189 protein-coding genes, 1 tRNA gene and 1 pseudogene (2 of these 191 cut by a window edge) are annotated in these 230,686 nt (G+C 41.9%); 59 read left to right on the forward strand and 132 right to left on the reverse strand.

Going from position 1 to position 230,686, the window contains the following annotated elements; translation table 11 throughout:
- The 5 genes from SY85_RS09605 to SY85_RS09625 form a co-directional block, all read left to right on the forward strand.
- Positions 1-860 carry the 3' portion of a carboxypeptidase M32 gene (locus tag SY85_RS09605; RefSeq protein ID WP_066403945.1) on the forward strand. It extends 634 nt beyond the left edge of the window, so 860 of the gene's 1,494 nt are visible here — the last part of the coding sequence; its start codon lies beyond the left edge, outside the window; its stop codon occupies positions 858-860.
- A gap of 23 nt (positions 861-883) precedes the next feature.
- Complete coding sequence (locus SY85_RS09610) at positions 884-1,294, forward strand: hypothetical protein (protein WP_066403947.1); 411 nt, start codon at positions 884-886, stop codon at positions 1,292-1,294.
- Positions 1,295-1,435: 141 nt separating this feature from the next.
- Complete coding sequence (locus SY85_RS09615; RefSeq protein WP_066403951.1) at positions 1,436-5,785, forward strand: PKD domain-containing protein; 4,350 nt, start codon at positions 1,436-1,438, stop codon at positions 5,783-5,785.
- A 30-nt stretch (positions 5,786-5,815) separates the two neighbouring features.
- Complete coding sequence (locus SY85_RS09620; RefSeq protein ID WP_236938274.1) at positions 5,816-6,811, forward strand: PorP/SprF family type IX secretion system membrane protein; 996 nt, start codon at positions 5,816-5,818, stop codon at positions 6,809-6,811.
- Positions 6,812-7,103: 292 nt separating this feature from the next.
- The gene (locus tag SY85_RS09625) at positions 7,104-8,054 is read left to right on the forward strand and encodes a LysR substrate-binding domain-containing protein (protein ID WP_066403955.1); all 951 of its coding nucleotides are present in this window, start codon (positions 7,104-7,106) and stop codon (positions 8,052-8,054) included.
- 98 nt (positions 8,055-8,152) lie between these two features.
- Here SY85_RS09625 and SY85_RS25025 read toward each other — a convergent pair whose 3' ends face one another.
- From SY85_RS25025 to SY85_RS09635, 3 genes are all read right to left on the reverse strand, one after another.
- Positions 8,153-8,500, reverse strand: a complete 348-nt coding sequence (locus tag SY85_RS25025; protein WP_071890968.1) for a T9SS type A sorting domain-containing protein — start codon at positions 8,498-8,500, stop codon at positions 8,153-8,155.
- 93 nt (positions 8,501-8,593) lie between these two features.
- Positions 8,594-9,064 carry a redoxin domain-containing protein gene (locus tag SY85_RS09630; RefSeq protein ID WP_066403957.1) on the reverse strand — a complete coding sequence of 157 codons (471 nt, stop codon included), beginning with the start codon at positions 9,062-9,064 and terminating at the stop codon, positions 8,594-8,596.
- A gap of 515 nt (positions 9,065-9,579) precedes the next feature.
- Positions 9,580-10,749 (reverse strand): class I SAM-dependent rRNA methyltransferase, encoded by a 1,170-nt coding sequence (locus SY85_RS09635; protein WP_066409536.1) that lies wholly within the window; start codon positions 10,747-10,749, stop codon positions 9,580-9,582.
- 349 nt (positions 10,750-11,098) lie between these two features.
- Here SY85_RS09635 and SY85_RS09640 point away from each other — a divergent pair, with 349 nt between their 5' ends.
- Together SY85_RS09640 and dnaJ are read left to right on the forward strand one after the other, a co-directional pair.
- Positions 11,099-11,665: a nucleotide exchange factor GrpE gene (locus SY85_RS09640; protein WP_066403961.1), complete on the forward strand. Its 567-nt coding sequence runs from the start codon at positions 11,099-11,101 to the stop codon at positions 11,663-11,665.
- A gap of 132 nt (positions 11,666-11,797) precedes the next feature.
- Positions 11,798-12,970, forward strand: a complete 1,173-nt coding sequence (dnaJ, locus tag SY85_RS09645; protein ID WP_269465692.1) for a molecular chaperone DnaJ — start codon at positions 11,798-11,800, stop codon at positions 12,968-12,970.
- On the opposite strand, the gene SY85_RS09650 is transcribed toward dnaJ, so the two are convergent.
- The 5 genes from SY85_RS09650 to SY85_RS09670 form a co-directional block, all read right to left on the reverse strand.
- Positions 12,967-14,706 (reverse strand): vWA domain-containing protein, encoded by a 1,740-nt coding sequence (locus tag SY85_RS09650; RefSeq protein ID WP_148661148.1) that lies wholly within the window; start codon positions 14,704-14,706, stop codon positions 12,967-12,969. The two genes, dnaJ and SY85_RS09650, sit on opposite strands and share 4 nt — an antisense overlap.
- A 45-nt stretch (positions 14,707-14,751) precedes the next feature.
- Positions 14,752-15,294, reverse strand: a complete 543-nt coding sequence (gene hpt / locus SY85_RS09655; protein ID WP_066403965.1) for a hypoxanthine phosphoribosyltransferase — start codon at positions 15,292-15,294, stop codon at positions 14,752-14,754.
- The gene (locus SY85_RS09660) at positions 15,281-16,531 is read right to left on the reverse strand and encodes a glucosaminidase domain-containing protein (protein ID WP_066403966.1); all 1,251 of its coding nucleotides are present in this window, start codon (positions 16,529-16,531) and stop codon (positions 15,281-15,283) included. Before SY85_RS09660 ends, hpt begins: the two co-directional genes overlap by 14 nt.
- Positions 16,532-16,619: 88 nt before the next feature.
- Positions 16,620-17,258: an O-methyltransferase gene (locus SY85_RS09665; RefSeq protein WP_066403968.1), complete on the reverse strand. Its 639-nt coding sequence runs from the start codon at positions 17,256-17,258 to the stop codon at positions 16,620-16,622.
- Positions 17,245-18,750 carry a sodium:solute symporter gene (locus SY85_RS09670; protein WP_066403970.1) on the reverse strand — a complete coding sequence of 502 codons (1,506 nt, stop codon included), beginning with the start codon at positions 18,748-18,750 and terminating at the stop codon, positions 17,245-17,247. The genes SY85_RS09665 and SY85_RS09670 overlap by 14 nt, the downstream gene beginning before the upstream one ends.
- A 95-nt stretch (positions 18,751-18,845) precedes the next feature.
- Between SY85_RS09670 and SY85_RS09675 the strand changes: the two genes are divergently transcribed.
- On the forward strand, positions 18,846-19,382 hold the full coding sequence (locus SY85_RS09675) for an LOG family protein (RefSeq protein ID WP_066403972.1): 537 nt from the start codon (positions 18,846-18,848) through the stop codon (positions 19,380-19,382).
- Between the two features lie 4 nt (positions 19,383-19,386).
- Here the strand turns inward: SY85_RS09675 and SY85_RS09680 are convergent, their stop codons facing one another.
- From SY85_RS09680 to recG, 5 genes are all read right to left on the reverse strand, one after another.
- Entirely contained in the window at positions 19,387-19,965 is a 579-nt protein-coding gene (locus SY85_RS09680; protein ID WP_066403975.1) for a hypothetical protein, read from the reverse strand.
- 89 nt (positions 19,966-20,054) lie between these two features.
- Positions 20,055-21,470 (reverse strand): FAD-binding oxidoreductase, encoded by a 1,416-nt coding sequence (locus SY85_RS09685; RefSeq protein WP_066403977.1) that lies wholly within the window; start codon positions 21,468-21,470, stop codon positions 20,055-20,057.
- A 65-nt stretch (positions 21,471-21,535) separates the two neighbouring features.
- On the reverse strand, positions 21,536-22,582 hold the full coding sequence (locus SY85_RS09690) for a PorP/SprF family type IX secretion system membrane protein (protein WP_066403979.1): 1,047 nt from the start codon (positions 22,580-22,582) through the stop codon (positions 21,536-21,538).
- Positions 22,583-22,595: 13 nt separating this feature from the next.
- Positions 22,596-26,174, reverse strand: coding sequence for a DUF7948 domain-containing protein (locus SY85_RS09695; RefSeq protein ID WP_066403980.1), 3,579 nt, complete (start codon positions 26,172-26,174; stop codon positions 22,596-22,598).
- Between the two features lie 50 nt (positions 26,175-26,224).
- Positions 26,225-28,336, reverse strand: a complete 2,112-nt coding sequence (gene recG / locus SY85_RS09700; protein ID WP_099459377.1) for an ATP-dependent DNA helicase RecG — start codon at positions 28,334-28,336, stop codon at positions 26,225-26,227.
- Positions 28,337-28,426: 90 nt separating this feature from the next.
- Between recG and SY85_RS09705 the strand changes: the two genes are divergently transcribed.
- The 3 genes from SY85_RS09705 to SY85_RS09715 all read left to right on the forward strand — a co-directional run bounded on the left by SY85_RS09705 (position 28,427) and on the right by SY85_RS09715 (position 32,963).
- The gene (locus SY85_RS09705) at positions 28,427-29,530 is read left to right on the forward strand and encodes a glycosyltransferase family 4 protein (protein WP_066403982.1); all 1,104 of its coding nucleotides are present in this window, start codon (positions 28,427-28,429) and stop codon (positions 29,528-29,530) included.
- Positions 29,531-29,778: 248 nt separating this feature from the next.
- Complete coding sequence (locus SY85_RS09710; protein ID WP_066403984.1) at positions 29,779-30,825, forward strand: hypothetical protein; 1,047 nt, start codon at positions 29,779-29,781, stop codon at positions 30,823-30,825.
- Between the two features lie 602 nt (positions 30,826-31,427).
- The gene (locus SY85_RS09715; RefSeq protein ID WP_066403985.1) at positions 31,428-32,963 is read left to right on the forward strand and encodes a PAS domain-containing sensor histidine kinase; all 1,536 of its coding nucleotides are present in this window, start codon (positions 31,428-31,430) and stop codon (positions 32,961-32,963) included.
- 27 nt (positions 32,964-32,990) lie between these two features.
- Here the strand turns inward: SY85_RS09715 and SY85_RS09720 are convergent, their stop codons facing one another.
- The 6 genes from SY85_RS09720 to SY85_RS09745 all read right to left on the reverse strand — a co-directional run bounded on the left by SY85_RS09720 (position 32,991) and on the right by SY85_RS09745 (position 43,991).
- Positions 32,991-34,148, reverse strand: coding sequence for a family 16 glycosylhydrolase (locus SY85_RS09720; RefSeq protein WP_066403989.1), 1,158 nt, complete (start codon positions 34,146-34,148; stop codon positions 32,991-32,993).
- Between the two features lie 6 nt (positions 34,149-34,154).
- Positions 34,155-34,937: a glycoside hydrolase family 16 protein gene (locus SY85_RS09725; protein ID WP_066409554.1), complete on the reverse strand. Its 783-nt coding sequence runs from the start codon at positions 34,935-34,937 to the stop codon at positions 34,155-34,157.
- Between the two features lie 151 nt (positions 34,938-35,088).
- Positions 35,089-37,254, reverse strand: coding sequence for a glycoside hydrolase family 3 C-terminal domain-containing protein (locus SY85_RS09730; protein ID WP_082886356.1), 2,166 nt, complete (start codon positions 37,252-37,254; stop codon positions 35,089-35,091).
- Positions 37,255-37,276: 22 nt separating this feature from the next.
- Positions 37,277-39,073 carry a cellulase family glycosylhydrolase gene (locus tag SY85_RS09735; RefSeq protein ID WP_193408754.1) on the reverse strand — a complete coding sequence of 599 codons (1,797 nt, stop codon included), beginning with the start codon at positions 39,071-39,073 and terminating at the stop codon, positions 37,277-37,279.
- A 265-nt stretch (positions 39,074-39,338) separates the two neighbouring features.
- Positions 39,339-40,862 (reverse strand): RagB/SusD family nutrient uptake outer membrane protein, encoded by a 1,524-nt coding sequence (locus SY85_RS09740; RefSeq protein WP_066403991.1) that lies wholly within the window; start codon positions 40,860-40,862, stop codon positions 39,339-39,341.
- Between the two features lie 18 nt (positions 40,863-40,880).
- Complete coding sequence (locus SY85_RS09745; RefSeq protein WP_066403993.1) at positions 40,881-43,991, reverse strand: SusC/RagA family TonB-linked outer membrane protein; 3,111 nt, start codon at positions 43,989-43,991, stop codon at positions 40,881-40,883.
- A gap of 212 nt (positions 43,992-44,203) precedes the next feature.
- On the opposite strand from SY85_RS09745, the gene SY85_RS09750 reads away from it, so the two are divergent.
- Positions 44,204-47,116 (forward strand): triple tyrosine motif-containing protein, encoded by a 2,913-nt coding sequence (locus SY85_RS09750; protein WP_066403996.1) that lies wholly within the window; start codon positions 44,204-44,206, stop codon positions 47,114-47,116.
- Between the two features lie 680 nt (positions 47,117-47,796).
- Positions 47,797-49,107 carry a hypothetical protein gene (locus tag SY85_RS09760; protein ID WP_066404002.1) on the forward strand — a complete coding sequence of 437 codons (1,311 nt, stop codon included), beginning with the start codon at positions 47,797-47,799 and terminating at the stop codon, positions 49,105-49,107.
- Positions 49,108-49,259: 152 nt separating this feature from the next.
- Here the strand turns inward: SY85_RS09760 and SY85_RS09765 are convergent, their stop codons facing one another.
- The 4 genes from SY85_RS09765 to SY85_RS09780 form a co-directional block, all read right to left on the reverse strand.
- Entirely contained in the window at positions 49,260-50,252 is a 993-nt protein-coding gene (locus SY85_RS09765; protein WP_066404004.1) for a heavy metal-binding domain-containing protein, read from the reverse strand.
- A gap of 41 nt (positions 50,253-50,293) precedes the next feature.
- A complete protein-coding gene (locus SY85_RS09770) occupies positions 50,294-50,554 on the reverse strand; it encodes a hypothetical protein (protein ID WP_066404006.1) in 261 nt (86 codons plus the stop codon).
- Between the two features lie 131 nt (positions 50,555-50,685).
- On the reverse strand, positions 50,686-50,898 hold the full coding sequence (locus tag SY85_RS09775) for a heavy-metal-associated domain-containing protein (protein ID WP_066404007.1): 213 nt from the start codon (positions 50,896-50,898) through the stop codon (positions 50,686-50,688).
- 126 nt (positions 50,899-51,024) lie between these two features.
- On the reverse strand, positions 51,025-53,445 hold the full coding sequence (locus tag SY85_RS09780) for a heavy metal translocating P-type ATPase (protein ID WP_066404009.1): 2,421 nt from the start codon (positions 53,443-53,445) through the stop codon (positions 51,025-51,027).
- Between the two features lie 263 nt (positions 53,446-53,708).
- Here SY85_RS09780 and SY85_RS09785 point away from each other — a divergent pair, with 263 nt between their 5' ends.
- A complete protein-coding gene (locus tag SY85_RS09785; protein ID WP_066404010.1) occupies positions 53,709-55,535 on the forward strand; it encodes a sensor histidine kinase in 1,827 nt (608 codons plus the stop codon).
- A 154-nt stretch (positions 55,536-55,689) separates the two neighbouring features.
- Here the strand turns inward: SY85_RS09785 and SY85_RS09790 are convergent, their stop codons facing one another.
- The 3 genes from SY85_RS09790 to SY85_RS09800 all read right to left on the reverse strand — a co-directional run bounded on the left by SY85_RS09790 (position 55,690) and on the right by SY85_RS09800 (position 58,882).
- Positions 55,690-56,112, reverse strand: coding sequence for an acyl-CoA thioesterase (locus SY85_RS09790; RefSeq protein ID WP_066404012.1), 423 nt, complete (start codon positions 56,110-56,112; stop codon positions 55,690-55,692).
- A gap of 261 nt (positions 56,113-56,373) precedes the next feature.
- Positions 56,374-57,732, reverse strand: a complete 1,359-nt coding sequence (locus SY85_RS09795; RefSeq protein WP_082886357.1) for a WG repeat-containing protein — start codon at positions 57,730-57,732, stop codon at positions 56,374-56,376.
- Positions 57,733-57,829: 97 nt separating this feature from the next.
- A complete protein-coding gene (locus tag SY85_RS09800) occupies positions 57,830-58,882 on the reverse strand; it encodes an FUSC family protein (protein ID WP_066404016.1) in 1,053 nt (350 codons plus the stop codon).
- 216 nt (positions 58,883-59,098) lie between these two features.
- Here SY85_RS09800 and SY85_RS09805 point away from each other — a divergent pair, with 216 nt between their 5' ends.
- Together SY85_RS09805 and SY85_RS09810 are read left to right on the forward strand one after the other, a co-directional pair.
- Entirely contained in the window at positions 59,099-59,473 is a 375-nt protein-coding gene (locus SY85_RS09805) for a GerW family sporulation protein (RefSeq protein ID WP_066404018.1), read from the forward strand.
- Between the two features lie 309 nt (positions 59,474-59,782).
- Positions 59,783-63,040, forward strand: a complete 3,258-nt coding sequence (locus tag SY85_RS09810) for a TonB-dependent receptor (RefSeq protein WP_066404019.1) — start codon at positions 59,783-59,785, stop codon at positions 63,038-63,040.
- A gap of 77 nt (positions 63,041-63,117) precedes the next feature.
- Here the strand turns inward: SY85_RS09810 and SY85_RS09815 are convergent, their stop codons facing one another.
- Positions 63,118-63,552 carry a nuclear transport factor 2 family protein gene (locus SY85_RS09815; RefSeq protein ID WP_071890972.1) on the reverse strand — a complete coding sequence of 145 codons (435 nt, stop codon included), beginning with the start codon at positions 63,550-63,552 and terminating at the stop codon, positions 63,118-63,120.
- A 285-nt stretch (positions 63,553-63,837) separates the two neighbouring features.
- On the opposite strand from SY85_RS09815, the gene SY85_RS09820 reads away from it, so the two are divergent.
- Positions 63,838-64,152 (forward strand): hypothetical protein, encoded by a 315-nt coding sequence (locus tag SY85_RS09820; protein WP_066404020.1) that lies wholly within the window; start codon positions 63,838-63,840, stop codon positions 64,150-64,152.
- A gap of 131 nt (positions 64,153-64,283) precedes the next feature.
- Here SY85_RS09820 and SY85_RS09825 read toward each other — a convergent pair whose 3' ends face one another.
- Both SY85_RS09825 and SY85_RS09830 read right to left on the reverse strand, forming a co-directional pair.
- On the reverse strand, positions 64,284-64,835 hold the full coding sequence (locus SY85_RS09825; protein WP_066404021.1) for a dihydrofolate reductase family protein: 552 nt from the start codon (positions 64,833-64,835) through the stop codon (positions 64,284-64,286).
- Between the two features lie 209 nt (positions 64,836-65,044).
- On the reverse strand, positions 65,045-65,518 hold the full coding sequence (locus SY85_RS09830) for a CYTH domain-containing protein (RefSeq protein WP_066404022.1): 474 nt from the start codon (positions 65,516-65,518) through the stop codon (positions 65,045-65,047).
- A gap of 294 nt (positions 65,519-65,812) precedes the next feature.
- Here SY85_RS09830 and SY85_RS09835 point away from each other — a divergent pair, with 294 nt between their 5' ends.
- From SY85_RS09835 to SY85_RS09845, 3 genes are all read left to right on the forward strand, one after another.
- Positions 65,813-66,805: a helix-turn-helix domain-containing protein gene (locus tag SY85_RS09835; protein ID WP_066404023.1), complete on the forward strand. Its 993-nt coding sequence runs from the start codon at positions 65,813-65,815 to the stop codon at positions 66,803-66,805.
- Between the two features lie 333 nt (positions 66,806-67,138).
- Complete coding sequence (locus SY85_RS09840; RefSeq protein WP_066404025.1) at positions 67,139-67,810, forward strand: hypothetical protein; 672 nt, start codon at positions 67,139-67,141, stop codon at positions 67,808-67,810.
- A 354-nt stretch (positions 67,811-68,164) separates the two neighbouring features.
- A complete protein-coding gene (locus SY85_RS09845) occupies positions 68,165-68,860 on the forward strand; it encodes a hypothetical protein (RefSeq protein ID WP_066404026.1) in 696 nt (231 codons plus the stop codon).
- Between the two features lie 161 nt (positions 68,861-69,021).
- Here SY85_RS09845 and SY85_RS09850 read toward each other — a convergent pair whose 3' ends face one another.
- From SY85_RS09850 to SY85_RS09860, 4 genes are all read right to left on the reverse strand, one after another.
- Complete coding sequence (locus SY85_RS09850; RefSeq protein ID WP_082886358.1) at positions 69,022-69,825, reverse strand: SDR family oxidoreductase; 804 nt, start codon at positions 69,823-69,825, stop codon at positions 69,022-69,024.
- Between the two features lie 156 nt (positions 69,826-69,981).
- Complete coding sequence (locus tag SY85_RS09855; RefSeq protein ID WP_066404029.1) at positions 69,982-70,782, reverse strand: hypothetical protein; 801 nt, start codon at positions 70,780-70,782, stop codon at positions 69,982-69,984.
- Positions 70,783-71,360: 578 nt separating this feature from the next.
- Positions 71,361-71,660: a hypothetical protein gene (locus SY85_RS25430; protein WP_148661149.1), complete on the reverse strand. Its 300-nt coding sequence runs from the start codon at positions 71,658-71,660 to the stop codon at positions 71,361-71,363.
- Between the two features lie 16 nt (positions 71,661-71,676).
- Positions 71,677-71,976 carry a GNAT family N-acetyltransferase gene (locus tag SY85_RS09860; RefSeq protein WP_066404031.1) on the reverse strand — a complete coding sequence of 100 codons (300 nt, stop codon included), beginning with the start codon at positions 71,974-71,976 and terminating at the stop codon, positions 71,677-71,679.
- A 156-nt stretch (positions 71,977-72,132) separates the two neighbouring features.
- On the opposite strand from SY85_RS09860, the gene SY85_RS09865 reads away from it, so the two are divergent.
- On the forward strand, positions 72,133-72,900 hold the full coding sequence (locus SY85_RS09865; RefSeq protein WP_148661150.1) for a hypothetical protein: 768 nt from the start codon (positions 72,133-72,135) through the stop codon (positions 72,898-72,900).
- A 204-nt stretch (positions 72,901-73,104) separates the two neighbouring features.
- On the opposite strand, the gene SY85_RS09870 is transcribed toward SY85_RS09865, so the two are convergent.
- From SY85_RS09870 to SY85_RS09880, 3 genes are all read right to left on the reverse strand, one after another.
- Complete coding sequence (locus SY85_RS09870) at positions 73,105-73,746, reverse strand: hypothetical protein (protein ID WP_148661151.1); 642 nt, start codon at positions 73,744-73,746, stop codon at positions 73,105-73,107.
- A 47-nt stretch (positions 73,747-73,793) separates the two neighbouring features.
- Positions 73,794-75,332, reverse strand: coding sequence for a L,D-transpeptidase family protein (locus SY85_RS09875; protein ID WP_066404037.1), 1,539 nt, complete (start codon positions 75,330-75,332; stop codon positions 73,794-73,796).
- Positions 75,333-75,444: 112 nt separating this feature from the next.
- Complete coding sequence (locus SY85_RS09880; protein WP_066404039.1) at positions 75,445-76,569, reverse strand: DUF6544 family protein; 1,125 nt, start codon at positions 76,567-76,569, stop codon at positions 75,445-75,447.
- A 184-nt stretch (positions 76,570-76,753) separates the two neighbouring features.
- Between SY85_RS09880 and SY85_RS09885 the strand changes: the two genes are divergently transcribed.
- Complete coding sequence (locus SY85_RS09885) at positions 76,754-77,152, forward strand: hypothetical protein (RefSeq protein WP_066404040.1); 399 nt, start codon at positions 76,754-76,756, stop codon at positions 77,150-77,152.
- Between the two features lie 17 nt (positions 77,153-77,169).
- Here SY85_RS09885 and SY85_RS09890 read toward each other — a convergent pair whose 3' ends face one another.
- From SY85_RS09890 to SY85_RS09925, 8 genes are all read right to left on the reverse strand, one after another.
- Positions 77,170-77,595 (reverse strand): response regulator, encoded by a 426-nt coding sequence (locus tag SY85_RS09890; protein ID WP_066404041.1) that lies wholly within the window; start codon positions 77,593-77,595, stop codon positions 77,170-77,172.
- Positions 77,595-79,217 (reverse strand): sensor histidine kinase, encoded by a 1,623-nt coding sequence (locus tag SY85_RS09895; protein WP_066404046.1) that lies wholly within the window; start codon positions 79,215-79,217, stop codon positions 77,595-77,597. Before SY85_RS09895 ends, SY85_RS09890 begins: the two co-directional genes overlap by 1 nt.
- Position 79,218: 1 nt before the next feature.
- A complete protein-coding gene (locus SY85_RS09900) occupies positions 79,219-80,238 on the reverse strand; it encodes an ATP-binding protein (RefSeq protein ID WP_066404048.1) in 1,020 nt (339 codons plus the stop codon).
- On the reverse strand, positions 80,231-80,644 hold the full coding sequence (locus SY85_RS09905) for an anti-sigma regulatory factor (protein WP_066404050.1): 414 nt from the start codon (positions 80,642-80,644) through the stop codon (positions 80,231-80,233). The genes SY85_RS09900 and SY85_RS09905 overlap by 8 nt, the downstream gene beginning before the upstream one ends.
- Positions 80,625-81,026, reverse strand: coding sequence for an STAS domain-containing protein (locus SY85_RS09910; RefSeq protein ID WP_066404051.1), 402 nt, complete (start codon positions 81,024-81,026; stop codon positions 80,625-80,627). Before SY85_RS09910 ends, SY85_RS09905 begins: the two co-directional genes overlap by 20 nt.
- 4 nt (positions 81,027-81,030) lie before the next feature.
- A complete protein-coding gene (locus tag SY85_RS09915) occupies positions 81,031-81,900 on the reverse strand; it encodes an STAS domain-containing protein (RefSeq protein WP_066404053.1) in 870 nt (289 codons plus the stop codon).
- A gap of 183 nt (positions 81,901-82,083) precedes the next feature.
- Positions 82,084-83,967, reverse strand: a complete 1,884-nt coding sequence (locus SY85_RS09920) for a sensor histidine kinase (protein WP_066404055.1) — start codon at positions 83,965-83,967, stop codon at positions 82,084-82,086.
- 257 nt (positions 83,968-84,224) lie between these two features.
- Entirely contained in the window at positions 84,225-87,098 is a 2,874-nt protein-coding gene (locus SY85_RS09925) for a beta strand repeat-containing protein (RefSeq protein ID WP_148661152.1), read from the reverse strand.
- Positions 87,099-87,892: 794 nt separating this feature from the next.
- On the opposite strand from SY85_RS09925, the gene SY85_RS09935 reads away from it, so the two are divergent.
- Positions 87,893-89,083 (forward strand): multiheme c-type cytochrome, encoded by a 1,191-nt coding sequence (locus SY85_RS09935; protein ID WP_066404060.1) that lies wholly within the window; start codon positions 87,893-87,895, stop codon positions 89,081-89,083.
- A gap of 360 nt (positions 89,084-89,443) precedes the next feature.
- Here SY85_RS09935 and SY85_RS09940 read toward each other — a convergent pair whose 3' ends face one another.
- Positions 89,444-89,746 carry an outer membrane beta-barrel protein gene (locus tag SY85_RS09940; protein ID WP_066404061.1) on the reverse strand — a complete coding sequence of 101 codons (303 nt, stop codon included), beginning with the start codon at positions 89,744-89,746 and terminating at the stop codon, positions 89,444-89,446.
- 182 nt (positions 89,747-89,928) lie between these two features.
- On the opposite strand from SY85_RS09940, the gene SY85_RS09945 reads away from it, so the two are divergent.
- The 5 genes from SY85_RS09945 to SY85_RS09965 all read left to right on the forward strand — a co-directional run bounded on the left by SY85_RS09945 (position 89,929) and on the right by SY85_RS09965 (position 94,789).
- Entirely contained in the window at positions 89,929-90,321 is a 393-nt protein-coding gene (locus SY85_RS09945; protein WP_066404062.1) for a hypothetical protein, read from the forward strand.
- An 854-nt stretch (positions 90,322-91,175) separates the two neighbouring features.
- A complete protein-coding gene (locus SY85_RS09950; protein ID WP_066404064.1) occupies positions 91,176-91,748 on the forward strand; it encodes a hypothetical protein in 573 nt (190 codons plus the stop codon).
- Between the two features lie 89 nt (positions 91,749-91,837).
- A complete protein-coding gene (locus SY85_RS09955; protein ID WP_066404066.1) occupies positions 91,838-93,166 on the forward strand; it encodes a tetratricopeptide repeat protein in 1,329 nt (442 codons plus the stop codon).
- Positions 93,167-93,451: 285 nt separating this feature from the next.
- Positions 93,452-94,174, forward strand: coding sequence for a hypothetical protein (locus tag SY85_RS25630; RefSeq protein WP_066404070.1), 723 nt, complete (start codon positions 93,452-93,454; stop codon positions 94,172-94,174).
- 12 nt (positions 94,175-94,186) lie between these two features.
- Positions 94,187-94,789, forward strand: coding sequence for a hypothetical protein (locus tag SY85_RS09965; RefSeq protein WP_148661153.1), 603 nt, complete (start codon positions 94,187-94,189; stop codon positions 94,787-94,789).
- Between the two features lie 253 nt (positions 94,790-95,042).
- Here the strand turns inward: SY85_RS09965 and SY85_RS25435 are convergent.
- Positions 95,043-95,140, reverse strand: a tRNA-Ser gene (locus SY85_RS25435).
- Positions 95,141-95,687: 547 nt separating this feature from the next.
- Between SY85_RS25435 and SY85_RS09970 the strand changes: the two genes are divergently transcribed.
- Entirely contained in the window at positions 95,688-96,299 is a 612-nt protein-coding gene (locus SY85_RS09970) for a hypothetical protein (protein ID WP_066404075.1), read from the forward strand.
- 44 nt (positions 96,300-96,343) lie between these two features.
- Here the strand turns inward: SY85_RS09970 and SY85_RS09975 are convergent, their stop codons facing one another.
- The 7 genes from SY85_RS09975 to SY85_RS10010 all read right to left on the reverse strand — a co-directional run bounded on the left by SY85_RS09975 (position 96,344) and on the right by SY85_RS10010 (position 103,768).
- On the reverse strand, positions 96,344-96,775 hold the full coding sequence (locus SY85_RS09975) for a transposase (protein WP_148661154.1): 432 nt from the start codon (positions 96,773-96,775) through the stop codon (positions 96,344-96,346).
- 239 nt (positions 96,776-97,014) lie between these two features.
- Positions 97,015-99,306 (reverse strand): GH92 family glycosyl hydrolase, encoded by a 2,292-nt coding sequence (locus SY85_RS09980; RefSeq protein ID WP_066404080.1) that lies wholly within the window; start codon positions 99,304-99,306, stop codon positions 97,015-97,017.
- Positions 99,307-99,970: 664 nt separating this feature from the next.
- Positions 99,971-100,630: an NADPH-dependent F420 reductase gene (locus tag SY85_RS09990; protein ID WP_066404084.1), complete on the reverse strand. Its 660-nt coding sequence runs from the start codon at positions 100,628-100,630 to the stop codon at positions 99,971-99,973.
- A 142-nt stretch (positions 100,631-100,772) separates the two neighbouring features.
- Positions 100,773-101,762: an aldo/keto reductase gene (locus tag SY85_RS09995; protein WP_066404086.1), complete on the reverse strand. Its 990-nt coding sequence runs from the start codon at positions 101,760-101,762 to the stop codon at positions 100,773-100,775.
- Positions 101,763-101,855: 93 nt separating this feature from the next.
- Positions 101,856-102,209: a helix-turn-helix transcriptional regulator gene (locus SY85_RS10000; RefSeq protein WP_066404088.1), complete on the reverse strand. Its 354-nt coding sequence runs from the start codon at positions 102,207-102,209 to the stop codon at positions 101,856-101,858.
- On the reverse strand, positions 102,206-103,117 hold the full coding sequence (locus SY85_RS10005) for a helix-turn-helix domain-containing protein (RefSeq protein ID WP_066404090.1): 912 nt from the start codon (positions 103,115-103,117) through the stop codon (positions 102,206-102,208). The genes SY85_RS10000 and SY85_RS10005 overlap by 4 nt, the downstream gene beginning before the upstream one ends.
- Positions 103,118-103,240: 123 nt before the next feature.
- A complete protein-coding gene (locus SY85_RS10010) occupies positions 103,241-103,768 on the reverse strand; it encodes a transposase (RefSeq protein ID WP_066404093.1) in 528 nt (175 codons plus the stop codon).
- 246 nt (positions 103,769-104,014) lie between these two features.
- On the opposite strand from SY85_RS10010, the gene SY85_RS10015 reads away from it, so the two are divergent.
- Positions 104,015-104,680, forward strand: coding sequence for a DUF502 domain-containing protein (locus SY85_RS10015; protein ID WP_082886361.1), 666 nt, complete (start codon positions 104,015-104,017; stop codon positions 104,678-104,680).
- 256 nt (positions 104,681-104,936) lie between these two features.
- Here SY85_RS10015 and SY85_RS10020 read toward each other — a convergent pair whose 3' ends face one another.
- The 3 genes from SY85_RS10020 to SY85_RS10030 all read right to left on the reverse strand — a co-directional run bounded on the left by SY85_RS10020 (position 104,937) and on the right by SY85_RS10030 (position 109,270).
- Positions 104,937-105,725, reverse strand: coding sequence for a PKD domain-containing protein (locus tag SY85_RS10020; protein WP_066404097.1), 789 nt, complete (start codon positions 105,723-105,725; stop codon positions 104,937-104,939).
- 403 nt (positions 105,726-106,128) lie between these two features.
- Positions 106,129-106,794 carry a DUF4395 domain-containing protein gene (locus tag SY85_RS10025; protein WP_066404098.1) on the reverse strand — a complete coding sequence of 222 codons (666 nt, stop codon included), beginning with the start codon at positions 106,792-106,794 and terminating at the stop codon, positions 106,129-106,131.
- A 919-nt stretch (positions 106,795-107,713) separates the two neighbouring features.
- Positions 107,714-109,270, reverse strand: a complete 1,557-nt coding sequence (locus tag SY85_RS10030; RefSeq protein WP_066404099.1) for a serine hydrolase — start codon at positions 109,268-109,270, stop codon at positions 107,714-107,716.
- Between the two features lie 297 nt (positions 109,271-109,567).
- Here SY85_RS10030 and SY85_RS10035 point away from each other — a divergent pair, with 297 nt between their 5' ends.
- Both SY85_RS10035 and SY85_RS10040 read left to right on the forward strand, forming a co-directional pair.
- Positions 109,568-112,783, forward strand: coding sequence for a S41 family peptidase (locus SY85_RS10035; RefSeq protein ID WP_066404101.1), 3,216 nt, complete (start codon positions 109,568-109,570; stop codon positions 112,781-112,783).
- Positions 112,784-113,040: 257 nt separating this feature from the next.
- Positions 113,041-113,361: a hypothetical protein gene (locus SY85_RS10040; RefSeq protein WP_066404103.1), complete on the forward strand. Its 321-nt coding sequence runs from the start codon at positions 113,041-113,043 to the stop codon at positions 113,359-113,361.
- A gap of 376 nt (positions 113,362-113,737) precedes the next feature.
- On the opposite strand, the gene SY85_RS10045 is transcribed toward SY85_RS10040, so the two are convergent.
- From SY85_RS10045 to SY85_RS10055, 3 genes are all read right to left on the reverse strand, one after another.
- On the reverse strand, positions 113,738-114,727 hold the full coding sequence (locus SY85_RS10045) for a YeiH family protein (protein ID WP_066404105.1): 990 nt from the start codon (positions 114,725-114,727) through the stop codon (positions 113,738-113,740).
- 72 nt (positions 114,728-114,799) lie between these two features.
- Positions 114,800-115,693 carry a LysR family transcriptional regulator gene (locus SY85_RS10050; RefSeq protein ID WP_066409578.1) on the reverse strand — a complete coding sequence of 298 codons (894 nt, stop codon included), beginning with the start codon at positions 115,691-115,693 and terminating at the stop codon, positions 114,800-114,802.
- 471 nt (positions 115,694-116,164) lie between these two features.
- Positions 116,165-116,419 carry a DUF4342 domain-containing protein gene (locus SY85_RS10055; protein WP_066404107.1) on the reverse strand — a complete coding sequence of 85 codons (255 nt, stop codon included), beginning with the start codon at positions 116,417-116,419 and terminating at the stop codon, positions 116,165-116,167.
- Positions 116,420-116,663: 244 nt separating this feature from the next.
- On the opposite strand from SY85_RS10055, the gene SY85_RS10060 reads away from it, so the two are divergent.
- Both SY85_RS10060 and SY85_RS10065 read left to right on the forward strand, forming a co-directional pair.
- Positions 116,664-116,870, forward strand: coding sequence for a hypothetical protein (locus SY85_RS10060; protein ID WP_066404109.1), 207 nt, complete (start codon positions 116,664-116,666; stop codon positions 116,868-116,870).
- 456 nt (positions 116,871-117,326) lie between these two features.
- Complete coding sequence (locus SY85_RS10065) at positions 117,327-118,187, forward strand: c-type cytochrome (RefSeq protein WP_066404110.1); 861 nt, start codon at positions 117,327-117,329, stop codon at positions 118,185-118,187.
- A gap of 77 nt (positions 118,188-118,264) precedes the next feature.
- Here the strand turns inward: SY85_RS10065 and SY85_RS26155 are convergent, their stop codons facing one another.
- Together SY85_RS26155 and merTP are read right to left on the reverse strand one after the other, a co-directional pair.
- Positions 118,265-118,477 (reverse strand): GDCCVxC domain-containing (seleno)protein, encoded by a 213-nt coding sequence (locus SY85_RS26155; protein ID WP_071890974.1) that lies wholly within the window; start codon positions 118,475-118,477, stop codon positions 118,265-118,267.
- A 3-nt stretch (positions 118,478-118,480) separates the two neighbouring features.
- Positions 118,481-119,080 (reverse strand): mercuric transport protein MerTP, encoded by a 600-nt coding sequence (merTP, locus tag SY85_RS10070; RefSeq protein ID WP_066404111.1) that lies wholly within the window; start codon positions 119,078-119,080, stop codon positions 118,481-118,483.
- Positions 119,081-119,201: 121 nt separating this feature from the next.
- Between merTP and SY85_RS10075 the strand changes: the two genes are divergently transcribed.
- Together SY85_RS10075 and SY85_RS10080 are read left to right on the forward strand one after the other, a co-directional pair.
- On the forward strand, positions 119,202-119,795 hold the full coding sequence (locus SY85_RS10075) for a protoglobin domain-containing protein (RefSeq protein WP_066404112.1): 594 nt from the start codon (positions 119,202-119,204) through the stop codon (positions 119,793-119,795).
- A 248-nt stretch (positions 119,796-120,043) separates the two neighbouring features.
- On the forward strand, positions 120,044-120,538 hold the full coding sequence (locus tag SY85_RS10080) for a DUF2231 domain-containing protein (RefSeq protein ID WP_066404116.1): 495 nt from the start codon (positions 120,044-120,046) through the stop codon (positions 120,536-120,538).
- A 163-nt stretch (positions 120,539-120,701) separates the two neighbouring features.
- Here the strand turns inward: SY85_RS10080 and SY85_RS10085 are convergent, their stop codons facing one another.
- The 7 genes from SY85_RS10085 to SY85_RS10115 form a co-directional block, all read right to left on the reverse strand.
- Positions 120,702-121,892 (reverse strand): DUF3570 domain-containing protein, encoded by a 1,191-nt coding sequence (locus SY85_RS10085; protein WP_066404117.1) that lies wholly within the window; start codon positions 121,890-121,892, stop codon positions 120,702-120,704.
- Between the two features lie 21 nt (positions 121,893-121,913).
- The gene (locus SY85_RS10090) at positions 121,914-122,138 is read right to left on the reverse strand and encodes a DUF4266 domain-containing protein (RefSeq protein WP_066404119.1); all 225 of its coding nucleotides are present in this window, start codon (positions 122,136-122,138) and stop codon (positions 121,914-121,916) included.
- On the reverse strand, positions 122,139-123,089 hold the full coding sequence (locus tag SY85_RS10095; RefSeq protein WP_066404123.1) for an FAD:protein FMN transferase: 951 nt from the start codon (positions 123,087-123,089) through the stop codon (positions 122,139-122,141).
- Positions 123,076-123,519: a thioredoxin family protein gene (locus tag SY85_RS10100; protein WP_066404124.1), complete on the reverse strand. Its 444-nt coding sequence runs from the start codon at positions 123,517-123,519 to the stop codon at positions 123,076-123,078. The genes SY85_RS10095 and SY85_RS10100 overlap by 14 nt, the downstream gene beginning before the upstream one ends.
- Positions 123,520-123,885: 366 nt before the next feature.
- On the reverse strand, positions 123,886-127,443 hold the full coding sequence (locus SY85_RS10105; protein WP_158512959.1) for a caspase family protein: 3,558 nt from the start codon (positions 127,441-127,443) through the stop codon (positions 123,886-123,888).
- A 355-nt stretch (positions 127,444-127,798) separates the two neighbouring features.
- Positions 127,799-128,587 carry a hypothetical protein gene (locus tag SY85_RS10110; protein WP_148661155.1) on the reverse strand — a complete coding sequence of 263 codons (789 nt, stop codon included), beginning with the start codon at positions 128,585-128,587 and terminating at the stop codon, positions 127,799-127,801.
- 175 nt (positions 128,588-128,762) lie between these two features.
- On the reverse strand, positions 128,763-128,969 hold the full coding sequence (locus SY85_RS10115; protein ID WP_066404128.1) for a hypothetical protein: 207 nt from the start codon (positions 128,967-128,969) through the stop codon (positions 128,763-128,765).
- Positions 128,970-129,135: 166 nt separating this feature from the next.
- Here SY85_RS10115 and SY85_RS10120 point away from each other — a divergent pair, with 166 nt between their 5' ends.
- Entirely contained in the window at positions 129,136-129,633 is a 498-nt protein-coding gene (locus SY85_RS10120) for a hypothetical protein (RefSeq protein WP_066404131.1), read from the forward strand.
- Positions 129,634-130,021: 388 nt separating this feature from the next.
- Positions 130,022-130,459 (forward strand): hypothetical protein, encoded by a 438-nt coding sequence (locus SY85_RS10125; RefSeq protein WP_066404133.1) that lies wholly within the window; start codon positions 130,022-130,024, stop codon positions 130,457-130,459.
- Between the two features lie 252 nt (positions 130,460-130,711).
- Here the strand turns inward: SY85_RS10125 and SY85_RS10130 are convergent, their stop codons facing one another.
- The 7 genes from SY85_RS10130 to SY85_RS10160 all read right to left on the reverse strand — a co-directional run bounded on the left by SY85_RS10130 (position 130,712) and on the right by SY85_RS10160 (position 136,334).
- Positions 130,712-130,900, reverse strand: a complete 189-nt coding sequence (locus SY85_RS10130) for a hypothetical protein (RefSeq protein WP_066404136.1) — start codon at positions 130,898-130,900, stop codon at positions 130,712-130,714.
- Positions 130,901-131,031: 131 nt separating this feature from the next.
- Positions 131,032-131,790: an SDR family oxidoreductase gene (locus SY85_RS10135; RefSeq protein ID WP_066404138.1), complete on the reverse strand. Its 759-nt coding sequence runs from the start codon at positions 131,788-131,790 to the stop codon at positions 131,032-131,034.
- Between the two features lie 157 nt (positions 131,791-131,947).
- Positions 131,948-132,697, reverse strand: coding sequence for an alpha/beta hydrolase (locus SY85_RS10140; RefSeq protein WP_066404143.1), 750 nt, complete (start codon positions 132,695-132,697; stop codon positions 131,948-131,950).
- A gap of 166 nt (positions 132,698-132,863) precedes the next feature.
- Positions 132,864-133,859 carry an alpha/beta hydrolase gene (locus SY85_RS10145; protein ID WP_066404145.1) on the reverse strand — a complete coding sequence of 332 codons (996 nt, stop codon included), beginning with the start codon at positions 133,857-133,859 and terminating at the stop codon, positions 132,864-132,866.
- A gap of 321 nt (positions 133,860-134,180) precedes the next feature.
- The gene (locus tag SY85_RS10150; RefSeq protein ID WP_066404147.1) at positions 134,181-134,930 is read right to left on the reverse strand and encodes a DUF2490 domain-containing protein; all 750 of its coding nucleotides are present in this window, start codon (positions 134,928-134,930) and stop codon (positions 134,181-134,183) included.
- A 364-nt stretch (positions 134,931-135,294) separates the two neighbouring features.
- The gene (locus tag SY85_RS10155) at positions 135,295-135,837 is read right to left on the reverse strand and encodes a hypothetical protein (protein WP_066404149.1); all 543 of its coding nucleotides are present in this window, start codon (positions 135,835-135,837) and stop codon (positions 135,295-135,297) included.
- Between the two features lie 50 nt (positions 135,838-135,887).
- On the reverse strand, positions 135,888-136,334 hold the full coding sequence (locus SY85_RS10160; protein WP_066404151.1) for a hypothetical protein: 447 nt from the start codon (positions 136,332-136,334) through the stop codon (positions 135,888-135,890).
- A 222-nt stretch (positions 136,335-136,556) separates the two neighbouring features.
- Here SY85_RS10160 and SY85_RS10165 point away from each other — a divergent pair, with 222 nt between their 5' ends.
- Positions 136,557-137,537, forward strand: a complete 981-nt coding sequence (locus SY85_RS10165; RefSeq protein ID WP_066404153.1) for a DUF1259 domain-containing protein — start codon at positions 136,557-136,559, stop codon at positions 137,535-137,537.
- A 34-nt stretch (positions 137,538-137,571) separates the two neighbouring features.
- Here SY85_RS10165 and SY85_RS10170 read toward each other — a convergent pair whose 3' ends face one another.
- A complete protein-coding gene (locus SY85_RS10170; protein WP_066409580.1) occupies positions 137,572-139,071 on the reverse strand; it encodes a hypothetical protein in 1,500 nt (499 codons plus the stop codon).
- 422 nt (positions 139,072-139,493) lie between these two features.
- Between SY85_RS10170 and katG the strand changes: the two genes are divergently transcribed.
- The 3 genes from katG (at position 139,494) to SY85_RS10185 (ending at position 144,108) form a co-directional block, all read left to right on the forward strand.
- Positions 139,494-141,740 carry a catalase/peroxidase HPI gene (gene katG / locus SY85_RS10175; RefSeq protein ID WP_066404155.1) on the forward strand — a complete coding sequence of 749 codons (2,247 nt, stop codon included), beginning with the start codon at positions 139,494-139,496 and terminating at the stop codon, positions 141,738-141,740.
- Positions 141,741-141,881: 141 nt separating this feature from the next.
- Positions 141,882-143,240 carry a PAS domain-containing sensor histidine kinase gene (locus tag SY85_RS10180; protein WP_066404157.1) on the forward strand — a complete coding sequence of 453 codons (1,359 nt, stop codon included), beginning with the start codon at positions 141,882-141,884 and terminating at the stop codon, positions 143,238-143,240.
- Positions 143,241-143,601: 361 nt separating this feature from the next.
- Entirely contained in the window at positions 143,602-144,108 is a 507-nt protein-coding gene (locus tag SY85_RS10185; protein WP_066404159.1) for a hypothetical protein, read from the forward strand.
- Between the two features lie 44 nt (positions 144,109-144,152).
- On the opposite strand, the gene SY85_RS10190 is transcribed toward SY85_RS10185, so the two are convergent.
- The 5 genes from SY85_RS10190 to SY85_RS10210 form a co-directional block, all read right to left on the reverse strand.
- Entirely contained in the window at positions 144,153-144,695 is a 543-nt protein-coding gene (locus SY85_RS10190; protein WP_269465693.1) for a sugar O-acetyltransferase, read from the reverse strand.
- Between the two features lie 135 nt (positions 144,696-144,830).
- Entirely contained in the window at positions 144,831-145,979 is a 1,149-nt protein-coding gene (locus SY85_RS10195; protein ID WP_066404163.1) for an acyltransferase family protein, read from the reverse strand.
- A 115-nt stretch (positions 145,980-146,094) separates the two neighbouring features.
- Positions 146,095-146,415 (reverse strand): hypothetical protein, encoded by a 321-nt coding sequence (locus tag SY85_RS10200; RefSeq protein WP_066404165.1) that lies wholly within the window; start codon positions 146,413-146,415, stop codon positions 146,095-146,097.
- Between the two features lie 161 nt (positions 146,416-146,576).
- The gene (locus SY85_RS10205) at positions 146,577-148,766 is read right to left on the reverse strand and encodes an amylo-alpha-1,6-glucosidase (protein ID WP_066404167.1); all 2,190 of its coding nucleotides are present in this window, start codon (positions 148,764-148,766) and stop codon (positions 146,577-146,579) included.
- Positions 148,767-148,783: 17 nt separating this feature from the next.
- The gene (locus tag SY85_RS10210) at positions 148,784-149,869 is read right to left on the reverse strand and encodes a glycosyltransferase family 4 protein (protein ID WP_066404169.1); all 1,086 of its coding nucleotides are present in this window, start codon (positions 149,867-149,869) and stop codon (positions 148,784-148,786) included.
- Positions 149,870-150,620: 751 nt separating this feature from the next.
- Here SY85_RS10210 and SY85_RS10215 point away from each other — a divergent pair.
- Complete coding sequence (locus tag SY85_RS10215) at positions 150,621-153,044, forward strand: TonB-dependent receptor (protein WP_066404170.1); 2,424 nt, start codon at positions 150,621-150,623, stop codon at positions 153,042-153,044.
- 106 nt (positions 153,045-153,150) lie between these two features.
- Here SY85_RS10215 and SY85_RS26210 read toward each other — a convergent pair.
- Positions 153,151-155,612, reverse strand: a pseudogene (locus SY85_RS26210) (DUF5686 and carboxypeptidase regulatory-like domain-containing protein).
- A gap of 510 nt (positions 155,613-156,122) precedes the next feature.
- Here SY85_RS26210 and SY85_RS10230 point away from each other — a divergent pair.
- Positions 156,123-156,992, forward strand: coding sequence for an aldose 1-epimerase family protein (locus SY85_RS10230; RefSeq protein WP_066404175.1), 870 nt, complete (start codon positions 156,123-156,125; stop codon positions 156,990-156,992).
- 122 nt (positions 156,993-157,114) lie between these two features.
- Here the strand turns inward: SY85_RS10230 and SY85_RS10235 are convergent, their stop codons facing one another.
- Complete coding sequence (locus SY85_RS10235) at positions 157,115-157,501, reverse strand: PAS domain-containing protein (RefSeq protein WP_066404177.1); 387 nt, start codon at positions 157,499-157,501, stop codon at positions 157,115-157,117.
- A 217-nt stretch (positions 157,502-157,718) separates the two neighbouring features.
- On the opposite strand from SY85_RS10235, the gene SY85_RS10240 reads away from it, so the two are divergent.
- A complete protein-coding gene (locus SY85_RS10240; RefSeq protein WP_066404179.1) occupies positions 157,719-158,354 on the forward strand; it encodes an HAD-IA family hydrolase in 636 nt (211 codons plus the stop codon).
- Between the two features lie 175 nt (positions 158,355-158,529).
- Here SY85_RS10240 and SY85_RS10245 read toward each other — a convergent pair whose 3' ends face one another.
- The 4 genes from SY85_RS10245 to SY85_RS10260 all read right to left on the reverse strand — a co-directional run bounded on the left by SY85_RS10245 (position 158,530) and on the right by SY85_RS10260 (position 161,401).
- On the reverse strand, positions 158,530-159,948 hold the full coding sequence (locus SY85_RS10245; RefSeq protein WP_066404180.1) for a pyridoxal phosphate-dependent decarboxylase family protein: 1,419 nt from the start codon (positions 159,946-159,948) through the stop codon (positions 158,530-158,532).
- A gap of 200 nt (positions 159,949-160,148) precedes the next feature.
- Positions 160,149-160,565: an SRPBCC family protein gene (locus SY85_RS10250; RefSeq protein WP_066404183.1), complete on the reverse strand. Its 417-nt coding sequence runs from the start codon at positions 160,563-160,565 to the stop codon at positions 160,149-160,151.
- A gap of 12 nt (positions 160,566-160,577) precedes the next feature.
- Positions 160,578-161,084 (reverse strand): SRPBCC family protein, encoded by a 507-nt coding sequence (locus tag SY85_RS10255; RefSeq protein ID WP_066404185.1) that lies wholly within the window; start codon positions 161,082-161,084, stop codon positions 160,578-160,580.
- Positions 161,081-161,401 (reverse strand): ArsR/SmtB family transcription factor, encoded by a 321-nt coding sequence (locus tag SY85_RS10260; protein WP_066404187.1) that lies wholly within the window; start codon positions 161,399-161,401, stop codon positions 161,081-161,083. The genes SY85_RS10255 and SY85_RS10260 overlap by 4 nt, the downstream gene beginning before the upstream one ends.
- A gap of 295 nt (positions 161,402-161,696) precedes the next feature.
- Between SY85_RS10260 and SY85_RS10265 the strand changes: the two genes are divergently transcribed.
- Complete coding sequence (locus SY85_RS10265; RefSeq protein WP_066404190.1) at positions 161,697-161,945, forward strand: hypothetical protein; 249 nt, start codon at positions 161,697-161,699, stop codon at positions 161,943-161,945.
- A gap of 76 nt (positions 161,946-162,021) precedes the next feature.
- Here the strand turns inward: SY85_RS10265 and SY85_RS10270 are convergent, their stop codons facing one another.
- On the reverse strand, positions 162,022-162,447 hold the full coding sequence (locus SY85_RS10270) for a response regulator (RefSeq protein ID WP_066404192.1): 426 nt from the start codon (positions 162,445-162,447) through the stop codon (positions 162,022-162,024).
- A gap of 815 nt (positions 162,448-163,262) precedes the next feature.
- Between SY85_RS10270 and SY85_RS10275 the strand changes: the two genes are divergently transcribed.
- On the forward strand, positions 163,263-163,913 hold the full coding sequence (locus SY85_RS10275; RefSeq protein WP_066404193.1) for a hypothetical protein: 651 nt from the start codon (positions 163,263-163,265) through the stop codon (positions 163,911-163,913).
- Between the two features lie 191 nt (positions 163,914-164,104).
- Here SY85_RS10275 and SY85_RS10280 read toward each other — a convergent pair whose 3' ends face one another.
- Positions 164,105-165,604: a PAS domain-containing sensor histidine kinase gene (locus SY85_RS10280; RefSeq protein WP_071890977.1), complete on the reverse strand. Its 1,500-nt coding sequence runs from the start codon at positions 165,602-165,604 to the stop codon at positions 164,105-164,107.
- Between the two features lie 207 nt (positions 165,605-165,811).
- Here SY85_RS10280 and SY85_RS10285 point away from each other — a divergent pair, with 207 nt between their 5' ends.
- Complete coding sequence (locus SY85_RS10285) at positions 165,812-166,873, forward strand: DUF4421 family protein (protein WP_066404196.1); 1,062 nt, start codon at positions 165,812-165,814, stop codon at positions 166,871-166,873.
- A gap of 17 nt (positions 166,874-166,890) precedes the next feature.
- Here SY85_RS10285 and SY85_RS10290 read toward each other — a convergent pair whose 3' ends face one another.
- Entirely contained in the window at positions 166,891-167,115 is a 225-nt protein-coding gene (locus tag SY85_RS10290) for a hypothetical protein (RefSeq protein ID WP_066404199.1), read from the reverse strand.
- A gap of 1,152 nt (positions 167,116-168,267) precedes the next feature.
- Between SY85_RS10290 and SY85_RS10300 the strand changes: the two genes are divergently transcribed.
- On the forward strand, positions 168,268-169,128 hold the full coding sequence (locus tag SY85_RS10300; RefSeq protein WP_066404203.1) for a class I SAM-dependent methyltransferase: 861 nt from the start codon (positions 168,268-168,270) through the stop codon (positions 169,126-169,128).
- A 353-nt stretch (positions 169,129-169,481) separates the two neighbouring features.
- On the opposite strand, the gene SY85_RS10305 is transcribed toward SY85_RS10300, so the two are convergent.
- From SY85_RS10305 to SY85_RS10320, 4 genes are all read right to left on the reverse strand, one after another.
- A complete protein-coding gene (locus tag SY85_RS10305; protein ID WP_226999060.1) occupies positions 169,482-169,925 on the reverse strand; it encodes a cupin domain-containing protein in 444 nt (147 codons plus the stop codon).
- 68 nt (positions 169,926-169,993) lie between these two features.
- Positions 169,994-170,575 (reverse strand): Crp/Fnr family transcriptional regulator, encoded by a 582-nt coding sequence (locus SY85_RS10310; RefSeq protein ID WP_066404206.1) that lies wholly within the window; start codon positions 170,573-170,575, stop codon positions 169,994-169,996.
- 449 nt (positions 170,576-171,024) lie between these two features.
- Positions 171,025-173,313, reverse strand: a complete 2,289-nt coding sequence (gene tamL, locus SY85_RS10315) for a translocation and assembly module lipoprotein TamL (protein WP_066404208.1) — start codon at positions 173,311-173,313, stop codon at positions 171,025-171,027.
- A complete protein-coding gene (locus SY85_RS10320; protein ID WP_066404209.1) occupies positions 173,310-178,280 on the reverse strand; it encodes a translocation/assembly module TamB domain-containing protein in 4,971 nt (1,656 codons plus the stop codon). The genes tamL and SY85_RS10320 overlap by 4 nt, the downstream gene beginning before the upstream one ends.
- Before the next feature lie 499 nt (positions 178,281-178,779).
- Between SY85_RS10320 and SY85_RS10325 the strand changes: the two genes are divergently transcribed.
- The gene (locus SY85_RS10325) at positions 178,780-179,820 is read left to right on the forward strand and encodes a hypothetical protein (protein ID WP_066404211.1); all 1,041 of its coding nucleotides are present in this window, start codon (positions 178,780-178,782) and stop codon (positions 179,818-179,820) included.
- 3 nt (positions 179,821-179,823) lie between these two features.
- On the opposite strand, the gene SY85_RS10330 is transcribed toward SY85_RS10325, so the two are convergent.
- Complete coding sequence (locus tag SY85_RS10330; protein WP_066404212.1) at positions 179,824-180,381, reverse strand: NADPH-dependent FMN reductase; 558 nt, start codon at positions 180,379-180,381, stop codon at positions 179,824-179,826.
- A gap of 195 nt (positions 180,382-180,576) precedes the next feature.
- Here SY85_RS10330 and SY85_RS10335 point away from each other — a divergent pair, with 195 nt between their 5' ends.
- Positions 180,577-181,560, forward strand: coding sequence for a glycoside hydrolase family 43 protein (locus SY85_RS10335; RefSeq protein ID WP_066404214.1), 984 nt, complete (start codon positions 180,577-180,579; stop codon positions 181,558-181,560).
- A 65-nt stretch (positions 181,561-181,625) separates the two neighbouring features.
- Here the strand turns inward: SY85_RS10335 and SY85_RS10340 are convergent, their stop codons facing one another.
- Positions 181,626-181,895 (reverse strand): hypothetical protein, encoded by a 270-nt coding sequence (locus SY85_RS10340; protein ID WP_066404216.1) that lies wholly within the window; start codon positions 181,893-181,895, stop codon positions 181,626-181,628.
- A 699-nt stretch (positions 181,896-182,594) separates the two neighbouring features.
- Between SY85_RS10340 and SY85_RS10345 the strand changes: the two genes are divergently transcribed.
- Positions 182,595-182,882, forward strand: coding sequence for a hypothetical protein (locus SY85_RS10345; RefSeq protein WP_066404218.1), 288 nt, complete (start codon positions 182,595-182,597; stop codon positions 182,880-182,882).
- An 846-nt stretch (positions 182,883-183,728) separates the two neighbouring features.
- Here the strand turns inward: SY85_RS10345 and SY85_RS10350 are convergent.
- Positions 183,729-184,655 carry an alpha/beta fold hydrolase gene (locus tag SY85_RS10350; RefSeq protein ID WP_226999061.1) on the reverse strand — a complete coding sequence of 309 codons (927 nt, stop codon included), beginning with the start codon at positions 184,653-184,655 and terminating at the stop codon, positions 183,729-183,731.
- A gap of 123 nt (positions 184,656-184,778) precedes the next feature.
- Here SY85_RS10350 and SY85_RS10355 point away from each other — a divergent pair, with 123 nt between their 5' ends.
- Both SY85_RS10355 and SY85_RS10360 read left to right on the forward strand, forming a co-directional pair.
- Entirely contained in the window at positions 184,779-185,195 is a 417-nt protein-coding gene (locus SY85_RS10355) for a thioredoxin family protein (RefSeq protein ID WP_066404221.1), read from the forward strand.
- A 609-nt stretch (positions 185,196-185,804) separates the two neighbouring features.
- Positions 185,805-186,323 (forward strand): hypothetical protein, encoded by a 519-nt coding sequence (locus SY85_RS10360; protein WP_066404223.1) that lies wholly within the window; start codon positions 185,805-185,807, stop codon positions 186,321-186,323.
- Between the two features lie 10 nt (positions 186,324-186,333).
- Here the strand turns inward: SY85_RS10360 and SY85_RS10365 are convergent, their stop codons facing one another.
- From SY85_RS10365 to SY85_RS10415, 11 genes are all read right to left on the reverse strand, one after another.
- Positions 186,334-186,513, reverse strand: coding sequence for a hypothetical protein (locus SY85_RS10365; protein WP_066404225.1), 180 nt, complete (start codon positions 186,511-186,513; stop codon positions 186,334-186,336).
- Between the two features lie 184 nt (positions 186,514-186,697).
- Positions 186,698-187,831 (reverse strand): TIGR03118 family protein, encoded by a 1,134-nt coding sequence (locus SY85_RS10370; protein ID WP_066404227.1) that lies wholly within the window; start codon positions 187,829-187,831, stop codon positions 186,698-186,700.
- Between the two features lie 590 nt (positions 187,832-188,421).
- Positions 188,422-188,943 carry a YeeE/YedE family protein gene (locus SY85_RS10375; protein ID WP_082886363.1) on the reverse strand — a complete coding sequence of 174 codons (522 nt, stop codon included), beginning with the start codon at positions 188,941-188,943 and terminating at the stop codon, positions 188,422-188,424.
- A 32-nt stretch (positions 188,944-188,975) separates the two neighbouring features.
- Positions 188,976-189,539 carry a YeeE/YedE family protein gene (locus tag SY85_RS10380; RefSeq protein WP_066404228.1) on the reverse strand — a complete coding sequence of 188 codons (564 nt, stop codon included), beginning with the start codon at positions 189,537-189,539 and terminating at the stop codon, positions 188,976-188,978.
- A gap of 234 nt (positions 189,540-189,773) precedes the next feature.
- On the reverse strand, positions 189,774-191,126 hold the full coding sequence (locus SY85_RS10385) for an alkaline phosphatase family protein (RefSeq protein ID WP_066404229.1): 1,353 nt from the start codon (positions 191,124-191,126) through the stop codon (positions 189,774-189,776).
- A gap of 151 nt (positions 191,127-191,277) precedes the next feature.
- On the reverse strand, positions 191,278-192,576 hold the full coding sequence (gene eboE, locus SY85_RS10390; RefSeq protein ID WP_066404230.1) for a metabolite traffic protein EboE: 1,299 nt from the start codon (positions 192,574-192,576) through the stop codon (positions 191,278-191,280).
- The gene (locus SY85_RS10395; RefSeq protein ID WP_066404231.1) at positions 192,576-193,745 is read right to left on the reverse strand and encodes a 3-dehydroquinate synthase; all 1,170 of its coding nucleotides are present in this window, start codon (positions 193,743-193,745) and stop codon (positions 192,576-192,578) included. Before SY85_RS10395 ends, eboE begins: the two co-directional genes overlap by 1 nt.
- A gap of 47 nt (positions 193,746-193,792) precedes the next feature.
- Positions 193,793-194,692, reverse strand: coding sequence for a UbiA-like protein EboC (eboC, locus tag SY85_RS10400; RefSeq protein WP_066409587.1), 900 nt, complete (start codon positions 194,690-194,692; stop codon positions 193,793-193,795).
- A gap of 8 nt (positions 194,693-194,700) precedes the next feature.
- Complete coding sequence (locus tag SY85_RS10405; protein ID WP_193408755.1) at positions 194,701-195,705, reverse strand: TatD family hydrolase; 1,005 nt, start codon at positions 195,703-195,705, stop codon at positions 194,701-194,703.
- 47 nt (positions 195,706-195,752) lie between these two features.
- Positions 195,753-196,634, reverse strand: a complete 882-nt coding sequence (locus SY85_RS10410; RefSeq protein ID WP_082886364.1) for an EboA domain-containing protein — start codon at positions 196,632-196,634, stop codon at positions 195,753-195,755.
- Between the two features lie 322 nt (positions 196,635-196,956).
- Positions 196,957-197,514 (reverse strand): hypothetical protein, encoded by a 558-nt coding sequence (locus SY85_RS10415; protein WP_066404233.1) that lies wholly within the window; start codon positions 197,512-197,514, stop codon positions 196,957-196,959.
- A gap of 326 nt (positions 197,515-197,840) precedes the next feature.
- Between SY85_RS10415 and SY85_RS10420 the strand changes: the two genes are divergently transcribed.
- The gene (locus SY85_RS10420; RefSeq protein WP_066404235.1) at positions 197,841-198,311 is read left to right on the forward strand and encodes a hypothetical protein; all 471 of its coding nucleotides are present in this window, start codon (positions 197,841-197,843) and stop codon (positions 198,309-198,311) included.
- 97 nt (positions 198,312-198,408) lie between these two features.
- On the opposite strand, the gene SY85_RS10425 is transcribed toward SY85_RS10420, so the two are convergent.
- From SY85_RS10425 to SY85_RS10465, 10 genes are all read right to left on the reverse strand, one after another.
- Positions 198,409-199,251 (reverse strand): endonuclease/exonuclease/phosphatase family protein, encoded by an 843-nt coding sequence (locus SY85_RS10425; protein WP_082886365.1) that lies wholly within the window; start codon positions 199,249-199,251, stop codon positions 198,409-198,411.
- Positions 199,252-199,316: 65 nt separating this feature from the next.
- Positions 199,317-201,737, reverse strand: a complete 2,421-nt coding sequence (locus SY85_RS10430; RefSeq protein ID WP_066404237.1) for a mechanosensitive ion channel family protein — start codon at positions 201,735-201,737, stop codon at positions 199,317-199,319.
- Positions 201,738-201,866: 129 nt separating this feature from the next.
- Positions 201,867-203,081: an NAD(P)/FAD-dependent oxidoreductase gene (locus SY85_RS10435; protein ID WP_066404239.1), complete on the reverse strand. Its 1,215-nt coding sequence runs from the start codon at positions 203,079-203,081 to the stop codon at positions 201,867-201,869.
- Positions 203,082-203,195: 114 nt separating this feature from the next.
- Positions 203,196-203,453, reverse strand: a complete 258-nt coding sequence (locus tag SY85_RS10440; RefSeq protein WP_066404241.1) for a hypothetical protein — start codon at positions 203,451-203,453, stop codon at positions 203,196-203,198.
- A gap of 375 nt (positions 203,454-203,828) precedes the next feature.
- Positions 203,829-204,227 (reverse strand): hypothetical protein, encoded by a 399-nt coding sequence (locus SY85_RS10445; RefSeq protein ID WP_066404243.1) that lies wholly within the window; start codon positions 204,225-204,227, stop codon positions 203,829-203,831.
- A 12-nt stretch (positions 204,228-204,239) separates the two neighbouring features.
- Entirely contained in the window at positions 204,240-207,701 is a 3,462-nt protein-coding gene (locus tag SY85_RS10450) for a T9SS type A sorting domain-containing protein (protein ID WP_066404245.1), read from the reverse strand.
- 13 nt (positions 207,702-207,714) lie between these two features.
- The gene (locus SY85_RS25635; RefSeq protein WP_158512960.1) at positions 207,715-207,852 is read right to left on the reverse strand and encodes a hypothetical protein; all 138 of its coding nucleotides are present in this window, start codon (positions 207,850-207,852) and stop codon (positions 207,715-207,717) included.
- A 479-nt stretch (positions 207,853-208,331) separates the two neighbouring features.
- Entirely contained in the window at positions 208,332-209,363 is a 1,032-nt protein-coding gene (locus SY85_RS10455) for an LLM class flavin-dependent oxidoreductase (RefSeq protein ID WP_066404247.1), read from the reverse strand.
- A gap of 104 nt (positions 209,364-209,467) precedes the next feature.
- Positions 209,468-210,385 (reverse strand): pirin family protein, encoded by a 918-nt coding sequence (locus tag SY85_RS10460; protein ID WP_066404249.1) that lies wholly within the window; start codon positions 210,383-210,385, stop codon positions 209,468-209,470.
- Between the two features lie 43 nt (positions 210,386-210,428).
- On the reverse strand, positions 210,429-211,316 hold the full coding sequence (locus SY85_RS10465; protein WP_066404251.1) for a dienelactone hydrolase family protein: 888 nt from the start codon (positions 211,314-211,316) through the stop codon (positions 210,429-210,431).
- Between the two features lie 270 nt (positions 211,317-211,586).
- Between SY85_RS10465 and SY85_RS10470 the strand changes: the two genes are divergently transcribed.
- Positions 211,587-212,300 (forward strand): phosphatase PAP2 family protein, encoded by a 714-nt coding sequence (locus SY85_RS10470; protein ID WP_066404252.1) that lies wholly within the window; start codon positions 211,587-211,589, stop codon positions 212,298-212,300.
- A 141-nt stretch (positions 212,301-212,441) separates the two neighbouring features.
- Here the strand turns inward: SY85_RS10470 and SY85_RS10475 are convergent, their stop codons facing one another.
- The 4 genes from SY85_RS10475 to SY85_RS10490 all read right to left on the reverse strand — a co-directional run bounded on the left by SY85_RS10475 (position 212,442) and on the right by SY85_RS10490 (position 215,723).
- Positions 212,442-212,945, reverse strand: coding sequence for a hypothetical protein (locus SY85_RS10475; RefSeq protein WP_066404254.1), 504 nt, complete (start codon positions 212,943-212,945; stop codon positions 212,442-212,444).
- 20 nt (positions 212,946-212,965) lie between these two features.
- Complete coding sequence (locus tag SY85_RS10480) at positions 212,966-213,367, reverse strand: GreA/GreB family elongation factor (RefSeq protein WP_066404256.1); 402 nt, start codon at positions 213,365-213,367, stop codon at positions 212,966-212,968.
- Positions 213,368-213,374: 7 nt separating this feature from the next.
- On the reverse strand, positions 213,375-214,940 hold the full coding sequence (locus SY85_RS10485; RefSeq protein WP_066404258.1) for an FMN-binding glutamate synthase family protein: 1,566 nt from the start codon (positions 214,938-214,940) through the stop codon (positions 213,375-213,377).
- A 330-nt stretch (positions 214,941-215,270) separates the two neighbouring features.
- The gene (locus tag SY85_RS10490; RefSeq protein ID WP_148661156.1) at positions 215,271-215,723 is read right to left on the reverse strand and encodes a hypothetical protein; all 453 of its coding nucleotides are present in this window, start codon (positions 215,721-215,723) and stop codon (positions 215,271-215,273) included.
- Between the two features lie 745 nt (positions 215,724-216,468).
- Here SY85_RS10490 and ric point away from each other — a divergent pair.
- The 3 genes from ric (at position 216,469) to SY85_RS10505 (ending at position 219,216) form a co-directional block, all read left to right on the forward strand.
- A complete protein-coding gene (ric, locus tag SY85_RS10495; RefSeq protein ID WP_066404264.1) occupies positions 216,469-217,416 on the forward strand; it encodes an iron-sulfur cluster repair di-iron protein in 948 nt (315 codons plus the stop codon).
- 307 nt (positions 217,417-217,723) lie between these two features.
- Positions 217,724-218,155 carry an RrF2 family transcriptional regulator gene (locus tag SY85_RS10500; RefSeq protein WP_066404266.1) on the forward strand — a complete coding sequence of 144 codons (432 nt, stop codon included), beginning with the start codon at positions 217,724-217,726 and terminating at the stop codon, positions 218,153-218,155.
- On the forward strand, positions 218,152-219,216 hold the full coding sequence (locus tag SY85_RS10505; RefSeq protein WP_066404268.1) for a hypothetical protein: 1,065 nt from the start codon (positions 218,152-218,154) through the stop codon (positions 219,214-219,216). The genes SY85_RS10500 and SY85_RS10505 overlap by 4 nt, the downstream gene beginning before the upstream one ends.
- Positions 219,217-219,357: 141 nt before the next feature.
- Here the strand turns inward: SY85_RS10505 and SY85_RS10510 are convergent, their stop codons facing one another.
- From SY85_RS10510 to SY85_RS10555, 10 genes are all read right to left on the reverse strand, one after another.
- On the reverse strand, positions 219,358-220,575 hold the full coding sequence (locus SY85_RS10510) for a sialidase family protein (protein WP_148661157.1): 1,218 nt from the start codon (positions 220,573-220,575) through the stop codon (positions 219,358-219,360).
- Between the two features lie 7 nt (positions 220,576-220,582).
- The gene (locus SY85_RS10515) at positions 220,583-222,916 is read right to left on the reverse strand and encodes a TonB-dependent receptor (RefSeq protein WP_148661158.1); all 2,334 of its coding nucleotides are present in this window, start codon (positions 222,914-222,916) and stop codon (positions 220,583-220,585) included.
- A 99-nt stretch (positions 222,917-223,015) separates the two neighbouring features.
- Positions 223,016-223,387: a hypothetical protein gene (locus SY85_RS10520; RefSeq protein WP_066404272.1), complete on the reverse strand. Its 372-nt coding sequence runs from the start codon at positions 223,385-223,387 to the stop codon at positions 223,016-223,018.
- Between the two features lie 729 nt (positions 223,388-224,116).
- Entirely contained in the window at positions 224,117-225,538 is a 1,422-nt protein-coding gene (locus SY85_RS10525) for a cbb3-type cytochrome c oxidase subunit I (protein WP_066404273.1), read from the reverse strand.
- Positions 225,504-225,875 (reverse strand): c-type cytochrome, encoded by a 372-nt coding sequence (locus tag SY85_RS10530; RefSeq protein WP_066404274.1) that lies wholly within the window; start codon positions 225,873-225,875, stop codon positions 225,504-225,506. The genes SY85_RS10525 and SY85_RS10530 overlap by 35 nt, the downstream gene beginning before the upstream one ends.
- Before the next feature lie 210 nt (positions 225,876-226,085).
- On the reverse strand, positions 226,086-226,853 hold the full coding sequence (locus SY85_RS10535; RefSeq protein WP_066404275.1) for an ABC transporter permease subunit: 768 nt from the start codon (positions 226,851-226,853) through the stop codon (positions 226,086-226,088).
- Between the two features lie 140 nt (positions 226,854-226,993).
- A complete protein-coding gene (locus SY85_RS10540; RefSeq protein WP_066404276.1) occupies positions 226,994-227,737 on the reverse strand; it encodes an ABC transporter ATP-binding protein in 744 nt (247 codons plus the stop codon).
- The gene (locus SY85_RS10545; RefSeq protein ID WP_066404277.1) at positions 227,734-228,966 is read right to left on the reverse strand and encodes a nitrous oxide reductase family maturation protein NosD; all 1,233 of its coding nucleotides are present in this window, start codon (positions 228,964-228,966) and stop codon (positions 227,734-227,736) included. Before SY85_RS10545 ends, SY85_RS10540 begins: the two co-directional genes overlap by 4 nt.
- Complete coding sequence (locus tag SY85_RS10550) at positions 228,963-229,994, reverse strand: nitrous oxide reductase accessory protein NosL (protein WP_066404278.1); 1,032 nt, start codon at positions 229,992-229,994, stop codon at positions 228,963-228,965. The genes SY85_RS10545 and SY85_RS10550 overlap by 4 nt, the downstream gene beginning before the upstream one ends.
- A 244-nt stretch (positions 229,995-230,238) precedes the next feature.
- A protein-coding gene (locus SY85_RS10555) for a fasciclin domain-containing protein (protein WP_066404281.1) crosses the window boundary here: on the reverse strand, positions 230,239-230,686 show its 3' portion. The gene runs 113 nt beyond the window's last position; only the last 448 of its 561 coding nucleotides appear in the window; the start codon falls outside the window, past its right edge — the gene reads right to left on this strand; the stop codon is at positions 230,239-230,241.

The raw sequence follows: 230,686 nt of genomic DNA on the forward strand, positions 1-230,686 counted from the left end.
TGTTACTTATTAAAGAATTGGGTTATGATATGGAGGCAGGACGCCAGGATATTAGCGAACATCCGTTCAGCATTAGTTTCAATGCTCAAGATGTACGCATTACCACCAGAGTAGATGAGAATGATTTTGGCAATATGACCTGGAGTTGTATTCACGAAGTGGGGCACGCACTTTATGAACAAGGGTTACCAACTGCGCATTATGGCTTGCCTCTTGGAGAAGCTTGCTCTTACAGCATACATGAATCGCAATCTCGCCTATGGGAAAACAATGTAGGACGTAGCAAGGCTTTTTGGCAATACTATTACCCAACTCTACAGCAACATTTTCCCCAGCAATTTGGAGCAGTAGAACTTGCTCGTTTTTATAAGGGCATCAATAAGGTTCAACCCTCCCTAATCCGTACCGAAGCAGATGAAATATCCTATCACTTTCACGTTTACATACGCTATGAACTGGAAAAAAAACTGATAGAGGGTTCATTGAAAACCAACGAGATCCCACATTTCTGGAACGAGCATTACAATAACTTACTAAATGTAACCGTTCCTGATGATAAGCGTGGATGCCTACAGGACGTACATTGGAGCCACGGCAGTTTTGGATATTTTCCCACTTATAGCTTGGGAAGCTTTTACGCAGCGCAATTTTATAGCTCAGCAAAATCCAATATTCCAGAGTTGGAAGAACAAATAACTAAGGGCCAAACCCAATCATTATTACATTGGCTCCGCGAAAATATACATGCTAAAGGTCGGTTTTATACCAGTGAAGAGCTGTGTAAACAGGTTACAGGTAGCGGCTTGGATGTTTCTCACTTTATGGGTTATATATTGAAAAAGTTCGAAACGATTTATTAATTTGGTAAACAAATACCCTAGAAATGAAGCTTGCACTATACGTACTGCTTATAGTATCTTGCATAGCGAGTTGTAAAAAAACAATAGAAAAGGCACAAGAAGCAGCAGCTATAGATGCCATCACTTCAGGCTATTGGATCGTAACGAAATTTCAAAAAGGCTCAACGGAAATTACCGACAGCTTTAGCGGATATAAATTTCAATTCAAAGAGAACCATACGGTAGATGCCTTAAAAAGCAATGTGATTGAAATGTCTGGCCATTGGGAGGCAGATGTAAGCAGCCGAACAATTGATGCCAATTTTACAAATGCTAGTAGCCCATTGACTTTCCTGAACGGTAGGTGGCTTATCACCAACAGCACCTGGACAAGTGTTGATGCCACCCTTACTATTGATGGTGAAAAGCGTGAGCTACATTTGAAAAAAGAGTAGGTATAAATGCTATAGATAAAATTAGGAGCAGTTTTTGCTGAGCTAGAGAAACCACAATATCCCCTGAACAAATACCTCCCAAGATGAATCCTGTAAAAGCCCTTTTAATACTATCGTTACACCCTAAAAAGGCAAATCGTCTTGAAACAAAAAGCTGCTTTATTCTTATGTTTTATACTTGCCACAGCAGCCCTATATGGCCAGGGTTTGTCTGCTGACTTCAAATCAGACATTACATCTGGTTGCTCTCCTATTATAGTAAACTTTCAGGACCTATCTCAAGGGGGTGCCAAAATTTGGAAATGGGATTTTGGAAACGGCGCTACATCCAGTAAACAAAACCCTTCTACCACTTACTTTGATCCTGGAACCTATACAATAACACTTACGATTTTCAACGCTGACGAAACGGATAGCAGTAAAATTGTAAAAACAGCATATATAACCGTTTTCGACCCGCCACAAGCAGAATTTGTCTCGGACAAGCAATCTGGCTGTTCACCTTACTTTATTCAGTTCTCAGACCTTTCTACATCACCGTTTGGCACTACAATTAAAGGATGGAAATGGGAGTTTGGGGATGGTGGGGTATCCACCGAGCAGAACCCGCGATATAATTATAAAAGAGCTGGTAGTTATACAGTTACCCTTACCATCACAAATGATCAAGGATGTACTAAGCTTATTACCAAACCCAACTATATCAATATAATACAAGGTGTAGTACCCAACTTTACCTTTATTGACCCTATGGTTTGTATGGCCCCTGCCACCTACAACTTTACCAATAGATCTACAGGGCCGGGCAACCTAACCTATAGCTGGAGCTTGGGCAATGGCGCAACAGCTAATACACGAGATGCCAGCACTACTTATGCCGTCAATGGCAATTATAAAGTGTCTTTAATAGTAAGTAGTGATATAGGATGTATGGACTCTGTAAGTCAAGTACTGGAAGTGGGTAAAGCTGTTACTGATTTTATTACCCCAGCTGTTATCTGTCCCAAAACCAATATTGCCTTTTTAAATAATTCTACACCAAGGCCCATTTCCTCTCAATGGGAGTTTTCAACTGGTTTTAAGGATAACACAAGAAATACTTCCACAAGCTTTCCTACAGCAGGCACATATACCGTTACCCTGGTCAACGTCTATGCCGTATGTACAGATACACTAGAAAAGACAATAACGGTTGCCGATGGACCGACTATTAATTTCAGTGCAGTTGATACATTCAAATGTCAACCGCCGTTTACTGTGAATTTCAACAATAGTAGTAATGGCTCCAGCTATAAATGGGATTTTGGTGATGGCACAACCTCTACGGCTGCCAATCCTAGCCATACCTATACCAGCTATGGGGAGTTTGATGTTACATTGGTCGCTACTGGTCCTAGTGGCTGTAACGATACACTCCGGATGCCCAAGTATATTAAGATTACTAAACCAACAATCACAATTCCATCCTTACCCACTCAAGGTTGTATTCCCTTTCCCTTTACTTTTAAAGCAAACGCCGCAACAAATGATCAGGTTATTTCGTATAAATGGGACTTTGGTGATGGAGGAACCTCCACCGCACCAACACCAACCTATACTTATACAAAAGAGGGAACCTATAATTTAACACTGACCGTTACTACAAAAACAGGATGTACCGAAATAATTACCCTCGACAAAGCCGTAAAAGTGGGCGCAAAACCAAAGGCTGGTTTTTCAGGACTTCCAAGGGATGTTTGTGCTAGTCAAGCTATAGAGTTTAAAAATGAGTCGTCTGTACCTACAGATGAATGGCTATGGTTGTTTGGAGATGGCACCAGATCTACAGCCGAAAATCCTAAGCATGAATATTCAGATACGGGTAAGCTAGATGTGACTTTAATTGCTTACAATCATGGCTGTGGCGACACGCTCGTTAAGAAGCAATATGTCAATATAAAACCTCCTGTATCGAAGTTCTCCTATCGACCCGACTGTGCAAATCAGTTTACCTATACTTTTACCGACAAGTCGCTTGCCCCCCTTACCTGGGAATGGAAAATTAATAATCAAACATTCACGGGGAAAACACCGCCACCGTATACGTTTCCGGGATTTGGCACCTATACAGTATCGCTTACCACCACCAATGGCAGCTGTACACATACCTATACTGAAAATGTTGTCATTAGAGATCAGACACCTGATTTTACTGCCGATAATAGAGAGGGATGTAAACCATTCAGTCCAACCTTAACAGCCAAACCGCCAGTACCTGGCATCATTAAAAACTATTCGTGGGATTTTGGAGATGGCAAGCTCATTGATGGCGGAGCTTCACCATCTAAACAATTTACATATCCCGCCGCTGGCAATTATTATGTAAAACTTGTAACTACAGATACTTTCGGTTGTAAACATCAAGTAACTAAAGATTCTTTTATACGAGTAAACGGCCCTGATGCAAACTTCACCTCTACTACTAACACTGGTTGTAAAGGGTTGACAGCTACGTTTATCGATTCAACAAAAACCGATGGCATCAATGCCATTGTAAAATGGGAATGGGATTTTGGAGACGGCAAAACACAAACCTATACGGCACCTCCTTTTCAACATTCATATGATAGTGTAGGCGATTATGATGTTAGTATGACCGTAACAGATGCCAAAGGTTGTACCAGCAAAAAAACATACAGGCAGTTTGTGGTTATTTCAACCCTGAAAGTAGACTGGACTGTTTCGCCTGCTAGTTGTCCAGGTTCTGCTCTTATGTTTAGAAATCTAACCAAAAGCGATCTCCCCTATTCATCCTTCTGGGAATTTGGAGATAGCACAACATTTAACACAAAAATCAATGATGTACAGCATGCTTTTCATGCTTATAAAGACACAGGTATCTATACCGTAAAACTAAAAGTGCGAGACATATTTGCCTGTGAAGATTCGCTCATAAAACAAAATATCGTAAAAATAGCACTACCCAAAGCCTCATTTGATGCTAACAATTTCACATCGTACTGCACACCATTTGAAGCGAAGTTTCAGAACACCTCATATTTCTATGAATCATCGCTTTGGAATTTAAGCACTGGCACTTCCACTCAAACTAACCCTACCAATTATTATACAACCACTGGTACATTCCCTATTAAGCTGGTGGTTACCAGTCCAGGGGGCTGTAAAGACTCAGCCACAAATACTGTAAAAGTCTATAACCCTTCAGATGCAAAAATCACTTATGCACCATTAAAAGGATGTACCCCAGTAACAGTAGACTTAGAAGCCTTCTCGCCCATGAAAGCCCAGTTTGTTTGGGATATGGGCGATGGTAATGTGATAACAACTGACTCTAATAAGTTCACCCATACTTATGTAGACTTTGGCAATTTTGTTCCCAAAATCATCTTAAAAGAACCAAGTGGAAAATGTATTGTACCCCTCACGGGCGACAAAGTCATTGGTCTTAAAGGTATAAAGGCCAAGTACCGCTTGGACAAAAACTTTTTCTGTGATAGTGGTACCGTACGGATCAATGACTCTACCACATTTAATGATCCGGTTGTAAGCTACCACTGGGATATGGGAGATGGAACTACTTATTCTATAGCCAGCCCTGGCACCCACTATTATAAAAACCCGGGCATTTATAACGTTACTTTTTATGCAACAACAGAAACTGGCTGTAGCGACACCTTGCGACAAGGGCCCGTTAAAATTGTACAAAGCCCGGATATTTCGGTAAAGACAGATACAGTTATTTGTGTGAATGAACGATTACTTCATACTGGCATTATGGAACGACCGGATACATCGATTTTGCGATGGCAGTGGTTTTTCCCCAATGGCAATACTTCTCAATTGCAGAACCCTGTTCCACAACAGTATGTAACAGCGGGATCTTTCCCAATGAAGACCTATGCCTTTAATAGCAGTGGATGTGCAGACTCTGTAACCAAAATGCTTCATATCAATCCATTACCTACGGCCACCCTGCCATCAACGTTAACTACCATCGTTGGTACACCTGTTCAAATTCCGGCCACTTACAGTAGTGGAGTAAGAAGCTACACATGGGAGCCTGCAGCCACTTTAAGCTGTACTACTTGCCCGGAACCAATTGCCAGTCCTAAGTTTAACACCCGCTATACCGTAAGTTATGTAGACAGTAATGGCTGTCGCAATAACAGCATTGTGCAGGTAATTGTGATATGCAAGGGTGCAACTGTTTTTGTTCCAAACACCTTCTCTCCTAATGGCGATGGGGCAAACGATGTATTCTATGTACGCGGCAAGGGCTTGGATCGCGTAAAATCACTCAGAATATTTAACCGCTGGGGTGAAGTAGTATTTGAACAGAAGGATTTCCCAGTTAACAATCCTGCCTACGGCTGGGATGGAAAATACAAAGGCAATAATCCAATACCAGATGTTTATGTATATCAGGTTGAGATCTTTTGTGAAAACAGTGAAATCATCCGATTTGATGGAAACGTAGCCTTAATAAAGTAAACTATGGTACACTTAACCAAATTAAAATACTTGGCAGTACTGTTTTTCACAACATTGATTGTGCAAAGCTCCTATGCCCAGGACCTGCATTTCTCACAGTTTTTTGAAGCCCCCCTGCTGCGTAATCCATCTTTGGCTGGCATATTTACCGGAGATATACGTGTACAAGCTGTCTATCGCGATCAGTGGAACAGCGTAACACAAGCATACAAAACCGGTTCGCTTAATGCTGAATATAAAATGCCCATTGGCAAAGGAGATGATTTTTTAACAGCAGGACTCCAGTTGTTATACGATAATGCGGGAAGCGTGTTTTGGGTATCCAGTCATGTGCTACCTGCTATTAATTACCATAAGTCTTTAAGCTCGGAAGTAAATCGCTACCTATCGTTGGGTGTAATGGGCGGCATTGTGCAACGGCGTTTAGACCGCTCCAAAATGACCACCAATAGTACTTATGATGGTGTTGGTGATGGGGAAACGTTTACAAAAAATCAATATCTCTATGCAGACGGAGCTGTTGGCTTAACCTATAACTCGCAACTAAATGCCGATCCTGCAAACAATTTCTTTGTAGGTGTCGCCTACCATCACTTTAATAAGCCTAAGAACTCGTTCTATGCCGATCAGAATACAGAGTTAGAACCTAAAATAGTAGGATCTGCTGGTGTGCGCTTTTCGGTTACACCAGCAAGTTACATAACACTACAAGGAGATATTTCTACACAAGGAAAATATCAAGAGATCATTGCTGGCGCCTTGTATGGTATGAAACTCGGTGAAGACTGGGAAAATGCAAAGTACACTATACATGGTGGTGCTTTCCTGCGTTGGAACGATGCGCTTATTCCTGCATTAAAGTTGGATTACAATAAATACTCTTTCTCCTTCAGTTATGATGTTAATATCTCTAAGCTAAGAACATCTAGCTATGGAAGAGGAGGGTTTGAGTTAGGAGTATCTTATATTGGCTTTTCTAATAGGGATAATTCTACGCTCAATGCGGTTCTTTGTCCTAAGTTTTAATAATCCATCATAGAAAAAGATACCCTTAGGGTGGCTTCACCACAACCAACTTTTACTTTGTTAGGAAGGCCTGTATTCTTTAACCGCAGCTTCATTTTCACTACACCTCATAAGTTGATGATATTGCGTATACTGTCTTCTTTCACATCGGCCACTTTTTCAAGCCTCTGCTATATGCCAGTTGCATCCTAGTTTGTATTGATAGCTGTAAGTCAGCGTCGTAAAACATAAAGTATATATTGATAGACAAAAGGTAATTGTTTTTATTATTGCATAGACAATATCTATTAATATGAACCTGCAACAACTTGAATATATCATAGCGGTAGACACACACCGGCACTTTGCCAAAGCAGCAGAAGCTTGCTTTATTACACAAGCCACCCTAAGCATGATGATCAAGAAACTAGAGCAAGAGCTTAATGTCACGTTGTTTGATCGCAGCAAACAACCCGTTGTTCCTACAGAAGTGGGCGTAGCTGTTATAGAACAGGCCCGTGTAGTTGTAAAAGAAGCCGCACGTATTAAACAACTCACCGACGATCAGAAAGGAGGACTGAAGGGGCATTTAAGAATTGGTATCATACCTACCTTGGCCCCTTACCTGTTACCCCTCTTTCTTTCTTCTTTTCTAACAAAGTATCCCGCCATACAGCTAAAGGTTATTGAACAAACCACTGACCAACTGTTGCATTTATTAGCTACCGACAAATTAGATGTTGGAATAATGGCTATTCCACTTGGCGATGCAGCCTTTAAACAGTCGCATTTGTTTTACGAGGAGTTCAAGGTATTTGTAGCTGCCCCAGATAAAAACCTCCAGAAGAAATACCTGGTGCCTGAAGATATTGACGTAAACAAACTTTGGCTGCTGGAAGAAGGGCACTGCCTTCGTTCGCAAATGCTTTATTTATGTGAACTGCAAAAAAGCCAGGCCCGCGCCCATCACCTGGACTATGAGGCCGGCAGCATTGAAAGCCTTTTAAAGATTACCGAACTGAACAAAGGCATAACCATTATTCCAGAGCTGGCTACTTTAGACTTTGATAATAACAAGGCTAATAAGCTGCGCAGTTTTAAACCACCAGTACCCGTTCGACAGGTAGGACTGGTAACTTATCGCCATTTTATAAAAAAGAGACTTCTGGACGCTTTAGAAAAGGCCATTGTAGAAAGCGTAGAAAAACACATTACACTAACAAAAAGAAAAGAGCAGGTAATTCCGGCCTATGATGCTGTGTAATAACGCCAGAAATACTTGATACTTAAGCCTCTTTATACGTAGCACTCAAACGATACTAGTATTCTAAAAGAAAAAGCCCCGATTTATCGGGGCTTTTATTATTTCGAGACTTGAAAGCGATTCGTTTCTAACAATTTACCGCTAGCATCATACAGGCGGTAAAAATGAAGCCCTCGCTTGAAGTTGTCAGTATTCAGGTTAACTGTTGTTTTGGAAGCTATGTTTTTAGCTGAATATACCTCTTGCCCCATAAAGTTATATATGGCAAGGGCACATCCCTTTTCGTAATTCGCTTGAAAATCAAAGTTAATGACGGTTGTAGCTGGGTTAGGATAAAACCGTAATACAGGACCTGCTGTTTCCGGGGACGTCGATCGGGGCGACTGAGCGTCGGAGAAAACAGAAAGTGATATTATAAGAGTAGCTAAAAGTAAAAGTCTCCTCAACGTAATTCCTTTGGTTTTATTATTTGCAAAATAGTTTATTAAAAATTCATTTGCAAACGGTTTGCCGAAAACCTTCTGTTTTAAGTAAAAGCTTTAGGACAATGTTTGCAAAGTCTGGTTGATAGCTTCAAAATTGGGTTGTTCCCCGGCATTTTCTAACACTTCCGCATAACGTATAACCCCCTCTTTATCAACTACAAAAGCCGATCTTTTAGAAACACCCAGCATATCATATTTCCAATTCTCATACAAGCTTCCATATGCTTTAGATGCTTCTTTATTAAAATCGCTTAATAAAGGGAAGTTAAGGTTTTGTTCATGTTTAAACTTATTCAAGGCGAAAATGGAATCAACCGAAATACCAAATACTCTGGCATTGGCACTTTCATAATACTTCAGATTATCACGTACAGCACAAAGCTCAGCAGTACATACGCTGGTAAAAGCTACAGGAAAGAACAACAATAATACATTACTGCCTTTCAATTCAGATAAGGTTAGTTTGTTTTTGTCATTATCATATAAAGTAAAATCGGGTGCAGGCTGTCCAACTTGAGCTGTCATATTTATTATTTTATTTAAAAAGGGGAACAAAGCTAAGGGGGAAATGGTTCTTCTGGCTTATGAGGTCGGGAAGATTTAAAGTTTACTCCTGATCGACAAGAGGCAAAGAAAAATCCACGCTTCAGAAGAAAAAAGGAATAACTCACGACCCTTTTCCACATAAACCGACCGATTCTGCACCGTATTTCCTTCGATCCTATCTATCGAACGAATATCGAAGCAATATCGAAGAAGAATCGAAGGAAAATCGAAGAAAACCAGAAAAGGACCAAGCCTGAAATGATTACAATCTTTAATAAGTAGCCATCTGAAACTTTAGTACCTATTTTCCTTTTTCAGAAAACCTGGCCGTTCGGATGAAAAGTCCCTCAAACAAAAAAACACTCCTAAAGAGTGTTTTTTTGTTATATAGGATAAGATTGATTTATAGGAACCCTTTTCACGTTTGACGTTTCACGTCTCAAGATCTTGGCTTTGTGCGCGGGCTCTTTCACGTCTCTGGTTTCCCGAGACCATTATCCTACCTGCACAATCAAAAACTTCAGGTAGTGCGTATTTTCCATACCCCATACAATTGGATGGTCGGCAGACTGGGCCTGGAAGGTAACCTGGCGAATAGGGCGACGGGCGTCTTTAGCCGCCATTTCAATGATTTCCAAAAACAGCTTGGCCTGTACTAAGTTGGTACAGGAAGAGGTTACCAGGAATCCACCCGGTTTTACCAGCTTCATACCACGCAGGTTAATCTCTTTATATCCGGTAATAGCTTTTTGAATATTGGCGCGGCTTTTTGTAAAGGCTGGCGGGTCCAGCATTACTACATCCCACTTCTTCCCTTCTTTACCCCACTGCTTTAATACGTCAAATGCGTTGGCAGATTCAAATTTCACCACATCTTCCAAACCATTTAATGCGGCATTACGATTGGCCTGCGCAACAGCATTATCTGATATATCCAGTCCTAATACGGATTTAGCTCCATAAAAGCCGGCGTGAATCTCAAAAGTGCCGGTATAGGTAAAGGCTCCCAACACATCGGCGCCCTTAACAATATTTTGAATGGCACGTCTATTATCCTGCTGATCTAAGAAATAACCGGTCTTTTGGCCGTTTTCCAGATCAACATGAAACTTCAGTCCGTTTTCATTTATGACAATCTTGGTATCAAACGGCTGAGAAAGAAAGCCCTTTTGCTGAGGTAACCCTTCCAGTTCACGCACCGGAACATCATTCCGCTCATAAATACCTTTAGGCTTAAACACCGTTTCCAAGGCCTTAACTAAGGCTGGCTTCCAAAGGTCTATGCCTAGCGCCAGGGTTTGTATAACAAAATAGTCGTTAAACTTATCAATGATTAATTGCGGCAGACCGTCGGCCTCACCAAACACCAGGCGGCAGTTTTCAGAATATCCTAATTTCTGGCGGTAGTCCCAGCACTGACGGATTTTATTTAAGAAGAACTCATCATTGATCTCAACATTCTTTTCCCTTGTAAGCAAGCGCACCATAATTTGCGATTGCTGATTATAATAGCCTTTCCCGCAAAACTTGCCATCGCCATAAAACACATCTACAATGGCACCCGGCTCCGGCGTTCCCTCTACTTTATCAACCTCATTAGCAAAAATCCATGGATGTCCACTAGCCACCCGATTAGCAATCTTTTTACGCAAATGCACTTTCATGGGCGCAAAGGTAGGGAATGGTGAGTGGTGAATGGTGAGTGGTGAATATTGCAGATTGGAAAGAATAATGAACAAGGAACAAGGAAGGAAGAATGAAGAAGTGGAGGAAATGTTTAATGCTCAACTTTCAATGTTCAATAAAAAAATAAGGGAGGGATTGATCCTTTGGCTTTCTGAGCAGGCCTATTCACCATTCACCATTGACCATTCACGAGCCTCACCCGCCTTTTAAACAGTTAACCAATCGCTAAAAGCGTAAAGCTTGCAGCTCTTACGCCAATTTGTCCCAATCCATTCCGTTGGCAGAATTCTTGACAACCGTACCTTTGCAAACAATTTTAAATACGCTATGACAAAGGACAATAAATCATCTGCAGCAAACCAAACGGAAGATGTAAAAGGCATGGATATCAATAACGATGAGAACATGGCTGGTGATCAACAAGTAAATGAACAGGGAGCTGAAGATGGCGAAATTGAAAAATTAAGAGCTGAGGTTCAAGAATTGAAGGATAAATACCTGCGCCAAGCGGCAGAATTTGACAATTTTAAACGTCGTAACGCTAAGGAGCGTATCGAGCTGATCCAAACAGCGGGTAAAGAAGTCATTAACGACTTACTGGATGTTTTGGATGATAGTGAGCGCGCCCAAAAGCAAATGGAAGAAACCAACGATGTACAACAAATTAAAGAAGGTGTACAGCTGGTTTTCAATAAGTTACGAAATACTTTGACAGCTAAAGGCTTAAAGCCAATTGAAAGCCTGCACAAGGATTTTAATGTAGACCAACACGAAGCCATTACTGAAATTGAAGCAGGTGAAGAGATGAAAGGCAAAGTAGTAGCCGAAGTACAAAAAGGCTATTATCTTAACGATAAAATCATTCGTTTTGCTAAAGTGGTAGTGGGAAGGTAAGATAGATAACGGTCGACAGTCCACAGTCCAATGACCGCAGCAAACCTGTTTTTTCAGTGGTCCGTCGACAGTTGACAGTGGACACCCAAACAAATACGTATCATTGAAACATAATAAATCCATGGTAATGCTATGGTAAACGAAAAAATGGCTAAAAGAGATTATTACGAAATACTGGGGGTAAGCAAAGGCTCCTCTGCAGAAGAAATCAAAAAGGCCTACCGTAAAGTAGCCATGCAGTACCATCCCGACCGTAACCCTGGTGATAAAGCTGCTGAAGAAAAGTTTAAAGAAGCAGCTGAAGCCTATGAAATATTGAGCGACGCTGACAAACGCGCCCAATATGACCGCTTTGGACATGCAGGTGTTAGTGGAGCCGGAAGAGGCTTTGGTGGCGGTCAGAATATGGATGACATCTTCAGCCAGTTTGGCGACATCTTCGGCGAAGACATCTTTGGCTCCTTCTTTGGTGGCCAGCAACGTGGTGGCGGTGGTCAACGCAGGGCGCGTGGTACACGTGGCTCTAACCTTCGCGTAAAGCTGAAATTGAACTTTGAAGAGATCGCTAAGGGCGTTACCAAGAACATCAAGGTAAAAAAATATGTAGGCTGTACTACCTGTAATGGTAGCGGCGCAAAAGATAAGAATAGCGTTCAAAACTGTGGCACCTGCGGTGGTAGTGGCCAGGTACGCAAAGTAACCAGCACCTTCTTAGGACAGATGCAAACAGTAACTACCTGTCCTACTTGTAATGGTGAAGGAACTACAATTACATCAAAATGCGGTAACTGTAAAGGTGAAGGTCGCGTGTATGGCGAAGAAACAGTAACCATTGATATTCCTGCTGGTGTACAAGAAGGAATGCAGCTAAATATCAGTGGTCGTGGAAATGCAGGTGAGCGTGGTGGACCTGCTGGCGACCTGGTTATCTTAATTGAAGAAGAACCACATAAGGAGCTTGTGCGTGAAGGACTGAATGTAGCTTACGAGCTGCACATCTCTTTCACTGATGCTGCCTTTGGAGCTTCTGTAGAAGTGCCTACCATTGACGGTCGCGCCAAGATCAAGATTCCTGCCGGCACACAAAGCGGTAAAGTATTCCGCCTAAAAGGTAAAGGTTTCCCTGCCGTACAATCGTATGAAAAAGGAGATCAACTGGTACAGGTAAATGTGTGGACGCCACAGACCTTAAGCAATGAGGAAAAACACATTCTGGAGAAGTTAAGTGACTCGCCTAATTTCAAACCAAATCCAGAGAAAGGACAGAAATCTTTCTTTGATAAGATGCGGGAGATGTTCTCTTAATAGTTCTTCTTTTTCTTCTTACTATATAGTTCTTTAGCCTGGGCAACCAGGCTTATAAATTCTTTCTGAGAAGGGTTGGTCATGTCAGCAGACTGATTGGCAATGGCCAACACTTTTTCCCACGTCATGTGTTTCGCATAGCGCGACTCTTTGATCAGCGAGCCAAACATTATTACTGCACTGGCAAACTGGTATTCCTTATCTAAATTATCAAATGTTGTAAGCTGCAATGCGGGATGACTTGTCAACTCTTGTTGCTTATTGCTTTGCCCGGAGTTTAAATATTGTAAGGTAAACTGTACGGGCTGCCGCATGGCAGCTGTATTTTTCTGTGGCGTAATTTCAAATGCCAGCAGCATCGAATAAGCCGAGCCAATTTCACCTCCTTCTACGGTTGCCAACGTATCTTTTATAGCACCTACTTTATTATCAAATCCTATCAAACGATATTCTTTTACATCAGTGGGATCAAACACCACATTCAAGTGCACATCATCGCCTACCGTATACAAGGTTTGCGTAAACTCCTTCATCAATATTTTCTCAGCTTCCGCATAACTATCTATATAGGCAAAGTTGCCATTCCCTTTCTGAGCTAGTGTTTGAATTTTGGAATCTTTATAGTTGCCCATCCCTACCCCCAAACAGGTTAAATAGATACCTCCGGATTTTTGCACTTCAATCATCTCTTCCAGATCACTTTCACTTCTTATGCCCACATTAAAATCGCCATCGGTAGCCAGTATCACTCTATTGTTGCCACCTTTAATAAAATGCTGACGCGCTAAATTATAAGCCAGCTTAACGCCGGATTCACCAGGTGTAGAACCACCTGGCTGAAGGCTGTCCACTACATTCAATATCTTTTGCTTTTCGCTACCGCTTGTTGCACGAAGCATTACTGCAACTGTGCCACCATATACAACAACAGACACAGAATCTTGTGGACGCAAGTTGTTTACTAAACCATTAAACCCCGCTTTCAACAAAGGCAGCCGATTATCGGCATCCATAGAAGCAGATATATCAATCAGGAAAACCAGGTGGCTAGGAGGCAACTTATCTAAAGGAACTTTTTTTGAAGTGATACGGGCAAAGAGCAATTCATTTTCCGGGTTCCAAGGGCAGTTGGTAAGTGCTGAATGAATCTGAAAGGTTTGCCCGTTTGCTGGCTCCGTATATTGAAAGTTAAAATAGTTCAGCATTTCTTCAATACGCACAGCATCGGGCGGCACTTGCTTTTTGGTATTTAAAAAGCGCCTTACATTGCTATAGGCTGCCCGATCTACATTTAGCGTAAGTGAAGTAGATGCGTATTTTTCTGCCGAAACAAAACCATTTTCTACGATACTGGCGTAAGATTCATCGCCTATTAACCATTGCTTTTGGTTTTCAAACCGCAGATTGTCGGTAAGTGAGGCTAGCTTAAAACTCTTGGCAGCAGCAGCTGCTTTCTTTAAAGTAATGGTATTGTACAAGTCGGCGTTAACCAGTAAGCTTTGTTTTTGATACCCATCGAGCGAAAAGGTGAGCGTATCTTTTGGAGTGTTGTTTTGAATACCAAAACCGCCCGACATACCGGTATAAAATATATAACCGCTTTTAGAATGGCGGATGCTTACATTCTGTAAAAGATTGCCAGCCTCGTCCTTTACTTCACCTTTTAAATAATATTGTTGTGAGTATAGGAGAACGGGGCATAAGCAAGCAAGCGTTATGAATAGCAAAAATCTCAATAGCTAGTATCAATAATTAGAAGATACAACTTCTCTCAGAACTCGTCAAGAAGGCTCTACCAACTGGTAGATCTCTTTCAGATTTCTGCCAAACCCATCATAATCCAAGCCGTATCCTACAACAAATTTATTGGGAATTGCAAATCCTAAATAATCTATCTCTAAAGGGTGTTTTAATGCGTCAGGCTTATGCAGCAGGGCGGCCACTTTTAGGGAGGCGGGTTGCTGATGCATCAGTTGCGGCAGGAACTCTGTAAGTGTTTTACCAGTATCCACTATATCTTCTACAATAATAATCTCACGGCCGAAGAGATCTTCGTCTAAGCCAATAGCTGTAATAACATTGCCGCTTGACTTCATTCCTTTATAAGAAACCAACTTTATAAAACAGATCTCCGCGTCAATAGTAAGGTTCTTAAACAGATCGGCAGCAAACATAAAAGACCCATTTAAAATGGCAATAAACAAAGGCTTTTTGCCTTCATAGTCTTTGTTTATTTGATCGGCTATCCCTTTAATTTTCTCCTGAAGTTGTGCCTCAGGCAAATAAATATCAAATGTCTTATCGTGAACCTTAATTGTAGGCATTTGCTTTTGTATTGATACGTAATTGTTGTCCGATCTTTAATTCGTTTGAATCCAGTCCATTCCACTTCTTGATATCGTCTATACCTACCATATACTTTTTAGAGATAGAGTATAAAGTCTCTTTGGCCTGAACGGTGTGCAAGGTAAACATAGCTGCTGAACCTTCCATAACATTTGACGTTGGAGTTGATTTTACATTATTATTATTTACATAATCACTCACCATTTTAGGAGGTTGTGGCGCTTTTTTCTTCAAATACAATTGCTCTCCGGACATTGGCATCAGTCCTTGTGCCAACCAGTTAAATTGCATCAAGCTTGTCAAACGAATGCCTTCCGCCTGGGCTATATCGTGCAAGGTCTCGTCCTTTTCAATAATGTGATAATCATTATTACCCGTTTTCCGCTTACGCTGCAGAAAGAGCAACTGGTCTTTAGTTGTTACCTCCTGCGGCTCCATATCATTAAACTCAAAAAGACGGGAAAGCGAAATATTATGTTCTTGGGCAATAGCTAAATACGATGAGCCTTTTGGTGCTACAATGGCTTTTGTGTGATTTACTTTAAAAACACCTTTGGGAAAATGAAACAACTTCTCAACGATATATTCACCAATCTTGGGTGTTGTGCTTTTGGGAGTTTCAGTATTAGCCGGCGTATTCTTTGGAGGTTCTGGGTTAGTTACAGTAGCAATATCAGATGAAGAAGATTCTTTTTTGCCCAATGCTATGAGGGAATAATCTTGCAAATTATAATCTTCAATCAGTTTAATCAACAGCTGTGGGTACTTAGGATTAGTAGCATAGCCTGCCTTCTTTAATCCATAGGCCCATCCTTCATAATCCGTGGGATCTAATTGAAACAAGAAAGCATAATGAGCACGCGTTTTTAAAAAATCAGAGTGGTCGCGATAGGAATCAAATGGCGACTCATATTTACGAAAACATTCACCACGAGCATCGTCATCATGATAGACCCTATCTCCTGTCCATTCCGTTTTACATTTGATACCAAAGTGGTTGTTAGAAGATGTGGCCAACTTACTTCTACCAGCTTCCGTTTCATGAATACCCTGCGCTAGAGTAATAGAAGCCGGTACGCCAGTGCGCTTCATTTCCTCAATAGCAATCTGGCTATACTTGCCAATATATTCTTTAATAACGTTGGCAGGTTGTGAGAACGCAGAAAAACCTGTCAATATAATGGAAAGGAAAAATGTAAATTTTAGCTTTAGCATCGGGCCTGTTTTAGAAGGTTGGAAACAAGTATTGCTTCATGAAAAGTTTACTAGTTCACAGCTTCAACTTATTCCAACTAGAATATGCTTATAATTTCCGGATCAGGTAGATCCCATCCCGCAAAGGCAACAAAACCTTTTCGACATCGGTACGTTGCATTATATATTCATTAAATGCCTGTATAGCTTTTGGGTTCTTTCCTTTGATTTCGGGGGTTAAAACCTGTCCGTGAAATAGCACATTATCCGCTAAGATAAAACCACCTTGCTTCACTTTTGGTAAAACCCGGTTAAAATACTCAGTATAGCTGACCTTGTCGGCGTCAATGAAAACCAAATCCCAAGGATAATACAACTCATCGATTATCTGCCGGGCATCACCGATATGAATTTTTATCTGTTCTGAAAAAGAAGATCTTTTAATGAAGTTTTGTGCCACTGCAGCATCTTCTTCCCTCACTTCTATTGTATGCAATTTCCCTGTTGACTGTAAGCCTTTCGACAAACATATAGCACTATAGCCAGTAAAAGTCCCGATTTCCAGAATGTATTGCGGGCGAATCATACAACTAACCATTTCCAGGAACTTGCCTTGCAGGTGTCCGCTCAGCATGTGCGACTTGGCATGTGTATTTACCGTAAATGCCGTTATTTCTTGTAACAATGCATCATCGGGAGTGGTAAACGATTCGGCATATTCTTGTGCCAGCGGATTAATAATTTCCATGTGCTGCTACCGGCTCTACTTCTTTAGAAACTTTCCCTGGCTTAGAAATAAGCAGCAACCCTATAAAGGTTATTGCGCCATTAATAATTAATAGTTCTAAACCAATTTCAAAATTACCAAACAAGTCTTTCTGGAATTTATCCAGGAAGAAACAGATAACAGGCGCTGCAATACAGATATAAGGAACAAGTTTATCATTAACACTACGCTTGGTCATAATTCCGAAAGTAAACAAGCCTAATAAAGGACCGTAGGTATAAGCAGCCACTTTCAGGATTACACCAATCATGCTTGGGTTGTTTACCCACTTGAACACCATTACAAATAACAGGAAGATGGCTGCAAACGTTAAGTGCACGGTTCTTCTTACGCTTTTCTTTTTCTTTTCATCCCAATCTTCTCTTCTTTTTAAGCCTAGCAGGTCAATACAAAAGGAGGATGTCAAAGCCGTAATAGCACCATCCGCACTAGGGAACAAAGCAGATATCAGGGCAATGATGAATACCACAGAGATCATTGGCGGCATATGTTCTAAGGCTACAACGGGAAATAATTTATCGCCAGTAGCAGCAACAGTATTTTGAGATGCGAACAAATACAATAAGCCACCTAGGAACAAGAAGAGCAATACTACCACGGCTTGAATTAAAGAGAAGGTCAACATGTTTTTTTGTGAGTCCTTCAGGGTGCGCACGCTAATGTTTTTTTGCATCATTTCCTGATCCATACCAGTCATTGTAATGGTGATGAATGCACCAGCTAATACCTGTTTTACAAAAAACAAGCGGCTATTAGGATCAAACACAAACATGCTGGTATAACCTCTTTCAGACAAAGCGCTCAGACCTTCTCCAAAGCTTAAGTTCATATGACTCAGGATAAACACAACACAGATGATCAATCCCAGGATCATACAAGTTGTTTGCAAAGTATCAGTCCATACGATGGTTTTTACGCCACCCTCAAAAGTGTACAACAAAATCATTAAAAGAATTACTGCTGTAGTTACCCAGAAAGGAATACCAAAAGAGGACAGAATAGCATCCTGCAGTATCGCTACTACCAGATACAAACGGGCAGTAGCCCCAAGTGTTCTGGAAAGAATGAAAAAGGAAGCTCCCGTTTTATAAGATGTAAAACCCAGGCGATTGCTCAGGTAATTATATATAGAGGTTAGATTCAACCTATAATACAATGGCAGCAAAACATAAGCAATAACAAAATACCCAATCACATATCCAATAACTATCTGAAAGTAGGTGAAGGCTTCAAAACCAGCCCCTAAAGGCTTACCAACCGCACCAGGTACACTTACAAACGTCACCCCGCTCAAGGAGGTACCGATCATACCAAAAGCCACCAACATCCAGTTAGAGCTTTTGTTTCCAATAAAGAATGAATCGTTATTAGAGTTACGCGAAGTAAAATAAGCGACAACCAACAGAAGTACGAAATAACCTATTACAAACGAGAATAATAAAGCAGGAGACATGCGCTAGGTATTGATGAAAGAATGCAAAATGCCACAAATTTTTTGAAGATAAAGAATTTTGTTTTCCATTTGCCATCTCATATATATTTACACTTATGCCTATTGAATCGTTAGCTATCTTCTGTGGCTCCCAAAAAGGACAGCATCCAATCTATGAACAACATGCTGAAGAGATCGGAAAGATCATTACTGAACACAATCTTACATTGATCTATGGCGGTGGGAAAAATGGCTTAATGGGTATAGCGGCCAATAGTGTTATGAACAATGGCGGCAAAGTGTATGGTATCATTCCCAAGGTTTTGGTAGAGTGGGAATCACAGCACGAAGGTATTACAGAATTATTGGTGGTAGAAGATATGCATGTACGCAAACGCACCATTTATGAGCGCTGCGATGCCGCCATTATATTGGCAGGTGGATTTGGTTCCCTGGATGAATTGTTTGAGATCCTGACCTGGAACCAACTAGCCATTCACGATAAAAAGGTTTTTATACTGAATTCCAATGGCTTTTACGACCATCTGCTGACACACATGCAAAAAGTAGCTGATGAAGGATTCTTGTATGGTGACCTTCAAGAGAAGCTTATTGTACTAAAAGAACCTAAGGAACTGCTAGCCTATTTATAATAGGCTACAGTCCAAAATTGAAACCAATATTATAGATAGGCTTGTTGCCGTATGGCGAATTTTTATCTTGTAAGATGTCATACATCAGCGAAATAACAACACCGCTTTTGCCACTGGGGGATAACATTACACCTCCGCCAACTAAAAAGCTGGGTGCTATCACAGCATCTAGCTTATACTCCTCTTTTGAAGGCTGGTAATAGGTTTCGTTACCAAACAGGTAGTTAGCCTCTGGTTGCACTTGTAAAAACACCTGGTTTACTGGAAAAAAACGGCCAAAAAAGTTTAACCCTACTACCCCTTGCTCTACTTTCCGGTAAAGGTCACCATTGGAATACCGATCCTTATAATTTATATATTGTCCATTTAGGCCTACTCCAGCAGCAAACCACTTGGAAAAACGATAACCTACTTGTGGAGAAACATTAATTAGTGTGTAATCACCAAACGTAAGTCCCAGATAACCTCCAGCAAAAACATTTTCCTTTTTGAGTCCTTTTCCATTATCCTCACTCTCCTCATCCTGTGCCCTAACAAATAGTCCAATACAGCATAGCACAGTGAATAATACAATCTTTTTCATAAGCTTGCTCTCCTTTCTTAAAGACAAGTTATAAGCTAAAAAGCTTCCTTGAATTGGCTGTTTTTTTCTAAAACAGGATTTTAGACAACTTAGGCATCAAAAATTTTACCCCGATTCAAAATATTATTAGGATCAAATACAGCTTTGATCTGACGCATCAAGTTCATGCTTACCGGATCGAAAATAATATCCATGTATTCCTTTTGAACTAGTCCAATACCATGTTCACCACTAATGGTACCTCCTAAAGTTTTTACCAGCTCAAATATTTCGCGGATACCATTTTTCAATGAGCCATTCCATTGTTCATCACTTAGTTCACCCTTAATAATATTAACGTGCAGGTTTCCATCACCCGCATGGCCATAGCAAACAGAATGAAAGCCATACTTCTTACCAATTTCCTTTACCCCATTCAACAGCGTTGGCAGTTCGGCTCTTGGAACTACAGTATCTTCTTCTTTATATACAGAATGTGATTTAACGGCTTCTCCAACCCGGCGGCGCAGCTTCCACAATTCTGCTTTTTGCTGTGCATCATCGGCAAACAGGATCTCACCACAATCAAAGCCCATTACCACTTCACTGATTCCTTCCATTTCCTTCATCAACACTTCTATGTCATTTCCATCAACCTCTATCAGCAAGTGGGCCTTTGTTTCTTCGTCAATAGCTACCACACTATTATCTACAAACTTCATTACCCATTCCAGTGCGTCGCGCTCCATAAATTCCAGAGCGCTTGGCAAATAACCGGCTCTAAAAATGGCACTAACAGCAGCACAAGCATTCTCAGCCGATTTAAAAGGCACCAGCATCAATAGGTCGAGCTTTGGATGTGGTAATAGTTTTAAAACAATCTTGGTAACAATACCTAAGGTTCCTTCACTACCTACCACCAACTGTGTAAGATTATATCCCGTAGCATTCTTTAATACATTAGCACCAGTCCAGATGATCTCCCCTGTTGGCAATACTACTTCCAGGTTCAACACGTAATCTTTTACCACACCATATTTTACGGCTTTGGGACCACCGCTATTTTCAGCTATGTTACCACCAATTAAACAGGTACCACGGCTACTAGGATCTGGCGGGTAAAACAGTCCTTTTTCACGTACGGCATCTTGCAATACTTCGGTTATTACACCAGGCTCTGTTATCACCTGAAGGTTATGTTCATCAATTTCCAGGATACTGTTCATTCGCTCCATGGCCAGCAATACACCACCCATTTGAGGCAACGCACCACCGCTTAACCCTGTTCCACCACCGCGTGGCGTTACTGGGATTTTATACTGATTACAAATTTTAAGGATAGCACTGATCTCGTCTGCAGTCCTAGGCTTGATCACTACATCGGGGGGGAAATGCAAATCTTCTGTCTCATCGCTGGCATATTGGCTCAACACCTCTTCATCAACATAAACATACTGAGCCCCAACAATACTTTGAAACGCTTCCAATTGTCCTAATACAGGAAGAGTTGGTGTAGTTGTCATCATGGATATAAACCTTTACTTTCTTCTGTAAAAGTCGGTCAATTGTTGCAAACCAAGCGAATAGAGAATTATAAATTTTTAAAAGAGGGACACATGGACTGTGAACGATTACCGTTATACTTGGTAAATACGCCCTGTTTGATCAGTGAAAACTCATAGGCGCCACGTGTGCCATTATATGTCTTGAGTGTAGACATTGTGGCGTCGTAACTGAATGTTAGTGTAATATCTTTATAACCTAAGCCTACTTCTGGTATAATAGCCTCATGATGGCGGTAATAAAGCCCACCGATCAACAGGTACTCACCATCACCGGAAAGATTGTAATGTGCCGTTGCGCCTAAAACTAACTCACTGGCTTCGGCCTGCATGGTAAAGTAGGCATTGGGATTTACAATCCATTGATCATTCAGCATAAAGCTACCGTTTATAAAACCAATATAACGGCGGGGCAAGCGGTTATCATAACCACCTTGGTCTTTATCAAAGAAAGATTCTCTGGGCCTATTTACGTGGTGAGAAGAAAAGCCAGCGTTTACATATACCCTTTCATTTGGAAAATAGGCATAGTTCATACCTACTTGCATATCAAAATAGGTAATATTGGTCCGATCCAAAATTGCATTAGTAGGTATACCATGATCAAAAAAATGACCATCAAATTGATCAGGGAACTTTAAATTACTTACGTTAATCTGTTTATTGGCCATCCCCACATTGAACCCTAAACTAAGGAGACTGGAATACCCAAGCATCTGGTGGTAAGCAATAGAGCCATATATCTTAGTTGAGCTTAGATTACCCGAACCTGCTACATCTTTTAAAATAGCTCCTCCGGCCCCTAACCATCCATTCTCAAAGCGATCGCGCATCATCTGAACATCACCAAAGGCGCTCATGGTCTTGTAGGGGACCGACATAATAGAGGACCATTGATTTCGGTAGTTTATACCCAACCGGTAGTCTCCGTCAGGAATAAATCCGGTATTCGCCGGGTTGGTGGTTAAAGGCGAATTCATAAATTGCGAGAAGTGAAGATCCTGCGCATGAAGGCTTCCAACCGACATTTGGCTTACAGTTAATAACAGAATAAGCTGTAAAATTTTATCTTTCATACGCACCTCGCTTTTAACGTATTAAGGTTATATCTCCTTTCTTACTGGTCTTGGTTCCATCAGTAAAGTTTACTTCTAAGGTATAAGCATATACATCCATGGGTTGAATCGCACCTTTATAACGGCCGTCCCATCCAACCTTATTGCTTTCCGTTTCAAATACTTTCTGCCCCCAACGATTCCAAATAGTAAATCGCATTTGCTTAATACCATAGCCACGTACAAATATTTTACTATTAACATCACCACTCAAGGGCGTAAAGGCATTGGGCACATCTACTGCAGGCTCCACTAAAGTTTCTACCGGTTTACAAATAGTATCAGAACAATTATTGGCATTAAACACAATCAGGCAGGCGTCAAACTTTCCTGTTGAGTTATACTCATGCTGTACAATATCCCGGGTTGTGGTCACTAAAGAATCACCATCTCCAAACAACCATTTGAAGCGTACACCATCTGAAGAGGAAAGATTTGTAAAGCTGATTGCTGTGTTAACGATCGGCGGTTGAGGTGTTAAGCTAAAATTAGCTGTCGGGTTACTGTAAACTGTAATCGTTGAGCTAGTTTGATCTTCCCTGTTACAGGTATTTGGATCTACAACACGCAAACGAATGGTATATGTTCCTGGAGACAGGTATTGATGTGTAGGATTGGGATCTGTAGATGTAGTTCCGTCACCAAATTCCCAGAAAAACTCTTGGCCCCCATCCGAGGTATTAGTAAATACGGCGTTATAAGGAGCACAACCTGCTGCGGGTGTTTCAAACCGGGCTTTCACCAAAGCAGCAACATTCAAAACCTTTACGGCAGAGTCAGGCGCATTACAATACGCGGAGTCAACCATATATAACCTTACGCGGTAAGAACCGGGTGCTGTATACTGGTGATTAACGGAGCCCACTCCTGCCTGTACTTGGGGTGAGCCATCACCAAAATCCCAAATAAACGAAGTTGCTGTAAACGGTCTGGAGGCAGGAGCAACTGAAGTATTAGTGAATTGATAACGGAACTCTTCACATGGCTCTTGTTTAACCGAGTTGAAATCAGCCGTAGCCTGTTGATCACCTACAATAATGTGCGTATAAGAAGTGTCTCTTAAATTACAGGAGTTGGGGTCAATCCCTATTAACATGACGCGATACGTACCTACTTGCGAATAGGTATGAGAGGTATTCGGTACTGTTGTTGGAAGAACAGGCGACCCATCGCCAAAATCCCACTCATAGCTAACGGCATTTAACACCGTGTCTCTAAAATCAACAGTCAGCGGTACGCAGCCAGCAGAATCCCGGGGAACACCATTAATGGAGGGCTGGACGCCGGAACGAATACCAGCCAGCTCCAGGTCTATTTTAATCATGGCCAGGTTACAGTTGACACTTCGGCCATTCAAAGCTCCGTTGGTTGAAGCCCAGGCGTTAGGAGTAGTTGGGAACCGGGCACCGCCACCGCAGTTAGCGCATAAAGCCTGGTAGATTACACCGTTCGCATCAAAGCGACTGGTACCACCATCTACGTGATCAATAAACCCGCCATTCTGACCAAAGAAGTCACCATATAATTGAGCCGTAGCATTACGTTTTAATACAAAAAAGTAGAAGTCTTCACCGTCAGTTGTGGGCTGCAGAGGATTGACCGTTGTGAGACCAGCAGTACCTGCCAGCCTAAAGCCAGTGCTTGGAATAACGCCACCCCAACCTGACACGTAAACATTTTCGCACCGGTCTACTAAAAAGGCTGTTGGAGAAATATTGGGCAGCGTGGCACCGGTACCAAAAACAGTTGAATAAACAAAAGCTGAAAGGTCAGGCTGCAGTTTTACAATAAATTGCTTCCCATTGGGCTGTGACCATGGAGCCTGTACCGGCCAATGGCCTTCTGTTTGTCCCATGGCATAAGGGAAACCCTCTTTGTCAAACTGAATACCATAGATCTGATCATATTCTGGCGTACCCAGGTAGGTGGTTTGACGCAATACAGTTCCATCGTTACTGATCACAGAAATAAAGCCATCAATCTTTCCCTGGTTAGTATTGAAGACGCGACCCGTTGTACGGGCAAGATTGGTACTTTCTGTACCACCGGCTACAAAGATGTCGCTGGTAGTTGGATTGATAGACAAAACATAGGCAGCATCATTGCCGTTACCGCCCAGAAAACTACTGAATATTACATTAGAGGCATCAGGTGCTATTTTCAAAACAACAGCATCTTGTCCTGAACCAGGTGTTCTTTGAAAACCTCCGATAACAGGGAATTGTTCGGCAGCGTTAAGTGAAACAGACTGCGTACAGGATGCAACATATATATTATTAGCACCATCCAAAATCACTTCACTTCTACCATCATCTCCATAATTGTATTGCAAAGAATTTCGGTTTCGGGTACTTGATATATTTACACCGTCATCATTTACTCCACCAATCTTCAAAGATCCAATAATAGCGGTCCCTGTAGCATTCAATTTGGTTACTATAATATCATATCCGCCGCCAGGGCCTACCTTACCAGCACCTCGTGTAGGATAGTCTGGAGAGTTAGATCGACCGGCAACTACCACATTACCTTGCCTGTCTACTACTAAACTGTGAGGCTGCTCTATTCCATTTCCTCCAATATAGGTAGCAAATACACGGTTAGAACCATCAGGCGATAGTTTTATTAGACCAATATCCCAAGAGCCACCACCATAATGACTTTGCATAGCACCTGGTGATACGGGGAAACCTTCACCTTCAACAATACCAGCACCAAATAAACTACCATCAGGACCGTAAGTAGCCGTAAAACCCCAGTTATTGGCTGCACTGCCTGAAAAAGATGAAAAGATCAGTGTAGGGTCAATAATTAGTGGCTGTGTGGGATCATAGTTCTTTACTTCAAACCGAACCGTGTTTCCTTTTATAATATACTTACAAGGTAATTCCTGTTTCCCTTTTGCACTATATTGATAGGTATAGGGGTACAACTCTTTCACATCACCTACAGAAGTACCCACCAACAACTCTTTGTTTTTAACAGTGAGTTTTTCTACTCCTTTGTATTGCAGGGCAATCTGCGAAACATTACCACCCGGCTTAATAATAAGGTCATATTTCATTAAGCCATTGTTGGAATAATAACGCAGATCTACATTGGGATAAAGATTTTGAACCGTAATACCTTGGTAGATCTTACAGCCTACCGCCCATTTGGAAGGATCATTACCAATAAAATAATTGTTATAAGTAACAATGGGTTTATCGGCAATAATAGTGGGTCGTTGATTGGCACCGACAAACTGTGTTTCGTAGGCATGTGAGCGAATAGTCAGAGAATCGCTTTGCGACGATTGGCGGGCATGTGGATCCAGTTGGTGACCATGCATTTTTTCAGCCAGCCGCTTATAGTCTTCAGGGTTATGCTGCAAAACGGTGAAACCATCTCGTTGTATAAAAATAGCACCGCCGGGAAAGCTTCCTTTGAATTGGACTTTATCATCCCATTGGCCTTTATTTTCTATAAACTGAATGTTTTCATATTGCTGACTCCGCGAAGAAAAAAATGCAAGACAGTACAGGAAAAGGAGTATGTGGCTTTTTCTTTCCAATGTGTTTTGAAATTAACAGAAAAAAATGAAAAATGTTGTGCAAACTAATGTTAAGATATTCTACTCCACGGGGTTTTACCCTTCAATGACATCAGGTAATATTTAAGCCTCAAATTTTCTGCCGAGTCTAGGTCCGGATCACTTTCAACGATCGTTTCTGCATAATTTTTGGCAGCTTCAAGTATTCCTTTGTCTTTTACTAAATCTGCAAGTCGTAAAGGCAAGGCTCCACTTTGCCGCGTCCCTTCAATATCACCGGGGCCCCTAAGCGCTAAATCTTTTTCTGCAATTTCAAAACCACTGTTAGTAGACGTCATTATTTTGATGCGCTCGCGGGCATCATTACTTAGTTTTACAGACGTCATAAGGACACAATAGCTTTTCTCTGCCCCCCGGCCTACGCGGCCTCTTAATTGATGCAGCTGAGATAGTCCAAACTTTTCCGCACTTTCAATAACCATTACTGTAGCATTGGGCACATTTACGCCCACTTCTATAACGGTGGTACTTACCATAATATGCGTATCGCCTGTTACAAAACGTTGCATATTATTCTCTTTCACATCAGGCGTTTGCCGGCCATGCACCATGCTGATCCAGTAACGAGGTTCAGGAAAAAAAGCTTTTACATTTTCATACCCCTGCATCAGGCTCTCGTAATCCAGCTTGTCGCTTTCTTCAATAAGTGGGAATATAATATAGGCTTGCCGGCCAGTCTTTATTTCGTCTTTGATAAAATCCATCACTTTTGCCCGGTGATCGTCATAGCGATGTACGGTTTTTATCGGTTGACGGCCAGGTGGCAACTCATCCATCACACTATAATCTAAGTCGCCAAATGCCGTCATGGCCAGCGTACGTGGGATGGGCGTTGCAGTCATCACCAAAACATGTGGCGGTATAGCAGCTTTTTTCCAAAGACGGGCACGTTGCGCCACACCAAACCGGTGCTGTTCGTCTACTATAGCCAATCCTAAGTTTTGAAACTGTACTACTTCTTCAATAATGGCGTGGGTACCAATAAGGATATGAACCTCCCCTTCTACCAGGTCTTTCAGAATACGTTTGCGTTCTGCTGCCTTTGTAGAACCTGTTAACAAACGCACTCCCACCGGCATATCTTTTAAAAGATTTTGTATAGACTGCAAATGCTGTTGGGCCAAGATCTCTGTAGGCGCCATCATACAGGCCTGGAAGCCGTTATCAATGGCTAACAACATGGCCAGTAACGCTACCACCGTTTTTCCACTACCTACATCACCTTGAAGTAACCGGTTCATCTGATGTCCCGAGGCGCAATCCACCCGCACTTCTTTTATCACTCTTTTTTGGGCACCAGTTAATTCAAATGGCAAGTGATCTTTATAGAAACTATTAAACAGGTCGCCTACTTTATTAAATATTACTCCCTTGGAGTGACGGTGTCGCTCCGATTTTGTCAAGGCCAGCCGGATCTGGGCAACAAACAACTCCTCAAATTTCAATCGGCGAATAGCCTGGTTGCTTTCAATCTGGGATTTCGGAAAATGAATCTGGCAATACGCTTCATAACGCGACACCAAACGTCCTTTTGTCAAGACGGATTCTGGTAAGTTCTCTGGTAAATCCCTTGGCGTTATTAACGCTAAGAGTGACTGTACCAATTTCCCAATCTGCTTGCCTCCCAACCCTCTTGCTTTTAATTTTTCGGTGGTGGAGTATACGGGCTCCAGCAAGTTTTTAATACCATTATCCTCACTGGACTTTAATTCAATTTCCGGGTGCACAATCTGCGGATTGCCCATAAAGAACCCAATACGCCCAAAAACAGTATAGACATATCCTTCCTTCAACATCTTCTCAATCCAGGTCGACCCTTTAAACCAAATCAGTTCTATTACCCCTGTATCATCGCGCAGGTAAGCCACCAAACGTTTGCCAGCCTTCTCGCCTATTACCTCTTTATATGAGAGCACACCTTGTACCTGGGCAAACTCTACCCCTCCTGTTAATGCCGAAATTTTTAGCACCTTGGTTTTATCAATATGCCGGTAGGGAAAATGATGAAGCAGATCACCATATGTAAACAACCCCAACTCCTTCTTTAAAAGGTCGGCACGTTGAGGCCCAACACCTTTTAAGTATTCAATGGGTTGGGTTAATATATTAGACGTGGTGATCAATTCTTCGTTTGCGGTAAAATTAGCACAACCACAAATTCATTAGATGTGATATTTTTTCTAAACTTGTACTCCATTTGGAATTTCAAAACTATGCTGCTGCAAATCACGCAATACTTTACCCTATTTAAAATATCAATCCTAGGCTTTGTAACAGCGTTTGTAGTAGCTATGCTGCTCATGCCGATCCTGATTCAACTAATCCACAGATTTAAACTTTTTGATATTCCAGACCTCCGAAAAGAACATACCCAACCTGTTCCTACCATGGGCGGGATAGCCGTATGTATAGCCATGGTAGCCGCCTGCCTGCTGTGGATACCTATATCAAGAGACCTGTTTACTATTTCATTCTTTTTTTCCATTGCAGTTCTTTTTGTGTTAGGAATATTAGATGACCTGCACAATATTTCCGTTCGCAACAAATTTGTCATACAAATAGCAACAGCATCCATTATTGCGTTCAGCGGCGTACGTATTTCGCATTTAAATGGATTATTGGGTATTTACGGACTGCCGGTAATTTTTCAATACATTATTACAATTGTGGCTATTACAGGTGTAACTAACGCCTTTAACCTTATTGACGGCATTGATGGATTGGCTGGTGGGCTGGGATTTATGAGTTTGATGATGCTAGGCCTTTTCCTAGGTTTAGGCGGAGACAACACCTCGGCTGTTATAGCATTTGCATTAGCGGGGGCCCTGCTTGGCTTTTTGTATTACAATTTTAACCCGGCCCGAATCTTTATGGGTGACACAGGCTCCCTCCTTCTGGGCTTTGTGGTTTCAGTCTTAAGTATCCGGCTTATGCAATTGAATATTGGACAAAAACAGGCATTACTACCACATGTACCTGTATTCACCTTAGGGATTGTACTAATTCCGGTATTTGATACCATGCGGGTATTCAGCTTACGTATGTGGAGAGGTAAATCCCCATTTACACCTGATAAAACCCATATTCATCATTTATTGACAACAAATGGATGGAGCCATAGCTTTACAGCAAAACTTCTTTGTACCATCCACGGCTTGGTATTACTACTCAGTTATTTCTTAAAAGACGTACCACAGGAAGCTGGCTTTGCTGTACTTCTACTCTGCATGCTTTTGACAGCCTTTATTTTTGAGCGCATAAAAGTGCCACACTATAATCCTCCGAAGAAAACGCTGGTTGATTCAGTTGAAAAATAAACACTGTAACTTTATAATTGAACATCGCTTGGTATTTTGTATATTGAGTGAATTCACAACATAAGCCCTACCGTGGCTTAAACTTTGCGTTACCCCAGGAAACTAAACCAACTTTCCAATCCTATTTATTCCCACTCCGTTACCTCTTTGTTAGCATTTCCACCGCCTCTATCCTTCTGAAGCCGATTCAATCCTATGATTGTTTCTAATAGGTCATGTTTGGAAAACTAGCTAAACAGGAGTGATGCATGAATAAATTCTACATTTTACTAACAGTTCTATTCTATACTTCCAATATCAAGGCTCAGAAGCAGGAGATTTCCTTAGACGGACTAATAGCTTGCTCTGCCATGAAACCTGAGCCGCTCTCTGATTTTTTGAAGCATAAAGGATTTAAAGCCTACACCGACTCACTCGGAACGGACTTATCCTTTCTGCGGTACAGTAAAGACAAAATGACCCGGCAGGTTATAGGACGCAGTGAGAATACATCTTGCATTACCATTAGTCTCCAAACTACTTCACAAGCCGAGTATACTACTTGGCAGCAAGAATTTGAAAAGAATAATTTTCGTACTTACAAAGACAGGGAAACGAATGATCAAATCATTGCCTCTTTCCAAAAAAGGAACTTAAAAGCCCGGATTTGCAAAGTCCAAAATAATAAGTTGTCGTATTATAGTTTGGTCTTAGAAATTAAGAAACTGCCTCCACCTAGCGAGTTCCAATATGCCGAAGACCTGTTACAGTTAACCACTCACGAGTATATTGCTGCCGTATTTGGCTCTACCAATGTGAAAGAGGACCTTTTTCACTACTCTGAAAAAGAGACCAGCAAATGCTCTATTTTATTTCCAAACACCAGCAATCAGGTGATCTTTATCTGGAATGATGAAGAAAACCGCCAGGACATCTCTTTTCTAATATTGGGTGCCCCTGCAGGCGTTAACAACAATTCGAACATTTTCAATGGTAACCAGTTTCACAGGTGGCGGTCTAAACAAGGCATTTATTTAGGCATGTCATTGAAAGAACTGCAAACCTTAAATGGCCAGCCGTTAGAGTTCTATGGCTGGGATTCAGACCAACCCGGCTTTGTTGTAAAGAAAAACAGCGGTCACATTAATTTCCAGTCATTGGGTATTCAGCTGGAATGCCTGGAATGCTATACAGCAAACAAAAGCGTGATCAACCCTATTATGTCATCTTCAAGTGTAATCAATGCCAACGACAGGGTCTTTGTAAACACAATGATCATCTTACCTGAAACAGAGCCTACTGCCAAACTCAAATAATAAACAGGATGCATATTATGCCTTCTCATTTGCAGTGACCTGTTGAGGCCCCTCTTTATCTGCCGTCTAATAAACGCCTAACGGCGGTACTGTACCTGTTTATAAATAATCCCACGAACCATTTGCCAGCCCTTCCCCTGATCAGATGGCAAATCTCCTTTTACTAAAGTCTGACTATATTTTGGGAGACAAATAGGATAACCCGTAGATAATCTGTATATAAAGAGTACATAACCCGTAGATGACCTGTATCAATATAGATACAGGTTATCCTCTCTTTATCCTCGGGTTATACTCAGGTTATCCTCGGGTTATCCTATCCGATTAACAAGCTCGAATCAGGTGAAAAGGAGGCGAAAATCAAGAGCAGAAATGCTCTTTATGGAAAACGGAGTAGCTATTAGGGCGGTTAAGTTGAGAGGAGAAATCTTAACTCCAAAACTATAATCCTTAGATAGCAGTCGTTTATAGCTTAAGAAAACCTTGGAGAGCATGGGACGGCTTCTGGAATATTGGCGCTATTAAAGATTGAAACACAATCGCATAGAGAAGACTATTTCTTTACATCATAATAAGTATATATACGTAAAGCGGCAATAAATATGTTTTATTTATTAAATGTCTTACGGCTATATAGTGAGTGTTTACTGACTTTTGCCACCGCCATGAACAGCCGCTATTCTGCTTCCAATTCTTATGACCAGGCTCACCTGCCTAAATTTGGCCAAGAACAATTAGAAAAATTGCTGCATTCTCTTGTCGACGTGGTTTGCACCATTGACGTACAAGGAAATTTCAGATACGTGAGTGAAGCCAGCTTACAGCTTTGGGGGTATACGCCAGAGGAAATGATCAATACCTCTTTTTTAACCTTTCTGGCACCGGAAGACATTGAAAAGACCATACAGGCGGCAGATGAAATAAAAAGCACATACGTAATTACAAATTTTCAGAACCGGTATATACATAAAGACGGCTCTATTATTCCTGTATCCTGGTCAGTAAAATGGAATGAGAAAGATCATCTCTTATACTGTGTGGCCAGAGATGCTTCCGAGAAAACTGAAGCCAATTTCAGAGAATTAAAAAAAAACGAGAAAACTGAAGCACAGTTAGCTATTAGTGAGCAAAAGTTCAAATCATTGGTTCAAAATGGTTCGGATATTATTGTAATTATAGATGAAGCCGGCACCTTTAAGTATGTAAGCGAGAATGTAAGAACCATCCTTGGTTTTGAACCGGACATGTTTTTAAATAAAAATGCATTTGACTACATACATGCGAATGATAAAGGGGATGTGTTTTCTGAACTGGCCAAGGTCATTCAAAATAACCCTGATGCCATTGGCATTGCACATCGGTTTCTAAAAAGCGATGGCGATTGGTTATGGCTGGAATCGAAAGGCATTAATCATTTGAACAACTCGTTTGTTAATGGTATTGTTATTAATTCCAGGGATATAACAGATAGAATGCGTTTACAGAAACAACTGGAAGACGAGCAATTAAAAAAACAAAGAGAAATAACTGCAGCGGTAATAAAGGCGCAAGAAGAAGAGCGCTCGCAAATAGGTTTAGAACTTCATGACAATGTGAACCAGATTCTAACTACCGTAAAGCTGTATAATGAAATGTTCCTGAGTGGCTATAGAGAAGATAGGGAGCTACTTAAAAAGTCAAATTATTTCCTACAAGATTGCATCAACGAAATCAGAAGTATATCTAAACGCCTGTCTGCTCCAACATTAGGCAATATTAGTCTTCAAGACTCAATCAAAGAGGCAGTGGAGTCTATAAATCTTACCAACCGGTTTAAGATTCAATACCAGACCTACAATCTGGAAAATGCAAACGTGAACCAGGATCTTCATTTAGCTGTCTACCGTATTGTTCAGGAAGCTTTGAACAATATCATTAAATATGCTGATGCCAAGGAGGTTATTATTGATATCAAAAACCATAATCGTAAACTCTGTATCTCCATTATTGATGATGGCAAAGGCTTCGATCTCACTAAAAAGCCAAAAGGTATTGGATTGACAAATATGAAAACCCGGGCCGACAATTTAAAAGGCAGCTTTAAAATCAAGACTTCCAAGGGAAATGGATGCGCCATTGATGTTTGCTTCCCTATGTAATTATACCTTTTAAAAGAGTTAACAAGTTTATTGGTAGACCCGGATGTAGTCAACAACTAACTGCTGCGGGAAAACAGTAGTAGCATCAGGACTGCCCGGCCAGTTACCACCTATGGCTAGGTTGATAATAAAATAAAACTCTTCATTGAATGGATACGTGGCACTTCCCACATCGGTTTTTGTAAAACTGCTAAATACTTGCCCATCTACCAGCCACTGAATACTATTTGAATCCCAAATAATAGAGTACACATGAAAGTCTGTACTGAAATCGGCAGTTGGTAATTGATAACCTCTGCTATACTGGGTACTGGAAGGCCCTAGACCAAAATGAACAGTGCCATACACTTTATTTGGCTCATGTCCTACCAATTCCATAATATCAATTTCGCCGCTCTTAGGCCAAACGCCATATACATTTTGTTGCGGCAACATCCAGATGGCTGGCCATACACCTTTGCCTTTGGGAAGCTTAGCCCGTATGTCCATACGCCCAAATTTGAATGACTTCTTTCCCCTGGTAACAATTTTGGCCGAAGTATAGCTTCTACCGCTATAATCTTCTTTTCGTGCCTCAATGACCAAGTTTCCATTATGAAAAAAGAGGTTCTCCGGGCGACTGGTGTAATACTCCAATTCGTTGTTACCCCAACCACAAAGACCTGGGCATCCATCCCCAGTCTCAAACATCCAGTCATTTAAGTTTAAACTTCCATTGTTAAATTCATCACTCCAAACCAACTTAGAAAATTCCCCCACTGCATCATCATTTTGAATAGTACCCGTAGCCGTAGATTTCACAATGGTGGCGTTTGTGACTTGATCTAAGTTGACCATAAACGTTTCATCACTTTCTCTAACTGCATCACCTTTCACATGAACAATAATTTGTTTCGAGGTCTCCTGTGGCTGAAAGGTGAGAAGCTGGCTTGAGGTTGCTTCAAAATCAGATGGACTTAAGGCGGTTCCATCTACGATACTATAAGAAAGTGTTACCGTTTTAGAAGTTGGTCTATCAAGCGAAACGGAAAATACAAAGTCAGATGTACCACTGTTTCCTTCTGCTTGCACTACATCATTTATGCTTACTTCAGGATTGATTGCCTCGCTATCCGTATTTCCACCCTTTTTAGAGCAAGCAAGAAGGTCAAAAGCAAAAACCGCTAGAATGAAAAACCGTTGCATAGATTTCTATTGATAGATACGCACATAATCTATTTCCATGCGTTGTGGAAATATAGATTCATCAACACCATACTTACCACCCCAGTTACCACCTACAGCAATATTCAGCAGCATGTGGAATTTCTGATCAAAGGGCCAGGCCTCACTACCATTCTTGTTGTTTACAAACACATGATACAATTCATCGTCAACAAAAAAACTGATCTTGTCAGCTGTCCACTCAATGGCATAAACATGAAACGCCTCTGACAAATCGGTTCTTATTACGCCACCCGTTTTTTGTGTACCAATGGCATGGTTAAAAGCTCCTGTATGTACAGTACCAAAAACAGAATCGGGCAAATAACCTACGTTCTCCATAATATCTATTTCACCACTTTGCGGCCAGCCACCATATGACCAGTTCGTTGGAAGCATCCATATGGCAGGCCACACACCCCTTCCTTTGGGAAGCCTAGCTTTTATCTCCATTCTACCATACTGCCAGTCGCCCTTATTCTTAGACACTAAACGGGCTGATGTAAAATGTGCCTCCTTAAAATCTTCTTTACGTGCCTCAATTACAAGGTTTCCATTTTCAACGCGCGCATTTTCCGGACGTACAAGCGTATAGTACTGTAATTCATTGTTTCCCCAACCATGGCCGCCTGTATCATAGCTCCACCTGGTGTTATCCGGCAAGCCCTGATAATTAAACTCGTCGGCCCAAACCAGTTTCTTAAACTGGCCTTGTGCTATAATTGTAGTAAAAAGGACTATTGCGGTCAATAGCCCCTTTATCAATTTCATTTGCATAAGATTGATTTTTAGGAATGGGATTAGGATACCCAAAAGAGGAAATACCAAAAAACAAATTCCAAATATCTAATGAGCTACTAGCAGTTAAATGAAACTACTAGTAGACAGCAAGCAGTCAAGCTTATTTATATCGTTGCTCTAATCAGAGGGTTACTTTTCCATTCAGTTTTAATTCTTTTGAAGAGCCGCCTACTAAAATGTCAAATGTACCAGGCTCCAACACCCACTTGTGTTGCATATCATTATAGTATTGAAAAGCATCTTCTTTTAATGTTAGCGTAACCGTTTTTTGTTGCCCTGGCTGTAACATTACTTTGTCAAAAGCCTTCAACTCTTTTTCTGGTCTTGGCAACAAAGACTTTTGCTGGTGTACATATACCTGAGCCACTTCCGAACCGGCTAACTTACCCGTATTTTTTATTGTAAACGAAACTGTAACATTCTTACCTGTTCCCTGCACTTTCAAATTGCTATACTCAAATTGCGTATAGGAGAGACCGTGACCAAAAGCAAACTGGGGATCTACCTTATAGGTATCGTAATAGCGATACCCAACATAGATGTCATCATAGTAGTAAACATTCACTGAATCGCCCGGATATTGCCCCAATTTATGCGCAGGTGCATCTTCTAACTTTTTCGGGAAAGTCATCGGCAGTTTTCCTGATGGATTCACTTGTCCAAAAAGGATCTTGGCCAGCGCATTGCCGCCTTCCATACCTGGGTACCAGGCTTGCAGTATTCCCTTTGTCTGATCTACCCACTGTGTCATATCTATTGGTCCGCCGCCCATTAATACAACCACGGTATTAGAATTAGCAGCCAACACAGCCTTGATCAATTCATCCTGACCAAAGGGCATTTGCATATCTGGCTTATCGGTGTCCTCGGCATCATAAGCATTATCAGACCATACACTATAGTTATAGCCGTGTGTCCAACCACCTACAACAATAGCCACGTCTGCATTCTTCGCTGCTTCAGCTGCTTTGTTTATAGACAATTGATCAGCAGTACCACCTCGTGTAATGGTATAGCCTGGAGCATAAGTAATATTGACACCGCTACCTACTAATTTTTGAATTCCTTGCAAGGGTGTGACCTCGTAAAATGCCTTCACCTGCGAGCTACCGCCACCCATTGATTGCGGACGTGTAGCATTAACGCCAATAACGGCAATTGACTTTAGCTTACTCTTGTTAAAAGGCAGTATATTATTTTCATTTTTCAATAACACGATACCTTCTTCGGCCACTTGCGCCGCCGTTTGTTGGTGCGTCTTTACATTATATTCTCCTTTTTTACGTTTGCCATCGATCATATTGGTTTTAAACATTACCCGCAGGATGCGACGTACTTTTTCATCAATCACATACTCGGGTACTTGGCCAGCCTTTACCATTGTCACAACTGTATCGCCCAGGAAAAACTTACCATAATTAGGATTAGGCAACATTCCTAAATCGGTACCCATTTCAAGGTCTGTACCATTCCAAATGGCCTCCATTGTATTATGCACTGCGTTCCAATCGCTCATTACTAGCCCTTTAAAACCCCACTCGGTTTTCAGGATCTGGTTCATCAGATAGGCATTATGCGTAGCCCATTGGCCGCGAAACTTATTATAAGAGCCCATTAAGGTATTTACATCACCCTCTTGTACAGCCGCTTTAAAACCAGGCAAGTAGATCTCACGCAATGCCCGTTCACTCATATTCACATTGACCCAAAAACGGCGTGTTTCCTGGTTATTAGCAGCATAGTGCTTTACACAGGCTGAAATGCCCTGATCCTGCACTCCTTTAATATATCCCACCACCATTTTGGAGACGAGGTAAGGATCTTCACTTTGATACTCGAAGTTTCTACCGTTCAAGGGAGAGCGAATGATATTAATGCCTGGTCCCAAGATCACATCCTTACCTCTAAAGTTGGCCTCACTGCCCAGAACAGAGCCAAAGGAATAGCCCAACTTAGGATTCCAGGTTGCTGCCAGGCAAACACCTACAGGCAAATAGGTACCTGAGTCATATACATTCTGATCCAGGTTCCAGTCGCGACCATGCTCTGGCCGCACACCGTGAGGACCATCTGAAGTGACCATTTCAGGAATCCCTAAACGGGGCACCCCACCCGTTGTAAAAGAAGAACTGGCATGGATCATTTTTACTTTCTCCTCAAGGGTCAGTTGTTTGATAAGTGCCTCGATCTTAGCCTCGACAGAAGCATTCGTTTGCATTTGCGCCTGGCCACCAGTTACAAAAACCAGTATTAGCAGTATTGAAAGTGCATAGTGTTTTCTAGTCATTGCTCGTATTGTTACGTGGTTATTATTTTTTATTCTTTGAAAGAAGTTGTATTTGAATACTACTAAAGCGGAAACCTCCATTTAGAATAGTTACGCGTAGCTTGTTCGTCCCTTTTATTAATGCCACTTTTCTAATAGTAGTGGTTGTCCAATATTGGTCATCTTTAGTAAGCGGAAGCTTTACATCGCCAATAATTTTATCACCAACTTGCAGTTGCAGTTTACCAGCGCTATCCTTTGCTGTAGTACGAAAGCTTATATCATACATGCCGGCTTCACTAACATTTATAGTGTACTGCAACCACTCACCTACTTCTGTATGGCTTACACAATAGCCATTACTAAATGAATCATTACAAGTGTCTATATCGACACCATCATTTCGATACATTCTTCCTCTATTCCATGCTGTATTCTTACCCGTGGCAACACGATAATTAGCGGAATCTGCATCGTGATAGGCATACCCACTTCTACCCAAATCATAATCTACTACGTTTAGTATGGCGGCCTTTGTTATACTATTGGGATGATAAGGTTTGGTCTCTGTAGAATTAACCTGCCGAAACATGGCATCAATCACGTCTTTGCGATAAATCGTATTTTCAACCTTTACATCTTCCGCTAGTTGCATTAGACCTTTAAAGGCTTCAGCAACTGTAGGCTTTGGTGCTTCGCCTTTCCAATAGTTGAGTAATTGCAAATAGCCAGGATTTAACTTTACTTGCAACGGATTATTTGAACCCAGCTTCTTTAGTGGCCACCAGGCCCAGCCAATCTTATTTTCTTCTAACAACTGAATAGCATTCGTAAACCAGGCATTGGAGTTCTCGCCTGACTCTCCTAACCAAATAGGCGTATTGTATTGCTGTCGAATATTAATAAATCCCTGGATAGAAGAAAGATCATTGTAGTTCCAGTATTTATGAAAACTTACCACCGTATTATTATCACTAAAAGGCAACAACCCTTTATAATTATTGGCCCAACAGTTCCCTTCCACAAAAATGATATGCCGTTGATCTATCTGACGGATAGCTACAGTTATATCATTCAACAATTTTTTCAATGGTGCATTGAGTGAATCAGCACATCCGTTTTTATCGGCAGGGTTCGTAAACCCATAATTGGTTTCATTTAATAGATCATAGCCACCGATCCACTCTTCGTTAACATAACGTTCGGCCAGCTTTCGCCACAATGCAATCGTTTTTTTCTGATTAGCGTCGCTTTGCCACAAAGAAGCTTTTGCTGTATCCCTATCAGCAATAGGAATATCATTTCCTTGTGCGCCTGGCGCTGCATGTAAGTCCAGAATCAGGTAAATTTTATTAGCCTTACACCAGCTTAGTAAACTATCTGTCAGATCAAAGCCTTTTTGCAGCCATGTGTTTTGCCCAGCAACCGGCTCGGCTTCAACAGGTAATGTAAATAGGTTATAATGCATAGGCAGGCGTACAGAGTTAAATCCCCAGGCTGCTAATGAATCGATATCAGCCTTTCGACAATGGTTGGCCAACCAAGCATTATAAAACGTTGCTGTATTTGCTTCCCCAATCACATCTTTTATTTTTCGTTCAATGTCATATTGAGCAGCGGCAACACCGGCCAACTGCAACATATAGGGCTCTTGCAGCAGCCAGCCCCCCAGTCCAATACCCCGTAAAATAACCTCTTGGCCGCTAGCGTTTACGATCTGGCTACCCGCCACCTTTAGATAACTTTGGCTACTGGCAGGCTTTATCCCAAAAAGGAAAAGAAGGCCAGCTACAAAAGCAACACCACCCTTTAGCCGAATCGAAAAAAAGAAGTGATACACAACAATTGTTTTTATAATAGGGTATTAAAAACTAAGGGTGGCAGATGTCCAACCCATATAAGTAAACATGAACCACCCTTTAAGATTGCTTATGAATGAGAATTAAACTCCCTACTTATGTCAGCACATAAGTCTTCTTTTGCCATGCTTTTATAGCTGGCAAATAAGTTTCAATCAGCTAAGGCAACAGGAGTTTACTAATCAATTCAGTAAACTCCATGTTGTTTAATCCCTAGCGATTTTTCATCATTACGTTTAGACGTTTTTAATAATTATTATTTTGAGAAAGACCTCCTGATTTTACATCGTAATCAGGTATAGGCAACAATTCATGCTTACCGGTTTTAAATCCTAATGGTCCTAACTCTTGAGCGGCTTTACCCCAACGTACCAAGTCTTGGAAACGAACACCTTCAAAGGCTAGTTCTAATTGACGTTCTTTTACAATAGCATCGAATAAAGCCGTGCCTGCTACACCGGTTAATGCCGGCAAAGCTGTACCTGGACGCTGACGTACCATATTTATGTATGGTAATGCCTTCCCATCGTTACCAGCTTTATTATAGGCTTCAGCAGCCATCAACAGTACATCGGCGTAGCGAATGAGGCGCCAGTTGGTGCCATAGTTCAACTCATTGATAGGACCACCGGTTTGCGTTTCGAAAGAACCATATTTACGTTGGAAGTAGCCTTCATAATCCCAGATACCGGCACCAGTCCATTTGCCTCCTGCTGCCTTTAATTCATCTTCAGACATTACTGTTGCCTTCCTTCTATTAGCATCTCCGGCAGCTGTAAAGGCATCATACATTTTTTTCTTTGGAAGGATAAAACCCCATCCGGCTATTAATGAATCGGCAGGAGCCTTTGTATAAAAGTCACCTCTGGGCCCCATTAGCTGGACGTGAATATTACTTTCCGGTTGAGCACCCCAAGGGAAATTACCCCAGTCATAATTACGGCCAGATGTATAGGAAACTTCCATTAATGATTCAATTCCAAACTCACCAGCTTTAGAGAAAACAGAACCTATTGTTGGTGCCAAACCATATTGAGCTGAAGTAATAACAGCTTCAAACTGTGTTGCAGCATCACTCCACTTGCCTTCATACAATAATGCTTTACCAAGAATGGCCTGGGCTGTGCCTTTTGAAACCCGGAATTTATCAGCAGCACTGTATTGGCTTTTTAAGGGCAATACAGCAATTGCTTCGTTCAGGTCCTTCTCAATTTGCGCATATATTTCAGCCTTAGGCGCGCGTTTGGTAGTTGTGAATCCTCCTTTTGGTATATCAGCCAACACTAAAGGAACATCTCCCCACAGTGAAACCAATTCCAGATAATTGTACGCACGCAACGCTTTTGATTCAGCAATCAAGCGCTTACGCAAGTCTGTTTCTGGCTTCACAGAGTTAATGACCTTGTTAGCGCGGTAAATTGTAAAATAAAGAATACGCCATACATCTCTTACACCTGCATTGGTAGCATCAAAATTATAATCATCTAACGCCTGATATTGCGGTTGGTCGCCCGAGTTATTACCACCAGCATTACTTTCATCCGTTAGCAGTGTTTTTACCATATACAAGCTGGTCCAAGCCGTATTATAATGCGCCTGCATCATATCATATACAGCCGTTGTAGCTTGTGTAGCATCCTCATCCGTTTTATAAAAATCCTGTTCTGGATAAGCGCCTACCACTTCCTGATCTAAAAACTTCTTACATCCACTGGTTAAAGCCAGTGCTGTTAAACAAACAAATGATGTCTTTATTATTAATGTTTTCATTGTAATCTCTTTATTGAATTAGAAACTAAAGGTTAGGCCAAACATGAGCTTTCTTGGCACTGGGTAACCACCACGATCAATACCAATGCTGTTACCATCATTGCTACCACCTTCAGGGTCTACACCAGGATATTTTGTGAACGTGAAGTAGTCATCCAATGAAACGTACACACGGGCATTATTGATTTTAGCTCTGTTCAATAAACTGCCTGGCAGTGTATAACCTAATTGCAATTGGCGGATCCGCGTATAGGCACCATTGAATATCATCAAATCACCATTATAGATATATGGGTTTGATGCGTTAGGGGCAAACCAGGAATTGGTGCTATTAGGGCCTGTCCAACGATCGTTATAGAAGAACAGTGGTTTGTTGGCTGTAGCACGGTCCGTACGATTGAAGCCCATAAGGATATCATTACCTGACTGCCCCTGAACAAACATCAAGAAATCGAATCCTTTAAAGCCAAGATTTATTCGACCACCATAGGACAATGTTGGGTGAGGGCTACCAATCATAGTTTGGTCAGCACCAGATATCTGCTTGTCGCCATTTACGTCCACAACAATTGGCTCACCTGGTTTTGGAGTATAACCGGTAATACCTGTTTTAGCTAAGTAAGCATTGATCTCGTCCTGTGTTTGGAAAATGCCAGAAGTCTTATAGCCATTGAAATACCAGATAGGATATCCTACCTGCATAGCAGTGGCTGACCATCCTGTACCAACGCCGGCACCAAAGATGATGGGCGAATTGGGATCCAGATAGGTTACTTCATTATGTAGCGTACTTAGGTTACCACCAATCTCGTAAGAGAAATCGCCTTTTCTAAGAGGCATATTTGCATAAGACAGTTCAAACTCCCAGCCTTTGTTGACTACATCACCTGCATTGACAGTAGTAATATTAGCACCTACAAATGAGGGTGCGGTACCTGTGGTAAGAAGATCTTTTGTAGTTCTTTTATAATAATCTACAGTAAAGTTCAATCGATTGCTGAAGAAACTAAGATCTGCACCAATGTCAACCTGTTCGCCTGTTTCCCATGTCAACTCTGGATTTGGTAAGCTAGTTGGTGCAGCGCCCACAATCAGGTTTCCACTTGCGTCAGGATATTGTAATCCACCACCGATCCGGTTCATCCATTCGCCGATACCTACAGAGGAGATACTACCATTTTGCCCCCAGCTAGCTCGCAGTTTAGCATTGCTCACCACACGGCTGATAGAAGTCGGGAAGAAACTTTCGTTGCTCAATACCCAGCCTGCAGAAAAGGCTGGAAAGGTTTTCCACTGATAACCAGGAGCTACTTTTGATGAACCATCACTTCTTACAGAAGCATTGAATAAGTACCGTCCTTTATAATCATAGGTCAATCGACCAAAGAAAGACGCCAACGTAACATCAAAAGCAGTGCTACCAATTCGATCGTTAGCATCAGGCACATAATCAGCGTAGGAGAAGCGATCTTCTTCTTTAAATAGACCAGAATAGCTACCGCCCATATGCTGCTCATGCGTTTTTTGAGCTGAGGTACCTCCTAGTATGGTGAAATTATGATCACCAACCTTTCTTTGATAGGTGGCAAAGTTTTCCCACAACCAGGTATACCAGTTGTCGCTTACATCATAACCGCTAGCTACCGTGTTCTGGCTTTCATCAGAGAACCAGTAAGTTGGTGTCCAACCATGCTGTAATTGGAAAGCCGCATCAATACCAATGCGAGATGTAAACTTGAATCCGCGGAAAGGCTCAATATCGGCAAATACGTTTCCGATCAATTTATTCTGTACGTTTTCACCGTTAGTTTCCTGTATCCGTGCTACAGGGTTTACATATTCACCCTTCAGGAAGTTGGAAACACCATACAGGTTTCCATTTTCATCGCGAAGCAGTGGTTTATTAGCCGCCAATGCATTTTGTACGTGGGTTGGCAATGTTGTTCCGGGCAGGTAACGCACAGGCGTAGTTGGATCCATAACTACGGCGCTACTAATGATTGATCCGAACTCGTTGTTATCGGAAATTGCTCTTCTGCGGTGATTGCTATAGGCTAAACGATTACCAATGTTCAACCATGATTTCACCTTGTAATCGCCATTGAAACGTACTGAATAACGGTTGAAGCGAGATTTATCGCCACCAATTACGCCATCCTGCGTAAAGACGTTACCGGTAACCAGGTAGGTGGTGCGATCAGTACCGCCACTAAAAGTTAAGGAGTGGTGTTGTTGTGGGGCGGTTTGCAGCGATTCATCCAACCAGTTGGTACCGGCGCCAATACCCGCAACATCGGCCGCTGTTGGCCGTCCAGCCACTTTGGCTTCTTCCAGGTATTGCTGGTATTGTTGGGCATTCATCATGTCAATAAATCCATCCTTTACCGACTGAACACCATACTGTCCACTATAAGATATAGAGGAAGAATTTCTGCGGCCGGTTTTAGTAGTAATAATGATAACCCCATTAGCGCCTTCAGAACCATAGATGGCGGCAGAGGCAGCATCTTTCAAAATGTCCATAGAGGCAATATCTGCCGGGTCGATAGATTCCATACCGCCTGTTTTGATACCATCCACAATAAATAAGGGGTTGGAGTTTCTGTTAGAGCTTGTACCCCGGATCCGAATATTAACAGGAGCACCTGGCTGTCCGGAAGTAGGACGAACCACCACACCGGCGGTTCTACCTTGCAGGGCCTGGTCCAAACGGGTATTGGATACCGTTTGTAACTGGTCTGCCTTTATAGAAGAAATAGAACCCGTTACGTTTGCTTTCCGCTGCTGGCCATAACCAACTACTACAACTTCGTTTAAAGAACCCGTAATACCGGCAAGGCTAACGGCAACGGCTCCGTCCCCCGCACTTACCTCCTGGCTTTCCATGCCCGCATAGCTAATAACAAGCATTGAGCCTCGTTGTGGTATATTAATGGTAAAGTCTCCATTTTCATCAGTGATCGTAGCTGTGTTGCTACCTTTAATTGTAACCGTAGCACCAGGCAGGGGTTCATTGTTGTTTTTAGAAATAACCTTCCCCTTAACGGTGAGCGATTGTGCCCAAACGGGGATGAGGGCACCCTGTAGCAAAAGAATAGTACAGAGCAAGAGTGCAATTTTCAGTTTCATACGCAAGCTTTTATGTTTTAGAGTGGCTCCGCTGACGGCAAAACGCTGCCAGCGGATTAGAACATAAAAGTAGCCGCCAACTGCACTACTAGAGCTTTCTGTACTACATCATTACTACATCATCCCTGTTTAAAATCGTAGTTTTTCTACATTTCCACCCCTTCACTACTACTTCATGTAATTTTTTTATTTTCACTTACGCTTGCTTAACGATGAAACTTATTCTTCTAACCCTGACCCTTTTCATTGCGCATGCCCTGTATAGCCAAAATACCATTGGTCTACCCGCTATTGTTAATTATACCAAACAATCTTATACGGCGGGTGCCCAGAACCGACAGATAAAACAGGACAAGAATGGCATTCTTTATTTTGCTAATAATGATGGGGTTTTAAGTTTTGATGGTAAAAACTGGAAAACCTACCCCCTCCCTAATAAAAGTATTGTCAGAGCCATTGAGTTTGGTCCAGATAATAAATTATATGTTGGCGGACAAGACGAATTCGGCTATTTCTCACCGGATGAACAAGGACAACTGATATTTCACTCCCTGAAACCGTTAATTCCTAAAGATGAAGCATCCCTAACCGATGTATGGGAAATTGAGTTTTACCAGGGCCGGGCGTTTTTCCAAACCAGCAACAAGATCTTCCAGTTCAGTGGTAAAAATTGTACAGTATATAAAAGTACGCACTGGCGATACTTTGGCACCTGCAACAACCGGCTGATAGCCCAGGACTATACTAAAGGCTTACTTACCTACCAGGATGGCGTGTGGGTACCTTTTATTCAACCGTCAGGTTTACCAGACGACTTTTTTATTACTGGCGCCACCCCTATCGGACATGATTCAACCTTGCTGGCCACACGTAAAAACGGCCTGTATATTTTATCAGGCCAAAATCTTACGCCTTTAAAATCGCCCTTCCTCAACCAAATTGCCGACAAATACATTTCAGGAGTAACCTTGGTCAACAATGACCACATTGCCGTTATTACCAACTTGGATGGATGCTATATTATTGACAGAGCTGGCAACCTGATACAAAACTTTTCCACCAAGGAAGGCTTACAGGATAACAATATTCTGGGTGTATTTATGGATCGAGAGCGCAACATCTGGCTGGGACTGGATAACGGTATCGATTTTATTGCTTATAACAATGCCATTAAATTGATCTTACCAGACTATCAAAACAATGGGTCTGGCTATGCTTCCATCATACACAACAATCAATTATATATAGGTACATCCACCGGACTGTTTAGTGTGCCCTTATATAGTCATCCCGACCTAAGTTTTGTAAAGGGGGCTTTTAAGCATGTTGCTAACTCCAATGGTCAGGTCTGGAACCTGTCTGAAGTAAACGGAGAACTGTTGCTTGGTCACCATGATGGTAGTTTTCTCATTCGCGACAATAACGCACTACCTATTGACAATACTACCGGCTTTTGGAACTTCTTTCCCTTATCTAACGTACTGCCTTCTTCCATAATTATAACCGGCACTTACCAAGGCATTAACTTTTATAATTATAAGACCCATCAGCTAACAAATAAAAATATACATGCCCATTTTGAATCTGCCCGCTTCATCGTAGTAGACAACAATACTATATGGGCTTCACATCCTTATAAAGGCGTCTACAAAATCACCTATACAGAAGGCCAGCTTCCTAAAGTAAAGCAGTATACAGCCAAGGAAAATGTTTTATCGTCCAATGGCAATTATATATTCAAGATCAAAAACCGGATCTTACTTACCACCTCGAAGGGTATCTATGAGTATAATGCCGCAAGCGATCAGTTTGAACCTTCCGCTTTCTATAACGCCATATTCAAAAACTTAGAAGTACGCTATCTGAAAGAAGACAAAGATGGCAACATCTGGTTTGTGTTCAATAAATCATTAGGTGTTGTGGACTTTTCTCAATCCAAGCCACAAATCATTTACCTGCCGGAATTGACAAACAAACTGGTTGATGGCTTTGAGTTTATCTATCCGGTTAATAATAACAATGTATTTATAGGTCGGGAAAAAGGCTTTTATCATATCAACTTCGACCAATACAAAAAAAACAAATACCCACTACAGATACAGGTTAGAACTGTTCGCGTGCTAGGACCTTCAGACAGCCTGCTATATGGAGGATACTTTAAAGAGGTAAACGAGTCAAATACAACTGCACAAGCAAGGAATATTAAGATAGATAACGCCTGGAATTCCATTCATATTGAATTCGCCTCAGCTGCCTATGCCCAACGATCTACCATTGAATATAGTTATTACCTGGAAGGCTTTGAAGATAAATGGTCTGACTTTGCTAAGAAAACAGAAAAAGAATACACCAACCTTTCTGCCGGCAAGTACACGTTTCATGTAAAGGCCCGCAATAACCTGGGTAACGAGTCGAAAGTAGCCAGCTTTACATTTACCATTCTTCCACCCTGGTATCAAACCTTGTGGGCCTATTTAATATATGCGCTCATTTTATTTACGGCTGTATATCTGATATACCTACGGCAGAAAAAGAAGTTTCAGCTACAAAAAGAGAAATACGAAGAAGAGCAAAAAAGAGTAGAATACCTCTACCAACTGGAGTTGGAAAAGAATGAAAAAGAAATCATTAAACTACGTAACGAAAAACTGGAAATAGAACTGGCGGATAAGGATACGGAGCTAGCCTCTTCTGCTATGCATTTATTACAAAAAGGAGAGTTACTCACCAATCTCAAGGAAGAACTCAAACGTCTATCCAAAACCAGCACGGACGAAAAAACAATTGATCAATACAAGAAGATCATTAAGATATTAGGGGAAGACGAGCGGGTAGAAAAAGACTGGGATCATTTTGCCCAGCACTTTGACAAAGTACATAGCGACTTCACTATATCACTAAAAGCCAAACATCCCAGCTTAACCCCTAATGATGTAAAGCTTTGTGCCCACCTACGTATGAATTTAACGACGAAAGAGATTGCGCAGCTAATGAACATCTCCGTTCGCGGCGTTGAAATCAGTCGCTATCGCCTGCGTAAGAAACTTCAGTTACCAACAGAAGTGAACTTATTTGATTATTTATTGGGTATCAATGGAGAAATACCTAGCCCGGTGAGTGAATAAGAAGCGATGAGAAAATTAGCTGATTAGCTGATGTGAAGATTAGCTAATGAAAGCTGCGAGCAATGAGAAATGAGTGATGAATAATGAGTTGGGCTGCTTTAGTATCTTTAGACTCTTCACTTTTAGGAGCACTTCTGGCTCTTTTTATTATATTTTTTCTTCATGATTTACGGATGTATATAGAAGTAGCATTGGAGGATGGTAGGAGGAGTAGTGAATGTGGAAGGCAGGTAGAGGGCTTTTTCTGTGCAGTTGGTACGGACTTACCTACAGAAGAGGTACAGAAGAGGTACAGACTAGGTACAGGAGAGGTACAAGAGACTAGGGAGATACTCCAGAAAGAAAACTTCGAAGGTGGGGTTAGTTGATTAGTGAATGTAATAATTAGCTGATGGAGATAGAAGATATTGAGCACGTATAGATGAATGAAGGAATTAGGGATTGGAGAACAATGAATATAGACCGGAAGCAGACAAGGTCATTAAAAGATAATAAATACCACCCAAAATGAACGTTATATAAAACCCAATAACATGCTGAATCTGCCATACCGGTCACTTCTATTATTAATTATTTGTATACAGTAGTTAGCACTACGCATTTTTCATTTTACGAAGTACTACTAAGAAAAAGGGTGGTGGGCATAAATACCTTAGCGTACCAAAACAATACGTTTAAAAATGAAAAGGCTAACCAGCAAACAAGTATGGGCAACCATTCTTTTACCAATCTTCTTTTTTTCTTTTCTCTCTTGTAAAAAACCCGACCACATTGAAGATTCCGACGAAACAGGAGGCGGCACCGTATCTGCAGTAGGCAAGCCTATCGGCGAGCCTTATACTGAATTTGTTGGCCCAGAGGGCGGACTGGTAAAAAGCCCTGATGGTACCATCGAAATTGAAATCCCGGAGGGGGCCCTTAGCAAAGAAACAGAGATTGGTATACAGCCACTCTCTAACACCTGTGGTGGTGGATTAGGTAATAGTTATCGCCTAACGCCGCACGGTACCACCTTTAAAAAGCCTGTGACGATTCGCTTTTCTTACCAAAAGATGGAGCGCCTGGTAAGTTCCACAAAAACATTAAAAATTGCCTATCAAAATAATGAAGGTGTTTGGACAACAGTAGGCAGCACTGCCATTGACCCCGTTCAAAAAACGGTAACGGTTCAAAGCACGCACTTCAGCGATTGGGCCCAGATCGAAGCCATGGTACTGACCCCACCCGTTAAAACGGTAGGCCTAGGAGAACAGGTAAATCTAAAGGCAGTAATATACGTACATTCAGATGCAGAGGATCTTATTGCACCATTAGGCAAAGAACTTCCTGCCATTGACGCCAATGATGTACCTATTAAACTGGACCCCAAATACATTGTTGGCTGGTCACTATCCGGACCAGGCCAATTAACAGGCAAAGGGAATGAAGCGATCTATACAGCTCCCTCGGCTAAACCTGCCAGTAAAACAGCCACTGTAACAGTGGAACTAAATGTGAAAGGTGTAAAAGTTTTATTAATCAGCACTATATACCTTATTGAAGACGGTATTCAGCTCAGCATTGATGGTGGCCCTTGGACAACACATGCAGCAATGGCTTCTAAAACACCGGGACTACCTATGTATTCGTTAGGCAATCTTCGAATATCAAATGATCTTCCCCAGATCACCATTCAATGGCCTGTGATGGCTGGCAGTAATTCAAATGGCAAATATCCATGGTCAATGTTTTCGGATGAAGAAGAACATGTTGTTTTTGAATATGCTGATCCTGATTTAAAACATATTTATGCTTCTATTTACCAGATTGATTCCGACAGAAAAGATAGCGAAGGATTCTTATCCGTTGAAGAAATAACCAAGGACGGCAAAAAATACATTACCGGTATATTCGCCATTGATCATGCAGGCTATTTTGAAACATCTACTGATGGAAAACAGCTAAAAGTCAGCTCCATTATTGGCCAGTTTAAAGTTCAACGTAACTGGTAAAACATATTATATACAAACTATAAGAGGCGGAATAACTTCCGCCTCTTATAATATAAACTCATGTACTGCCAATTAAAATAGGAATACTAACTTATCGACTTTCAAAAGTCTATTTACATTTTATGCGCCATAAAAAACTTGATGCTGAATTATTAATGGTGATGTTCTGCCTGATGCTCTCCATGAGTAGTTGAACTGTTGGAAGGGTTGTCTTTTGTAGCATCAAGAGTAGCGCCTTGCTTTACATTTAATGTAAAGTCAATGGTATGTAATTTATCATCACCGTTAAACTGTATCCACCCACGATAAATCCCCGGTTTATTAAATGTTGTATGGATATTAAATTTTCCATTTACAACTTCCGGATGCACATGCAGATACTCTTTATCATCCATTCCAATTATTACAATGTGCGCTTTTGCACCTAAGTAATCAGTAAACGTATTTACATCAACAGCCTGTCCGCTTTTTTCTATCACACCTTCCATTTGCATACCATTTCCTGCTACAAACTGACCACCAATTGGCTTTACTGAAAAGGCATATTTACCAGAGGCGCCTGAAAGCTTTTCACCCGTATACTGTTTAACAGGCGGAACCGCTCCTTCCACGTGCAACTCAATCTTATTAACCACATGATCACCTCCTACCGGTTTATAATCGGCAAAAGCCAGGTAATGTCCTGCTGCCGGAAACGCAGTCTTTACTCTATAAGAGCCATCTGCCGTTAACTCTGGGTGTACATGATCAAACCAGGAAAGATCATGGCTCACTAAGATCAGGTGAATCTTTTTCTCGTGCGCCGTTTCCAGCGTAACCTGCTCATTTGTCGTATCCTTCTTTTGTGGTGTTAGCAAAAACACCACCTCTTTATTTGGAATTATTTTGGCGGGTGTCGTGGCTAATTGCATATAGTATGCATTTGAATTTGAACTCGCTTTTCTTTTTACTAATGTCATTCCGCATTTAGGACATCTATCGCCTTCCTTACCGGTTACTTCCGGATGCATAGAACAGGCATAGCTATTCTCCTGATCTTTGGAAGCGCTTATTTGCTTTGCCTGGTTAGTGGCCTCACCACTGTTGCAAGACATAACAAACAAAGTGACAGATAAGAATAGAGCCGAGCTAAAGATTCTTTTCATCGTTTGGTTCTTATTTGATTTATACTATTTATTAACTTGATCTAAGCTGCAAATAATCCATAGCGCTTTTTCTGACGATGTTCCTTAATAGGAAGTACCAATCCTTCATCGCAGAGCCGTTGTATTTCCTCATCTACATCTATAGTAAGTGCCCCTACGCCATCTTCTGAAGCTATACCCTGCAGTTCCATGATTTCCATAGCAACTTCATCAGCGCTGGCTTTGTGTAATATAGAAAGCAGATAAAGAATTTTCTCTCTTAAAGTGGCGGTTTCCGGAAAATGCTGAGGTATGTTTGACATTGTTTACGATTTTATACCAGCTCTCAAAAAACCATTCCAACTCACTGGCAACACGTCTTCTTCCTAACAAACACCCACCTCAACAGTTTGACAACAAAACGCGCAACAGAATAGAATACAGACATACTGTTCTATATTTTTTCTGCGGTATAACCTGCTTTTTCAAGCGCCTGAATTACTGTTTTTTCATTTACCGTGGGATTAGCAGAAACCGTCAGTACTTTATTGGGATCTTGTACATCAACGTTCCAGTTGCTTTCACCTACTGCTTCATTCAAATAAGGCGTTGTTTTAGCGATACAGCCAGAACATTTTATATTGGTCTTAAATTGTAAGGTTGTCATATTATCCTGTTTTTATAGTTATTGATTCAAGCACAAAGCTAATTTGAGGTCTATAGCTATTTGTTATACAATGTTTTGTTCCTTTTATATAATTTTTGGTTTCCTCCCTTAAACACTCATCCCTCTTTATACTTTAGCCACTTTTAACCGAAGGCTATTAGCCACTACACTAACACTGCTCAATGCCATCGCGGCACCGGCAATCATTGGATCCAGCAAGAAACCATTGAAAGGATACAATACACCCGCAGCAATTGGGATACCGATAATATTATAGATAAAGGCCCAAAAGAGATTTTGACGAATGGTGCGCACTGTCTGTTTAGACAATTTCAATGCAGCTGGTATACGAGCCAAATCAGAGGTCATCAATGTCATTTTTGCTACATCCATTGCAATATCGCTTCCCTTTGCCATGGCTATACTTACATCAGCCTGAGCCAGCGCCTGACTATCGTTAATACCATCGCCAACCATACCTACCATTTTACCCTTCGCCTGCAGTTGTTTTACAAAATCAGCTTTATCCTGGGGCAGGGCTTCGGCTTTATATTGTTTAATACCAACCTGCTTTGCCACAGCAGCTGCCGTTTGCTGATTATCGCCGGTAAACATGTACACTTCAACACCCATATCTTTTAATTGACGAACAGCCGCTACAGAAGAAGGTTTAATTGTATCAGCAATGGCAACTGCGGCTAATACAGTTTGGTGGTTAGCAAAAAAGATGACGGTATTGGCTTGTGCTCTTTTCTGTTCACTCCAGGATTTTACAAGATCGGTTAACAAAACACCATTTTGATATAGCAGCTTTTCTGTACCAATTAAATACGTTGAACTATTATACGAAGCAGAAATACCGGCACCAGTAATGGATTGGATATTGGTTACATCTACCCTTTTAGCTACGCCTCCTAAATAATCAGCTACCGCTTCGGCAAGAGGATGTTCAGATGAACGTTCTATACTATACAATACATTGCGGCTCTTTGCACCTTCCTGTAACCAAAGTATATCAGTGACCTGTGGCTGACCTTCTGTAATAGTACCTGTCTTATCTAAAACGATGGCATTGATTTGATGGGCCAGCTCCAGGCTTTCAGCGTCCTTTATAAGTATACCATGTTCAGCCCCTTTACCAACGCCAACCATTATTGCAGTAGGCGTAGCTAGCCCTAAAGCACAAGGACAAGCAATTACCAGCACGGTTACGAGCGCCATCAGCCCCTGCGTAACGCCATTTTCACCACCTAAAATAGCCCATGCCCCAAATGAGAGAATAGCAACGGCAATCACAATCGGCACAAAAATTCCCGCGATCTTATCAACCAACTTCTGTACGGGAGCTTTGGAACCTTGAGCATCCTGTACCATTTTAATGATATGCGCTAACAGGGTTTCACCTCCGACCTTTTCAGCCTTAAATTGAAAACTACCTTTCTGATTTATAGTACCGGCAAACACTTTTGCCCCAGATTGTTTAGCTACAGGAACTGGCTCGCCGCTGATCATACTTTCATCAACATAGGATTCACCATTTTCAACAGTGCCGTCTACCGGGATCTTTTCACCTGGCTTAATCACTATCACATCACCCACCCTTACTTTTTCGATGGGCATTTCCACCATATGGCCACCATGATGGATGATAGTTACTGTTTTAGGTTGCAGCCCCATCAGCTTTTTAATAGCAGAAGAAGTAGAAGCCTTTGCCCTTTCTTCCAAAAGCTTTCCTAACAAAATAAACGCAATCACTACGCCGACAGCTTCAAAATAAACATGCGCATGTAAGCCACGGCTTTGCCAGAAATCTGGATTAAGCGTATTAAACACACTAAACAAATAGGCGATACCAGTACTTAAAGCAACCAATGTATCCATATTGGCGGAGCGATGCCGGGCTTGCTTCCAGGCATTTATAAAAAACTGGCGCCCAAAGCCCACAATAATTGGCGTTGCTAATGCCCACATAATGTAATTAGCATAAGACATATTCATAAAGAACATACCGATTACGACCAAGGGTATCGATAGCACAACAGACCAAATGGTTTTTTTCTTCAGCTCCTGCAAACGTTGACGATGCACTTCGGCTAATGCATCTTTGGCATCAGCAGATTCTTCAATGATCAAATCATAACCAATGGATTGAATGCTGGACTTTAGATCTTGAGGCGTAACAATAGTGGGTATATACTCCACCTTTACCGTTTGGCTTGCATAGTTCACAATGGCATCTACCACACCGGCCTGAGCCTTGATCATGCTTTCTGTACTTATAGCACACGAAGCACATGTCATACCAGTTACAGGAAAAGTTTGCTTGACGGTTTCCACGTCGTACCCCAGATTACGGATGGCTTGAATTGCCTGCGGTATGGTCTCCGCATCTTTTGCGGTTATGATGGCTTTTTGATTGTTTAATTCTACTTTATGAGAAGTAACGCCCGCCACTTTGGATAACCCCTTGTCCACGATCAATGCACAATGCTCGCTTTCTACACCAGCAAGAGGCAACTCTATTAATGTAGAACTTGTCGTTTTCATATACGTCTAATTTTAATATTACAAAGGTCCTTTAAGAGGCAACGCTGGTTGTTATAACATTTGCAGTTTGAGTTATACTTTATTCGTCTATTTGGCATTATAGCAAACCGGCATCTGCTTTTTACAATACCAGCTTTCAGGTGCTGAGGGAAATATTAACACCGATTATACCTGTAATAAAATTTATGTGAACTTTTTACTGGAAAAGCAATTCAGGTGCTTTAAATTGCTGAAACTACCAACTGCCACGTAAGAAAACTAACATGAAAGACTTAAGCACTACACCCTTATTAATGGGTGAAACGCATCATGGACATAATGACGACCTATCGTTTTACCACAACCTGCTTAATGCATCTCAAAGTGTAATTTGCTCCCTGGACGCCAAAGGAAAATTCCTATTTACCAACAGCGCAGCTTACAATTTATGGGGTTACACACCAGCGGAATTAATGGGTTGGTCAATTAGAGACCTGGTAATAGGTCAAGACAGAAGGAACTTCTTAAACGCACTAGCACATGCAAAGCTGGGTATCGAAATAATAAGGATAGAGACCCAATGCACATGCAAAAATGGCTTAAACAAGTTAATATCCTGGACTATTCAATGGGATGCCACTAAACAAGTTTTGTATTGTGTGGCCAGCGAGGCAACACCAACAAAACTAGAAAAGGAAACATTCAAACAGCAAGTAGGCAGATTAGATAGAGCCTATAAGTTGGTAAATCTTGTTTGGTGGGAATATGACGTAGCCACACAAACCTTTACAACCTCTTCGGAGCTATTTAACTTACTAGGATTAACCATTCCGGAGGATCATAAAATCACTGCTGCAGCACTATTCAGCTTTATTCATCCTGAGGATATTAACAAGCTAACTGCAGTGTTGACAACATTGGACCAGGATACTTATCCTAATTATCAACACCGGATTATCAAGAACTCAGGAGAGTTAATTGATGTCGCTCACTATGCTGAGGTAATCAGAGATGATAAAGGAAAAGCCATTCGTGTAGAAGGAGCCGGTCAAGACATTACAAAACAAAAACTAGCAGAAGCTCTGATCAAGCAATCGGAGGAAAAGTACAAACTGGTATTTAATCAAAGCCTGATACCTAAGCTAATGTTCAATATAGATAGCTTACGTATAGTGGAAGTAAATGACGCAGCCATAAAACAGTACGGCTATAATCGTGAGGAGTTTTTAGCTCTAACGATCATAGACCTACGGCCATCGGAAGATCGCCAGGACTTGTATGAGACTATTGAAAGGTATAGACATAAGAGACATGCCGTATTTTCTTCCATGCACCGCCATATGAGAAAAGATGGGTCCTTATTTTTTGTACAGATCGAAGCTACGATCATTGAACTTACATCTGGTTTGCACAGCCTGGTGATAGCAAATGATATGACAGAAAAGCTGCAAATGCAGCATCGCATAATTAATGAAAAGGTTACTGCTCAAAAAGAAATTGCGAAAGCCATTATCCAAACACAGGAACAAGAAAGAAAAGAGATTGGCAAAGAGCTGCACGATAATGTAAACCAAATTCTTACAACTGTTAAGCTATATATTGAAAACATCAAAAGCTTCCCGGAACACCAGGCTGCTTTTATTGAGAAAAGTGTTGTCCTTACACAAAAAGCTATTGACGAGATCCGGCTCTTGTCTAAGCAATTGGTATCGCCCGTTATCAACGATCTGAATTTTAAAGCAGCTATTACGGAACTGATAGAACACTACCGATGGCTCAACCTGTTTGAAATTCAATTTACGTTCCATGTTGAGGAGGAGTATTTGAGTAAAGACATGCAACTAACACTTTACCGAATTGTACAAGAGCAGATGAACAATATTGTAAAGCATGCAAAAGCCAGCTTGGTGGCTATAACAATTGCTGCAAATAAGGAAACTATTGCCGTATCGGTAATCGACAATGGTGTTGGCTTTGACATTACAACTACCACTGATGGTGTTGGCATCAATAATATAAAAAACCGAACAGAAGTGTATAAAGGAATAATTAACTTAATTACTGCGCCAGGTAAGGGATGTAGCCTGATCATCACCTTTCCTAATTCATAAAAAGCCCCTCATTCACTATACATTATATTGACTATGTATTGTAGTAAAACTGGCTTAAGTGACACAGCATCAAACTATTCACCCATATTTGTTTCATAATAAACTGAAAACTTAGCCATACGAAAGAAAATCAGAAAGTATAATTCTCAATCGATCAAATTGAATACTTATCTATCATCTCCTGTGTAATCTTCATACCTCTACCTGTTTTCAGGTCAATTAGCACATAATCGAACCAACCATCGCTGCAAAGCTTGCCTGTTTTTTTACTTATGATCTCATAGGTAACTCGCGCTTCTTTTTCATTCATGGAAACGATGCCCGTAGTAACGGAAAAAGATTCACCCAATGTAAGTGGACGAATAAAATTCACATGAGCCGTTTTTACCACCCACCCATATCCGGCTTCCATGAATGCCTCCATAGACATACCATAGCAGGTTTCCATTTGCTCGTAACGTGCCGCCAGCACATAATCAAAATACTTGCTGTTATGCACATGCTGAAACATATCAATATCATCTGGGCGAACGCTTAACTGCGAGGTAAACCGACTGTACTTCTTTTCTGTGCTCATGTTATACTGGCTTAAAAAAAGCAAAAGTATTAAGCCTTGACTAATGAATATGAAAATGGGCAGCTAATTGCTGCCCATTTTGATTGTTTACTCCTTGTTGTGTCAAAACACACAATTCATACTCACCACATTAGAACATTTACCACCAAATCTTTCACCACATGTATTTATAGCCAATCACCGTGCCAAACATGGCTCTGCAGATCGAAAACCTTACGCTAACAACTGTGATTAAACGTTAAAATTTATAAAAGCGAACGTTTATGGATAATACTTTTTAAGCGCATTTAAAGCTATTGTCAACTGTTCTATCCAACGCTGTCCGTGAGCACCATCTTTTAGTGCCGCTAAATGCACCATCCCTGATGTGCTTTCTTCTTCGAATCTTGTTTCACCAGGCTTAGCAATCTGTATTGTTCCTGTATTTCCTTCAAGATAAAAGCCCATGTTATAATCGTACCACACCTCTTTTATTTTACTTACCGGCATGGATAACCTCATCACGCCTACCCCTTTAGGTGTATACTCACGATATGAGCCAGACAGGATACCCTTATGTATAGAAAATAAACTATCCATAATCACCTCTTCACTTTCTGCATAAGGATACTTCGTCACTATATCGTTTAATATATGCAAGAAAGCCTTCTCTGTTGCCTCTTTCGTAAGGCTTTCTTTACTCAATATAAAGTCAGTATAATGTTCGTTAACATACTTACCCTTTTTATCAATAAAAAATTCCTCATCATTCATGATTACGGTGGCTTTTCCATTTATAAAAGAGTTGGCGAATTTGTATTTAACAGGAATTACTTCTTTTCCTTTTTCATCAATATAGCCCCACTTATCATTTCTTTTAACAGGCGCAAGTCCTTCCTCAAAATCATCAATCTGTACATACTTGGGTGCGACCACTTCTATTCCCTCCTTGTTCAATAAACCATATTTGCCTTTTTCCATGACCTTAACAAAACCATTATTCAAGGTATCTACCTCTTGATACATCAACTTGGTAAGCTTCTTACCTTTTGTGTTATAAAATCCCAATTGCCCCTCCTTTTCAACCTGTACCAATTTTGGAGACAAGAGGGTTACTTGCTCATATTCCACAGGTACGACCAGTTGTCCTTTTAGGTTAACAACTCCATACTGCATTTGATCATTTTTGACTTTGGCAAAACCAAATTGAAAAGGCAATACCCATGATGGGTCAGTTATCGCAAGCACTTCTCCCTTTTTATTGATCACTACTTTTTTATTCTCCTTATCTACAACAGCCAGTCCTTCAGAAAATGGATATTCAAGAAATTGATAGTTGCCGGGTACGGCTTGCTTTCCAGTCTTATCAATAAAAATCCATGCACTGTTACCTTCTGCAGCAGTAAGGCTATCATATACCTCCACTGCAGCTACGCCCTCTGAAAAATCATAAGCAGAAACATACATAGGTGGTATCAACTCTTTGTAATCACGGTTAATAAATCCATACCTACCGTTTTTAGTTACCATTGCCATATCTTCCTTAAATGCAGCAACACTATCATAAGGAAGCTGGCTCTTTTGGGAGAATGATACGCAAACAGACATAAAACATAGGCAACTAAGAAAAAAACGTCTCATAGCAGTACTTTAAAAAGAAATGGATGCTCAAATATGCATCATTTTAATTGGGAAGACAAGGCATTTCACTTGTTGCATTCAAGCCAAAATCAAACAGCTAACGGCGCCGGGACAGTATTACCCTTGCTTTTCGAACCTGCCTCCTGGCAGCATAATAGAGCTGCTCGTTATACAGTACCCAGCCGCCAATGGCACCAATTACACTACCAATAAGGATATCGTAAAAGCGGGCTATTATAAGCCCTGTGGGATGTGAGATTAAATTATTGCCCGACTCTGCTAAAAAGATGGTTAGTATGGAAATGAAAATAACGGCAATTCCATAATTACGCACCACTAACCATTCTACTATCACTTGGAGGAAGATGATGCTAAAACAAATAACTAAGAGTGATGGCTGCAGTAATAAAATTACCCAGGTGGCACATAAGCCAATAAAAGTACCTGCAATACGCTGAACACTTCGTTGCCAGATATGCCGGGTACTGACGCCCTGCATTACAGCAGCGCAGGAGGTAGGAACCCAATATGGATTTTCAAGCTCAAGCAGATGAGCTACCAGCAAAGCACTCCCCACAAATAGCCCGAAGGTGATGGACTCGATCAGGTTCATGTATTTGTTTTTTGTATTGGCTGTAACTGGCTGAGCTGCATGCATCTTTTTTATAAATAATACACTATATGCCAAACCCAACATGCAGGATATTATAGTACCGATACCTATCCATCCTATCCTACCAGGAAGTGCTTGCAGATTGAATGGCATACAAATAGCCACGGAGGCTATCATAATAAAGAAAAAATTGCCAGGTGGACGTGCCAGTCCTAAATAATACAAGGCCCAATGTATCATAAAAGCAAACACGCCTAATGCCAATGCCGCCACATAAGGATTAAAACTAAAGAGCGAACCAACCAGGAAGGAAACCATGATCCCAAACGAACAAGCCATTAGTGTGATCATAGTAGCAGCGATACTGCTGGTTTGTGCATAGAGTATAACCAGGCCAGCTAATGAAGCCAGCTTTCCTTCATTGCTTAACCCTGTAAAATAGCCTGCCAGTATGGGAATCCCTACACAAAGGCCGGCTAATATGGGAAAATCCCATTTCCGATTTGATGGTTTAAACTCCAGTAGTTGCCTAAACATATTGCTCACATTGGTTTCCCGCGGAAAAGTAAGAATTATTGCAGCCAGATATCGCTACCTAATTAACTGCATTCATTGTACCGAAAAAACAATCACCTATTATCCGTGTGTAGCAGAACTAGCCAATAATTCTAAATAATCGCTGTCAGTTTTAGCCCTGTTTGCCGTCATCCTCTAGCAGATAAGAACCATCTACCTTTTCAGAAAACAATCAAAATGGAAAACGAAAACTTCATAGAAAAAATAGCAAAGGGATTCTCTCAGAATGCTTCTGTAAAATATGTATATGGAGACCCCATTCAAACGGGTAATAAAACGATCATTCCAGTGGCTAGCATTGCCTATGGTTTTGGCGGTGGGTTTGGACAGGCGCCAAAAGGGAAAAAAGCAGATAACTCATCCAACATTGGCACTGAACCATTATCTGCAGGAGAAGGAGCTGGCGGTGGTGGTGGCTTGCGCACAACACTAAAAGGTATTTATGAAATAACACCCGAATCTACCCGCTTTATTCCTGCTAACAATACTAAATCACTTCTTACCGGCATTGTTATTGGCTTTTTGCTGAAAGCAATGTTTTTCTCTAAATAAGGAGAAGATAAGCGCTTCTATTTCCATTGTAGTTCTTACTAACCCAAATGGGTAGTACTCTGTATTACTAACAGAACAGTCAATTATTGTCACAAAGTTTATAATACTATCATCCGCTGTTCTTTCCCATCAGCGACTTACACCAAGGGAGCAACGAAGTAACTATAATACACAGAGTTACACAGATAAGCATTGGCAAATCCAGAGCTAAGGAACTAACCTGCCGCTAATCAAATTGCCTGAAAAATAAAACAGCGAAACAATAGGGTATCATTGTTGTGGCCCCCTTTTTATCCCAAACTATTTTTTATGAAGCAGTTGGCAATTTTACTCCTGTTCAGCTGGCTATCAACTTTTGTAACTGCCCAGGTTACTACCAGTAGTATTACCGGTACAGCAAAAAGTAATACTGCCCAAAACCTGGCAGGCGCTACGGTTACCGCTATTCACTTGCCAACCGGTACACGTTATACCGCAACCACAGGCAGTAATGGCAGTTTCAACTTACCCAACTTACTAGTAGGCGGCCCTTATGAATTAACCGTTAGCTATACCGGCTTTGCACCATTCCGACAAGACAGTATCACACTACTATTGGGACAGCCCTACACGATAGATGCTGTATTAGGAGTTAACGTACAGGCACTGGAAACAGTAGTTGTTACAGGTTCCCGTGGCCGTCGCGTTCCTGATAAAACAGGCACCAGCACCAATATATCGAATCGACAACTCAACACCCTACCTAGTATTAACCGTACCATAACCGATTTTACACGACTGACGCCACAAGCAGGAGCTAACAATAGCTTTGGCGGCAGGGACCCGCGTTACAACAATATTCAAATAGATGGAGCAAACCTGAATAACAATTTTGGGTTAAGCAACGACCCATTACCTGGTGGTGGCAACCCTGTTTCACTGGACGCCATCGAAGAGATAAGCGTCAATATTTCACCCTTTGATGTGCGGCAGGCAGGCTTTACCGGTGCGGGCATTAATGCCGTAACCCGCAGCGGTAACAATAAATTCACAGGGTCAGTATATGGCTTTTACAGAAATGAAGACTTCTCTGGTACCAAGGTAGGTAAGACCACTTTACCTCCTGCGCAGAAAACCTCCAATGGGATCTATGGATTTCGACTTGGGGGGCCTATTCTAAAGAACAAGCTTTTCTTTTTTGTAAATGCAGAACGTGAAACTCGTGAGTTCCCTGGTGTATTATTCCGCCCAACGCAGTCTGGCCTTCCTCCAGGAGGTAACGTTTCTGCAACCCCTATTGACTCTATGCGAAAGCTGGAAGACTTCCTAACCAGTAAATATGGATATAACCCCGGTGCTAACGACAACTTCCCCAACTTTAACCAGAAGAACACCAAGCTCCTGGGAAGAGTCGATTGGAACGTTACAGATAAGCATCGTGCAACAGTACGCTATAGTGATTTTAAAAACACTAACGACGTGCTTTTAAATAATACCAGCATTCCTGGCGGTGGCTTTGGTGTACTAACTCGTTTAGGGAATAATCGCTTTGGCAATAACAGTATGGGGTTCGAAAACTCAAACTATGGATTCGAAGACAAGGTACAATCAGGTACGTTTGAAATCAACAGTCGCTTTAGCAATCTTATATCCAACCAATTCCTGGCCACCTATACCAAGATCAGAGATACAAGAACGTTTAATGGAGGCGTGTTCCCCACTATTGATATTCTAAATCTCCCGCCAGGTGATTCTATCAACAACCAAAATTACCTGCATGTAGGTATGGATCCTTTTACCTACAATAATGATGTGATCAATAATATCTGGTCGCTGATTGACAACTTTACGCGCTTTGCAGGAAAGCATACTATTACAGCGGGAGTATCGTATGAACACCAGAAAGTGGGAAATATGTTCATGCCAGGCTCTAACAGCTATTATATATTCCGCTCACTAAATGATTTTATTACTAATCAGCCGCCAGCCTACTACGCGTATACCTATTCCTTAATAAAGGGCGAGCCACAGGTTTACTCTGCCGAATTAAAAATTGGCCAGCTAGGTATTTATGCACAGGATGAATACATTTTATCAAACCACGTGCGGTTAACTTATGGTCTACGTGTAGACCGCCCTCTATATGATGATCAGCCCATTGCTAACCCTGCGGTGGAAGCATTAACATTTCTGGATGAAAATGGAGCACCTACCCATTATACAACAGGAAAATGGCCGGAATCAAAATGGTACTGGTCGCCCCGTATTGGTGCCCGCTGGGATGTAAAAGGCGATAAGTCTACCATTATTCGTGGCGGCACAGGCATCTTTACTGGTAGAATACCTTTTGTATGGCTTACCAATATTCCTACAAACAGTGCCATGTACCAGGTAACCGCCTCAGTGAATTCCAGAAGTGCATTGGTTAATTTCCCATTCAACCCCAATCCGGATGCCTACAATGATGTTTTCCCTAAAACAGCAGGAACAACAATCGTCAGGAACTCCAACTTTGTCTTTGCTAACCCCGACTTTAAGTTTCCGCAAGTTTGGCGGTCGAATGTAGCATGGGAACAGGGCTTGGGTAAAGGTTTTAACCTGACAGTGGAAGCATTGTATACAAAAGAGTTGAATTCCGTGTATATGCGCAATGCTAATCTTCGTCCGCCCGATACAGTTTTTACTGGACCAGATGCAAGACCCCGCTATACTTCTAACTCAAGACTGAATGCTGACATTGCTTCAGCTATAGTATTGGAAAACACTAGTAAGGGAGGAACACTAAATCTTACAGCGCAAGTTACCAAAGCATTTACCAAAGGCTTTTATGGATCACTGGGTTACAATTACACACTATCAAAGAATGTAACAGGAAACCCGGGTTCACAAGCCATATCTGCCTGGAATACTAATCCAAACAAAACAACAGGTAATGCATTGGAACTAGGCTATTCTGAGTTTGCCACACCCCACCGGATAGTTGGTGCTTTCTCTTACCGTAAAGAATATGCGAAAAACTTTGCTACAACACTTACCCTGTTTTACGAAGGGTCACAAACAGTTTATAGCTATACCTATAGTGCCGATATCAATGGCGACCAGAATGGCTTTGACCTCATCTATATTCCTCGAAACCAAAATGAGATCATTTTCACCCCAACCACTATAGGCGGCGTGGCCTATACACCACAACAACAATGGGATATCTACAACCAATTTATTGAGCAAGACCCCTACCTGAGCAAACACAGGGGAGAGTATGCAGAAAGAAATGCTGCCCGCATACCTTTTTACCACCGTATAGATGCCCGCTTGTTGCAAGACTTTTTTATTATCAAAGGAGGTCGCCGACACACCCTTCAATTCAGTGCCGATGTTTTAAATATTCCCAACCTGCTCAATCGCGACTGGGGCGTACAACAAACCTATGTGCAACGCAGTATCCTGGTTCCCACAAGTGTAGTAAACGGACAACCCACTTTCCGACTCAATTCAGCTAACAACAAACCTGTAACGGAAAGCTTTCAAGATGTAGTATCTACAGCAAGTACATGGGGATTGCAGCTAGGCCTACGCTATTCGTTTTAAACACATGGCAAGCAATAAAAAGGTCAAGTCATAAATGAAAGACTTGACCTTGCCTTTTAAAATCAAATAAGATTATTTTAGATAAGATCAAGATTACCAGTTGCGTATTTCAGATTATACTTGAATTGATCAATGCGCCAACCGTCACCGTGCCGAGTAAGATGTAGATTATAAGTGCCTACAAACTCGCGGGTTTTACCTTGTGTAGCGGCTTGTTTGTAGTGTGTGGCAGTGGCATACGCAAACACATCTGCTATCTCATCCTTTATGTTTATCAGGTAATTGCCGGCCAAATGATTCACTGCATCAACGCCTGTAAAACCTTCTTTCCAAATCTGACAGATGTTGGCTGCAGTGGTAACCATTTCTTTACCACCCATTGAAGACATATCAAATAGCACCTGTTCCGTAAACACTTCCTGTTGTAGCTTCTCCCATTCCTGAGCATCGGTGTAAACAAACAGTTTATTGACCACTTCTACTATTTGTTCCCGGAGAGTAAATAATTGCATAAGCCTGGCATCTAATAATTAGCAATAAGCAAATTCACGAATACTATTATAAAAAAGGAAGTTATGCCCTATACTGAAGTAGTACTAACTCTGCAAAGCCAAGTTACTGCAATTCGATAAGATATAATAGCACAGACAGTGCTAAATGTACAGGTGCATAACTTTAAAAATAGTCTCGACTAAAAAGGGTGTATATTAATAGTACTATCAGCCTTACCCTTTCAATAGCGTACAGTATACCTGAAGACGTTTTTCGTTAACATTCCTAACCAAAAACGATAAGCTATGCGCACATTACTCAAGTTCACATCAGACATCACTGCTGGTAATACCGCAATTGCCGATGGCAGACTCCCAGCTGTTATCAAAGACACTATGGATCGCCTGAAGCCAGAAGCGGCGTATTTCTTTGCTGAAAATGGCAACAGAACCGGTCTATTAGTATTTGATCTAAAAGATGTTTCAGACATTCCATCTATTGCAGAGCCCCTCTTCATCACCTTAAAAGCTAAGGTTGAATTTATTCCCGTAATGAATGCCGATGATTTACAAAAAGGCCTCAAAACGGCTGTTAAAACTAAATATGTAACAGAGCAATAGGCCGCGATCAAACTATAATGAAAATAGTGCGTTAGACAACGCACTATTTTCATTATTACTTAATTGTAGTAATAGCTTTTTAGGCCACCTCCGTGCAGTTTAAACAAATGGGACTACCTAGGTTTAAGCTATCATGTTGACTCATAATTTAGCAAGACAACGCCACTATTAAATGTTCGGGTTTCTGTGAGTTTTAGATCTAAGTGGCAGGCCATATTTTGAAACAATGGAGTACCCTTGCCAATGGCCACCGGATCTATCATTACCTGATAAGTATCTATCAAGCCTGCTTCCGCAAGTTGGGCAACAATACTACCACTACCCAAAATGGTCATATCCTTTTCTTGCTGTTTTAGCACTTGTATTGCCACCAGAAGGTTGTCGTTTACAATTCTGGAGTTTTGCCAATCTACATTTTTCAACATGCGTGAAAAAACAATTTTTTCCGCTTTATTCATGCCCGCTGCCACCTCAGGAAAAGCTTTTGCGGCCTCAGGTGTTGGCCAAAAACCCGCCATCATTTCATAGGTGGCACGCCCAAACAAAAGGATATTATTAGCCTTTAAACTTTCTGCTGAATATTCACTTTCTTCGGCCCCGTGCTTATGCCAACTGATATCGTCATTGGTTCCTTTATAATACCCATCTAATGATAGAAATGTAAAAGAGGAAAGTCTACCCATATCTGATTTTGTTTAGCCACTGATAGATACACAAAACTATTAAATGACAGCAGGCATCTTCATGGGCAGATAAGACAAAATAAGAGGTCCATTGCGTCACTAAAATTTGTCATACATGTTCATACCAGTCGGTCAAGGCTTGTTCTCAATATAAGAATGTAAGTACGATAATTAGAAACCGTCCATTCACTACTCACCATTCACCACCATCAATCTTTCCAGCTTTTGTAAGGATGCACAGCAAGGTTGGCATTATAGTATTTCGGTTCATCTGTCACTTCCCGTTCTACCCAATCTGGCAAGGGAAAGGTTTCCTGTTCATTAACTAATTCAATTTCAGCTACCATCAATCCTTCGTTATCTTCCAGGAATTCATCTACTTCCCATAGTTTATCTCCATATTGCACTTCATACCGGTATTTGGCAATGATAGAGCTACAGAAATTGTCCAACAGCTCTTTTGCTTCTTCCTTTGGAATTGAATATTCATACTCCAGGCGTATGGCACCTATTGTTTGACCTTTAATTGTTAGAAAAGCTTCTGTATCGGAAAGTCGCACCCGCACCGTCTTAATCGGATCCGACAGAATATAGCCTTGTCGGTAAAATCGCCGTCTACCCTTGCCCGATTGCTCCCATCGCACTTTATTGACGAGGTATTTTCTTTCAATTTCTACGCCCATAAGAAAGTGATTAAAGAGTGCTTAAAAATCTAAAAAGGGAACTAACAAAAGTATAGCTATTTATCAATCAAGTAGAAGAATAATACTTTGGGATTTCTTCAGTTGACACAAAATCAAGCGCTTAATCAACCGAATCAGGAATACGGCAAGTGATAAAATTCTAAACTAATCACAAATAGTGATTCTTCTACAATCGTTAAAAGACCTTGAAATACAGTATTTCTTTTGTAGAATTAATGGTAAATTAAATTACCGAACGTTTCGGAAAGCAAACAACCAAGACGACCCTACAACATGGCACCCCAAAATCAACAGGCTTTTTTCAACTTCATCAAAACGCAATTGCCTCCTCATCTTTCCTTAGTAGATGAAATAGCCGATTTACTAAATATCAGCATGGACAGTGCCTACCGAAGGATCAGAGGGGAAAAGGCCATCGACTTTGAAGAGATCCAAAAATTGGCATCTCATTATAAGCTTTCCTTGGACCAGTTTTTACATCTGTCTTCAAACGCTATTTTATTTTCAGACCGATCGCTAAACGCCAACAGCGCCTTCCAGTTTGACCAGTATTTAAAGGCTTTGATCCAGGACCTGACTTACATGAACTCGTTTGAGCAGAAGATGTTGTACTATCTCAACAAAGACGTACCCATCTTCCACCACTTTGCTTTTCCTGAGTTGGCTGCCTTTAAATGCTTCTTTTGGCGTAAGAGTATTGTTCATGATCCAACTTTTGCAACAAAGAGATTTCTGTTAGAAGAACACGTGGACATTTTCAAAGAAGCCAGCACAAAGATCAGCGACCTGTATGCCACCATGCCATCTTTAGAGGTATGGAATATGGAAAGTATCAATAGTACCATTCGACAGATTGAATATTACAGAGACACCCAAACCTTTGCCAAACAAAAGGATATAAAAGTTGTTTATGAAGGATTACTCAAAGCTGTTGAGCGCATAGAAGGTTTTGCAGAAACAGGCAAAAAACATACAACAACTGCCTGTGGCCTTCCCTCTGGCGATTACCAGATCTATATCAACGAATTTATCTTAGGCGACAATACGATTATGGTGCATCTGGATGGTGCTAAAGTGGTATACATCAACCACGCCGTGCACAACTATATGCTTACTAAGGATGAACGCTTTTGCGATTTCACCAACGATCATTTTCAAAACATCATCAAACGCTCTACCCCTATCAGCATCGTTAATGAGAAGGAACGCAAGAAGTTCTTTTTCCGCACAAAAGAGAAAGTGCTAAGCAGGCTTGCAGGCCTATGATGGCTAGTAAGGATTTTGCACAGAGGATGGAGAAAAAGAGAAGAATATTGAACAAGGAAGGATGAATGAAGAAGGAAGGAAATGATCAAGCTGTTGCAATAAAACTTCTTATTGACAATACTCCTTTCTTTGGCAGATCCTGCTATACTTAAATACAAGTTTTAGTAAACCCGCCTTTATAATCCACTACGAGTCATACTATTTGCGAAAACAACTTTAAGTCTGCACATCACCCTTTGCAACTGGCAACAATTGCTAATCATCAAGCCACCACCGCAATTACCAATTAACACGCCGCTCTTTTCAGATCTAGTTTTGACATAAAACGAGGTTATGAAAACAGCACCTGTTTTATACATTTTACTACTGCTATTCGGCAGCAGTTCCTGCGCTGTAATCCCCATCAGTAATCATTTTGAAAAAGCAGGCACCCTCAAAAAAGGAAATGTAGAAATCCAAGGCAACATGTCTACCTATGGGAGTTTCGAATCGGAATGGGGCGAAGATGGCACGTCTTTTTCAAGCAACAGCATTAGCATGATTGGTGGCCGTGTTGGCATTGGTCTTTCTGATAAAACAGACCTGAAACTTCGCTTCGAAAAAACGATAAACGCTAATCGTAAAGAATTTAACCGTCAGCATTATTTTAGCATTGGACCCAAATTCGCGCTGGTCGACGATAAAGTCAGCCTGCTACTACCTTTTGGCATTTACAATTATCAAAATGACTTTTGGAAAGAGATCACCTGCAGCATAGCACCGCAGTTCCTGTTTACATTTACCAGTCCAGATAATAAAGCAGATCTTACCCTGAGTGCCAAGAGCGACATATTACTCTACAAAGATGGAGGCACTATTTCTTTAGGCGGCTCAGTGGGTATGGGATTTAGTAGTGATCTTTCTAAATGGGCTATTCGCCCCGAGCTGGGAACGTTTTTTATAGGAGGCGCGAGTTGGAGTTTTGGGCTGGGATTTCAATATATCATTCTCAAAAAGAAAAAGTAAGATATCCACCTCCACAACCAAAAAGGCTGCCAGTAGCAACCTTTCCGTTTTTTAAAATTGTAATGAAAGAGTTAGACTGTTTATTTTAGAAGTTAGCGCATAAATTCAGTAAATAAGCGCACTCCTACTCGTATAGTACGCTATTTTACTTTGGCAATTCCTACTACATAAGAATACTCTTTTTAGTAAAAAAGCACGGATATGCAAATACGTTAAGCAAATTTTGCAAAATCAGCATTAACCTAACTTCATTTGCTTTCTCCACTGCAACTATTGCTAATCATCCAGTTACAACCGCAATAACCAATTAGCAGTCTCCTCTTTTCCAATCTAGTTTCACATTAAAACAAGGTTATGAAAACAATAGCTACTTTCTACGGTTTTCTTCTGCTTATTGGCAGTACTTCTTGCGGAGTCATTCCACTCAACAACCAATTTGAAAAAGCAGGCACCCTTAAAGAGGGGAACATAGAATTGGGCGGCAATATATCCAGGTATGAATATATGCCTTCGTTATCGGAGGACTTATCTCCTGACGAACCATCAGGCTTCCAAAGTTTAGGTGCTCGCATAGGCATTGGCCTTACTGATAAAGCCGATCTGAAGTTTCGCTACGAGCGACAGGTTATAGCCTATTCAGGAGAGAAGAGCCGCATGAACTTTTTTAGCATTGTACCCAAATTTGCCATTAAGGAGAAAGAATTCAGCTTTTTAATACCCTTTAGCGTTTATAGCCTCAAGGATACATATGATAGTAAACCCTACACAAGCAATACATTCAGTATCGCACCCCAACTGCTTTACACATTTACTAGTCCTAAGAATAAATCAGACCTAACGTTTGGATTTAAAGGAGAGGTTGAGTTTGGAGAAGAGACAATTATTCCTATTCTACTTTTTGGTGGTTCAGTAGGAGCCGGTTTTAGTAGCGATCTTTCTAAGTGGGCTATCCGTCCTGAAATAGGCGCCACCTTTATAGGTGGTTTTTTGGATTGGAGTTATGGTGTTGGATTTCAATATACAATACCCAAAAGAAAAAGAGCACATTAAAATAAAAGAGGCTACCTGTAGTAGCCTCCTTGGTATTATTTCCATTTCAATTAGAAAACAGGACATCATATCTGGAATTTGGAATTTAGCTCCTTCTATTCGGATTTCGATAATTTCATTTTCAGATTTTCCAATACCTGACTATTTAATTGAAAACGTTACTATTTCAACTTGTAATGCTTTTTGATCATGTTCTCAAACGTAGAAGCAGGCAGTAAGCGCTTAAGCAGTACCGATAGCTTTTCCATTGGCTTACCAATGCGGTAACATCTTTTTACTTCTTTAGCCGTTAGCAATTGTTCTATAAGTGTAGCAAACACCCCTGGTTCAAGGCCGGCAGATACGCTGTCATCAATCAACTGGTACGTAATATCAAAGCTTTCCTTATAGACATTGTCTGCAGGCAGATCAACTTTGATTCGATTCTTATTAATATCCGTTTTTACGCCACCCGGCTGCACGATACAGGCTTGCACACCAAAGGGCGCCAGCTCCGTACGTAAAGCTTCCGTAATGCGATCTACCGCAGCCTTGCTGGCGCTATATAACCCCCGATAAGGTAGTCCCATTTCTGAACCAATGGAACTAATATTAATGATCAAGCCGGAACGTCGTGCCCGCAAATGTGGCAAAACTGCCTGGCAGCAACGTACAACACCAATTACATTGGTATCGAACACACGACTAGCGTCTGTGATCGACAGCGTTTCGATAGGACTGGCAATGCCCAAACCGGCATTATTCACCCACACGTCTATACGCCCCTGTTCATGTATAATGCGTTGTACAGCATTCTCGATACTGTCGGTGTTGGTAACATCCATATTTAGGGTATGGAATTTCTTGGCTTGTCCTTCAATATTTCTGGAGGTACCATACACAATATGGCCTTTATTGGCTAAGTGGTTGGCAATGCTTTCGCCCAAACCCGTAGATGCACCCGTAACAATGATAACTTTTGACATAATACACGTTATTCTATCGCTGCTTGCGATTAAACCATATCATTAAACGATCGCAAATAAACAGCTTAACTATGGCGCCAAAGCTATCTAAAACATTGTTTCCTGCCATAAAAAAAGCAGCTGTGGGATTTGGAATTTGATATTTAGAATTTCGACTTACCACCGGTCTTGCTCTAGATTGAACTCATATGTCATATTCGGATTACTATTCAAATAAAACGAAGCCCGTATGCGGTATTGATTCCAATCCTTATCTATCAGCTGTTCTCGCAGGTTTGAGAAATGCTGCCGGTCAGTTAAATTACCACTATTATCTAAGCTTGTATGCTGACCAACCCACCCTCTACTGAATACCAATGTACCCGTTTCCTTTTTATGGTAACTGCGCACAATTTCAATGCGTCTGGCATATACAGGCTCTACACCTTTCAATTCAAAATAAGCATCCTCTGAACGTAATGCAATCAACGCACTAAAGCGGCCTCCCCTGCCATTATCATAGTGAAAGATGACCCTAGGATTCCAGGAAGGATCTCTCATATCAACAGGAGCCACTACAGTAACTGCTTCTGTACGATTTAATGTATAAGGCGAACGATACTCCCACTGTAATGGCTTACCGTCTACTTTGAGCTGACTAAACAGTTGAATAGTGAGGCTCCCATTTCCGTTATTATTTAGAGTGGCCAACGAAAGCCGAAACAGGTTACCCACCAACGATAGCTTTTCTGTTTGTGAAACACCATTCACCTCCCAGATAACCAGTGCTGAATCAATCTTTGAAGCAGGCAAAAACTCATTCATTGTTATTTGCAGATACTGAGCGAATGGTTCTGGCCTGTCACTATTATTGCCACCAGATGGCTTACCCGGTTCAATAGACTCTTTTTGGCATGAAGCAAAGGCAACAGTTAATAGTAGTAAGAGGCAGGTAGTTTTGGTTGCTAACTTTTTCATATTGCTAACTTGGGTTTCTTGTAATACCCACGCAGCTGAATAAAACGTTGGGCACAACAGATCCTGTTAACAAAAGTTTAGCAGAAGAAAGATATCTAGATCACAATTGGAATGAAAAAGATTTTGCACAGAGCAGAGGAGAAAAAGGAGAAGAACTTCAAGATTTCTAGCTTGAATATCTCAGGGTTCAGGCTTCATTCTTCCACTTTCAACCTGCCTGCTATTCATATTGTCTCTCGCAGTCATGCTGAATTTATTTCATGGTCTGCTCCTGCACTAAAGAAAAGCCTACTATCTTAAAAGGACACTTACCCTAAAAGCCTAATCTATCCTCATAATCCCTTAATCTCCCCAAATCCCGGTTCAGACATCCTCCTCTGCCACTACCTACTACCTTGCCTACTCCTCCTCTGTTCCTTCATAACTACGCCTCTGTTCCTACTACGTTACTCCGTATCCAATACTTAGTTACTCCGTATGGAAGCCTATGTTACTCCGTATCTCACCCGTACCTTACCCGTACCCCAACCCTACCTCACCCGTACCTTGGCCCGTATCAGGCTATCTACGCACCATTATTAAATCATAAGAAATAGTATAGAAAAGTATAATAAGAAGGGCTGAGGATACCCTAAAAGAGAAGACCCTAAAGATACAAAATCAGCCCCTGTAGAGCAAGTTCTCCTGCCTTGAACATTGATCGTTGAGAATTGAGCATTGAACATTCTCATCCTTCTTTCTTCATCATTCCTTGTTCCTTGTTCATTATTCCTTCCTCCTAATCCCTTAATCACCCCAAATCCCGGTTCAGACAATTTCCGCTGTGGTTCAAACACGCCACCGGCGCTATCTGTAGGACACCCAATTTCAAACTTCAAATCTCAAATTCTGAAATCACTCATCTCCTGCCCAGAGATCAGCATACTCTTCTGGGTGTCTTTTAAACTGTGCATGTACATAAGGACAGAGTGGCAATACCTGTAACTGGTGGCTACGGGCATAATCCACCATGGCATTCAGCATTTTTTTGGCCAAGCCCTTGCCTTCCGCTTCTGCTATTACTTCGGTATGATAAACCGTTAGTAGATGGTCCCTTTCGCGAACCACCATTTCGCCTAACTGTTTGTCGCCATCAGAAATAGTGAAAGCACCATTACCCTGATCGTCTAATTTAAGTTGAACAGCTTCGTCCATATTGTAGTTTGTTCTGTTTAAAGATAATAGATATTCGTTCCCACTTGACCTTTTCCGTTGCATTAAAAAGTTTGAAGGTTTGTTAAGCTTCTCGGCACGACTTTGGTTTCTATTTGCTTAACCTACCGCCCGGCGCTGAACAATAAACACTAGATGATGAGACGAATGATACTGATGGGGTGTTTATGGGCGCTTTCTATTGGGGTCCAGGCCCAACGAACTAACGGTAGAGTTCCTTCTGGAACGCCATTAAAATGGAGTATGAATGGCAGCGTAGAAGTAATGCCCGGCGACTTAGCCTATTACTATGGCAGCGCTGACTCTGCTGCTATTCTAAGAAACAGCAGCTCATCTAATTTAGCAATTGTGGGAAACCCGTCTGGGGCTCGCTTCACTTCGCTCAATACCAATTGTAACAATAATGTCTTGACGATAGACTGGACAGCTGTGCAGCAATTTAATGCTGACCGCTATGATATTGAGCAAAGTGCGGATGGTGTACATTGGACAGTTATAGGTGTTGTTCCCGCCAACCGGACAAGATATGGCAATGCCTCGTATAGTTTTACCTATAATAAAAATGTCAGCTCAGCCGTATATAGAATTACCGCTAGCAGCACGGGTGGCGAGCGGGTGTCTAGTTACACATTAGAATCGCCCTGTAGCCCCAATGCCTATGTAGGTGTTACGCAAAACCCTGTATATAGCAGTACTACAGTGCGTATTGGATCACCCACTACCTCACGCGTAAAACTGGTGCTGTTAGATAGCCGGGGAGCAGCAGTGCATAGTAGTGATGCTGTATTAAATAGTGGCGTTAACTCCTTGCCTTTAGACATGAGTCGATTACCAAGAGGTAGCTATACCTTATTCATCCGATGGCTGAATGGCAAAGAAGAAGTATTACAGCTTGCTAAAGAATAAAGTCTTTCTTTTTCTACACTGTTTAAGAGTCTCTTGTTGTCAAGAGGCTCTTCTGTTTTACCCCAAGAAAAATTAATGCTTACTGCTCTATACGGTGATTGGTGTGCCAGGTAATTCATTATCCTTTCGTCGTAACAAAGGAGGTATAAACGATGTAAACACCTAAGGCTTCATGCCTGCTATCGACCATTGATCCACGGCTCATTAAAGTGGCTTAAATACGCCTTCCTGCTTTATTAATACACCTTTTTTGACCATGTTTTTGACAACTTGTTTACTGTATTCATGTCCCATATTTTCCATAGAGGTAGGATTACAGGTTTCGGACCGGCTCATATACACTAACTCCTTTTCCTTTAAGTCATAAATTTTTCCTTCCCAGAAATAGGTGGTCACATTGGTATAGTATCCTTCACCCGATACACGCTTATTCAAATCTTCGTAGTAGTTTAGAAAATTATCATCGCGAGGATCCTGTTGCGGCTTTTGTTTAACATAGACTTGCTCTATTTGTTTATTTAGCAATGCAACAGTTATAACAGCATCCACTGTATCTGCCGTTAGTTGCTCATACACCTGAGTGGTATTTAATCCGCTAAAACGCTGTTGATACCTTTCGGCTGCAGCATAGGCATTGTACCCTAATGCCTGCAAGTCGCAAACAATATGTTGTTCCATTCTCGAACGCAGTACACTGTCTTCTGGGTTCACGATGGCAAAAACAACCATCTTTTGATGCAGGGGCGAGTACGCGTCTGTACCCCAGGCGCTAACGATTTTTGAGGAAGAGCATCCTACCAGTATCAACACAACTACAACACAAAAAAAACTAATTATTTTTCGCATATACCATAATTCTTTCGCAGTACGAATGATTGAATGATCACCAATCTTTATTTCCCATAAACATTATCATAGAATAAAACGTTTCCATTGGTGTCGTACCATGCCGTATTATACAACACCGCTACCGGCAATGGGTTTTTCACTTTAAAGGTTGTAGGCTTCTGATCCTTTAGGCATTGGGCTGTCAACTTCTTTACCGTTGCTTTTTCTTCATGCAATAATAGCTCAGCCAGTGCTACCGGATCCTCTACCCGCATACAGCCATGACTGAAATATCGCTTCTTCAGTGCAAATAGTCCTTTAGCTGGCGTATCGTGCAGATAGACAGAAAAGGGGTTGTAGAAGTTAAACTTTATAAGTCCTAAAGAGTTGTCACAACCCGTGGATTGCCGAATGGTATAGGGAAAGTTTGTAGCACTCAAACGTTGCCAATCGATAGTGCCAGGATCTAACACCTCCCCTTGACTATTTAGCACCTGAAAATTATTGGCAACCAGAAAGCCCCTATCTTGTTTAATCTTGGGCAACAGCTCCTTAGTGGCAATAGAAAACGGTACGGTCCAGTAGGGATACAAGATCACCTCCTGAATATAACTGGTAAGAGTTGGCGTGGGTGTTTGCTTCTTGCCTACTACTAAACGGGTTTCATAGACCAGGTTTTTCTCTCCATAAACAAAAAGACTGGCGCTGGGGATATTAACAATAGCTAGTGAATCATTTTGAAACCTGTGCATCCATCTTAAAGTATTCAGCGCTGTCTTTAAAGCTTCTGCTCTTTCCTTAATAGAAACATTCAGCGCTTTTAAGGTAAAGCTATTCAGCTTCCCATCCGGCAGCAGGTCCATTTGACGCTGCACCTGTTTTAGTGCCGCCACTAATTCGGCATTGGTCACTCGTTGGGTTGTATCTAATGCACCTAGCAGAAAAAGTTTAAAAAGCAAGGGTTTATTTGATACATCTACTTTTTTTGACACAATGGAATCTTCACTAAAAGTTTGAGCACTTATAGTAGCCATGAAATAGCAAAGGAGATTTTTCATGGCCCTATACTGTTTGGTATCGGGCTCTAGACCATCTAAAAAAGCGTTCCTATTTGTGGCGTCAACCAACTGTTGCAACAACCGTATCAGCTCTTGCTTATCAGGTATGGACTTCAGGCCATTATAATCAACTGAAGGCACGTGTCCATAACGTAGATCACTCAAAAAATGCAACACCGCATCCGAAAAAACAATATCTGCCTTTATGGAATCAACGGCCGTCTTTGGCTGTTGCTGCCTGGCCTGTACAGTCAGTGCATCATAATGATAATCGGCTTGGATTAGCCCATATTCCGCGCTCCTTTCTATCAATTGCTGTATTTCCGTTTTTGCAGCGGCAGGCGCCGGCCTTTGCCAATATAAACCTTCGTTCTGTCCATTATAGAACATCTGAAGAAGTGCTGTATCGGCCAAGCGCCATTCTTTTAATGTAGCAGTGCTGTAAAGTAGCTCGCGCAGCTTCAGTTGTAGGGATTGGCAATAGCCTTGGATGACACCTGAAACAAATAGTAACCAAACAACTATTATGGATCTTTTATAAATCATGAATAGGTCAATTGTTAAAGTAACGCAGCAGCATTTACGGTAACAAAGAAGGCACAATACAAAGTCGTTTTCAATGACTAACAGCTGCGGGAAACATGACCTTGATCATTTCTCAAAAACGCTGCGGCTTGTTAAACTCCACATCCTTTATTTTCAATTTGTACCAAATAAACTCACCATCTTTTAAATGCCAGGCTGCCTCAGATTCTACTGGAATTCGTACGCCATTAAAACTACCATACGCTTTAGATTGAACCTTCCACTTTTCTAATGTGGCTTTGTTGCCGCCTCCCATATACCGGTCGGCCTCCATCCGTAGCAGATCGCCATCACTTGTAAAAAAGAAGATTACACTACCAGATGTTCCACCTTCAGTTACCGTTGCTTTTGCAGCTGCTTCATTAATCCCGTCCCATTGAATGTATGGATTTAGTGCTGCCGAGGGATACCAGCCTATTTCTGCTAACCAACGCTGCAAAGAACCTTGATCAATTTTTGGATCGGCAGCATTTACAATATTGACCAAGGAAAAAAGCTTGATCGCCATTTGGCCATGACCATTGTAATATAGATCCCGTCCGTTTATTGAAAGCAAGGGTATCACATCCATTTTCACACTCCATACAAAGCCTGGTTTATCAATAGTAATATATTGAACAGCCTGCGCCTTTATCCAGTTTTTCTGGCTAGGTTTCATTCGCATCAGTCCTTCTTGTTTTAGACGAACACTTTGAATAATTTCTTTTCCAACGATCCCACTTCTTCTCAGCCACCGTTGCACCGGCATAGGCAGGTGGCTCAATTGGGCTTCTTCTACTCTTTGCCCCTCTTTGCTTTCATGCTGAAACAGAATATCTACTTCTGTATTCACTCTATTTGTAAAGTGCCAATTGGCTGCCGCCACTATTGCTACCATCAGTATCACTATATTGATAACAGTTCCTGCTTTGGCATCTTTCCAATATAAAAAGATTAGTAACTGAGAAAGCACTATAGCACCAAATGCTACCACCCACCACCACTCTTTATGAAGTCCATAAACCATGCTTGTTAGTACGAATAAAATACTGCTGACCAACCATAGCATGCCCACTATTTTGAGTCTCGTTTCAGAAAGCGTAAGCCATGCAGGTTCACTGAAATCTTTTACCGTGTAAAGCCTCCAGGCAGTGACAAATCCTATTAAGTGGATCAGGCCATGGAGAACCAGTATAAATAGAAAGAGAATTCGGAACATGACAGGCGCTTTCTACAAAGTTTGAAGAATTACTAGGCAACCACAATGACCCTAGTTATGACAAAAGCTGATATTCTTGTCTTCACAACTAGAGATAGTGTTGACGAAAGTCATTCATCTTCGTGCCAGGCATCAGCAACAACTGCAAACCAAAAAGACAGCTTTGTGTATTAAACCTTTGTTCATGCGTTTGCCATTAACAGCTACGAAAACAGTAGCAGAAGTGAAGGAAGCCTTTCATGAAGCTTTTCCTTATTTGAAGATCGAGTTCTTTACCAACCCTCATCAAAAGGGTGAAGGATCACTACCACAACAGTACATTAAACCCGATACACTCTTAATTGATATTACAGGTGTTATGAAGGAAGGTAACGTTAGTATTGAACCCTCCACCACTACAGCAGCATTTGAAGAACAGTTACAAAACCAGTATTCTTTACCTATTCAAGTATTTCGCAACTCTAATGGTGTTTGGATTGAAACCACAGAAACAGACAATCTTACGTTGGCTGAACAAAATGAAATGGGACGACAGGCTTCTTTACATACGGCCCATAGAGAGAAAGGCTATTACGAGGATTGATTTCATAAACTTAACCCTCACGACTCTACTGTGCTATTTAAACCATCGCACAGTGTTTTAAAATAGTGAACCACTTTTAAGCTCTCGGTATAGGTAACTGGTTTTATAATAAACTCCTGGGCGCCCAATTGTAAGCATTCTTCCTTTTCGATAGGGTTTAAGGAAGTAGAATAGATTAGAACTGTAATTTTTCTAAGACGAGGGTCTTCTTTTATGGCACGAAGGGTTTGTGTTCCATTCATCTTGGGCATATTCAGATCCAGGATAATCAGGCAAGGCAGTGTTCCATCGTCAGCAACAGCACGTAAATAGCTTAAAGCTCTTTCACCGTTTTCTTCATATTGAACAGTATCTCCCATTCCTATTTCCGCAAATCCATCTTCAATAATAAAACGATCTTCCGGATCGTCATCAACCACCAGTATCATTTTTATACTTTTCATTAAACGGCCCCTGTTTGCTTTATGGGTAATTGAACAATAAATGTGGCTCCTTTCGATTCCTGGCTTTTAGCCGTAATTCGACCATTATGTACTTCCGTAATTTTACGACATATTGCCAAGCCTAGCCCGGTACCACTGTATTCATCTCTTCCATGAAGGCGCTGAAACAAGTTAAACATTCTATCCAAATATTTCTCATTAAAACCAATTCCCTGGTCATTAAAAAACAGGGTAAGGGTCTTACCATCGTTTTCATGAGAAATCTCTATAACGGGTGGTTCGCCTTCTTTATTATACTTCAACGCGTTGGAAATAAGGTTTTCAAATAGCTGTCGCATCAATAAATGATCGGCTTCAATCGGGGGCAGTTCACTGATATTTATCGTGGCCAGCTTTTCTTTGATCACCAGTTCCAGATCTTGTAACGCTTCTTGCGCCACCTTACTCAAATCCAACGTTTCAAAACGGTATTGCTTCTGGTCAACCTGTGAAAAAGATAATAGATCTTTTATAAGGTTACGCATTCGGTGCGACGCACTGATCATATGGCGCAAATACTCGCTTCCTTTCTTATCCAGGTTCTTTTCATATTTAACCAACAAGTAATCGCTATAGTAAATAACTTTTCGAATCGGCTCCTGTAGATCATGTGAAGCCACATAAGCAAACTGTTGCAGTTCCCGGTTGCTGCGATTTAGTTCCTGGATATTTTCCTCTAACTTGGATTTTACTTCTTTTAATTCTTTATTGTCTTTTAGTGTCTGCTCAAATACTTTTTGTGCATTGATATCCACCATAAATCCAATCCAATACAATACAGCCCCTTTGTCATTTGTCAATGGCGATATAGATACCATGTGCCAGAGATACTCGCCCGTCTCATTATTTTTTAGCCGGCATTGCAGCTTGATATTTGTGGCGCCAGACATGATCTTATCATTCATCAAAACCGCAAACGGATCATAATCCACTGGATGAATGACACTACGCCATTGGGTTTGATTTAGATCTTCTATCGATTGACCGGTAAATTGGGAAAGTCCTTCGTTGGCATATAAGATTTTACCTTGTTCATCAATAGAAAAAATGATCAGCGGCAGCGCATTGGTCAATGTGCGGTATTGATTTTCACTTTCCTGTAGCTTGGCTGCCAACAGTTGCAATTGCTCATTCTTCCGCTTTATTTCTTCGTAAGGAGATACAGGAGGTTCTTCAACAAACAACTCTTTCCACTCCTCAATCTGTTTGTATCCAATCTTATGCGAAGCGGGTATTAAGAAATACAACTCAATGGTTGATTCATTATCAGTACTGGAAACTAAAAACTTATTGACCAGTCTTTTAGCATATTCAAAGCCTTCGTTTTTTGCAAGAGCGGCCTGCGTGTCTTTTATAGCGGCAACTATATATTTCTCATTTCGAATGGGCTTGGAGACACTTAGAATCAGACAACTGTTTTTACCATTCTCAATTGCGCTTCTGGATACTTCCGAAACCGCTGTTGCAAATGTGGTTTGCGCAGAAAGGCTTAGCCCTACCAACTCAGCCAGCTTCATGGAACGCTTGTGGGCCAGAATGAGGTCCATTTCGTTTTGCAATGTGACCTTTGCCAGTTCAATCATCTTATAAATTAATTTTTACCGCCACTACAGAAGCATCATCCGTATTTCTTGTATGATCCTTATATAGAGCTGCTGTTAAAACAGATAAATCATTTTTAAGGATACCTGGATATTTATAGAGCTCCCACCGGGTTTTAATGCCATCACTGCAGAAAAGCAGTGTTTGATTGGGTTCGTATGGGACCAACTGGTCTTTCATGGTATTAGGGATATTGTGACCAATTATCCCATTATGAGATACATAGTTTTTGGAGTTTAAAAAGCTTTGGACCTTAACAGCTATATTACCTACGCCGCAGATTCGCCACACTTTTTCTTTAAAATTAAAAATGGCCACTGAAGCCACAAGGCCTCGCGTTTTACGCACCGATTGATGTATTTCACGGATAACATCAACTGGACTGTCTTCTACGCTATTTTTAAACACATGGCTGGCATCATTGATAGCTTTTGCAGCATTAGGGCCATGCCCCAGCCCATCTCCTACAAACAGCTTTAGTTTATCCTTTGTCAGCTTATAGTATACACCGTCACCACATACTTCTTCTCCTGGCTTTGGAATTACAACTGTACTAATCTCAACTTTACTTGCCGGCTTTATTGGATTAATTACCGCATCTTTATATAGACGGGAAAGAATAACAGTTCCCCAGTCCTTCTGGGTATATATTTCGCATTTATCGGATAACCGTTGAATAGATCCTAAGCCATGACCTAATGTATTTGTGGTTGATATGCCATCCTGCAGCATGCGTTTCAGATCATGAATGCCCCCACCATTGTCCATACTCACCAGCTCAATTCCTTCGCCCCCTAGATTATCCTTGATCTGCTTCACTAGCAAATGCCCACCATTGGCATGTTTTACAAGGTTTGAAACCAGTTCGGCCACTACAATATCTACCTTACCGGCTCGCTCGCTATTGAATCCCATTTTAATAGCAAGTGCATGGATATCTTTCTTCAATAAAGCAAAATAACTTCGATCGGCCACCGTAAAGAGAAGCTGCTCATTATCCATTTTTCCACTTAATTATAGTGACGGTAGTTCCTGTTCCCACGGTGCTTTGAATATCAAATTCACTTACCAGTCGCTTGGTGCCGGGCAATCCTAACCCCAGGCTTTTACCTGTGGAGAAGCCATCTTTCATTGCCAGCTTTATGTCTGCTATACCTGGCCCTTTATCTTGAAATGTAAGTCGTATGCCATTTTCCCTGCCCTTACTGACCACTTCTATTATCGTGAGACCGCCATCGGCATATTTTAGCATGTTTCGTACCAGTTCGCTGGCAGCTGTAATCAGCTTTGTTTGATTAACGAGCCCCATACCGATCTTTACGGCATATTCCTTTACCCGGTTGCGAAAAGGAACTACATCCTGCTCCTTTTCAATGGGCATTCGGTCCTTATTCAGTACTATCAGCATCGTCTTCTTCGTTTACTGGTTCATCTGCCCCAATTCTCTTAACTAGAAGCTCCATGCCTTTTTCAACATTTAATGCGGTATGTACACCTTTTAACTCCAGACCTAACTCTATAAGAGTAATAGCCACCGCTGGTTGCATACCTACTACAACAGTTTCTGCGTCCATAATCTTTGACATACTTCCAATATTGCCAATGATCCTTCCCATAAAGGAGTCAACAATTGACAAGGCAGAAATATCGATTAATACACCACGTGCACCTGTTTTACTCACCATTTGCACCAGGTCAGTTTCCAGGTTGAGTGCCAGCCTGTCGTAAAGATCTACCTGGATGGTAACCAACAGAAAATTACCCATCCTCAGAATAGGAATTCTATCCATTTGCTTATACGCTGGCTTTTTCTTTTTGAATGTTTTTCTTCTTTACTTCCAGTTGCAACAAGCTAAACGCATGCTTTAACGCATGTGCCAAACTGGCTTTGGTAACGATGTTAGAAAGATCTATACCTAAGTGTACAACCGTTTGTGCAATCTCTGGACGAATACCACTGATGATACACTCTGCGCCCATCAGGCGTGTAGCACTTACTGTTTTCAACAGGTGTTGCGCTACCAGTGAATCAACAGCCGGTACGCCCGAAATATCCAAAATGGCAATACTACTGCTGGTGTCTACAATTTCCTGTAACAGATTTTCCATTACAATCTGTGTACGGGCACTATCCAAAGTCCCAATTATAGGAAGGGCCACAATACCATCCCATACACGAATGACAGGAGTAGATATTTCTGAGATCTCATCGGTCTGGCGCAGGATCACCTCTTCTCTACCCTTAATAAAGGTTTCAAAAGTAGTAACGCCAAAACTATCAAACAACCGGTTTAGCTTAACCGTGGTTTCATAAAGCTCCAATGGTTCCAACTTAGTGTCATGCAATGCCTGGATCAGCGCATCGCGCAAACTGAAAACAAATACACCCGTTTCACGAGGCGAGTAGCCTTGACGAGCCCGGATAATTGAAATACCAGAGAGAATTTCAACTACCGGTTCAAAGTCGTCCGACTGACCATTATTAATGTTTTGTTCGCTTAAATTATCTAGTAAACTAGTGAGGAGTTCTTCCGACTGTAGTCTGAGGTCTTCATTACTCATAAGGTCATCGCGGAGACCTTCATCACTGAGTTGGTTTTTCATCCAAGTTTCCAGAATGGAAGTTTTCCTTTTTTGCAGGAGCTTAGATACATCCGATTTCATTGTGTATGGTTTAGGCTATAATTGGGTAAATGTAGGCAATTGTTTAATTAAAGGAAATCATTTATAGTAAATCTATGAACAAATCCTAAACACAAGTACGTTGTAACAGAATGGATTAAATGGTCAGAGAGAGAGAGAGTACATTCTGCAATTAGAAAGCGAAGATTGCAATTGATCAATTGGTCAGATGTCGACATTGATCCACGCCATTAACAGACAACCCTTACCAGGGGCTGATTCAATATCGAGCCCACCAAAGTAGTACTCTATACGATTCTGTATGCTTCGCAAACCCAACCCTTTTTTTGCTAAGTGTGGATTGAAGCCAACACCATCGTCTTGAATGGTTATATATACTTTAGGCAAATCAAACCGCAGTTGAATTTGTACATATTCGGCCTGCGCATGCTTGAGAATATTACTCAATTGTTCTTGAAGGATACGGTAAATGGCCACTTTATCCTTGCCCTGCAATTGCGCTTCCTGCTCTTGCCTTTCGCAGGAATAGGCAATGATAACCTTCTTGGATAAATTGATCTTTTCTACCATTTCGCGCACCGCTTCATCCAAGCCAATATCTTCAATAGCCGACGGGTTTAAGCGATGACTGAGTTTGCGTATTTCTGTAATGACGGTTTGCAAGCCTTCATAGCTTTTCTTTGTCAGAGCAGGCGCTGCTTCCTGGTTATCCTGCGCTACCTCCAACATCAATTTGCAAGATGCCAGCATTTGGTTGATGTTGTCATGCAGTTCTACAGATAATTGACGACGCTCCTTTTCCTGGGTTTCAATAATGGAGCGGATCACATCACGCCGGCTTTTACGCTCTTGCTGCAACAATTTCACTTGCAGCTCCTTTTGCTCTGTCACATCCTGCAAGGCTCCAATAACGCGTATGGCCCTCTTTTCACTATTTATAATGAAGGCCTTGTCCATTACATGATGATACTTACCCTGCACATCCCTGATACGGTATTCCAACTGCCAGTGGTTTGTTGTATTGCCACGCAATGCGTTAAACACAACACGCTTATAGCCTTCCAAATCATCCGGGTGTATAATAGACAATCTAAACCGTATCGACACCGATTTCTCAGCATAACCAAACAAGACATTAAAACCTTCACCACTATATATTTTCCCACTAACCACATCCCAATCATAAATGGCATCGGAAGTAGCCTCATTGGCATAATGATAACGCTCTACGCTCAGGGTGAGCGCTTCCTGCATCTTTTGCTGTTCGGTAATATCAATAGCCCAGCCACCCACCATTACTACTCCATTAAAGTGAATGGGGAACTTATAGATCTTCATCCGCTGGGTGATACCATCAGCCGTTTTTGCATTCTCAGTGGCTTCAATAGCCTCTCCTTTATTTATTACCTGCAGATTGTTTATATGATAATCCACAGCTAACTGTGAAGGGAATAGTTCATAGATTGACTTCCCTGTATCGCTGGCAGAGAAACCATACGACGTTCGGTAAATCGGGTTCATGTAATGCATGATCCCTTTTTCATCCGTTACCCATGCCACAAAAGGGGCGTTCTCCATAAACTGCTCAAAAAGCTCTCGCCCCAGGAAACGCCTGTTTTGATAGGCTTGCATCTGCTCTTTAAACAACTCTGTTCGTTTGCGCTCTGTGATGTCCTTGATGGTCATCGTTACATTTACAACCTCACCTGCCTGGTTGTATACCGGCATGTAAATAACCTGCAACCAACAATCAATACCAAGCTGACTGTAATCAATTTCATAACAACTACTCTGCCCACCAAACCCCTTATCTATATAGGTCAGCACTTGATCAATTCGTTCAACCGGTAAAAAATCAATTAGACGTTGAGGAGCTTGCAAAGCAGTAGGTACTTGAAAAAGTGTACGCGCCTTTACATTGGCATAAAGCACTTCATAGGATTCGTTCAAGACAAGAAAGGCATCTGGTACACTGTTTAATACCTCCAATGGATCAAAGGCATTCGTTTGTTCACATGCTGCAGCAGTTCCATTAAAAGGAACAACTTTCAGATCATGTTCACCATCAAGTCGCACTTTTTGATTCATTGTTAAAAAGGATACGGTTTGCTCTTTTGACTGCGCTGGAAGGGAGAAGGCGTAAGCCGGAAACAATGAACAAAAATAGACAATACGTTTTCCGCTTTTTTATTTAAAGCCTTAAAGCTTTTAGCGTTACGTATAAGCACTTACAATTATTTAATCCAAAGCCATAGCCCATTTACTACATATAACAGCAGGCATTAAAAACAAGAAAGGCCAGAGTAATTACCCCGGCCTTTCTTATTAATCAAGATCAACACACACTACTGTACCAGCACTTTTGCTTGCTGATAATTATTTTCATTTCCTATTAATACGGTATACTGACCTGCTGCTAAATTGCTGCAGGTAAAGGTTATTAATGGCAATGGCTTCATTTTATTAGCATACACCAACTTACCCGACAGATCATATACTGCTACCGAGATCTGACCACTCTTTAATACCTCTTGGTCTTTTATTACACAATTGATGGTGCCATTTCTGATAATGGTTGGATAAACCACTATATCAGTTGAAGTGGTAGAGTACACAATGCGGATGGTTTTTGAATAGGCAAACTGTCCATCAATATCTACTTGCTTAATGCGATAATAGTTAACAGCAGCAGGGAAAGCATCAGTGAATGTATAAGTATTCGTTCCGGCAATATTCTTACTGGCCAGTGTACCAATACGACTCCAGCTAACGCCATCTGCACTTTTTTCTATGACAAACGCTGCGGTATTCACCTCTTGAGCCGTTTGCCAGTTCAATTCAATAGCATTTACTTTCTTAGTTGCATCAAAGCCTAACCAGGTTAAAGGCAGGACAATACTATTGATATTGGCCAGCACAAAATCACCTAATGAAGTAAAAGAGGTTGAAGAGATCGTACCGTTATTGGCTGCAGAACCACTTCCGCCAAGGTTAGCCCACTGTGTACCATTGCTTTTAGCTACACGTAGCACAGATGGATTCAACACTTGATCATCTGTATTATAGCTTAAGTTAATAGTAGCGCTACTCAAAGTGGCCGCATTACTAGAACCAATTGTATAATAGCGTACAGAAGATACATTTTGAATACCTGTAGTATAAGTGCGTGTGGTTGGCGCGCCTGCTATCGCTTCAGCTGTATACACCGTTGAGGTAGTAGCATTTTGCTCAATAGATAAACTAAGTGGACGATAAGCACCGTTCTTTCCAACAGGAAATGTTTTGGTAGAATTGATGCTATTTACCGTCATTTTTAATGGACCGTTGATATAGCTGGCACTGTTACCACCACTTATAGTAGCGTTAGCAGCTGTTGTAAGGGTATTGGTAGAAGATGTTGTTACAATCCCGTTGGTCAGTGTCAAAGTATTGTTGACGGTCACAGGTTTATTCAACTGTACACTACCACCCGTTGCATTGTTTACAGTCAAACTATTAAAAGTTTGCGCACTACTACCATCAATGGTCTGTACTCCGTTTCCATTAAGTGTTACAGTATTGCTACGCAGGTTCAGTGTACCGTTATTGGTCAAATTGCCACCCACAGTTAGGTTGTAGTTGCTATTGCTTACATCCAGTGTACCGCTGCTAATAGCAAGATTACCGGTCATAGACACATTTCTATTCAGGGTCAATGTAGCGCCACTGCCTACTTGCACATCAAGGTTTTTGACCGTACCCGCTAGTTCACCACCCGCAGTAATAGTTGTATTGCTGGAAGGAAGGTAAGTTACATCATACCCGGTACTGGAAAGGGCATTGGCTAATGTTCCATCTTCTACTTTTATAAAGCTACCTGCATTCATGGTCAGGTTGGTACTATTTGAAATGGAACCGCTATTTAAATACAGTGTACTTTTTACTGTTGTTGAATTAGATAGTGTAACACTGTAGGTAGAGTTGCTAGATGAACTTGCATCAACTTCCAGGTTATCATAGATTCCATTACCCGATAAGGTACCATTAGCATCTGTAATTGAGTAGGTATATGAACCCGTACCGCTGGCATAGCCACTATTGGCAATACTTCCTCCTACTATAACATTATTTCCCCGGTTATCGGCCGTTACACCACCAGTAATTGATAAGATATTATCAATAGTTGTTGCAACAGCTGAATTGGTAGTAAATAGCTTTTTACCACTACCACTGAGCGATAGATTATAATAAGCAGCATCAGCAATCGTTTGGTCGGCCGATGCATTATACGTTACAGTAGTATTAGCACCAATAGATGTTAAGACAGGAGCTGTCGTATTCGTAATGGTTAGAGAAGAGTTGTCCTTCAGGTTTACGCTTGCCGTTAAAACATAGTTCGAAGGTATGGTAAGTGTGGTGGGGGTAGCAACAGCACCATTTCCAATAACAAACCCAGAATTCAGCCCACTTATGGTCAGATTGCCAGTTAGCGTAGCTGTCGCCCGATTGGTAAGAATGAACAATTGCCCATCCCTAGTGAAGTTGAGCGGTGCCGTACCTGTGCCATCGCTAACCGTACCCCAGGTAGCAAGCGTTTCCAGGTTACCAGTGTTTTTTGAATAATAAATAGTCTGGTTAAAGAATACGGTTATTTTTATATAATCAATTTCCGCCTGTGCATCCTTCTTTCCCTTATTACGTGCAGCAATACGCACCCCAAAGCCGCTGTTAGTCAAATCTGCAGCCGTGAAAGACGCTCCCCACAAATCAATTTCATTTCCATAAGCAGCAAAAGCGCTGGTGGTAGGCCAAGACACAGTAGAAGCACGACTAACACCTACTTCTCCCGAACTTTTTAATAAGATCACCTTAGAATCACGGACATTACCAGTAAGTGTTTTTCTACGCTTGATCGACACTTGTATCCCGTTAATAGTAGCATTTGAAGGAATATAATTAGCAGCCGCTGCATTTGTCGACTGGAACCCCCAGTTAGTTGCATCCAGGTAATTCGAGGACTTATTGGAGCCGGTAATTAAAGCAGTAGCATAAACATTGTTTTCTGTTTGCACATTGGTAACCGAAGCCCAGCTTCCCGAACTACCGGGATTGTTAGCGGTACCTACCGTTCCAGCCGTAGTACTGGCGGCAGAAGTTTGCGCCTGTAAAGAATTAAAACCCAACACAGTCCACAGAGCTAGTAGAACAACGTTTAGTCTTCTGAGTAAAAATCTATTCATAAGGGGGATTAAATCTTTCGTATAACCGAAAGACAATGTGAAAGTAGAAGCAGAAAAGGCGGACTTAGGATGTATTCGGTCAACCCGGGTATTTTGACGGTCAATAAGAGTTTTTCCATACATAACCCATAAGGCTTTATGCCGCAATAGGTATAAGATTATACATATTACAAATATGTATAATCAATTAGCAATGCCTGTTATACTACCCCATTTTGCTTAAAATCATATAGTTATAGACAGCCATCACCCTAAGTAATAGTATTATCAGCCTATTCTTTAAGTAGTAGTCAACCGCGGATGCATGGAATTTAAGGAAGGATTAGTGAGCTTAGGCACCTGCCAGCTTACTATTGCATTTGATGTTTGAACTGACTTTGAATGTGAAAGCAAACCCTTCCTCTAATGGCCCCAGGATCAAGTTCAGGGTGACTGCAAAAGTTTTTATGACACCAGTCCTATTTCAGGTGTGAGTCTCTGAGATTCCTCGCTATCGCTCGGAATGACAAAACGACGAGGCATTATGAATAGCGGACAGATTGCAGGTGTATGCCCCCTTCCCTTCGACAGGCTCGGGATCAAGCGCAGGGTGACAAACGCTAGAGGCGTTACGATTAGCGGTTTGGTTGAGAACGAAGGGCTGAACCTTGTAACCCGAAATCTTGAAATCTGCAATCTGAAATCTCCTAAAAGAACATCCATTCCCTACACAGCAAAAAATAAAGTAATATAGAGGACGAGTTAACCAAGGATATTGAAACAGTCATACTTGTTGAACCTTATTCTACCCAAAAATGAGAAAACATAAAAAAGCCTTCCTGCTACTTTCCATTTTTTGTATATCTGCCTTTCTTCTAACACAATGTTTCAATAACCAAATTACCAGTACCGATCCCAGGGGACTTGGCTTTGCCGGGTCATCTACCTGCCGCCAATGTCATCAAACCATCTATGATGCCTATGTCAAATCTTTCCACTATAATACTACCCAACCGGCTACAAAACAAAGCCTGGCGGGCAAATTGGATACCGACAACAACCACTTTGCGTATAATGATAGCACAAGTGTCCTGATCCAGAATCGGGATAGCGGCTTGTACCAGGCGGCTTTTGTAAACGACAAGGAAGCAGCAGCGCACCGGATGGATATCCAATTTGGCCTGAAACACGCCTACACCTTCCTTTACTGGAAGGCCAATCAAACCTTTGAACACCCACTCTCCTTTTATTCCAGCATCAACAACTGGGCTACCAGTCCGGGATTTTCACCAGTACAGGTAAACTTCAATCGATTTATTGGCGCCAATTGTTTTGAATGCCATAGTTCATTTATAGATAAAAAACTGAACGCCTCAACAGCCGGCATTGAAGAAGTATTGGATAAAAACACCCTGCTTTTTGGTATAGACTGCGAACGCTGTCATGGCCCGGCCATTAACCATGTTAACTACCACAATGCCTATCCTGAGGCAAAAGAAGCAAAGTATCTAACAAGTTTTACAACACTCAGCCGGCAGCAAAAGCTCGACGTCTGTGCCATGTGCCATTCGGGAAACAAGAAAATGCAGGATCGGTCCACCTTCCAGTTCCGACCCGGAGATACCTTATCGAACTTTTTTATCACGCTACCGGAGTATGATAATAAGACATCCTTTGATGTTCATGGCAACCAATACCAGCTGCTGTCGCAGAGCAAGTGTTTTATGAATGCAAAGACGCTTGATTGTTCTACCTGTCATAACCCACACACCAATACTACGAATAACGTAAAAGCCAATTCATCAGCCTGCATCAATTGCCATAAAGAGGTTACACACGAAACATTGAAATTGACTACAGCAGTCTTGCAAGACAACTGCATCGACTGCCATATGCCCTTACAACCCTCTAACGCTATTACATTCCAGCGTCCCGGAGACACCTTACGTTCAGCGTATATGTTACGCACACACAAGATTGCTATTTATGGAAGCAACAAAAACTAACAACAACTATTGCTACTAAAAAGAATAAAGGTGGTAGTCACCACCTTTAGTTTCATTAAAAACGAACTGTTTATGAGAAAATCGAGACTATTGCCGATAGGAAATTTGAAATCTGAAATTTGAGATCTGAAATCTTCTAATTCATCATCTCTTCTTCCGTGGTTCGTTTCTCACGAACCACTAGCATGGCTGCGTAAAGAATACAAAAGTTTGCACGCTCAAACTGCGATCGCAAACAGCTTGCGAAAACTTTTGTAGTCGAGAAACATTCATTTGGTAGCAGAATATTAGGCCATTGGATTTTGGAATTTGACGCCCTCATTCGGATTTCGACATTATATTTTCGAATTTTCAAAACCTTTAATTCATCATATCTGATCCAGTTTCACTTTGCATATTCTTACGCTTAAAGAGCGATTGATCCAGCTTACCAAACCGATACGAAAACGTTAAGCGAAATAGCTGCGGATTGTTGATCCGACTGTACGTCTGCGTAAAGTATTCATTGGCTGAGTACTGCTCATTGATCCTTGTTCTGAAAATATCATTCACTCTAAAGGTTACTGCCGCTGCATTGTTCTTCAAGAACGACATCTTGATACCTGCATCCACACTATAAAAGGATTTGATATAACCCTGTGCAGTGCTTTGTGCCTGCATCATTGCTCCACCTGGTTCACGGGAATTGGCTAAGCTGCAACTCCTGCTTGTTGGCCAGTTTCTGGCTTAAGAACAGGGGAGGTAACAAACTAATAGCATACTGGTTACTAAACTTCTCTCCGGTATTCAACAACTCAGCATAAAAACCTTCTTATATACATCACAAACAATAAAAATAAATAACTATGAAAAAGATCTTTGCTTTATTAATCGCTGTAACGGCTGTAGGTAGTGTATTTGCACAATCAAATCGTAACTGGGACAACAGAAATGACCACCGCGAGACGGCAAGCGTATACAACAGAAACAACGATCGCTACGATAACAATAGATTTACTGCCAAAGAACGGGATGCCCAGATCAACCGCATCAACGCTATTTTTGATCAACGTATTGAGGCCGTTCAAAGAGATCGCCGGTTAAAGAACTCCGCACGCAAACAAGAGATTCGTCGGCTGGAAGAACAACGCCGCAACAAGATCCGTGAAGTAAACGAGCGCTATGCGCGTCAAAGCACTGCCCGCTATGACAATCGAAATAATGATCGATATGACAGAAACGATAGTCGCAGATTCTAAATTAAAAAGAAAGCCCCGCTAGTGCGGGGCTTCTCCTTGCCATAAGACAAGTTGTCCTAATGTAAACTATTCAATCTTTTATACATGCCTTAACTGTAAGAAAACCATTCTTTGAAATCAGAAGACAACCCGTCTTGCAAATTCGCTGCAAATGTAATCCTTCACACCTAACCAAACGCATCGATTATTATTGATTACTGATTATTTATTATTCCTTACTAGTTAATCATTATTGGAGTTTCAGGTTTAAGGTCTAAAGTTTAAAGTTTCCGATGTTTTACATCTCCTATCCTCCTTACTCATCACTCCTTACTCATTAAATAACCAATGACTTACTGACTAATAACGTTCCTCCTGTCATCTATCCTCTGTCAACTATCAACTCACTCCTGGCTGTTTGGCTTGCAGCTTGCAGCTTCCCTTCTCGCATCTCGTAGCTCAAAGTTCGCAGCTATCCCTCTCACCACTCACCACTCATCACTCACGAGCCAGCCCCTCCCTAGTCTGTAGGTCTCTTGTACCTCTTCTGTACCTCTTCTGTAGGTAAGTCCGTACCAACTGCACAGATAAAGCCCTCTACCTGCCTTCCACATTCACTACTCCTCCTACCATCCTCCTCCTCTCTTCATTGAACATTGAGTATTGAAAGTTGAGCATTGAACATTTCCTCACTTCTATATTCATCCTTCCTTGTTCCTTGTTCATTATTTCCTTCATCCTTTCTCATAGCTCATAGCTTCATTTTCTCACATGTGTATAAATAAAGGCTGAAAATCGCTTGTAAGGAAAGGTAGAAATGAATAGATTTGCTAAAATACTTAGCATTTAAAATCATCAATAATCACCCGTACAACATGGCAAAGCAAGTAGGACCCATCTTTATCACCGGAACCATCGATGGTATCATCTTCTATAAGTTAGGTGATACGTATTACCTGCGCTCCAAGGGTGATTATAAGAGTGCTAAGATGATGCGCAAGGATCCCAGCCTCAAACGCACCATGGCCAATGCCGATAGGTTTGGCGTAGCGGCCAGGATGGTGAAGCGGGTGTACTACCGCCAGCTTCTAGGGACCGTGCGCAAACCTGGCTTGTTTGCCAAGCTAACAGGAATGGTAAACCGTTGGATGTACCAAGGCAAATCAAAGGAAGAAGCACAGGAACTGCTGATGGCGCATTGCCAGGTATTAGTGCAGAAAACCACCAGCCAGGCTACCACTACACCTACACCTGTAGCGGCAGTACCCCCAACCACAAAGCCGGTGCAACAGCCGACAGCACCTGCCAATCAAAAACCAAAGCAGGCGCGCTACTTATCAAACTGGAAAGTGAAACGCAATGGTAGTTTGCATATACCTAAATCAGCGAAGTCATTACCATCAATACAACCCATTAGCCCTTGCAATGTTCAACAGCTTAAAGAATAGGCATATCAAAACTTTAGTAAGATATCCTGCGTGCAGCGTACAGCGTGTAGCGTGCAGCTATTACTCATTAACTAAATGACTGACACACCATGCATTTCTACGATCTACTAACAAACCTATATGAATCTTTCTCGCCTGAGAAGGCAGAAGAAGCCGTTGCTTTTATTCGGCAGGAACTAAGCTTTGAAGTGCTCTATGAGCAGTACGATGGACAAACTCTGCGCACCTTGATCAATGATCACCACGAAGCATTTTACGAATGCCTGGCGCGCGAGCTGGTGGAGGACCTGGATAAGGAGCCCATGGTGTATTTCCGCGACTGGCAGCCCTTGCTAGCCTTCCTGGACCGGCGCTCTACCCAACTGCTGTATTATTATGCAGAACAACAGGCCTTCGCTACCGATGTACAGGAATTGATAAAAGGTCTGCGCCAGTTAGATTGCGGACAGTACCAGGTAGCTATGCATTGCTTTCACCAATGCCCGCATTATATACGTCATTATTTTATAGGCCGCTGCTACATCGCCATGGGCGCTTATGAAAATGCCATCCATCAACACGACTGGTTTTTAAATACACTGATCGACTTCTGGCCCTTGCCGGAAGATGAAACCGACGAAAGTGAGGAACTGCACTACTTCCTGATGGCGCAATGGCATATCTATAAAGACTTTGCCCATTGCCACACGCAGTTGGGTAATTATGAAGATGCGCAAATGAATTACGAGCTGGCGTTCAACTATTTTACGCATGGCAATGTTTACGTATTATCGCAAGGACGCTTTGGCCAGGAGGCGCAACTCTTTCATACTATGACAAGCCAATACCTGCTAGCCCTGGAAAAAACCGAGCGTTACGATGTTGCCTTGGAGTATGCCACATTTGCACTAAAACATTTCCCTTACGATGCTTACTACTCCAGCGTACAACAACGCTGCGAGGCCGCACTGGGCCAGCAAGACTTTGCCGACCAGTTGCTGACACAAGTGTTTCAATCATCTACTTCCAGCAACCTACTCACTCCCCCATCCCCGCTTGTTACGGCATTGCGGCAGTGGGCGCTAGAGCAACTGGCAAAAGATGAAATGATCTTCGATAAAAATGTACGCGTGTACAACGACGAGCTTGGCTATGGCGAGCACCTTTATATCCCTGGCGCCAACGGCTTTGTTGACTTGTTATTAGAAGATGTAGACACAGGCATACTATATGCCGTATCCTTCAGCACACCAGACAATGGCAACACTACTGCTGATCAACTAGAGCGCTGCCGCATAGCGTTGACAGAAGCTGTGGATAAAGAGGTGAAAGGAATTCTTTGTTTGTATGGATCGGAGGTTGAAGGGTGTGATGTGGTAAATAGTAATGAGTATTTGGAAGTGTATGCGATGCCGATTTCGTTGGGGCGGTTGGGTTAGAAGGATGGTTGTTGAAATTGTAAGCTTTTGTTTTAAAATGACATTAAGAAATTATCTATTTTATATCTTGTGGCAGTGATCCGCAAATGTATTGCCACTACCAAGATAGATTCTTACGTGCAATTAATAAAAACAGAGTCATCCTTTTTTATTTCCATTGAATATAGAGTGATGAAAAGTAGTTCTATACGAATCGCTTGGGAAGAATTAGAAAAATTAGCTAAGAACTTTGGATCTGTATTGAAATATTCAAAGTAATGTAATCTATTAAAAGATTTATCTTTTATGAAAAACTATGTAGCTGAGTTCAGTAAAGATTTTCGGGAATATTACAAGGGTGTCCGGGAATCGGGCAAGAGGCTTGAAGAAATGATTGATAACATTCTTGTGTGGTTGCTAAGCCTTTCTACCGGCGCGATAGTCCTAATAATTTCCTCTATTGACAAAATAAAATTTACCGAAAAGAAAAATATTAGCGTAATAGTTATCATCTTGACCGCTTCAGTAGTACTAGGAATTATAGGAAGAATAGCCTATGCAATATCAATTTATTTAAACAATGCATTGTCTGAAAACATGGATAGTTCATTGATGGCCAACCTTGTTCATTACTATCCTTATACACTCCGAGGAAATGAAACTTCAGAAGAGATATATCAGCTTGCAAAAGACAGCTTTGATCTTGATCTAACAATCATAATTGACGCAGGAAAAAGCTTAACTGGACATGATAAAGTAGCTTATGATAAGAGGACAAGAGATTTTTATGAGCACCTAAAAGAGTCTGTCAAGGTGGATCAACAACAAGCACTATCTCAGGTAATTGGGAAGATGAATGAAGCGTTAGGCGTTGATTTGAATAGTCAAGCACCTTCTAAAGAGTTTGCAAAAAGAAGAAGATGGTGGGCTGATAAGTTGCAGAATATCGCTTATATTCTGTTTAGTACAAGTGCATTTTTATTTATTCTAGCTCTTATCTATTCTGTTATGAAATTTGTAGGACAATAATCTCCGTTGCCGTTGGTCGCCGACCAACGGTTCTCTTATAATAGTATTGTAGCCACGATACTAAAAACTATTATTATTACAGACTTAAACCAAGTACCAGCTCAAATGGTTGTCGAGAAGAAAGACGTTTTATATCAGCAATTATGCACCCTCATTAAAGAAAAAGCTATTTCTAACTTGGATACCTATGAGCAAGACAATACAATAGTTGTCAGCAATTCCATTATAAACTTCAGCACATTTACCTATGCTACTGGATTGAGCATAGGCATCTTTCTACTTTCTACCCTAGACGAATTCAAAGTATTAGGTCTACTACTTTCATTAATTTGCCTGGTCCGTCTTCTGCTTAGTCTTTCTCCTATTAAAACACTGAAACTTGATTTTGATAACGAGACACTCACTAGTTCTTCCCTGATAGGATCAAAAACCATTGTAGCTTTTAAGGATATAAAAACATTTCTACCTTCTATTTCATCAACACTTTCAAAATTGGCCCGTCATGAAGTCATTGTGGAGTCAAAAGCGCAACGCAACACTCTTTTGTTTGATGTTAGCTATGAAGAACATGCTTTTGCAATTGTAGATCTATTAAATCGCTTTATAAAATCGTAAGGAACGTCCATTCGTTGCCGTTGGTCGCCGACCAACGGTTCCTCTGCCTTGACTCATATCCACATGCCTACCATTATACTTAAAACTTCCCGTTCGAATCTGCTCGGTACCTCTCACCTGTTTGGACACGGGTTTGATTCCGGTCACCTCCACAACTAAACAAAGGCTCTCAGCCTGTAAGGCAGATGCTCAACCCTCAGAACCACAATCTGATACTCTTGTAAATTAATTCTTAAGGCATTCTCAAATAGAGAGATCCGGATTGGATTCAAACCAATGACCTACTGCTTAGAAGGCAGTTGCCCATGGTCCTTGTATGTTATTATGAATTTTGTACCGCGTACGGGATTCGAAGCCGTATCATCTTGTTTCGAAGGCTGGGATCGTAACACAATTTTGCAGACCTAACGAGACTCGAACCCGCGACCTCCGGAGGAGGTGTATTAAGACTGTATTTAAAGATACTATAATTCGACTCAAGACTGGATTCGAACTAAAAGCCCAAGATTGCTGCAGATTTTGAGTATGCTGCTCTTGAGAAGTAAAAACCGTTGGTCGGCGACCAACGGCAACGGAAAGGCAACCTTACCCGATTTCCTACTTATGCATTTTGTAGTAAATAGCAACTTATATTTACGAGTTAGACAAGACAATCAATACTAATCCCTATGAGCTTTTTAAATAAACTTTTCGGCAACAATAAAAAAGAGAATAGTCAATCTCAATCAAGTATAGAGCAACCTTTAAACAATCAATCTACACCTGGTGCTTTTAGCTTTTTAGTTATCCAAAGCACAACGACTACCTAAACATTGTAGGCAGTGTCTGGAAAGAAGGAATCGAAGGGGCCTTATTTTTACCTATTGGCCATCATATAGAAATTGCAGAAAAGATCGTCATGGATTTGTTTAGTTGCCAAAATAGTACATACAGGCTTTTTGCATCAAGTTTTGTCGGGTTCATCGAAGACCCTAAAAAGCAACTCCTCCTACCAATGTATCAAAGAGAGCGTAATCTTTTTGACTCTTTACCTATTGATAGTCCTGAAAGGTATAACTCTCATGCAATAGTTGAAAATCTTATTGTTTCAACTCAGATCCGGATTGTGCTGGGAGTGGAAAACAATAAAAGCTCAAATCGGCTGGGTCAAGAATGGATAAACCTACTATATGAAATCATAGAAGATTCAATGAATGGTTATCAATGGAACAGTCATAGCTGGGCGCTTGCCATACTAAATTTCACTCAGTCCTCAACCCAGCGCTTTAAAGACCATTTTGTTAAGTATGAAGAATACTACAAGAAAAATGCAGGTAAAAATGCGATTATTAGTGAATCACTTTTAAAAGACATAAAAGGTGGAGTCACTGAAACTGAAATGTTCAAAAGTATCAACGACAACTTGGTAATGGAAAAAGTGGATGCGGCAAAGGAAATACAACTTGAGCCAGACGTTCAAGAACTTATATACGATCTAATTAGTTTCATGAGGCAGAATTACAGTGCCTAGCCCTTAGCTAGCCTTCCGTTGCCGTTGGTCGCCGACCAACGGTTTTATATATCCGAAAAGTGTGTTAACAATTGAAAAGGATCGCTGCCGTTTTCATAATATGCTGCAGAGGAATAGTAATAATCTACAGGGTGCGCAACAAGGTTCCACTTCGGCTGACAAGGATTGGCATGGATATAATCAGTTTTCTGTTTCAAGAACTTGCCTGAATATAAATCAATGCTCATGGAATCGCGTTTCCAAACCTGGAGTGCTCTGTCGGCCGCATGCACCTGTAACTTAGCATATAGTGCAGGGTTAGCTTTATTCAAATACTCAAGGATTGCCCTGGCAGTAAACTTTAGAAAGTCACGCTGTACAACTTCTCTTTTCTGTCCTTTACTGATTCGCCAGATCAAGTGAATATGATTCGGCATAAGTACAGAAGCGCAGACCTTTACCTGGCCTTGTTTTGCCCTAAAACGTAAGGCATCCAAAATGATATGTTTGGCCACATCTTCCTGCAGCTAGGGCAGCCAATCTTTACACACGGCTGTGAAGTATTGCACGTGATGCTCTTGTTGTACGGACATACACTAATATACTAAAGAACCGTTGGTCGGCGACAAACGGCAACGAAAAAAACCACTTCCCGAAGGAAGTGGTTTACGATAAACTCTTTTATTAATAACCGGCTTTTGTTTTCTGTAGGGCATAACCCACAACCGCTTGCTCCTTATAGCACCGGCGGCATATCCACGCCCCATTTTTTATTGGGCTGCGGTCCCATTGTAAATTCCACGGTAGCACCGTTAAGAATGTCTGCATGTGTGATATACGCTTTATTATACGCTTTTCCGTTCAGCGTTATGGATTGTATATACGCATTTTCCCTGCCGGCGTTTTTTACCTGCACGGTAAACTTTTTACCGTTGGGAAGATCAATGGTAGCCTTGCTTAACACGGGTGAACCAATGGCATAAACACCGTTGGCCGGATTGACGGGGTAAAAACCCATGGCACTGAAAATATACCAGGAGGACATCTGCCCGCAATCTTCATTACCGGTATAACCGGCCGGCTGATCATCGTATTGTTCCTGCAATACTTTGTTTATATAAAACTGTGTCTTCCACGGCTCACCGGCATAATCGTACAAATAAGCAGCATGATGACTGGGCTCATTGCCATGCGCATACTGCCCGATGAAACCCGATGCGTTGCCATTCTTCTTTATGGTATCCTGCAGGTTAAAAAATGTATCCAGCTTGGCCACGAAAGCTTGCTTGCCGCCCATCAGGCTCATAAAGTCGGGCACATTGTGCGGAACATACCAGAGGTACTGCCAGGCATTGCCTTCGGTATAAGGCTGACCGCCATTGCCTCCGTATTGCAAGGGGTTGAAGGGTTCTATCCATTTACCATCCTTGTCTTTGGCCCGAAAGAAGCCAGTGCCGCTTTCAAACAGGTTGCGGTAGTTGCCCGAACGTTTAAGGAAGAAATTATAGTCGTCCGTTTTACCTAACTTTTTTGCCAGTTGCGCCACGCACCAATCATTGTAGGCGGTTTCCAGTGTAATGGACACCGACTGCGACTGCAGGTCTTCTGGCATGTAGCCATACTTGTTGTAAATACCAAAAGGCGATTGAATATGATCCCTGGTAGAAGAACCTTTAATGGCTTCATACGCTTTGGCCACATCAAATCCTTTAATGCCTTTCAGCGCCGCATCCACAATGACGGGAATGGCATGGTTGCCGATCATGCAATAAGTTTCCACGCTCCACAATTGCCAAATGGGCAGAATGCCGTAACTATCGTAATGCCGGAGCATGCTGTTAATGAAGCCGGCCGTTCTTTGCTGTTGCACAATGGTGTACAGTGGGTGCGCAGCACGGTAGGTATCCCACAAGGAAAAAGTGGAGTAATGAATTTTATCAGGAGCGTTGCCGGTGGTATAATCGCCGGCAGGATAATCGCCGTTTACATCAGCCACATTGTTTGGCTGAATAAAGGCATGATACAATCCTGTATAGAAAATACGCTTCTGCTTTTCCGTTCCTTCTACCTGTATTTGTTTTAATTCTTTCTCCCAGGCGTTTTCCGCGTTAGTAACTACCTGGTCAAAGTTCCACGCCGGAATTTCCGCCGCTAAGTTTTGTTTGGCGTTGGCAATGCTGGTGGCAGAGATGCCTACCTTCACCAACACCTGTTCGTTGGCTTTGGAGTCAAAGTGTACCACCGCCTTTATGCCTTCGGCGCCCATCACCAGTGGCTTGTTCTCATAAATGCGTTTGCCATCAAACAAAAAACTGCTGGCAAAAGGGCGAGAAAACTCAGCCCTGAAATAAACCCTTCGCATTTTGGCCCATCCGGTTAGTACGCGGTAGCCTTCAATGGTTTTGTTGTCAACAATTCTTATTTCTGCCGAAATAATTTTTGCCGACCGGTTGCCGGTGCCTTTCAGGCGGCTGTGGTCCATATCAATAACAAAACCGGCGCCACTGCTTTGCGGAAAGGTGTATCGGTGAAACCCGGCATGGGCCGTGGCCGTTAGTTCAGCGTTTACGTTATAGTCCAGCAGGTTAACCTGGTAGTAACCTGGTCTTGCAGACTCCTGGCTATGGCTAAAAGCCGACCGAAAATCCCTGGACACGCTGTCTTTGTAATCATCAGCAGTTTTGCTGTTGCCGGTGATAGGCATGATAAGCACATCCAGCAGATCGGCAATGCCGGTGCCATTGAGGTGGGTATGGCTAAAGCCCACAATGGTTTTATCGTTATAATCATAACCGGAACAGGGCCGGTTTACTTCATGCCTTGTATCGGGGCTCAGTTGCACAAAGCCAAAGGGCATCGTAGCGCCAGGAAAGGCGCAGCCGGATAAGCTTTTCTTATCAACAGCAGCCGTGCCAATAAAAGGGTTTACATAAGTAGTGAACTTTTTACCGCCCGTTTGTGCTGACAGTTCTAACACAGCGCACAAAAGGAGCAGCACAGCAACCGGGTAGGTTTGATAGCGTTTCATTCAATTCGGGGTTTAATTAGGGTTTTGGCAATACAGATTTTGCTTGTCGGCCTTTGCTCCATAAATGTAGAATAGAAAAGGCCTATTCCGTGAAAGAATGGCCTTTGGGAAGGGAATATTTTTTTCAGTCGCCCCCATATCTCTTTTCCACAGCCCTTGTGTAGGGGCAAAGGGACACGGCGGTAATCGAGTGGTTGCATAAATACGGCGGTGATCGTAACCGTTAGGTTGTCTGCTATCTTGTACCTTCGTTGCCGTTGATCGCCACCCGCCAAGGGTTCGAATGTTTTGATGCTACTACGAGTAGGTTGTTACAGGTTGCTTCTTAGGATACTAAAAAGCAAAGTGCCCATCTCAAAACCCATTACCCATAAGCTCAATCAGTCATTTCCTCTGTGCCCCTCCCTGCTCTTTGTGTCGCTGTGGTTCTTCCCTCTGCGCGAAACCAACTAGCGCGAAGCGCTCCCTTTAGGAACCGGGGCATGCTGGACAAAGTCTTTCGAACACTTGGGGTCGCCGACCAACGGCAACGGGGGCGGGGGGTAAGTGCTCAATATTGTTTGATCAGGAATTGTGTTTTCAAGATTCTCAATATCCATAATTAGACGATATTAAATCCTGAATATCTTCCATTGAAAGAATATTACGCGCAAACCCTATGTTTCTAGCTGATCACCTTAAAATTGAAGGCACCATTTTGTGTAGCATTCCAAATACGTAACCATACCGGTAGAATCGCTTCCGTGCCTCTGGCTGAAGAAATATCACCCAGGTCAAGAATATTCTCATTCTTCCATCCAAATTCATTCAGCAGCACTTTTACTTGTTGCTTAGCGTCAACATCATGGCCACAAATAAAATTCGTATGATCACCACTGTTGATCAAGGCTGGGTTCACCATTAGTCCGCACCACATTGTGTTTAATGTTTTTACCACTTTGGTTGAGGGGAAGGTTTTCTGTATTTCCTCGCCCAATGAATGGGTATTGCTCAGTGCAGGAATCAAACTTGGCGGCATTCCCTTGCTAAAGTCCAGCGGGTTGGCAATATCCACTATGATCTTTCCTCCAATGTTCGACTCGCCGGCCATGGTCAATGCTTCTACGGAAGCACCACCAGCGGTACAATTGAAAATGATCTCACCAAAAGCAGCAGCATCGGCAAAAGTACCGGCACTGGCCTGCCCATTATGTTTAGCAACAAAAGCCTTTGCTTTTTCATTATCAGCCGTACGGCTTCCCATTTTCACTTCGTGTCCCAGTTCAACTAATCTTGAGCCAATGGCATCACCGACCATGCCCGTTCCTAAAACAGCTATTTTCATTGTTCTTATTTTTGTTTTGAGTTAATGACTAGGCAAAGTTGATTATTTCGAATGGGGCAGCATGGTCAATAACTTGGTTGTGCTGGTAAATTAGTGAGCCCTGTTTTGCAAAACAGGGCTCTTTTTAAAGAATGCTTTTGCATCAGTTCACCACCATTCCCATTTGCGGGGCAGCGTAGCGGGTACCGGCAAAAGCGCCTTCTGGAAAAGTTTTATCCAGCAGATCCAATTCCTCCTTGCTTAACTGAATTTGGGCCGCTTCTATATTTTCTTGCAGCCGGCTTTTTTTAGTAGTACCAAAAAGGGGCAAGATATCGTTGCCCTTATGCAGTACCCAAGACAAGGCCAACTGGGATGCGGTACACCCTTTCTGCCCAGCCATTTCCTGCAAAATGGCAACCTTCTTTTTATTCTCTTCGAAGTTTTCACCGGTAAAGCGTGGCGCATGAGCCCTAAAATCAGTGGGTGCAAACTGGCCCGTAAGCTCACCGGATAAAAGGCCGCGGCTCAACACACCGTAAGCAACAATACCAATTCCTAACTCACGGCAAACCTGTAACAATTCTTTTTCAATAACACGGGAGGCCAGGGAGTATTCTACCTCTACTGCGGTAATGGGATGCACCTTGTGGGCCCTTCTAATTACTTCGGGACTGGCTTCCGATAAACCAATATATTTCACTTTACCCTGCTGCACCAGATCCGCAATAGCGCCAACAGTATCTTCTATAGGAATAGCCGGATGAATACGACCAGGTTGGTAAATATCAATTGCTTCTACCCCCAGGCGGTTCAGCGAATAGGCAGCAAAGGTTTTAACGGCCTCAGGACGGGTATCAAACCCCAACCAGTCGCCGGAAGGTGAACGCAGGGCGCCAAACTTCACACTGATTACCGGCTTTTCACTTCTCCCTTTCAGCGCCTCACGAATCAATAACTCATTATGACCCATGCCATAATAATCGCCGGTATCCAGGAAATTAATGCCCTTGTCTAGCGCGGCCTTTATGGTTTCAATGCTTTCGGCATCATTGCGGGCTTCTTTGTTTCCATACATATCGCTCATACCCATAGTGCCCAGCCCCGGGGCCGCCACTGTTGGGCCTGTTTTGCCTAATTGAATGGTCTTCATGTGCTGAATGATTTATACTATTTACTGCAAAAATCAAACAGCCTTTTCATTTAGGCATGGTGAAAAGTTCAGGAAAATGATGCAGCGTTCAGGTTATGCCGCATGGGCATCACGAAACTTCTTGGGTGTTATCCCGGCAAAATGCTTGAAGAACTTGCTGAAGTTGGAAGGATCGAAAGTTAGCTGCCTCGCAATTTCAGCAATAGAAAGATCTGTGGTCAAAATGAGCTCTTTGGCTATAGCCATCAGTTTCTCTTCATAAATATCGCAGGGAGACCGCTTCAATTCTTCCTGTATTGTATTGCTTAAGTGCGTAGGATGGATGTACAGCAGCGCTGCAATATCCTGTATTTCAAAAGTAGACATCACATTACCTGATTTTAATTCTTCCAGGTGCTTATCTAGTTCTTTCAAAAAAGCTTCCGTTATTTCCTTTGGAAGCGTCATTGTATTTTCTCATTTGCTTTACGAAACTCAAGTGGCGTTGAACCCACGTACCGCTTAAAAAATTTACCAAAGTTAGCCGGATCAGAGAAATTCAATTGCCAGGCAATCTGGGCTATGTCAAAATTGGTATAAAGGATCAGTGATTTAGCTTCTGCAATGAGTCGATCGTTAATAAAGGCCAGTGCATTTTTACCGGAAGCTGCTTTCACTGATTGCGACAGATGGTTGGGTGAAACAAAGAGAAGATGCGCATATTCATCAATCGTTCGCTTTTCTAAATAGTAATTATTCACTAGCTGAATAAACTTTTTTAAAAGCGACTGCTGTGGAGTAGTAAAGCCTTGCTCCCACTGGCTAAAGGCAGAGGCGAAGTCTTTCAACTCATACAATAAAGCCAATAGCTTTAGTGTGGCCACCGTATGCTTTTTGTCATTTGTTTTTTCGTAAGCAGCAAATACTTCTTCGAACAAAGGCGAGAACTCAGTAAAACGTGATTGATTAAGCTTAAAAAAGTTAGTCTGTACCAAATCAAAAAAAGGGAATTCTTTTTCAAATTCTGGTTTAAAAAAGGAGAAACATTCTTTTTTAAAATAGATCAGGTACCCCGAAGCTTGGTTGTCACGAAAAAAGCTGTAAACCAGTCCAGGGGCTTGAAAAACCAAAAAGGAATTGAGTTCCGTAATACTTGTGTTATCATAAGTAATCTTTGTTTTGCCCGCATTGCTCACGAGTGCTATAAAGTAAAAATCCTTTTTGAATGGAGGTTTATACTGCTCCATTGTAGGCATATTTTCCTTTAGTCTCAGGCAATATAAATTCGGATCATTAGTCTGATAACCTGATGAAAATGATTGCAGGAACTCGTTAATCTCTTTATAGGCTGGAATTATAAACGGGTTATCTTTCACCGACTAAAGTTAAAGCTACTGATAGGTTTCTACCAAGCACGATCGCCTATTTGTATAAATAGAGGGGAAGCTAAATGCGATTGATTTCGCCTAGAAGTTGCCGCTAGTCGCCGACCAACGGTTCTATATATCCTGAAAGTGAGTTCGTAATTGAAAAGGATCTCTACCCTCTTCATAATACGCTGCCGAACAATAGTAGTAATCTGCAGGATGAGCCACCAGTTCCCACTTCGGCTGACATGGGTTGGCATGGATGAAATGAAGTTTTTGCTTCAGGAACTTGCCCCGATTCAAATCAATGCTCATGGAGTTGCGTTTCCCAACCTGGTAGGCTCTGTCGGCAGCCTGCACCTGCAACTTAGCATATAGTGCGGGGTTAGCTTTACTCAAATACACCAGTATCTCCCTGGCAGTAAACTTTAGAAAGTCCCGCTGCACGGCTTCTCGCTTGTGTTCTTTATTGATCCGCCAGATCAAGTGAAGATGATTGGGCATGAGTACAAAAGCACAGACCTTTACCGGGTTTTGTTTCACCCTAAATTGTAAGGCATCCAAAATGATATGTTTGGCCACATCTTCCTGCAGCAAGGGCAGCCAATCTTTACACACGGCTGTGAAGTATTGCACGTGATGCTCTTGTTGTACGGACATACACTAATATACTAAAGAACCGTTGGTCACCAACCAACCCCAACGACGGGAAAATGTGTGCTTTATTGCTTTCATCTACTACGAATAGCAAGTGGTAATTTAATACCACTACCAGGAGACATATTGAATAAATCTGGCTACCTTAGAAAATACACTATTATAAGCGTTGAACGCCCTGTCTACAGTTTCCCTTACCCAATGGCAACTTATTAGTAAAACGCATGCAGCAGCTGCAGTCCATCCTTTATGAAGCCCCGTTCAGAAGAATTGTTACCAGCCACATTTAAAACGATTACAGTGAAAAAGATCTATCCAATCATACGCACTACCATTGCCGGCGGCTTTTTATTCCTTTTACCATTAGTAGTATTGATTCTTATTTTCAGAAAAGCCTCCGGCCTGTTACAAACATTGCTACACCCGCTTCTGAAACCGATTGAAGATATCACCTTTATTGGTGTAGCACTATACAATCTGATAGCCGTAATACTGTTATTAGCCATCTGTTTTATAGCCGGACTGCTGGCCAAAACTAAACCAGCCACAAATCTGATCAACCATCTGGAAGTGTCGATACTGGGCTTGATACCGGGCTATAACGTTTTAAAAAACCAAACGCATAGCATCGTTGGCTTTGAAGATCAAACATTAGACGTGGTTTTGGCCAGGGTCGATGATGGTTGGCAACTTTCATTTCTTATAGAAAAGGTACACGATGATCTGTATACCGTATTTATTCCCAATGCCCCTACCCCATTCAGCGGCTCTGTTTATCATTTAGAAAGCGACAAGATTATTAAAACAACGATAACTAAAAAACAAGCCATCATTTGTATACGGCAATTTGGCTTAGGTTCCGCATTACTTCTGAAAAACAATAAGGAATTGATGGGCGGGACTAGTATTGAATAAGAATGAAGGACTACTCATTCACTAGGAGAACTTGTGGCCCCATCTGGTGGAAGGTATTATCAGTAGGTACCTTTGCTGTTTACGCCTTTGTTGATGTTCTTCCGTGCTTCTGTGCTTTGGTTGCACCAACAAAACCCGCCTTTCGTCCTTAACTATAGAACAGCAGCTTCTCTACCGTTGTCCGGCTGGTGATTAAGTTAACGCTTAAGAATAAACGAAACGCCAACAGCAGCGTAATATTGGCGTAAAATAGCAATCAAAAATCAATCTCTTTTATAATGCAGTCAGCACCTTGAGGAACCGTTATTGTGCCCGAAGCATGATGCGGCCTTGCCCAGTATGACTCAAAACCACCAGGGACAGGATACCCGGCAAAATTAGTGGTAACACTCTGGGCAGACCAGGAATAGGTACCCGGTGGAAGACCAATAAAACTACCAAATGCTGTCATATCTACATAGTTAAGAAGAATAGGACATATAGGCGTTATTCTCAGTGCCCAAACGCCTTCGATCAGTGCATCAGGATAACCAGCAATCGTTACTTTGGCAAGAACTAATACTGGACTAAAACCTTCTATGGCCCTAATACCTTGTTCATCAAGGCTGCCAGATGAATCTCTGAAGAAAAAATAAACATTACTGGAAGCCTTACCTGGCACCACTTGTACATATACTTGTACTTGTACTGTGTCTTCATCATACAATCCACTTGCATCCGTCACTTTTAACCCAAAAAGGTAAGTTCCTTGTACAAGGTTCGTAATGGATGTTTCCGCCGCATTGGAATTTCTGATCAAAACATTGGACGGCCCAGAGATCACTGACCATTGCCATGTAGTAATGGTACCATCCGGATCTGCAGATAGGCTACCATTCAACACTATACTGTCCAATGGTAAACGGATAGAGGTATCCTTGCCCGCAACAGCTACCGGGGGCTTGTTTGTCTCGATACAATCCTCACAGGAATTTTCCTTTTTACAAGCCGGTATGGCTGTACATACAATAATAAGTACTACTGACAGGTAGATATTCTTCTTCATGAGCGGCCGATTGATAGTTCCAGAATGTGAAGTCCAGAAAATGCGGACTAAATTCTTTTACATAGAATGGACCGGCAGCAGAAAAAGCGGTTTAGAGAGAGAAACTAAAAAACTGTTCGCAAAAATATAAAAGAAAGTTGAGGCTTGAAAGCACAGCAAGAGAGATATTCTGTCTCTTTACGTTTCCATTGGTCGCCAACCCCAAGTGTTCGAAAGCTATAATAGACTGTAGAGAGCGTACTCTTTGAAGCAGTTTCCTTTGCGCCCCTCTGTGGTTTCTCTGTGGCCTTTGCGGTAAAAAAACAACCGCAAAAAATACATAGAGGCCGCAAAGTAAAACACTTGAAATAGACTTCTCTAAATGTTGGCATTGACATTCAAACACTTGGGGCGCTGACCAACATCAATACAAGGAACCGACTATTTCCTTCAGGTTTCTTGGAGCAACACTAAAATGATCATTCAAAAAAACAATAGCTAACAATACAAATACAATGGCCACCAAAACGATAAGCAGCTGCCCCCAGGATATTTTCTGTATGGCTTGCTTCTTTGTTACCTCACAGGTTTCACCCGCACAGTATAATGATTCCACTTTATGAAACAAACCATAAAACAAACACGCTAAACAAATGCCGAATGCCGATTCAAAAAACAAGAAAAGGAGGCAAACAAAGCAAGTAACACCTGTAAAGATGCTGTAGGAATTGAGTATGTCCAACAGAATGAACATTAATGATGATAATGTCAAGCCTATTTTCCAGGCAAACTTTTTCTGTGGCGCGCCCACATATTCGGGAGCCTGCCGACAAACAATCAAACGCCCGATGATTAATACAGGAGAAAACCGGGGACTAACAAAGACACGAATGGCAAAGTCGGTAAGAAATACAATGATCACATATTTGACCATCAAAAAGTTTCGCTCAAAAAGGATCAGCATCAAGGCAATAAACAAGATCAAAAACAGAATTCCTGCAGCCGCTCTTATTTCCCGCTCATTTAAAACAGGAATAGCATAGCCTTCTACCTCTTCTCCAAATTGTATAATCTTACTTCCCTTTTTCATGATTTGTATTTATTGATGCGCATGTCGAGTTGATTCTTATTTGTTGAAGCATCACAAAAGCATTGATCTCCCGGCAAGTCTCAAACCGGCTTGATGTAAAAAAGGCTCATGGTAAATACATGAGCCGTAATTGCTAACAACAGGGTAATGTCATAGCCAGGATAATAAGGGCAACAATGATCTGTTTCATAATTGATGGTTTTGTTTTAATTGTTCTATTGCAAGGCTATGCATTTAAATGAAGAAGAAATAGAGGCTGTCAACAAACAACAGTTTATAGTAGACAAACGACACGTGTCCGTAAACATTATTGTTTAAACAAGTCTTCGCTGCTCGAGCTATTGAGAGGGAGAGTATGTGTGTGTGTGTGTGTAGCGCTCCAGCTTAGCTGAGTAATGATCAGACTTTTATAGGATGCTATCTCCCTTCCTCTTGCTTTACGTTTTTTTTGCCTTGATGCAAAGCGCACGCCCCCAGCCCCTAAAGAGGAGTACCCACGCACAGTAACACTCCGCTACTTTAATTCTTGTTTAGAATAGGCAGGTTGTTGTAAGCGTACCCTACCCAACGTTGGATGCAGTGAGCAAAGATGATAGAAACAGCTGCTGTGCGAAGAAACGACAGGTGCTGTATATTCCCCCCGCCTCTGATAGTACAGTGAAGCTGTAAACTCAGGGCGCAATATAAGGCGCTGGACCACTCCGCTACATTTTATGTGAGAGTTCTTAGTTAGTTGTTTTTGTTTTATCGCCAGAGGAAAGTCTTAGAATATGAGCCCTCTTTGCATCTGCTAAACATTCGCACGCTTGGAATAGACGAATAACGGTCTTATTGGAAACATGTTTCCAATAAGACCGTTTTCTAGAAATATTCAAGTCAAAAACCAGCCAATACATGATGCTTCTTGTTGTGCGCTTGTTTATTTTATTCTTTTCAAATCCAAATCCTGAAAGTCATAACTGAAATCAGTAAGCGGTGAAACCGGCTTCATGGTTATGCCTTTTGCTTTACCACTACCATCCATAGAAAAGGCCACAAAGGCATCGGCATCCATGCTGCGGTCATTCCATTTTACAATAAACATATGGTCTTTATAAGGGAAGAGTTCGCCTGTAAGCTTAGGTGAGCGTTTTGACTGAAACCAGGGCTTTCCCTCTTTTACAGAAATTACTACATCACCAAACCATTGGTCGCGGTACGTACCCATATAAGGACTAATGTTTGTTTTGGTTGTTTTTTGTTTTTGCACCATGGTAATTTCATTCCAAATGGAATCCGTCAATTGCTTTGCACTCTCCAATGATTTCTTTCTGTTGTCTGAAAGCAGGGCTACCCAATCAAATGCCGGCATGTTCAAATAACCATCTTTTATCTGGTTGGTTATGGAGGAAAAAGCGCCACCCTCCTGTTGGTTGGTCAACACAATAATGCCTAGGTTTAACTCTGGCAACATGGTGATCTGAGATACCATTCCTTCCAGTCCACCCGTATGGCTTAATTGTTTGTAACCTTTCACATCGTTTATAAAAAAGCCCAATCCATAGGTAAGGAAATGTGTGTTGTATCGGCCGGGCGAATACACTGGCAGGATGGTTTGCGGCGACCACATTTCTTCGTGCACCGTTTCCGAAAACAATTGCTTATCCAATGCTTCTCCGTATTTACCATGCGACAACTGCAGCATCACCCATTTGCTTAAATCAGCAACCGAGCTATAGATAGCACCAGCAGGATGGTCGGCCTTGCCATTGTGTCTTGCTATTACCTGCACCTGACCATCTACCGGCGCATGTGCATCAGTCACATTTGACTTGTCCTTTAGCCGGGCAAAATCAGTTGCACTATGTGTCATTCCTAATGGTTGCAGGATACGCTTTTCAACAAACTCTTCCCAGCTCTGCCCGCTTACCCTTGACACCACTTCCCCGGCAACAATGTAAAGATTGTTGTCGTAATCATACTTGGTCCGGAAGCTGGAAACAGGTTTTAAAAACCGAAGATTGTAGATCACATCTTTCTGTGTAAAATCGGAAGAGTCAGGGAAAAACATCAGGTCGCCAGCACCTAGTCCCATTCCGCTCCGGTGCGTTAATAGATCACGGATCGTAAATTCTTTTGTCACCCACGGATCATAGAGTTGGAATTCGGGAATGTATTTGACCACCTTATCATCCCAGTGCAGTTTGCCTTCGTCAATTAAAATGCCCAGTGCCGCGGTGGTAAAGGCCTTGGTATTGGAGGCAATACCAAACAGGGTGTTTTCATCTGTAGGCGCTTGAGTCTGGAGCGAACGGAATCCATATCCTTTAGCATGCACCACCTTTCCATCTTTCACAACGGCTACAGCAATTCCTGGTACATCAAAGGTTTTTTGAACTCGTTGTACTAACGCATCTATCTGTTGGTTAGAGAGTGCCTGGGCATGACCACCCAGTGTAGAAATAAGAGATACAGCAACGAAAAAAAATTTCCTCATGTGCAAGAATTGGCGTTGTTTGAATGAATTCGAAATGGCTTAGGAGTTAACGAAGTGGCTGCGATATAATTTACAGCGGTTTCACTTTCCTATGCCTTTAATAGATGCTTTACTTTTGAAAGATAAGTATGCATCAGCCATTTTACAAGTAGGACCTTATCTACACTTATATCAATACATCTTCAAAGCAAATAGAAACTGAAACTGATGTTGATCGGAAGCTAATACATACTTAAGGCTTCGTTGCACTGAGAAGATAATTTCACTATATTACTTACCGTCCCAACCACCGTAATTATGACAGCAAAAAAACTAGTACAAACTTTTTTCCTTTTCTCTCTAGCGCTTACCAGTAGTCTTGGATATGCGCAAGGCACGCGCCTGTTGCGTCAGCCAAGCCTGAGTGCTACAGAAGTGGCTTTTGCCTATGGAGGTGATATCTGGGTGGCTTCAAAAGCTGGTGGCGATGCCCGCCGCATCACCAGCACACCGGCTGTAGAAACCACACCTTGTTTTTCGCCCGATGGCAAATGGATTGCCTTTAGCTCTAACCGCTCCGGCGTAGCGCAGGTGTATGTGGTACCGGCACAGGGTGGCAGTCCCACGCGGCTGACCTGGTATCCTTCTGCAGCTACTGTACGGGGATGGACACCCGACGGGAAAAATATTCTCTATGCCTCTGGCCGGGAAAACGCGCCCACGCCCTATAACCGCCTATGGACAGTACCAGTTACTGGCGGTCCCTCTGTAATGCTTCCCGCTCCCTGGGGTTTTGACGGTCATTATTCACCCGACGGCCGCCAACTGATTGTAGACAGAATGAGCCGCTGGGACGTAGAGTTCCGGCACTATCGTGGCGGACAAAATACAGCACTTCAAGTACTGGATCTGAAAACATTAAAAGAGCAGTCAGTACCTACGGAAGGCAGTACCGACATACAACCGCTTTGGCTCAATCAGGATATCTACTTCCTATCTGATCGCGACTTTATCATGAACGTATGGGCATACAACCCATCTACAGCTGCCATACGACAAGTAACCCACGCCAAATCCGGTGATATTAAATGGCTGGAGGGCAAGGACAACGAGCTGGTGTATGAGCAGAACGGGTATATCTACTTGCTAGATGCAGCATCAGGTAAGAGCCGCCAACTAAACATCAATGTAGTGGGCGACTTCCCCTGGGCGGAAACCCGCTCAGAAAATGTTACGAGTCAGGCCACCAGTGTGTCACTATCACCTACGGGTAAACGTATTTTATTGGAAGCCAGAGGCGACATCTTTACGGTGCCTGTTGAAAATGGTGATCCGCGCAACCTGACACGCAGTTCGGGTACTGCCGACCGACGCCCTTTATGGTCGCCTGATGGTAGAGAGATTGCCTGGTTCTCCGATAAAGACGGCAAAGGATACGCACTGTACATCACCGATCAGGAAGGCACGCGCGAGCCGCGCAAGATTGCGCTTGGTGATAGCAAGCTGGCCTGGGATCCGGCTTGGTCACCCAATAGTAAGTACATTGCATTCACCGATAATACAACAACGCTGAAAGTGCTGGAGGTGGCCACAGGCAACATAACCACGGCAGATATTGGCGGCAACAACTTAGACAGGGGCAATATGGGTCTAACCTGGTCGCCCGATAGCAAATGGCTGGCCTATACGAAGTCGGCCAACAACAACTTCCGCCGTATTATGGTGTGGTCGGCCGATAGTAAAAAAACAACACCACTCAGTGACCCACTGGCCGATGCCATATCTCCAGCGTGGGATTTGAATGGACGCTACCTCTACTTCCTGGCTAGCACCAATGTGGCACTAGGGTCCGGTTGGGCTAATACCAGCTCACAACAGGCAAGACCCACTTTTGGTGTGTACATGACCATCCTGCGCAAAGAAGACCCCAACCCCTTTCCACTAAAAAGTGATGAAGAGCCTGATACAACCAGCCGGCCCGCTACAAAAGATACCAGCACATTTAAAGGCGTCCGTATCGACTGGGTACAATTGGACAGACGCATTATTTCCATGCCCATTCCTGTAGGCAACTACGATGGCTTGCTGACCGGTCCGAAAGGTAGCCTGCTAGTAGTATCCGGCCCCACACTTAACAAATACACGGTCGCCGATAAGAAGCTGGAAGAATTGGTAAAAGGTGGTTCACAGTTTGCCGTGTCGGCCAATGGTGAAAAATTGCTGTTCAAAGCGGGTCCCAATTGGCGCGTGGTCTCTACGGTAAAAGTGCCTGGCCCTACGGAAGGTATGCTGGCGATGAACCTGCGCATGGAGTTGAACCGCCTTGAGGAGTGGAAGCAGATCTTCACAGAAGCCTGGCGCTACCAACGCGACTATTTTTACGATCGCAATATGCACGGCAGGGACTGGCAGGAAGTGTGGGATACCTATTCTCCTTTGATCCCTTATATCCGACACCGTGCCGATCTAACGTACCTGTTGGACCAACTGGGTGGTGAAGTTTCTGTGGGGCACAGTTTTGTATTTGGTGGCAACTTCCCTGATGTAGATACCACACGTGTGGGTGTATTAGGTGCCGACCTGGTACAGGATGATGGCCGCTGGAAGATCAAACGGATCTATACAACCGAAAGCTGGAACCCTGGCCTAGTTGCACCGTTGGCTCAACCCAACCTGAAAGTGCAGGAAGGGGATTATATCTTAGCCATTAATGGGGAAGCATTAACAACAGCTGTTGATCCTTACCAGTTACTGAACGCAACAGCGCGGATGCAAACCACCTTGCTCATCAACAACAAGCCGGGTACAGAAGGTGCCTGGACGATCAAAGTGCAGCCCATTGAATCGGAGAATGCGTTACGCCAGCAGGCATGGGTAGAAGACAATCGCCGCAAAGTAGACGAATTATCCAATGGCAAGCTGGCCTACGTATGGGTGCCGAATACAGGTGGCCCTGGCTTCAACAATTTCAACCGTTACTATTTTGCACAGCAAGACAAGCAAGGTGCAGTGATCGATGAACGCTTTAATGGTGGTGGATTATTGGATGACTATATGGTAGACCTGATGGTACGCCGCCTTCGTGCTTCATTGACCAATGAAGTACCAAACGGCACTCCCTTCCGCCTGCCAGCAGGTATATTGGGCCCCAAGGTTTTATTGATCAATGAACTGGCCGGCTCTGGTGGTGATTTCTTCCCATGGGTATTTCGCCAGCAAAAGGTAGGACCATTGATCGGTGCCCGTACCTGGGGTGGGCTAGTGAAATCTTCTGTGCATTATCCCTTTATCGATGGCGGTGCTATGACAGCCCCTGATAATGGCGTGTTTGATCCAATCCATGGAGAATGGATTGCTGAAAATAAGGGCGTGCCACCAGATATTGAACAGAAGATTTCAGCCATAGCGGTATCACAAGGCAAGGATCTGCAGCTGGAAAGAGCCGTAGCAGAAGCCTTGAAATTATTAGAGAAAGAACCGTGGCCTGCTGTTAAGCAACCGGCGTATCCCACGCCTGCCAAAAAGAGTTTGTAACGATATATCTCATACGTTAAAGATTTAAAACAATGACGCTGGAAAATGATTCCGGCGTCATTGTTTCTATAACATACTAAATGCTGATTGGAATGGGCTTGGCCCAACTAATGGGTCCACAGCAACGGAGTACAGGTATCCAGTAGAGTTCCAACCCGTTACTGCCCAGTAAGAGAATATATTATGCTACTGCTGAAAGCATGTTCCTTAATTTTGCTATTTATTGATTTTAAACCTTAGCAAACACCAAAGACGTCATGATAAAAGCCCTATGTATAGATGATGCCAACCGACCGGAGGATATCCCACTGTCAGCCTGGGTAAAAAAGAATGAGTGGTATCATATCACCCATATCATTTTTAACGAGATCAACCAGGTGCAAGGTTGTGAGTTGTACGAACTGGAAATCCCCAAAGAATGCTTTCCATACACCAACTACCGGCTTTCCCGCTTTGCGATTGAGCCTAAGGATGTAGAGGCTTTCCTGGAGTTACTTAAACTCTCCACAGAGCTGAATGATGTAAATATTGACTTTGAAAAGCTGACAGATAAGCCCGCTGTATTAGAAAAAGTATAACAGCTTATATGCTCTATAGCTAGTTCAAGCTTTTACGTTTTGTGCAAATAATAGTTCTGCCTCAGTCTACTGGCTGAGGCTTTTTTTATCCCCCACACTGTCTTTGCTACGGTCGCTTAAAGAACCCTTAGTCGGCTACAGCAAGTGTTCGAATGCATTAGCTGCTATTCAGAAACTACTATAACAGGCTATAGCTACTCCATCCCTGTCAACTTATCAACTTGTAAACCTGTCCACTAAAATCAACCATCCTCAAATCAACCATTCTTCTAAATCCATTTAATCCATTCTAAATCCCACTAATCCGCGGTCCTCCTTTCCTCCTTTTCTCTGTGCGAAACCATATAGCGCGAAGCGCTCTCTTTAGAAGCCAGAATTAGCCTGCCAAACTCATTACGGCCCAAAGTGCTACTGCGGAAATTAGTATCCACAACACAACGCCTTGTATCAAGGGCTTCATACCAACGGATTGCAGCATCTTACTGTTTAAGCCGCAGCCAATGAGAAAGAGTGTTAGTGTAAGGCCAGCCTTTGCAAAGCCAGTCAGGTAATGGCTATTAGATTGTAAAAAAGGAATATAGGTATTGGCTATCATGGCCAGCACAAACAAACCAATGAAATAGGGAATCTTCACTTTCCCTCCCTTGCTCCTGAAAAGAAAAGTAGACAAAAATGCTACTGGGATAATCCAAAGTGCTCTGGTAAGTTTTACGGTTGTAGCTACGGCCAACGCTTGCTCGCCATATTTGCTGGCGGACCCTACCACTGAACTAGTGTCATGAATAGCGATAGCACTCCACAGTCCAAATTGTGTTTGCGACAAGTTGAGTAAGTGGCCAATGAAAGGAAAGAGAAATAAGGCAACGGTATTTAAAATAAAAATGGTTCCCAATGCCACTGATATCTGTTTTTCTTCTGCTTTGATAACAGGAGAAACAGCTGCTATGGCGCTACCACCGCAAATGGCTGTACCTGTAGCAATGAGAAAAGATGTTTTCTTTTCGATCTTCAATAATCTACCCAATACAAAACCTACCAACAAGGTACCAACAATAGAGACTAGGGTAAACATCACTCCCTCTTTACCAGCTTTTAGCGCACTATTCACATCCATACCAAAGCCCAAACCTACCACGGAAGCCTGCAACAAAATAGATGTCACTTTATGATTAAGATGGGGATAGGGATGACCAATGAACTGCCCAATTGCCAGGCCCAGAAGTAGCGCTATGGGAGCTGAAATAAGTGGAGATAGGCAGAAAACAACTGCCAATAAGAAAATAACTTCTCTTGCGGTTACGCTGCGGTCTAAAAAGGGTTTCAGAGGATTGCGATGCAATTTGACCTTCACTATACGATCTACCATTCCTGCTTTGTATTTACAAACAAAGCTCCTGACAACAGAAACCGAAGTCAAATCACTACTGGTGATAGCAGATTACTTTAAGTTATACTGATTAGCAAAACGAATAAATAGCTGACCAAGGGCAGAAGACTGTCCGTGTGGTTGAATGATATAGAACGGACGTTCAATAGATAAGCCCTTTATATCAACAATTCGGAATTCTCCTAGTTGCAATTCTTTGAATACAGCATGTACAGATAGAAATGCTGTACATGAGCTATTGAACAGATAGGCTTTCATGCTTTCGCTGCTATTTAGCTGCATTTCCACCTTTAGGTCGGAAAGCTTGATACCCACAAGTTTTAAGGCTTTCGCAATTACCTCTAAAGTCCCGGACCCGGGTTCCCGCAAAAGAAGAGGAAGAGTTTTTAATTCGTCAATCTTAATCGCCTCTTTCCGTACCACAGGATTAGCCACACTCGTCACTAGTACAATTTCATCTTTTGAATAGGGTTGATATTGTATAGACTTGTTTTTAGATGACCCCTCAATAATGCCGATGTCGATCTCATTGTTCAATAAACTCTTTTCTATTTGTTCTGTGTTGCCACTGGTCAATGTAATTACCACTTCATTGAACCGTTGACGAAAAGAAGCCAGGATTGGCGGCAACACATATTGAGCGACAGTAGTGCTTGCACCAATGCGTAGCCGACCGCTGTGTTTTTGTGCCAGGGCATTCATCTCAAACTCCATGTTACGATAGAGGGCATGTAGCTCCTCGGTGTGTTTCAACAAGATCTTTCCGGCAGCAGTCATAGCTATTTTATTGCCATTGCGTTCAAAGAGCTTGAGCTTAAACTGGTGCTCCAGTTCATGTATATGTTTGGTAACAGCCGGTTGCGTAATATATAATTCTTCTGCGGCCTTGGTGAAGCTTAACCGTTTGGCTACCGTATAAAACACTTGTAAACGAAAATCGAACATGGCCGGAAAGTTAAAGATCTTCCATAAATCAAAAAGCAAATGATGATTGATGCAACGCTCTTTCTTTGCCAGCCTCAATTAAGCTATTGGAATAGGAGGATCTTTATTGGGCTGCAACTATTGAGCGTTTCATAAAATAACGTGCGGGAACACGAACCACATTAAAATGGGACATAACAAAAACCCTTAGTTGTTAATGATCTTTAACACACACCCGCTTTTTTATCTATCCTGTATTTAAATAGGACGTCAGTTGACGTCTGATCCCGCTTGCACATTGTTTATCCGGATAGACGCACAATCCTGTGGTACTAATGGAGAGGAGGCTGGGCTTTTTAATCCGCAACGGCATCTTCGCTGCAGTCTCCGTAAAGGACCATTGGTTTGCAACCAAGTCACACCACTTAAATCTTAGAAGAAACTTTAATAACGGCGTAGAATAGGTAGGGCATTGCTAAAAGCGTCAGTTTTTCAAACGACTTTATCTGTTCTTTCTACCTTGATACTGCATTCACCAATCAGTGCAGCCATTGCGCCTATGGCTGCTAAAACGGGTGCCAAAACAGTGCCTACTACACCAATAGTCAGTGGAAAAGACATTAGCTCTTTGCCTTCGTGGTCAAGAATGGTAACTTTTCTGACATTTCCTTCTTTAATCAGTTCTTTTACTTTGTTCACCAGATTTTCACCGGTTGTAGTAAAATAATCTTTTGCATTGGTAGCCATAAACACGCCTCCCTGTTTTAACAATAAAGCTATGGATGTGGTTCGATTTTAAGAATGATGGTTGTCAGTTAAAAAAGAAACCCATGGCCAAATTGTGCCAAACCACTCACTATCAATCACCTGTATTTATCATTTGCACTCATTTATGATTCAGCCCCAGTAAGGAAGGGCTATTGTAGTTAAATCAGTAGCCTCAGGCATAATTTTTTAGCTGATTAGATTATCACGGTGAAAAAAATCAGCCATGGCTACTCACATATCAAAAGGTGCTTTAGTGCAACGCATCAATGGACTGCTTGCCCAAAAACATGAAATGGTGCGCAAGACAAAACAAGGCAAATGGCATAACGACCTGGGCGATTACTACATCATCGATTTTGACCACAACGTAGTTATTGAAAAACATGTTGACTTAGTGAAGAAGGCCAAAGAACTTGGCGTGATTAATTGATGATGATAAACAGAGAAGGACTTATTTGTGCTTGGATTCCTACTGGGACACAGCGTACCTAGTAAGAGAGGAATTGCCAAGTGTACCCTTTACTAGCCAAAGCTTGCAAAGAATAATTAATAATACTTCACTGACTTTAGCCTTTAGGCTGGGGGCCCTTACCCGCAGCAGCTCATCATTGCATGACCTACTTCTCTCCCGCCCTACTAACACTTTGCAATTCTTTCTGTATCTATTAATTTTAGATACCTGGTCATAACATTCAGCAATAACAATAAAGCGTTTACATTTCTGTTAGTTCTTACCCCATAAATACAGCCGTTGCTTTAAATACAGGAAGCGAATACCAAAACTATAGCAAAACGAAAAAGTGCATTACAACACCTCTATTAGAGCTTTTGACAAGATATTAACCCTTGGCATACCTAAACTTATTACCAATAGTATCAGCTTAACATGAAACGATTTATCCGACAGACCATACTGGCCAATATTATTTTACTGATGGCTTTAACACTTTCTATAGCAAGGTGTAAAGAAAATACGAACAATAGCGTTGAGAAAAGTACACCAATAGATACAAAAGAAAAGATAGATGGTAATGAAGCAGAGATCGACTTATACAACCTACTACATGGCAAGGATAGCCTGAGTTCGATAATAGTGGATATTGATTATGACCCCTATTTCAATACTAAGAAAAAATACAAGGGTTTTCTGATAAATGATGTAATTGCCTTGGCCATCAAGAAGTATGGCTTAGACACAACGAATAAGCTAGTATTTTTTGAATGTAAAGATGGGTATGCGCCATTTATGGATATTTCAAAAGTAGTTAGTACCAGAAATGGCTACATCGTCTTTAAAGATTTGGACGAAAAAAATGCAAAGAACTGGAATGACTCACTGATCGGAAAGTTTAGTCCTTACTACCTGGTTTGGAAAAACCTACCAAAAGATGATGCGAGTTATGTATGGCCCTTTGGTTTAACTAAGTTAACGCTAACAGAAATCAATGAGGTGTATAATGCCATTCTACCTACCGGCAACCAAAGTGTGATGAAGGGTTTTGATCTATTCACAAACACCTGCATCCGGTGTCACTCCATTAATCAAATTGGAGGCACTATGGGGCCTGAATTTAATGGCCCGAAAAATATTACAGAGTATTGGAAGGAAGATGATATCATCAACTTTGCAAAAGATCCAAAAAGCTATCGCTATAATAGTCGTATGCCGCCAATAACAAAATTGAGTGATGCTGATTTTAGGGATATTATCAGCTACCTAAAACAAATGAAGATGTACAAGCTGTAATGAATGCGGCATCCATACTACATTCTCCTTTCATTGACACGAGTCCCTAACCATTAGCACAGACGACTTCTCATCGCTTATTTAGAACAGCAAGATTTATTCATCTGAATAGGTGGACACTTGACCGTACCATAACTGCAATACACGCAACAGTCACCTGTCTTTGGCTTTAGAACTGTTTCACAGTTGGTACACTTGTAGAAGTATTGACAAGCGTCAATAGGCATCTCTTCTTCTTTTTGAAACCCACAGTGAGGACAGGTGATCGTGGAACTTGTAATAATTTCCATAGTTTACCGTTTTACGTTTTGAACAGTGTACCCGGTGCTGTTAATTGCATTCCGGATATCTTCTATAGTGGTCTTTGTTGGATCAAACTGAACCACTGTGTTCTTCTTAACTGCAGATGCTTTTACATTTTGTATGCCAGCGAGTTTTCCAACAGCAGATTCCACTTCCGGTTCACAGCTTGCACAGCCCATTCCTTTCACAGCAAACTCCACTTCTTTTAATGAAGCAGTTGGCGTAGTGGCGACTGCTTCTACAGGTTTCTTTTTCGCATAAAACACATGGGCATAGGAAGGGAATGTCATTAACAACACGGCAAGAACAGTTACAACAGCAAGGAATCCATTTGACTGGAGGATACTCTGTTTTTTAGACACCTCACAACCGCAGTCATCACGCTTTACAGGGCGCAGTCTCTGGAACCAAGCTAGTCCAAGCAATAAAACAGAACTACCAATAAGATAGGGCCGAGCGGGTTCGATCCAGGAGAAGGTAGACGCCACTCCCGATACGCCACCTAATGCCGCCACCAGGGGTGTAAAACAACACAAGGATGCAGCAAGCGAGCTCAATAGACCGAGAGATGCCGACTTGTTTCTGACCATAACACAAAAGTAACGGTACTACCCATATTCCCCAAGCCCCATCAAGTGTGGTACAAGGCTAATTGCGTAACTTAGGTAAGACTGATCCCCCTATATATTGTTCACCCAAACCTTCATTACCATGGAACACACCAAGACAAAAGAACAGATCAAGGGCTATACTTATGGAGAAGTTGCGCCTTCACCTTTCACGCTCAATGATCTGGAATTGCTCAAAAAGACAGTCCTCTTTTCCAGTGAGGACGAACAGTACTTGCGTCTGGCCGGCGAAGTGCTCCGCGACCAAGTAGATGCTGTGCTGAACCTGTGGTACAGCTTTGTAGGCAGTAACGAACACCTATTACGCTATTTCACCACAAATGGTCAGCCCGACCTCGACTACCTGGCCGCTGTAAGAGATCGCTTTGGACAGTGGATCATAGATCTCTGCACCAGGCCCTTTGATCAAGACTGGCTGAATTATCAGCACGAGATCGCTCTCCGCCACCACAGCGCCAAAAAGAACCAGACCGACGGTGTTAACAGTGTACCTATCATTAACCACCGCTACATAGTAGCTTTTATTTATCCTATAACGGCTACCATTAAGTCATTTTTAGGCAAAAAAGAACACGATACCGAGACAGTGGAGAAAATGTACAATGCCTGGTTCAAGGCGGTGACGCTGACAGCGGTTCTGTGGACTTACCCCTATGTGCATACCAATGAATTCTGAAATGTGGCCATCTGTCCGGTAGTTGCCAAGCGAGAGACATGAAACAGGAGACTGTTTTACTTTTTTACGCCCATCTTTTCCGGCGCAAACCTGCAGCCTTTGCATTATGGCCAGGCATATTAGTGCCGTCCTTATAAGGTAACCTTTATCGTTTTGGAGGAATTTATAGCCGGAAACAAATTTCAACTGTGGCATTTGCTATATGCCTGTAATACAAACGACAATAGATTTAAGTTTAATATTGTTCTATGAATTCAGCCCAAATTCATTTAGCGCTCACACACGTCCCTGTCATTCTATCACTAGTTGGTCTGGTGTTACTAGCTATAGCCATGTATCAAAAAAACAACACACTAATCCAAACCGCCTTTTGGATACTGCTGATTGGAGGATTGATTGCCATTCCTGTTTACCAAACCGGTGAAGGTGCAGAAGAAATTGTAGAACGCCTGCCAGGTGTTTCTAAATCAATTATTGAAGCACACGAAGAAATGGGCATGTGGGCTCTTGTTGCAGCATCCACTGCAGGTTTACTTGCTTTTTTGGGCTTGGCTTTCCCCATAAAAATGGCAATTGGCAGGCTTATGCCCCCATTGGTATTGTTGGCGACCCTGGTATCTGCCGGTGTGTTAGTGTACACTGCTCATCTGGGCGGGCAGGTGCGGCATACCGAATTGCGTTCAGGGTTTACACCCGCTGCGGCGAGTGACAGTACACATGAAACAAGAAATGACGATAATTAGAGAAACTTTAATTCCCGCCCTTGTAGTGTCCGTTAATTACCGATTCTAAGCCTTAAAGCGTGTCAACAACTGATAGGAATCTATATTCCCTTCACAAAAGCCCTCACAGAAATTATACCTCTTTCTTAGCAATTTGAAAAAGAATAGCTGCACTTACACATTCCTATTTCACTTTAATATGCAGCGATAGCTGATTTGATTGCAAGTTGTTGCTACGTATGTAATGACCATATTTCAATTCTACACTATTCCACTTGGCAATACCGAGTACACCCTTCAGTGGCACCAAACGTATACCTGCTCCAAAGAACTGGCTATGAAACTTCGACAAATCATAGTCACTTGTATAAAAAGCTTCAGCAGGCGTATGTTGTGCATAAGGTGCAAAATAGTCTGCTGCAGCTTGTGTATAGTAACGGTAAAATGGCGTTAAGGAAGCAAAAGGTGTAAGCTTTATAGGCGTTTCCAAGTCCAGCGTATGTGCCTTTACTCCCCAGTCGTCTTGATAATAGCGGTAAAAAGAGCGCACAATAAAGCGATCTCCCAAGAAATAATTGGCCCGGACGCCTAGAGGGATCTTAACCCGGCTATTAGGTAAAGTTTCTGCTTTTACATCGCTATTGGTAAAATAAACACGTTGGTATTTAGTAGCCAACAGACCATTTTGATAGGTAGGCTCCGTTACAAGCAGGAGTTGCAGGTTGGTATTGACTACTTGCGCCAGCGAAAGAGACGCACTAAAAGAGTTGCGTGGTGAGCTTTCTTCATTATGTTCTGCCCCTCCTCTTAATTCAATAGGATAGATAACTTTCCAGGTATCAAAATAAGCTTGCGCACGTGCAGAAAACTCTCGGTTATTATCTTTTGATGCTTTAGTGAAACTAGCCCCTAAACCATAAGACTGGTAATCAAACTCGTTGGACAGAGAACCCGTTAAACCAAAGGTTGTTTTTTTCTCCTCGTTTTGAACAGTCCATCCAATGGAAGGGTAAACCCGTGTATCACTATGCGAAGGAGATGATATCGTATAAGGATCTATTTTATCGGAGGAGGCTGAAGTATAATGATCTACTCCCAGCTCCAGATTAAAATTATGCCGGCGCTGCTTACGATCATATTTATAAAGTCTTAACTCAATGGTGGTAGCAATATCATTTAATGCCTCTGTACCAACACCACCAGTAACAGCCGAATGATCCCCCGTTTGTTGGTAATAGCCTGTAACCAGGTTTACTTCATCCAGGTTTAGTTTTTTACTTTTATAGTGGGAACTATCGCCTGCCGATGTGCTTTGTGAATAGGCGCTAAGCACACTGATGTACATGCCAATAACCGCTAAAGAAAGTTTCCTCATAGTTTTCCTTGAAATACGTTATTAATTGCAGCCGCATCCGCCGCCACTCTTTCCACCATTTGCACCAGAAGCACCTTCGCGGTACCCTTGAAAATTCAATTCAAACTTCTGCACTTTTCGGGCAGACAGTTCCATTTCAGTATCATTCAACTTGTTCTTTTGATATTCTTTTACCGAAGCGCAGGAAACAATCAAAAGCACCACTAATCCACTACTCATTAACGTTAGAAGGAATCCTTTCTTCATTTAACTTATTTTAATATTGTTTGAGGTATAAAGGCGGTCTGCATCATCGATGATAATACAAGCCATTCCTTTAATCTGGTTGATCATATCTAACCCTGCCTTGACTCCCATTACTAAAACAGGGGTTGCCATGGCATCGGCCAATTCAGCACTTGGGCAAATGATAGTCACACTTTTTATACCAGTAACAGGGTACCCCGTCTTAGGGTCAATTGTATGCGAGTATTTCTTTCCGTCAATAATAGCATACTTCTCATAATTACCAGAAGTAGCAATGGCTTTATTACTTATTTCCAAGTAAGAAAATGGTTGAAACCTAATGTACGGATCCGCAATGCCTACAGTCCAGGGCTTGCCGTTTGGCTGACTCCCCCAGGTGATCAAGTCGCCAGCTGCATTTACAACACCACTCGCCACTCCTTTCTGCTGCAATACAAGTTTGGCCCGATCAGCAGCATACCCCTTACCAATACCGCCAAATCCTATACGCACTCCTTTTTCTTTCAGGAAAACAGAACACTGCGCTTCATTCAATACCACATTGCGATAGTTAATTAAACGAACGGCCGTCCTTGCTGTTTCAGGATCGGGCAGCGCAGACATGTGCACATCAAAGTTCCACAGGCTTTTATCAATAGAACCATAGGTTATGTCAAAGGCTCCTTGTGTCAGTGAAGAAATGCGCAATGATCGCTGAATAAGATCAAAAACTTCCTTATCTACCTTTACAGACTTTATACCTGCAGCTTCATTAATTTGTGCCGTTTGGCTGGTTACATTAAAGGTTGTCAGTAATTGCTCTATGCGACTAATCTCAAAAACAGCAGCGTCAATACACTCATTAGCCCATGTTTCATCTTGAGCAACGACCGTAATTTCAAACCGGTTGCCCATTAGTTTTACGATACGCTTATATAGCTCTGGCTTAGTCAGAAGATCAGTGATTACCATTTGATTTAATTGAGTTAAGCTCGGCTACAAACTTCTCGGCACTTTCATCTGGATACCCTTCCCATTGATTTAACACTTTGCCGGTTGGGTCAATCAAAATGGTATACGGGAATATACCTTTAGGATTATAACGATCAGCTAAGGCATTGTTTAATTGCTGCTGAGCCGCAGACAATTGGTGTTTTTTAGACCGGGGAAAATCGGCGTTTACCAATACAAGATTGTTCTCAGCATATTTTGTAAATGGCTCAGCTTCAAAAATCTCTTTATGCATGCGAATACATGGAACACACCAGTCAGAACCAGAAAAACTAATCAGGATCGGCCTGCCAGTTTGTACGGCTTCTTCTTTTGCCTTATTCACATCTGTAAACCATACCGGGTTAAATAGCCAACTAAATAAAGCAAAGGAGGCGACTAAAAGCTTCATACTACTGGTTTTACTAGGAACGTCTAAAAATAAGCCACTATTATGCGCCCCTATGAATTTGTCGGTAAACAGGCAATTTGTATAGCTGAAGCTTAAACTATTTTTTTTCTTTTAACAGATCCTTTGTGTTTCCTTTACACTTTCTTGTTGACGTTAGTTACCGACCCCAAGTGTTAAAACACTTTAGTATTCCTTTCAAAGGAATATACGATTGCGCATGCTGTTCTAATTGATTTACAAAAATTGCCTTGTACCAAAATCGGTAATACGTTTTTAAAAGAGGAGAAAACCATAGCAATCTAGCCATGCATATCAAAGCTTAGCTCCCAGTAAAATTGGATCACTTACAGCTAACACTGTTTATTATTACCAGATATTCCAATCAGAAGTCTTTGTTTCCGCTCTTGCTGTAGGCACTTGTAGCCCTTTGGTTAGTTCTGGAACTCTTTTGTTCACATACCGTTTTAATTCTCCCACCGTGGCACTGGAATGGCTTTTCATAAACTCAAGGATGGAGTAGGTAAAAACCCCGTTTTGCAAATCGTTTCTTTCAAGGGCAAACTGCGTTCCTGCAGCTGCTGAAATGATAGTAGCTCCCGTGCTTCGACCTACATTAACAAAGAGTTCCTGCATCAGTTCGAAAGAGCTTTTCATGCCTGTCTTTTTAGTCTCTAATACCAACGGAGTACCTCCTTTCGCACCGTTTGTTTTCTCGGCTTCATTATTTACTTGGGCAATCTTCTGTAGTTCTTCCTTGTCCACTTCACCAGAATGGCAGGCATCAATGAGCATTAGCTTTTTTCGTGCAGGTATTGAATCCAATAAGGATTCAAGTACATCATAAGGCAGTCCACCCTCTTCAGGCTTTTGAAAATTTACATTATAACTAGAGAGGTAATAATCATAGTCCTTGCTTAACAAACCATGACCAGAATAGGAAAGGACTACTCTGTCATTCACAGTTGTGTTCTGCAAGCGATTTTTAAGTGAGGTGATATTGGCAACAGTTACATTTTCATTAAACAGGGTATCCACCACAAAATTGTAATTATAATACATCGTAGATAGATTTTCTGCAAGATCCCGGACGTCTTTAACGCTCCACTGTAAATTATGTTCAGCCTCTTTAAATTTATCGATACCAATACCAATGAAATAGACTGTACCCTCTTTTGTCGCTTTAGGATCATAAGCCTGGTAGCCATGTGTTTGCTCAAGAGTTTTCTTTGATCCTTGATACACACTCACAGGTTGCCTGTAACTTTCTTTCCCTGCTTTATTGATAACGGCAAACTCAATTCGGTTCGTTCCATTAGACAGGGGAACGGTAAGCGTAGATTCAAATTTCTTCGCTTTTGCCTTAGATATGGCAGCTCCCTTAACTCCAAACAAAGGGACTTCGTTCACCCATACATTATACCTATCCAAACCAACAGTACTGTCTGCAGCATAAATGTTAAGCTGAATGGTCTTTTCCAATTGTTCAGAAGGGATCTTATATCTATTAACAATTTCCGCAACGGGAACAGTGCTGTTATGCGCATATACATCATCTGAGAGGGCAAGCTTCTTTTTACGTTTCTCATAAGCATTCTTATAAGCCGTAATCAGGCTTGTGTCATTTGAACCTAATACCTGTAATACTTTGTCTGGCCTATTCAGTTCAACATCAAGTTGATTAACTGCAAATACACTTAAACCTTTCTGAAAATGTATTTTACTTACAGCATCTGGATCTGCTTTATAATAATTGTTTGGAAGAACAATTATACCTCCTGATGAAATAAATCTTTCAGTTAGGCCACCTTTACCAAAAGAAGCTATTGCCAGCTGTTTTTTCAAATCATAAGAATAGAATTCAACGGCATATTCAGTCTGAACGATAATCCGTTTGTTTAACGAATCTACCTGCATTTTTTCTCCCGCCACTGTAGCCAGTACTTTTAGACTATTATGATCATGTAACCGGATGGAATCTGCTGTGCTTGTAAGATAGAAAGAAGAGCCATCATACAATGATGTAAATGAAGGAAAAGGAACAGATTGAACTTTTTTTCCCGTTGACAAATCCCAGAACTGAAGATAGTTTCTGTTGTCAACAATTTTATCTACTGCAAAAACCTGGAGGTAGGTCCCTGCCGGGTCAATCTTTGCGCCCTGAGCTAAGAATTCAGCTGCATTTTGAGAACTGTTCCACACATGCTTAAGCTCCATTAGTTGCCGGCCAGTTTGCAGGTCATATACATAAGAGCTAGGATCATCATATACTACCACCAGCTTTTTATTATCAGGGGTAATCAAAGGCGTGGCTACTTGACGCTCTTTCTTAATTGTCTGGATCAATTGACCGGTTCTTGAATCAACAACCATTATTTTGGTAGCACCATTTAACAGCAGCAGGCTTTCATCTGGACTATAGATAGCAGGATCTAAAGTGAAAAACCGGAAGCTATCTGCACTAAACCGGAATAACTCCTTGAGTGAATTAGCATCGATTGCTGTAAGTACTGAATCCGATAGGCAAAGTAGCTGTTTACGACTTCTGTTTACTTCCAGTTTACCTAAGCCGGTGGGCGCTTTCACAGCTTTAGTAACCTTTGCACCTTCCAGATCCCATTGCCACAAATCACCATTATTCCAACCTATAAAAAGACTTTTACTATCACCCGAAAACTTCAAATCCTGGGCGAACATAACGTATCGCGAACTATCAGGGAAGCCAAAATCACCCACCATTTTACCAGTGTACATATCCCAAATATTGATACTACTATGAAGCCCTTTAATAGTTGCTATATACCTGCCGTTGGGGCTTGTTTCCACTGTATTTAAAGCAGAAATTTCCTCTTGAAACTCATGCACTGTTTCTGCATTTGAAAGCTTTAGAATTTTTGATTGCGTATAATATAACTGTTCATCAGGAGAGATTGATTTTGGACCGCTATAGTATGCCATTATTGAAAGCAAGTCAGGATTATGCTTTTTTCCTGTGGCCACATTCCTTATGTTAAGCCAGTTGTAATTCATAGAAGCAATTACATAATTATCCTTCGGACTAAAGTACACCTTAGAAACAGCCTCTTCTTCCTTAAATTCTTTTTGCAGCTTTCCTGTGCCAGCTTTCCAAATTTTAATGGTGCTGTCTAAAGAAGAGGATACAATGCTTTTTCCATCATTTGAAAAGGATGCACTTGTTGCTGATGACTTATGCGCTTTTATTACTTGCGTTAAGTTTCCGTTTTTACTATCATAGATATTGATCTTTCCACCGGTAGTAGCTATTACTATCCATTTATCATCCGGACTAAACTCCAGCGTATTGATTGTTTCGTCCCCTAAGTCAATTGTAAAAAGCGGGCTGCCGTCTTGCAAATTGTGAATGGTGGCTTTGCTGGCAAGGCCAAATGTAGCTATCCTGTTAAATGTTGCCGTATTACAGATTTTTAGATTAGGGTTTATGATCTCTGTTCTTTGAAGCTCCTTTTTAGCAGAAAGGTCAATTGTAACCAATTCATATTGGACAGGCCAGGAGTTTTTAGGAACAATCATAACCAGGTATTTACTATCAGCTGATAAAACCGCTTCCGTTAAACCGGAACTATTGACACGAGTAGAATACATGAAAGCTTGGGAAGCAATATCCCAAACCTCTATCTTATCACTATAGGTTATCAAAATGTATTTGCCATCTGGGCTAAACGTGCTTTTAGTGGTATTCTTAAAATCATAGACAGTACGGTAAGTAACTGCGTCAACCAAATACGTTCTTTGGTGCTCAGAAAACAAAATGAGCTTTCCATCATTACTAAACTCCACCGTTGCATAAAAACCTTTGGGAGTCACCGGAAATTTTAAGTCCATAGGCCCCTGAGCAGCAGAAAAAAGAAAGGAAAAAACGACAAATAACGTAAGTACATTTCTCATAAACAATATCAATAACTTGCTTATCCCAGCCGAGTCTTCTAAGTTTGACATGGTATGTAGGCAGGGACTGGACGCAGATGGGACAACTTTAAGTATTTCCGTGCCAATGTATGGATTCTTTTACAAAAAGCACCTTCTTATAAAATGCAAACAATAAAGTCGTTTTTGACATTCCTAATGGCGTGAAACAGTGGCATGACATGCAATTTGGCCAGAGGTATCACAAAATAGCCGCTGGCACTAGATTGCAAAAGAAGATCTGGATAAGCATGCAAAGAGACGGATCTGCAGTGCAATACCTAAGAAACACTCTTTTGATTTACATTGGGCGAGGATTAAAAAAACTGATTACCTACTATCGCTTACACAAGGATTGCAGGTGTAGCAAAGCCTCAAGCAATATTTTCATCTGCGACTCTGGCGCGCAGTCTAATTTAAGAAAACCCACCGATTGATCGCCCTTATAAAAATTGATCCAACTAGCTGGCGCCACTGTGCCATAGGTACAGGTTACTGCCTCAATACCATTCTTTACCATGCCTTCTTTATAATAGGGATCCTTCAGGTCCAACAAGTTGAACCGAAAGTCAGGGCTACCACCACGAACCAATACTACACTACCATCTGCGGAAGCAGTAACTACTTGTGTAAATCCCCAGCTCCATTTTTCCACGCGACCATTGATCATTTCAATCGTTTGGTGAAAGTTTAAACCGGCAAAGGAAACAGTATCCTTTATGCACAACCGTAATAGATCCAGGAAAGCGTTGTAAACTTCTTTTGCCTCGTTGTGTGTGGCAAAAGAGATCACCCGCGTACGCTCCGGGCTTAAATGAAACTGCACAAATTTGGCATCCTTATAAAGTTGAATACCCGTGGACGTATCACTTTCCTTATACAAGTCAAACAAATTGAAAGTTTGCGGCACCATATCGGATGAATAGAATAAGGCAACGGAACCATCTTGATCGATATCAACGGCAACTACTTTTCTAGAAGGATCAGACGGGGTAAACGGCACCGAACAGCAATGCAGTTTTTCACTTATAAAATTCTTTGTCTGCTTAAAGTCGCGCACTTGGCCATAGCCTTGGCTGCCTAAAAACAATAGTAATACAAGGGGTAGTACAAACGCCAGCTGCATAAACAAAACCATTTTCAAAGAAGAAAAATAGACTTTAACGTTTAAACATCCAAACAAACTAGCACTCGAGAATAGGTACCAAGAAACTGGCGTCAATGGCACTTGGTAATTGAAAGAGAGAGAATTGAATTACACAAACCGGCCGTTAAAAGTGCGAGGGTAATCGATAATAAAATCAATCTTCCCAGCCCTTTTGCAGGTTGGATTCCTCAAATAAAAGATCCTGTCGCTTTGCTAATGCTTTAATCTCTGCATAAAGTACTCTTAAGTCCTCAAAGGACATGTTAGACTTCATGCCCTCATCGAAAGCTTTACGCTTTTCGTCAAGCTTGAGGTGCAATTCACGGATTTCATTGTCAAGATCCGATTGATTAAAAAACATATTCTAAAAATACAAATCAGTTTTCGCTAATGAAAATAATTGTTAGTGACCACTTTATCCCTTCTAATTAAATCTGGAAAACCAAAACCGTTTTAAAAGAAACAATATTCGATTTATAAAATCAACGAAAAGAATACCTTCAAACTATGGTCTTATCTTTAGCTTAATGAAAAAACTGCTGCTTTTCGTAACCCTGATCGTTAGTTTTAAGCTGGCATTTTGCCAAAATTCCAGAGAGATTAATTGGCCACTTGATAGTGTTGCTTTTAAAAAGAAGGTAGATAAAGTAGTAAATCAAAGAATTGGCAGAATAAAGCTCATTACAAAAGACTTTTTCTTTACCAAGCTAGATTCATTTCAAAAAGACACGCTAGAGAAAATCAGATATACGGTGAGCGTTGATAAAGCCTCCAAACAAATAATAACAGCATTTATCGCCCATGAAGATTATAGCGACAGCACGTTGGAGGTCAAGTCCTTTGTGTATCATAATGAAGAATTACTTAAAGTATATTACCTCAAATGGAATAATCGTCAAAAACTTATTGAAACAAGCAGGTATTTTAATCCCAGTCTGATTAGAATCACCGAACCTAGCGGCAGTGAACGTCCCTATCTAGAAGCCATCGCCTATTTTAAATATTTACTAAAGGAAAATAATTAGACTACCCTCCGCAACGTCAACCGCTAACTTGCATTAATGCAATTAGGCACTTTATATGCAACCCTCGCTTGTAAACTCTATTCAGGCCATAGTCTGCCTCTTAATGAAAATCTAAGCTCAGAATTTCGTAACTTAATAAAACGAAAAGCCTGACATAGGCACTACTACCCACACAAAAGAATAGTAGAGATAGGGCTTAGTTTTTAACTTCAATGACAAGCAATACTAACGGAAAAGGGAGTTGTGGTTATTCCATTTATAAAAGCACGAAATACATATGTATGGCAATAAGGCATACACACTTTACCGTTTACTTATTCCAATGGCTCTACAGTACAGGCAACTGCAGCCGATCTGCTATCAACTTAGAAAACAAAAACATTGTGTTATGATCAACAGATTAAACAAGCTTACCCGCGAAGAACGTGAGTTACTTTACCAGGCCCCAGTCTTATTATCTGTTCAGGTGGCCTGTTCCAGCAAAGGTGTAAACCAAACACAAAAAAAAGATGCTATTTGGTTATCACATATCAAAACCTTTACGGCCGACCCTGTTTTAATTCCCTATTATCAAGAAGTAGAAAAAACCTTTGCTCCCCAATTTGAAGCTACAGTGCAGGAGTACGCTCCTTTTGACGAGGCTAAACAAACGGCACTTAAAGAAAAAATCGAACAGGTAAATGCCGTAGTAGCCAAGTTAGAGCCTGGGTATGCAGAAGACTTGCAGCATAGCCTGGAAAAATATGTCAACCATGTACAACGATCAGCGCACAGTGTCTTTCAGGACTTCATGTTTCCTTTGAAGATCAAAGGCTTGAATGATTGAGATATTGCTACGTGGGCTTTATTTGCTGCAAGAACCTGCTTGAGCGAATGGCAATCAAGTGTGCTCTAGTAGGCACTTAACCTTTTAGCAAAAGGAGTAGGCAAAGAATTGCAACGGCTTTGCGAAACATGGTGAAAGCCTGCCATTTTAGTGCGATGCGGTGCGTCCACAAACGCTTTTTAACGAGTGAATTGCCAACTTACGCTACCAAAGCTTTAATACTGGAATTACTCTTGCAACAAGCGCCTTGCTTTACTCATTCTTCTTCATGACTACTTCCTCAAACGGTTGCTCCTTCATTCGTAAAGCATCATCCAGAAACTCACCGCCATCAGCTATATGTATATCATGCTGATCGGGTTCTACATTTTGCAAGGCTTCATTTATTGAAACCAGGTCTAAATCAGGACCCACATTTTGTGGAAAAGGATTTCTATTCATGTTAAACCTTTTAAATTAATAGAAGATAAGGATGCCATATTGATGTGGTAGTGCAATGTGTAAGAACGTTAAGTAGTTTACCGTCCTACATCAACCGATGGCCCGCCACTACTATTATCAATCTCCGCGAATTATGATTGATTTACTAATTGTTTACTAAACCAATCTTCATATTTAATCTTTCCAAGACGTGCATTTTCACCCGTAATCAAAGCCGCATCATCTAACTCTACACCAAAATAAAGTGCGTGCGCATCTGGAATCAACTGATGCGAATCTTCTGTTGCAGTCAGATAATAGCGAATGAATTCAGACATGGGCATACGTTCAGGACCGCCGACTTCAACGATGGCATTTACAGGAGCATTAATAACAATATCAGCTAGGGCTGCTACCGTTTCATCTGAGGCAATTGGTTGGATGGCACCGGTTGAAATACGGACTTCATTGCCCACCACACCTTCCTGTGCTATCCTACCAGCAAATTCGAAGAATTGAGTAGAACGCAAAATGCTATATGGGATACCGGCTTCCTTGATCAGATTTTCTTGTGCCACTTTAGCACGCAGATAACCACTACCCGGCAGTCGCTCAGCGCCAACCACAGATAAAGCAACATGATGCTTAACGCCTGCATTAGCTTCTGCCTTGAGCAAGTTTGTAGTAGACTGCTGAAAAAAGTCTAAAACAGCTTTATCCTCAAATGATGGCGAATTGGAAACATCAACAACAACAACTGCCTCTTTCAAAACTTCATTAAGTCCTTCTCCAGTGATGGTATTAACACCCGATTGAGGCGAGGCCGCTATAACTGTGTGATCAAGCTGGCGAAGCTTATTTACGAGCTTTGAACCGATAAGTCCGGTACCGCCGATTACTACAATTTTCATGATTTATTTTTTACGTATTATCATGCGAAATTCCAATGCGAATTCATTCTACAAAATGAAATATCCACCTTTTGCATACTGTCTTTTATAGTTTCTATCAGGATTTCTTCTATACCAAAACTGCGTTTGTTTTGCCCTCTTGTTGACGATCTCCTAATCAAGAAACAGAACCGGAATCAGATGCGGCCTCTTGCTGTAACACCTGCTGCCTATTTAATGCTCCTTCTGCAGCAGCTTCTATAACCTGGACTACCGCTTGGGGCTGCGACATAAACACCACATGACTGGCCTTAAGTTCGGTTATTTCAGCCTTAGCTCTTTGGGCCATTGAACGCTGTGCTTCGGGCGGTATGGTCTGATCTTCAGTAGCCAGCACAAACCAACTTGGCTTGTTTCGCCACGCTGCCTGGCTGACAGAGTTGCCAAAAACGGAACCGGCGAGAGGGGGATGGGAGTCGGCCATAAAGGCTGCTTTATCAGCCGGCAGGTCTGCACAGAAACCGGAATGAAACTTTGCCCTATCGTACCAGCATAGTCCATTCTCGTCGGGAGGCAGGAACCCTGAATTAGGTGCTGGCGGCCAGGATTGAAACAGCGATAAAAACGTTTCATTGGCCTCTGGCACAAAAGCAGCGATATAGACCAAACCGGCCACATTGGGCGCATTGCCGGCTTCCGTAATTACGGCGCCTCCATAGGAATGACCCACCAGGATCACAGGTCCGCTCAACTGAGCCAACACCTGTATGGTAGCTTCCACATCAGCGTCAAATGAGGTATTCGGATTGGCTACTGCGCGTACAGTGTAGCCCTGTTTTGTCAAGATATGATAAACACTTTCCCATCCAGAACCATCAGCAAAGGCACCATGCACCAGTACAACATTTTTAATCGGCAGATCTTTCATTTTCTTTTGTTTTGTAAGTTAACAAATGAGTGATTCGTTGTATAGGGCAAGGATCGATAGAAGGCTTTATGCAGCGCTTAGTAAGTCGTGAAACGTGAGTGAGCGCTCTATTCATTGATCTTTATCTCTCTACGTGTAGCTTGGAACTTGCAGCGTACAGCTCTTATTACTTCAAATACTTTTTCAATTCGGCCGCAGCATGCACAAACAAGGAACGTGTGGCAGGCAAATTGGACAAGCCATTGAGCAGGCCAAAGTCGTGGATCATTCCGTTGTAGCGCACTGTGGTCACCGTTACACCAGCCTCATCCAGCTTGCGACCGTAAGCTTCGCCTTCGTCGCGAAGAATATCATTTTCCGCCACTTGGATCAAGGTGGGCGGCAGGCCCCTGAGTTGCTCCGTAGTAGCCTGAAGCGGAGAAGCATAAATTTCCTTCCGCTGCTTAGGGTCGGTGGTATACTGGTCGTACATCCACTTCATCAGCGAGGTAGTTAGGAAGCGCTCCTGTCCGAATAGCCGGTACGACTCTGTATCAAAGCCTGCATCTACAATGGGCCACATCAGGATTTGAAGCTTTATATCAGGACCGCCCTTAGCTTTTGCCATAAGGGTTGTTACAGTAGTCATATTGCCACCTACACTGTTGCCTACAATGGCCAGCCGCTTACCGTCTACGAAGAGTTCGTTTCCGTGCTCCGCCACCCATTTGGTAGCCACGTAGATCTCATTGATAGCTTGCGGATAACGAGCCTCTGGAGAAGGTGTATAGTTAACAAACACTGCCGCATAGCCCGACAGAACCACAAGGTCACGTACCATACGTTGGTGAGTGGGAAAGTCGCCAAGTATCCAGCCACCGCCATGAATGAACATAAAACAAGGCAGTGTGCCGCTTGTCTTTTCCGGGCGCACTACGTGCAGCTTAATAGTATAACCGTCTGTAGTAATGATTTTCTCCGAAACGTCAACGCCACTCAGATCTACTTTAACGGAGGCTTGCAGGTTGATCAAAACGTTTCGGGCATCTTGCTTGGAAAGACTTTCTACAGGCGCCCCTCCTGTATTCAGCAGTTTTAAGAATGCCTTAGTTCCTTGATCAAGGTGGGGATCATTGGCATATGACACCACCTGTTCCGTTCCTCGTGTTGCTGGAATCGTCATGGTTCATTTTTATTGAGCTAAAAAAAATGCAGTAACCATAGCGGAATAACCCTCATCAGAAAGGTTTTCAGATGACTGATGGAGGCCCAAAAAGAACGGGTAAACAAAGCGTAAGGGGTAGTTAGTTGCGTAGAGTGTGCGGAAAACTGTTGCTACAAGGTAGTAATTTCTGTCTACCTTTTTCAGATACTTATTAGTAATTCTTGCATTAAAAAATTATTAACTGATTGACTTAGCGATTGCCTTGATTTGGATTTCTAATCCCTGATTTGAAGACATCAATGGTAGTAGGCGACCAAGAAGGATAATGAGAATGACAACTTAAGTACTTTTCTTTTTCTTGTGAAACACATATTCTATCGCCTGTTTACTTAAATAAAACTTTAACGCTACACCAACGGCATTTACTGCATCAACAGTTTCTCCGTTTTGAAATTGACGTAGATAATACGACTCAAAGTTTACATACCTGGCTACTTTTATTTCCAAACCAATACAAAATCTGAAGCGATCTGAACTACTTTCAATGAAATTCACAAAATACTCCCCAAAAAAATAGGGAATGCAATACAGGTATATGGTTTGCACCTCCTTTTCTATGGTTACTTTGGGTCTGTAGCGAAGTTTAAAATCACCGTTTACGAATCTCCAGTCCAAACGATTCCTAGCAGTCAACAGTACATTCATTGGCAAATGAAAACGCGAGTTGGATTCCGTAGCAATTGCGTGCTCTTTTACCTGGCTAACTGATTTCTGTGGTGTAGATGAATAGTAGTATCCAGCTCTTAACCACAAGTAATACCCTCTCGAACTATCCTGGAGTTGAGGGCTGAACTTTTTTCGTAATGAAGAGCTTGCAAAATAGTCGATATACATCCCTACAGCACCATCAGTGTAATCAGACGTTCTAATTTTAGTGGCAGAGTACATAGCAAATAGCCGCCATTTTTCATTGAAGCTATAAAACACATTGATCTCAGGCCATCCTTCCTCACGCGCCCCTGTAGTATCCTGGGCTGATAAATGACAAGAATAAAACAGAAATACAACAATATAAATGGCCTTTTTCAAGTATTCACTTTATAATACTGTTGTTTAAAAAATGAGGAGTAACAATAAACCTAATAAATTGTCGGGAGTTCTTTTTATAACTAAGTATTGCCAGTTGCTCAATAAAAAAAATAGCGGAATCATTGTGATGAAAAACCTTGCCTGATTGATTTAGGGATTAGATGCTTTTAAACATACGAAGTTTGTTCATCCAGTAGCGCCGGAAAGGAACTACATTCAATACAATAAGCTGCAATATAGAGCACTTGCTAAAGAGCCGCTCTACAGTTTAAAGCAAATCTTTCGCCCGCCTTGGTGTGTATTTATGCGCTGCTTCTTACCAGTTTCAATTAAAAAATACTGCACCCCTCCTACTTTCAAAGCACTATAGAGTAATTGTAACATTTACCTCTATCGTGAAAATCATTCGATCACCTGGATCCCAAACATAATCTTCTGAACATCGATACCCTCTTAACCAAGGAACACCATTTATTGTTCTTATATAAAATCCTTTGGGGAAATCATCATCATTAACCAATGGTTCTGAAAAGATAGTTATTGAGCCTGGCGGTGCCTTACCCAACACTTTTTCCCTCCGATCCGACAGTTCTTTATCATGTAGCTTATGCAGCCTTATATAAGACGCCAACTCTAAAGGACAATAGAGCAAACCTAAAGACTGTATACAACTCCTTATTTCCCCAAAATTGCCACCTATGGTCAAGCCGATCTCTGCTAAAGTCAGTTCTACTACTGTTGCTGTATACGTAATAGTTGAAGGCTTGTATAAATCACTTTGAAATAGCTCATATGCATAGTCATTGAGCTCCACACTCGACTGCTCCAACTTTTCCATGAGTTTGTCTTTACTAAGCGCTTCATTCGTTATGTTATAGATGTTATTGCCTTTATTGAACATGTTCATGTTTCTCGATAGTATAACTGTGTTAACGGTCTACATTTTCCACTTCCTTATTAGTGAGGAATCTGACGGTAGTAAAGCAACAATCTATAAGCATCTGTCAGTAGGCTCTGTCGTACAAGCACCTCCTTTTGCTCTTCATTTTTATAACCAATAGCAATAGCATAATCTGTATTAAAAAAGAAATGGTGCATCACCGAAACAGGACTTGGCGGCTCAAACTTCTCAGTAAGCTTTACCAGGTATTCGTTGTGGAAGTAGTAGGTTCGGGTACTCCTTGTTAGGCTATCATGGACGGAGGCTTTTAACAAGGTATTACTTATAGTATCCGCAGTTAATATTAAAGTGTACTGGCCGAATGCTCTATCATATTGTTTTACAGAAGTGGTCTTTTCAATTTGTGCTATAATCGGCGTAGCATCAGAAGCAAATTGAATGGGCTGGGCCTGCAGCCATTGCGAACAAACAAGGTAGATGAATTGAAAAATATATTTCTTCATACATCAGTTTAGCGGCATAACGTAAAGCTCAGTTTTATTATTGCTCCAGATCCTTTCGAGCAACCAAGCACATTTTGCACCATCGCTCATATGACAAACAATGAACACTAATTAAGGTAGCAAGAAAATATAAAAGAGATTAGCTTTATACAACCTCTCATTTCTGAGCTTGTTGACAAACCAGTCAGCCGTCTTGCTTTCAAACCTTAACGCTACAATAGTATGAAATCATATCAAAACCTTTTCCCTATTTCTATCCTTTTCCTGTTATTCGCCTTAACAGTTACACAACCAGCTATTTCACAACACAATATGAAAAAAATGGTTAGCAGTCCTAATAATTCGACAAGTTCTTTACTTGACACTGCTGCTATTGGGCGTATAATGGGTATTAAAGGAAGCTTCAATAAAGGTGAGTATAAAATAACTGTTCCCCAGAATGATCTGAGCGTTATGGTTGATGGATTTAAGATCATTCCAGCCATGGGATTAGGTACTTGGATTGCCTTCACGCCCACGCCCGGCGGTGCTATGATTATGGGCGATATTATTTTAACCGAAACGGATCTGAAGCCTGTACAACAGGAAATTATCCGCCAGGGCCTCACTATAACAGCTATCCACAACCATTTTGTACGGAATCACCCCAATGTCATGTACATGCACCTGGGTGGCACTGGCAGCACAGAAGCTATGGCGCAAAAAGCGAAAGCAGTGCTAGACAAAGTAAAAGAAACAAGAGGCGGTGATCCCTCTAAAGGCACGGCATCAAACGAAACAGTTCAAAACACGATTGATACAGTAAGCCTTAATACCATTTTGGGATACAGGGGTGAAATGAGCAAAGGGGTATATAAGTATACTATTGGCAGACCTGATATCAAACTACAGGAACATGGCGTAGCGGTTTCTACATTTTTAGGATTCAATACCTGGGCGGCTTGGCAGGGCACTTCTGACAAAGCCGCTGTTGCCGGAGATTTTACGATGCTGGAAGATGAAGTAGAACCAGTAGTTAAGGCACTGGTAGAAAACGGCATTGAAGTAGTTGCCGTTCACAACCATATGGTACATGAACAACCTCGCGTTTTCTTTCTGCATTACTGGGGTGTAGGTAATGCCGAACAACTGGCTAAAGGCTTGCGAGCTGCGCTGGATCAAACCGGCAAATCGAAAAACACCAGGAGCATGAACTCACACTGAAAATTGTACCAACACTTCAACTTAACTAATGTTGTTAATAAGGTAGATAAAATGAACCCATTATTCGCCCCATCGATCTGGGATAAATGCGCAAATACACTTCTCCGGCTAGCGGGTTCTGACCATACAAACTGCTCAACCTCTTGTCAGGATTGTAAAGAGTAATTTGGCCACCAAGCGCAACTTTGGTTTGACCAATGTTCAAAATATCGTAAGAGGCCCCAGCAGTAAATGCATGTACAGGAAAGAGCGCATCATGGCCATATTCCACTTCATCTAGGTTCAACTCCTCTGTTGATTTCTGAACCCATTCATAACGCCCATACAGTGTTGTTCTTCTTTGATTTCTTGAACCTTCAACCAATATGGCATTTTCTCCATCGTGATCATTGCTCTTGTTCATACCCCAAAGGGCGGTAATATTGGTAAACGTTTCTCCAAAGCCGCGTGCACTGTACGTAGCCGAAGCTGTTGTGCGATGAACATTCTCTCCAGGATGCAGCGTCTCAGGTTCTTTAATAAACCCGTGCGAAACCTGCATGGCCCATTTTATGGTTGGGTTGTAAGATAATCGCCCACTCCAGGAATTAAAAAGTGGCTTATCAAAGTCATATCTATTTTCATCTGGCTCACGACCTGTAAAAGAAGATCCTTCCAGTTTCCAATTGCCATAGCGAACACCAAAAGTAGCTACCCCAAATGTAATATGGGTTGCATCTACCCAGTGATGCGACAAAGGGGCATCAGGATTGAAAAAACCTGAAGGACGGTGCACGTAAGCCGTGGGACCAAGTGCGGGCTCTCCAGGATAACCCAGGTACACAAACACGTCTGTCTTGTTAGAAAGTGTGTGTGCATAGCTAACTGAAAGTTCAGAAAAAAGATCATGAGGGTGCTGACGATCAACCAAAGGCTGGCCCTTGTAAGTTTCTCCTGTTTGAAACAACAATGGATAGCCATTTTTGCCAACTGTTATCGGATCTAACGAGACCATCGTATTAAAATGAAATAGCCCGCTTTTTCCTACAGTTCGTTGCCCCATGAACATAAACATGTTCGGCGCATCAAACTTTGCATCACCCCTGGATCCTCTGTCAAGCAGATCCTGCTTATTGTAGCGCAGGTACGCACTACCGTGTAGCATGTACATCCATGCCCCCTTATGAAACATATAACCATACATGGGAGAGTTATCGGGGCTCCACGAAGTACCCGACCCATTGCGGGTCATTGGCAGAGTAAGCGAAAACGCATGCGACATATTCATGCTCATGTGATCATGTTCTCCCATCTGCATTCCCTCTTGATGATGATCAGTGGACTGGTTGCCATGATTATGTCCGCCATGATCTTGAGGAACTGTGTCCCTTGCGCCCTGCATAGACATTGAAGGCATTGTCCCTTTTTGTTTTACAGCGGCAGGCTTACTGGATTTCACGGAATCCTTTGAAGGGATAGTATGCTCATGAGCGTGCTGTGCTTGGGATACTAACACCAGCATATAGGCCAAAGAAGTTATAAATAATTTTTTCATGATCATTAACTGTATTTCCATTCGACACGCATTGGTATTTAGCAAAAACTTTGCTCGTTTTCCAAAGCGCTGAACTGTAGAGTGACTACTTGGATTATTCTCAAACAAAGCTATTATTCACACTACCCCTAAGGGTTATACAATTTTGAGTAAACGTTATAAGATTTTAAGTCAAACAACTACGAAGCTTAAGTTGCGTAGTTAATAGAAACAACAAAACAGTTCACCGATCATACACATCATGTTGTACAAAGCGGTACTTCATCTTATAGGCAGTGAGCGGTAGACGCCCACTCCTTCTTGCGTCTTCGATAGCGCCTATCTACTCATAGATACTATTTATGATCAATTTGCTTCCAATAGATACAATTGAACATAGATTTGTCACCACAACTACTTCCTAAACGATATAAGCAACAACCATGGAATCATTTGCATCGCAAAACACAACCGCACTTCAGGTAAATACTGACAATGCAGCCAGCATGTGTCCGTTTTTAAATGGCGCTACTAAACAAACTGCAGGCGGTGGCACCCGCAACCGCGACTGGTGGCCCAACCAGCTTAAGTTAAATGTTCTTCGCCAGCAATCTTCCTTATCCAATCCAATGGACAAGGCGTTTAATTATGCGGAGGAATTTAAAAGCCTGGACCTGGCTGCTGTGAAGAAAGATATTTTTGAACTGATGACTACCTCTCAAGATTGGTGGCCTGCCGATTTTGGACATTACGGCCCCTTCTTTATTCGTATGGCGTGGCACAGTGCGGGCACATACCGCATTGCCGATGGGCGCGGTGGTGCTGGTGCCGGACAACAACGCTTTGCACCGCTGAATAGCTGGCCCGATAATGCCAATCTTGATAAAGCCCGCTTACTCTTATGGCCTATCAAAAAGAAGTATGGTAGAAAAATTTCCTGGGCCGACCTTATGATCCTTGCCGGCAACTGTGCATTGGAATCAATGGGCTTTAAAACCTTTGGCTTTGCAGGCGGGCGTGAAGATGTGTGGGAAGCACAGGAAGATGTGTATTGGGGAGCAGAAAAAGAATGGCTGGGCGATGAACGTTACAGCGGGGACCGTGAGTTGGAGAATCCCTTAGCCGCTGTGCAAATGGGTTTGATCTATGTAAATCCAGAAGGCCCCAACGGTAATCCCGATCCATTACTGGCAGCGCGTGATATCCGTGAAACGTTTGGTCGTATGGCCATGAACGATGAAGAGACTGTAGCTCTGATAGCAGGCGGCCATAGCTTTGGTAAAACACATGGTGCCGCAGACCCCAGCAAATATGTAAGTCACGCACCGGCTGCTGCCAGCATAGAAGACCAGAGCATGGGTTGGACGAATACCTTTGGAAAAGGCAACGCAGAACATACCATTACGAGCGGCCTAGAAGGTGCATGGACGACAACACCAACAAAATGGAGCAACAATTTCTTTGAGAATCTTTTCGGTTATGAGTGGGAGTTAACAAAGAGTCCCGCAGGTGCACACCAATGGAAACCCAAAGATGGCGCTGGTGCCGGCCTGGTACCCGATGCACATGATTCTTCCAAACGTCATGCACCGTTTATGCTAACAACCGATTTGTCATTAAGAATAGATCCTGCCTATGAAAAGATTTCAAGACGCTTTTACGAAAACCCTGATCAATTTGCAGATGCCTTTGCCCGCGCCTGGTTTAAACTAACACACCGTGATATGGGTCCGCGCGCTCGCTACCTTGGTGCTGAAGTGCCGGCTGAAGAACTGATCTGGCAAGACCCGGTTCCTGCAGTAACGCATGAATTGATCAATGAGAAAGACATTGCAGATCTTAAAGAACAAATCTTAAACTCCGGCTTAACGGTTTCACAATTGGTTTCTACCGCCTGGGCGTCAGCCTCTACGTTCCGTGGCTCCGATAAACGTGGCGGCGCCAATGGTGCACGCATTCGACTGGCGCCACAACGCAATTGGGAAGTAAACAATCCCATTCAGCTGGCTACAGTAATCGAAACTTTACAAGGCATACAAACAGCATTCAACAATGCTCAAACCGGCAATAAAAAAATATCCCTGGCCGATCTGATTGTACTGGGTGGCTGTGCCGGTGTTGAAAAAGCAGCAAAACGTGCAGGCTATACTGCTACTGTTCCCTTTACACCTGGACGTACAGATGCCACACAAGAACAAACCGATGTGGAGTCATTTACTGTACTTGAGCCGAACGCCGATGGCTTCCGCAATTATGTAAAGCCAAAGTTTGCCATAAAGGCAGAAGACCTGTTGGTAGACAAAGCTCAGTTGTTAACATTGACAGCACCCGAAATGACAGTGTTAGTAGGTGGCCTGCGCGTGCTGAATACCAATTTTGACCGTTCGGTATACGGCGTTTTTACTCAAAATCCAGAAACATTGACAAACGACTTCTTCGTGAACCTGCTAGACTTCGGAACAAAGTGGAGTGCTGTTTCAGATACACAAGATGTATTTGAAGGCAGAGACCGTATCACTGGCAATGTGAAATGGACAGGAACCCGAGCTGACCTGATCTTTGGTTCTAACGCTGAGCTTCGTGCTATAGCAGAAGTATATGCCTGCGAAGACGCAAAAGAGAAGTTTGTCAACGACTTTATTGTGGCTTGGAATAAGATCATGAATCTTGATCGTTTTGATTTAGTGTAATAGCAGAGACACCCAAATAAAAAAGGTGACCAGAAGAGGTCACCTTTTTTATTAACTAACTATCAATTACGTATACCCTTTTCTTTTGTGATTAAATTATATAGCTTGGCAGTCGCTTAATCAATTTCTCTTTCACCCATTATGAATTTTATACCAACTACGCTTACCGAGCATTTGCCTGATTTAATCATGATGTTATCCATGGATGGCATCATACTTTATACAAATCCCGCTTTCACACTTCACCTACTCTATCCGGCTGAAGAAATAAAGGGCAAGGACTACCAAGAACTATTGCACCCTACCCTTCAGGACGCCCGAATAAATCTTGCTGACCAGGTATTAACAAAAACCTCGGTTTCAAGTGTGGTACACCAGCTGAAGCGAAAAGACGGCACAGAGGCGATAGTAAACTGGTCCAGTGTGTACCTGCAAAATGAGAATATCCTCTTTTGTACAGGTCGCATGGAAAAAGAACAACAGCACACTCAGCAAGAACATCTTTTTGAAGCATTGGTAGAAAATACTTTTGATCTTTTGGCGGTAACTAATGAGAAAGGCATATGGACATACGTAAGTGAATCATTAGCCAAACTGATTGGCAGTACACGAGAGCTATTAATTGGGCAATATTGCTTTGATTATATGCACCCGGCCGATTTACCCCAATTAGCCGAACAGCAACAAGCTTTACTGCAAGGACAGAAAAAAGTACAGGGCTTACCCTACCGATTTCGCAATGCAGCTGGAGAGTGGATGTGGATGGAAGCTATCATCGCTAACCAATTAGCCAATCCTGATATTAAAGGCATAATCATAACCGGAAGAGATATTAGTGACCGCATGGCCGCGGAAAAAAATGCTAAGGAAATTAAATTGCTGGAAGGCCTCCGAGAAGGGGAAGAAAAAGAACGGAGCCGCATTGCCAGAGATCTGCATGATGAAATTTCCAGCATGATTGTCGCCGCCAAAATGCACATTGGCATATTGACTAAAACCATCCCTCTTATTGCCGACAACCACGCATATCAAAAAGGATTAAACCTACTAGATCAAGCCGCCAGCCAAATACGCCGCACTTCGCACAACCTCATGCCAGAGATTTTACTAGAGAACGGATTGCATAAAGCCCTGAATTGGTACTGTAGCAGCATCAGTAATTCGCATTTAAAACTACAGTACATCTCACTGGGCTCTGCCACTCGGTATTCTCCCACTTTTGAATTATCACTTTACCGTATTGTTCAGGAACTGATCAATAACATCATCCGCCATGCAAGAGCAACAGAAGCAATTATTCAGATCAGCTATCTTTCCAACAGTCTGATGTTAACGATTGAAGATAATGGCATTGGATTTAACAAGATGTCTCAAGCAAAAGGCACTGGCTTATCTTCCATAGCAAAAAGAGCGGCAGTCATGAACGGTGTCATAGAAATTCAATCAACTCTAGGAAAGGGCACAAGTATATACCTTGAATTTCAAACAGAAGGACTCTAAACCTTTATTGCAAAGCATTTTTAAACTTCATCTTTTTGCTATTAAACAATGGCACATTTGATGTTAGTAAAGCGCCTGCTTTTATGCACCCTTTTGTATGCGTTAACGGACCAGCTCTTCCTTTGCCGTTTTCCAGTATAGCTAGTGACAATAGTGCAATTAATAATTAGAAAGAAGTAGCCCATCAGCGCTGACATACAAATGACTTTATACAACCTTAAGAAAGAAGCTCAAGAACTCATTTTATATTTTCAGGTTTGCTAGAGAGTTCGCTACTATTTGATTGAACTGGCACTGTATTTTGTAAGGTATTGGTATAATATTCCAGCATCAATCATTTTATAACGCTAAATAATTTACCATGAAAGTAGCTGCTGCAGTTGCCGGAGGATTAGCAGGAACCCTTACTGTTGCTTCTTTACATGAAGCTTTACGCAGAGTCACTCCCAATGCACCCCGCATGGACATACTCGATATGGAATTAGTAAAAAAAGGACTAAAAAGCCTAAACAGGAAAGTCCCTTCTGCCAATAATCTTCAGCGATGGGCTGTAGGCGGAGAGCTTGTTAGCGATACGGCTTATTATAGCCTTGCAGGAGTGGGCGCCAGAAATGGCCTATGGGCCAGAGGAGCTTTGTTAGGCTTAGTAGCAGGTGTTTCTGCCGTTATTTTACCAAAGCCACTTGGTCTACCCTCAACGCCAAGCAACAAAACGTTTGGCACGCAACTAATGACCATTGGCTTATATTTAATTGGCGGGCTTGTAGCTGCAGCTGTAACACAACTGGTAGATGATGCTCAAAGCAGCGAGGAAAACAATGAAGAAAGCTATCAAGTATTAATTTCTCAGTCAGCACTTACCTATTGATGTTAGTAAGCCATCCATTAAAATAGGAAGGCCAAGTTACCAAACTAATCCTCTGCCAATAGGCGTATGACCTTGCAGGGATTACCGGCGGCAAACACGTCGGCAGGAATATCTTTGGTCACCACGCTGCCTGCACCAATCACACTTCTATCACCGATACTGACACCAGGGCAAATAACGGCGCTACCACCAATCCATACATCATTACCGATAGTGATGGGCTTGGCGAACTCCAGTCCTGAAGCTCTTTCCTCATGGTTCATTGGATGGGTAGCGGTGTAGATTTGTACGTTTGGCCCAAACAACGTGCGGCTGCCGATGTTTACTGGAGCTACATCCAGCACCACACAATTGAAATTGAAGAATACCTTATCCCCTATTTTGATATTATACCCGTAGTCGCAAAAAAACGGTGGCTGCAACCAAAGCCCTTCTCCTGCATGAGGAATGAGTTCCTTAAGTATACGGAGACGATATTCCACCTGATCCTCTCTGGAATCGTTTAGTTCTTTTATCAGCAGTCGAGCCTTTAGCCTTTCATCAGAAAGCTGTTTATCCAGCGCATCATACAGCTCGCCAGCCAGCATTTTTTCCTTTTCTGTCTTCATGTTGTAAAACGGAAAAAAATCATGCCCTGAAAAGACAATAGTTTAAACAAAACTCCGTCACCAGACAGACAGAATCACCCTTTCAAACTGCAAAAGAAGAAATATAGATGATGTCTATTTTATTAAAGCAGGCTTTTTCTTTTCTCTTTGTATGGAGTTTGTCTCACGCGCCACCCTATTCTTTTGAAGCCAGGCTCTTACAGGTTCATCATACCACTTCAGGCAGGCATAGGCAATAGCAATAGCTGACACAAAGACCAACAGTGCAAAGGGATAGCCTTCTTGAAGCGAAATCTTATTATCCTTCACCCAGGCAGTATAAATGTATATCAGTGGATAGTGGGTGATATAAATCGGGTAAGAGATATCGCCAAGAAACTTACACCATCTTTTTGAAGTACTAGTTATCAACTCCCCACTGGCGCCTAAGTAGACGATCAATGGAAAAAGGAAAACAATGCACAACGAATCGTATAGCCCATTCATCCATAGCTGTTGTTCACCTCCAATGCGGGGAGCTGCAAGTATTACTAGAAGCAAAAGGCTGCACCATTGAAAAGCATTTTTAACTCTTGTCAAACGGACTGTACGAAAAAGCAGCAGCCCAGCAAAGAAGGGATACATTACCCGGGTAAACCCTACCCGCAATTGTGCTGGCTCCAGCGACCAACCACCAATAACATCACCCGAAGCACTTGTAACAGCATACTGGATCAACACTGCTCCAGCTAACATTACCAGGATGGTCAGAAGTGTTTTAGATAACTTACGAATAAACAACGCATAGAGAATATTAACAACATACTCGTAGAATAAGGACCACCCAGGTCCATTCAGTGGATAGGTTTCATTCCATCCGCGAATATCCATAGAAGGTGGCAAGGGAATCATTATAAAACCAATTACCATTACCAGTAGCAATTTCCACGATGGCACTGTTGCGATCACTGGCCACACGGAAGATGCCTGAAAGTAAAAACACACAGCACCAATCACCATCCCTATTATAACCATTGGTTGCAGCCTTTCCACACGCCGCCTCAAAAAATTTCCAACAGACATTTTCGACCAACGATCGTCATAAGCATAGCCAATTACAAAACCCGAAAGCAGGAAGAAAAAATCTACTGCCAGGTAACCGTGATTAATAATCTGGTCTGAAGGAGAAGTAGCATGCGCCTCAAAGATGTGGAATGCCACCACTGTTAAAGCAGCTACACCACGCAGCGCGTCGAGTATGGGATAATGGGGTTTGCTGGCCATAGGATAGAACTTTATATGCGTTTAAATTCATGTTTTATTATACCATTGCTTAAGCAACACTTATGTTGGCTGGCTGTCAAAAACGTTGGCTTTAAAAATGAGCCACTTATAACAGTTACTTTGCCTGTTGCATCCTTTCTTTTTGAGCGGCAATAGCTTTTTTTATGGAGTCTACGCGGTCTTGCTTATAACTTAAACGCAATTGTTTATAACCGTCCGACGCATATAAAGAATCCAAAAAGCGCTTACGCTGATCTTCACTTTTATCCCTCCCCAATTTTAAAAAACTTAATTGCTTCTTTTTGGCTTCGAGCAAGTCTTGCTCAGCCTTTGGTAGTTGACCCTCCAAGTTTGCCAGCTGTAGTTGTTGTTGGTTGTTTTCTTCACTATTACAAGCTGCAGCAAAGAAGATGGCAAGAAGTAAATAGTATTTCATTAACCTAATATAATACCGGATAAATTGAAAGACGAACATTCAACTTATAAAACTAAAAGAACCGATACGAAACATAGCGAAGAAATGGTGACTTATAGTATCATTAAGTAATAAATAGCTTTCGAAAACGCACAACCTTCAACCAACGTTACTGATAGATGTTATTTTTTAATGATCAAATTCCACCCCTCGGGTTTATGGGTCACATGAAAGCCTATGTCATAGGCGTATTTAAACAATTCAACATCGCAATAATCATCACCTGTTTTAAGGTTGGTGATAACTATTTTGTCTAAATATTCTGGCAATTCGGGCTTATTGAAAACAATGGTTTTCTCCAGCGCGTTGATCTCGATTTGCAAACAAGCTTGCAATAGCAAGAATACCGCTGCTACAGACCAGGCCTGTGGTGAACAGGCAACAGGATAAGCAGTTGGGCCCTCACCTGAACGTTGCTTAAACCCACAATACAGTTCTGGCAAGCGTTGCATATCGATAAACAGTGATGCACTAAATAAGGCAGATAGGATTTTCATGGCCTCATTTTGAAAACCATATCTGGCCAGTCCTGCTGCAATCAATGCATTATCATGTGGCCAGATAGAGCCATTGTGATAAGACATAGGATTATACCTTACTTCTTTTGCACTTAAGGTTCTTATACCCCATCCGTAAAACATATCTTCGCCCATTAGTGTTTTAACCAGGGTTTCAGCCCGGTCTTCATCAACAATACCAGTAAACAAACAATGACCGGGATTAGAGGATACTACATTGCAAGGTTTTTTATTCCCATCCAGCGCCAAGGCATAACAACCAGATGACTCATCCCAAAATATAGTATTGAATTTTTCCCGAAGATCGTCAGCTTCTTTCGCCAATTGTTCTGCATAGGCTGTTTCTTGAAAGGCAGTAGCTAACATTGAAGCATATTTCTTAGCCGCATATACATACCCCTGCACTTCACATAATGCAATAGGAGGCTCACAGAGCTCTCCATTTTTATACATAACAGAATCGTGAGAATCCTTCCAGCCCTGATTGGTTAGTCCATTTTCTGCCTTGTGTTTGTACTCTACAAAGCCATCGCCATCAATATCTCCATAATGGTCAATCCAATGCAAGGCAGCCTTTATGTTCGGCCATATCTTTTCAATAGTTAGCAAATCAGCTGTATGCTGATAATACATACCAGCCAGCATGATGAAAAGCGGTGTAGCATCAATAGTACCATAATACTCTTTAAAGGGAATTTCCCCTGTATTCGCCATCTCACCACTTCTTGCTTCATGCAATATTTTACCTGGCTCTGCATCTTTAGCTGGAATAAACTCTTTTGCCTGAAGGTTTGCCAAAACGGATAAAACATTTTTAGCCACCTCGGGTGCTACCCATAGTATTTCCATAGCGGTAATAATACCATCGCGTCCAAAAACAGTGTTATACCAAGGCACACCTGCATAAGGGTAAAGGCCATGCGTAGTAGGGGTCAATAATGACACCAGGTCTGCCTTTGAGCGATTGATCCAGTGTGTGAATTGTTCATTGGAAGTAGTAATATCAGCAAATAGCTGGTGTATTTTTTTCAGCTCGTTGCGCATTAACCCTTTGGCTTCCTCAAAATCTGACACATATATTTTCTCTTTCTCACTGGTTAGGAACTGCTCGTTTGTTCTAAACACTATTAAATAATCAATCTTATGCGGTTGATGTGGCTTTAAATGTAGCGTAAACAAAACCAGGTTATTACGTATAGAACACTCACAGTTTTCTGAAAAAATGATCTCAGTCCTGCGATGAACTTTATCCAGTCCACCGTAGTCGAAAAAAAGGCGGTTGTCCTTACTGCTTATTTGAGGCGGGTTTGGATGCAGCGTTCGGGCAATACCTCTGATTTCAAACAGGTCCTTAAAATCTGCTTCAAATAGTAAGGAAATATCAAAGTCGCAGGCTTGGTTGCTATAATTTATAAAAGAAAGTTCTTCATAGTAAACACCATTCCGAATAAACTGACTCCGCAAAATATGCAGATTGTTCTCCTGGATATTGCAGGCTATCAGATCCGGATTAGAAAGATCCACTGATAAAACATCATTATCTTCTTTAATTGAAGAGCTTAGTAGTAATGGCTTCTTTTTGTTTAATCGCAATTCCAGCCGGCTAATATAACGGGTGCCCTGGTGAAAGATCCCTTGCGCTGTTTTCGTATAAACATGTATATCTCCCCACCGGTCAAAAATGGCAAAACTGTCAGAGTGGTTCAGTACTTTGATCCGCTCGTCATAACTTACTACTTCGGCCGGAATATGAAACTTATCCTCTTCACTCGTTTTGATTTCTTCCGATTTCATACACTCCTTGTTTTGTTTTAGTTGATCTTAACTACTTTCAAGGGTAGAGATTCTGCATTATACAAGTAAGGGGTCTTATTTTCTTCAATCAAGTTCTGGAAAATATTCAGGTAAGCGGCCGTCATGCGACGCGCTGTAAATTTCTCTTCAAATACAGTACGTACTGTGGACCTATCGATAGATGGCAGTTTTTTTACCGCGCCCAAAGCTTCTTCTATTGTATGTACAATAAATCCGTTTTTTCCATTTTCTAAAACCTCCGGAACGGAGCCCATATCCCAACCAATAATTGGAGTACCACAAGCCATTGCTTCTATCATCACTAACCCAAACGGTTCAGGCCAGTCAATAGGAAAGAGTAACGCCTTTGCATTACCCAAAAAATCCTGCTTTTGAATTTCATTGATCTCACCGAGATATTCAACTAATGGATGCTGAAATAAATGTTGAATATGCCTTTCAAAATATTCTTGATCCGCCTTATCAATTTTGGCTGCGATCTTAATTGGTGTGTTAGAAGCAATAGCTATTTCAATAGCCCTGTCGCAGCGTTTCTCGGGCGAAATGCGACCTAAATAGGCAAAATATTCACCAGTTCCTGAAGCAAGATGAAATAGTTCAGCAGGCAAGCCATGGTGCACCCTACCTATAAAATTAGCTTGCGGCAGTGGTAGACACTGAGCATCTGAAATACAAACTACGGGCTGATCTTTAAATTTTTCATAGACAAACTGCAGCTCTGGAATGGAAAGCTTTCCATGCAAGGTTGTTAGATGGGGCGTTTTTAAACATTCGGTAAAGGGAAAGCTCAAGTAGTCAGTGTGAAAATGAATAATATCAAATTCATCAGCACGCTCCTTTACCTCCTGTAACTGTACCACATGTGGAGCTATTGTATCCTCGCATTTTTTGTTAAGACGAAGTGCCTCTGGTATAACAGATACTAAAGAAGCTTTTGTTTTTGAATCTCCTGAAGCAAATAAAGTTACATCATGCCCCTCCTTTACCAGCTCTTCCGTTAAGTAAGAAACAATCCGTTCAGTTCCACCGTATAGTTTTGGTGGCACTGATTCATATAATGGAGCTACCTCAGCTATTCTCATATACTACACGCCATTTAAAGGCAATAGTAATCTACAATGCACATGCCACTCTAACACCACCTTATTCACACAACAGCTATAATACCTCTTCCCATTCAACACCTTGATATTGAGAAATAGGAAAAATAAAAATAACGTAGTACAAACGATAGAATTAGACCCCAACCACCAAAACACCAGTTCTATATACCAGATGAAATTCGTTTCAGCCTTACATTCCTAATAAGAAACGTTTCTGTTTAATGCTGAGATAGACAATGGATGAAATTGAATTGGCCTCTTAATTAGTAGCAGTAACATTTTGATACGACTTATCACCCAAGGGAATCTTTGCATTGTTCAGTAAGTATTTGCAAGCTCCTTTTTTGCCCTACATCCGAGCTACTGTTTGTAAATACATATTTTATTAAACGCCGCATACGAGATACGTTTTCAGGTTGCTTGGTAATGCAACTAACAAACAAGATATGCATTGGCTGCACGGAAACAGAACCAACTTCATTAAGAAATTATCTACTTTATTAAATGATCATTCACCATTATAAAAAATTTAACAAGCATCTCTATCCTATGTATTAATAAGGACAAATGGTTTAAAAAGCGGCTAACCGGCTTGCTTTACGACTATATTCGTACAATCTTTGAATACATTTTCCGTTTCTCTTTTCTAACAGTTTACAACGGCACATGACTGTTAGTGTAACAAAATTACTGGCGCGTACGTCCCTTAACTTTATAATTATCAAAACCAATGAAGAAACTGCTTATGTCCCTGGTTGCAGTTGTCGCTTTTGCGACACTCAATGCACAATCAGTTACCCCAAAAAATATAACAGGTATAGTTAAGGACTCACTTACCCAACAGCCACTACCACAGGCAACGGTAGCTTTATTAGAAGGCACTAGATCCTTGGCAAATACCCAATCTACCGAAACGGGCAGCTTTACACTCTCCACCATTACGCCGGGAAATTATACGCTAACTATTTCCAGCGTAGGCTATGAAAAAAAGAGCATGCCTATAACGGTAAAGTCGGATAATACAACTATTGACTTGGGAACCATCTGGCTGATAACAGAAGGTAAGCAATTAAGTGGCGTCACCGTCACTGCAGAAAAGGCGCTCCTTGAAGACAAGGGGGACCGATTGATTTACAATGCGGAAAAAGATGCCTCCAACGCTGGGGGAACAGCAGCAGATGTTTTGCGAAAGATCCCTGCATTAACAGTTGATTTGGATGGTAACGTACAACTGAGGGGTAATAGCAATTTAAAAGTATTGATCAACGGTAAACCTTCTGCCATGATGGCTCGCAACCTGGCAGATGCCTTACGCCAGATGCCAGCGCACTTAATAAAGAGCGTGGAAGTCATTACCAATCCCGGTGCCAAGTATGATGCAGAAGGTGCTGCCGGCGTGATCAATATCATTACCAAAAAAGGCCTGCAAGGATTTAATGGTACCGTAACAGCATCTGGAGGCAATATGAACAGAAGCTTAGGCAGTCGCTTATCACTGCGAAAGAAGAAAATAGGCCTTTCATTAGCACTTAGCGGTTATCAATATCGAAACATCAGAGAAAGCGAAGTAGTGCGGTCTGCCTTTTCAAATGGCTCATTGGTAAATACCCTAACACAAAATAATGAAGCCGATAACCTGGGAACGGGAGGTAATGGCGAACTGAGTTTTGATTTTGACCCTGACAGTACTACACACCTGAATTTTTCAGCCAATGTATGGGGCGGCGACTTTCCATCAGATGAAACAAGCCATATTAACCTGGTGGATCACACAGGGCAGGAAATTCAGCGCTTCCGAAATGTAAAGCACTTCTCCAACCCTTATGGCAATGGGCAGTTAGATCTGGGGTACACCAAATCGTTGAAAAAGAAAGACCAGGAGTTTTCATTATTAACGCAGTTTAGCCGCATGCCCGATAACTACTTTTATACTACAGATCGGTATATACTGGAGGAGATCAGTTACCGTGACAAAAGCACCAACTACAGTCGCAACCGGGAATATACTGTACAGGCCGATTATACACACCCCTTTACCTTCAACGGACGCAAAGACACTACATCATTAAAGCTGGAACTGGGTTCAAAGGCAATTATACGTGACATAGGCAGCGAGTTTAATGTAGAGCAATCGCTGGATGGTCATAGTGAGATGGTACCAGATCCTAGCCAATCCAATCAGTTTGACTACACACAACGCGTCTATTCGGGTTACACTTCAGTACGCCTCAACAACCAACGAAAATGGGGCCTGAATGCAGGTGCACGCATAGAGCATACTGAAATAAAAGGAAATTTTGTAACCAGCAGCACTCATATCAATACGCAATACAATAACCTTATTCCAAGCATAACCCTTTCAAAAGGAATTAAGCAGCAAACATTAAAGGCTAGTTATACACAGCGGATTACCCGCCCACTGATCTGGTATCTGAATCCCTGGATCAACCAAAGCGACCCCAAAAACATTTATACCGGCAATCCTGCCTTAAAACCAGAAATCAATCATGCTATTGAACTAGGACATAGCATTAATGGCAAAAAAGGTTTTTCATTAAACACATCGCTCTACTGGCGCAGCGCCAACAATGCTATTGAATACCTTACCCGTGTAGATGCTACTGGCGTTTCTATTAGCAAGCCAGAGAATATAGCGCAGCGCAAAGCCTATGGAATCAATATCAATGCTGCGGGCCAACCTAATAAGAACTGGAACCTGAGTGGCGGTACTGATGTACGATATGTAGACTTGAATAGTGTAGCCTTACAGCAACGCAATAACGGGTACATGTGGAGCATCAACACAAACACCTCTTATAAATTACCAAAAGAGTTCACAATACAGGCTTACGCCAGCTGGTATTCTGGCTGGATCAGCTTGCAAGGCTCTAACTCCGGCTCTTACTGGTACGGCCTTTCTGCCAAGCATGCCTTCTGGGATAAGAAAGCTACATTGACCGCTGGTGTTAATAATCCATTTCAAAGGGGCATCTGGCAAAAGAACCAACAGTCAAGTGCATCATTTCAATCGGAGTCAAACTACTTCTTTGTTAACCGCTCCTATCGGCTAACATTTGAATACCGTTTTGGTAAGGTATCAGCAGATGGTGGTAAGGAAGGAAAAAAAATCAGGAACGATGATAGTGGCAGGTAATCCAAGTAACAACGCTTAATTCGCACTATTCAAACGCTTAATACAACAGGCCTAAGCTTCACATAGCTTAGGCCTGTTAGTTAATGCACTCTTAGCTAAATAATTTTTAAAACCATTTATTGCGTTGTTTGTCCCACGTTGTAAGGCCAACCTTGAATTGTACCGGATTGTGAAACCGGTTGGCGGCGGAACCTACTACATACACTCCCAGTTTAAATTTAGATAAGGGATTGAATGGCCATTTAAAAACACGCTCTACACCGGCAAACAACTCGGCATAACGCAAGTTGCGCTCAGGTGCTATTAAAAAACCTCCACCACCTACTTCCCGCAGCTGCATCTTCTTTAGTATCGGCACCTTATTGAGCAAGAATCCATTGAACTCATGGACAAAATGCGCCTGGTAATAGGGCTTAAAAACAGCAAACGTAGAATCCAGTGCCTGGAATGCTTCATCAGGATTCAGGAACAACAAGGGATCACCGCGCCGCTGAAATTGGTAATCCACTAAACGCAAGTCTTTTTGATTAAGGAATCTACCCGTTTTGACATTATAGCGCAAGTTGCCCATTATACCGGCATGAATTTCCTGCTCCATGCCCAGCTCCATGAAATCAAAATTAATAGGGCTACCTAAGATGCCTGAAAGTCCTTTGCGCCAGGTAACATAGAATGTAGGCCAGGCAGACCCTAATATTACTTTTTCTAAAGGCTCTCTTATGTAACGCTGCTTAGGTGTGTATTGAAGTCTTACCTTAGTATATACTGCATTGTAAGATTCGAAGGCTACAGCATGGTTATTATCTAAAATATCTCCTAATAAGCTATCTACCACATTGCCGGTTTTATACTGGTTTACCGAGCGGCGGAAAGCCACATCCAGGTCGGTATACAGAAACAACCCATTGGCCAGCTCAAGTCCATGACCAATTCCCACTGATTGGTTAAGGTAAGTATTACTGCGCTTGAGCATGTTGATCCAGGCATCCCCAGAAAAAATATACCGAAAATCGCGGCTGGCAGATATCCTGTAAAATCCCCGGTTGAAAGGGTTATACATTCTTGTAAAGCGAACATTGCCATTCAAGTCTTTATTCCGGATACCAAAGCTCAGGTTGGCATAGACCTGCATGTTTTTTCTTGAAGGATTAGTTTTGGAAAAAAGACCGAAGGCGCAATACGCGATCCACCAAAGCCAATAGGCTGGTATAACGAAAGTACAGGCGGCAGATACCAGGTACGTTCTTTTTCCCGACTATAGATCGCCTGTCCCAAAAAAGCCACTTTCTTCCAGGTCACCTTATTAGTGAGCCTGTCAATGGAATCCAGGTACACCTTGCTATGTGTGACCCTGTATATACTATCAGAATAACGGATAAAGCGAACTTCTTTTTCTGTCAAAGGTTCCTGGCGTACGGTTGTCCAAAAGGCACTGTCCTTTTTATAGGCCTCCATGGTAGTGGCACTCACCTCTGTATCAAAATACTTTTTAGGGAAAAGCTTATTTAGCTCGTAGTTCGTATAGCTAACAACAGTGCGACCCGATAGCTTTTTCTTACCCGCTTTTGAGTAGTAAGATAACTGCTGCCGATTTAAAAGCCAGGCTTTACCGTTAATGGCAGTATAATGTTGCTCCACTTCAAAGAAATCGTACTCGGCTAAATGATAGGCCGGAAGTTGCAAACGGCTATGTATAATAGCCCAACTACTATCTGTGATGGTCACTTCTCCTTCTACTGTGGCACTACTAAGCTTACGCGGCTTTATGGCAATGGTATACCATTTATAAGAACCTCGCTGTTCAATTCGAAGGGTTTTATACCGATAAGCCAACAAGCCACTATAGCTGATCGGCGAAACAAATGGCATGGCGGAAAGCGCTGGAACACGCACCAGGTTATTATAAAAATCAAAATTACCCTCTGTAGTGGAGAGGTAGAACAAGTCGCTGGAATTACCCCGGCGTTTTACACCAAGGCGTTCTTCTTTTTGATGCTTTTCATTTTCATAATCCAGCTGCAGCGATATCTCTGCCATGGCCATACGCAATAGATCGCTATTGTTCTTACTGGCCTTGCTGGTATCTAGGATTTTCTTTTTTGATGAAGCAATAAAATGGGAGGAGTCTTCCTGCACCGCCTTTATATATACCTGGCAAGTATAGGCGCCCGATGCCGCCTGTATCCCTTCTTTATGCTGAATGACTTGGCGTATGATCTCTGTTGCCCTGTCTTTGGCCTTACCTTTTACCACTACTTCTTCCAGGCTTTTACGGTCCTCTTCCAATATCACATTCTGCGTTTGATTTTTGTTGACCACCAAAGTAATGGACTGCGATTCATAACCAATCAAACTGAATACAATCGTATACTGCCCCTCTTCTAGCTGTAGTTCGTAGGAACCATCTTCTTTTGACAATGTACCTATGTTATTTCCTTTTACTTGTATGCTGGCAAAGGCCAATGGTTCCAGATGACGATTGGCGACACGGCCTGTAAGTTTGAATGACTGCGCTCCAAGCGAAGAAAAGAGAAAGAGAAATACGCCTACTAAATAGAACCGACCCATAAGCAGTTATAATACTGTTTTCAATTGAATAGCCTGGTAAGGAAAAATCCGAAAATTAAATTACAAAATCCGATGGGTAGGAATAAATTCCAAACCACAAATTTCAATTACCCAATGGTATACCATCACCTAAGATTAGTATAAGAGCCAAAAAGTAATACATCTTAAACAGGATAGGTACTGCTTTGTTTTTTTTCAAGATAGTTTAACAGCTGATACTACAAATACGGTCATACAAGCCTGTCATCTTCTCCCGCCTTGGATTATCCGTAAAAGTTCTGGTTAAAATAACAAGGCCCTCACCAAGGCAAGGGTCTGTTATTGTCAAGATCGGGGAATAGGTAATTAAACCTTTAGTTAAGTTACTACATTTTGGACCTCGGATAACTGGGATTCTAATCAGGACGAATAAGATTAGATTCCTATAGTTTAAGACTATCCAAAAATGAAACAATGAAATGCCATGTATTTCGTTCACCGACAAAGGAAGAAGGAACTTAATTTTGCAATATGTACCAGTTAGAGAATGATCGGCTACGAATAGAAATTGATGCCAAAGGCGCTGAATTGAAAACCGTATACAGCAAGTCCTTTAGTTTGGATTATATGTGGGGCGCAGATCCTGCTTACTGGGCCAAAACTTCACCCGTATTATTTCCTATTGTTGGCGCTTTAAAAGGAAATACCTACTACTATGAGGGGCAGCTGTACCACCTGTCACGCCACGGGTTTGCACGAGACAAGGCATTTACTGTAACTGCACAAAGTACAGACTCTATTACCTTTACCATTGAAAGCGATGAAGACACGCTGCAACAATACCCCTTTTCATTTCGCTTCTCTATTCGTTATTCACTTATTGACAACGAACTTTCAGTAAGCTATGAGGTACAAAATAAAGGAGAAGGACTAATGTTCTTTTCTGTAGGTGGACACCCGGCTTTCAAACTACCCTTAGTAGAAGGCACACACTATAACGACTACCAATTAGTTTTTGAGAAAGAAGAAACAGCAGGCCGCTGGCCAATCAGTAAAGATGGATTGATAGAGAAAACCCCGCTGTCTCTACTTCAACAATCTAACGTGCTTCCATTGACAAAGGAGCTATTTAGTAAAGATGCCGTAGTACTTAAACATCTGCAATCGAGCTGGGTGCAATTACAGTCAGACAAAACGCCGCATGGTTTTCGATTCTACTTCCCAAACTACTCTTTCCTGGGCCTATGGGCTGCACCTGGAGCCGACTTTCTTTGTATCGAGCCCTGGTGTGGTATAGCCGATAGTGTTGATACAAACCAGCAGTTGCCACAAAAAGAAGGCATTGTACAGCTCTCTACTAATGAAGCGTTTAATGTGCAGTGGCGCGTCCAGTTCTATTAATTCTAATCTCGCCAATGTACAAATTCATGTATTGAAGCAACTGATGCTCTATGAAGAGTAGCCTGAACTTTTTTTGTAAACTTTCGGATTCTATTTTCAAATGATCAATAATAGGCTTTTGGCTATCCTATTTCATTGTCATCTAATTCCCTGGTCAGCTTAGTAAAACCCACCACCTGGTTATTATCATCGTGAAGAGCCGTAATTAGAATACTGCCCCAAAAAGTTGTACCATTTTTTCTAACCCGCATACCTATGTGCTTTGCTCGCCCTTCTTTTATGGCTTGCGCCAGAAGTTTTTCTGGCAAATGTTCTTCCCCGTGTTTGGGGAGATAGAAGATCCGAAAGTTTTGCCCGATGATCTCTTCTGCTTTATATCCCTTTATTTTTTCAGCGCCTTTATTCCAGGACAAAATAGTTCCATCTATATCCATTAATATGATGGCATAGTCCTGAATTTCTTCAATCATCTTTCCATGCAGGGTCGCCAGCAGGTCTTTTTTATCCATTAGCAAATCCTTTAAATCTTTATACCAAGCTCAGAGTAAGTCAAGCGCAGCATCAAATTTATAAAAAATGAATTCTAATCCTCCCCCAACTGCATACCCATAGCTTTATACAGGCGCAGCGCTAATTTGTACGAGCTCCAACATCAATTTCTTTTCAATAACCGATAGACAAACTTTCGCTTGGCCAAAGACTCCGGCTATCTTTGTCTATAATAGTATGAATAGCGAACAATTAGCAAACGGGTTAAGATTAAGAGACATTAAAGTTATATTCCTGGATATTGGCGGCGTGCTGCTGACCAATGGCTGGGGACGTGTTTCGCGGCAATCGGCAGCTGAAGAATTTGGAGTGGATTTCTCAGTTATGGATAAACGCCATGAATTGATCTTCAACATTTATGAAGAAGGCCGGGTGTCATTGGATGTTTATATGGACACCATATTGTTTTATGAGCCACGACCCTTTACTAAAGAGGCTTTTCGTACGTTCATGTTCCAGCAATCCAAACTGTTACCCAACATGCTGGACTGGTTGATCGCCTGGAAAGCACAGCAGCCTCAGCTCCGTTTCTTCTCGCTGAACAATGAGCCACGGGAGTTACACCAACATCGTGTAGACCACTTTGAATTACGGAGGTTGTATGATGGTTTTGTTTGTTCCTGTGATCTGGGTTTGCGTAAACCCGATCCGCAAATATTTGCAGTAGCCCTTGGCGTTGCAGGTGTACAACCTCATGAATGCCTTTACATTGACGACCGGGAAGTAATGGTAACAGCTGGAAAAATGGCAGGTCTGAACGTATGGCACCACCAGAATTCTGAGGCAACCATTTCGTTTCTACAGAGCCTGTAAACCGCCTTCAGCTTAATTAAGGGACACCTATGTTTTTAATAATGGGGCGTATTTAGTTGGCAGTTGACAGTTAGCAGAGACCAGCCCCTAATTGCCGATTGCCGACTGCCGATTGTCAACTACCAACTGTTATCTGTATATACGGGCTGAATATTAAAATTCGCAAGCACATTTGTTATGTAATAATACGCTGTATATTTTCCTGGATCATTTGTAGTGCCAGATCAATCTCTGTCAAATGCGTGCGGTGGCTTACTACGGCGCAACGCAGCCACATTTTACCATCAATAACAGTAGAGGAAAGAAAGACCCGGCCATCGGCATGAATAGCTGCTATCAATTTCTGATTAATACGATTATCGGCATCACCTGGGTAGCGGAAAATAACAACCGTCAGATCTGGATAAGGACCGGTTTCAAAACCTAGCTTACGAATCTGCTCATAGAAATAACGGATCAATACTAGCTTTTCTTCCAGGCAAGCCCTGAATGGCGCCACACCGTGAAGCTGCAAGGGCAGCCACATACGCAGTCCGCGATTAGGGCGCGTTAGTTCAACTCCTGTATCGGAAGGGTTAATATCATCTGCACCATCGGTATCAATGAGATAAGAAGCTTTTGAAGAATTAGAAGACAGCAGCACACTCCCTTCTCTCAATAACACAGCCCCCGATCCAAAAGGCAGAAACAGTGTCTTATGCGGATCTAACACTACCGAATCGCTACGCTCTATTCCTTTGAGTTTGTTCTTGATCTCATCAACCAACATAAAGAAACCACCATACGCTGCGTCCACATGAAACCAGGCATTGTACTGACTGCTTATAGTAGCCATTTCATCTAATGGATCTACTGCCCCAGTATCGGTAGTACCAGCTGAACCTACTACCAAAAACGGATTTAAACCTTCTGCCTTATCATCAGCCATTTGCTGCTTTAATGCTGCAGTATTGATCTGAAAACTTTCCGTTAATGCTATTTTGCGTAGTACAGCTTCATGCAAGCCTGTTACATGTAAGGCTTTATATACGCTGTGATGGGTTTGTTCACCGCAATAGATAACCGCCTTTCTAACATTCGTAGAATTGATGCCATGGTGATCGCGGGCTGCTTTTATAGCTGTTAAATTAGCAATAGAGCCGCCCGAGGTAAGATTACCAAAAGCCTGAGCAGGATAACCAATGACACTAGTTAACCAGCGGATCACCTGTGTCTCAATCTTTACAGCGCCAGGACCAGAAAAGGCAATACCTGAATACTTATTGGAAATATCGCTGAGCATATCTGCCAAGGCACTAGCCCATAAGCCACCGCCAGGAATAAAACCCATATGTCTACCAGAGGCACTATTGATCCCTGTAGCATCCACTTCTGTTTTCAGTGCTTCCAATAACGCGTCAACGGGTTTTCCCGCTTCTTCTATTTTCAGCGCTTCCAATTTCTCAAAACTGCCATTACTAAAACCAGGTCGATAAGGTAGTTCATTTAAAAACTGGTTGGCATAATCGATAGTCTGGTTCCAGATGAAAAGTCGTTGTTCGTTTTCAGGCTCAAGCACACGGGCTCTTTTCTCTAATTCTGTAAGGGATTGCATACTGCAAACGAAGGTAGGATGAGAAATTTAAAAGATGATGACTCGGTCTAAGAGGGATATTTGGAAAATCAGAATGAGAAATCAAATACCAAACTCCAAGTGGAGTACCATTAAATTAAAAAGCGAAGTCTTCCTGCAGTAAACCTGCAGTAAGACTTCGCTTAATCATAGACGCGACTAATTGTTACTTCGCACTTCTATTAGTGTGTTTCAGTATATTTTTTAAAGTTGTCAAGTATTGCCTGCCAACCTGCTTTTTGCATCTCCTCCGGATTGGCATTCTCAGCATCAAAGACAATTGTCACTTGCGTCTTTCCACCTAGGTCTTCAAATTCGGTTGTTGCTTGTCTGCCATCCGCTATGGTGTAAGTAATTTTCTTGTGCTCATTCACTTCATCATAAACAGCTTCAAAGTCAAAACCAAAGCTGCCGTCTTTTGCTTCCATTCTGGACTTCAACTTCCCTCCTACTTTCAGATCATTCTCAGCTGCCTGGCAGTGCCAGCTTTCATCTGCAAAGTTCCATTTGGTAATATGCTCGGGTTGTGTATAATAGTCCCAAACTTTCTTGATATCGGCAGCTATAGTGGCAGCCACTTTAATTTTTGTTGCTTGCATGGTTCCTTGTTTTTATTTGGTTGTTACCGTTTGTAATAGCTCATCTAATTGATTTAATCCCATGGTAAATCCTTCTTTGAATCCCATTTGAATTACCTTTTCTAAGTCCTCAAGTGAATTGTATTGAACAGTAATAGCAACAGTGGTATTATCGCCATTGTCACTAAAGCGGTTATTCCATTGTGATCGAGGAAAGGCGACATTTATATTGCCTTCTTCGTCACAAAAAGCATCCAGGCAAGAATAGGATACTTGGTCTTCTATCTTTTGATAGTCTGCCTTACACCAATGCGTTTCATTTTCAGGAGAGATCATGGCATACAGCCAGTAACCACCTACCCGGAAATCCATTTTTTTGGTTTTGTTTCTATAAGGCCTGGGCGCCCACCACTGGTCTAACAATTCCGGCTTTGTCCAGGCATCCCAAACTAAATCGCGGCTCGCAGCAAATTCTCTAGTTACCGTAACAGTGTTATTCTCCTTATTCACGGAGAATTCAAATAATAACAGATTGTTCATTTCTTATGGGTTTTAAGGGTTTTTAATACAGTATCGAGTTGATTAAAACGTTTTTCCCAAATCTTTCTGAATTGGCTCAGCCATTTATCAATCTCTTTCATTTTTTCAATTTGAAGTGAGTAATAAATCTCCCGGCCCTGGTATTCTTGTTTTACAAGGTCACACTCCGTTAGAACGCGCAGGTGTTTGGAAACGGCTTGCCGCGTGGTATCAAAATGCTCAGCTATGGCATTTGGCGTCATGGCCTGCAAAGCTATTAAAGCAATAATAGCTCGCCTGGTAGGATCAGCAATGGCCTGAAAAACATCTCTCCTCATAAAAGAAGCATTTACATTAGCAACTATTCGGTTGCAAATATAAATGCAACCATTGGGTTTCGCAAATTCTTTTTTTAGCGGATGACTATACAGCTACGCCACCCTCTACTTTGCCCTTTAGCAACACAACTATACCAGTATAAAATCAAGCGCCTGAACCACAAGTCTGCCCGTTTTTTCGCCAAAAGGAAGGCCTTACAAAACAAAAAGTTATACTATAGGGTTTTCCAACACCGACTTGTAATTAGGCATCGTTTTTGGATTAACGTGAGTAGACAGATCAACCTTTAGGAATATGGAGCTGAAAGCAGTGGTGATGTATAAAGGTGAGCCAGCCCATTACTCGATTACATCAGAAAAGAGGGGTATTTTCAACGCCCGCCTCTTAAAATATGAAGGAAAAAATGCTAAAACTCCACCCGAAAGCATTTTAATTGTTAGGGGTATCCGACATTGGACTGGCAGTTATAATGAGCCGCATGTGATTGAAGAATTGGGACGTGCTATTGAAGAGCGCAATCGAACAGGTGACCCGGCCTCTTAAATGATTTCCCTAGAAAGCTATATTGTCCATCTGGAAAGTTTAAAAGCCTGTAGGTGATTGCCTATTGGCTTTTTGCTTATTGGGAACTTTGCTGGTGCAAAGAAGAAGATTGCAGCTGCAACATCTGCCCCATTACCCGCTCCAACTCCCTACTGGTAGCCGGCTTAGTAATAAAGGGGATATTATAAAGTGCACTGAATTGCTCATCTAACCTACTTGTAGAGGTGGTAAATAGCACAATAGGAATGCTGTTAAAGCGAGGCTCGCTCCGAATTTCAATCACTGTTTCCTTACCATTTAAAAGCGGCATATTGATGTCCATAATGATAAGAGCTGGTAAATCCTCATTTTCCAGGCCATTTAAATAGGCAAGGGTCTCTACCCCATTACCGGCTACCATGACAGTAGCATTTGGCGCCAGTATGGCCAGGGTTTCCAGAACTAATAATTGATCATCTGTGTCGTCGTCGACGTACAAAATACTACAATGGTGGACAGGCATAGGTGGGTTGGTTGGTGGCACTACTAAATTAACATCAATAACATTAATTTAAAAAGACATAATGGATAAGCGAGCAAAATTGCTGACCAGCTGTACAATACGGTGAATAGAGAGATACTGTCTCCCGCCCACTCTCAGCCCCAAAGGAAAGCGCTTCGCGCTGATAGATTTCACGCAGAGACACTGGGAGCGCAGAGAAGAAATTTCGCACAGAAGAAAGAAGCAAAGGAGAAAGAACGGAATATCGATAATAGAAAAGCACTCCATTAGTGGAGTGCTTTTCTATTTTATAAGAGAGTTTATTTAACAGTAGACTGTTGTCCGTGGACAGTGGACCAGCTTCCACGTCTCACGGCTTCCCTCACTCACCACTGACCACTCACCATTCACAACCCCGGCTTCTGCCGCGCTGCCCCGCCTAACCTAAGGGTCTCTTGTACCTCTCCTGTACCTAGTCTGTACCTCTTCTGTACCTCTTCTGTAGGTAAGTCCGTACCAACTGCACAGATAAAGCCCTCTACCTGCCTTCCACATTCACTACTCCTCCTACCATCCTCCTATCCTCCTCCTCTCTTCATTGAACATTGAGTAGTGAGCGTTGAGCATTGAACATTTCCTTCCTTCACTATTCATCCTTCCTTGTTCATTATTCTTTGCGCCTTTCCTTCTTGGCGCCTTTGCGTGAAACTCCTCGTATTAGCTTCCGCTTATATGTGTATAACTAAAGTGGGTAAAACCCTTGCAACAGGACCCGCTCTATAGTAAATTTGCTAAAATACTTAGCATTTAAAATCATCACTAATCCCCCGTACACCATGGCAAAACAAGTAGGCCCCGTCTTCATTACCGGCACCATCGATGGCATCATCTTCTATAAGTTAGGAGACACGTATTACCTGCGTAGCAAAGGCGATTATAAAAGCGCTAAGAGGATGCGCAAGGATCCCCGCCTCAAACGTACCATGGCCAATGCCGACCGGTTTGGCGTGGCTGCCAGGATGGTGAAGCGCGTCTATTACCGCCAGCTTCCGGGGACCGTGCGCAAACCCGGGTTGTTTGCCAGGCTAACAGGGATGGTCAATAAGTGGTTGTACCAGGGCAAGACCAAGGAGGAAGCACAGGAATTACTGTTAGCGCATTGCCAGACCCTACTATCAAAGGAGATGATTACTACTAGTATGCTGCCTCCTATTAAAGTGAAGCAACAGCCTTCAATATCGGAGGTAAAAACGATTCCTCCGCCTTGTGATCAGCAGCCAATAGCAATGCCTCGTAAACAAAATGTAAAGAAAGCCCGCTATTTATCGCACTGGAAAGTCAAACGCAATGGGCGACTGCAGATATCAAGAAGTGATGGTGCAAGTTTGCCATGTAGGAGTTCTGAACAATTATCAGATACAACAAAGCTATGCAGCGATATTCCCTATCTCAGAAAGCGACATAAAGGACAAAAGTTTCTTACATAGATATGGAATACCACAGTCCCTTTAGATGTGCTCAGAATTTGAAACAGGTTAATCATCTGTATGGCCCCTGGCCTATTACAGTCGGCCAGTAGGGTTCATTGAAACTCGAACCATAGCAACAGGCTGTTTAAGAAATCTTTTCTGCAAGGACGAGAAAGCTATTTCTATTGGAAAAATGCAAGTATACAGACTTACGCTGAGGGCATGTTTAATACTGTTTGTTCGGCATAACAAACATCCCCTTCAATGATTACAGGAATTTCAACTTCCAGCCTTGTACCATTTCCAGGGCTAGTTATAATCTGGAAATGACCATTTAGAATTTCAACACGGCTTTGCATATTGGTAATACCAATACCTTGTCGTTTTTGCGACAAATCAAAACCAATACCATCATCAGTTATTGTAAAATACAAAAGAGAGCTATTCTCCTTTAATGAGATATGAACCCGATCTGCTTTGGCGTATTTGATAATATTGGTAATCTGTTCCTGCGCTACGCGGTAGATCGTCAAATGCAGCTCGCCCTCCATTTCTGAAAAGTGAAGTTTAGTAAACTCAAGAGCCACGTCAATTTGTGTTGAGGCACGCAATGAGTCAATCAGCTCTGTCAAGGTCTCTCTGAAATTCATGCTACCTAACGAAGGAGCAGAAAGCTGCTTAGAGAGGTGGCGAATTTCATTAATGGTGTTATCTAAGTATGCGGCACATTTAGGTAAGATAGCATCCGCATCTATCTTTTGATCAATACAAAGCTCTACATACAACTTTACGGTAGTAAGCACCTGGTTCACATTATCGTGCAGCTCCCGGCTTACTTTCGACCGCTCGCTTTCCTGCCCCTTGATGGCTGCCGATGTTATTTGCCGGCTTCTGATCTCATGCTCTGCATCCAGCTTCTTTTGCAGGTGCACTTTTTCCGTGATATCATTAGCAATGCCAAGGATACGCATTGGCTCACCAGATTCGCCGCGAATAGGAATCACGCGAATTTCGCCGTATTTAATTCCAGAAGGATGTTGTGCCTCTTCAACATAATCGATGATCTTTCCTGTAGTGAGTGCTTCATTATATTTCCTTCTTACCAATTCATGCGAGGACTCGGGCATGATCTTCTCAATAGGTTGGCCTTCTACCTGCTCGGGTGTCCAGCCGGTTACTTTGGTAAAAGCATGGTTTATTGTTTCAAAACGGAAGGCATTAGGGCCCTCAACCCTGATCAACCACATGGGATCTATCGCGCTATTAAAGGCAAGAGAAAGCCGTTGCTGGCTTTTTTTTAAAGCAAGTTGGGTGTCTACCTGAGCTGTTACATCTTGAAATAAGGACAATATATTGACAACCTTTCCCTGGTCGTCCCTTAAAGCAGAGTTATACCACTGACAGTAAATGACAGCACCTTCTTTGGTAAGATTCCGATTCAGGCTTTCATTGTGATTCTTTCGCCCAGAAGCTATTTCTGTAATGAGGGCAGCAACCGCAGGCGCATCTTCTTCATGAACGAACTGTAATAAATTGATAGGCTTGTACAATAGATCATCTGGCGTACACGCAAACTTTGCAGCCGCCTCTTTTGAGCAATAGATCAGCTTCATATTTGCATCCCAAAGCAGTACGCCAAAAGGGGTGTTCTCCAAGTGATGAGATAAGCTGATTGCATCGATTAGATCATAAAGATTCGGGTGAGCCATAATAAAATATTCATCGAAATTAATAGATTCTCATAAGTAGTATTCTATGTAAAGGAAAAGGATTGAAAAACTAAATCGGGCATTCTGTATAATTCGACTAAGGGTATGCAGTATTAACTATTGCCGCCGATTGATGTCCTGAAAATATTTAATTATCTTATAAAGTTGTAACAGCTAGCAAAACATTCTTTCCTAATTGTGTTTAGAATGCCAATCAGCTTCTATACTATAGCCTTCTTATTCCTCTTCATCATAAACAGAGGTGCATATTGCCAAACAATTAGCAACACACAGGATAGCAGTATTAAGGTCAAGGATTCTAATTATATCAAACGACTGGATACATTAATACATCTGCAAACATGGATCAGTACCACGCGAGTGGAGTATACACTTGTTTATAGCAAAGATTTTAAAATGGTACTGGCACCAAATGAGATCAACAGTCTATCGTTGGGTTTCAGCTACCGCTATTTAGATCTGGGCATTAGTTTTACTCCTAACTTCTTAAATGCTGGAAAAGATGAGGATAAAAAAGGCCAATCGGAACGATTCAGCTTCAGAACCAGCTTTAGTATGTATCGGTTCAACCTAAGTTTTGATATCAGTTCCATAAAAGGGTTTTATCTAAAGAATAGCGCCCAGCTCAGAGGTGCATTTCCTGATTCACCCTATGTACTCTTTCCTAACCTTTCCGTTGGCAATGTTAATTTTTTACTGCGCTATAATGTCAATCCAAACTTTTCAACAGCAGCGTTGACCGGAGGTACGCAGATCCAGCGGCGTTCTGCCTATACGATCTTACCCACTTTTCAATTTGCTATTTTTAAATTCCACGATGGTACAGAGAATACGGGGATACAAAACGAGAGCACTTATAGCACGGATCTTAACCTGTTGCTTCCTGTTATGGGCACTTGGGTCATCTCACCTAGATTTTCAGCATCCCTAGGCGCGGGCCCCAGCGTTGGTGTAGATTTTTTCAAGTCGGTAGCACTGGATGCCTCAAACCGAGTGGTATTATCTAAAGGTACTGCACTTAGCGTAGGCTACACGTTACAAACGGCAATCAGCTTTAATCACGGAAGACTGTTTACTGGACTAGAATCCCGCTATAGAAGCTATGGACATAGCATAGAAGATGTTTCTAAACTAATTAAACAATACTCCTATTTTCAACTCTATATTGGATGGCGACTAAAGGCCCCATCTGCGGCAAAAAATAGTCTTGACTGGGTAAATAAGGTTTCGCCCATTGATCTTGATTGAGGCTTATTAACGTACTGCTAGGGTTCAGCAGGTCTAGATGATGGGCTATGTTCAGTGACTTTACTACTAGGTTGAAGTGTTTTATCCATAGCTGTTTCCAGGCGTGTCACCAGGTCGCGCAGATACCCTGTTTCTTCCCAGGTAGCCCCACTTAACAACTTGTCCTGCAAAAGAGCGAGATTCTTATCATAGAGTAATTTCAGAGAGGACCAATCCAAACTCCGCACATCGATAACGTCCATATAGTGTTTATAGGTTAGAGTGTTCCGTTACTGTAAAACAAAACCCATTCCAAGGTAGAACAGGCTTATCGCCCATTCCTAAACAGCCACCTTGGGGCCCGGGATATTTGAATTGGTTACAATTTTTCCTATTTTGTTGATGAGCTTACCTCTTGAACATAATAGCCTTTAGTTATTAAATAACACCATCGCCTAGGTTTTACCTAGTTTATGTTTCACTAACGAGTAGTTAGTTTTGGTAAGCGAGCCCTGTTTCCACAGGGCTTTTATTATGCCAGCCGCCCCCGCCTCTAAAGGAGAGGGTTACGCGCACAAGTTTTTCCCGCAGATTGCACAGATAAATGCAGAGAACAGGTTTCGCACAGAGGAAAGGAGAAAAATGAGGACCGCGGATTAGCAGGATTTCAGAGCCCGAGATCCCTGAGCATGTGGCTCCCTTTAGGGGCCGTAGTACGTACTGGCCAATGACTATTGACTTTCCTTCTGTGGACTGTTGTCTGTCGCCTGCGGACCTCTCCTCGCCGCTCCCTTCTTCCCAATTCCTTCTCTCATCACTCATCACTCATCATTCATCCTTCCTTGTTCCTTGTTCAATATTCCTTTCCCTCGGCTGTTTAGCTTGCAGCGTGCAGCGTGTAGCTCTCTTCTCACCACTCACCACTCACCATTGACTAGCCTGAGGATTTGTGTCACAGTTTATTGATGTGCTTGTAGTTAAAATTCGAAATATTTATGTTTGTAAAGAAGTAGAATTTAATCTTTCATTTTACCCCTTGCCGGTTGTTTTCACTTCTGGCATCTTATCAATGTTTAGAGTGTTTATTTATCCAGACTCACTGTGAAATGATTTCGTGCCCTATTGATTTTCCTTATCATTTACTATCAGAAGCAATTCCTTTCACCATCTCTTTTTAGCAAAAACCTTTTACCAGCAATGCTATTTGTCTTCATGCTGAACGCTGATATACATGCAACTAATTGTGTAACACTTGCCAACTCTGCTTCTCCACTACTATTTCTATTCTTCCAAAGTTTCCAGTAAAATAAAAGAACGCTATTGAGTATCTTCATAATCTTCCCAATCTTATTGAAACTCCTCCTTCAATCCTCTGGAAGCTGCATTCATTTTTTTAACACAAGAAAATCAAAATCATGAGCGAGTCAGCATCTGTACAGCAACCCTCTGCTAATCCAACACAAACAAACCCTAACAAAGCACTATGGGAAAAAGGAGACTTTACCCGCATTGCAGAAACAATGCGCGAAAGTGGCGCCGAATTAGTAGCCGATCTGGGTGTTACCAAAGGCCTTAACGTATTAGACCTTGGCTGTGGCGATGGTACTACCGCCATACCTGCAGCAAAACTGGGCGCCAACGTAACCGGAGTGGACATTGCCCGAAACCTGGTAGAGGCAGGCAATAAACGTGCGCAGAAAGAAGGCCTTACCAACTGTACCTTCCAGGAAGGAGATGCCACTGATCTGAAAGAGCTTAAGGATAATAGTTATGACCTTGTTGTTAGCATATTTGGAGCCATGTTTGCGCCCAAACCCAATGATGTTGCCAAGGAAATGGTGCGTGTAACCCGCCAGGGCGGACGTATTGTTATGGGCAATTGGATTCCTGGCGACCCAACCCTGGTAGCTCAAATCTTAAAAATCAGTTCTGCCTATACCCCACCTCCGCCTGAAGGATTTATTAGCCCGATGTTATGGGGTGTAGAAAGCAATGTTATTGAACGCTTTGGCAATGCTGGTATACCAAAGGAAAATATATCCTTTGTCAGAGACACCTATACATTCATTGCTCCCTTCTCGCCTATTGAACTGGTAACCCGCTTCAAAGACTTTTATGGCCCTACCATGAATGCATTTGATGCTGCGGAAAAGAATGGAAAGGCAGTGGAACTGCAGAAAGAATTAGAGGAATTATTTACTAGTCAAAACAAAAGCGGCGGGGAAAATACAACCTCCATCCCTGCAACATTCTTGCGTGTAACGGTTCAGTGCTGAGAGAAAGGCTGTGAGCTGTGAGTAGTGCGCACCGAGGCACGGAGAGCAAGGAACCACGGAGACATAGCGAGCACAAAGGGGCACAGAGAACAGTAAAGAATAAACTCTCTCATAAAATAGAAAAGCACTTCGTTATTGGAGTGCTTTTTCTTTTTATTTCTGTTCTTCTTATTCTTTGTGCTTCTTAGTGCCTTTGTGTCTTTGTGGAACTTCTCTCATTCCCTCTGTGTGCCTCCGTGTCCGCTGTGCCTCTGTGGTTCAAGAAGCGCTGGCGCTCCCCTTTAGGGGCTGGGGGCGTTAGCCTACTCACCACTGACCACTCACCATTCACGAGCCGGGCTCCTGCCTCTCCTTTACGCATTCTGCACCTTTGGCAGTACTGGCATTAATCCATGCTTTGCCATTACTAATTTTAATTGTTCTACATCTGGAGGACCGCCGGCATTTAGAATAGCTGCCATTTCTTTAAAGTAATTAGGTCCAAGCAATGCTGGCGTGATAACAGCTAATGCTTTTGCGTCTTCTTGCTTATTGTTGTTAAAACCATGAACAGCGCCGCGGGGAATAAAACAAGTTTCGCCAGGGGCAATATCAATTGTCTTCCCATCAATGGTAAAGGTCATAGCACCTGCTAACCCATAAATGGTTTCATCAAAATTTTCGTGATAATGCGGCACAGGAACTTTTGCATTAACAGGCACCGTAAATTCAAATAGTGCCGCAGAGCCATTTGTATCTGCTGCCTCTAATAAAAAATCAATAGTAATTTGCCCCGCTTTGATTGTTTCTGATTTCATGATCATTCATTTTAATGAAACAAACGTACTACCCTGAATTAACGAAGTCCTTGATTCCAGATAAGAAATTATACTTGGATAATTTTCCTCCGGATACGACTTAAGGTTTCAGGTGTCATGGCCAAATATGATGCTATGTGATAAAGGGGTATTCGCTGAAGTAACTCTGGTTCTTCTTTTATGAAACGCAGGTATTTTTCTTCTGGAGTTTCAACAGTGGCTTCTGCCAGTCGTTTTTTCAAGCTGTAATTGGTATCCTGCTGAGCTCTGATAAACCCCATCGTTAAAGGCCGGATCTGGGTCATAGCATACACCCAGTTCTTTTGATTAATTATTTGCAGACTACTGTCTTCTAAGGCCTGCAAATTCAATTCAGTGGGTTTATTATCCAGAAAACTTACTAGCTCACTCGCCCACCCATTCTCCACTTTAAAATAGATCGTTCGATCCTCACCATTGTTGTTAATATAATATTGCCGTAAGCATCCTTTCTCTACGAAATAAACATATCGAACCACTTCGCCTTCCCGGAAAAGGTGTTCATTCTTTTTAACGGTAAGTGATTCAAAGAGGGGAATGACTCTCGTACAGTCTTTATCAGAAAGTTTGTAGACTTGTTTGAGTTGGTTGATAAGGGATGAGTTATCCATAACTCTAATAGCCTTTGACAATAAAGATAAGGCATTGCACATGAGCAGAAAGTCCCTGCCAATAGTTGAATTCCTTTCAGTCTAATGGCATTAATAAAACAAAGTTAGATTGCTACGCACTTTTTTCTTACGCTATACAACATATGAAAAAAGGGAAAGGCGGTCAACAACTAATGTTAACTTTCCAGTAATGGCCAACTAGTAGTAATCCAACTACAAAACGGCCAATTGCTTGCAACTCTGCTGTAATCCTTTTTACATTTAGATACTTTCTTAAGCAGTTAGTTTTGGTATCAAGCCCTGTTTTAACAGGGCTTTTTTGTTATCATGCGATTCTCTTTACCTCACCACGCTCTTCCTCAAGAGCAGTGTATATAAAAGCGTTTATAAGTTCACCTGTTCATTAGTTCCGACAAACTAACAGCCGAACAGGATCTACTGCCTTGCTATTAAAAAGGATAGCCTAATGCAAAGTTCCAGATCAGGTTTTCCTTGCGCCAGTCTTTTTCACCAAATTTCATTGTATCAAATGTCCATCGTTGTCCTTCAGGCAAATAAGGTTTGTGAAATGGAATGGCAAGGTCAAGCCGGATAACAAGGATATTAACATCTACCCGCAAACCAATTCCGGCATCAATAGCAATTTCTTTGTAAAAGTCTTTGCTCAACTGTCCTGCCTTAGTGTACAATACAGTGTCCTTCATCCAGATATTACCGGCATCTACAAATAGAGCCCCTTTTAGACGACCTCCCAAAGATGTACGCAGTTCAGAATTGAATTCTAATTTATAATCGCCTCCTATTTGCGGGAAGGCGCTTTGCTGTGATTCTGTTGCCTGTGTACTTCCAGGGCCAAGTTTCCTGGGCAGAAATCCTCTCAAGCTATTGGCACCGCCTATTATGTACTGTCTTGAAAAGGGAAGAAAAGGTGAATTCCCATACGGATAGCTAGCACCAACCACCAAACGGTTAGCCCAAGTAAGTTCTTTTTTGAATCTACGGTAGTAGCGGAAATCAGCAGCTGCTTTTATAAACTGAGAAAAATAAGCATTACCCACCTTAGTAGAAAAATAGCCATTATTCCCTTTAATCATGCCCAAGATATTGCCAGCAAACTCCACTCCCGTATGCAAAAAAGTAGAATATTTTTTAACAACAGGATTGTTGGTAACGATATACTGAAAACCTAATGACGGAATAACAATAGTAGGAAGTGTAAATTTCAAACTCGAATCAATCATTTCACGAAGATTGAAAGCGTTTGTAAAATTAGCCGTATTGGTAATAGTCAGACTAAAGGGCGTCAACCTGTATTCCCTTGTAATTGTATCGCGCCAACTCAACTCGTAACGGAAATTGAAATATTTCTCTGTATAGAGATCCTGGTGTCGCACCCAATCAAAACTTAGAGGAAAATTTGTTTTAGGTAGCGTAGCCAAATTGTTTCCTGTCCGAAAGGGCACCATTAATCTGGGAATATTCAAGGAAGCCTCAATTCCTATACGAAAATTATTATTATCCTTCAGCGAGTCATTGGCAGTCACCTCAAATGAACCAGTTGCCTTAATCATCAAGGTTTGCGCTCTTTTTAAAAAATTCTTGTCAGCCCACTGAATACTTGCTTGCCCACCGGTGTAGCTATTACTTCGGGTAAACCCTCCTATTTCTGTTTGCAGCTTCTTTTTCTGATATGGAACCAAGTAATAGGTCACATTCATTAAATCGGCACCTGCAGTTGCTTGGGTGAATTGAGGTTTTACAAAGCGGAAAGTACCCAAACTGTAAAACCGTGCCTGTGTTTTATTTAGCTCTGGAAGTGAGTACAGGCTTCCTTTACGATACGTAATAGAACGGGCAAAAACGTCTGGTTTAAATTTCTGACTGGAATCATAAATATAAATACCATCATGTTGAGGCAAAGTCTGAACCAAACTATCGGGCAAGGGCTTAAAGGTTGTAAAAGGTGTATAAACAATAATCTGATTGATAACAAAAGGGGTTTTAGCAGTGACCGGTACGGGCTGGTTCAATGACATATAAATAGCTGCCGTATAATTACTATGATTAGTATCGATATAGGTCAACAGGTGTTCTGTCTCAAAATAATAATAACCTTTTCCTTTTAGTAGTTGCACCAGTCGTGCTTTTTCGGCCTTTATTTTCTTTTCATTATATTGATCGCCTGTTTTTAACAGAGAGCCTACTTTGGGGAGTTGCAAAATATCTCTGGCCAACTGGCTGCTATCCAGCTGCCAAGTGATGGGGCCAAATTGATAAGGACGTGCTACCCTGGCCTGGTAGTGTAACTTTATCTTTTTTTTCTTAATCGAGGTATCCACACTCACTTTACTATTGAAGTAGCCCTCAGTCTCTAAGAGAGCTTGCATGTTTTGTGCATTCAATTCAGGGTTTAGATCTCCTGATAGTACAGGAGGCTGCCCTAACGTGTTGCGCAGCCAAGCTTTAAACCCCTTTTCTTTTTTAGGTTGCCCTATTACATACCACCACCATACTTTATAAGGTTCCCCCAAAAGCCGCTTATTTCGTTTAGGCGTGGCAAGCGATGATAGCTTACTTTGAATGGACGCTTCTTTGACCTTTATTTCAGACGCTTTACTAATTTTTATGGTAGCGCCATTATACAATTTTTCTTCAGCCGGCAGATAACGATTTACACTACAGGAACCACTGCCTACAATCAGAAGCAGCCACATAATATGTTGAAGCAACTTCCTCATTGTTTTTCATTAGCTTGGCGCTTCCTACGCCGCACCAACTCCTGGAATTTATCGTATGCCATCTCAATAGTGAAGTTGATACCTATTTCCGTAAAGTAGCCCTGCACCACTGCATCATATTCATTTTTCTGATAGGCCTTTATTTGGAAGCGGCCATCTTTTGATAATTTGTACGTACTGGTTATATCTGGGATGTACTGAGAACCGCTTTTAGCAGGAGGTGCCGTATTCCCCACCGCAAAACTTTCCTCTATACGAATCACCATCCGTTCCTGGAACAGGTCTTTAGACATAGCAACGCCTAGTTCCGTTTTAGAAATGGGATCGTCTTCTGCTTTGTAGGTCTTCATATTCACATCTACATCCACCCCTTTTATTAATTGATCAGCCACTTGATTCATGGCCTCTGTCAAAAAACTGCTAACGCCTTCCTTTAATGCATTGTTTGCATTGAGGTTACTGCTTTCTAAATTATTATCAGTGGTACTGGCAAACCGTTTGGCCAAGAGTAAGGAGAACACCTGCTTGTTCATTTCTGTTACATCGCTCCGAAGGCGATCAAGCGCATGTTCTACATCTGATTTTACAGAACTCTTTAAAACTGATTTGCCCTCCTTGAGTTTGATATCAAATGAAAGCGCCGGTTTTGATATCGGGCCTTTGATCATAAATATGACAGCAAAGGGCGTGCGTTGTGAATAGGCAGGATCATCTTCTTTATAATTCAATAAGCCTTTAGGGCTAGCCTCTATAATATATTCCGTAGTAACATCTGCCTCTGCCATTGTGGGATCGCCATTGAAGGAAATCGAGCTTCCCTTCACCAGCATGAACTTTCCCCTAAGCAACAGGTTGTTCATTTTGTAATAGCCTGACTGTAAATTATACACGCCCTCCACTCCTACCTCTCCATTTTCGTTCAAGCCGGCATTTAAACGAGCATCGCCCTTAAGCACCATTTCATCATCAGTAGTAGGATCTATAATGATGCTGATTTCTGCATCCTTGTCTACCTTCAGACCCATATTATATTTAAGACCTTTAAATGTGGCGCGGGCAATAGCAGAATCGCTTACTAATTGGGGAGTTGAATCTTTACGAGCAAGCAATGTATCCATATCAACGAATACAAGCCCATCCTTTCTTGTTCTGCCCACACTGCTACGAGGAGTAGACACAAAATAAACCTGGCTATTTTTATGCAAATAAGCATTGCCTTCAATGACAGGCTCTTCAACGGTTCCCTTTACAGCCACTTTTGCATCTACAATGCCTGTACCATAAAGAGAAGCTCCCGGCTTGCGTGAGGCTTTCAGTAGCATAAAATCTTTGGTTTCCATATTCACATCCAACCGCTTCGCACCTGCACCAAACAGTGCCACGCTTCCTTGCACAGTCAATGGATGTCCCGCCGAATCAGCCACTACAAACTGCCCAAAATCTAGATCCGAATCGCTGATCATCAGCTTTTGTTTGTTGATCCTATAGGGTGTATTTAAAGTGGCTAAAGCAAATATGACAGAGTCCATATAGATAGCGCCTTGAAATTTTAAGTTATCAAGCGAACCCGCTAGTTGCACATCGCCGGTTATGTTACCAGATAGGCGTGTGAGAATGTCTTTTGCATACGATTCTATCAGTTCCGTATTGAGTTTTTCCAGGTGTACCTGAAGACCAACTCCCCGGTTTACCAGGTGCACATTACCGTTAAACTTTAACTGATTCATACCAGACAATCCGCCTTGTATTACCAGGCTATCACCTATGCTTTTTGAATGAAACTGAAGATCACCTATTGGAATATCGTGTACCGCCAGGTTGGAGGCCAGTATGTCACCTGTAACAATAGGTATTTTGCCAATAGGTTGTTGTACACTAATATCAACATTTAGTATGCCCTTTGCACCCAACGTATCGCCGGGAGATAAAAGAGCAAAAATATTTTTGATATCAAAGCTGTCTATTTGAACAGCTATTGGTGATAACGCCTGCTGGTCTTTTGTATGAATAGAAACAGTCTGCCCCCGGCTTTCGAGTAGCAGGTGGTTGATGAAATAGTTACCCTTCACTATACGCACTACATTATCAGCGGGCACTTTCCATTTGTAACGATTCAATGTTAGATCATCCCGGATACGAATGACAGTTTCATCATTCTCTTTTTTCACTTCCACATTCGCAGCATAGAACGCTTTCCCTGCACTATCGTTTACACGACCGTTAACCAACAGCATTCCTCTTTGCATTTGACCAGTAACCTGCACATCCGTTAACCGGTTTTTAGCATTAAACACTTCTTTTCCTGACAAAGAAAAATGCATTACTGAATCAACCGTCTTTGTTGTTAGTCTCCAATCATGACCTTCCAATTGCCCATAGCGAATATTTGGAGCCTGCACTAGAATAGACAATAAGGAATCTTTATGTTCATCATTATATTGCCCTTGTATGACTACAGGTTGCTTTAATTCCAGCATTGGGAAGAAAGCATTGATCAATGAGTCTTGTGTAAGCTTCACTTCCACTGAAGTGCGATAACCACCACTGTCTCGTAGTAGCTTCTTCTCTTCTCTTGAATCACCGAATGGATAAAGTACACGCCATATGGCAGCCATTTCTGAAGACAACGCCTTGATGGAATAATTGCCAAACAGTTTAGCCGCTATAAAAGGTGACTGTACTGTCATCAGCAAACTGTCTGCATCTGACTTAACGGTAAGCAAAAAACTATCGACAGCTATTTGCTTTCCACGTATAAAAACCAGGTTACTGTCACCCTGTATTTTGGCATAAAGCACGTTAGGCTGTTTATGATCACCATCAATATGAATATTTCCAGCATATATTAAACTGTCAGCCGTAAATCCTAGTTTGAGAAAATCAGCTCTTTTAACATACACATTTCCCCGGACGTGTTGATCTGAACTAAAATGACCGCTTACATCCATAACCGTTTCCAGGTTAGGATCCTGTATACTTGACTGAACGGTAAATGCCGATCTGTCCCATTTAGCATGCAAGCCAATGTTAGCATAAGGGTAGTGATTGATGATAGCAGACTCTAACTGCAACTGGGCATCTGCAATCATACGCTCCTTTTGAATACCGCTGCCTTTAATAAATAAACGACCTGTTATCTTACCCAAGCTGGAATCCATTCCAATCCACTTCCCTGTTTCAAACTGGTGGGCATCTAATTGAAAGTTATAAGTTAGCCGTTGTGGCTGCTGTAGATTATTCGCGTGCCCCTTGATTTGCAACTGCCCAAATGAACAGGCCAATTTCACATCAGTCTTTAATTGTTGCTGATCCAAATGCACCTTTCCGGTAAGTACCAAATCCTCAGGCAGTCGGATCCCATCTTTTTGAAGCCGTTGTAACAATTCTTTGGAGAGTAGCTGTTTTTTTAAACGAAGTGGTTGCAGTGTAGCAGTTAGTGCTGGTCCATCCTCCGCCAGCCGAAAATTCATACTGCCTGCTACTTGTACTTGCCGACCAGAAGTAGAAAGGTTGAATTGTTTGGTATTTAGATTTTGTAATGTTCCGGTAAAACGACCAGCAACAATTATTTGTTCAGATGGGGAAATTGAAAAAGGCAATTGTTTTTTTAGACCAGGTTGTATCAGCAATAAATCACCATAGTTCAGAGAAGCCTTTTCAATGACGAGTGGGGTAGCATTAACAACAGAGGCACCGGTCTTCAAGGGCCATATCAGATCACCTTTACTGGCAACATACGATTGGTTAATGGCCGCCACCAAATCCTTCATATGTATCAGGTTATCCGAAAAACGAAAGCCTGCCTGTATATGCTTTACCTGAAACTGATCATTAAAAACTAAAGAGAGTGTATCGATAGCTGCAAATAAGCCCAAGGAATCAAAACTGTTTTCTCTGGTTTGCAGGTTAATCTTTTTAAGACGGATATGGTCAGCGTCTAAGCCTTTTGAGGCCGGCAGCGCCTCATTACTATAAACAAATGAATTATTGAACAAGCTGATAGCATCTACACGAACCCGCCAGAAGTTATTAGTAGCAGCAGAAGGTGACGGTGGTTTTTTTTTAACTGTATTTCGCGGCGGTATCCAGTCTAGCAGGCTTACAGACGTATTGCTGAGTTGAATATACTTAGCCACTATACTTTGGGCGCTAAGATCAAGCGATGCTTGCTGTAATTGTAAGCTGTCAACCCGAAACGTGTAATCGATTTTATTGGAAGGCTGCTGATAAGAAAAGTAGACATTATGCAACGCTAATTGATCCAAGCCCAGCAGTAAAGGCGCCGGATCACCTCTGCTCTTAGTTGTTTTTGGCGACACGCTCCCATCAATGGATGAGTCAATCATAACAACCTCAGTGTTCTTAAGTTTAAAATCTTTAAACTGGAATGTTTTTATTTCTGGATAAAGGGATTCTGGTAAACAGGAGAGCTCATTGATATATGCAGAAAAATGCAATTGCTGTTGCTGATCATTAAAACGAAACCTTACCTGATGTAGCGAAAGTTGTTTTACGGACAGCCGCAAAGGAGCCGTTTTAGTTTGAGTTTGAACCTTACCGGCAGGAGGCGCAAAAGCATCTAGAATAAATTGATAATTGAAGAGGCTATCTCCTGCAGTACGGTGGCAGTTCAAGACGATATTTTCCAAGCTCAAGCCTGTTACATCAACAGTATTCGACAGCAGCTGCAACAATTTAATACCTACATATATACGCCCACCACTAAGCAACGTATCCTTTTTGCGGTCTAAGATCAGCACCCGTTCCAAAGCAATCCAGTTTGGTAATCGGTAGTCAATATTTCCAATCTGAACTTCCGTCTTCCACTTTTTTTCCAGGAAGCTTTGTACTTTATTTCGCACCATCGACTTACCGGTAGCTGTATGCAAAAACAAAAGCATGCCTACCACTAAAAAAATAATGATTGCCAGGAACAATACGCCTCTTCTGATCCATTTCTGAACCATGCTTTTGGTGCCTATATGATGTTTTTAAATTTACAATAATAATGCGGCTCTCTCTAGGCCGATCATGGATTGTGGATAGGGAATAAGCCAAAAATTCCTATAGAATCAAACAGCCTGGCAGAAACACATAAAAAGCATCAACTAATTAATATGGAAACTAACGAACACCCAAATACCTAAAGCACTTGAAACTAAAACGAATATTACCCATGAATATGTATTTCAATTCAGCACGAAAACAACTATTTTAGGTATCCTGATATACGTATGTTTATCCTCTTCCCATTTGCAAATAGGCCTACCTACCCGTCAAGTTATAGCCGTCCCTTTTAAAACACACCATTATTCAATTAAACCTTACCGGGTAAGTCCGTTGACAAACGAGTTTGTTGGTTAAAAGTCCAGTATACCTCGTACAGCAATTACATAATATTTAAAACAATCTGTTTTTTGAAAACAGAGGGCATAAAAGAATTTCTTTTAAGAATGAAAAAGCATTATGAAAGCATGGAAAGCACTTTTACTGTTTGTTGGTTTTGGTCACTTGGCAAATGCACAAAACGATACACTGCCTCGTGCTACCACACCGGAACAAGTCCAATTGGAAAAGATAAGAACCAGGAGAATAAAAGACCTCAGTTTTGCCTACCAGACACAGAACTATGCGACCCGGAGCTACGCCTGCCCTCCCTATTTTGACCTAGGGTCGCCCAAGACATGGTATATACTATCGGCAGATATCATTCCTGAATTCATAATTGGCAGTGAGCGTATTCCCTTTACCATGCACTTAGTAACCCGCTACATGGTAAGAATACTGCATGATGATGAAAAAGCAGGCGATTCGTCTTTTGCCGTACGCACACCAAGCTTTATGCCGGGCGCTATCGTGTACATTCCATTGAATTATACTAATGCGCAAAGTGATAACATCACCTACATGGGCATTGCACTCTTTCATCACTCCAACGGGCAGGATGGCAATGAATTTAATAGCGATGGCAGCTTCAACCTGTATGACGGAAACTTCTCTACCAATTTCATTGAACCCTCCTATCATTTTCGCAGAAGAAAGTATAAGATTACAGCCGCAGTTATTACTGAACCTACACTTAGGCGCAACTACGATGAGCTTTACGGAAGTGCAGGTCTAGAACTGCACTTTGGCACTTCCGACTCTTTAAAATCAAGCTATGAAGATCGACGGATCAACCTGCAGCTAGGATATATCCGCGTTAAGAACTACTGGAGTAAATACAAAGGACAAAAGCTTACAAATTATTTTGAAGAAAAAGACAGGATGGTGTTTGATCTTACTATTATTGCCGGAGATAGAGACCAAGGGTTGTCGGCTTTTGAGAAACGAATAAATGCAGCTATCCAATATTATTGGCGCATCAAGGGTTCCCCCAATTCCTCTTTCTTTGCCAGTGCAGGGTACTATGGAAGTGATCCTTATAACATCTATTACGCCAACAGCTATTTCTATTTCAGAGCAGGCATTGCATTAGGAATATTCATTACACCCAAATTAAAATGACCATTAGATAAGAGTGGTGCTATCGCCCTCAACTACCAAATTCGTGAATGCATTTGCAAACCTTAAAAAGCTCTCCTTTGTTTGATCGTCCTTGATTTCTCCTTCCACCGTTACTTTCCCCTTTACACCCTGAATAAGTAAGGTGGTTTCGGCTGTAAACTTAGCCATCAGGGTTTGCATAATTAATTGCAGCTCCTCCTGGCCTTTTTGACCATGGGCAGAGGCGGTAATAAGGCCCGTAGGCTTATTGCTAAACACAGTGGTAGAAACACACCATTCAATGGCATTTTTTAGCCCACTGGGAATGCTAAAAACATACTCAGGCGTACAGATAATAATCCCATCTGCCTTTTCAATACATTCCCTAAACGCTTTTATTGGTTGCGGTGAATCACCTGTTGACAGTTCTGGATCAAAATGAGGAAGTGTTTTTAAGTCGTTGAATATCGTCCAATGAAACGCATCACCGGTTAGTTGGGCCAACTTGTTCACCAAGGTTAGATTGGATGAATTGGCACTGGCACTTCCTATAATGGCAAATATGTTTTTCTTATTACGCATTCTTTATTGACAAAGCTTTACCGCATACAGTGTCTGCGGCCGGCAATCAAATATAAGTACCTTCCTGCTCAAGTATCCCTACCCATTTACCCATGCATCAAATCCTTATCTTTAATGCACAACCGCGTACTAAGTTGACACCGAATGACAATAGCGGCATAAAATGGTTTAGTTTAACACACTATTGTTTCACACATGCACACACGAAAACGTATTCTATACATTGTAACATTTGTTTTCCTTTCATCCCATGCTTGGTCGCAGCAGCAGGCAACCGCACACCAAACTGGCAATCCGATCATAGCCGGCTGGTATGCTGATCCGGAAGCAGTGGTCTTTGGCAAAACAACCTGGATCTACCCCACCTACTCTGCACCTTATAAACAACAGGTATTCCTGGATGCATTTTCTTCCACCAACTTAAAGAATTGGCAAATACACCACCGCATCATTGATACAGCAGCTGTAAAGTGGGCCAAGAAAGCCATGTGGGCTCCTGCTATAATCAAAAAAGGAAAGTTATACTACCTGTTTTTCAGTGCCAACGATGTGCATCCCGGAGAGATAGGCGGCATAGGTATTGGCGTATCTGACAAACCAGAAGGCCCTTTCAAAGACTATCTGGGAAAGCCACTGATTGGTGAAGTGCAGAATGGCGCCCAACCCATAGACCAATTTGTATTTCAGGATAAAAACGGCCAATACTATATGATCTATGGTGGTTGGCAGCATTGCAACATTGTACGATTAAAACCAGACCTTACTGGACTGCTACCTTTTCCAGATGGCAGTATTTATAAAGAGATCACCCCAAAAGATTATGTAGAAGGCCCCTTCCTGTTTATCCGAAATAACAAGTATTATTTTATGTGGTCCGAGGGTGGTTGGACCGGCCCCAACTACCGTGTGGCCTATGCCATTTCTGATTCTCCTTTCGGACCATTTGAACGTATTGGTACCGTGCTCCAGCAAGATACAGCAGTGGCCACAAGTGCTGGCCACCACTCCGTTATTCACCTTCCAGGAAAAGACGAATGGTATATGGTTTACCACCGCCGCCCCTTAGGCGAAACCGATGCTAACCACCGGGTGGTATGCATTGACAAGGTGGAGTTTGATGAAAAAGGACTTATTAAGCCGGTGAAAATAACGTTCGAAGGAGTGGAAAAAGTGCGCTAGGCTACTGCAAAAAAAATCTAATCATCAAGAAAATGCAGATGCTAACGCTAACAGCCAGATACTTTTTAGTTAACTATAAATCGAGTAGTATAAGCTATATTTTGCTTGATCCAATTGGATAATGTGGCTTCTTTACTCAAAATCCATTCAGGAGCTGGCTGGCATACCACCCAGTTATCATTGAATAAGCCTTTTTTCATTTCAAATGCCAGCTCTGACTCACTACGCCCCTTAACTGATACATAATACTTGCTGGAGTCTACCCGCTTTATCTCAGAAAATGAAAACGAATATTGCTGATCGTTGATAACAAGGGTGTGCGAAAATTTTGTCATGTGCTTATCTAGGTTGTTAAGTTTATGGGAAAGGCCTGTAGTTTATAGCCCAAGAAGTATCTGTTTAATACCCATCCAGAACACGAAGTAAATACTTAAACAACTTCTTTTTTATCATAATAGACGAGATGGCCCAATAGCATGTTGAATCCATATTGGGCATAGGTGATTACCCTAACGGGTTTCTATTTGTCACTTGCCTCATTTTGGAAATGCGGTTATCGTTTAGCGCTAGTGACTTTCAAAAGCCTTCATATGGCGCCGTAATACGAGTCCTTAAGCAAATTATATTACCCCCAAAAGCTAAAGGCAATAAAGAAAGTCCTTATCGCAACTACAGGTATTAAACTAATTTCTATATCTCTTTGATACTCAGCCTATATAATAACTTGTTCAAATATTTAGATTTGAACGTCTTTAACTCCAACTGACTATTGAGAGGCGTTGTAAGAGTGTTGAATTCTCAATGCACTCTGTTTCAAGCGATACCTTTTCAATACACCAATATTAAAAGGAGTGCAACCTATACGAAACACCTCTAGCTGATTCTAAGCTTTTTGGTAAAAAAGCCTTGAATAAAATAAACGCTCCTAAGGGAGCAGAACTTATTAAACCGTTTTGCCGGTTTCCAGTAAAATGAAAAGCCAAACGACAAGGTAAATATATCTGTCAATAACCATACTAAAACTGTAAATGAGAATGAGCACTTTTTCTAATCTCCACACCATTAACAACGAGCTGTTTCGCTTCTGCTTTTCAGAGATCATGCGCATAGATTCACCCAAATACTATGTGGCCGTAAAACAAGATCATCAGCTGGTAACTGCTTTTGAAATGAAAAAAGATAGTTATTATAACCAGTGGGTTATTTGCCAACCAGCACCCGAATGGATTGTTACGGAAAGAGCTGTGCTATCTCAAATGATAGAAGAGGCTATCAGCAAAAAAGCCCGCCAGAAAAGCAGATCCGAGGAGCAACATTCCTAAAGGCACTCTAACAGGGAGAATAGTTTACTACTTGGCTAGGTAATAGAGGAAGGTTTTCATTCAGATATCACCAATAACCCATTTTAGGTTGCAGGTTTCGCCACTCCTTTCACAACCAGCCGCCACCTTTAAAGCCTCTGACTTTTGCCACCCTGAACTTGATCCCGAGTTAATCGAAGTAAGGATCTGCTCTTGCATTAAAGAAAAGCCTGCTATCATAAAAGGACACTTACCCTAAATGCCTAATCTATCCTCTTAATCCCTTAATCTCCCCAAATCCCGGTTCATTCCTCCCTTCTTCCTTCATCATTCCTTGTTCCTTGTTCATTATTCCCTTGTTCCTTGCCTGCTACTCCTCTGTTCCTTCATTACTCCTCCTCTGTCCCTTCATGGTTACTCCGTATAGAATACTAGGTTACTCCGTATAGAAGCCTATGTTACTCCGTATGTCACCCGTATCTTACCCGTACCTCACCCGTACCCTAGCCCGTATTAAGCTATTCGCTCATTGCTATAAACACATAGAAATAGTAAAGAAAAGTGGAATAAGAAAGGCTGAAGATGCCCTAAAAGAAGAAGCTTAAAGATACAAAACCCTTGCCTGTAGAGCAAGTTCTTTTCTCCCTTATACCCTGAACATTGATACTAGAGCATTGAACATTTGCTCTCTTTTCCCTTGTTTCTTGCCCCTTGTGCCTTTCCTCCACTTCTTCCTTCCTTGTTCCTTGTTCAATATTCCTCTCCTTGTCAACTTTTCAACCTGTTAACCTGTCAACCCAAATCCGCCATCAGCCATCCTCACATCAGCCATTTCCTCCCAATCCTAAGAATCCTAGTTCTCTCTCCCTAAACCAAAGTTCCTATAAACCCCGCCGAATGCTCTAAAACTATCTCCTTGGCTTCTTTATGTGGTGTATGACCTACGGCTGGAATAATAAGTGAACTAACCACACCGGATACTTGCTTCACAATTCCATTTACTTGATCCAGGCTTCCGAATTCGTCCTTTTCTCCCTGTATTACCAGTACAGGACAGTGTATTTTAGGTAAAAACTGTTCCATATTCCAGGATCGGAATGTATCGTTCAGCCAGGTAGCTGCCCAAGCATTGAATACAGCCTCCGTTTTCTCTCCATGGTATTTTTGCAGCCGCTCCTTGAGATCCGTTGTTTGATAGGCTGTTACTGCTTCCCGTATACCCTCCAATGTGATCTCCTCAACAAAGATGTGCGCCCCTTCGGTAATAACACCAAGAATGAATGATGGGTATTTAGCAGCGGCTATTAATGCAATAGAACCTCCATCACTGTGGCCAAATAAGATCACACGCTGTAATCCACATTGCTCTATCAGCTGATGTAATCGATCAGCTTCTATTTCTAAATAATCATTATCCCGACTGTTTACCGTAAAAGGGCTGGATTTACCATAGCCCTGCCGGTCATAAACGAAAACGTTACATTGCGTTAACTCTCCTAACGTCTTTGGAAACGTTCGCCAAAGTTCAACTGAACCCAGGCTATCGTGCAAGAAAACGATAGTTGGATGCTCTGGATTGTTTGCTAACTGCACCACATTTAGTTTTCCGGTTAACGTATTTAAATAAAACTGCATTTTATCTCTGTTAAGTAATGTCTGGCCGCTATTCATAGACCGACCTAGAACATCAACCGGGTGCAATGTTAGAACGATTGCATAAGAATTGCCGGATTGAATAATAAATTGTAATGGATATATACTATTCCTTTTTACAAAGCCAAATCTGCCTGCCAAAAAGAACTTTAAAAGATGAAAATATTATTTGGTTCCCGGACGTTAAAGAGAGACTTACAAGTTTTTCCATAGTTATATTGAAGAGCTGTGCGCCCAAACACTTATTTTCACGAATAATCCCTTATGAGAAAAATCCTTTTCTACCTCTTATTTACGGCAGCTATAAACACGCTACAGGCACAAGGCATCCGTTTTACGACCCCTAAAAACTGGAATGCCGCGCTGGCGGTGGCAAAAAAAGAAAACAAGCTGATCTTCCTTGATGCGTATACCACCTGGTGTGGTCCCTGTAAATACATGCAAGAAGAAATCTTCCCGCTAGCATCAGTAGGCAAATTTTACAACGCCAGCTTTATCAATATCAAAATGGATATGGAAATTGGCGAGGGTCCAGACCTGGCAAGCAGCTTCCAACTGGTTGCTGTCCCCACTTTACTGTTCATCAATGGGGATGGGAAGATCGTGTATCGTTACGAGGGAGCCTTAAAGGGCCGAGAACTGATCGCCTTGGGCAAAAAAGCCCTCAACAGCTCAAATTAGACAGATAGTGACGCTCCTGATAAACTGGATTTATAGATGCTGTAAGGACAGGCTACTCCCTAGTGCGCTATTATAGTAATCCACCAAGTGCTCAACTTAGATCCAGGCTTCTTCTTAATCAAGTGAAATGTTTACTGATTGTAACCACTTCTTTTCTATAGCGGAAAACGCCTCTAGGATTCCGCAAACAGGCAATTCCAAGGAGTGTTAGTTTTTATGAAATCATCCGGAAATTGGGACCAACCAGATTAAGATCGTTTGCCAGGATTATCAACCGTGTATGGTGCTGTTTATTGAAATGAACCTGATATATGCCATCTGAAGTCTATTAAGGCTGCCTGTTTTTAGATCATGGCTATTCTCTTGCACTTACAGGACATAGATCAAGCGCGTAACCTAATACAGCGCCATTTGGCATTCGAAGTCAAAACCAGTTATTTCCTCTTTATAACGCTGTAACTGCTTCTTTTGACAGTCGTCGTCAGCGAGTCTAGCTCAGCAATAGCTGTATTGAAATGCAAATAATTCGACGACCAGACCGGCGCCGTCCACGTACAAGAGTAGACGAAATGGCACAAGAATTGAAGAGCTTTCGGTTATTCTTTAATTATGGCTAACCTTAATCGCTTCTGTCTATTTTTATGCCTTTTATCTGCCACACTCCTATCTTGTAAAAAAGCAAACGATAATACCAATAACTCACAGGAAGAAGTACTCCTCCCCAACCAAATACGAGAGGAGTATGGACTACGATTTATTTTAACCTGGTCGGTTGCTGATTCTTCCAACGCACAAACATATGCTCCCTTGGATATAGCCTTATATAAAGGTGCAGGTGATTCAAAATCAGCAACTCCTTTACCGCTCACACCAAAAGAAAGTGCGTTTAAGAACTATTCGATACCTACCAGCGCGCTTGATGACGGAGGAGAATGCACATTGGTTATTAACTATGGTAACGTTACAAAAAACGGCAGCTTTGATTTGTATGTAGAAGGGTATACAGCCATTGGAGCAACCAAAAAGTTTACGTTGGCCAACAATCCCTTCACAACTGCCCAGTCCAACAGTCGTAAAGATTTTCTAATCATTAAACGAGAAGGAAGTAAATACACATTCATACAATAGCCGGCATGAGTTATTCAGCTTGCCGCTTCTGGCGTTTTCTTGCAAGACCATAAACGGCTCTGCTTATTAAAACGACTGTTCCTACTAACACCCCATTAAAACTATTTTCTTTTCCACTGGAAAAGAAATAAACGAAAACGGCTCCTACAAGACCGATAAGGATGATTAAACCGATGTTTTGTTTTTTCATAAAGTGATCATTACTGACTATGAACCTGCTGGCTATTTCCTGCAGTGTCTTTCAGAGATTACCCTTGAAAGACACTACAGGCACTGCCAAGTAACCGAAATTACAGAAAAATAGATCTGCAGTCAGCCTTATCCTTAACTATTGCTCCCATTCCGTTCATTAGGCTCCAGGCATATCGCTTCCCTTATTCTTTAATAAGGTAGCCAAACAAACCATCTGATTCATCATCTGGGCCAGCCGTAAAATACAATCGGTTAGGATCAACAGCAGTTGCTGTTGCTGGGGCAAAAGATAGAGCCCATAGACCATCAATAACAATTACTTTATTATCTTTTGATTTCAATTGGCCCATAAAGGTGCCGTCTAAGCTATACGCATTGATCTTTCCATCTCCAAAATTCCCAACCAGTATGGCAGGCAGGTGGCTTGAATGATTGCCATTTCCCATACCGTTACCATTACCATCTGGGAAAAAGTCGGCTGATGCCTTTGCTAAACCCCAAGGAGCATTTAACATACCTTGTGAAGCAAATCGTTTAACGAAGGATCCATCTGTAGTGAATATGGAAACATATCCATTTCCAGCTCCTTTCTCTTCATCGCCATCATCACCTACTTTAGCATAAGCCACAAATAACTGTCCATCAATATTCTTGATATTAAATGGGCCATATCCTGCTGGTATACCTGAGTCTTTAAACGACATTGCCATACTGTTAAAACCGGCATCCCATACATCAATTGTACCCTTTATGAAATTAGCAGCATAAAGCAAATCTTGTCCTTTACTATTTTGGCCCATAGCCAAACCTTTATAATTAGCATTTGCTGAATTATCCTTGATGCGTAATGCATTATTGCCTGCAGCCTGGTTCCAGCCGGATATTACACCATCTTCACCTACAAATAAGAAGGCTGCTTTCTGGTTATTGGACAACGAAAAATCATTATTGCTGCCATTGTTAAAAACAATACCTGTAGGGCTGCCGCCAGTGAGTGCATCCGGAGAAGGGATATTAACAGGCGGACGCAATATACCGCCTTCTTTATCATAAACTTCACTCACATGTCCATCCGCGGCATTCACCCATGCAATACCATTAGGGCTAAAAGCCAACCCCCAGGCATTCACCAGTGTTGGGTCTGTATGCGTGTTACTATATTTATTGTTGTTCGCCACAAGATTCACTTGCTTAAAGCCACTGAGATTCGGCTGATCCATATTCTTATGGCACTGTGTAAGCAATACCAGTAATGGCAATAAAAGCAATTGCCAATTACTGAGAAGTCGTTGGTGTAATTGCATAAGCATTTTCATACACTAAATTTTTAATAAATGAAAGATGAGTGTTAACATCAGCTTTCATGAGTAAGAATTGAAACATTACTTATGGCACAGATGGGAGCTGGTAATAGTAGAAACAAAACGAGAGCTGACAGATTTCCAATGTATTTCTACAACAAAGTTTCACATAGAGCCGATTCTATAACAAATACGGATACATCAAATAATAGTTGCTTGGCAACAATAGATTATGACAGTATTTCGACAAATAGAAATATCCCTAACCAATAGCACATTCATACTTGCTTCGTTAGCATAAACCTCATTGGGATAAGATCTCAATAGACCATTGGTTGCACATCAATGTTTCACCTTTTAAAACACTATATCAATTAAAAAACGAAAGGAAAAATATTGGCATTTTAAGAAACGTGAATAAACAAATATCTGCCATAACAATATGACCTGATTCCATTAATAAGCAATTAAAGTTGCCCTAACCAGGAAGCACAATCCGAAATGGGAAGCCGTATTTAAATATAGGTAAAGAAGGGCGAGAGATCACCTTCTCATTTTCAATAAATGCAGATGACTATTGTGCAGCAGTGGTACGTTTATTAAACCTAATGTGGCAGTTTATCCCTGAAGAAACCATACACCCAAGTACCTGCAACAGCACTTGCCAACACAACAAGAATGACTAAAAACCCAGCACCGATCTGAGCAAAGAGAGGTCCTGGGCAAGCGCCGGTTAAAGCCCAACCTAACCCAAAGATCAAGCCGCCAATAATTTGTCCTTTATTGAACTTCTTGGGGTGAAAGACAATCTCCTCCCCATAAATAGTTTTTACTTTAAAGCGTTTGATCAACCACACTGACAACATACCAACTACTACCGCCGTACCAATTACACCATACATGTGAAAGCTTTGCAAGCGAAACATTTCCTGTATACGAAACCAGGAAATGATCTCTGCTTTGGTAAGAACAATACCGAATACAATCCCTGCAACGGCATATTTCAAATTGTGATACCACTTATGTTGCAACTGCGACTCATTGATACAATTTGTGTCTAGTGATCGAACTTCAAAGTCCGTTGGCATCAATACTTCTGTTTCGCTAACACGATCCTGTGGGTTCATATTTCCAAGTAATGAATAGTTGAAGAATGGTTTTACAAGCTTAAGATGTAAGGCAGGATAACATTAGCCATAAGAAATCCACCGACCATAAAACTGACCGTTGCAATTATAGATGGCACTTGTAGTGTGCTGATACCCATAATGGCATGCCCACTGGTACAACCGCCAGCGTATCTGGTTCCAAATCCAACTAAAAACCCTCCTACTACCAATGAAATGAACCCTCTTACTGTAAACAGACTCTCCCAACTGAATAGCTCCTTTGGCAGCAACGTTGAATGATCTGTAATACCATAATTCTTTAATTCAGCCAGCAAATTGGCGTTTACCTGAACAGGGGCCGGCGTAGATAAATATTGCGTAGCTATAAATGCACCTAGGAGAATGCCTCCGGCAAAAAAGAAATTCCACACCTCTTTTTTCCAATTGTATTTAAAGAAAGATATGTTAGCAGGAAAACAAGCCGCACAGGCATGACGCAGATTGGCAGAGATACCAAAATGCTTATTTCCAAGAAGAAGCAAAGCAGGCACTGTTAATCCAATAAGAGCACCAGCCACATACCATGGCCATGGTTGTTTTATTATTTCTAACATGAAACTTGTTTATAAACGTATAATGATTACGATCCTTTAAGAATTACTACTGAAATGATTGTTTATCATTTTTACTACAACTGTCTTCAGTGCTTACGCAAAGTAAGCACTGATCTTTGAATTGCAATTAAAGACAATATAAACTGACATTCAGGTGGCAAATGTGGCAAACTACTTTATAAAGCAAAAAGTAAGTGTTGCAAAAAGAATAAATTGATTGTAGTTAAAGTTATTCTAATAGGCCAGGTGTTGCCAGATCACATCATAAATATCAAATGCCGTCAACCCTTCTTTGGTAATCGCTTCTTTGGTAATTACTATTGGCTGAGAAGATGGCTCACTAACTAATCGCCCATGTGAACCTTTTACCAAGGTGGCATCCAAGGGTATCACGTCCATTACATAACGCAAGCCTGCTTTTTTACGTAGCAATTTATAGGCAGCCCTTGCTTTTGAGGTCATAAACAACTCCACAGGATCATAACCCGGCTTTTTGTGAATATCCACTACTCTTGCATAGTCGGGCGCATTCGCATCATCAAACCAGAAATAATACGTAAACCAGCTGCGCTCATCAGCCATAACTACAAATTCACCTGCTCTTTCATGATTGACCTCATGCTCTTGTTTCCCCTCATTATCCAATACCAGCTCCACGCCCTCAACCCCCTCCAGTATGGATCTTACTTGGTCTGTAACAGAAGGATCATTAATATAAACGTGGGCCACCTGGTGATCGGCTACAGCAAAAGCTTTGGAAGCGCCCGCATCTAACAACTCTAATCCTCTTTCTTCCCGAATAGCCAGCAATCCATGCTTACGTAGAATGCGATTGAGATGCACTGGTCTATCCACATTGGTGATTCCATACTCTGATAAAAGAATAACGCGAGCACCCGTAGCAGAATAATAATTAACTAATTGCTCTACTACGCTATCAATCTCGCTTAGTTCTTTGCCAATCTTACTAATATCCTGTCCCCATTTTTGAAGACAATAATCCAGGTGAGGCAGATAAACAAGTGTTAGCGTAGGATCATATTTTTTATCTGTATAAACAGAAGCATCGGCAATCCATTGTGTAGAAGTGATGCCTGTTGCAGGGCCCCAGAATTTGAATAAGGGAAATTGACCCAGCTTTTGCTGCAACTCATCACGCAGCCCAGCTGGCTGCGAATAACAGTCAGGCATCTTCCGTCCATCGGCCAAATAATTAGGACGCGGTGTTACTGAATAGTCAACCGCTGAATACATATTATACCACCAGAATAAGTTAGCACAGGTAAAAGATGGATCTTCTCTTTTGGCGCGCTCCCAGATCTTTTCTGCCTGTACCAGCTTGTTTGATTGCTTCCAGAACTTAACCTCACAATCCGAACGATCATACCAGCCATTGCCTACAATACCATGTTCTCCCGGACTTTTTCCAGTGAGGTAAGTAGATTGAACTGATGTAGTTACAGCAGGCAATAAAGGCTGTATTCGATTCAGGTGGGCCACCGAAGTATATTGTTTCAGAAAAGGCGTATACGCTCCAATTAAAGAAGATGAAAGTCCAACGATATTGACAACAACCGTTTTATGCATACCTGTACTTGTAGAATTAGTTAGTTACTTCCTCTGCCCCTCATTACTCATCACTCATTACTCATCACTCACCACTCACCACTCATCACTCACCTTTCTCACCATTGTTTTCCCTCCCGTGGACCGTCGTCTGTCGTCTGTGGATCATCCCTCACCGCTCACGCTCTTCCGGCTGTTTAGCTTGCAGCGTGTAGCGTGTAGCTTCCTGCTCACAGCTCATAGCTCGCAGCTCACGGCTCTCCTCCCTTATCTCCCTCAATACCCAATCTATCTCCCTTGCAATGGATTGTGAAAGTGGCAACTTCAGTTCCTCTGGCAACACTTCCCAGGTATAGGTTTCTATTTCAAGATGCTGGGTAAATGGCTGCAAACGGTGAAGATGTAAAACCTCCTGAATATCTTTCTGTGTCGACTGCAGCAGACCGTATTGTTCAATAAACAGCGGCACATGGTAATGCGCTCGCCACTCGGTTATAGAAACATCTGCCACATCGTTTAATGCGACAGGCAAGTCGTTATACCGTTTCAAAACACCTTCTTTTGTTTGAGCAACAACCTGGTGTAAATAAACCGGTTCGTTAAATTGTTGAAAAGCATTGGCTACAGTGAACCGGTCATAATTAGCGCCTGCAAGGCTGGCTTTCAAGGCAGCGCTGATCTGTATCTTACCTGTACGAATGCCATACGTCTTTAATTGCTGTATCACAGTAGCATGATCTTCATATCCAACTGCAAAATGACAGATATCATAGCAAAGTTGCACATGCTCTTTCAACACCCGTTCCGCTTCAGCTTTACTATACTGAAAAGCATTAGCTAATAAGGGAATGCCGATTGGAAGCAAGTATTTAGTATACCATTGTAAAAATTCTGTACTACTTTCTAATAAGCCATCGGGTTCTGGCTCTATATCAAGGTGAATGAGCTTACCGGTTTTTACTTTTATTTCTACCAGGCATTTAACTACCTGTAGTATATAGTGTGTAGATGTGGTATAGGCCTGCAGCTTTTTGATAGAGGTATTATGCCAGTGTCGATACGTTAATGGTGAAGTAGATATTCCACCATCAATACCTTCAGGCAGCAAGGCCGCCAAGATCTTAGCTAGCATTATGCTGTATTCAACCCTTTCCATTGTCGTCCAATCCGGAGCATGCACATGGTCTTTCACACTGGTATGATGGAAGCCGCCAAAAGGAAAACCATTTAACGTAAAGACGTAACAATCCTCCTCTGCCAACCAAGTCTTAAACGCCTCCAATTCTTCATCGTTGACCAATGTTCTACTGGCAGTATCTGATAAGCGCAATCCAATTCCAAAGGGCTGATTCTGACAAGCATTTTTCTTTACTTCCGGAATATGTTTTTTCAGGGCTGCAAAATGTTCAGCCCAACTTTCGCCAGCGTGTATATTGGTACAATAGGTAAGATGTCCCAACGCTGTCTCCATCAGGCCGTCTGTCTTTGTGCGGTTATACAATAGTCCTGCAACCAATGACTGGCGGCAACAATACAGTCGGAATTCATTTCATGAACTTCCTCTCCCTCACCAATATCATTCAATAACGTAATGGACAATCTACCACCCAGATGCTCTTGAAAATCGGTCAGTCCCTGAAGTAATAGATGCTGCGTTGTATCCATTTCAATTAGTGGGTGTATCAGCTTAAAACCTAATTCTTGTAAAAGATTAAGAATACGTTTCAGCGGCACTTCATCTAACCGCCCGGTTAGGTAAGAGTAGGCACAATCCAATGCTATACCAATAGCTACAGCTTCTCCATGCCGAATCGTAAAGTCAGACAACTGCTCCAGTTTGTGAGCACACCAGTGACCGAAGTCCAGCGGACGGGCAGAATGGATCTCAAAAGGATCACCTTTGGCAATATGTTGTAAATGAAGCTCTGCACATCGCCTTATCTGGTACTGCATAGCATCTTTATCTCCAGCAATCATTCCAGCTGCATTTTCTTCTAACCAGCAAAAGAAATCAGCATCTTTGATGAGCGCTACTTTTACGGCTTCAGCAATTCCTGACCGCCAATCCCGCTCGCTCAATGTTGTTAAGAAGTGGAAATCATTAAATACAGCAACAGGCGGAGCAAATGTTCCTAAAAAGTTCTTTTTACCTAAATAATTGACGCCGTTCTTTACACCAACACCACTATCATTTTGGGATAGCACCGTGGTTGGAATGCGAACATGCTTTATGCCCCTGTGTGCTATTGCACTGGCATAACCAGTCATATCCAATACAGAACCACCTCCAATACCCACAACTAAAGAGTGCCGGTCAATACCAAACCGGTTCACCGCATTGATCACTTTAAAAAAATACTCTTCGTTATTCTTAGCCTCTTCACCACCCGATATAGTAATAATGGTGGCTAACTTATAGGAAGGTATAGTGTTGATATATTCTACAATTTGCTCCTTGAGCATTGGATGGAACCTGGTAACTTCTTTGTCAACAACAAAGAGTATTTTTTTTACAACACCTTCCTGCTCATTATCCAGCAAGAAGCTACGAAATACAGGATTCGTACTAGTAAACAGATGGCTGGTAAAATAGACCTTGTACTGAAATTGCACAGTAAATGTCTGTTGTAAATAATCCATACGTTTTGTCTTGATGTTTTAAATAAGTTATTATGGTTCAACAACCTTTAGGTTACAGCAAAGGCTTTGGCCAATATGATAGATACAGGCAAAAGCATTAAAATAACCAAGGCCAAAGAGACAGTGCCAAAAGCAACCGCCCATGAAGCATTCAATACGATCAATGCCAACACGCCTGCTTTCACCGCTTTACCAATGGAAGGCCCTGATGGATATCTCATAGCTTTCTGTAAGGGTAAAAAAATCATGCCTCCAAATAGCAAAAGGAAAAACAATGTGCGTAGCGTCGTGCTGTTGTAATAAGCAATAAATAAAATACTACTAATAACCAACAGGTAGAATATGGCTGCAGCCATCAGAACACTCTTTTTGCCACCATGCACCTCGCCCCTGCTAATCATGGTTATGGCACTTATGTATATTACAGGTATAATACCAATAAACCAGTATTCACTAATGGCCGCCGGCAGAACACTCATTCCAAGCAAAATATTACCACCCCGACAAAGCCCCATATTCAATGGCCCCAAAAAAGCATGGTGCTTCCCCCACTTATCATAAGTTAATGCCGCCACCGCTATTGCAATGGCAATAAGGCAAGATGGGTAAAAGCCGTGATGTACAAAGTAGGCAGCAATGATGGCCATTAATATTAACCCACTTCCCAAAACTGCTGCTTTCTGTTTATCAATTAGCCCACTCGGTATAGGACGCTCAGGTCTTTCTACCTTATCCAAATCGGCATCAAATACATCGTTGAATACTACCCCACCACCATACAAGCCAATAGTTGCTAACACCAACAGCAGTATTGGATCTACCTGTAATGCAGCCCAATGGCTATTGGTAAAATAACCAGCAATAGCAGCACCCGCCAGTATATCAGAAATGGCCGTAACAATATTGGCTGGTCGCATTAATCGCAAATAACCCTTCCACGTTTGCATAGCAGGCATCAACGAATAATTAGTGATGTTTTATCGATCCTTGGCTGCTGTCCGCCACGCAGCACCGTATTCCCTTTAAATCTCTGGCTTTGATCAATGTCTTTCACACCGGCAAAATCAGTTACATCTATTTGCCCACTTTGACCAAAAGCAGTAATCGCATTTTGATAGGTAACCATGCGAATGTCTTCATCACTTATGCCATGCTCCTTCATTAAGGCCGCCGTTTTAGGAACTGCTAGCGGATCGGAAATACCCCAGTCTGCTGCAGAGTTGATCATGATGCGTTCAGTACCATATTGCTTAACAATCTGCACCATTCGTTCATTCCCCATTTTTGTAAATGGATAAATGGTGAACGCAGCCCAGAAGCCCCGATCAAGTACTTCTTTTACCGTTTCTTCGTTATTATGGTCTACGATTACTGTAAAAGGATCAAGGCCATGCTCTATTGTAATATCCATGCTTCGGGTAGTGCCTTGTTTTTTATCGCGATGAGGCGTATGTATTTGTACAGGCAATGCAGCTTCTCTAGCCAGCTCCAGTTGCAGCCGGTAGTATTTTTCTTCTGCCGGCGTCTGGTCATCAAAGCCTATTTCCCCTATACCAACCACTCCTTCTTTATAAATAAAATGGGGCAACAGCTCCATCACCTGTTCGGCCAATGCTCCATTATTGGCTTCCCTTGAATTTAAGCCAATGGTGCAGTAATGTTTGATACCAAACTGTGATGCCCGAAAGCGCTCCCAGCCAATAAGACTACTGTAGTAATCACGGAAACTGGCAACACCAGTACGAGGTTGTCCTAGCCAAAATGCCGGTTCAATAATGGCAACAACGCCAGCATCGGCCATTGCCTGGTAATCATCGGTTGTACGGGAGGTCATGTGTACGTGTGGATCAAAAAAGGTCATCCCTTTGATACTATCTAAAAAAAACGGCTTGCCCGTAACAGGCTGAAGATCCTGTTCTGTCATTCCAGCTTTCTCATATTCATGATGACTACAACACATAGGTTTCTATTTAAGAGTAAACAAAATAAATGGTTAGAATACAACGCTTATGCTACAGCGACTGCCGATTGTTGCGCAATATGATCCCAGCTTATTGTTTCGTCTGTATACGTTTGGGAAACAACATATTGCCGGAGTAATTCTTTTGCGGGCAGATAGGCACTCTTACTGCAAGCCAGTAAGGCCGCTTCTCGTTCCAGGGGATTGGTAGAAGAAGCTATTTTTTTGATATCGGGATAGAGTGCTTCATCAATAAAAGGACTTACACAACGCCACAGTAATGGATTTACGGAACGATGCGCAGCCCACCGTTCATGTGCATAATCCGACAATATTTTTGCCAGGTCTTTATTGGATCGATCATCCAGACCAACGATCTGGTGCACTGGCTTTTCCGTAAAAAAAGCTTTCAGCACCATCTGGTTCCAGGCTGCATCATCAAGCTGTTCAGCTGGATAAGGATTATTACAAATTATAGCCAGGAGCACATCGCCTATATTGCTACGTATACCTTCAGAACAACGCTTCCGCCAATGTTGTGGATAGGCAAGAACAGGCAAGGCAGAATAAAGCGCTACCAGTTCATTCATTTCAGCACCCAAAAAAAGTAATTCGATTTTTCCGGCATATTCCTCCTTTTCGGAAGCATCTAGTTGTAACAGTAACCATACTCGGCAAAGCCGGTCCATAGTCCATCCGTTTATAAAAAAATCAGGACGTATGGTAGCAATATCTACTTGCTGTTCTTTACTAATGGTAAGAATGCCTTTGCCAACTTTCCGTGGTACCAGCGCAAATGCAGTATTAAACTTGGAGTCGCTAATAAAGATTCTGTTTTGCAGGAGCCAGCTCCATACAGGGGCTTCAACATGTTGCTGTATAATTCCCTCCAGCTTACCAAGCAGGCAGTTTACATCGTACGTATACATACTTTCAAAGGTTTGTCAATGATTAAAACGGGGGAGTACGAATAGCGGTTATAACAGAGGAGAGGGAAAGTGGCACTGAAAATACAAATTGTTTGAAATATTCCAAACACATAGCTGTCTTTAATATAACAAGCCAGATTTATGCCAAAAAGAAAAGTGTTCGATTGCTTTCAAACTATCGTTATATAACAACCGTCTATATTCAGGTATAAGCAACGATCTTATTTACTATTTACCTATAACGCGCTATTGCCTAACCTCTAAATAAAGTTTCTATTTTGAGAAACTCAGCCATATACCCTTATTATAAGTAACACTCAGGTTAGTGTGTAATTTGAATATTGCCTTTTATTTCATTTGGGGTAGCCAGGTTGATTGCCGTAACACAGTCGGATGCCCCTCCGATACTAATGCTACTCATTCGATCAGCAGACATGTCATTGCCGCTATCTTCAAACGTAAATTGATAGCGTATTCCAACAAATACCCAATCCAGGGAACCCTTGCTGATATGCCGCATCGTTCCACTCACAATCATCTTACCATCTACAAGGTTCATACAATCTACTTTGCCTTTAAATTCCAGGAACGAACTCTTGAAGACAATACTTCCACTTGCATTCTCTTTCGTCGTCTGTGAAGCATTAACATCAAATGAAACCGTCGATCCATTTATTTCTGTATAAAAGCCCTTTCCCACAATCTTCATTTCGCCACCATCCGAACGCTGCATTTCAACAATAGGCTTGCTGAAACTGTTTATTACTTTATGTATAGCACTGAAATAGTGTGCTAGCGGAAAAGCGTGCTCATAAAAATTACCTGTATGCAATAAAACAAGTAATGGGACTGCCAACAGAAGTGCATTTTTCTTGTACATAGCTTTCTGTTTTTATGAAATGATCTGATCAAGCATATTTATGCCTCAGACGTTATGAATGGCCTTAATGGGGTTCACAGACTAGTGCAGGAAAAACAGTGTATAGCTTTTGATTAAACACCAGGCATTGGCTAAATAAAATTACTTTACAACCTAGCTAAGTACAAGTGTGCTTTTATAAAATTGGCAGAGAACTTTATCTCAAAGTATTATTATATAGAATGCCCATGTATTGCAATAATTAAAAGGGTTTTGTAATTTAATTATACCCCATGAATAGCGCCTCATCAATAAGCAACTGCTTTTCACCTTCAAACTCTTTTTTTATGCCTACAAATCCAATTGATGCCAATGAGTTTATTACGCATGACCGATTAAATCCCGAGGATTTACGACTGAAACAATCGCCCGATATAGAAAGAGTGCCGGCAAGTGCCGCCTGGGTCAGTACAGGGTACATAGTAGCAGAAGATGATATTGTTATTATCGATGCGGATGAAGACACCCAATGGTCGGCCAACCCAAGGACTTCAGGCCTATACGATGCGAATGGATCTGGCCTACCCGCCAAGCCAGGCTATTTACAATTCCCCGGTACAGAGGGTGCGCTGATTGGTAAGATTGGCTTGTTCATTTTTGAGGCAGGTTCCTTTGTCCATGTACATGTTCCAAAGGGTGTTTCAGGAGAACTAATGCTATCCATCAACGACGACGCTGAATCTATTAGAGGAAATGAATTTATAGGTAATGAAGGAGCCGTTGATGCAACTATTACCGTTTATACACTTGCACCGTAATAAACCAAAACGGATACAGTCCACAGCGACTGGTTAATGCCAATTATACAAAGAGCCGGCACAGGGCCGGCTCTAATACATTCTTTGTGTTTTCCACTTATTTCAAGCTCATTTCTACCATTACAGGAAAATGATCCGACGGGAATTTACCATGATAGCTATCCGTCAATAAACCCCAGCGCTGCACCTGGAATTGTTGGGTCGCAAATACATGGTCAATGATTTCATCACCTGCCAATTGTTTACCAAAGCCGTTGAAGGAGGTGTTATTTACATAGGGATATTTCACTTGGCTGTAGGTATCTTTTACAATACCAGAAGTAGCAATGGTTTTATACCACTCGCTATTCTGATCGCCATTCAGGTCGCCGGTTAAAAGTACTGGCTCGTTCTTGGCAATCTCATTGATCTTTTTCAACACCAGCTTACTGCTTTCGTTACGCGCTTTGATTCCTTCATGATCAAAATGGGCGTTGAATAGGTAGAATTTCTTTTTTGTTTTTTTATCCTGCAAATACACCCATGAACAGATACGGTAGCAGCATTTGCCATCCCAACCCATAGAAGGCTTCTCAGGTGTTTCTGACAACCAGAAGTCGCCTTTTTTTAAAAGCGTGAACCTTTCTGTTTTATAAAAGATAGCAGAGTGCTCGCCTTTTTCTTTTCCATCATCTCTGCCAGCTCCACTATAAGCATATTGAGGCAAGGAATGCTGAATATCGTCGAGTTGATTCTTCAACCCTTCCTGCGTACCAAATACATCAAAATCATGGTACCGTATAAGGTTGGCAACAACAGGTGCTCTGTTCACCCATAAGTTCCCTGAATCACGCGGGTTATCATAGCGGAGATTAAATGTGGCAATACGAAGCTGCTGGGCAGCGCCGATCAGGCCAAAGGCCATAACCAGCAGCAGTAAACAAAAGGATCTGTAGTTCATGTGATGTAGCGGTTTAAAAAGATGGTCTAAATATCAAATTCCAAATCTCAAAATCCAAATCTCAATTAGGCAACCTGTACCAGGTTATTCTTCATCAGGTTTTCATGCAGCAACTGTAGCACTTCACTTCTGGCCTCTTCCGACTTAGCAACCTCTCTACACCAGAAAAAGACTTTTAACGTAAACCCATTTTCCTGCAACTTCATAAACAATACTTGCGGCTCACGCTCTTTCACAATATTGCGGGAGCCAAGGACTGCTTGCTTCACTACTGAACAAACTTGTTCCATATCATCACTACCCTTTATTACTAACTCCAGCTCTAAGCGTCGCTGGTTGTGCGAATGCGTCCAGTTTACAATTTGCTCAGAAAGAATGTCTCCATTCGGAATGATCACTTCAGCACCATCATTGGTTAATAAGGTACTGGAGCGAATACCAATTTCACGAACACGTCCAGCCTGATCACCCACCTCCACAATATCGCCTATCTGCAATGGTCTGTCAAATATCAAAATGATCCCTGAAACGAAATTATTTACAATGTTCTGCAAGCCTAAACCAATACCAACACCCAACGCACCCAGTACAATAGTGATTTTATCAATAGGAACCCCAGAAGCCGCCACAGCCAGCAAATAGCCCAGACATAACAATATTAAACGGGCTATCAGTAACCTGGAACGCTGCCCTTTGTTCTGAATCTCTTCATCAGCATCCGTATCACCAAAAAAGTAACCCACATATTTTTGTAAAAGGTGCGCTACCCAAATGATCAGGAAGAACAACAAAACGCCTCCCAATGTAAACGAGGCTTCACCAATACGTCGCGGTGTAGAAAGAACGCTGGTCAAGCCATCCAATAGAGGATTATAGATATTCAGGTTGGTGGTAAAAACAATCATCCACAATACCACTACCAAAAACAATACAAGACGACGGAAGCTATCCAACATGGATTGAAAATCAAACTGCGCTTGTATGCCTCGTTTTACACGGCTAGATACAATCTGCAATAAAATGGCTTCAATGCAGATCTTACTAAATACCGCCAGGCCAATAGCCTGCATGAAGGCAAATATGGCAGCATTACCCAACATCTGCGCCAATGTATATCGCCCCCCTATGTTACACAACAGTGAGAGCACATTCATAACATTATGCAGAATAATAACAAAACGCAAGAAGCCTTTAAGATGCAAGTAGTCTTTCATGCGGGTTAAAAAGCGCATACCAAACACCACCGACAAAACATTAAGAGCTACTAACCAAAGGCGCTGCCCAAGCGTAGGATTTACAATATGGTGTGTAAATGCAAAACAGATATAGAGCACGGCCATTACAATCCAAACCACAAAGAGGTTGCGTGGCCATTTTTTCCAGCAAATGATGGTTAAAATAACAAGCAGTAGAAACTGCACAAACTCAATGTAGGCTGAAGGGGCATGCAAATCAAAGAATGGTGCTAAACAAAGCATCAGCACAAACGCCGATACAATATAGCCTGAAGGCAGGTAAACAAACTTAAAGCGGTCCAAAGCAGAAAGCGCCTTATGCTTTTTTAGCGTCCGGATATTGCGGAACATCCAGCCAAAGAACAAAAACCCTATAAGCAGCAAGTATAAGCGCTTACTACGTGATCCTTTAAAATAATAACGTACAGCCCGCTGTTCTCCATTATAGGCCTTGGCCAATGAGTTACGTGTCGAATCTGAAAGATGGCTTGTATCTCCTTCCCATAAATACGTATACTCTTTTCCAAAAATGCGGGTAGCCGATGTCGCTAACAAAGTATTTACCCTACTCAGCAATTGATTGGTGGTAATAATACTGGAAGATGTACGTGCCTGCAATAGATTAATTTCCGCTAAGCTGGATTTAAGTCCCCCGGTAGCATCACGAAAAGCCTGTCGCATATCCTTAAGCTGACTGCCAAACTGTTGTCGCAAAGTGGAGTCTCGCCAAACCTGGCGTAATACCGTATCACCCGCCAACGGTCGTAACGTATTACGCAAGTCAACCAAGTCATTTTCAGTACTATCCAACAGCGTACGGTGCTCTTTTAATTCCTCTTTAAGATTTTGTAATAAGGTGTGAAATACCTGAAGATTCCTCAAGTTCAGCACGCTACTATTATTTAATACGTTGTCCTTTAAAACAGCCAGCGTAGAATCACTATCAGCCAATCGTCCTTTTAAAGAAGTGACCGCCAATCCAAGCTCGCTTTTATTAGCCACATTGTTTAAAAGATTAAAGGTCTTCTCAATGAGTAGCTGATAATCACTGGTGGTCAGCTTCGCTGTATCGGCAAAAAGTAAAGCCAGCTGTTGAGATCTTCTAAAGCGGGTTGTATCGTGACGGGAAGTATCGCTTTTTACGGAAGTATCGCGCTTGAATAAACTATCCTTGCGCACCTGCGCATGCAGTGTTGTAGATAATAACAGTAAAACAACACTATAGATCAAAACCTTCGAAATATTCTTCATAAGGTGGATTTGATGCCGAAATTAAATAATGTGATTTAATTGCATCCACCCTTTAACACCACCACTATATAGACTATTGCTACTTACTTGATTAGAATCATTAGTAAATCCATTTACAAAAGCCGCTATCTATTTCTTCCGGTCAAATCCAAAGAGCTGTGCCCGTTGATCAGGCTCACCTTTTAATAGATTAGAGATTACTTCTGCAGCAATCAAACTATAGGTTGTGCCATTACCTCCATAACCTAAGGCAAAATAAACATTGTCCATGCCGGGATACAGGCCAATAAAGGGAAGGCCATCTTCTACATCGCCAAACGTACCACACCAAACAAAATCAGCTGAAATTTCCAGGTGCGGAAATAACGTTTTACACTCTTTTAATAACCACACCTCTTTTTCATCGATCAATCGATCTCGCGCCGTTTCATCTTTAAAGGATACATCTCCCCCACCCATCATGATACGGTTATCCTTGGTAGTTCGTAAATAAAAATAGGGACGCTTGGTCTCCCATATCAAACACCGTTCTTTCCAAAAGGCATCTTCCGGTAAGGGTTGGGTTACCAACGCATAGGTAGAGTTTAGGGCCATTACCTGTTTAGGCAAGAACTGGGCAGACTCATAACCAGGAGCACAGATCACAAAACGCGCTTTAACGGTGTATCCTTTATCAGTTTGTAAGGTCACCCCTTCATCTGAAGACTCTAACTTTGTCACATTCGTGCGTGTATATACAGTTAGGTTGCCTGACTTTACACAATGCTGTATTAACCCTACGGTCATGCGGTAGGCATCTAACTGAATGGCATGATGATGATATAAGGCATTTGTACGGTTGGTGATTCTGAATGCCTGCAATTGTTCTTTTCCTAACAGCTCAACAGGAAAGCCATGTTTGCGACGCAATGCATATTCCTGTTCAATAGCCTGAGCGCCTTTTTCATCGCTGGAAAGATAAAGGCTGGGAATGCGTTCAAGGCATTCATCCATCGCTGTGTCGGCAGCAATCCTTTGTATTTTATCAACAGAGGCTAAACTGGCTTTATATACAGCCACTGCAAAATCCTCTGAATAGAGATCGGCTAAATCGCAAAGAGAAATATCAAGTTCATAATTAAGCTGGGCTGTACTGGCCCATGTACTGCCGCTCGACAATATTCGCTTATCCAGCATCGTGCACCGAAAACCGGCTTTACACAATTCATACGCCGCTAGGGAGCCTGAAATACCGGAACCAATAATGACTACTTCTTCATTCTGTAGATCGGATTGCAGGGCAGGGTAATCTGCCAACAACCCATTTTTTACCAACCAAAAGGGAAACCCTGAATGTAAATCCATAGCCCGACTTTCAATTTCAAAACAACTGCTACGTGAATAAGTTCATTACTAAAAATAAGACACCCAGGGAGACCACCCCTGGGTGTAAGCTATTTTGTTCAATAGCTGCAATCGTTACAGATTCTCTTTGCTCTCCAGATCGCTGCCACGAGAACCAAGATCTTGGTTACCTCTTTCGCTGCGTTGGTTCTCTGTATCCATACCACTCAAATTACTAGGCTGGCTCTCCATACGACCACTTTGATCATTACTTACCTCTTGACGGCTACCGCTGTTTTGTTCAGTACTGCGTTGCTCGCTTCTTTGGTTTTCCAGATTACCTTCCTGGTTTTCCATGCTGCCCTGCTGGCTGCGTTGGTTGTTGTCTGCCATAACTGTCTGTTTTTGATTAATGATACCGCTGTGTCTAAAAATCTAGTGCCAGCTTTAGCAAACAAGGGCATGGGAATTGTAATTGTTGAGTTCCGCTATTAAAAAAGCCCATATGCCTAACGTTTGGGAACTAACGGATATGCTTGGGTATGTTTTCCCCATTTTTTTAGGCCATCTTATTTCAGGATTTCTGATTTCAGGAATTTGGATTACACACGCCTTTGTACTGGTTGTTCTACCCTTTGCTGTGGAATAGCTGAACTCTAGTCTTTGAAGCTAATGTCAGCGCCAGGAATGACTCACAGAAAGGGTCTTCCTAAAAAAAATCACCCCAGGTGTTGCCTGGGGTGATTATAAAGTATTGAACAGCTTCTATTACTTTCTCACTAGCTTAAACGTTTTAGTAACCGTGTTACTTGGATCAGCTCTTGAGGTTAATGTTACAGTAACAGTACCCACTTCGTTAAAAGGAATATTAGTTACAGTTACATCCATTGGAAATTTAGTAATATAATACTGCTGGTTAAAAATCACCTGGTTGTCGATATCCTGGCGGTAAACCACAGTTACATCGACACCGCGCGCAGGCATTATACTTTTCAACAGCACATTAAAATCATACTCTGTACCAAATGTGCGTTGAAATGCGCCAACAGGAAGTGGATCTATTAACACATTAAGGGTTTGCTCATCGCCAATACCTGTCTCTGTAGAACAACCTGTCATCACCAAAGCAAACAAGCCAGCGATTATTGTATTTAATAAAATTTTCATTATATCGAAGAATTAAAGTTTAATAATGGTTTGACTGATTGTCTCGTTGCGTTGCAAATTGGTAAGCACTAATTGGTATACACCACTAGCCCACTTCTCCATTGAAATAGAAGCTTCATTGGTAGTCAATTTAGACTCGTACACTTTCTTACCAAAGCCATCATACAGCGTAACTTGTAACTTCTGACCAGTTGTATTCTTAATGAACAAGGTTTTCTGTACTGGGTTTGGATAAGCAGTTACTTCACCATTCCACGTAGCAGAATTATCTATGCGGGTAGTTACAAAGTTGTGCGCTGCCGATGTAGAGATACAGCCATTCTCAGTTACCTGTACAGTATACAAGCCAGCTGCCTGAACACGGTGGGTTGTACCCGTAGCACCAGCGATTGCTCTGCCATTTAAATACCACTGATTATTGTTGGCTGAACTTGAAGTCAATATATTGCCTGTAGCGCTAATAACAGGCACAGCAGGTAATGCTTTAACCGTTACAGGAGCAACTGCTGCAAATTCTGAAGTACAGTTGTTGCGTGTTGTTCTTACTGTATAGTTTCCGCTAGTGGTAACTGTATAGCTTTGAGCCGTTGCACCATTGATAGCAACACCATCTTTAAACCACTGGTTGCCGCTATTAGCAGAAGAAGTAAGGATTACGCTACCACCTTGACAGAATGTAGTAAGCCCGTTAGTAGTAATACCAGGAGTAACCGGAATCACATTTACGGTCAACAATGCGGCAGCAGATGTTACAGAACCACAATCACCCGTTACCACTACATCATAAGAAGCAGCATCTGATGTGCTAATACTAGAAATAGTGTAAGTAGCTGCTGTTGCACCTGTAATATTCACACCATTCTTTCTCCACTGATATTGTAAAGTACCTGCACCTGACGCAGCGACACTCATACTTACCGGGCTACGCTCACAAACGGTTTGAGCAGCTGGCGATGTAGTGATTGCTGTTAAAGCTTTAACAGTTACACTTGTTGTTCTAGTATACTCATCGCAACCACCTGCGGCAGCAACAGTATAGGTAACAGTATAAGTACCAGGCACAGATGCTGTTAAGTTAATAGCACCTGTAGTTGCATTGATATTCAAACCTGCAGCCGCTGAATATGTACCACCTATAGTACCCGTAAAGCTAGGTGTAGCTGTACCAGTTGCACAATAAGGAGTACCGCCATAAGAGAAGCTGGCTGAAGGTGTAGGTGTGATTGTTAAAGTAGCTGTACCAGATACCACTTTTTCGCAAGTAGTGCTGCTGGCATCTTTCACACTTACTAATGAATAGACGTATGTTCCAGGAACACTTGTAGGTACTACCAGCGTATATGTATTACCCGATGTAGTAGTTACAACTTGGTTAGCGCCACCATTTACATTATAAGTAAAGGTATAAGGAGCAGTACCATTGCTACCAGTAAATGTAATAGCTGGAGGAGTTGCGCTCTGGCAAACTACTGCTGTACCACTGATAGTTGCTGTAGGCAACGGATTAACCGTTATACTAGAAGTAGTGGTGTTCGTACAATTACCATTAGAGAATGTATACGTAACCGTATAAGTTCCTGGAGTGCTGGCAGCCAGATCAATCAATCCACTAGCGCTGATATTCAATCCTGCAGGTGCAGAGAAAGTACCGCCGGCTTGCCCGGTTACTGTCAGTTGTTGACTACCTGTCTGGCAGAAACTACCACCACTGATAGAAGCTGTAGGCAACTGGTTAACTGTAATTGTAAAGGTCTTAGCAGATCCAGGACAGCCATTTGCATCAGGCGTTACTGTGATCGTTGCAGTTACAGGAGCACTTCCGTTATTAACGGCTGTGAAAGCAGCAATATTTCCCGTACCGCTTGCTGCCAATCCAATAGAAGGATCAGAATTGGTCCAGCTATACGTTGTTCCTGCTACTGCGCCCAAGAAAGAAATAGCGTTTGTATTTTTATTATGACAAACCACCTGGTCAGCCACCGTAGTTACCGTTGGTGTAGGTTTTACAGCAATAGTAAATGTTTGCGGTGTACCCGGACAGCCAGCAGCTGTTGGTGTAACCGTAATGATACCATTAATAATAGTAGCTCCTGAATTGGTAGTAGTAAAAGAGATTGTACCGTTACCAGAAGCTGCCAATCCGATTGCCGGATTATCATTTACCCAATCATAAGTAGCACCAGCAATACTGCCACCATTGGCAGGATCTAAATTCATGCTCTGATTGTTACAAATAGAAGTTCCAAAGCCAGAAGGATCAAATGCTGGAATTGGATTTACAGTTATCGTAATAGTGTTACTATATGTAACAGCAGTATTCGTTGCTGTAACTTTTCTTCTATAATAAGTAGTTTGGCTAACTGAAGGCGCCTGATAGGTCAAGTCTTCAGCACCATTAATATCTGTCCAGCTGTTATTATCTGTACTTTGCTGCCATTGGTACCCAGCAATAGGTAGGCCAGATGCAGCCTCAGTAGAAGAGAATAAAGTAGGGGTACCAGAACCACATATCATCTGATCGTTGGCTACAACACCACCTTCAAATACAAATACGATCGTTACATAGCCTGCGTCAGTATTAAAACCTTTATCTGAGGTATTTGACATAGAAGCGTCGATATAACTACCGCCGCCGCCGCCAGCATTGGGGTCTGTATTTTGATTACTACCGCCGCCGCCAGAGTAGCCGCCACCGCCGCCACCGCCGCCGGTGCAGCCATGCGTACCACCTCCGCCACCGAAACCACCAAATGCACCGCTGACAGTATTACCACCACGACCTCCATTCAGGAAGCTTAGCCCCTGAGATGGAGAAAATCCCCAGGAAGGAGCATAAAAAGACTCGGTTCCATCTGTAAGATAGCCACCGCCGCCGGCCCCCCAGCCATTGGTAGATCCAGTTCCTCCATTTCCATTAATTCCACCAGTTCCGGTATTACAATATGAATTCAATCCGGTACTCCCAAAAGAGGCATCGGAAGAAGATATAGCAGCTGCAAGCGGTTGTAAAAAACCGGCGCCGCCGCCGCCAATAATCACTGGTGAGTGCACACTATTGTCAAACTTGACAACAAAACTACCTCCACCACCGCCTGTAGACCCGCAGGAAGCGTCTCCGCCTTTTTGACCAACCAATACTTTTAATTTGTCACCTGCTACCAATTCTATTTCTCCCTGTACAACGCGGCCACGGCCTCCGAAATCATGGGCACCGCCACCAGCTGCACCTGCTGCAGTTATGCGATACTTACCTGTTAAGGGCACCGTCCATTCTTGGATTCCCTGTGTGTTGATCGTTACATTACCATTCAAGGTATTGCCAGCGGGATAAGCAGCATCTACCTGTGCTTGTGTTGGGCCCATGCGTCCTGATGCGCCGGCCGTAGTAAAAGAGTACGTAGTTTGCGAATAGCCCCACAATGTCAAAAAGACACTAAAGAGGCAAAAGAGTAAGCCTGTGTAAAGTTTTCTCATACATCTATTTGGTTTAAAACAAAATGCTAAATAGTGGTGTTTCTTGTATAGTACTTAGCAGGTCTATAAAGGCTTCGCAGAGAACCGTTACCAAATAGAATGAAATGATGATTTGTATTTCATCTAAGCAAATGGCTGCTTTTCCAGGCATTCCTGAAAAAACTAAGTTTTCATGTGTAGGTAGGGTACTACAACTTCAGAGTATATTTAACGTATGCTCTTTAGTTATTTTATGGCAGGCGCAAAGGTGTTATATCTTTTTTGAATACAATATTCACTGATTTTCAATCTTATTCATATAATGCTTTACTCTTATTAATGATATAGTTAATACCCTACACTTTGCATCGTACATTTACGATTCTAGCTAATCGTATACCTATATGCGAATAAATAATACCCTTAAAACTGCGCTTATTGGGTAGTGAGAGGTTTAACCATAACTACATAGCAAAAGCATTTAGCGTTAATAGGGGTTGCATTTATATTTATTACAACATAAAAAAATACCCACAACCAGCATCTGGGTAATAGCCGGTTGTAGGTATCTCAATAAAAAAAGCAACTTATACTAGATAGAAAGTACTTTCCTAGTTATAGTTGCTCTTGCGATATTTCATTTATCATGATCTACTTCTTCAACGCCTCTCGCACCTTGGGAGCGATCTTTGTCCCAAAGATCTCAATCGACTTCATCATCGATGCATGTGAGGGCCCACCTACATCCATATGCGCAGAAAACCGGGTAAGCCCAAATAGCTCCTGCATGTGGAGTATCTTCTCAATAGCCTCATTGGCATCACCAATAATCAAATGACCTTGCGGAGCTCTTCCGTGTTCAAACTGCTGCTTTTGATAGGGTGGCCAACCTCTTTGCCGACCAATGCGGTTCATTTGTGCAGCATACAATGGATAATATTCATCGGCAACCTGCTGACTGTTCTCACCAAAGAAGGAATGCATATGTACGCCTACCTGTAGTGTATCGGGGTTGTGATCATAATGCGCATAGGCTCTTCTGTAATAATCAAACAAGGCTTTAAAATGTTCCGGGCTGCCACCAATAATAGCAAAGATCACAGGCAATCCTAACCGCCCTGCCCTCAACACCGACTCTGGCGTACCTCCTACAGCCACCCAAATGGGCAACTGTCCGTTTACAGCACGGGGATATACTTCCTGGTTTACCAACGCTGGTCGGAATTTCCCATTCCAGCTTATGCTTTTTTCTTTATTGATTTGTAGTAGCAACTCCAGCTTCTCTTCAAAGAGTGCATCATAGTCTCTTAGGTCAAAACCAAAAAGAGGAAACGACTCGGTAAAGCTACCGCGGCCTACCATTAGCTCAGCGCGGCCACCTGATATACCATCTACCGTAGCAAAATTTTGATATAAACGCACCGGGTCAGTGGAACTAAGTACCGATACGGCACTCCCTAGTTTTATGTTTTTAGTGACTGTTGCAGCAGCAGCCAATACTATCTCGGGAGACGATACTGCATAATCAGGACGGTGATGTTCACCAATACCAAAAAAGTCCAGCCCTACTTCATCCATCAACTTTATTTCTTCAATGATCTCCTGCAACCGCTGATGAGCCGGTTGCGCTTCACCGTTGCTATTGATATGCAAATCGCCAAACATACCTACACCTATTTCCATGCTCGTAGTTTTTTGCGAAGGTAATTCTCTATACTGGTGAAGGTGCTAACTCTATGCCGCTGTTGGTCATCAATACGTAAAAAGCTAAATAGAGATTAACTCGATCAGGAAAGTGGTTCTGGGCGCGGTGCACTGCCTGCGGGTTTTGACTTATCATCCGGCAGCGGAATAAACTCTTGATTATCATTCGGCGGCAGTATAATGCGACCTTGCTTCCAATCTTCCTTAGCCTGTTCAATACGCTCCCTCCGGGAGGAAACAAAGTTCCACCATATGAAACGTTCACCTAGCGGCTCACCACCAAGCAACATCAATGTAGTTGGTTCCTTGGCAACAATTACCGGATCTGCGCCTTTTGTAAATACCAGCATTTGTCCCTGGTGATAAATTGTACCAGCTACCTCTACACTTCCTTTAGCCAGATAAATACCTCTTTCTGTGTGCCCTTTAGGTAATCCAAAACGTGCTCCCGGCTCCAGTATCACGTGCAGGTAAAATAATGGCGAATTAGTTTTAACATCATTACCTAGTCCATAGGCACTACCGGCAATAAGACGCATCCATACACCCTTATCCGTAAAGATGGGCAATTGCTCTGGCGTATAGTTCGTAAAAGAAGGAGCATCTTCTTCATCCTTTTCAGGTAAGGCCACCCAGGTTTGAATCATTTCCAGCTCGCCGCCCACTAAAGCTGCAGGATCTTCAAACCGTTCAGAATGCGCTATGCCCCTACCAGCTGTCATCCAGTTTACTTCACCCGGCCGGATGATCTGCTCTACACCAAGACTGTCGCGGTGAGTAACTTGTCCACCAAAAAGATAACTAACAGTAGACAGACCAATATGCGGATGCGGCAATACATCTAATGATGAGCCTATTGCTGGCGCCACGTCTATAGGCCCGGCATGATCCATAAAGATGAAAGGACCAACCATGCGGCGAAGCCGAAAAGGAAGAATGCGTTTCACTTTCATGGAAGCACTGATGGCAGCAGGGCGGGCGTCAATAACGAGATCGAGCATAGGTAAATAGGTTAAGGCAATAATTATATAAATAAAACACTAACTACTTCAGTTTCTCATTGAAAAAATCAATGGTTCGCTTCCAAGCCAACTCAGCAGCCACTTTATCATAACGTGGTGTGGTATCATTATGAAAACCGTGATTAACGTTAGGATATATGTATGCCGTATATTCTTTGTTATTAGCTTTTAACGCAGCTTCGTAAGCTGGCCAGCCTTCATTGACCCTCGTATCCAAAGCAGCATAGTGCAGTAGTAAGGGTGCTTTTATTTTGGGAACATCTTCCGTTGCCGGCTGACCACCATAAAAAGGAACAGCGGCAGCAAGGTCTGGTATGCGCACAGCCATCATATTAGCAATCCAGCCCCCAAAGCAGAAGCCTACGACTCCTACTTTTCCATTACAGTCTTTATGATTTTTCAAATAGTCAAACCCTGCAATAAAATCTTCCAGCATTTCATTACGATCCCGTTTGCTTTGCAGCTCACGTCCGGCATCGTCATTACCAGGATATCCACCTAAGGGCGTTAGCGCATCTGGCGCTAGTGAAATAAATCCTGCTAATGCTGCTCTTCTGGCCACATCCTCAATATGGGGGTTCAATCCGCGGTTTTCATGAACCACTACAATGCCGCCAAGCTTCTTTTTATTATCAGCCGGCATAGATAAGAGGGCCTTTATCTTGCCGCCACCTTTCGGCGACTCATAAGTAATGTATTCTGATTTAATACGCGGATCGTCTGATTTGATTTGCAATGAACCCTTATAATCAGGCATTAAAAAGCTCATCAGTGAGGTTACAGTAAGTCCACCTACGGCGTAGAGGGAAAGCTTTTGCATAAAATCGCGGCGCGAAACACGGTTGTGTGCGTAGTCGTCATATAGGTCAAATACTTCCTGTTTAACGTCTTCCTTTTTGATTTCGTTCATGTGGACCAGTTTGTGATTGACTTTAAATTTAAATAAATCCACTGGTATCTAAACGGACGCTTTTATGCCCTTAGCTTTCGTCAACCCAATAGTACTGTTTTCAATAAAGGAGTGCGTACTGAGTTGACAGAGGGCGGTTAACAGTTAGCAGTTGGTAGAAAACAGCTCAATATTGCCGACTCTCAACTGTTAACTGCCTACTGATATACGACGGCATAACTTAAATTGGCATAAATCTATAGCTGGTGTAAAATTTTATATATACAAGTAATGAAAAGCAACTCATCGTTTATAGGAAAATATAGCAAGAAGCTTCCTCTGCCCTTAATACTGCTATTATTTTTATTTGTAGGCGCTATTGGCTTATTCACCCTGATTATGCATGAAGTACTTCAAGAAAGAGAAGAACAGGTGGACCATCACATCTTTCAATTTCTATCAAGCCATGTAATCAATCCATCACTAACCCCATTCATGAAAACCGTCACCTATTTTGCTTCAGCGACCTTTTTACAGATCGCATATATAATACTGATAGCTTTTTATATCATCCTCAAAAATTGGAAGCGAGCTCTTGAAATTGCTGCTATTGGGATGGGTGGCTTCATTGTCAATTACTTTATGAAACTTTTCTTTCACCGCGTCCGTCCCCCAGATCCTTTGATTGCTCCTTTACAGAACTTTAGCTTTCCAAGTGGGCATGCCACATCTGCCTTTATCTTTTATGGATTATTAGCCTACCTGATTTGGAAGACAGACCTAAACCGAACGTATAAATATTTGACTGCTACCGTTCTGATTATCTTTTCCTTGCTTATTGGTTTTAGTCGCGTGTATTTAAGAGTACACTACCCTAGCGATGTGGTGGCTGGTTTTTGCATAGGATTTTCGTGGCTGGTAATAACGATATCGCTATTTACGCGTTTAAAAAAGAAAGCGGATATAGAGGAAAAACAAGAAGCAACTCAGCCTGACAAGGTCTAAGACTGTATTCATTTCAATAGGCAGGATCTGGATATTGGAAAGGGCAAGGATAAATTCCAAATAATAAACTCCAATTTCCAAATAACAAAAGGCGTAAGTATACTCCACTAAAGGGCATACTTACGCCTACTAATTTGATTCTTATAATACGTACTCTGCTTCCAGACTGATTACCCCCGGATCACTGTTCACCGCTATACGTTGCTTCCAATTCCTGGCCCGTCGCATAGCTGGCAGCAAACTGGTGGGTTTATCAAATTGATCGTCGTAAAAACAAAGCTGATATACCTTATCCTTTATCAGTGTTTCCATATGAATGGAAACGTTAGTTATATACCCCTTTTCATTGTGTTTTTCTACTATCCTACAGCCAGTCAGTTCTAAAAGCGGTACAGTCAATTCTGAAAAACATCCAGAACGATGAAAAAGAAAAACCAGTACCTTTTGCTTCCGATCCAATCCAATGATTCGATCTTCAAACACTTCTACATGTTCTATTTGAAGCTTATGTTTCTCAACCATGCCTTGATAAGCCAATGACAATGCTAATTGATTTCTCTTTTTATTTTGCTCCCTGATCACCTGTCCCACTCCTAATAATCCTAAGACCAGCATGGAAATAAGTATAATAATAACTGGCTCCATATTAAACGGTATTTAGCTACTTATTCAAACTCATTAATAACCTCAACAATGGTAAACGTCTTCCTACCAGAAGGCACATCCCACTCCACTTGTTGTCCTTTACGAAAACCAATTAGCGCAGTACCTATTGGCGACATTACCGATATTCGTCTTTGTTTTACATCTGCATTATTAGGCGTTACTAATCGCAGTATCATTAACTTCTTGTCCTGTTCTTCTTTGATAGTAACAACAGAATTTAACCGCACTGCATCATTCGGAAAATCTTCACTGCTTACTAATTTGGCCTTCTTTAACTCAGACTCTAACTCGGCTATATTTTTATGATCAAACGCCACACTCCAGATGCCACCCTTTAAGTATTTCATGATAATATCATAATCGTCTTGTACCAGTATCAATTGCTCTTTTACCTTTTGCATAACTGAATTAATTTAAAATGGAATTAAGATTTTTAATGGAAGCCCCTCCTTTCTTACCAAAGTAGATTTGTTCAAAACTTTTGGCCTCATACTCATTTACCCTACGCATAAACTTAGAGGAATGGACCGCCTCCAGATTTGTGAAGCCGCAGGCCTCCATCATTTCTTTTGTTGCAGCAATGGTCTTTTGATGAAAGTTGGCTACCCTTACCTGCTTATCGGCCGGATGCAGGCCTTTATAAAATACAGGATCCTGGGTAGCTACTCCTACCGGGCACTTACCACTATCACAAACCAACGCTTGTATACAACCCAGCGCCATCATCATCCCCCGGGCGCTATAGCAGGCAGAAGCCCCCAACGACATCACTTTTAAAATATCAAAACCTGTAATGATCTTACCCGCTGCCAGTATTTTTATATGTTCGGAAAGCCCATAGGTATCCAGGGTTTGTTTTACAAAGGCCAGCGCATCGTAGAGTGGCATACCTATGTGATCGGTAAATTCTAATGGCGCAGCACCCGTTCCACCTTCCGCACCGTCAATAGAAATAAAGTCAGGTAGAATACCCGTAGCAACTATAGCTTCACAAATGGCAATAAACTCTTCCTTATCACCAATACATAATTTGAAACCCACAGGCTTGCCTTCCGAAAGCTCACGCATTAGCTGCAGAAACTGAATCATCCCTTTTGGTGTATTAAACTCACTATGACGGGTAGGCGAATGCACAGTAGTACCTGGGGCTACCAACCGGATAGCAGCAATTTCCGGCGTATTCTTAGAGGCTGGCAAGATACCACCGTGCCCAGGCTTGGCCCCTTGCGACAATTTCAACTCAATCATTTTCACTTGTGGCAGCAAGGCATTTTTACGAAAGGCCATCGGACTGAAACGTCCATTCTCATCCCGACAACCAAAATAGCCAGTACCAATCTGCCAGATCAGATCACCACCCTGCAAATGATATTCACTAATACCGCCTTCACCGGTATTGTGTGCAAAGTCGCCAATTTTAGCACCTCCATTCAACGACATAATAGCCGTTTTACTTAAAGCACCATAACTCATGGCACCTATATTATATATGCTGGCATAATAGGGTTGCATACATTGGTAATTCCCAATCCATACACGCAGATCTTTTTCGGTTATGGTTGTTGGATAGATAGAATGCGCCACCCATTCATAACCTGGACTCATCGGGTTGGCTTGCATACCAAAGGCAACAGTTTGTTTCTCGTTTTTGGCCCGCTGGTAAATAATAGACCGTTGCCGGCGATTAAACGGCTTACCATCTAAATCAGATTCAAAAAAGTATTGCCGCAGCTCTGGCCGGATGGACTCAAAGAAATAACGCAACCGCCCAATGATCGGAAAGTTCCGAATAATAGCGTGCTTTTTCTGATTCGCATCTCGTATTGCTACCAGTAAAAGTGGAAGCGACAAACAAAGCAGCCAATACCAGCTTTCACTATGTAAATAAGCGGCTTTTACAATTAGAACATTACTAAGTATGAGTATAAAAAGAATGATACTGCGAACCGATGTCCGCTCGAAACCTCGTACCATATTATATTGATTTAATAATTAGAGAATGTAAAAAAGACTTAAGCCCCTAGCCCTTCAGGATAAGGCTAGGGTTAATGCTTAAAGTCTTTGTTCATTACGCATGAGGCATGCGAATGACGAACCACACACAGATTTTTATAACAAGCACAGTGCAGGAGCAATCTATACAACCAACAGAAAGTAGTATTCCAAAATGTATACGGTATTACAAAACCAACCAACATTACGGATTGTTTTATGCGTTAAAAAAAGAGGCTGCTATGAAATGGCATAACCAAATCAGTCTTGGCAGCCCCTCTTACTCATGGGTCAACTAAAACTAAAACCAGCCTATGCTCGTTTAACCTCTCGGAATAACATCTTTCCCAAAATCACTTCCCAGTCTTTTGCTTTATTTTCTAATTCAGGTATCTCTTCTGGCGCATTTTGCAACTTGATATAAAACGGTAAGGCAACAGAACGCTGATTGTCTTTAAAATAAAACTCCAATGCAATCATTTCCAGGTAATCTTCTATATGCTTTTTATCAAAAGCATCAGCGTCTATGCGCCCATATACTCGCTTAACAGTACACCTTTTCACCTCTTTCAAATTGATCAAATACCAATCAAATTCATTGTCCTGTATTTCAAAGACAAGTATCTTCTGCATAATAGCATCCAGGCCAATGATGCGCTGCGCTAACATTTCCTGGCTTGTAAAGGACATACCATACCTGCTGCCCAATTTGCTAAACTGGTAGAAGAGGGCAGCATTTCGCTTACGCGCCTCTAGATGATCCATATAAACAAAACTTATAGATAGTACAATACCAAGCACAACAATGAAAACAATGATCATTATTGTATAACATTAAATGATACCAGCTTATAGTACATACAGTTAAAACCGTAAATGCCAAAGCTTTCAAATGTTTGTTACTGTTGATTAATACCAAATGCGCTTACCAGTCTATTAGGTTTACTGAATGAGAAGGATATCATCAATTGAATAAGCTTACAGGATTGGCTTATAAGACACCTACAACACACATTTCAAAGCTACCCAAAGGGAATACTGAAGCTTTAAAACCTACTAGCAGAAGCAAAATATGCCCCAAACCTATCCTTATTAGGCTGGGGAGACCGTATTAAAGTCCTTAAAATTAGAGAAGTAGTATAATTTAGGACAGAAAGGATAAAACTCCGTAAATGAACAGGTATACGCGTCCCGCATATCCAACACAACATACCTGTCGGCCATTGCTATTGTATTTATATTGGTGACGCTGTTCATAAGAACAAATCTAATAAAGTTATTTAATAAAAGACCTTTAATAAAAAGGTAAAATCTTTTTCAACCCACAAACAGCTACACACAAACAGTCTTTTTATCTATCATTTGGCGTTTTATTGATGACCTATGCTTTTTAACAAACAAGTTGTAGTTCCACCAAATTAAACATAGTAGCAGCAAGCTCCTTAGCTGACCAAAGTCATGTTTTGAATAAAAGTATACAAATACTTTTACTGAAAATTACAACACTATTATGAACCAGGCAGATACCTTATATGTACCGGCACTAGCGCCCGCCTTAAAACACCCCACTATATTCAAGCACTTCGACGCATTACCACCCGGCAACGCATTCCAGATCATTAATGATCATGATCCCAAGCCTTTGTACTACCAACTATTGGCAGAAAGAGGAAATATTTTTCAATGGCAATACCTTGAAAATGGCCCAGAACAATGGGTCGTAGAGATCAAGAAAAATGAGGCTGGAATTACGATTGGTGAAATCGTGGCTAAGGATATCCGTAAAGCAGGTGTCTTTAAAAAGTTTGGCATTGATTTCTGCTGTGGTGGCAAAAAAACGTTGAAACAAGCCTGTGAAAAAGCACAAGTAGATGTGGCTACAGTAGAAGCAGCGCTGGAAAACGCCGATGCGCATACAACCACACCCGCCTTTGACTTTTCCCGCTGGGAGGCCGACTTCCTGACTGATTACATTTATAACCAGCACCATGTTTACTACTATCAGGAAGGACCGGTTATTTTAGAACTGGCCGAAAAAGTAACAGCACGACACGGGGCACAACATCAAAACCTTTGTCTTGTTTTAGCGTTATACAAAAAGCTACAAGAGGAATTGAACGCACACTTCCTGAAAGAAGAAAATATATTATTCCCTTTTATCAAAGGATTGGTAGCTGCTAAAAAAGCAAAGAATGAAGGGCTGCTTTATGAATTTTTATCTATTTCAGAACCTATTGAGATGATGGAGAGTGAACACGAAATAGCCGGAGAGTTGTTAGGACATTTACGGTTAGCCACTGATGATTTCACACCGCCTGCCGGCAGTTGCAACAGCTTCCGGTTGCTCTACAGTAAACTACAAGATCTGGAAGCCGATCTGCAACAGCATATCCACTTAGAGAATAATATTCTATTTCCAAAAGCATTGGCGCTGGAAAAAGAACTAAGCAAGGGATAGGCCTTTTTGTATAAAAGAAGGGCGTATTTAGTTGGCAGTAGACAGTTCACAGTAGACAGAGAACAGTCCTTTATTACCGACTGCCAACTATCAACTGCCAACTGTCATCTTATATAAACCGGCCTAACGTAAATTAGCATATGGCTTTGGCTAAAAAATGTTTCTGCTATATTGATATACAAGATGGAGTGTTATTCACTCTGGCCAAACCTTGATCACCTTTCGTACTTCCATTAACACAAAACGGTGATCAAAAAAGCGCCCGGTATAGTATCTTACTGGGCGTTTTATTTTTAATATACCTCTCATGTTGTCTACCTCTTGTAAATATGCACTGCGAGCCACTGTTTACCTTATGTCGGAAGCTAAGGAGAACCGGCGCTTTAGCATCAAGGATGTAGCTGAAGCCATTGATGCCAACGAACATACTTCGGCCAAGATCTTGCAACTTCTGGTAAAGTCAGACATCATCAAATCGGCCAAGGGCCCCACCGGTGGCTTCTATATGGAGCTAACAGGCCCCAATATTTATCTCATAGATGTAGTGCGTGTCATTGATGGCGACCACTTCTTTTTTGAATGTGGCCTCGGATTAAAAGAATGCTCTGAAGCCAAGCCTTGCCCTATTCATCACAACTACAAAGCGGCTCGTGAAAAACTATTCAAAGAGTTCTCAACTGTTTCTATTCAACAACTATCAAAGAACCTGGCACTGGGCAAATCCTTTTTAAAGCGATGAATAAAACCCTGGTTATTCTTCCGTTCTTAGTCTTATCACTACTGGCCGCCATTTGGACTGGCTGGTTCCGTATAGGTTGGCCATGGCCACTAAGTGCCGCTGCTGGTCAGCATGGAGCGTTGATGGTAGGCTCCTTCTTATCCTCGTTGGTCTTTTTAGAACGTGCAATAACATTTAAGCAAAAATGGGTAGTACTACTACCTGTGATAAATGTAAGCAGTTGCTTGTTCTTCCTTTTGCAGCAACCACTTATTGGCCAGTTACTGTTATTGACTGGAAGTGCCGGATTCCTATTGATGTGCACTTACTTTATCTATCGCTATAAGGAACTGTATTATTATGTGTTTTGGATTGGCGCCTTTTCACTACTTGTTGGTTATGTTGTTTTACTGAAAGGTCAATTCTATCCGGCTACTGTTCCCTGGTGGATGGCATTCTTACTTCTTACCATCGTAGCAGAGCGCCTGGAGCTAAGCCGCTTTCTTCCACTAAAGAAATACCAGCGTGATGCACTGCTATTCGTCCTTATAGCCCTATTTGGTAGTCTTTTTATACCGTTTCATAGCTGGGGATATTTTCTTTTCCCTTTAGCTATGATCGCTACTGCCATCTGGCTGCTACGGTATGATATGGCCTGGCGCTCCATAAAAATTAAAGGTCAGCACCGCTATTCTGCACAACTACTTATTGTCGGTTATGTGTGGCTACTCATATCCGGCATGCTACTGTTAGTAAGCGATCGCTTCCCTTTTGGTTATGATGCAGCACTCCATACCTTTTTTATCGGCTTCACCTTCTCCATGATCTTTTCACATGCCCCTATTATCCTACCAGCATTAGTTAACCTGCCGCTCAAATTGTATCGCCCGCTTTTATATGTGTGGTTTGTTTTGATGCAGGTGTCATTATTAATTAGAGTAGCAGGAGATGTACTGGGCAATTATGAGTTGCGTCGGCACGGTGGTTTACTGAATGGCATTGCATTCCTGGCGTTTTTCATTTCTACAGCTGCTATTATCCGCATAGAACTAAAAAAACGGAAGCCGGCACGTATCGTCTAAAACTGTTTTCATAAACACAAGTCGAACTAAGAAGACAGTTGACAGTTGGCGGTTGACAGCCTCGTCCTTGTCAACTTATCAACTTGTTAACCTGTCAACTATCAACTGCCCTCCCTCGTCCAATAGGCTCACCAAACAGAACTAGTTCACATTAAACAATTGGTAGAAAACAAAATTGTTATCTGCTATTTTTTGAGAATAGGCTATCAACGACGTCTTTTCTTTTATAGTTGCAATAACAGGAAAACTAGCAGTGGCAGTATCTGCCGTAATATAATTATCACTCACACTTTGCCCATCAGCATTACGCACCTGAAGTCCTATCCGCTTAAATACCTTATTACCTGCTGTAGCTGTTTCATCCCATACAAATACCAGCTCTCCGTTTGCCATAGCAGCCAACTGCGGGTGAGAGCCTAATGGACTAATAGCCTGGCGGGGAGAAAAGCTGTTACCATTATCTTTTGAACTGGTAAAGTAAGCGCCCTTGTCTTTACCGCCAGTGAACCAGGCAAACTGCAAGCCATCCTTTGTTTCAGCCATAGCAGGTCCTGTATGCGGACAGCCATTTAATACCCAATTATCTTCACTAATGCGCTTAGGTGAAGAAAACGTACGCCCGCCATCAGTAGAAACAGCATGCACCATATCGCGAATACTGTCTTTAATGATGCCTCGATATAAGGTATGAATGCCACCCTTGCTATCTACAAACAAATCGGTACGGCAGCACTGACAACAAGATTCAGCAATTCTTCTTTCACTTTGAAATCCATTCTTGCCGTTCGTGCTCGCAAAGTAGAGAGCAGAGCCTTCCTCATTCGACGCTTTCCGGTTGTCCAGCCAGATAATACCTACTTCACCTGTTGGAAGTAATGCCACATCATAATAGCGCTGATCATAACTAGCCGTGTCGTTAGTTAATGGCTTTGGAGTACTCCAGTTTTTACCAGCATCAAACGATTGGGCATAGAATACCATGCCGGCATATTTGTTTGTCAAATTGGTGCTGGGCGCTCCCCACAAGGCAATGATTTCTCCTGAAGGTTTAAATATGATCTTAGGCAGGTTCTCGCCATGTGGTTGTATGTTATGGCTATGGGGAATAACTACCGGCTGTCCAAATGTTTTTCCATCCGTAGATACTGCATAACAAAAAACAGCAGAAGAATCATTCAACATACGCACCCAGCTCAGTACTGTATTGCCTTTAGGATCTTTAGTTAAATAAGGACATTGACCCGGTACTGAATCCACTTGTATGGCTTGGTTGGCTGCTGTAACCAGACTTTGACTTTTATCGTTACAGGCTACCAAAAACACAAGGGCACCGATCATTAATTTTATATAGCGATTCATGGAATGATTAACGTTTAACAAGGTTTGCAAAATCATAAGATACACCCACCATAACACTTCTGGGCTCTGCCAGTTGGTAACTGTATCCAAAAGCACTCTTAGAAGTAATGTAAGAGTAGTAATTGTCAGTAGCATTTAACAGGTTCATCCACACTTCCACACCTTTCCACTGGTAGCCGGCACGCAGGTTCAACACATTATAGCCCTTATACGTTGCCGTGTTTTGTGGATCAACAAAATATTCACCCACATGCTGCACCTCAGCTCCTACACGTAAGCCTTTTACATACGATGGCTTGTACCACACCTCCGTATTATAAAGCCAGTTGGGCGCATTGTTCATCTCGTTGCCGTTGTACTTCACTCCTTTTTCCACATACTCTACAAATTCGTGCTTGCTGTATGCACCACTAAAGCGGAAAGACAGATCTTTTATAGGTGTAGCATTAACGCCTAGCTCAATGCCTTGGTGCAAGGTTTTACCTGCGTTCTGGTTGGCAAAAGAGCCATCATCCAATTTTACTGAAACGATCTCATTGGTACCGCGCAGGCGATAAGCACTGGCATCTGCTGACAGCTTGTTTTTTATCACTTCTACCCAGCCGCCTACTTCGTAATTGTAGAATATAGAAGGATTAAGATAAGGTACTTTCACGCCTGTATACATTTCTGTTACCTGTGGTGGTACAAAGCCTTCTGAGTAGTTAGCATAGATACCAATGCGCGGTGAAAAGTTATATGTAGCACCAATTTTAGGACTCAAGCGTTGGAAGTTATTTACCGTATCTGGAGAACCACTAAAAGCAGATGGCATTAAGTGATTATTAAATTCATAATGAAATAGATCATAACGAAGAGATGCTACCACTCGCAGTTTTTCCAGTGGACTGAATTCCAGGTTAGCAAAGGCCGCGTAGTTATTAATAAGAGTAGTGTAGTCAGTCAAGACACTATCCGTGTTCTGATAACTTACATACTTCCGGCTTAGGGTATCTTTTTTAATGCGGATGTATTGGGCCTTGTAATCAGAAGGACTTAAGTCTACACTCACGCCTCCAATTGCTACAGCGTTCAACCAGTCAAAGCTTTGTTTGTGCTGGCCAATAAATGCATAGCTTTTAAAGCGGCTCGCATTTTCTTCACCATGCGCCAGTTCTTTATTCCCTTTCCATACACCATTCACACGCTTGTAATCATCTTTAATTCGGTAGGCCGGGTTCTGACCAATAGTGTTATCCCTATAGATCAGGGAAGCAGTGGTTTTGCTACGTTCATTCCAATTCTGAGTGAGGGTGCTGCGGTAGCGCAAGGCATCCACCTTCCGATAGGTAAAGGTCTGTGGACTAACAAAACTGCGGGTGGCAAACATAATACTGTCTACACCGCTTGGCATGTCGCTGTAGTACTTTAGCCAGGTTAAACTATTAGAAAGCGTTGTTTTATTTGAAAAGCGATAATCTGCTCTGGCTGTAAATGTGCCCTTATGATAGTCTGTATACTCCATAAAGCTGTTGCGTTTGTCGGCATAGTATCCACTCAAAGCAAAACCCCATTTCCCTTTAGTAATGCTGGACTGCAAATCCGCACGTTTATAGCCTAGATTATTTCCTTGAGCCGATACTTTGAGAACAGGTATGGCTGTGGGTGCTATAGTAATAAAGTTCACTACCCCACCTATTGCTTCACTACCATACAAAGAAGAGGAGGGCCCTTTGATCACTTCAATGTTTTTAGTTGCAGCCATGTTCATCTCCAACAAGGCATTGTGGTTAAACACACCGGTTGTGCGTACGGGGATACCATCTTCCAGGTACAGAAACAGGCTCTTTGTGGTCATAGGCTGACGAATACTCATTTGGTGTTGCTCGTTGCCAAGGTTCACCATGTTTACACCACTTACTTTATTAAGCACCTGGTCGGCAGTAATGGGCTTTGTTTCACGGATGGTACGCTGGTTCAATACGGAAATGGCAATAGGTGCTTCAGCACGTTTTACCGCTTCCCCACGGTTGGCAGATACCACTACTTCTTGCATCAGCGACTGCTGTTGAAAAAGGGAGATCAATTGGACTGGGCTTGCTACAGAAATAACTTGGGGTGTATAACCAATATAACTTACGGTCAATTTCTTGCAGTCGGTACACTTCATTTGAAACTCGCCTGTAGCGCTGGTGGTACATCCACAGGAACAATGTGCATCTGCACAACGAATAGAGGCACCTTCAATTGGTTCCTTCGTGCTGGCGTCAATGATTTTGGCTTTGAAAATAGTTTGGCTGAATACTACTGTACAAATGGATGACATTAGTATAGTAATGCTAATACGATATAAATAAGACACGGCTTATCAGTTTAAGACAATAAATAGTACACGCCCTCTCAACCCGGTTTTCAAACAGGCAGGTAAGCGGTAATTCAGGTAATGGAGGATTTGTTTAGCTTAAACTGTAGCGGGGGGATGAAAAATAGCGTAGGAACGAGTAACAGTATGAGGAACTGGTAACTCTTGATATTCTATAAGCGTTTCAGAAACAGTGGGCTTCTGAAGTGTAGCAAAATGTGCTGAAGCAGAAACAATAAGGCTTTGGTTGCCAGCTCTCAGTTCAGAGCTTTGCTGCTGCTTTTCCTCTTCGGCCAGCTTTTTCATCATCTGGCACTTACCATTACACTTTAGCTTGGGTCTGTTCTTGTTCTCACACAACACCCTGGCTATATAATCCTTATTGATCTGATAGTCCAGCACAATCAGCCATTGGCTAAACGTTTGTGCCAGCAATAGAAGAATCAATATGGGAATTATAACCCGTTTCATTTCAGACACAAATATCCTTTATTACTGATTGATTTAACAAAGCTTTACTCAGCTATTAAGTTGATTTTTATCAGAATTGGCAAAGTTGTAGGACGGTGGATTAGTATCCGCTATGCCTGCCAGATCTTCCCTTCAAAGGTTATTGTATATCTTTAGATTCTTCACTTTTAAGAGCATTTCAGCTCTTTTTATTACGATTTTTCTTTATGAATTAGGGGTGCCAGCCGAGTTAGTATAGGCTTTAATATGGATCATTAGTGAATCTATAGTGGAGATAGACTGCTTTATCTGTGCAGTTGGTACGGACTTACCTACAGAAAACCCACAGACTAGGTACAGACTAGGTACAGACTAGGTACAAGAAACCCACAAGAAAGGTACAGGGCACTACCAAGTTATGAAGGGAAAACTCCACATTCCACTAACCCATACTCAATTCCTATTGCCAGACGGTCATCCTTGCCTGCTACTCCTACGTTCCTTCATAGCCACGCCTTTATCCCTTCATGGTTACTCCGTATAGAATACTAGGTTACTCCGTATGGAAGCCTACTTAACTCCGTATCACCTCCCTACCCCACCCGTACCTTGGCCCGTATCAGGCTATCTACGCACCGTTATAAACTCATAAAAAATAGTATAGAAAAGTGTAATAAGAAGAGTAGAAATAACTCCAGCAGAGAAGACACCAAAGATACAAAATCCAGCCCATCCTCTTCTCCCTAATCCCTAAATCTCCCCAAATCCCGGTTCAAACATTCCCTCTCCGCGGTCTTTTTTGAAGATGATCTTCCAGGCAGCAACGATCAAAAGACCCAGTCCCAGCCAGATAAAGGCGCCGCTAAAGGCAAATACTTTAAATAACGGCTGGCATTTCTGCATCATGATAGAAAAGGCGTCTTTGTTTAGCTTGGAAGCAATCTTTATCAAACCGCTACCTACCAAGGAGGTCCAGAAGAAAATAAGGGCAATATTGGTGATGGCACCGCCTTTAGCAATACAGCCGCGGTAGCGTTCCAGCAGTTGTGGCTTTTGCTGTTGCAGGATATATACCACCGAACCAAACAAAAGCATGGTATTGATACCAATGGTGGTGCCCATAGCATGTGCTACGGTAATGTGGGTACCGTGCGTGTAATAATTGAGTTGTGGTATAGAGATAAGAATAGCAACACCCAGGTTCAAAAAGATCCACCAGTCGGCATAGGATAGAAACTGGAATGGCAGAATATGAAAGTTTTTGCGTGCATTAGAAATGGTCTTGCGCCACTTCAAAAGCAGGTTACCGAAGATCAGCAGCTCTGTCATGCTGATAACATAAGCTACCGTTTTTACCCACGGAGCTGCCGGTACAATATAGGTATGATGCCCCCAGTTGAACAATAGGTTAGTAAAGCCTAAAAAGAAAAAGAAGAAGGCCATGGGCGAACGGCTCATTTTAGTATCTCCCTTCATCTTTTCCATGATGTACATACTGGTACCATATACCAGCATATTCCAGCTACCCACCATTGATCCCAGTGCTTTCCACTGCACGGTAATGTCACGCACTTCGTTGGTGCGGAAGTAATCAAATACCCACAGATAACTTTCGGAGAGGGTTATATAAAAGAAACAGATACCGAGCGTCCAGCTAAAAAAATAAACCGGTGCCTCTTTTAACTGCGGCCTTAGCGTTAGAAAAAAGTTGACAGCAAAGGGCAGCCAGGTAAACGCAATAGCTAAACCTAAAAGCGGTGGAAACTCTAAATATTCCCTTCCGCCAAAAGAACCGTTAAAGAAGGCCACCACAATTGAAAAAGAGGTAAGGGCCTGCAGCAGCCAATGAAGCTTTACGCCACCTTGCCAATACATGTTGCGGTGTACAATTCGAGGTACATAATAATACAACCCACCCTGTGCTGCGGTAAAGATCCAGGAGATAACCAGGTATACGTGTAAAGGACGTGTTTTCTGAAATCCAAATTGGTCTTTTAGAAAAGGTGGTAAAATATATTGCAGGCTGCCGAGCACACCAAATAACAGGCCCATAGCCAGGTAGGAAAGCGCCAACGCCAGAAAGGCCAACGCCATTTTATCCGATGCATAGCCTTGCTGCTTGAGGCTATTAGAAGTTTTAGTCTTTGATAGGGGTAGCGGTTGTGTCAACATACTTCAAGTAAGCAATAAGTGCATCAATCTGTTGGGAGGTAAAATGAAAATTGGGCATTCGGCTGCCACCAGCTTGTAGCATAGCGCGCATATACGCTTCGCCCCTGTTCTTGTCGGAATAAGCAGTGGTGAGCTCTGGGCCCAGGTAGCCGCCAAGCCCGTATATCTGGTGGCAGGCGGTACAGTTGTATTGCTGGTACAGCTGCTTGCCCTCACTAACAACCTGTTGCGTTTCGGCGGCAGGCGTTATAGTGCCTGCCGTTCCTTTTGTATATACTACAAACGAATAGCAGGCATAACTAACAACCAATATAAACAGTAATCGAACGTAAAACATGTAAAAGACTATTTTCAATAACAGAGGGCGTATTTAGTTGGCAGAGGACAGTTGACAGTTGGCAGAGGGTATCCGCTTATTGGCGACTGTCAACTGCCCACTACCAACTGTCCTCTGGTATACATACTGCCTGACAGAAGGTATGCCACGGTTTCACAGTACGTTTACCAATATTAAAGATTCCTAAAACCGTGGCATACCTCTTTATAATTAAAGGTCTTTTTTATTGAATGACCTAGCTGCTATCATTATAGGCACTACAATCCAAATCAGCATAATACCTATTGTATACAATACACCCAAATTACTTCCAAAGAATTCCTTGTAGGTAGCACCAGTATATCCCATCAAAGCGCTCACATCCATTTGCAGCATCAAAAAGATGCGGCCCAAATCAATAGGATTCAAAGAAGACAAGAACAACGTAATCTTTTCCAATGGGTAATCGCTAAAACTGAAAAGCACTAACAATACCAACCCATCATAGATCAAGGCAAAATAGAACCACAACATCAGTGCAAAGCCAATACCCCGGGCTTTGTCTTTCGCTTTCACAGAGGTTAAAAAAGCAATAGAGGTAAAGACCAATGTCAGCAGGCAGCCAATCAGCAATAACGCCAATCCGGTACTATTAAAAGAATACAGCAACACCGGCACGCCCACACCAATGAAGAAAGCGGTTAGTAATGAGGTACTCACGCCAGCAAACTCACTAAACAATACTTTCTTCCGGCTAATAGGCTGCGTCAGCATCAGCTCAATAAACTCGTACGAGTTGTACCAATGTATAGTTGAAAAAACCATGCTGATCAAAGGCACCACAATCAGCACAATATTCAGCAGGCTTAACATAGCCTTACTGGAATTCTCTTCCATTTGGAACAGGCTAAATGATACTGCCAACAAAAAGATGGTGTACGCCACAGTAACCTTGTTTCGAAGTATGTCGTATAGAACGTATTTGGATATTTTGATCATAGTGGTGAGTTGTGAGTGGTGAATGGTGAGTAGAGAAGCTGTAAACTTTGAGCTACGAGCTGCAAGGAGAGAAAGGGCTTATAGAATTTGGGATTTGGAATTTCATTTCGCCTTTCGAATTTCACAATTCGCATTTCCTATTAGTTTGCTATTTTCAAATAAACCGCTTCTCGCTTCTGCATACCTTCTTTCATTACATAAGCTATAGCCTTTCCTAATTTTTCTTCTCCCGTATCCTCCTGTAGTTCCTGCAAGGATTTAAAGAAAACTACCCTGCCATCTTGCAGATACATAATGTCGGTAGTGAGTTCCTCCAGGTCGCTTAGAATGTGAGAAGTAATCAGTATCAGCTTTCCTTTCTTCTTTTCAGCAATTACTTTTTCTTTCAGGATCTCTGAAGCCAGTGGATCCAGGCCTGCTGTTGGCTCGTCCAGGATCAGCACATCAGGATTGAACAGAAAGGCCAATGCGGCACTTACTTTTTGGCGCGTACCTCCAGATAAAGAGCGCATGCTTTTATCCAGCAGTGTATCTAACTTAAACTTGTAATACAGCTCTTCATCCAGCTTGGTGGCATTACCCCGAATATTCTTGATCATTTCAAACACCTGCCCAATCTTCATATTGTCGGGATAGCGACCTATCTGAGGCATATAACCAATCTGCTCACGGTACTTCACATCTGCTGTAACCGGTGTATTGTTAAACAGAATGCTACCGTTATCAGGTTTCACTAGTCCTAATATGGATTTTATCAAGGTGGTCTTGCCAGAGCCATTAGGGCCAATTAGGGAGATCACTTGTCCTTTGTTAAAATCGGCATTTATGTTATTCAGCGCCTGTAGTTTTTTGAAACGCTTTTGGAGGTTTGTAATCTGTATCATAATTGAAAGGGTTTCATGTACGGTTTTTCATCAACAAGGTTTTCTGGGGTCAGACTAGGAATTGCCTTCTCCGCTTTATCGAGCAGTGATACCATAAAACTGCGTAGTAATACCAACGAGTTGGGGTTTTGTTCAATCACCATTGCATACATGCTCACCGGGTGATAAGACACATCTCCCACCCCATCTTTATTCAAATCATAACCTTCATATTTATCCCAGTAATTACTGTAAAAATGGTTCAGCATCATCGTTCCATTGGTGGCTACATCAAATGTGTTGCCCTGGAAGTTGTTGTGATGAAAACTGTTGTCGTCACAACTAGCTTGTACTTTCATAGACCATCCATTAGCAGTAAAGGAGTTCATCTGCACATCTATCCGGCTCGTTCCTTCCATCATAATTCCCACTGTATTTTGATGGAACGTATTCTGAACAATGCGGCTATTTGAAATTTCTTTTAACAGAATACCATAGGCACTCGGTCCCCAGTTCTTGTCAAAGCTATTCTGCAGCATCAGTACATCGTGTGAGTACATAACAGCTACACCGGCACCGTTATCTAAAAAGGTATTACCCACATAGGTATCGTTGTGAGAGAACATGAAGTGCAAACCGTAACGAATGTTCTTAGTACTAAGATTGCTTTTAATAATGGAGTGCGTAACAAACTCAAAATAGATGCCGTCGCGATGACCTTCTATATGGTTGTCGCGGATAAGCATGTTGTTGCACTTCCACAAGTGAATTCCATTGCCGGTTGTTTGTTCTGTTTTGGGCGTCCCCTTGATGGTATTATTGCGAATAATGGAGTAAGAAGTGTTCGCTACGTGAATGGCAAAGTAAGCGTTAGTAATAGTGTTGTTCTCTACAATCACATGGCTGGCATCAATGATTTTAATAGCGGCGTAATCGTTCATGGCTGAATAGCCGGCATTGGCAAACTGGATGCCTTTTACCAATATTGAACTTCCTGCAAGAGTAAGTATCTCATTCTTGTTTTCCCCATCCAACACAGGTTGTCCCACACCAATAAGGCGTATTGATTTTGTGATAACGATGTTACCTTCTTTATACACACCTTTCTGCAACAGTATGGTATCACCATCGTTAGCCTTGTCAATAGCTTTGCGTAAGGAACTGATCACTTCAGATGGCCCTACCACAATGGTACCTGCAAAACTTACTTGCAGCACCAGCAAACAAATTATGGTAATGATACTTTTCACTTTAGAATATTATAAAGGGTGGCCCATTCTGTCACTTTTCCATTAATTTCTGCAGCTTTCTTTTCGGCAGCAGCTTTGTTGTCAAATGCAGCGGCATTACCGCCCATAGGACTTTTCAATTCACTACCCACAACAAACACGGCTGTTTTTGTATCTAAGAAACCTTCATGATTGTTGTAATTAGTAAAAAGTATGCTGCTGACATTACTCATTTCCACCTTACTATCTCTCAGAAAATTGGCCAGGCAATGCACATCGTCAAACTTATACACGCGCCCCTTTTTAGTAACGATCTCACCACCAAACTTTGGATCCATTATCGTCATACGGCAATCATCGCAATTGTCTTTGCCATAGGCAATGGGCTCGGCTTTTGCAGAACAACTAACCAACAAGATGCATAAAGCAGCTGAAGACAAAATGGTAGCATAAGGCTGCGTAGCGGACAGCTTATATTTTCTTGTTTTGCGCCACTCCAGGAACCAAACAATAAACAATACGACACCAACACCAATCACTATCCAACCACCAATATCGGGATAGGAGTATGCATCGAAATTGAGTAGTTTTTTATGTCCAACAACAGGAGGTTGGTAAGAAAGTCCGGGTACCTGAATAGCAGCTTTAGGATCTAAGTTGTGGCCGTAATCATATCCCCATATATAGAAATCAGCCAGTGCAGCAATAGCTGCCAATACAGTGATCATTAAAAAGGAGAATAACAGTTTTCTTTTGCCACTGGCGGCTACGATCAGCCCAAAGACAATAAAGCCTGCAACTATATAACCCAGGTAGCTGAACTCTGGAAACATAGAAGCATTAATATGCTTCATACCAATATAGTGGTTCAAGCCATTGATGATGTCTACCTCACCCGTTATCTTATCCAGCCATATCTGCATGGTCAGCCCCTCCGGGTATTGAGGTGCCTGCAAGAAAATAAACCAAACTGGAATAAAGTAAGTAGCAGCTAAGCTCAAGGAGGCCAGTGCTATGATGATCCGGGAGGTGAGACTCATTCTTTTCATAAAAACAACTTTTAAAAACTTCCGGGAGCTTGACGTCCCGGAAGTTGGCAACGTACAATGAAAAAAGGTTATCCTGGAAGCTGTTTGAGTTAGTTGTTCAGAATTGATTATGCGGGTATTTTGGAGCGAAACGAGGAGGATTTTGCAGCCCTAGTCCAAACGCCTAAGGCGAAAAATCCGACGAAGTTGCAGCCCAAAAGACACCATAAGTAATATCAAATAATTAATTCAAACAGCTTCTTTATTATTTCTGCGGTGGCAGCAATACACCATCAATCACATGAATGATACCGTTAGAAGCTGGTATTGATGCGATAATGGTGGCTGTACCGTTTACTATTATTTTACCATCTTTCTTAGAGATGGTGATATTTCCGCTATTGGCTTGGTTGATTACCTGTCCATCCTGCAGCATTTCCGGCTTGAAAACACCAACAGATACATGGTACTGCAAAATATCCTGCAGCTTAGCTTTGTTCTCGTCTTTCATCAGGCTTTCCAATGCTTCTTTTGGCACTTTTTCAAAAGCTGCATTGGTAGGAGCAAACACGGTAAAAGGGCCCGCGTTGGATAATACATCTACCAGCTCGGCTTGCTTTACAGCCGCTACCAGCGTGGTATGATCTTTAGAGCCCATAGCTACTTTCACTACATCCTTTTGAGATTCATCATCCTGCACGGCTGATTGGCCG

It is taken from the genome of Flavisolibacter tropicus (genome assembly GCF_001644645.1).
In the GTDB taxonomy this organism is placed as follows: Bacteria; Bacteroidota; Bacteroidia; order Chitinophagales; family Chitinophagaceae; genus Flavisolibacter; species Flavisolibacter tropicus.

Excerpts from the sequence above, each read along its gene's own strand:
- SY85_RS10045 (WP_066404105.1), bottom strand. The coding sequence starts at position 114,727 with ATGGTAGATCGTATAGTGAAGGTCAAATTGCATCGCAATCCTCTGAAA.
- SY85_RS09880 (WP_066404039.1), bottom strand. The coding sequence starts at position 76,569 with ATGTTCCGAATTCTCTTTCTATTTATACTGGTTCTCCATGGCCTGATC.
- SY85_RS09895 (WP_066404046.1), bottom strand. The coding sequence starts at position 79,217 with ATGATTGAACTGGCAAAGGTCACATTGCAAAACGAAATGGACCTCATT.
- SY85_RS09995 (WP_066404086.1), bottom strand. The coding sequence starts at position 101,762 with ATGAAGACCATTCAATTAGGCAAAACAGGCCCAACAGTGGCGGCCCCG.
- SY85_RS09690 (WP_066403979.1), bottom strand. The coding sequence starts at position 22,582 with ATGAAAGATAAAATTTTACAGCTTATTCTGTTATTAACTGTAAGCCAA.
- SY85_RS09630 (WP_066403957.1), bottom strand. The coding sequence starts at position 9,064 with ATGACAGCTCAAGTTGGACAGCCTGCACCCGATTTTACTTTATATGAT.
- SY85_RS10325 (WP_066404211.1), top strand. The coding sequence starts at position 178,780 with ATGAAAGCATGGAAAGCACTTTTACTGTTTGTTGGTTTTGGTCACTTG.
- SY85_RS10160 (WP_066404151.1), bottom strand. The coding sequence starts at position 136,334 with ATGAAGAAATATATTTTTCAATTCATCTACCTTGTTTGTTCGCAATGG.
- SY85_RS10250 (WP_066404183.1), bottom strand. The coding sequence starts at position 160,565 with ATGCAAGCAACAAAAATTAAAGTGGCTGCCACTATAGCTGCCGATATC.
- SY85_RS10345 (WP_066404218.1), top strand. The coding sequence starts at position 182,595 with ATGAGCACTTTTTCTAATCTCCACACCATTAACAACGAGCTGTTTCGC.
- SY85_RS10215 (WP_066404170.1), top strand. The coding sequence starts at position 150,621 with ATGAAGAAACTGCTTATGTCCCTGGTTGCAGTTGTCGCTTTTGCGACA.
- SY85_RS10115 (WP_066404128.1), bottom strand. The coding sequence starts at position 128,969 with ATGTTTTTTAATCAATCGGATCTTGACAATGAAATCCGTGAATTGCAC.
- SY85_RS10320 (WP_066404209.1), bottom strand. The coding sequence starts at position 178,280 with ATGGTTCAGAAATGGATCAGAAGAGGCGTATTGTTCCTGGCAATCATT.
- SY85_RS09665 (WP_066403968.1), bottom strand. The coding sequence starts at position 17,258 with ATGGAAATTATTAATCCGCTGGCACAAGAATATGCCGAATCGTTTACC.
- SY85_RS09990 (WP_066404084.1), bottom strand. The coding sequence starts at position 100,630 with ATGAAAATAGCTGTTTTAGGAACGGGCATGGTCGGTGATGCCATTGGC.
- SY85_RS10270 (WP_066404192.1), bottom strand. The coding sequence starts at position 162,447 with ATGCCTGTCCACCATTGTAGTATTTTGTACGTCGACGACGACACAGAT.
- SY85_RS09745 (WP_066403993.1), bottom strand. The coding sequence starts at position 43,991 with ATGAAACTGAAAATTGCACTCTTGCTCTGTACTATTCTTTTGCTACAG.
- SY85_RS10425 (WP_082886365.1), bottom strand. The coding sequence starts at position 199,251 with ATGAACTACAGATCCTTTTGTTTACTGCTGCTGGTTATGGCCTTTGGC.
- SY85_RS09725 (WP_066409554.1), bottom strand. The coding sequence starts at position 34,937 with ATGAAATTGATAAAGGGGCTATTGACCGCAATAGTCCTTTTTACTACA.
- SY85_RS09905 (WP_066404050.1), bottom strand. The coding sequence starts at position 80,644 with ATGCTGATAGTACTGAATAAGGACCGAATGCCCATTGAAAAGGAGCAG.
- SY85_RS25635 (WP_158512960.1), bottom strand. The coding sequence starts at position 207,852 with ATGCCTGGAAAAGCAGCCATTTGCTTAGATGAAATACAAATCATCATT.
- merTP (WP_066404111.1), bottom strand. The coding sequence starts at position 119,080 with ATGGTCAGAAACAAGTCGGCATCTCTCGGTCTATTGAGCTCGCTTGCT.
- SY85_RS10490 (WP_148661156.1), bottom strand. The coding sequence starts at position 215,723 with ATGGATCATCTAGAGGCGCGTAAGCGAAATGCTGCCCTCTTCTACCAG.
- SY85_RS09835 (WP_066404023.1), top strand. The coding sequence starts at position 65,813 with ATGGCACCCCAAAATCAACAGGCTTTTTTCAACTTCATCAAAACGCAA.
- SY85_RS10450 (WP_066404245.1), bottom strand. The coding sequence starts at position 207,701 with ATGAGAAAACTTTACACAGGCTTACTCTTTTGCCTCTTTAGTGTCTTT.
- SY85_RS10155 (WP_066404149.1), bottom strand. The coding sequence starts at position 135,837 with ATGAACATGTTCAATAAAGGCAATAACATCTATAACATAACGAATGAA.
- SY85_RS10030 (WP_066404099.1), bottom strand. The coding sequence starts at position 109,270 with ATGAGGAAATTTTTTTTCGTTGCTGTATCTCTTATTTCTACACTGGGT.
- ric (WP_066404264.1), top strand. The coding sequence starts at position 216,469 with ATGAACCAGGCAGATACCTTATATGTACCGGCACTAGCGCCCGCCTTA.
- SY85_RS09795 (WP_082886357.1), bottom strand. The coding sequence starts at position 57,732 with ATGAGACGTTTTTTTCTTAGTTGCCTATGTTTTATGTCTGTTTGCGTA.
- SY85_RS10520 (WP_066404272.1), bottom strand. The coding sequence starts at position 223,387 with ATGAAACGGGTTATAATTCCCATATTGATTCTTCTATTGCTGGCACAA.
- SY85_RS10105 (WP_158512959.1), bottom strand. The coding sequence starts at position 127,443 with ATGAGAAATGTACTTACGTTATTTGTCGTTTTTTCCTTTCTTTTTTCT.
- SY85_RS10460 (WP_066404249.1), bottom strand. The coding sequence starts at position 210,385 with ATGCTCGATCTCGTTATTGACGCCCGCCCTGCTGCCATCAGTGCTTCC.
- SY85_RS10465 (WP_066404251.1), bottom strand. The coding sequence starts at position 211,316 with ATGAACGAAATCAAAAAGGAAGACGTTAAACAGGAAGTATTTGACCTA.
- SY85_RS09770 (WP_066404006.1), bottom strand. The coding sequence starts at position 50,554 with ATGTCAAACATACCTCAGCATTTTCCGGAAACCGCCACTTTAAGAGAG.
- SY85_RS09925 (WP_148661152.1), bottom strand. The coding sequence starts at position 87,098 with ATGAATAGATTTTTACTCAGAAGACTAAACGTTGTTCTACTAGCTCTG.
- SY85_RS09750 (WP_066403996.1), top strand. The coding sequence starts at position 44,204 with ATGAAACTTATTCTTCTAACCCTGACCCTTTTCATTGCGCATGCCCTG.
- SY85_RS10395 (WP_066404231.1), bottom strand. The coding sequence starts at position 193,745 with ATGGATTATTTACAACAGACATTTACTGTGCAATTTCAGTACAAGGTC.
- SY85_RS10265 (WP_066404190.1), top strand. The coding sequence starts at position 161,697 with ATGGAGCTGAAAGCAGTGGTGATGTATAAAGGTGAGCCAGCCCATTAC.
- SY85_RS10145 (WP_066404145.1), bottom strand. The coding sequence starts at position 133,859 with ATGACGATTCCAGCAACACGAGGAACGGAACAGGTGGTGTCATATGCC.
- SY85_RS10095 (WP_066404123.1), bottom strand. The coding sequence starts at position 123,089 with ATGGTAATCACTGATCTTCTGACTAAGCCAGAGCTATATAAGCGTATC.
- SY85_RS09610 (WP_066403947.1), top strand. The coding sequence starts at position 884 with ATGAAGCTTGCACTATACGTACTGCTTATAGTATCTTGCATAGCGAGT.
- SY85_RS09805 (WP_066404018.1), top strand. The coding sequence starts at position 59,099 with ATGGAAAACGAAAACTTCATAGAAAAAATAGCAAAGGGATTCTCTCAG.
- SY85_RS10535 (WP_066404275.1), bottom strand. The coding sequence starts at position 226,853 with ATGATCAAAATATCCAAATACGTTCTATACGACATACTTCGAAACAAG.
- SY85_RS09825 (WP_066404021.1), bottom strand. The coding sequence starts at position 64,835 with ATGGGTAGACTTTCCTCTTTTACATTTCTATCATTAGATGGGTATTAT.
- SY85_RS10290 (WP_066404199.1), bottom strand. The coding sequence starts at position 167,115 with ATGGACGTTATCGATGTGCGGAGTTTGGATTGGTCCTCTCTGAAATTA.
- SY85_RS09730 (WP_082886356.1), bottom strand. The coding sequence starts at position 37,254 with ATGACTAGAAAACACTATGCACTTTCAATACTGCTAATACTGGTTTTT.
- SY85_RS09810 (WP_066404019.1), top strand. The coding sequence starts at position 59,783 with ATGAAGCAGTTGGCAATTTTACTCCTGTTCAGCTGGCTATCAACTTTT.
- SY85_RS09870 (WP_148661151.1), bottom strand. The coding sequence starts at position 73,746 with ATGCGAAAAATAATTAGTTTTTTTTGTGTTGTAGTTGTGTTGATACTG.
- SY85_RS09840 (WP_066404025.1), top strand. The coding sequence starts at position 67,139 with ATGAAAACAGCACCTGTTTTATACATTTTACTACTGCTATTCGGCAGC.
- SY85_RS09670 (WP_066403970.1), bottom strand. The coding sequence starts at position 18,750 with ATGTCTCCTGCTTTATTATTCTCGTTTGTAATAGGTTATTTCGTACTT.
- SY85_RS10375 (WP_082886363.1), bottom strand. The coding sequence starts at position 188,943 with ATGAACCCACAGGATCGTGTTAGCGAAACAGAAGTATTGATGCCAACG.
- SY85_RS09815 (WP_071890972.1), bottom strand. The coding sequence starts at position 63,552 with ATGCAATTATTTACTCTCCGGGAACAAATAGTAGAAGTGGTCAATAAA.
- SY85_RS10330 (WP_066404212.1), bottom strand. The coding sequence starts at position 180,381 with ATGCGTAATAAGAAAAACATATTTGCCATTATAGGAAGTGCCAGTGCC.
- SY85_RS09680 (WP_066403975.1), bottom strand. The coding sequence starts at position 19,965 with ATGAAAAAGATTGTATTATTCACTGTGCTATGCTGTATTGGACTATTT.
- SY85_RS10370 (WP_066404227.1), bottom strand. The coding sequence starts at position 187,831 with ATGAAAATGCTTATGCAATTACACCAACGACTTCTCAGTAATTGGCAA.
- SY85_RS10335 (WP_066404214.1), top strand. The coding sequence starts at position 180,577 with ATGCACACACGAAAACGTATTCTATACATTGTAACATTTGTTTTCCTT.
- SY85_RS09780 (WP_066404009.1), bottom strand. The coding sequence starts at position 53,445 with ATGAAAACGACAAGTTCTACATTAATAGAGTTGCCTCTTGCTGGTGTA.
- SY85_RS10180 (WP_066404157.1), top strand. The coding sequence starts at position 141,882 with ATGAATTTTATACCAACTACGCTTACCGAGCATTTGCCTGATTTAATC.
- SY85_RS10195 (WP_066404163.1), bottom strand. The coding sequence starts at position 145,979 with ATGGCCAGCAAACCCCATTATCCCATACTCGACGCGCTGCGTGGTGTA.
- SY85_RS10525 (WP_066404273.1), bottom strand. The coding sequence starts at position 225,538 with ATGTTGACACAACCGCTACCCCTATCAAAGACTAAAACTTCTAATAGC.
- SY85_RS09920 (WP_066404055.1), bottom strand. The coding sequence starts at position 83,967 with ATGAATCAAAAAGTGCGACTTGATGGTGAACATGATCTGAAAGTTGTT.
- SY85_RS10130 (WP_066404136.1), bottom strand. The coding sequence starts at position 130,900 with ATGAATAGAAATCCTTTTCCACAAAATGTGGGTCCTGATTTAGACCTG.
- SY85_RS10500 (WP_066404266.1), top strand. The coding sequence starts at position 217,724 with ATGTTGTCTACCTCTTGTAAATATGCACTGCGAGCCACTGTTTACCTT.
- SY85_RS09890 (WP_066404041.1), bottom strand. The coding sequence starts at position 77,595 with ATGAAAAGTATAAAAATGATACTGGTGGTTGATGACGATCCGGAAGAT.
- SY85_RS09865 (WP_148661150.1), top strand. The coding sequence starts at position 72,133 with ATGAGACGAATGATACTGATGGGGTGTTTATGGGCGCTTTCTATTGGG.
- SY85_RS10235 (WP_066404177.1), bottom strand. The coding sequence starts at position 157,501 with ATGGATAAAAAAGACCTGCTGGCGACCCTGCATGGAAAGATGATTGAA.
- SY85_RS10170 (WP_066409580.1), bottom strand. The coding sequence starts at position 139,071 with ATGAAAAAATTATTTATAACTTCTTTGGCCTATATGCTGGTGTTAGTA.
- SY85_RS09945 (WP_066404062.1), top strand. The coding sequence starts at position 89,929 with ATGAAAAAGATCTTTGCTTTATTAATCGCTGTAACGGCTGTAGGTAGT.
- SY85_RS10455 (WP_066404247.1), bottom strand. The coding sequence starts at position 209,363 with ATGGAAATAGGTGTAGGTATGTTTGGCGATTTGCATATCAATAGCAAC.
- SY85_RS10055 (WP_066404107.1), bottom strand. The coding sequence starts at position 116,419 with ATGGCTACCAATGCAAAAGATTATTTTACTACAACCGGTGAAAATCTG.
- SY85_RS10485 (WP_066404258.1), bottom strand. The coding sequence starts at position 214,940 with ATGGTACGAGGTTTCGAGCGGACATCGGTTCGCAGTATCATTCTTTTT.
- SY85_RS09875 (WP_066404037.1), bottom strand. The coding sequence starts at position 75,332 with ATGATTTATAAAAGATCCATAATAGTTGTTTGGTTACTATTTGTTTCA.
- SY85_RS25630 (WP_066404070.1), top strand. The coding sequence starts at position 93,452 with ATGAAAAACTATGTAGCTGAGTTCAGTAAAGATTTTCGGGAATATTAC.
- SY85_RS10245 (WP_066404180.1), bottom strand. The coding sequence starts at position 159,948 with ATGCAATCCCTTACAGAATTAGAGAAAAGAGCCCGTGTGCTTGAGCCT.
- SY85_RS10280 (WP_071890977.1), bottom strand. The coding sequence starts at position 165,604 with ATGGCTCACCCGAATCTTTATGATCTAATCGATGCAATCAGCTTATCT.
- SY85_RS10050 (WP_066409578.1), bottom strand. The coding sequence starts at position 115,693 with ATGTTCGATTTTCGTTTACAAGTGTTTTATACGGTAGCCAAACGGTTA.
- SY85_RS10510 (WP_148661157.1), bottom strand. The coding sequence starts at position 220,575 with ATGAATCGCTATATAAAATTAATGATCGGTGCCCTTGTGTTTTTGGTA.
- SY85_RS10340 (WP_066404216.1), bottom strand. The coding sequence starts at position 181,895 with ATGACAAAATTTTCGCACACCCTTGTTATCAACGATCAGCAATATTCG.
- SY85_RS10010 (WP_066404093.1), bottom strand. The coding sequence starts at position 103,768 with ATGTCCGTACAACAAGAGCATCACGTGCAATACTTCACAGCCGTGTGT.
- SY85_RS10165 (WP_066404153.1), top strand. The coding sequence starts at position 136,557 with ATGAAATCATATCAAAACCTTTTCCCTATTTCTATCCTTTTCCTGTTA.
- SY85_RS10470 (WP_066404252.1), top strand. The coding sequence starts at position 211,587 with ATGAAAAGCAACTCATCGTTTATAGGAAAATATAGCAAGAAGCTTCCT.
- SY85_RS10435 (WP_066404239.1), bottom strand. The coding sequence starts at position 203,081 with ATGGATTTACATTCAGGGTTTCCCTTTTGGTTGGTAAAAAATGGGTTG.
- tamL (WP_066404208.1), bottom strand. The coding sequence starts at position 173,313 with ATGAGGAAGTTGCTTCAACATATTATGTGGCTGCTTCTGATTGTAGGC.
- SY85_RS10110 (WP_148661155.1), bottom strand. The coding sequence starts at position 128,587 with ATGCAGCTGGCGTTTGTACTACCCCTTGTATTACTATTGTTTTTAGGC.
- SY85_RS09800 (WP_066404016.1), bottom strand. The coding sequence starts at position 58,882 with ATGTTTAGGCAACTACTGGAGTTTAAACCATCAAATCGGAAATGGGAT.
- SY85_RS09915 (WP_066404053.1), bottom strand. The coding sequence starts at position 81,900 with ATGAAATCGGATGTATCTAAGCTCCTGCAAAAAAGGAAAACTTCCATT.
- SY85_RS10310 (WP_066404206.1), bottom strand. The coding sequence starts at position 170,575 with ATGGATAACTCATCCCTTATCAACCAACTCAAACAAGTCTACAAACTT.
- SY85_RS10530 (WP_066404274.1), bottom strand. The coding sequence starts at position 225,875 with ATGTTTTACGTTCGATTACTGTTTATATTGGTTGTTAGTTATGCCTGC.
- dnaJ (WP_269465692.1), top strand. The coding sequence starts at position 11,798 with ATGGTAAACGAAAAAATGGCTAAAAGAGATTATTACGAAATACTGGGG.
- SY85_RS10365 (WP_066404225.1), bottom strand. The coding sequence starts at position 186,513 with ATGAAAAAACAAAACATCGGTTTAATCATCCTTATCGGTCTTGTAGGA.
- SY85_RS10415 (WP_066404233.1), bottom strand. The coding sequence starts at position 197,514 with ATGTACAAGAAAAATGCACTTCTGTTGGCAGTCCCATTACTTGTTTTA.
- SY85_RS09855 (WP_066404029.1), bottom strand. The coding sequence starts at position 70,782 with ATGAAAAAGTTAGCAACCAAAACTACCTGCCTCTTACTACTATTAACT.
- SY85_RS10380 (WP_066404228.1), bottom strand. The coding sequence starts at position 189,539 with ATGTTAGAAATAATAAAACAACCATGGCCATGGTATGTGGCTGGTGCT.
- SY85_RS09910 (WP_066404051.1), bottom strand. The coding sequence starts at position 81,026 with ATGGATAGAATTCCTATTCTGAGGATGGGTAATTTTCTGTTGGTTACC.
- katG (WP_066404155.1), top strand. The coding sequence starts at position 139,494 with ATGGAATCATTTGCATCGCAAAACACAACCGCACTTCAGGTAAATACT.
- SY85_RS09820 (WP_066404020.1), top strand. The coding sequence starts at position 63,838 with ATGCGCACATTACTCAAGTTCACATCAGACATCACTGCTGGTAATACC.
- SY85_RS10480 (WP_066404256.1), bottom strand. The coding sequence starts at position 213,367 with ATGCAAAAGGTAAAAGAGCAATTGATACTGGTACAAGACGATTATGAT.
- SY85_RS09640 (WP_066403961.1), top strand. The coding sequence starts at position 11,099 with ATGACAAAGGACAATAAATCATCTGCAGCAAACCAAACGGAAGATGTA.
- hpt (WP_066403965.1), bottom strand. The coding sequence starts at position 15,294 with ATGCCTACAATTAAGGTTCACGATAAGACATTTGATATTTATTTGCCT.
- SY85_RS10015 (WP_082886361.1), top strand. The coding sequence starts at position 104,015 with ATGAAGCCCCGTTCAGAAGAATTGTTACCAGCCACATTTAAAACGATT.
- SY85_RS10240 (WP_066404179.1), top strand. The coding sequence starts at position 157,719 with ATGAATAGCGAACAATTAGCAAACGGGTTAAGATTAAGAGACATTAAA.
- SY85_RS09790 (WP_066404012.1), bottom strand. The coding sequence starts at position 56,112 with ATGAGCACAGAAAAGAAGTACAGTCGGTTTACCTCGCAGTTAAGCGTT.
- eboE (WP_066404230.1), bottom strand. The coding sequence starts at position 192,576 with ATGGAGACAGCGTTGGGACATCTTACCTATTGTACCAATATACACGCT.
- SY85_RS10445 (WP_066404243.1), bottom strand. The coding sequence starts at position 204,227 with ATGAAAATTTTATTAAATACAATAATCGCTGGCTTGTTTGCTTTGGTG.
- eboC (WP_066409587.1), bottom strand. The coding sequence starts at position 194,692 with ATGCAAACGTGGAAGGGTTATTTGCGATTAATGCGACCAGCCAATATT.
- SY85_RS10120 (WP_066404131.1), top strand. The coding sequence starts at position 129,136 with ATGAAAAAACTGCTGCTTTTCGTAACCCTGATCGTTAGTTTTAAGCTG.
- SY85_RS09860 (WP_066404031.1), bottom strand. The coding sequence starts at position 71,976 with ATGGACGAAGCTGTTCAACTTAAATTAGACGATCAGGGTAATGGTGCT.
- SY85_RS10430 (WP_066404237.1), bottom strand. The coding sequence starts at position 201,737 with ATGAAGAATATTTCGAAGGTTTTGATCTATAGTGTTGTTTTACTGTTA.
- SY85_RS09935 (WP_066404060.1), top strand. The coding sequence starts at position 87,893 with ATGAGAAAACATAAAAAAGCCTTCCTGCTACTTTCCATTTTTTGTATA.
- SY85_RS10405 (WP_193408755.1), bottom strand. The coding sequence starts at position 195,705 with ATGTGTTGTAGTCATCATGAATATGAGAAAGCTGGAATGACAGAACAG.
- SY85_RS10540 (WP_066404276.1), bottom strand. The coding sequence starts at position 227,737 with ATGATACAGATTACAAACCTCCAAAAGCGTTTCAAAAAACTACAGGCG.
- SY85_RS09675 (WP_066403972.1), top strand. The coding sequence starts at position 18,846 with ATGCCTATTGAATCGTTAGCTATCTTCTGTGGCTCCCAAAAAGGACAG.
- SY85_RS09705 (WP_066403982.1), top strand. The coding sequence starts at position 28,427 with ATGCTGCTGCAAATCACGCAATACTTTACCCTATTTAAAATATCAATC.
- SY85_RS09885 (WP_066404040.1), top strand. The coding sequence starts at position 76,754 with ATGCGTTTGCCATTAACAGCTACGAAAACAGTAGCAGAAGTGAAGGAA.
- SY85_RS09940 (WP_066404061.1), bottom strand. The coding sequence starts at position 89,746 with ATGATGCAGGCACAAAGCACTGCACAGGGTTATATCAAATCCTTTTAT.
- SY85_RS09955 (WP_066404066.1), top strand. The coding sequence starts at position 91,838 with ATGCATTTCTACGATCTACTAACAAACCTATATGAATCTTTCTCGCCT.
- SY85_RS10065 (WP_066404110.1), top strand. The coding sequence starts at position 117,327 with ATGAAACGATTTATCCGACAGACCATACTGGCCAATATTATTTTACTG.
- SY85_RS10355 (WP_066404221.1), top strand. The coding sequence starts at position 184,779 with ATGAGAAAAATCCTTTTCTACCTCTTATTTACGGCAGCTATAAACACG.
- SY85_RS10000 (WP_066404088.1), bottom strand. The coding sequence starts at position 102,209 with ATGACGCTTCCAAAGGAAATAACGGAAGCTTTTTTGAAAGAACTAGAT.
- SY85_RS10090 (WP_066404119.1), bottom strand. The coding sequence starts at position 122,138 with ATGAAGAAAGGATTCCTTCTAACGTTAATGAGTAGTGGATTAGTGGTG.
- SY85_RS09720 (WP_066403989.1), bottom strand. The coding sequence starts at position 34,148 with ATGCAACGGTTTTTCATTCTAGCGGTTTTTGCTTTTGACCTTCTTGCT.
- SY85_RS09660 (WP_066403966.1), bottom strand. The coding sequence starts at position 16,531 with ATGCTAAAGCTAAAATTTACATTTTTCCTTTCCATTATATTGACAGGT.
- SY85_RS10230 (WP_066404175.1), top strand. The coding sequence starts at position 156,123 with ATGTACCAGTTAGAGAATGATCGGCTACGAATAGAAATTGATGCCAAA.
- SY85_RS10410 (WP_082886364.1), bottom strand. The coding sequence starts at position 196,634 with ATGTATACGTACGATGTAAACTGCCTGCTTGGTAAGCTGGAGGGAATT.
- SY85_RS09900 (WP_066404048.1), bottom strand. The coding sequence starts at position 80,238 with ATGGATAATGAGCAGCTTCTCTTTACGGTGGCCGATCGAAGTTATTTT.
- SY85_RS09715 (WP_066403985.1), top strand. The coding sequence starts at position 31,428 with ATGTTTTATTTATTAAATGTCTTACGGCTATATAGTGAGTGTTTACTG.
- SY85_RS09625 (WP_066403955.1), top strand. The coding sequence starts at position 7,104 with ATGAACCTGCAACAACTTGAATATATCATAGCGGTAGACACACACCGG.
- SY85_RS09950 (WP_066404064.1), top strand. The coding sequence starts at position 91,176 with ATGGCAAAGCAAGTAGGACCCATCTTTATCACCGGAACCATCGATGGT.
- SY85_RS10300 (WP_066404203.1), top strand. The coding sequence starts at position 168,268 with ATGAGCGAGTCAGCATCTGTACAGCAACCCTCTGCTAATCCAACACAA.
- SY85_RS10210 (WP_066404169.1), bottom strand. The coding sequence starts at position 149,869 with ATGAGAATAGCTGAGGTAGCTCCATTATATGAATCAGTGCCACCAAAA.
- SY85_RS10190 (WP_269465693.1), bottom strand. The coding sequence starts at position 144,695 with ATGCTGGCTGGCGAGCTGTATGATGCGCTGGATAAACAGCTTTCTGAT.
- SY85_RS09685 (WP_066403977.1), bottom strand. The coding sequence starts at position 21,470 with ATGATGACAACTACACCAACTCTTCCTGTATTAGGACAATTGGAAGCG.
- SY85_RS09635 (WP_066409536.1), bottom strand. The coding sequence starts at position 10,749 with ATGAAAGTGCATTTGCGTAAAAAGATTGCTAATCGGGTGGCTAGTGGA.
- SY85_RS10285 (WP_066404196.1), top strand. The coding sequence starts at position 165,812 with ATGCCAATCAGCTTCTATACTATAGCCTTCTTATTCCTCTTCATCATA.
- SY85_RS09830 (WP_066404022.1), bottom strand. The coding sequence starts at position 65,518 with ATGGGCGTAGAAATTGAAAGAAAATACCTCGTCAATAAAGTGCGATGG.
- SY85_RS26155 (WP_071890974.1), bottom strand. The coding sequence starts at position 118,477 with ATGGAAATTATTACAAGTTCCACGATCACCTGTCCTCACTGTGGGTTT.
- SY85_RS09710 (WP_066403984.1), top strand. The coding sequence starts at position 29,779 with ATGAATAAATTCTACATTTTACTAACAGTTCTATTCTATACTTCCAAT.
- SY85_RS10135 (WP_066404138.1), bottom strand. The coding sequence starts at position 131,790 with ATGAAAATTGTAGTAATCGGCGGTACCGGACTTATCGGTTCAAAGCTC.
- SY85_RS09845 (WP_066404026.1), top strand. The coding sequence starts at position 68,165 with ATGAAAACAATAGCTACTTTCTACGGTTTTCTTCTGCTTATTGGCAGT.
- SY85_RS10020 (WP_066404097.1), bottom strand. The coding sequence starts at position 105,725 with ATGAAGAAGAATATCTACCTGTCAGTAGTACTTATTATTGTATGTACA.
- SY85_RS10200 (WP_066404165.1), bottom strand. The coding sequence starts at position 146,415 with ATGAAATACTATTTACTTCTTGCCATCTTCTTTGCTGCAGCTTGTAAT.
- SY85_RS10040 (WP_066404103.1), top strand. The coding sequence starts at position 113,041 with ATGATAAAAGCCCTATGTATAGATGATGCCAACCGACCGGAGGATATC.
- SY85_RS10080 (WP_066404116.1), top strand. The coding sequence starts at position 120,044 with ATGAATTCAGCCCAAATTCATTTAGCGCTCACACACGTCCCTGTCATT.
- SY85_RS10025 (WP_066404098.1), bottom strand. The coding sequence starts at position 106,794 with ATGAAAAAGGGAAGTAAGATTATACAATTTGGAGAAGAGGTAGAAGGC.
- SY85_RS09760 (WP_066404002.1), top strand. The coding sequence starts at position 47,797 with ATGAAAAGGCTAACCAGCAAACAAGTATGGGCAACCATTCTTTTACCA.
- SY85_RS10125 (WP_066404133.1), top strand. The coding sequence starts at position 130,022 with ATGATCAACAGATTAAACAAGCTTACCCGCGAAGAACGTGAGTTACTT.
- SY85_RS09740 (WP_066403991.1), bottom strand. The coding sequence starts at position 40,862 with ATGAAAACATTAATAATAAAGACATCATTTGTTTGTTTAACAGCACTG.
- SY85_RS09785 (WP_066404010.1), top strand. The coding sequence starts at position 53,709 with ATGAAAGACTTAAGCACTACACCCTTATTAATGGGTGAAACGCATCAT.
- SY85_RS10440 (WP_066404241.1), bottom strand. The coding sequence starts at position 203,453 with ATGGCAGACAACAACCAACGCAGCCAGCAGGGCAGCATGGAAAACCAG.
- SY85_RS10255 (WP_066404185.1), bottom strand. The coding sequence starts at position 161,084 with ATGAACAATCTGTTATTATTTGAATTCTCCGTGAATAAGGAGAATAAC.
- SY85_RS10075 (WP_066404112.1), top strand. The coding sequence starts at position 119,202 with ATGGAACACACCAAGACAAAAGAACAGATCAAGGGCTATACTTATGGA.
- SY85_RS10360 (WP_066404223.1), top strand. The coding sequence starts at position 185,805 with ATGGCTAACCTTAATCGCTTCTGTCTATTTTTATGCCTTTTATCTGCC.
- SY85_RS09775 (WP_066404007.1), bottom strand. The coding sequence starts at position 50,898 with ATGACAACCTTACAATTTAAGACCAATATAAAATGTTCTGGCTGTATC.
- SY85_RS10550 (WP_066404278.1), bottom strand. The coding sequence starts at position 229,994 with ATGAAAAGAATGAGTCTCACCTCCCGGATCATCATAGCACTGGCCTCC.
- SY85_RS10475 (WP_066404254.1), bottom strand. The coding sequence starts at position 212,945 with ATGGAGCCAGTTATTATTATACTTATTTCCATGCTGGTCTTAGGATTA.
- SY85_RS09765 (WP_066404004.1), bottom strand. The coding sequence starts at position 50,252 with ATGAAAAGAATCTTTAGCTCGGCTCTATTCTTATCTGTCACTTTGTTT.
- SY85_RS09850 (WP_082886358.1), bottom strand. The coding sequence starts at position 69,825 with ATGTCAAAAGTTATCATTGTTACGGGTGCATCTACGGGTTTGGGCGAA.
- SY85_RS10385 (WP_066404229.1), bottom strand. The coding sequence starts at position 191,126 with ATGCATAAAACGGTTGTTGTCAATATCGTTGGACTTTCATCTTCTTTA.
- SY85_RS09980 (WP_066404080.1), bottom strand. The coding sequence starts at position 99,306 with ATGAAACGCTATCAAACCTACCCGGTTGCTGTGCTGCTCCTTTTGTGC.
- SY85_RS10205 (WP_066404167.1), bottom strand. The coding sequence starts at position 148,766 with ATGAAATCGGAAGAAATCAAAACGAGTGAAGAGGATAAGTTTCATATT.
- SY85_RS10035 (WP_066404101.1), top strand. The coding sequence starts at position 109,568 with ATGACAGCAAAAAAACTAGTACAAACTTTTTTCCTTTTCTCTCTAGCG.
- SY85_RS10260 (WP_066404187.1), bottom strand. The coding sequence starts at position 161,401 with ATGAGGAGAGATGTTTTTCAGGCCATTGCTGATCCTACCAGGCGAGCT.
- SY85_RS10305 (WP_226999060.1), bottom strand. The coding sequence starts at position 169,925 with ATGAAATCAGAAACAATCAAAGCGGGGCAAATTACTATTGATTTTTTA.
- SY85_RS10420 (WP_066404235.1), top strand. The coding sequence starts at position 197,841 with ATGCCTACAAATCCAATTGATGCCAATGAGTTTATTACGCATGACCGA.
- SY85_RS09970 (WP_066404075.1), top strand. The coding sequence starts at position 95,688 with ATGGATTTGTTTAGTTGCCAAAATAGTACATACAGGCTTTTTGCATCA.
- SY85_RS10185 (WP_066404159.1), top strand. The coding sequence starts at position 143,602 with ATGAAAGTAGCTGCTGCAGTTGCCGGAGGATTAGCAGGAACCCTTACT.
- SY85_RS10060 (WP_066404109.1), top strand. The coding sequence starts at position 116,664 with ATGGCTACTCACATATCAAAAGGTGCTTTAGTGCAACGCATCAATGGA.
- SY85_RS10275 (WP_066404193.1), top strand. The coding sequence starts at position 163,263 with ATGGCAAAACAAGTAGGCCCCGTCTTCATTACCGGCACCATCGATGGC.
- SY85_RS10140 (WP_066404143.1), bottom strand. The coding sequence starts at position 132,697 with ATGAAAGATCTGCCGATTAAAAATGTTGTACTGGTGCATGGTGCCTTT.
- SY85_RS10505 (WP_066404268.1), top strand. The coding sequence starts at position 218,152 with ATGAATAAAACCCTGGTTATTCTTCCGTTCTTAGTCTTATCACTACTG.
- SY85_RS10085 (WP_066404117.1), bottom strand. The coding sequence starts at position 121,892 with ATGAGGAAACTTTCTTTAGCGGTTATTGGCATGTACATCAGTGTGCTT.
- SY85_RS10100 (WP_066404124.1), bottom strand. The coding sequence starts at position 123,519 with ATGAAGCTTTTAGTCGCCTCCTTTGCTTTATTTAGTTGGCTATTTAAC.